Below are 230,686 nucleotides of genomic sequence, written 5' to 3' on the forward strand. Positions count from 1 at the left end.
GTGGGCAAGGTCAAAGCCGACCATGCAGCCGTGACGCTGTGCGAGACGCGTGATGGCGGCCAGGTCGAACGCCTGGCCCGTGCGGTACTGCACGCCCGGCAACATCACCAGCGCGATGCGCGAGCCATGTTCGGCCAGCACGCGCTCGATGGCTTCCATCGAAATGGTGCCGTTCGCCTCGTCGCCCGTCAGTTCGATCAGCGCGGTGGCAGGGTCGTAACCGTGGAAGCGCACCTGCGATTCCACCGCATAGCGATCGGTGGGGAACGAGCCGGCCTCGATCAGGATCGCGTGGCGTTCCGGCGTGGGGCGATAGAAGCTCACCATCATCAGGTGCAGGTTCACGCCCAGCGTGTTCATCGCCACCACTTCGGACGGCTGCGCGCCGACCACCGTGGCCAGATCGTCACGCACGAACTCGTGGTAATCCATCCACGGCAAGCGACCCTTGAAGTGGCCTTCCACCGCCAGGTTGCCCCAGTCGTCCAGCTCCGCGGCCAGGGCCTCACGCACCGCGCGGGGCTGCAGGCCCAGCGAGTTGCCGCAGAAATAATGGCTGTCGCGACCCTCGTGCGGCGGGATCAGGAATTCGTCGCGGAAGGCACGCAGCGGATCGGCGGCATCCTGGGCCTGCGCCCAGGCGAGGGTGGCTTGATACGGAGCGGACATCGGGAGTCTCTTGCGAAAGCGTCGTGCCGATGGTGGCACGACGCGGTTGGTACGGTTTACTTCAGGCGTGCGGCGATGGCGTCGCAACCCTTGTCGAACTCGGCGCGCCAGTTGGCGCCGGCCGCGCTTTGCGACGGGCGAACGCAACGCAGCTGGATGGCCTGGCCACCCTTGAACCAGTAGCGCTCGCTGTAGCTGTACTGCGCACCGTTTTCCTGCGCGGTATAGGTGAAGTTGTCAGCGGCGCCGCCGGTGGCTGCCTGGTAGCCGGTGAGGGTCTTGGCCTTGCTCATGGCGCTGGCGACGTACTGCTGGAACTCGCCTGCATTGCCCACCTGCTTCACCGTCACCGATACACGGGCGAGGTTGCCGTTGGGCGACGGGTCCGGCACCTGGAACACGCGCACCTCGGGGTCACCCTGGGTTTCCATGATGCCCATCCATTGGTCGGGCGTGCTGAAGTTGACGCTGCCGCCGGCCATGCTGACATCGGAGGCATGGGTGGCGCCGGCGAACACGAGGGCGCCGACGATAAGCGTGTTGCGGAAGAAGCTCATGCCTTTTCCTGTGAAAAAGAGTGTGGTTGGAATCGCTGCAGCGGCAACCCCAGCCATTCCAGGGCGGTGCCGTGGAAGAGCCGCGCGCGGGCCTCGTGGTCGAGTCCCAGTGACTCGATGCCGCTGCCCGGATGCTGTTCCCCCAGCGGGAAAGGATAATCGGTCCCCAGCATGACGCGCTCGATCCCGGTCACATCCAGGAGATAGCGCAGGGCTTCCGGGTCGTGCACGCAGGAGTCGAAATACAGGCGTTGCAGGTATTCGCGCGGGTTGCGGGGGTTGTCCGTGGCCACCAGGTCCGGTCGCATGCGGAAGCCATGCTCGATGCGGCCGATGGTCCAGGGGAAGCTGCCGCCGCCGTGGGCCAGCATGACGCGCAGCTTGGGCAGCCGCTCCAGCACGCCGCCGAACACCAGGCAGCAGGCCGCGCGCGACTGCTCGGCCGGCATGCCCACCAGCCAGGGCAGCCAGTACTTGGGCATGCTGGCCGCGCCCATCATGTCCCAGGGGTGCACCATCACCGCCGCACCCAGGTCCGCCGCCGCCTCGAAGAACGGGAACAGCTCCGGCGCGTCCAGGTTCCAGTCGTTGCAGTGCGAACCGACCTGCACGCCCTGCAGGCCCAGTTCGTCGATGCAGCGCTCCAGCTCGCGGATGGCCAGCTCCGGCGACTGCAGCGGCACCGTGCCGATGCCGGCGTAGTGGCGCGGGTAGTCGTTGCAGATGCGCGCCATCTCGTCGTTCAGGTGGCGATGCAGCTCCAGCGCCTGATAACCCGGCGCCCAATAGGAGAACAGCACCGGCACGGTGGACACCACCTGCACGCCCACGTCGAACCGGGCGTAATCGTCGATGCGCTGCTGCGGGTCGAACGCGGATTCCCACACTTCGCGGAAGAACTTGCCGTCCTTGTAGATGCGATGGCGCCCGTCGTTGTGGATCATCACGGGGAAGCGATCGTCACCGAACTTGGCTGCCAGGTTCGGCCAGTCACGGGGAAGGATGTGGGCGTGCGTATCGATTTTGAGCATGCACCCGAGTGTATGCCACGGCCGGGGTGCCGTCTCGGCGCGGTGCAGCGTAAAAAGGGCGGCATCGCCGGGACGCCGGCTCAGGGGTGGCGAGATCCTGTCAGCGCTGACATACCCGCCTGCTGCGTGGCTGGCGGGTGAACCGACCCCGGCAAAAAGATGCAAAGCGCAAGGATTTGCCGCCATCATGGCGGGCGCCATCGCGCTCGCTTGCCATGGGAGGCAGCATGAAGTTCCTGGTCATGATCTACAACGACGACGCCTTGCTCGAGGCCCTGCCGCAGGGCGAGTTCGATTCCATGATGCGCGGCTGTTTCGCCCATGCCGATGAACTGCGCGAGCAGGGCCACCTGCTCGATTCCGTACAGCTCGAATCGCCCGCCCAGATCAAGTCGCTGCGCATGCGCAACGACAAGATGAGCGTGATGGACGGTCCGTTCGCCGAGGCCAAGGAATACCTGGGCGGCTACAACATCATCGAAGCGGCGGACATGGACGAGGCCCTGCGCATCGCGTCGGAGTTCCCGTGGGCACGCACCGGTCGCATCGATGTGTGGCCGATGCGTGATATCGATGCCGTGAGGCGTGGCGTCGGGGGCTGAGCAGCCCCCGCTATCGACGGCAAAACCCTCATGGTAGGAGCGCACTTGTGCGCGACCGCAGAGCCATGTCGATACCGCTCCGTCAGGTGGTCGCGCACGAGTGCGCTCCTACAGGGAGCTGATCCGGCACTACACCGTCGCCGTCGACTTGCTGTGGCTGCGCCCGGTGATGTGGGCGAGGGTGTTCACGTTGTCGACCAGGCGATCGCTGATGCGCGTGAGCAGCTCGGCGGCCTGGCGGTCTTCGGCCATGTTGAGCAGCGCGGCAAAGGTGCGCTGCAGGCCGCGCAGGTCGGGCAGGCGATCGGGCGTGCGCTGGGTGCGCAGGGCGGTGGCGATGTCATGCAACGCAGTGGCTGCGTGATCGACGAAGGCGCACATTTCCGCCGTTTCCGGCAGGTTGTGGTGGTCGTCGATCAGGGCTTCCAGCGTCATGGCCGTGCGTGCCAGGCGATTCCCGTTGGCGAACAGCGCATTGGCCAGTTCCAGCAGCGGCGCGGGTGTGCCCGGTTCGGAGCGCATGCGGTCCAATGAGGCCTGCGCGTTGCTGCGCGCCGTGCGCGCTGCCGTGCGCGCCTCGCGGCGGCCATCGCGACGTTCCGGGCGGGCCAGTGCGTTGAGATAATCGGCGTAGGCATCGAGCATGTCCGACAACTCCGCACGGGCCCGGGCGCGCTCCCAGGTTGGCCACAGCACATAGGCGAGCAAGGCCATGCCGCTGCCGAGCGCGGTGTTGATCACGCGATCCATCACCGCATCGCTGGAGTTCACCCCTTCAAACGACAACAGGATGACCACGGTGCCGGTCAGCGCCGCGACCGCGACGCCGTAGTGCGCGGTGGCCAGGTAACGGAACGCCATGCACAGCACCGCCATCAGGGCCAGATGCGCCCACATGTCGTGCGGCGTGAAGTGCAGCAGTGCCGTGGTAAGCACCAGGCCGAGCACGGTGCCGACCACGCGCAGCAGGCCGAAGTTGAAGGTGGCGGCGAAGTCGGGACGCAACACGATGGCCGCCGTCATCGGCAGCCAGTAGCCGTGCGGCAAGCCGAGTTGGCGCGACACGAACAGCGTGGCCGACAGCGTGATGGCACTGCGCACGGCGTGGCGGAACGCCACCGAATGCGGCGTCAGGTTGGCGCGCAGGGTGGCGCGTGCCGAGCTGCTGCGCAGCGCGGCGGGCAGCGGTGTTTCGGCGGCGGCGGCGCGCAGTTCGCCCCGGCTGCCGGCCCAGTTGGCGTTGCGCACCACGGCGGCCAGCTGGCCGGACAAGGCGTGGATGTGGGTGGCCAGGCCATCGGCATTGCCGCCATCGCCGAGCAGGGCGTTCTCGCTGGCCTGCAAGGTCTGCAGGGCATGCTCGGCCTGTCGCGGCGACTCGGCCAGCTCCAGCGCGTCCGCCACGGCGGCAAGCACCCGTGCGGCATCACCGCGGAACATGGCGTGGATGGTGGGGTTGGCGCGCAGCTCGGCCATGGCGGTGAGCTCAAGGCGGATGCGTTCGGCCAGTTCCAGCAGCACGCCAAACGCTTCCATCGCACGGCCACGCGCGTGGTGGCGGCCGAGCAGCGTGTGCTGCAGCGTGGTCATCGCATCGGTCAGCGCGGGCACATCGGCATCGTCGTGTTCCTGCTGGCGCGCCAGCATGGCCAGGCCGCGATAGACGGCCGCCAGCGCGTGCCGCTCCGGCCGGTAACGTTGCAGCGGCCACGCGGCAACGGAGAACAGCGTGAGCAGCAGGCCACCCGCGAAGATCAGCGCCGATGCCCCCAGGGCTTCGCCAAAGCCTCGTGGTGTCGCAGCCGTCACCACCAGCAGGATCATGCTGGTCATGCCCACGCGGGTCATGTCGGGGCCGAACACCACCAGCAGCCCGCCGAAGAAGCCGAAGGCGGCCGTGGCGATCAGGATGGGAATGAGCTGGTCGCCCAGCAGGAAGCCGGTCAGCGAAGCCAGGCCCGCCGCCACCGAGGCCAGCAGCAGCCGCGCCATGCGCTGGCGGTAGGGGCCCGGCTGGTCCGAGAACATGGTGTCCAGCGCGCCCGCGCCTATGCCAAGGCCAATGCCCGGATGGCCGGCGAGTATGCCGATGGCCAGCGGCAGGATGACCGCGGCGGTGTTGCGCACGACCACGCGCACCGGCACGTCCGGCCGCTTGGTGGTGAGCAGGCTGTCGACGACCGTGGCGCGCAGCGAATAACCCGTCGAAGACATGACGCGGCGAAGCTCCTTGGCAATACCTGCATTCTGCCCCAGCGACCCTGAAGCAGGCGCGACGAATCAGGGTCAGCCGGCCGGTGTGACCATGGTTCCGCCACCGGCTCCCAGCTGTCGCGACAACGCGTACAGGATGCGCAGATCCTGGTCGTCCAGCGTGTCGCCGTCCATACCGCGGAAGTGATGGTGGAACGAATGCACCGTGGCCGTGCGGTTATCCAGTGGGTATCCGATCAGCCCCAACGCGGCCCACGGATCGAAACCCGCCGGCGGATCCACCAGTGGACCCTGCGGCCACAGGCCGAAACCCGCCTGCGCCAGCTGCGCCCACGGGAAGCGCGGACCCGGATCGTCCTTGCGGCCCGGCGCGAGATCCTCATGGCCGATGATCTGCGTGCGCGGAATGCGCAGGCGGTCGGTGAGGTCGGCGAGCAGGCGCAGCAGGCTGTCGATCTGTACCTGGGTGAAGGGCGAGTCGCCGTCGTTGTCCAGCTCGATGCCGATGGACGCGGAGTTCACGTCGGTGATGGTGCCCCAGTGCCCGGAACCCGCATGCCACGCGCGCTCGCTGTCGGCGACGAGCTGGTACAGGTGACCATCGTTGCCGATCAGATAGTGCGAGCTCACCGGGCCGCCGCTGTTGGCCGTGCGCAGTGTGTGCAGCGCCTGAGCGGCGGAATGTTCGTTGGTGAAGTGGATGACGATGAGCACCGGTCGGCGCGCATCGAAGTTGGGCGAGGGCACCCATTGGGCGATGGGGTTGCGCACCGGCGCGGGAGCACAGGCGGAAAGCACGGCCGCCAGGCACAGCGGCATCAGCAGCTGGCGGACGCGGCGTGATGGCGGGGCGGAGTGGCGCAACACGGCATTCCTTTCCTTGGCGGGACTCGGCGAACGTGCACCAGCTACCGGGTGGCGTCAAGCCAACAAAAAAAGCGCCGGGTTGCCCCGGCGCTTTCGCGTGGTTCATCAACGGCAGCGATCAGGCGCGGCCGGCGAACTCGCCCGTCAGCGTGTTCACCCACACCTTCTCTTCGTTGGTGATGTATTCGGGCACCTGGATTTCGATGCCGGTGTTGAGCTTGGCAGGCTTGGTGCGCTTGGTGGCGCTGGCACCCTTGAGTTCCGGCGCGGTGTCGACCACGGTCAGCGTCACGCTGGTCGGCACCTGCAGGCCCACCGGCGCGTCGTCGATCAGCTGCACGTAGTAGCCCTCGACGTCTTCGACGATGTAGCCCGAGTTGTCACCGACCAGTTCCGGCGACAGCAGGTACTGGGTGTAGTCCTCCTTGTCCATGAACACGAAGACTTCGCCGTCCATGTACGAGAAGTTGGCCTCGCGGCGGACCAGGTCCATTTCCTTGAGGTCGTCGTCGGCGCGCAGGCTCAGGTCAAACTTGCGGCCACCGGGGATGGAATACATGGTGAAGCGGAAGGTGACGTTGCCGCCACGCGCGGTCGGCGAGCTGCGCTCGATGTCGCGCACCTGGTAGACGGTGCCGTCGTGTTCGACCACGTTGCCTTTCTTGACGTCGGAAGCTTTCATAAGGGCCAGGAGTGAGTGAATAGATGTGAGTAGTGAGAGAGCGAGGCGTGGAGAGTGCATCTCTCACTCCTCACTTATCTTCCCTGTTTTCTGCTTACTTGGGCTGCAGGCGCACCGCGCCATCAAGGCGGATGGTTTCGCCGTTGATGTAGCGGTTGCCGAGGATGAAGCCCACCGTGGTGGCGTATTCGTCCGGCTTGCCCAGGCGCGACGGGAACGGGATGGAAGCGGACAGCGACTCCTGCACCTGCGGCGGCATGCCATCGACCATCGGGGTCCAGAAGATGCCCGGGGCGATGGTGACCACGCGGATGCCGAAGCGGGACAGTTCGCGTGCCATCGGCAGCGTCATGCCCACCACGCCACCCTTGGAGGCGGAGTAGGCGGCCTGGCCGATCTGGCCCTCGAAGGCGGCCACGGAGGCGGTGTTGATAATCACGCCGCGCTCGCCGTCTTCACCGGCTTCGTTGTTCTGCATCAGGGCGGCAGCGGCCTTGGCCACATTGAAGCTACCCACCAGGTTCACCATCACGGTGGTGGCGAAGGTGTTCAGCGGCATCGGGCCTTCCTTGCCGAGCATGCGGCCCGCGCCCAGGATGCCGGCGCAGTTCACCACCACGTTCAGGCCACCCATGGCCTGGCTGGCGGCGGCCACGTTGGCGGACACGCCTTCTTCGGAAGTCACGTCGGTACGGAAGAAGTGGCCATGCAGTGCCTTGGCGGCGTCCTGGCCCTTCTCTTCGTTCACGTCGAACAGGGACACCTTGCCGCCGTTGGCGACCAGGAACTGGGCCACCGCGTGGCCGAGACCGGAGGCGCCGCCGGTGATGATCGCCTTGACCTGATTGAGCTGCATGGGGTGTCCTCGGGAATGCCAAAGCGGCAATGGTAGCCGAGGAGGGGGCGGGGCCGCGCGGACCCGGCAGGGGAAGGGCCCGTCAGGCGTTGGCGCGCCGCAGAAAGGCTGCCCAGGCGGCCGTCTCACGCAGCTCCGCGAACGGCACCACCGGGTGCGGCGGGTTCTGGGTCGGCTGCAGCTCCAACTGCCACACGCCCACGTCCCACCACTGGCCGTGCTTGTAGCCCGCACTGCGCCACACGCCGGCCGGCGTGAAGCCCATCGTGTCGTGCATGGTCACGCTGCTCTGGCCGGGCAGGGTAATCACGCCCACGGCCTGGTTGATGCCCTGCAGGCGCATGGCGTCGAGCAGGGCACCGTACAGGCGGCGGGCGATACCGCGCCGGCGCGCATCGGCATGCACGTAGATCGAGGTCTCGGCGATCCAGTCGTACGCGGCACGTTCGCGGAAACGACTGGCGTAGGCATAGGCCAACACGCGCCCTTCTTCTTCCCAGATGATCCACGGATATTGGCGCAGGCGCGTGGTGATGCGCTCGCGCATGGTCTCGACGCCCGGCAGTTCGGTTTCGAACGTCTCCACGCCGTGCAGCACCGAAGGCGTGTAGATGTCGTGGACGGCGGCGGCGTCGTCGGCGCGGGCGATGCGGATCATGCGAGAGACTTCTCCATGCAGATGCTTTGCGGGTTGGCGCGATGTTCGCCGAAAGGCGCACATCGGCGATAGCCCGTGTGTTCGTAGAGTTCCAGCGCCTCGGTCTGTGCCGTGCCGGTTTCAAGGCGGACGAGTCTGCCACCGGTGCGGGCGATCTGCACTTCCAGCGCGTCAAGCAACTGCTTGCCAAGGCCCAGTCCGCGGCAGGCGGGCAGCACATACATGCGCTTCACTTCGACATAGTCGTCGTGCTGCACGACAGCCCCGCAGGCCACTGGCGTGCCGTCCACGCGTGCGGTCAGGAAGGTCACGTTGGCTTGCTTGAGTTCTTCGGCGGGCACCGGGCGGATATTGCCGGTGGGATACAGTTCGGAAAGATAGCCATCCAGCTCGCGGATCAGCGGTTGCACGTCGGGCGCGGCAGGGTCGTCGATCTCGAAGTGCAGCCTGGGTGCCGTCGGCATCACTCGTACTTCCAGTTGCGCCGCTTGCCTTGGGCGAGCCATTCCAGCGTGCTCGCGATGCGCCTCTGGCGGGTGGCGTCGGCTTTCGCCTCCGTAATCCAGCTCACGTATTCGCGCTGGGCCCCGGGTGTAAACGATTCATAGGTCTTGCGGGCGGCCGCGTGCTGCTCCATGGCCAGCAGGGTGGCGAGGTCCTCGGGCAGGATGGGCGCCGGCTTGGGCGCTGGCTTGGCAGCCGCGCGGGCCCGCCGGGTCCTTACCCCGGTTTCGTTGAGTGTCATGGCCTTGCGGATGAGCGCCGCCAGGGTTTCGCCGGGTGGAAGATCCTTCAGTGAGGTCAGCTTGCCGAACTGCCCCATGCCATCGTCCTGCTTGCCACCCACCAGATCCTTGTAGCGCCAGAAGCCGAAGGCGCAGTGCTGCTTGAATGCGGCCATCGAGCAGATCGGCGTGCCCTTGTAGTTGAAGAAGGGCATGCTCCATTTGATGTCCTCTTCCACCTCGGGACAGACCTCGTGCACCAGGTCCCGCAGGTGTTCCAGGATGGGCTGGGCAAAAGGCGGTGCATCGTTGATGTAGCTGCCAACGCGGTGGTCACGGGCCATGGCGGATTCCTTGAAATGCCGTTCTGTTCAACAGACGGGCGCCGTTTCCTTCGGCGCGCCGGGTGCTCATTGTGCTGGCGAGGACAAGCGACGGAGCGGCCGGCGATTGAGTCGCCCATGGGTCGGCCCGGTCAACGCCGGGAGTCGTGCTGTGCGGTCCGTCCGGACCATCCGCTTGCACGGCGCCAGACCCACACCCTACGAGCTTGCGGGGGATCATGCCAGCCTTCCACGAGCGGATCAGAGCATTCCTAAAGGGGGCGCGAATCTAGAGATCCCGGATGTAGAACTGGTCGCAGCCGAAGTGGCCGGTGCCGCCCAGCGGTCCGCAAAGCGTCTGGAAGCCGTGGCGCCGGTAGAGGGTCTGCGCCGCATCCATGCCGGTAAGCGTCTCCAGGTAGCAGCGACGGAAGCCGTGCAGGCGCGCCGCATCGAGGCAGCGCAGCATCATCGCGTTGCCCGCGCCGATGCCACGGGCTTCAGGCAGGAAGTACATCTTGCGCAGTTCGCAGACATCCACATCGCCACCTTCCAGTGGTGCGATGCCGCCGCCGCCGATCACCTTGCCCTCGCGCTCTACCACGAAGTAGGCGCTGCGTGGGCGCGCGTAAGCGTCGGACATGGTGTCCACTTCCGCGTCGTGGATGGCGAAACCCGGGCCATCGGCGCCGAACTCGGGCATCACTGCACGGATGATGCGGGCCATGGCGTCGTTGTCGCGGGCCTCGATGGGACGGATGAGGATATCGGTCATGGTGTAACGGCCGGGCTGCGGTAGACGGTGCCGTCCTTCATGACGAAGACGGGGTGCTGGAGATCATCGATATGCGTGCTGGGATCGCCGGTGAATGCGGCGAGGTCCGCGCGCAGGCCTGGCGCGATGCGCCCGAAGCTGTCGGATCTGCGCAGGATGCGGGCGGCCACGTTGGTGGCGGCATGCAAGGCCTGCGGCGGCGTCATGCCATCGCGCACCATGTTGGCCGGCTCACGCCAGTTGTCGCCGTGGGTGAACACGCCGACGTCGCTGCCGTTGCCGATGGTCACGCCGAGTTTCAGCGCCGTGCGGAACGCGCGCTCGGCTTCCTTCATGCGCGCGGTGGGTTCGCCCTGGCCGGGCACGTAGTGCTCGAAGTACTGCGCGGTCGCTTCCACGGCGGTCAGCGTGGGCTCGTAGGCGGTGCCGTGCTGCTTGAGCAGGCGGAAGGTGGCTTCGCTGGCGCCATAGCCATGCTCGATGCTGTCCACGCCCGCCTCCACCGCCAGTCGCACGCCTTCATCGCTGGAGGCATGCGCGGCCACCGGGCGACCGGAGAGATGCGCGGTATCCACGATGGCCTTCATCTCCGCCAGCGACAACGTGGGCTGCGTGCTGCCGTCGGCACCCACGCGATAGTCGGCATAGAGCTTGATCCAGTCGGCACCGTGGCCGGCCTGTTCGCGGGTGGCGCGGATGGCTTCGTCCACGCCGCTGACCTCCTGCGCACCGCCGGGCAGGTCGATGTCCGGGCGGAAGCCGCGCGGTCCGGGACCATAACTGGCAGTGGCCACGATGGCGCGCGTGGCGACGAACAGGCGCGGCCCCGGAATCATGCCTTCGTCGATGGCCCGCTTGACCGATACGTCCGCATAGCCGGCGCCTTCGGTGCCCAGATCGCGCAGCGTGGTGAAACCGGCAAGCAGGGTGGCCTTCGCATGCGCGGCCGCTTCCAGCGTGCGGTAGTCCTGCGGTTCCTTCAGTACCTGGTCGTTCCACAGCGTTTCGTTGTACGGATGCAGAAACACGTGCGAATGCAGGTCGACCAGGCCGGGCATCAACGTGGCGCCGGGCAGGGTGATGCGTGTGGCATCGGCCGGGGCCTTGACGCTGTCGGCGGGGCCCACGGCGGCAATGGCGCCGTCGTGCACCAGCACGGCCCAGCCCGGGTGCGCGGCATCGCCGTCGGCCGTCCATACGCGGTCAGGCACCAGCAGGACATCGCCCTTGGGCGGCACGGCCGTTGCCGCCGTTGCGCCGGTGACCATCAGCGCCATCCACAGGCCCAACCCGGCTTGCCGTTGTTTCCACCGCATCGCGTACTCCCCGTCGTCGATGCGTTCGATTGTAGGGCCAGCTCAGGGAGTGGGGCGACCCACGCTGGCGAGCTGCTGCGCACAGGCGCCGTCGGCCGTGGGTGACGGCGTGACGCAGCTGGCGAAATCCTCGGGCAGGCGCGTCAGCAGCAGCGTGTCGCCCTGGCGCATGGTGAACACGGTGATGGGCGGTTCGCAGTTCACCTTCCGCGTGCCACACGCGCCGGACAGCACGGTGTAGTGGCACTGGCCGCTCTGGCTGCGCAGGCAGCGGAACGTGGCCAGTTCGCCGGTGATCTGGATCTTGCTGTAGATCACATCGGTGCCGTTGACGAACTCATGCGTGACCACCGAACGGCTCGGCTCGCAGCCGGCCAGCGACAGCAACAGATAGAACAGAAGAATCAGCTTTTCCATGATGGCCTCTCGCGATTCTTTGCGGTGGGCGAGTTCGCTTACATATTGCGGAACAGCGCCATGAAGGGTTGGCTCACGACCAGGGTTTCGGGGCGCTGCTTCAGGCGCAGCGTGCCCTTGCCGGTATCGTCGCGGACCACGGAAGCGACCGCGCGCAGGTTGACGATGGTGGAACGGTGGATCTGTTTGAACACGGTGGGGTCGAGCATGGCGGCCAGCTCGCGGATGGGCTTGCGCAGCAGCGCTTCGCCCTCGGCCGTCATGGCCACGGTGTACTTGCTGTCGGCGCGGAAATAGGCCACGTCGTCGACCATGATCAGGCGCGTTTCGCGGCCGTTGCTGGCGGTGATCCAGGTCAGCGGTTCGGTCCGCGTGCCGGGGTGCAGCATCACCTCGCGCAGCAGTTGCGAGAGCGCGGCGGTGTCGCTGGTGCGCGGTGCCACGCGCGATTGCAGGCGCTGCATGGTGGCGGTGAGCCGGGCTTCGGTGATGGGCTTGAGCAGGTAATCCACCGCGCCGCGTTCGAATGCATCGATGGCGTACTGGTCGTAGGCCGTGGTGAACACTACCTGCGTGCCGGGGCTGGCTTCGGCGGCCGCGGCGGCCACTTCCAGCCCGCTCAGGCCAGGCATGCGGATATCGAGGAAGGCGATGTCCGGGCGCTGCTCACTGATGGCTTCCAGTGCGCTCGCGCCGTCGTCGCACTCGGCCACCACCTGCAGCTCCGGCCAGACGCGGGCGAGCAGGTCGAGCAGCGCCTTGCGCAGCAGGGCTTCGTCTTCGGCGAGAATGGCGGTGATCACGTGGCGTTGTCCGTAGCGTCAGTGCGCAGGGGCACGGTAATGGTGGCGGCGACGCCTTCGGGTGCGTTGCTCACCACGGCGAGCGATGCCGCGGATCCGTAGATCAGGCGCAGCCGTTCACGCACGTTCTTCAGGCCGATACCGGTACCGCCGCTGGCGTCGTTGAAACCCCGTCCGTCGTCGGCAACCGTGATCGCGATGGCGCCATCGTCCTGGCGGGCAAGAATCCACACCGTGCCGCCGCCGGGCTTGGGTTCCAGGCCGTGCTTGATCGCGTTTTCCACCAGGGTCTGCAGCATCATCGGCGGGATGGCGATGGCGCGCAGCGTGTCGGGCACGTCGATCTGCAAGGCCAGGCGCGGCCCCATGCGCAGGCGCATGATTTCCAGATAGGCACGCGTGCGTTCGAGTTCATCGCCCAGCGTGGAGAGCGCATCGTCGCGCTGCGGCAGGGAGTGGCGCAGATAGTGGATCAGGTGCCCCAGCATGTGGTCAGCCTGCTGCGGGTCGGTACGCGTCAGGTACTGCGCGCTGGCCAGCGTGTTGTAGAGAAAGTGCGGCTCCACCTGCGCATGCAGCAGGTTGAGACGGGCCACGGTGCGTTCCTTCTCGCTTTCCGTCTGCTGGGCGCGCATCTGTTCGTTGCGGCGCTTTTCCGCGACGCGGCGGGTGATGGCACGCGTGATCGCTTCGGCGTTCTCCAGGTTGGTGCCGTCGTCCACGCGGAACCAGTCGCTCCATGCACCCACCTCGGGTTCGCAGATCAGGGTGACGCTGCCGATGCCGTCACCGGGCGTTACCGTGGCAAAGATCTGGTTGCGCAGGTGACCGAACCAGCGGGCTGGGTCCATGCGCGCAAACGGGCCCTGTCCGTAGGGCTTGGGGCGCTGCACCTTGGCGCGGACCTGCAGGCTGTCACGCGCGCTTTCGATGTCTTCCGTGCGCGGCAGTTCGCGGATGGCGGCATCGAGCAGGTCGAAGGCTTCGCCCGCCTCGAACGGAATTTCAATCTGCCGGCGCTGGCGGTTGCCCATGGTGCTGTCGTCGAGATGACCGGCGATCAGGCGGACGCGGCGCAGGTGCGACACGGCACCGGTCACCACCAGCACCAGGGCGATGAAGATCAGCAGGACGAACATCGGTCCCGTGTCGTGACGGCGCAGCGGCGCCGAGTTGGCCAGCATCAGTGCCGTGAACAGCAGCACGAAGAACCAGAACACGACGAGGCGGAACACGAAGATGAAGCTCTTCATCACGGCAGCATCCCTGACTTGGATCGGATGCTGCGGAGAATAACCACCCCATCCGCCGGTGGCGCGCGCTTTTCGATGAAACCGCCTGCGGGGCGACGAAGTGACCCCGGGCGGGAATGAATCCGGGCGGGCAGGACACCCGCCGGTTCAGGCCGCCGTGCGTGCCCGCGTCACGCGGCTGGCGGTTTCCTTGTGGAGCTGGCCGGCCAGCCAGGCACCGGTGGCCACCAGGATGTCCAGGTCGATGCCGGTATCCATGCCCAGCCCGTGCAGCATGTACACCACGTCTTCGCTGGCCACGTTGCCGGTGGCGCCCTTGGCGTACGGGCAGCCGCCCGTGCCGGATACCGCGCTGTCCACCACGCGCACGCCTTCTTCCAGGCAGGCCAGGATATTGGCCAGCGCCTGCCCATAGGTATCGTGGAAATGCACCGCCAGCGCGTCCATGGGTACCTGCTGCGCCACGGCCTTCAGCATGGCGCGCGCCTTGGCCGGCGTGCCGACGCCGATGGTGTCGCCGAGCGAGACTTCGTAGCAGCCCACCTCGTGCAGCCGGCGGGCCACGCGCACCACATCGCTCACCGGCACCTCGCCCTGATAGGGGCAGCCCAGCACGGTGGAAACGTAGCCGCGCACTTTCACGCCATCGTGCTTTGCCCGTTGCATCACCGGCAGGAAGCGTTCGATCGACTCGTCGATCGAGGCATTGATGTTCTTGCGGTTGAATGCCTCGGATGCCGCGGTGAACACGGCGATCTCGCTGACGCCCACGGCGCGGGCGCGCTCATAACCCTGTTCGTTGGGCACCAGCACGGGGTAGCTCACACCGGGCACCTTGCGGATGCCCTGGAACACCTCGGCGGCATCGGCCAGCTGCGGCACCCACTTGGGGCTGACGAAGCTGGTCGCTTCGATGGTCTTCAGGCCGGTGCTGGAGAGGCGATCGATCAATGCGATCTTCACGTCGGCCGGCAGCAGGGTCTTTTCGTTCTGCAGGCCGTCGCGGGCGCCGACTTCAACGATGCGGACATGGTTTGTGCTCATGCCCGCGAGCATAGCGCGTTCCCGCCAACGGCGGCGGGAACGGCAGGTTTACGGCAGCAGCTCCGGATGCAACTGCTGGATGAAGGGATCGTAGAGCGCCTGCGCCTGCGCGGCGGTGAGGCCGGTGACGGCGCTGCCGTTGTCGTTGGCGCGCATGGTGAGCACGTGGCGATCCTTGAACAGTGCGATGACCTCGGCCGGTGCATCGTCCTCCTTGCTGCCCACATGGATGACGATGGGATCCTTGGTGGCCGAGGGCTCGGCCATGGACGCGTACTCGGGGCCGCCGATCGCGTTGGTGAGCGCCGGGTTGGCTTTGAAGCTGTCGATGGTGGCCACCAGCATCTGCACCGACGACTGGGTGATGGCGAGCTGGGTATCGGCCGTGCGGCGATAGAAATCTTTCATGACCGGCTGCTTGTCGATGTCCGGCGAGCGCGTATCGGTCAGCGAGATATCGACCTGTTTGCCGTCATCCTTGCCGTAGACGGCGTGGATGGTGTTGAACGTGCATTCCCACGTGCGGAACGGCAGGCCGTCGATGGTCGTCTTGGGCGGCATCGCCTTGATCAGTGGATTGCCTGCGCACTGGGCCGTGGATGCCGCCTCGTCGCGGGCGCGGGCGGCAGCATCGGCCTTCGCCTGTGCGGCGGTATCGGCGGCATCGGTATTTTCTGCCGACGGTGCAGGGGCGTTGTCCTCATGCTTGCCGCAGCCCGCAAGCAAGGCGGCGGCGAACAGTGCGGGAACAACAACGGCGGATGACAAACTGAGGGTCTTGCGCATGAAGTCTCCCTTCCCGAAGAAAAGGCCTCGTGCAGGGCGCGAGGCCTGGCGTCCTTACTGGACCACGCGTTCCACGCAATGGTTCTTCGCGCGGCCTGCATCGTCCATGTTGCTTGCCTCCGGGGCCAGCGACGCCACGCTCGTGGCGGGCATGCGGGCCGCAGGCACTTTGTAGACAGTAGCCAGTACCTTGGCCACAGCGTCTGCGCGACGCCGTGAAAGGTCAAGATGGTGCGCGAACGGGCTCTGGCTGCCGGTGTGCCCGTCGATATACACCCTGAGCTTCGGGTTGTCGTTCAGAAGCTTCGCCAATTCGACGAGCGTGGCGTTCGATCCGCGTTTGACGTCGGCCATGGCCGTATCGAAGGTGATGGCAGGCAAACGCAGCCATGTTCCCGCCCGGTGGCCGGGCAGGGGACATGGCTAAGTCGGGGAAAGTTGCAGCTCAGTCGGCGAAGCGCAGAAGCACCGTGTCAGCTTCCACGAAATCGCCCTGCGCCGCGTGGATGCTGGCGATGGTGCCGGCACGCGGCGCCTTCAGTGCCAACTCCATCTTCATCGCTTCCATCACCAGCAGTTCCTGGCCTTCCTCCACGGTGTCGCCGGCCTGCGCTTTCACCAGCACGATGCGGCCAGGCATGGGGGCCGCGATCTGGTTGCCGCCGGCGGTTTCCTTCGATTCCCACGCAAACGCAGCGGCGCGTTCGAACGCATGGCGGTTGCCGTGGGTGTCGTGCAGGGTGACGCGCGCGGCGTCGATGCGCACGGGCACGCGCATGGCTTCACCGTCGAAGCGGGCACTGAGTGCCTCGTCACCGAGGCGGGCACCGCTGACGTCGCACGCGTCGTCAGCGTGGTGAAGCCGGTAGTTGCCGTCATGGCCGTAGGCCTCGACTTCGTGGCGCTGGCCGTGCAGCGAGAGCGCCACGATGCGCTTGCCCGCATGGCCCACGCGCCATGCATCGGCGCGCGACCAGGGTGAATGCGGGTCGGCGGGGTTCGCGGTGACGTGGCTCTCGTCATGCAGCAGCGCTGCCACGGCGGCAGCAAACAGCACGCGCGGCTGCGGCGCAGCGTCACCCGCGAGAAACTGATCAAGGTGGCGATCGAGGTAGCCGGTATCGATGCGGCCTTCCACTACCACCGGGTGCCGTGAAAGGCGCTCGAGGAACGCAATGTTCGACTTCGGCCCGACGATTTCGCTGGCCATCAGTGCATCGCGCAGGCGTTGCAGGGCCTGCGGGCGATCCACGTCCCACACGATCAGCTTGGCGATCATCGGGTCGTAGAAGATGGTAACGGTATCGCCTTCGATCACGCCGCCGTCGAGGCGCACATGACGGGAAGGCACGGGCAGGCGCAGCGTCAGCAGCTTGCCCGAGCCGGGCAGGAAGTTCTGGTCGGGGTCTTCCGCATACAGGCGCACTTCGATGGCGTGGCCGTGCGCCTTGATCTGGTCCTGCGCCAGTGGCAGTGGCTGGCCGGCGGCCACGCGCAACTGCCACTCCACCAGGTCCAGGCCCAGCGTTTCCTCCGTCACCGGATGCTCCACCTGCAGGCGCGTGTTCATCTCCATGAAGAAGAACTCGCCATCCTGTCCGACGATGAATTCCACCGTGCCAGCACCAACGTAGTTCACTGCTTTCGCGGCGGCCACGGCGGCGGCGCCCATGGCGGCGCGGCGCGCGTCATCAAGGAAGGGCGAGGGTGTTTCCTCCAGCACCTTCTGGTAACGACGCTGCGCGGAGCACTCGCGTTCGTTGAGGTGGATGACGTTGCCCTGCGTGTCGCCGAACACCTGGAATTCGATATGGCGCGGATGGTCGACGTAGCGCTCGAGGATCACGCGCGTGTCGCCAAACGAACTGGCCGCTTCGCGCTGTGCCGAGGCCAGCGCCGCGGCGAATTCCGCTTCGCTGCGCACGATGCGCATGCCCTTGCCGCCGCCACCGGCCGCGGCCTTGATCATCAGCGGGAAACCGGTGCTGCGCGCCTGCTCGGCGAGCACGGCATCGGACTGGTCTTCGCCGTGGTAGCCGGGCACCAGCGGCACGCGGTGCTTTTCCATCAGCGCCTTGGCGGCGGCCTTGGAACCCATCGCGTCGATGCTTTCCGGACGCGGGCCGATGAAGGCGATGCCCGCCTCGGTGCAGGCGCGCGCAAACGCGGTGTTCTCGGAAAGGAAACCGTAGCCAGGATGGATGGCCTGCGCGCCGCTCTTGCGGGCGACCTCAAGAATGGTGTCGCCGCGCAGGTAGGATTCGGTGGGACGCGGGCCGCCGATGGGCCACGCCTCGTCCGCCAGGCGCACGTGCTGCGCGTTGGCGTCGGCTTCCGAATACACGGCAATGGTGTGGATGCCCAGGCGCCGGCAGGTACGAATGACGCGGCAGGCGATCTCGCCACGGTTGGCAATGAGTACGCGCTCGAACATGCGGCTTCCGGGGATGAGGCGAAGCAGGCAAAACTACCAGATTGGCGCGCCGCAGCCGATGCGCGGCGCAGCATTTTAGGGTGGAGTGCCGGGGACGATTGGTGCGGTTGTGACGGTTCCGGCGCATGAGAACAAAGGCGCTGGATGACCAGCCCTGCGGCTGTTGAAGGGCGTTTCCCGCTTTCGCGGGAATGACGGTGGGAGGGTCAGGAAAATCCCCGTCAGGCCCCCGTTTTGATCGTCATTCCTGCGAAAGCAGGAAACGCCCTTCAACAGCCGCAGGGCTGGTCATCCAGCGCCTTTCCACGCAACCGGTGCGCAGCACACGGGCGGGCGCTCACTCCTCGTCCCAGTACCCGACCTGCATATCCACGCGCGTCACCATCCGGAAACCTTGCGGCTTGCCGTCGGCGGTGGCGGGGTATTCGGCCATGATGCCGACCTTGCCCGTGTCCGGGTACTCGCAGATCTCCGGCGTTTCCTTGGTGCTTACCGCGAGGTAGCGCATGTCGGTGCTGCCGGTGTTGATGATCTGGTGGGCCTGCTCCGGGCCACCCGGCGGGCAGGCGATCACGTCGCCCGCGCGGATGGGGTAGCGCTGGTCCCCCATGCGCACTTCGCCATTGCCCTCGAGGATGAAGAACATCTCTTCGTTGATGCGATGGCAGTGCAGCGGGAAGGCGCGCTTGCCCGGCGGCACGACGGTGATGTTGTAGCCCAGTTTCCGGGCACCGATCTGCGCGGAGAAACGTCCCATGCGCGCTTCGAAACGCTCGGCCGTTTCGCCGGTGGGGCCCATGCCCGGTGGAAAGGACTGCAGCTCGACGTCGGCGATGTTGATGATGGGGCGGGTCATGCGAGTTGTGCTCCAGCTAAGGTCAGACCGGCGTGTGACAGACAGCCTCGATGTTGTGGCCGTCCGGGTCGAGCACGAAGGCGCCGTAGTAGTGCGGGTGATAGTGCGGGCGCAGCCCGGGTGCGCCATTGTCCTTGGCACCGGCTTCGAGCGCGGCGCGGTGGAAGGCCATCACCGCGCCGCGGTTTGGCGCGGCGAAGGCCACGTGCACGGCGCCTGTGGGGTGGGGTGCCTGTGATGACGTGCCGATCCAGAACGTCGGGCGACCCTTCATGCCAAAACCGGCGTGCGAACCGTCACCGGTCTGCTCCGCCGTCACTTCCATGACGAGCTCGCCACCCAGCGTCGCGAGCACCTTGCGATAGAACTCGCGGCTGCGTTCATAGCCGGAGACCTGCAATCCCACGTGATCGATCATGGCGTCCTGTCCTTGTGCAATGAAGTCGTGTGCGATGGAGTCACTCGTGTGCGTGCGCGTCAGCCGGTGGCGCACCATGCCGCGGCGCGCTTGGCGAGGAAGGCGCCCAGCCCTTCCTGGCCCTCGGCGGACACGCGCAGGCGTGCGATGAGTGCGGCGTTATCGCGATCCAGCGCGGCGGCGTTCGCTTCGTCGGCACCACCCATGCGCAGCGCAAGCTGCTTGGCTTCCGCCTGGGCCACCGGGCCGGCCTTGGCGAGCAGGGCAAGCGTGGCGTCGACGGTGTCGTCCAACTGATCGGCGGCAACGCACTGGTGCAGCAGGCCGATGTGCTGCGCGGTTGCGGCATCGAACAGTTCGCCGGTAAGGAACAGGCGACGCGCATGGCGCAGGCCGATGGCGTGGATCACGTAAGGGGAGATCACCGCCGGCACCAGGCCAAGTTTCACCTCGGTAAGGCCGAAGCGCGCGGTGTCCACGCCGATGGCGATGTCGCAGCACGCCACCAGCCCCACGCCGCCGCCATAAGCCGCGCCGTTCACGCGGGCAATAGTGGGTTTGGGCAGGTACTGCAGCGTGCGCATGAGGGTGGCCAGGCGCAGCGAGTCGTCGCGGTTGTCCGCTTCGCTGGCGCTCGCCATGCCACGCATCCAGTTCAGATCCGCACCTGCCGAGAAGCTGGCGCCTTCGCCGGTGAGCACCACGGCGCGCACGGCTGCATCTCGCCCCGCCTGCTCAAGCGCCGCGGTGAGCTCGGCGATCAGCCCGTCATCGAACGCGTTGTGCACCTGCGGCCGATTCAGCGTGATGCGGCGGACGCCGGCGTGGTCGGCGATCTGGATGCTGCTGGTCATGGAAAGCTCCTGCTGGGGAGCGACATCGTAAACCCAACCCTCCCCGCTGATGCCGGCCGGCGGGGAGGCGAGCGTCAATCCTTGGCGGGCAACACGAGGAATTCCGCCGCCTCCAGCGCCGAACCCTGCCAGTGGCCGGAGGCCACGTCGCGCCACCAGGGCTGCACGGATTCGAAGTGCGCCGGCTCGATGGCTTCACCCAGGCGCGGCATCACCAGGCCTTCAGGCACCTTGGCCAGCAGCACGTCAGCCGGTTCCGCCCAGGGATGCATGGCCAGGTTGAAGGTGCCCCAGTGCACCGGCAGGAAGCGCCCGCTGCCGAGCTGGCGCCACGCCGTGATGGCGTTGTCCGGGCCCAGGTGCACGCTGCCCCAGGACGGATGGAAAGCGCCTACCTCGATCATCACCAGGTCGAACGGACCCAGTCGCTGGCCGATCTCGGCGAAATGCGGCGACAGGCCGGTATCGCCGCTGAAGAACACCGCATGGCGTTCACCGCGCAGCACGAAGGACGACCACAGCGTGGCATTGCGGTCATGCAGGCTGCGCCCAGAGAAATGGTGCGAGGGCGCCGCAGTGAGGGTAAGCCCGCGCGGCAGCGTAAAGCTTTCCCACCAGTCCAGCTCGATGATGCGTTCGGCCGGCACGCCCCACGCTTCCAGATGCACGCCCACGCCCAGCGAGGTGACGAACGGCACCTGCAGCTTCGCCAGCTCGCGAATGCTGGGATAGTCCAGATGGTCGTAGTGATCGTGCGAGATCAGCACGGCATCCAGTGGCGGCAAGGATGCGATGTCCACCGGCACCGGCTGGAAGCGCTTGGGGCCCATGAACGAGAACGGCGAGGCGCGATCGCCCCACACCGGGTCGGTGAGCACGCGTACGCCATCGATTTCCAGCAGCACGGTGGAGTGACCCAGCCAGGTGGTGCGCAGGCCGGTTTCCACGGGGCGCGTCCACTGCGGGCGCGGATCGAACGACGGCAACGGCTTCGACGGCGTGCGGCCTTCGCCGCGGAAGATGAAATCGGTGAGCGAGGGCTTGTCGTCTGCGACCCGGGGTGTGCTGGACGGGTAGGTGTTGACGAAGCCTTCGCCGGCGTACTGCGAGGACGCTTGCATGCGTTCCAGGCGTAAACCGGTCGCATGTCGGGCAAACAAAGCCATGGGGACCTCGGCATGGGTGGGGGCGGGCATCGCCACGGGCGGCGGCCTGCCTGTCTGCTATCGGGGCTGGGGCGGCCACTTCCAAGGCGGCGACCATCGCGATTCAGGCTTCATGTTCTTGCGGGGTGGCCTGTCCGGGCGGCGGCAAGCGGTCGCGCTGCAGTTCGCGGGTGACTCAGGTACAATGCGAACCATTCTTATTTAAGCTGGTGACCAGTGCGCCTGTCCGATCTTCCGAAAGGGGCTACTGCTGTGGTGGACCGAGTGGACGATGCTCATGCTTCCGATGTGATCGCGCAGCGCCTGCGCGATCTCGGCTTCGTGGCGGGCGAGCCGGTTCGCGTGGTGGCCCAGGGCCCGATGGGGGCCGACCCCTTGCTCATCCAGATCGGCTCCACGCGTTTCGCCCTGCGTCGCAAGGAAGCCGAGCGCGTGCTGGTGCATGCGGAGAACCGTGCATGAGCGCCGGCACGCTGCGCATCGCCCTGGTCGGCAATCCCAACTGCGGCAAGACGGCCCTGTTCAACCAGCTCACCGGCGGTCGCCAGAAGGTGGCGAACTATGCCGGCGTGACGGTGGAGCGCAAGGAAGGGCGATTCACCGCACCCTCCGGCCGTGTGCTCCACGTGCTCGATCTGCCGGGCACCTACAGCTTTGACGCCACCAGCCCGGATGAGCAGATCACGCGCGACGTGCTGGAAGGCAACTACCCGGGCGAAGCCGTGCCAGACCTGGTGGTGTGCGTGGCCGATGCCACCAACCTGCGCCTGCATCTGCGCTTCGTGCTCGAAGTGAAGCGCCTGGGTCTGCCGGTGGTGCTGGCGCTGAACATGATGGACACCGCGCGTCGTCGCGGCATCCTTATCGACGTGGCTGAACTCTCGCGTCGCCTGGGCATTCCCGTGGTGGAAACCGTGGCGGTAAAGCGCGACGGCGTGAAGGCACTGGTCGCTCGCGTGGACGGTGAGATCCCACAAGCTGCGGCAGCACAGCCGGACGATGCCGCCAGCCGCGCTGACCTGCATGCCCAGGTGCGCGAACTGATGGCGGCCACCGTCACCATGCCGCGCGCCACCGCGAAGATCGATGACGCGCTGGATCGCTGGGCGCTGCACCCGGTGTTTGGCCTGGCCATTCTCACCGTGGTGATGTTCCTGGTGTTCCAGGCCGTGTACGCCGCCGGCAAGCCGATGTCCGACCTGATCGGCGACGGCTTCGGCTGGCTGGGCGAGCACGCCACCCGCTGGATGCCGGCGGGGCCGCTGCAGAGCCTGCTGGTGGACGGCGTCTTCGGCGGCCTGGGTACCGTGGTGGGCTTCCTGCCGGTGATCCTGGTGCTGTTCTTCTTCATCCTGGTGCTGGAGGAGTCGGGCTACCTGCCGCGCGCGGCGTTCCTGCTCGATCGCCTGATGGTGTCGGTGGGCCTGACCGGGCGTTCCTTCATCCCGCTGCTTTCCAGTTTTGCCTGTGCCATTCCCGGCATCATGGGCACGCGCAGCATCACCGATCCGCGCGACCGCCTGTCGACCATCCTGGTGGCGCCGTTGATGACGTGCTCGGCGCGCCTGCCCGTGTATGCGTTGCTGATCGGCGCCTTCATTCCCACCCGCCGCGTGCTCGGCATCTTCAACATGCAGGGGCTGGTGCTGTTCGCGCTGTATGCCATTGGCATTCTCGGCGCCATGCTGGTGGGCTGGGTGATGAAGAAGCTGCACCGCGACCGCAGCGAGCATGCCCTGCTGATGGAGCTGCCGTCCTACCGCCTGCCCAATGTGCGCGACGTGGCGATCGGCCTGTGGGAACGCGGCATGATCTTCCTCAAGCGCCTCACCGGCGTGATCCTGGGCCTGACCATCCTGATGTGGTTCCTGTCCACGTTCCCGTCGCCGCCGGCCGGCGCTACCGGTCCGGCCATCGACTACAGCTTTGCCGGTTACATCGGTCGCGGCCTGCAGGTGATCTTCGCGCCGCTGGGCTTCAACTGGCAGATGAGCGTGTCGCTGATCCCGGCGTTCGCCGCACGCGAAACGGCCGTGGCGGCGCTGGCCACGGTGTACGCCGTGGGTGGCGAAGGCGCGGACGGCGCGGGCCTGGCCCAGGCGCTGGCGGCCAACTTCTCGCTGGCCAGCGCGCTGTCCCTGATGGTGTGGTTTGCCTTTGCGCCGCAGTGCATGTCCACGCTGGCGGTGATCCGCCGCGAAACCAACTCGTGGCGCAACGTGGGCATCTCGTTCGGCTACATGTTCGCGGTGGCGTACGTCGCTTCGTTCCTCACCTACCAGATCGCGAGCTGGCTGACATGAGTACCGGGCTGCTGTTGCAGTACGTGATCGTCGGCGTGATCGTGCTGATCGGGGCGTGGATCACCCTGCGCAAGCTGGCACCCAAGCTCACCAGCCGCTGGCTGGCCACGCTGGCGCTGCGGCTGGATCGCCCGGGTCGCGCGTCATGGCAGCGCGCGCTGGCGCACCGCCTGCAGCCGAAGCAATCGGCCGGCAATTGCAGCGATGGCTGCGATACCTGCGGCTCCTGCGGACCCAAGCCGCCGGCAGCCGCGCGCGATGTCTATCCGCTGGAGTTCCGCCCGCGCGGCAAGTGACGCGCGGGTCCCAGCCTTCCGCTACTGCTGTTTCGGCGTTGGCTCGTCCATGGGCGGATTGACCCTGCGGATCGCCGGATCATCCGAGGCGACCGGCTTGAGGATGCCCACCGTCACCGTGCCTGACAGCAGGTACGAGGTGAACTTCGGGTCGTATGGATCCTTGCTCTCGCGCAGCTGCTGATAGGCGATGACGCCATCGGTCTGGTGCACGCCGGTGATCTCGCCGGCGGTAAACGCCTGCATGCCACCCGAGCCCACGTCATAGTTGGCAAACGACTCGTGGCTGTTGCGGCCCGAGGTGCCTCCCACCACCAGATGCGTCGCTGCCGAGCCCACGCGTGACCCCGTGGCCGACATCAGCGTCTCGCGCCAGCGCGCCTTGGCGCGGGGCAGGGCGACGGCGTCACCATAGGTGGGCAGCAGCTCACGCCAGATCGCATTGGCCTGCTCGAACTGCTCCGGTGTCAGGTGCGCGTAGAGCAGTTGCTTGGCGTACACGTATTGCGTTTCGCCGCGCTCGGCCGCCAGGGCAAACCATGCCATGGCCTGCGGCAGGTCGACCGGCGAGCCATGGCCGTTGAGGTAGAGCACACCCAGGTTGTATTCGGCCGGCTTGTACGCCCAGGAGGCCGCCACCTTGTACATGGCGATGGCGTGCTCGTAGTCGTGCCGCTGGCTGGCCAGCGCGCCGAGATAGAAGAAATACTCGCCCGGGCGGCCATCGTCCTCGGGCCGGTTGAACGGATCGGTGCGGCTGGTGGGAACATCAGGCGTGGCCTTGTAGGTCACCACTTTGGGCGACGGCGCCTGCGTGTCGATGGGGATGGTCGGCAGGGTGGCGTCCGTGGCACGAAGGGAAGGGCAGAGCAGCAGCCCGGCCAGAGCGACGACGAACAGCGAACCGGGCAACCGGCGATTTCGCACGTTCATGGCGACACCTCGCGTCTGATTACGGAAGGCAGCAGGATGAAGCTACTCCCACGGCAAGCGTCGGGCAATCGTTGCGTTGGCAGCGCGGGAACCTGCGCAAGACAGGCAGCAGCCGACTGCGCTGGCGTTGGCTGGCGGCCGTGGTTTGTCACCTTGGCATTGAAATGGTTTAGACGTCCATTTCACGTTGACAACATGCCGTTCAGGGGTGGCCGCTGTTATCGCCGTCCGTCGTGCTGGTCTGGTCTTTGGTGGCCGCGCCGTCCTTCGCATCGACCTTCAACAGCGATCCCACCGACACCTGTCCGGACACGGGCATGACCTTGGGATCGTACGGATTGTCGGTTGAACGCACCGCCTGATACGCCACCGATCCGTCGCCCTGATGCACGCCCGCGAGTTCGGCGGGGTTGGTGCTGACATGGCCGCCGCTGAAGACGGCGTAGTTGGGTGACGCCATGTGGTTTGGCGTGCCGTCCGCGCCACCGACCTCGACGTGTGCGGCCCCCGAGCCCACGCGCGAGCCCGTCGCGTTATTCCTGGCCTCGCGCCAGCGCGACTTGGCGCGGGGCATTGCGGCCTCGTCGCCGTAGGTGGGCAGCAGGTCGCGCCAGATCACGTTGGCCTGCTCGTATTGCTCCGGCGTGGCATGCGCATACACCAGCTGGCGGGCGCGCAGGTACTGCGGATCGTTGCGTTCCGCCGCCAGCGCCATCCAGGCGAGGGCGCGCGGCAGGTCCACCGGTGAGCCCTGACCGTTGAGATACATCACGCCCAGGTTGTACTCGGCCGGCTTGTACGCCCATGAGGCCGACACCTTGTACATGGCGATGGCATGTTCATAGTCGCCTTTCTTCACTGCCTGAACGCCCAGCGCGAAGTAGTACTCGCCGGGGCGGCCATCATCGGTCGGCGTGTTGAACGAGCGCGTGTTGTCTTCCTTGCCGTCGTCGGCAACGTGGGCGGTCGCCGCCACCGGCTGGTCGTCGGTGGGGATTTTCTTCAGCGTTGCGTCGTCGCCTGCAAAGGCGGCCGAAGACAAGGCCAGCGCGATGAGACATGACAGGGACAGGGCGGGGAGTTTCTGCACGGCCATGGCGATCCATCCTTGAGGGTGCGCGAGAAAGCTGCGCCAGCAACGTACTCGCCACCCGTCCTTCGCGCAAATGCCGGCCTGTCAGGGTTGCTGAAGCCCCTCGTAGCGGGCGAGCAGATGGCTGAATACCGGCCAGAACGGTTGCGGCAGATGGCCATCCAGACGATCGGCGAGTACATCCAGATGGGTATCCCAGCCTCCGCTGGTGCCGGCCACGTCCGCAGGCTTGAGCTTGCGGTGCGTCACCACCAGGCGCACTTGTGCGCCCACGGGCGCGAGCTCGAAGGTGACCTCCGAAGGGTCGTCCTGTTTGGCCCAGGTGATGGTGAGCAGGCGTGGCGGCTCGCACGCGAGCACGCGGTGGGTGGAGGTCACGCCGTCTTCGTAAGCCTTGAAGCGCTCCGGCGGGGGCACGGGCGTCTGCGACAGCTGGGCATGATGGAAGCGCAGCTGGAACTCGCTGCCCACGCGTTGTTCCATGCTGCCGCTGGCCAGCCATTGGCCGCGCTTGTCCGAATCGACGAGGTAGGACCACACGCGTTCCACCGGGCCCGGCAGCAGACGTTCGAAGCGGATGGTGTCCGGTGCCAGGACCTGTCGCGCGGACTGACTCTGCAGGTTGCGTCCGAGGTGTTCGAGGATGCCCGTCCAGCCCTCCCGTGTCGGCTCGGCCCATTCGGGCAGCACGTCTTCGTGCAGCAGGGTCAGGTCGCAGCCCGTGCCTGACGCCACGATGTCGATGCTGACGCGCGTCATGGCTTCGGAGTAACGGGGCACGCCGAAGGTGAAGACGAGGCGGTGCGGCCGGTCGATGGCCAGATACTCGCCGACATGGTCGACATCCTCGCCGTCGCGGCGGTCGGTGAAACAGAAATGGCCGCCCACGCGTGCATCCATGGCCACCTTCACCATTTCGCCGTTGGGCGCCGAGAACAGCCAGCGTCCGGCGGTGGCGGGGTCGAGCCACGCATCGAACACGCGTTCGGGCGCGGCGTCGAAGTGGCGGGTGATGCGCAGCGAGCGCAGGGTCGAGGTGGTCATCAGGGGTTCCCTCCGGCGGGTGATTCGCCCACGGCGGCGTCTTCGGCCTTGAGCAGGGCATCGAGAGCGTCGAGGCGGCGGTTCCAGAACTGTTCGTAGAAACGCAGCCATTCGTCGGCAGCGGCCAGTGGGCCGGGCTCCAACCGGCAGATGTGCGTGCGCCCCTGCACCACCCGGCGCACCAGGCCGGCCCGTTCCAGCACCTTCACGTGCTTGGAGGCCGCTGCCAGCGACATGTCGAACGGGGCGGCCAGCTCGCCGATGTTGCGGTCGCCCCCGGCCAGATGGCGCAGCATGGCGCGCCGGGTGGCGTCGGTCAGGGCCTGGAACACGATGTCGAGCGCTGGTGCAGAATGTTCAACCATAAGGTTGAATATCTCTCCGGCACGAAGGAAAGTCAACCAACGGGTTGAATATGACGTCAGGCTCTGCCGGTCGGGCTGGCGGCGGGCTTGGCGCCGGGGCGCCAGCGCAGGCTCTTGCGCTGCAGCCACAGATCCATGCCCCATGCGGCGAGCGCGACGAGCGCCATGCCGGGTGCCCAGTGCATAGATAGAAACAGGCCGATGTAGAACAGCGTGTCAGGGATGGTCGACCAGCGCGTCCTGGCTCCCGCGGGCGGCAATGGATTGCGGGCGCGGTAGCGGCCGTATGCGAGCGATGCCGTGGGCAGCAATGCCCCCACGCCAAGGCCATTGCTGCCGCTGGCGAACCACAGGAGCACGCCGGCGGCGCACATCGCCGGAACAAAGGCGATGCGCAGCAGCGGCCGGGCCTGTGGTGGTTCTTCCGGGCGGCGTTGCCATATCAAAAGCGCGACGAAGGTGATGTAGGCCGCCCAGGCCGCCGTGATCACGAGGGCACTGATCAGCAGGCTGGGTGACCCCGGTTCGCCGTAGGGCTCCTGGAGGAACACATACCAGAGGGCATCAAGCACGCCACCGAGCACCAACAGGCTGCCACACCGGATGACGCCAACCAGCACGCGAGGCCCCGCCACCACGTGGCGACTCGCCGTTGCGATGCAGAAGCGGGCCAGGGCGGGATCGATGGTGCGGGGCAACCGCGAGGGAACGCCTTCGGAAAGACGCCATAGGAACAGACCAAGCGCGGTGGGCAAGCCCGGCACCCAGGACGTCAGCAGGATCCACCACCAGTGAAACGGCCGTTGCACCCAGCGCAGGTAGCGACTGCTCTTCTTGGCCTCGCCGTATGGCTTTTTGGCGTCGCGTACGCGTAGCGCAAGCCGCGAGGCATTTTCCGGCAGCATCAGCCAGAGGACTTCCAGCTGGCTGGGCATGTCCTGCAGCGAAGCGCCACGGCCGTGGGCCAGTTCGTACAAGCGGAAATAGTCGAACAGCGAGGCTGCCGTGGCGGCCGGCATGGGCGGACGTTCGCGCACCACCAGTTCCAGCAGCTGGGGGGCCAGCTGTTGACGCCAGTCGCCATTCTGCAAGGCCGGTTGTGCGTGCAGTGCGGCGATGGCCGGCTCGGTTGCGTGGCTCCGCGCGCAGGCGCAGAACCAGCGATACACCGTCTCGGCATCCACGCGTGGGGATTGAGCATTCCACGCTTCGATGGCTGGCTCGAAACGTTGCTGCAGGGCGTGCCACTCGTGGAGGTTCGTGCGAAGTTGCTGCAGATGAAGTGGATCAACTCCCGCCAGGGCGTGATCCATGCCAAAGAACTGCAGCGTGTTGTCGAAACTCGCCGCCGTCATGGGCGGCTGGTCGCGGAACAGCCGGCGCAGTACGACGTGCCCGGCCTGCTGCTTCGCACGCAGCGACCAGAGCTCCGGTTGCTCCTGCAGCCAGCTCAAAAGGTCCAGTGGATGGCGGGTGGCTGCGGTCTGCAGAAATGCCGTGGCGAAACGTTCGGCATCGAATGGACTGGCGTGCGTAGCGGGCTGCGCCTCATCGAACTTCACGGCGCGCCATGACGCGGCAGGCGGCGGCGTGGTTGCCTCGTCGACCGGAGGAGACCCAGCCTCGACCGGCGGAGACGGCGTGTTGTCGACGGCAGGCGTGGCGACGTGGGCAGCTTGCCTGCACCATGCCTGCGCAGCCTCATACCTCGCGCGCAGTTCCTGAAAACCCGCCGGATCGACGTCAGGCCGGGTTTCCTTCAGGCGCTTCGCGTAGACCCGCTTTAGCTCCCTTTCATCGGCATCGTCGGGCAGGCCGAACCAGGCCAATGGCGTGGTCATGCGTGGGCATCCAGCGTATCGAGAGCCTGTCCCAGCTGCCGACGGTGTTCGCGTATGAGCTGCTCATCCTGCGTGTCCAGCACCGTGCGGAACTGCGCAATCCACTGCTGCAGCTGTGTGCGTGCGCCGATGTATTCCTCGTAGAGACGTTCGGCGCGTGCCAGCATCGCGATGTTCTCGTGCTTGTCGCGGGGATGGATCTTGATGCTTTCCAGCGCCTGCAGGCGAGACCGGATTTCCGCCGGACTAAGCAACCCCGGATTCTGTTCGAGTACCAGTTCGTGGCGCTCTTGCGTCGCAAGCAGGGTGGCTTCCACCTGTAGCACGCCGTTCACGTCATAGGTAAAGCGCAGGTTCACCGAATTCTGGGCGGCGGGGCGGTTCGGTGCCAGTGGAATATCCAGCTCGCCCAGCTTGATGTTGCGATCCGCCATGGGGTGCTCGCCCTGATACACCTCCAGCGTGAGCTTGACCTGATTGTCGCGGAAAGGCTGGAACGTCTCCTCGCGGCTGACGGGCACCGTGCTGTTGCGGTGGATGACGGGCGAGAAGAACCCTGTCTGCTCGCGGCCCTGCTCGTCGCGCCGCGAGACCTTGGTGCCCAGCGTATAAGGGCACACGTCGGTAAGGATGACTTCCTCGAGGCGCTCGTCGCGCGACTTCAGCCCGGCGGCGATGCACGCACCGAGCGCTATCGCCTGGTCCGGGTTGATGTGCCGCAGCGGCAGGCGGCCGAACATGCGCGACACCATGCGTGCCACCAGCGGCATGCGGCTGGCGCCGCCCACCAGCACGATCTCCTCAAGTTGGGCTGGCTGCAGGCGAGCGTCGCGCATGGCGCGTTCGAGCGGTGCGCGCATGCGTTGCACCAGCGGGTCGCTCAGCCGCGCAAAGCGTTCCTCATCGATCTGCCAGTTCACCGCGCGCTCACCGATGCGCCATTCGATGCCGGCGCTGCCTTGCGCGCCCAGTTCGCGCTTTGCCTGCTCCAGGCGGCGGCGCAGCTGGCCGCGTTCCTGCGGGGAAAGCGTGTCGGTTGCGAGTTTCTCGTCGCCGAGGAACGCGCTTTCCATGACGTCGAGGAAGTCCTCGCCGCCAAGGAAGTTGTCGCCCGCGCTGGCGTGCACTTCCACCACGCCGTCGAACATTTCCAGTACCGATACGTCGAAGGTGCCGCCACCCAGGTCGAACACCAGGAAACGCGCACCGTCCGGCTTTTCCTGCAGGCCATAGGCGAGGGCGGCCGCGGTGGGTTCGTTGATCAGGCGCTCGATACGCAGGCCGGCCAGTTCGCCAGCCGCCCGCGTGGCCTTGCGCTGGGCATCGGAAAAGTACGCGGGCACGCTGATCACCGCCTCGGTGACTTTTTCACCCGTGGCGGCTTCGGCGTCGGCCACGAGGGAACGCAGGATCAGCGCCGATAATTCCTCGGGGCGGAACACGTGCTTGCCCAGGCGTGTTTCGCGGGGCGTACCCATGAAGCGCTTGAAGGTGGCGATGCTGGCATCGGGGTGGCTGACCATGCGGTCGCGCGCGGCGCGGCCCACGATGATGTGTCCGTCCGCGTCCACGCTGACCACGGACGGCGTGAGCAGGTCGCCCAGCGCGTTGGGAAACAGCGTAGGCCCGTGTTCCCCGAAGGTACCGATCAGCGAATGCGTGGTACCCAGATCAATGCCAACGATCATCCCTGTTACATCCCCTGTAGACGTCGGGGCAGTGTAATGCGGAACAGGCGGTCGGCGGACGGAGCACGCGCGCCTGAGACCGGGGCTGGGTAGAATCCGCCGATTCCCCCCAGGAGTGCCCCATGCAGCATATTCCCCCGATGGATACCGCCGTGCCGGATGGTGATACCTCCGACATCACCGTGCCGCCCACCATGCACCACCCCAGCGGCCACGGCGTGCAGGACACGCTGGACATCGCCGGTCACGACGAAGTGGAGCACGACGAGGCGCTGCGCAATTCGCAGCTGCGCGTTCCGCGTTGACGAGCGGCCTGAGCCCTCGTTTACACCAGCAGCGTTTTCACGCCCTTGCCCCGCAGCGCCTCGACGTGTTCGGCCGGGGCGGCGGCATCGCTGATCACCAGATCGAGATCGCCGACCGGCGCAATCACCGAAAGGCTGCGCTGGCCGAATTTGCTGGCATCCAGCACGGCCACGGTCTGGCGTGAAACGCGGATCATCAGTGCATTGAGCGAAGCCTCCAGCGGGTCGGGCGTGGTCACGCCCACCTCCGGATCGAGGCCATCCACGCCCAGGAACAGGCGATCGGCCGAGAGCCGCGACAAGGCCTGTTCGGCGTCAGGGCCCGCCAGCGAATAGGACGTCTGGCGCAGCAGCCCGCCCAGCATCATCACGCGTACGGCCGGCAGGGCGGACAGCTCCATCGCGATGTTCAGCGCATTGGTGATCACCGTCAGCGAGGTCCATTTGCGCTGACGGATGCGCCGCGCGATTTCCGCCGTGGTGGAGCCGGAGTCGAGGATGATGGTTTCGCCGTCTTCGATCAGGGCTGCCGCGGCCTCGCCGATGCGCAGCTTCTGCGCGTGGTGGCGCGTTTCCTTGATGTTGAGCGGGGTGTCCAGCTGGGCCGCGGCGGGCAGGGCGCCGCCGTGCGAGCGGCTGATGGCGCCGGCGCCATCCAGGACTTCCAGGTCGGCGCGGATGGTCACGGCGGAAATGCCGAACAGCGCCACCAGCTCGTCCACCGTGACGCGGCCCTTCTGATGGACCAGCTCGACGATGCGGCGACGGCGTTCTTCCACCAGCAGTTTCGGCGGGGCGGGTGCGGCCTTGCGTCGAGTCGTCATGGATCCTGTCCTGATGTTGCGTGTTTCCGGTACTGGATGAAGCAGCCCGGCGTGCGCTTCTTGCTTGTCATCCCGGCGTAAGCTGGGATGCAGTGCCTTCCGTTCTTGCCGATTGCCGCGAGGGCCCCGTCGCTGGATCCCCGCTATCGCTGGGATGACGGCGAGGCAATGATCAGGCCACGGGCACGTTTTGAACAGACGCCCAAAGCGCAGGGCTTATCGGCCCTGCTTCGGCGCGTCGTGCCACTGCACCGGCAACGGGGCAGATCAATCCATCCCCAGCATGCGCGCCGCATTGTCGTGGTAGATCTTGCGCAGGATCTCCGGTGGCAGGCCCACCCCATAGATGGACCAGCGCCCCTGCGGCGGCACGGCGGCCGGGGCGTAGTCGAAGTACTCGTCTTCCGTTTCCAGGAAGCGGTAGTAGATCTCGTACAGCTCATCACCCAGTAGTTGCTGGGGCACGTCGTTGCCATAAGGCGGCGGCACGGCGTCGGTGCCGAACAGGATGCGATCCTGGTAACGCTCGAAGAAGCGCCGCGCCATGCGTGGCTGGCGGCCCAGCTCGCTGATGCGTGCGCTGATGTCCACGTGCACGTTGGCGTGGCGGTCCATGCATTCGGCGATGGTGGCCAGGTCTTCGGCCTGGTTGCCCACGTGCATCAGTACGAAGGTGGTCGCCGGGTGTCGTGCGATGACGCGGTTGCGTGCGGCCAGCAGATCCCGGTGGCTGGGATACTCCGGCCCGTAGAACGACCAGTCCGGATGCTTCGCCAGTTCTTCGTAGCGCTCGTTGGCGCTGTCGCCGGGCAGGAAGAACGCCTCCGGATCGGAGGTGTGGATGAACACCGGCATGTTCAGTGCTGCGCAGGTTTCCCACATCGGATCGAAGCGGGCGTCGTCCACGCCCACCAGTTCGCCCTGGTCGATGCCTTCGCGCAGGTACAGGCCCAGCGTCTTCAGCAGCTTCAGGCCGGCGGCGCCGATACGGTGCGCGTGCTCGATGGCTTCGGCCTGCAGGCGCGGGTAATCGGTTTCGGTGAACAGGGCGAACGAGGGTTCCGTCATGGTGCGGAACCGGCCGGGCGCCACCGCGTCGAAGCGCGCGATGGTTTCCTCCAGCCCCTTGCCGGTGCCGCCGGTCAGGTTGACCATGCTGCGGATGCCCTTGCGATCCATCAGTGCCACCAGCTCCGCAGGATCGGCGAAGTAGGTCATCGCTTCGCCCAGCGACACGCCGCTACGCGTTTCGCTCATCCAGCTCAGGTGCGTGTGCACGTCGATCACCGAGAACGCGGGTTTCTCCACCCGCGTCACCGGTACGTGCAGCATGCTGCGCGGCTTGAACTCGGCCAGGCGAAGGGCTTCGCTTTCCGGAGTGGCCACGGTCTGCAAGGGGTTCTTGCCGCTGCTGCCGCCACCGAGCATCGGCGGCGCGCAGCAACCGCAACCCGTGCGGGTGGCGGAGAGCAGGTGGCGACGATCCAGGTCGAATCGCCGCCGGGCGCGAAAGGGCGCGTCATGCATGGTGTGTGTCCCGATCAGCCCGGATAGCGCGCCATGATGTCGTGCACCTGGCGGGTGAGCGCCACCGCCTGGTCGAACGGACGCAGCCACATGTTGCGGCCGAACATCACGCCGCTCGCGCCGCTCTGCATGTAGAACTCCACCTTGCGCAGCACGGCGGCATCGTCATCGTTCTTCTCGCCGCCGGAGAACAGCACCATCGTGCGACCCGCCGAGCGCACCACGCGGGCGCAGCGCGCCGCGGCGTCTTCCTGCAGCTTGTCGTACGGGGCCGGCACGTTGGCGATGCTGTCATTGGGTTCGTGCAGCTTCACGATGTCCGCGCCCAGTTCCAGCGCCACGCGGGCGGCGTAATCCTGCGCGTACAAGGTGTTGGTGCCGCCCTTGGCATTGATCGCACTGCCGCGCGGATACGACCACACCACCAGCGGCATGCCGTAGCGCTCGCAATCCTGGCGCACCTTTTCGAACTGGCGGAATTCGTCGTGCTGGCGCGGCGAGCCGACGTACATGGTGTAGCCCACGGCTTCGGCGCCGAGGCGCACGGCGTCTTCCACCGAGGCGAACAGCGGCGAGGTCGCTTCCGCATCGCTGGGGATATTGGTCTTGCCGTTGAGCTTGAGGATCAGCGGCACGCGACCGGCGTACTCGCCCATGTACTTCTCGGCCAGGCCAATGCCCAACGCAATGGCGGAAAAGCCGCCGGCCTCCGCGAGCTCGAACTGATAGCCCGGATCGACAGCCGGCGGGTGAGGGAAAAAGTCCGTGGGGCCATGTTCCAGACCCTGATCCAGCGGCAGCACCAGCAGGCTGCCGTTGCGCGGGCCGCTGCCATACAGCAGGCGCCACAGGCGCGTGCGCTTGCCATGGGAGAGGGGGAGCGAAGCGAGTCGGCTGGATGTCATCGATGGCCCTTGCAACTTGTGTTTCATTTCGAATACCTTGGGATTGAGGTTTCGTGTTATTTCGTTTTACATCATATTTCATCAGATGACCATGCCTGTCAAACCCGCCATGACTTTTCCGACGCTGGAATCGCTGAAAGCCGCATCGCCCGCCGAACAGGCGCGACGCGGTTATGCCGACACCCTGCGCGAGATCCTTCAGCAACCCGATACGTGGCGTGACACTGCCTCGCGGCTGGTCGATGCCGGCGCGCGGGGCATGCTGGGCGAACTGCTCGCCACGCCACCGCAGAACATCGTGCTCACCGGTTCGGGCAGCTCGGTCTACGTGGGCGAATGCCTGGCGCCGGTGCTGCAGGCCGGTCTGGGCATTCCCGCGCAGGCCATCGCCGCCGGCACGCTGCTGACGCATCGGCGCGGCACGCTGCCCCATGGGCGGGGACTGCTCGTGTCCATTGCGCGTTCGGGCGACAGCCCGGAAAGCGCCAGCGTGGTGGATCAGGTGTTGGAGGCGGAGCCCGCGTACCGGCATCTGGTGGTGACCTGCAATGTGCAGGGACAGCTGGCCACGCGTTATCGCCACGAGCCGCGCGTGCACGTGCTGCAGCTTTCGCCGCGCACCAATGACCGCAGCCTGGTGATGACCAGCAGTTTCACCAACCTGGTACTGGGTGGCACCGGCCTGCTGCAGGCCCACGCGGGCAACACCGATGCGGGACTGGCGGACCTCGCCGCCAACATCGCCACGCATCTGTTCGAGCGCCATGGCGATGCACTGGCGCGCGAAGGTGCGGGCGACTTCGATGCCGCGCTCTATCTCGGCAGTGGCGCCGCCTTCGGTGCGGCGCGCGAAGCCGCGCTGAAGATGCTGGAAATGTCCGGCGGCGCCGTCAGTGCCATGTGCGAAACCTATCTGGGCCTGCGGCACGGGCCGATGTCCTGGCTGGATCGTCCGTGCCCGGTGGTGGCCTTCCTTTCCAGCGTGCCGGCCGTGCGCGCCTACGAGCTCGACCTGCTGCGCGAGATCGCGCGCAAGAAGCTCGGTGGCGTGCGCATCGTGGTGGGCGAGGCGATTCCTGCCGATGTGATCGGCCCTGGCGATGTGGCCGTCGAATTGCCCGGGTTCTCGCAGCTGGACGAAGCGCAGCAGGCCATGGTGCACGTGGTGGCGGGCCAGTTGCTCGCGCTGTTCCGTTGCCTGTCGCTGGGTCAGCAACCGGATGCACCGTCGCAGGGCGTGCTGACGCGCGTGGTCGAAGCGTTCGCCATCCACGGCGCGGAGAAGGGCGCGTGAAGCCGCTGCTGATGGCCGGCGAGATCAATGTCGACCTGGTCTTCACCGGGTGCGGACGCCTGCCTGAATTCGGTGGCGAAGTGCTGGCCTCGGGCTTCCGCCAGGGGCCGGGCAGCTCGTCGATGATCTGCGCCATGGGGCTTGCCCGGCTGGGCCACTCCGTGGCGTTCGCCGGCGTGACCGGTGCGGACGGCTGGGGCGATTACTGCATCGACGCCATGCGCGACGCAGGCATCGACGTATCCGCCGTGACGCGCGACGCCTCGCTGCAGACCGGTATCACGGTAGCGCTGTCGTCATCGCATGACCGCGCGCTGGTTACCTACATGGGTGCCATCGGTGCCTTGCGCGACGACATGATTGCCGATGCGCAGCTGGCTGCGTGTGGCCACCTGCACGTCTCCTCGTATTACCTGCAGGACGCGCTGCGTCCCGGGCTGCGCGCACTGTTCAAGCGAGCGCGGCGCGCGGGACTCACCGTGTCGCTCGATCCCGGGTTCGATCCACACCAGCGGTGGGGCAGGGAGCTGGTCCAATTGCTGCCGCTGGTCGACGTATTCCTGCCGAACGAACGCGAGGCCTGCGCCATCAGTGGAGAGGCTGATGCGCTCGCCTCGCTGCATGCGCTGCGCAATGGACACACGCTTACCGTGGTCAAGCTGGGCAGCGATGGCTGCATGGCCTTGCAACCGGATGGCAGGCCACTCAGTGCACCGGCGCATGCCGTCGATGTGCTGGACAGCACCGGTGCCGGTGACTCGTTCGACGCCGGTTTCCTGCATGCCTGGCGGCAGGGTCTTCCGTTGCGTGAATGCCTGCGTTGGGGCAGCGCCTGCGGCTCGCTGTCCACGCGCGGTATCGGAGGCACGGCCTGCCAAGGCAGCGAGGCTGACGTGCGCGTGTTGCTGGGGGCGGCAGCGTGATCACGGTCGGCGGCTTCAACACGGCCATCGACCGGTTGGTGACGCTGGACGTATTGCAGCCCGGCACCGTGCAGCGGGCAAGCGCCGTGCAGGGCTATCCCGGTGGCAAGGGCGTGCATGTGGCGCAGACGATTGCCGCACTGGGCGAGCCGGTGCAACTGGTAGGCCTGATCGATGCTGCGCATCGCAACTTCGTTACGCGCCGGATGAGCGAGCGCGGCGTGTTGTTCCACGGCGTGGAGATCAGCGATGACCTGCGCCAGTGCCTCGCATTGCGCGAGCGCGATGGCCGCATGACCGAGGTGCTCGATCCCGGCCCGCTGCTCACGACTGCTGCGCGTGAACAACTGCTGCGAACACTGGATCGCTGCCTCGACAACAGCGAGGTGCTGGTGCTCACCGGCAGCCTGCCGCGCGGTTTCGAAAGCGACACGTATGCACGCATCGTGTGGCAGGCGAATGGCAACGGCATGCCCTGTCTGGTGGATGCCAGCGGTGATGTACTGCGCCAGGCCGTCGATGCACAGCCCGGCGTGATCAAGCCCAACCGTGACGAAGCCTCCGATCTCGCCGGTCGTGCGGTGCGCACTTTGAGTGACGCGGCAGACGTGGCACGTGCGCTGTATGCGCGGGGCATCGCCCAGCCGGTGGTGACGCTCGGTGCGGAAGGCGCAGTGGCCTTTGATGGGCGCGTGGCATGGCATGCCTCGGTCGAACTGGCCCACAGCACCAATGCGGTGGGCTCCGGTGATTGTTTTCTGGCCGGGCTGGCGGTGGCGCGCAAGCGTGGCGAGCCGCTTGAGGTGGCATTGCGCCTGGGCGTGGCATGCGGTGTGGCCAATGCGATGGAAGAGGAAACCGGCTACGTGCGACGCACGTGCGTGGAGACGCTGCTCGAGCAGGTAACCGTGAGGTCGCTCGAGGGGTGACGCGCATGCGTGCAGGTGACGCATGACGGTTGGAAGGGTGTTTCAGGGCTCGTGCTGCGGGGAAGGCAGTGGCGGGTTCAGGTGAAAGAAGCAGACGACGAGGGTTCGAACGCGCGGAATGGGGCGCGGTTATCCACCTATGAACTGATCGGATTGGGGAGAGCGTGTTATGGGATCCAATGAAGCCCGCGTACTGCGGAAAACTGGCCTGGCTGCAGCGTTGGGAATGCTGTTGGTATCCATGGCCGCGCAAGGTCAGTCGACTACCGGCAACATCTACGGCCGCATCCCCGCGCAGGCGGGCGATACGGTGGTGCTCAACAATGGCGTCGGCCTGACGCGCAGCGTCAATATCGACAGCCAGGGCCGCTACAACGCGACACAGCTTCCGGTCGGCACGTATTCGGTCACCGTGATGCACGACGGCAAGGAAGTGCAGCGCCGTGACAACGTGCAGCTGAAAGTGGGCGCCGGCGTGGACGTTTCCTTTGGCGGCGAGGCGGCTGCGAGCGCAACGGCGAACGCCAAGCAGCTGGCAAGCGTCTCCGTGTCGGCCAATGCACTGCCTCCGATTGACGTGAGTACGGTGGATTCGCGCACCGTGGTGACGGCGGAACAGCTGGCCAAGCTGCCCCTGCCGCACACGGCCGAGGCGGCCGCCTTGCTGGCGCCCGGTACGGTCAACTCATCCATCGGCGCATCCGGTATCAATGGCTCGCCGCTGATCAGCTTCGGCGGATCGTCGGTGACCGAGAACGCGTATTACATCAACGGATTCAACACGACCGATCCGATGGGCTCCAACGGCGGCATCACGCTTCCCTACGGCTCGATCGATCAGGAAGAGGTTTACACCGGCGGCTACAGCGCCCAGTACGGCCGCAGTGATGGCGGCGTACTCAACATGGTCGGCAAGAGTGGTACCAACGACTGGCATTTCGGCGGGCAGTTTCTTTACGAGCCGTCGTCGCTGCGCGCGAGCCAGGACAACACCTATTACCAGAACGGCCTTCCGCCCACCCCGGTGGCCGGGCGCCTGTACAGCCCGAACAACCAGAACAACGCCTGGCATTCCACCTACGACATCTACCTGGGTGGTCCGCTGATCAAGGACCGTCTCTTCCTGTTCGCCTCCGCCGAGATGGAGCAGCAGCAAGGCAACGCGGTGGGCAATGTCACCGCGGGCACCAATACGCACTACACATACAAGACGCCCAAGTGGTACACCAAGGTCAACTGGAACATCACCGACAGCAACCTGCTCGAAGTGACCGGTGCGTCCGACGTCTACAAGACGTCGGGGACGATGTACAACTACGACTACAACGCCCTGCATGACACCAGCCTCAACGGCCAGGCCCAGTCCAACCAGACCGGCGGCACCATGTGGTCAGGCAAGTTCACCAGCTATCTCACCGACAGCCTCACTTTCACGGCGCTGTACGGCAAGATGACCACTTATCTCTACAACCAGGTGCCCGGCTACAACCCGGACCTGGCTTACATCTCGGGCGCCACCAACCAGAATCCCGACCTCAACGGCGGTGTGCCGAACATCGGCGAGCAGACGCTGCGGTACGCGCCCACGCCCAACGCCAACAACAAGACCACCAACCTGCGCCTCAGCCTGACCTATGTGCTGGGCAGCCACACGCTCACCGCGGGTATCGACAATCTGCGGGCCAGCGCGAACGGACACATCAACATCACGTCCGGTCCCGGCTACAACTGGATCTACGGTTACACGAGCCATCCCGACCAGCCGTTGAATGCCAGCCTGGGCGTCCCCGCGCTGAGCGGCTACGCGAATGGTGCTGGCGGCTACTACGTGCAGAAGTACATCAACGTGGACGGTGGAAACCTGACGTCGGTGCAGAACGCGCAGTTCATCGAAGACCTGTGGCAGGTCAACGACCGCTGGTTGCTGTCGCTGGGCCTGCGCAACGACGGCTTCACCAACAACAACAAGCTCGGCCAGGCCTATATGCGGCAGACCTCGCCGCAGTGGGCACCGCGCCTGGGCTTCAGCTGGGACGTCAACGGTGACGGCAGCTTCAAGGTGTTCGGCAATGCAGGCCGCTACAACCTCGGTTCGCCGCTGTCGCCGGGCGGTATCGCCAATGGTGTGCTGCGCACCCGCGAGTACTACACCTACAGCGGCATCGCACCCGATGGAACGCCCACCGGCCTGACCTATGTGGCGGGTCCCGTGGCCAGCAACAACTTCTATGGCCAGGTGTTCGATCCGCGCACGGTCACCGTGAAGAACATCAAGGCCATGAGCCAGGATGAATTCATGGCGGGCTTCGCCAAGACCGCCGGACCGAACTGGGTGTACGGCGGCAAGCTCACGCTGCGCATCTTGCGCAACCAGATCGACGACTACTGCGATACGGACACGGTGTTCGCCAAGGCGGCCGCGCAGGGTGTGGTGGGGGCCGACGCCACCAACAATGCCTCGTGTTACTACATCAATCCCGGCGTGGCCAACACCTTCTCGATCCGTGATTCCAGCGGCGTGTTCCACGACGTACGCATGACCAATGCCGAGATGCGTTTCCCGGCCATGATGCGCAAGTACTACGGGCTGGAGGGATATCTGGAGCATCCCTTCGACGGCACGTGGTACGGCAAGGTCAACTACACCTTCTCGCGCAGCTACGGCAACACCGAAGGCTGGGGCCAATCGAGCCAGGGCAGTGCGGGCGGCACGCAGAACACCCAGTGGGACTATCCGGAGCTGATGTACTACGGCGGCGGCCCGCAGGGCAACGACCATACGCATCAGATCAAGGCCTTTGGCTACTACCAGGTGACGCCCGAGTGGATGGTGTCCGCCAATCTGAGCCTGATGTCGGGCGGTCCGAAGTTCTGTTATGGCCTGTATGGCAGCGATCCGTTCAACACCAGCACCAACGATCCGGATGGTTACGGTTCCAGCTATCACTGGTGCAACGGTCAACCTTCGGCGCCGGGAGCGTCCGGTCGCCTCCCGTGGATCAAGCAGCTCGACCTTGGCGTGCACTACCGGCCTGAGTTTGCCCAGCATAAATTGGGCTTCAGCCTGGACGTGTTCAACGTGACCAACAGCCAGGTGCCGCTGGGTGTGAACAGCACGCTGTACACCGACACCACCGGCACCATGAACCCGGCGTATGGCACGCCGCTCACGTCGCAGCCGCCACGTTATGTGCGCCTGGGTGTCACCTACGACTACTGACCGCGGATATCCGCGCGTCGTGGTGTCGTGCAGGAAGGGGCGCCGTCCGGCTTCGGCCGGATGGCGGCCCGATGAGGCCTGCATGAGAGTGAAACAGATCCCATAAGGATCATGAGGGGTTGAACATGCGTTTGCGTACCGGACTTCTGCTGGGTCTTCTCCTGCCTGCGCTGAGCGCCCACGCCCAGGTGAAAGTGTGGGAGGGCAACCTGTCCATGCCCACGTCGGATGAGGGCGCGCCGGATGAAAATCCGCCCTTTGACATCTATGGGAAAGACAAAGAGCGGTTCAACTACCCGTACACCATGCGCAGGGTGGTTCGCGCGACCGAGAGCAAGCAGGACTACCGCGCGCTGTTTCTTGAGAACGAATACCTGAGGTGTTCGGTCCTGCCCGATCTTGGCGGTCGCATCTATACCTGCATCGACAAGATCAACGGCCAGCCGATGTTCTATGCCAATCCCACGATCAAGAAGGCCCTCATTGGCTATCGCGGTGTGTGGGCCACGTTCGGCGTGGAGTTCAACTTCCCGGTATCGCACAACTGGGTCACGCTTTCCCCGGTCGACTACTCGTATGGCAGCAAGCCCGATGGCAGTGCATCGATCGTCGTCGGTAACCGGGACCGGGTCTATGGCATGGAATGGCGCGTTGAGCTGGTGCTCCGCCCGGGCAGCACGGTGCTCGAGGAAAAAGTCACGCTTTCCAATCCCGACGATCTGAGGCACCGGTTCTATTGGTGGAACAACGCCGGCGTGCAGGTCTGGGACGATTCGAAGATTTACTATCCCACGCAATTCACGGCGAGCCATGGTTTCACCTACGTGGATACCTGGCCGGTGAACGGGAAAGGGCGTGATCTGAGCATCGTCGGCAATCATCTGGACGGCCCGGTGTCGCAGTTCTTCCACGAGAGCAGGGAGCCGTTCACGGGCATCTATCACCCTCACACGGATGCGGGCGTGGTGCATTACGCCGAGTTCGCCGACCTGCCGGCCAAGAAGGTTTTCAGCTTTGGTGCCGATGCCAAGGGGTTGGCGTGGCACAAGGCGCTGTCCGACAACGACAGCGGTTATATCGAGATGCAGAACGGGCTGTTCCGCAACCAGGAAACCTACGGCTTCCTTGAGCCCCAGCAGACCATTCGATTCAGTGAGTACTGGATGCCGGTGCGGCAGATCGGCGGAATCTCCCGTGCGAACCTGCATGGCGTAGTGTCCATGGCAAGAGTGGCCGGCAAGAACGGCAAGGACACCCTGGCAGTGGCGCTCAACGCCAATGCGAAGATGGCCGATGCGCGGATCATGGTGCGCAAGGGCGACGCTATCGTGTTCGACCAGACGGTGTCTCTGGATCCCGCGAAAACCTGGTCGCACGCGTTCGACATCCGGCCCGCCGATGCGCCGTATACCTTCACCCTGGAGAACAAGGATCATCAGGTTCTCTTGACGCAGACCGAAGGCAAGTACGACTGGACGCCCAAGGATCAGGTCCATGCCGGCGCACAGCCTGCCTATACCTCCCCCAAGGGAGCCTATCTTGAGCGGGGCCGGGACAAGGAACTCAATGGCAACCTGCTCGATGCGTGGGATATCTATACCGACGGGCTCGCCGCATCACCTGATAGCGCGGACCTTCTGAAGGCCAAGGGCCGGCTTGGCGTGAGCCTTTTTCGTTTCGAGGAAGCCTCTGGCCTGCTCAAGCAGGCGGAAGACCGGGATACGTCGGATGGTGAGACCCGCTATTACCGGGGGATCGCGGAAGCCGCACTGGGTCATCGAAACGTTGCGCGCGTCGAGTTCGAGGCCGCTTATCGTGACCCTTCCTACCGCACGTCCGGCGGCGTGGTGTTGGCCGAGCTGCTGGCGAGCGACCATGACGTGCTCGATGCGCAGAACGTGCTTGCCGGGATCTGCCCCGAACCGGTGGGCCCGTCCAGCGTGCAGCGTTGCCTGGAAGATCGCATCGCGCTCGAACGCAGCACCGGCCAGACCGATCATGCGCGGACGCTGGCGGAGGCATCGCTGGCGCAGTTTCCGACCAGTGCATTCCTGAAGAACGAGCTGTCGAAGCTCGGTTCCACCATGCCGGATCTCGAGACGCATCTGGCGGCGGATCCGAACCGGATTCTTCAACTGGTGATCCAGTACAACCAGCTGGGCCTCTACGCCGACTCGCTCACCCTGCTGACGCACACCTATCCGGATGTCCCCGCGCTTCACCGCGAGCCGGGCGAGTTGCCGGTGGGCAAGCACCCGATGCTTGCCTACTACCGGGGCTTTGTCCGCGAGCAGCTTGGACAGTCGGGCAGAAAGGATTGGCAGGACGCCTCGCGGATGTCGCTTGCCTATGTCTTTCCGAGCGAGCCGTCTGCCATGACGGTGCTGCGTGCGGCGATCGCCGCCAACCCGTCCGATGCCTCCGCACACTTCCTGCTGGGCACGTTGCTGTTCTCCACGGGCAGGGTGGATGAGGCGCTGGACGAATGGCGCCGCACGGCCAGCCTCCGGCCCGACACGCCAACGCTGGATGCCGACAGGGGCCGCGCACTGCTCGACATCAAGCACCAGCCGGCCGAGGCCGCCAAGGCGTTCGAGCACGGTTTCAAGGTGGATCCTGCAAACCCCGCGTTGTACGTGGGGATGAACAGGGCCATGCAGGCGCTTGGAAAATCCGACGCCGAACGAGTGGCCATGTTCGAACGCTTCCCCGCCCATGCGGACATGCCCGACGAAGTGGTGCGTGCGTACGTCAAGGTGCTTCGTGAAAGCGGGCAGGATGCAAAGGCCGACGATCTGCTGATGCAGCACTTTCTCCCCGCTGAAGAGGGTGCCGCCCCGCTGGCGCCAAGCTCTGGAAAGCACTGATAGCGCGTTGAATGTTTTCCTGGCGGATTGGCGCCATGACATGGGCTGTGTGCATGGAGTTGTGTGCAGCCCGTTTCATCCATGAGGATAGAGATGAAGCACCAAGAGACACTGAGCATCATGGCCGGCGTTCTGCTCGGCTTGACGGTTTGCGGCAGCTTGAATGCGGCCAACGGAGCCGCACCGACGTTGCGCTGGAACGCCGATCAACTGGGTAACCACCGCTACCTGGTGCAGGTGGCCAAGCCTGCGGACGCCGTGCATGTGGTCATTCCATGGCGCCGCCGCGATGCGCACCCGGAACAGGTCAACGTTATTGTCACCGGGCCCGATGGCCAGGCCGTTGCCAACGTGCGGCGCGGAACGATCGATCGCTCCAGCGGCGAGCTGGTGTTCCAGGCCAGCAAGGCGGGTACGTATGCGGTGTATTACCAGCCATACGTCAACGCCGGTCGGGCGAACTACCCCACTGTGACCTATGCGGAAGTGCGCGACACGGCCGACCCGGCCTGGGCGCAAAAGGTTGGTACGGACGCCGGTGCATGGCGACGCCTGCCCAGCGCGACGCTGCTGAACTACGAAGCGGTCGATGACTTCGATGCGTACACGGCGATGGAGCGCACGGCGACGCCCACGGAAATGCAGGCCTTGCTGAAGGCCCATGCCGGGCAGCGGTTGTGGATCTTCCCGGAGACCCGGGCCAATCCCATCCGCATGTTCGATGCATTACCCGAAAGCTGGGCGAAGCGTGGCCCGGGTGGCAGTCTGCGTGACAGTGCGCTGCCTGGTGAATACCTGAGTTTCCAGTTCGGCGCGTGGGCGCCTGTCGGCAACGTGGACAACCTGCAGGTGAGCTTCGGCGACCTGCGTGATGCCCAGGGAGACGTTCTCCCGGCCGGCGCCTTCACCTGTTTCAACCTGGGCGGCATCGACTATGCCGGCCAGCCCTTCACCACACGCGTCGACGTCGCTGCAGGCCGTGTGCAACCGCTGTGGATGGGGCTGGACGTGCCCGCCACGGCAAAGCCCGGGGTCTATCGGGGCGAGGTGACCGTGACTGCGGCAGGCGTGGCCGCGCAGCGCGTGCCAGTGGAAATCACCGTAGGCAACGGGAAGGCCGTTGCCCATGGTGATGATGACCCGTTCAAGCTCACGCGCCTTCGCTGGCTCAATTCCACCCTGGCGCAGGACGACGAACTGGTGAAGCCGTTTACCGCCATCACGGTACGGGGCGATACGCTGGGCATTCTCGGACGCGACATTGCGCTTGCGGCCAACGGCTTGCCGGAACAGATCAGCAGCCGCTTCGACGAGCGCATGACGAGCATCGCGGATCGCGCCACCACGATGCTGGCCGCGCCCATCGCGTTCACCGTGGAGGACGCCACCGGCACACACCCGTTGTCGTCTGCGGGACACCCCGCCGTGCAACAGGACGGGCCCGCCCGCGTGCACTGGCAGGTGGCTGGCAACGCCGGTCCTCTTCAGGCCGAAGTGAAGGCCAGCCTGGAAGCGGACGGCACGCTGACCTATGCCATCGCACTGACCGCCACGCAGGCCACGACCTTGAAGGATGTCCGCCTGACGATGCCGTTGGCCAACAAGGTGGCGCGCTACCAGCTGGGCCTGGGGCGGCAGGGCGATGCGGCGCCCGACGATTTCCAGTGGAAGTGGAACGTCGAGAACAACCAGGACGGCGCCTGGCTCGGCACGGTCAATGCCGGACTGGAATTCCACCTGCGCGACGAGCATTACCTGCGTCCGCTCAACACCAACTTCTACCATCAGCAACCGCTGCGCATGCCGGTATCGTGGGACAACCACGGACAGGGCGGCGTGCGGCTGCACCGCGAGGGCAACGATTACCGGGTCGAGGCCTATGGCGGCCCACGCCAGATGGCAGCAGGCGAGACGCTGCATTACGACGTGGTCCTGCGCGTGACGCCGTTCAAGACCATCGAGCCGGCGAAGCATTTTGCCAACCGCTACTTCCACGGGAACCAGGATGTGGATGCGGTCAAGGCCGATGGCGCCAGTGTGGTGAACATCCACCACGCCTCGGCGATCAATCCATGGATCAATTATCCGTTTCTGGAGGTTGATGCGATGCGCGCGTATGTCGATGCGGCCCACCAGCGCGGCATCAAGGTCAAGATCTACGACACCGTGCGCGAGCTCTCCGACCGTGCACCGGAACTACCCATGCTGGAAAGTCTCGGGCACGAAGTGATCAGCAGTGGCAAGGGTGGCGGCTTTTCGTGGTTGCAGGAACACATGAACGGTGACTACATCGCCGCCTGGCATGTGCCGCAGAATCGCGATGCGTCGGTGATCAATGCAGGGCAGAGCCGTTGGCACAACTACTACATCGAAGGGCTGGACTGGCTCGCCCGCAACGTGGGCATCGATGGCTTGTACCTCGACGACGTGGCCTATGACCGCACCACCATGAAGCGTGTGCGCAAGGTGCTGCAGGCCCGCCGCCCTGATCCGCTGATCGACCTGCATTCCGCCAACCAGTACAACGAACGTGATGGCCACAACAGCAGCACGCTCCTTTACATGGAATTGTTCCCCTACCTCGACCGGCTGTGGTTTGGCGAGTACTTCGATTATGAGAAGACTTCGCCGGCTTACTGGCTTACCGAGATGTCGGGTATTCCGTATGGCCTGATGGGCGAGATGCTGCAGAACGACGGCAACCCGTGGCGTGGCATGTTGTTCGGCATGACTCGCCGGTCGCGCGAGGGTGGGGCCAAGGACAGTGACCTGCACGCCCTGTGGAAGCTGTGGGACAGCTTCGGCATCGAGCAGTCCGACATGGTGGGCTGGTGGGTGCATGACACGCCGGTGAAGACGGGGCGCGACGATGTGCTGGTGACCAGTTATGTGCGCAAGGGTGACGCCACGCTGATTGCACTGGCATCGTGGGCACCGCAGGCCACCAAGGTGAAGCTGACCATCGACTGGACGGCGCTGGGCCTGAAGCCGGGCAAGGTGACGTTGGTGGCCCCGGCGCTGGAAGGTTTCCAGCCAGCGGCGGCGTTCAAGCCTGACGACGCGATTCCGGTGGAGCCGGGCAAGGGCTGGCTGATCATGGTGAAGTGACGTGGGGGGAGGGGCCTTCCAGAAGGGGCCCGTTGATCGACTCATTGCCAACGACCCAGCGCGGGCGACATCCGAGCGTTTGGGTCCTGGCACAACGCACAGGTAGGAACATGGCAGGGAATGAGATGGGCGGCATCCAGCGGCTTACCGGCAGGTCACACGTTTCAAGGGGACGCGCACTGTTGACGTGCCTGCTGCTGGCCGGCATGACGGGCACGGCGGCGGCAGCGGACGGAAAGGCGGCGGCCTTTTCACATCAGGGGGATGCTTACCAGTTTGGCAACGAGAGCATCGTTGCCCGCTGGAAGGTCGCCGATGGCAAGCTCGCCGAGATGGTGCTGGCCGATCAGCCCAACCATCAGGACCTGCCGGTGACCGTCCCGGTGGAACTGACCATGGCCGATGGCAGCAAGCTCGGCATGGCACAGCTGAAGATGATCTCGGCGCCGCGGGCCAGCAAGCTGAAGGCGAATGCCAGGGCATCGCGCCTCGCAGAGCGTTCGCCCGGCAAGACGGTCGAGGCGACCTTCGGTGACGCCGACGGTCGCTTCCGTATCGACTGGCAGTGGGTACAACGCGAGGGTTCCGATTATCTCCGCGCCGTGGTCACGATTACCGCCCTGAAACAGGATGAGAACATCAAGAAGGTCGCGTTGCTGCAGGCCCAGGCAGAAGACGCCGAGGTCGTCGGCGTGGTGCCGGGTTCGCCCATTGTGGCAGGCCACGACTATTTCGGTTTCGAGCATCCGCTGTCATCCAGCGAAGTGCACGGCAAGCAGGTGAAACTGTGGATCGAACGTGGCCTTCCCTTGCCTAAGGGACAGTCGATCACGTACTCCGCCGTGGTCGGCGTTACGCATGACAATCAGCTTCGCCGCGATTTCCTGACGTACGTCGAACGCGAGCGCGCGCATCCGTACCGCACCTTCCTGCATTACAACTCCTGGTACGACATCGGCTACTTCACGCCCTATACCGAGGCGCAGGCACTGGATCGCATCCGTGCCTTCGGCGAGGAGCTGAAGGTCAAGCGCGGCGTCACGCTCGACTCCTACCTGTTCGACGACGGCTGGGACGATCGCAGTGGCAGCTGGCACTTCAGCAAGGATTTCCCGCACGGCTTCGTGCCGCTGCGCGATGCCGCCGCGAAATACGGCGCCGCGCCCGGCATGTGGTTGTCGCCGTGGGGCGGTTACGGCAAGCCCAAGGAAGAGCGGGTAAAGAACGGGCAGGCCGCGGGGTACGAAATCATCGATGGCGGCCTGGCACTCTCGGGTCCGACGTACTACCAGCGCTTCCACGACGCCGTGATGGACCTGGTGAAGAACGACGGCATCAACCAGTTCAAGTTCGACGGCACCGGCAATGCCGACAAGGTGTTTCCGGGTAGTCGCTTCAGCAGCGACTTCGATGCGGCCATCCAGTTGATCGACGACCTGCGCGTGGCGAAGCCGGATCTCTACATCAACCTCACCACCGGCACCATGGCGTCGCCGTTCTGGTTGCGCTACGCCGATTCGATCTGGCGCGACGGCGAAGACGATGACCTGGCCGGCGTGGGTACCAAGCGCGAACGCTGGATCACCTATCGCGATCGCGAGACCTACCACAACATCGTGGAGAAAGGTCCGCTGTACCCGCTCAACTCGCTGATGCTCCACGGCATCATCTACGCGAAGGAAAACCGCAGGCTCAACACTGACCCGGGCCACGACTTCGCCAACGAAGTGCGATCGTATTTCGGCGCCGGCACGCAGCTGCAGGAGATGTACATCACCCCGGACCTGCTTTCGACGCAGGACTGGGATGTGCTGGCCGAGGCAGCACGCTGGTCGCGGACCAATGCAGCCGTGCTCAAGGACGTGCATTGGATGGGTGGTGATCCCGGGCGGCTCGACACCTATGGCTGGGCGGCGTGGACACCTGCGAAGTCCATCCTGACCGTGCGCAATCCGAGTGACAAGGCACAGCTGATGGTGATCGACCTTGGGCGCCAGCTGGAGCTTCCGCCGGGGGCAGCGCGTCGATTCACTGCGCGCAGTCCGTGGAAGGAGGACGCAGGCAAGCCGGCCATGTCGTTCGATGCAGATCAGCCAAACACGATCACGCTGGCACCGTTCCAGGTGCTGACGCTGGAGTTGACACCCGAAGCCGTTCGCTGAGGGTTCCCTGCGGCTGGCATCCCCCCCTCGCCAGCCTTTGGTCCCGTCGTATCGAGGGACCCGGCCTCGTCGAAAGACGAGGCCTTTCTTTTTGGTCGCTGCCGTTATGCGCCACGCCGCATCTCCCTCTCCCCTCCGGGGAGAGGGTTGGGGTGAGGGGCGGGTGCTCGCCTCACCGGTTCGTTCTTTAGCCGTTATCCCGACGAGGCGTTTTTCAACTGCCGAAGGGCTGGTCATCCAGTGCCTTTGCTCTCGGCCTTCGGTAGTCACGCAGGCGCCAGGTTGCCGCTTACGCAGCGGAGGCGTTTCGACCTCCTGCCGGAGGCCGAGTCACTTTTCTTTTGCTGGCCCAAAAGAAAAGTAACCCAAAGAAAATGGCCTTAAAGGCTGGCAGCATTACGGGGGAAAAAGCCCGGTGGGGCTGAGGAACGTTGTTGCGGGACAACCTCCGCCTCTACACAGCGGGTACCGCGTAGCGCTTCGCAACGCGCCGAAGCGCAGAGGACTTAACGCGGAGCGTCGTGCCGCTGCGCGGCACATCCTTCCTTGCCACTTGGTGGTTCACATTGAACATCACCTGTCGCTCGTCCTCTCTCCATTTGGAGAGGGCGGCGGGATCCAACCTCACGACAGAATAAGGTCCGTCACCCCGGCGTATGCCGGGGTCCAGTGGCGTCGTTGATCGGTCATCGCATTGGGAATTACCGCCAGGATGCCGCCTGCCGCGCGAAGCCAGTCTCGAATTATGCAGCGGCTGCCCACACCTCCCCGTTGCGGAAGGGGCTGATAACGCCCGCTATTGCAGCAGGTGGGATGCCGGTCGCGTTACATCCGGAACACGCCATACCGCTGCGGCTCAATCGGCGCATTGAGCGAAGCGGAAATCGCCAGGCCCAGCACGCGGCGCGTGTCGGCCGGGTCGATGATGCCGTCATCCCACAGGCGGGCGCTGGCGTAGTAGGGGTGGCCCTGGCGTTCGTACTGGTCGCGGATGGGGGCCTTGAAGGCTTCTTCGTCGTCGGCGCTCCACGCCTTGCCGCTGGCTTCGATGCCGTCGCGGCGCACGGTGGCGAGCACGGAGGCGGCCTGTTCACCGCCCATCACGCTGATGCGCGAGTTGGGCCACATCCACAGGAAGCGTGCGCCGTACGCACGGCCGCACATGGCGTAGTTGCCGGCGCCGAAGCTGCCGCCGATGACTACGGTGAACTTGGGTACATGCGAGCAGGCCACGGCGGTCACCATTTTGGCGCCGTCCTTGGCGATGCCGGCGTTCTCGTATTTCTTGCCGACCATGAAGCCGGTGATGTTCTGCAGGAACACCAGTGGCACGTTGCGCTGGTTGCACAGTTCAATGAAGTGCGCGCCCTTCAGTGCGGACTCGGAGAACAGTATGCCGTTGTTGGCGATGATGCCCACGGGATAGCCGTGGATGTGCGCGAAGCCGCACACCAGGGTCTTGCCGTAGCGAGCCTTGAATTCGTGGAATGCCGAGCCGTCGACGATGCGCGCGATCACTTCGCGGATATCGAACGGGCGGCGGCTGTCCTGCGGAATGATGCCGTACAGCTCCTCCGCCGCATACAGCGGCTCGGACGGGGCCTGCAGCGCCAGCGGCATGTCCTTCTTGCGGTTGAGGCTGGCGACGATGTCACGCGCGATGGAGAGCGCGTGGGCGTCGTTCTCGGCGTAGTGGTCCGCTACACCCGACACGGACGTATGGACATCCGCACCGCCCAGCGCTTCGGCGTCGACCACCTCGCCGGTGGCGGCCTTCACCAGCGGCGGGCCGCCCAGAAAGATGGTGCCCTGTTCACGCACGATGATGGTTTCGTCGCTCATGGCCGGCACGTAAGCGCCGCCGGCTGTGCACGAGCCCATCACCACGGCAATCTGCGGGATGCCCAGGCCGGACATGCGGGCCTGGTTGTAGAAGATCCGGCCGAAATGCTCCTTGTCGGGAAACACCTCGTCCTGCAGCGGCAGGAAGGCGCCGCCGGAGTCGACCAGGTAGATGCACGGCAGGCGGTTCTCCAGGGCGACTTCCTGCGCACGCAGGTGCTTCTTCACCGTCATCGGGAAGTACGTGCCGCCCTTGACCGTGGCGTCGTTGGCGACCACCACCACTTCAACACCGTTGACACGCCCGATGCCGGTGATGATGCCGGCCGCGGGGGCCGCATCCTCGTACATGCCGTGGGCGGCCAACGGTGAGAGCTCCAGGAACGGCGAGCCGGGGTCGAGCAGGGCGCGGATGCGTTCGCGCGGCAGCAGCTTGCCACGGGCGGTGTGCTTGTCGCGGGCCTTCTCGCCGCCACCCTCGGCGCTGCGCGCCAGTTCGCGATGCAGGTCGTCCACCAACCCCTTCAGCTGCGCGCTGCTGGCCTGGAAGTCCGGAGAGCGGGGATCGATCTGCGATGCGATGACACTCATGAGCTCAAGCTGCCGTTCGAGGGGAGCCCCGGATGATAGCGGCCCCTGCGTGGAGGCTAAATCGGCGTCGCAGCATGAAACCGGGCAAGGTATTGCCTGGGCGGGGAAAAGTCGGGTGTTCGTGGCTTTTCATGGGCGCAGGAGGCGAGCGGCCATGGTGTCCCCGCTTTTCGAGGGCACAAAAAAACCGGCCGCCAGAGGCGGCCGGTTTTTTGAAGTACACGAGTGTACTTAGTGACCAGCGGTCGAAGCGGCAGCCGGAGCAGCAGCGGTCGAAGCCGGGGTCGGCGCCGGCTGTTCGGCCGGGGCAGCAGCAGCAGCGGTCGAAGCTGCGGCCGGAGCCTGCTCTGCCGGAGCAGCAGCAGCCTTCTGAGCCTGGTCAGCAGCCTGCTGAGCCTGGTCAGCCGACTTCTGAGCGTCCTGCGCGGAATCCTGCGCGCCGTTGCTGCAAGCCGCCAGCAGCGCGACGAGCGCAGAGGCGAGAAGGGTACGCGTGAACTTCATGGTGAATCTCCTTTGCCGTGGAATGCCGTTTGGCGGGCGTATTAATAGCGCTTTCGCGGAAAATGCGCCACATCTTTGTGTGAAACGGCCAAATGGGGTTAACCCCCCTTTCATCGGCGACCTGTCAGAGGCCGCCGATCCAAGGGGTTCAGAGCAACTCTACAGCAACTGCCGTGGCTTCACCGCCGCCAATGCACAGCGACGCCACGCCGCGCTTGAGGCCGCGGGTCTTCAGCGCGTTGAGCAGCGTGACCACCACGCGGGCACCGCTGGCGCCGATCGGGTGGCCGAGGGCGCAGGCGCCGCCGTTGACGTTGATCTTGTCACGGGAAATGTCGAGCTCGCGCATAGCTGCCATGGCAACCACGGCAAACGCTTCGTTCACTTCGAACAGGTCCACGTCACCGACCTTCCAGCCGGCCTTTTCCAGCACCTTGTGCAGGGCGCCGACCGGCGCGGTGGTGAACCACTCCGGTTCCTGCGAATGGGTAGCGTGGGCAACGATGCGGGCGAGAGGCGTAAGCCCACGGGCCTTTGCGTCATCCGCCGACAGAAGAACCAACGCGGCGGCACCGTCGGAGATGCTGGAGGAACTGGCGGCGGTGATGGTGCCGTTCTCCTTGCGGAACGCCGGCTTGAGCGTCGGGATCTTGCTGACGTCGGAGCGACCCGGCTGCTCGTCGGTATCAACCTTCACATCGCCTTTGCGGCTGGATACGGTCACCGGAACAATCTCATCGGCAAAGGCGCCCGATGCCTGTGCTGCCTTGGCACGTTCCACGGACTGGGTGGAGAACGTGTCCTGCTCCTCGCGGGTGAAGTGGTACTTGTCGGCGCAGAGCTCGCCGAACACGCCCATGGCCTTGCCGTCGTACGGATTGGTCAGGCCGTCCCACGCCATATGGTCGACCAGGGTGCCGTCGCCATAGCGGATGCCCGTGCGGGCATTGACCATGTGCGGTGCGTTGGTCATCGATTCCATGCCGCCGGCAACCACCACGGTGGCCGAGCCGGCCTTGATCAGGTCATGGCCCAGCATGATGGCCTTCATGCCCGAGCCGCAGACCTTATTGATGGTGGTGCAGCCAGCGGCCACCGGCAGGCCGGCACCCAGCGAGGCCTGGCGCGCGGGGGCCTGGCCCAGGTTGGCTGGCAGCACGCAGCCCATGATCACTTCGCTGACATCGGCGGGAGCCAGGCCGGACTGCTCCAGCGCGGCACGGATGGCGGTGGCGCCCAGGGTAGGGGTGGGTACGCCGGTGAACTGGCCGAGGAAGGAGCCAATGGCGGTGCGCTTGGCACCGGCGATGACAACGCTGACGTCCGACATGGGGATCTCCGCAAGTACTTGATGGGGCGATGCCCCGGTTTAGTCCATCGATTATCGCAGCCCGCCTATAGGGGGGCAAACCGGCCGGTTTTACGGTCACCGTGGGATTCTGCCGCCATATAGTTGCGATTTCGTTGTGCAAATATGGTGTCCCGCGACCGGGGTTCCAGGGGAGCCGCGCCGCGGACGGGAGTGTTGGCGTCAATCAAGCTTCCAACGGGGCGGGGGCCTCTTATGAATACGGTGATGCATGGGTTGCGCTACCGCCGCGGGGCGGTGTTGGTGTGGCTGGCGCTCGGCCTCGGGGCGTGCGGTGGCGGCGGGGGTAATACGCGGCCCACGCAGCCGACCACTCCGCCCTCGACCCCACCCTCGACCCCGCCTTCGTCATCCACGGTGGCGCAGCCACCCATCGATGCGCAGCTGAGCCTTACCAACACCTATGCGGCGCACAACGCGGGCTATACCGGCGCAGGCGTCACCATCGGCGTCGTGGATACCGGGGTCATGTCCACCCACCCGGCACTGGCCGGGCGCGTGATCAAGGAACTGACCTATGTCGATCCGAGCACGAACAACCTGAAGGTGGATGACGCCAACGGCCACGGCACCTATGTGGCGGAAATCGCTGCGGGCAAGCCGTTCGGCCAGTTCGTCGGCGGCATTGCGCCGGGCGCGGACATCGTGTCGGCGCGCATCATCGACGACAACGCGCCTGACGATAACGGCAGCACGCCCTCTACTCCCGTGAGTTCTTCGGATGCCATTCCGCTGGGCCAGGTGAATGCGGACCTGATCGCCAATGGCGTGAAGGTGATGAACAACTCCTGGGGCGGCATCAGCTGGAGCGCTACCGACACCGCCACCACGCAGGGCTTCCACGACGCATACAACACCTTCATCAACAGCTGGGGTGGCCTGGTGGTGTTCGCTGCCGGCAACGACTCGCAGGCGAACCCGAGCACCATCGCCTCGCTGCCCAGCCTGGCGCCCGATCTCGAAAAGGGCTGGCTTACGGTCGTGGCGACCAACAGCAACAACCCGACGCAACTGGAAAGCTATTCGAACAAGTGCGGCGTCGCCATGAATTACTGCCTGGCCGCACCGGGCGATGTCATCGTGAGCGGCAAGAGCGACACCAGCACCAGCAACGAAACCTACTGGATCGTGGAGGGCACCTCGCTGTCGGCGCCCCAGGTCTCGGGTGCGGCGGCGCTGGTGTGGCAGGCCTACCCGTACTTCACCAACGACCTGGTGCGGCAGACGCTGCTCGGCACGGCCGATCCACTCGGCGGCTCGCAACCCAACGCCACCTTCGGCTACGGCGAACTCGACGTCGGCAAGGCAGTGAACGGGCCGGAGCAGTTCAACTGGGGCGATGTCACCGTGAGCTTCAGCGGCAGCTCCAGCTGGAACAACCCCATTTCCGGTGCAGGCGGCCTGATCAAGCAGGGTAGCGGTACGCTCACGCTCACGCAGCCGTCCAGCTATACCGGACTCACCCAGGTGCAGGGCGGCATGCTGGTGGCCGCGTCGCTGGCATCAAGCGTGAGCATCGGGGCGCAGGGCGTGCTTAGCGGAACGCCGTCGATCGGCGGCTCGGTGACCAACCAGGGTGTGCTGGCGGTGGCCGGTTCGGATGTGACGGTGGCTGGCAACTACGCGCAACAGGGCGCGGGCCGGCTCGCGGTGTCGCTGGGGTCGGCCATGCGCGTTACCGGTTCGGCGGCGCTGAGCGGTGGCGACCTGTACATCACCGGCATCAATCAGGGATATGTGGCCAATACCCATACGGACGTCCTTACCGCCAAGGGCGGCATCACCGGCACCTTCTCGGCACTCGATGTGGCCACCGGCGTGCTGCTTGCAGCCACCCTCAACTACAACCCCACCGATGCCTGGTTGAACGTAAGCCAGGTGCAGGCGACCGCGGTCACCGGCATGACCTACACGCCGGCATCGTTCGCCGCGGCACAGCGCGTCGACGGCGCGTTCGCCACCATCAATGGGCAGAGCAGTTCCGGCACCACCGTCACGGGCAGTCCGCTGCCGAGTTCCTTCATCAGCGGTGCGGCAAGCCTGCAGCAGACGGCCACCACCAGCGCGCTGCAGCAGTCGCTGAGTTCGTTGTCCGGCCAGCTGCATGCGGCCAGTGCCGCGATGACTTTCGATGCGATGGACGCCGGCACGCGCGCCCTGTCGCAACGCTTCGACCGGCTCGCCGACACCAGCGCCGTGGGTGGCTGGAATCAGAACCTCGGCAGCTACGGCAGCATGAGCCGCAGCGGCTACGACAACGTGGGTTATGACCTGAGCGGCTGGATGGTGGGCCAGGATCGCCGCCTTGGCAGCAATGGCGTGCTGGGCTTCGCTGTCAGCCAGAGCGAAGACCTGGGGCGTCTCGACGAGTTCGCCGACCAGGGGCGCAGCCGTGCCGTCGAAGGCATGCTCTACGGCGGCATCGTGCAGAACCAGTGGTACGCGATGGGGCGACTGGGCATGGGCTCCTTTCGAGAGGACATGCGCCGCCACGTTGAACTTGGCAGCGATGTGGAGAGTGTCGCCAGCGACGCCAACGGCACCTATGACGTTGCATACGGCGAAAGCGGCTATCGCATGCGGTGGGCCGGCGTGGACGTCACGCCGTACATGAACCTGCAGTACGCGAACATCCGCAGCGACGGCTTCAATGAACTGGGCGGCGACGGCTTCGGCCTGAAAGCCGGCTCGCAGGCCGTCGAACGCTGGCAGGCGGGCGCAGGCCTGCGTGCAGGACGTGACTGGACCTTCTCCGCCGGAAGCCGCCTGAGCGTGCAGGCGCACCTGCTGTGGCAGCGTGCCTTCAGCATGCGTGGTGACGTGCTGGACGCCAGCTTTGCCGTGCTCAATCAATGGGCGCCGGTAGGCGGCATCGGGCTGTCCCGTTACGGCGGCGATGCCGGCCTCAGCGTGGACTGGGCGTTCTCGCGGCGATCCAGCCTGTCGCTGGGCATGGACGAATACGTCGCCCAGCACGAGCACGGCAAGATGGACACGCTGGCCTACCGCCTCTCGTTCTGATCGGGTCGCCCCCGCCATCGGCGGCGGATCATGGGACGGGCTGCCGTCGGCGCGGGCTGTCCCGTCCGTGACGCCCGCAAGAAAATCCCTCCGCAAAGTTGTGCGAAGATGGCCGCAGGAAGTGCTGGCGGAGTCCAGTGAAGGACCGTCGCGCTAGGGATGCATGGGATGCCCGAAAGGGGCGCAGGGGGAACTATGGATAGTGGTCTGGGTGGAATGCGTTTCCACCGCATGTCTGTGCTTGTGTGGATGGCGCTGGGTGTCAGTGCCTGCGGCGGTGGCGGCAACGGGAACGTCAAACCCGCGCAGCCGTATAGCCCTCCAAGTCCGGGGTACACGCCGCCGAGTTCCGGCTACACGCCACCCACGTCGCCCGGGCAGGGTGGTGGTTCCACGCCACCGACCACCCCGCCCACCACGCCACCGACGACACCCCCTTCCAGCCAGCCGCCGATCGACGCGCAGCTGTCACTTACCAATGCCAAGGCGGCGCAGCAGGCCGGTTTCACCGGTGCGGGTGTCACCATTGGCGTGGTCGACAGCGGCATCATGCGCAATCATCCGGCGCTGGCCGGCAAGGTCACCCAAGAGCTGACCTACATCGACCCGGCCAGCAACAACCTTGCCGTCGACGATGTCATCGGGCACGGCACGTGGGTATCCGAAATCGCCGCTGGCAGTGCCTTCGGTCAGTTTGCCGGCGGTGTGGCTCCCGGCGCATCGCTGGTATCGGCGCGCATCCTTGCGGACAAGTCGGGCGACGACAACGGCACCACGCCGCCGTCCACGGTGGACGCTTCCGAGGCGCAGTTCTTCCAGGTCGTGAACAACGACCTGATCAATGCCGGCGCCAAGGTGATGAACAACTCCTGGGGCGGCATCACCTGGAGTGCGAGTGACACGGCGACCACCAAGGCCTTCCACGACGCCTACAGCACCTACATCAACAACTTCGGCGGACTGGTGGTGTTCGCGGCCGGCAACGACTCGCAGGCCAATCCCAGCACCACGGCTGCGCTGCCCAGCATGCCGGGTGCGCAGGATCTGGAAAAAGGCTGGCTGGCCGTGGTGGCGCTGGACAGCAACAACCCCAAGCAGCTGGCCAGTTACTCCAACCAGTGCGGCGTCGCCATGAACTACTGCCTGGCGGCACCGGGCGACGTGATCGTCAGCGGCAAGGACGATACGGCAACCAGCCAGACCTATTGGATCGTCAAGGGCACCTCGCTCGCTGCGCCTGAAGTTTCCGGTGCTGCTGCGCTGGTATGGCAGGCCTTTCCGTATTTCACCAACGACCAGGTACGCCAGACCCTGCTCGGCACGGCCGACGATCTGGGCGCACCAGGCGTGGACCCGGTATTTGGTTACGGTGCGCTGGATGTGGGCAACGCGGTAAAGGGGCCGGGCCGCTTCGACTGGGGCACCTTCAGCGTCACGCTCAACACCAATTCCACCTGGGGCAATGCCATCAGCGGCGCAGGTGGCCTCACCAAGGATGGCGTTGGCACGCTCACGCTCACGCAGGCGCCGAGCTACACCGGCGACACGACGATCGAGCACGGCACGCTGGTGGCGCCGTCCATCGCCGGGCCGCTGTACATCGACCATGTCGATGCCGTAATGACCGGTGCGCACAGCTTCGGCGCTGACGTGCAGAACCTGGGCACGCTGGTCGTCGCCGGCGGCGACGTGCATGTCAGCGGCAGCTACTACCAGGGCTTTACGGCCACTGATGGTCAGACCGGTCGGCTCGCCCTCGAGCTGGGCCGTTCGCTGAATGTCGACGGCAAGGCGGTGCTGGCCGGCGGCAATCTCTACGTCATCGGCGCCATGAACGGCTATGTCGTCAATGCGCACACCAACGTGCTCACCGCCAAGGGCGGCCTCACCGGCCAGTTCACCGGGCTGGACGTGGCCCAGGGCGTGCTGCTGTCGGCAACGCTCAACTACGACAGCACCAGCGCCTGGCTCAACGTGTCACAGGTGCAGGCCAGTGCCGTGAGCGGCATGGCGTACACCCCGGCATCGTTTGGCGCCGCGCAGCGCGTGGACAACGCGTTTGGCGTGATCAATTCGCAGGTCACGCAGACTGCCGGCTCGTCAGGCGCAAGCGGTAGCCCCGTAGGCACCGACTTCGTCACCGCCGCGGCCAACCTGCAGCAGACGCAGACCACGGTGGCCTTGCAGCATTCGCTGGAAAGTCTTTCCGGGCAGCTGCATGCGGCAAGTACGGCGATGACCTTTGAAGCCATCGACGCTGGCACGCGCGCCTTGTCCGATCACTTCGACGGGCTGGTCGACGCCCGCACCACCGGTGGCTGGGCGCAGACGCTGGGTTACCACGGCAGCATGAGCCGCAGCGGTTACGGCAACGTGGGTTATGACCTCAACGGCTGGATGGCCGGCCAGGATCGCAAGCTCGGCAGCAACGGCGTGGTGGGTTTTGCGGTGAGCCAGAGCCAGGGCCTTGGTCGTCTCGCCGAATACGCCGACCAGGGCACCAGCAACGCCGTCGAAGGCATGCTCTACGGCGGCGTGATGCAGGACGCCTGGTACTCCATGGGGCGGCTGGGTTACGGCACCTATCGGGAAAACATGCGTCGCCACCTCGAACTGGGCAGCGACGTGGCTGGCGTGGCCAGCGACACCAATGGTCGCTACGCCGTGGCCTACGGTGAAAGCGGCTATCGCGTCTCGCTGGGCAGCGTGCAGTTCACGCCCTACGCCAACCTGCAGTACGCACACATCCAGCGCGATGGCTTCAACGAACTGGGCGGTTACGGTTTCGGGCTGAAGGCTGGCTCGCAGAACGTCGAGCGTTGGCAGGCCGGTGTCGGCGTGCGCGCCGGGCATACCTGGTCGCTGTCCGGTGGCGGCAGTCTGGGCCTGCAGGGGCGCGTGCAATGGCAGCAGGCCTTCGCCACGCATGGCGATGTGTTCGATGCCAGCTTCACGGGTGTGGATCAGTGGGCACCCGTGGGCGGCGTGGGGTTGTCGCGTTACGAAGGGCAGGTGGGGTTGTCGCTGGACTGGACGATGTCGGTGCGGTCGAGTCTGCAGTTCGGGATGGATCAGTATGTGGGGCAGAACAGTCAGGGGTTGATGGGGATGGTCAACTATCGGCTGAATTTCTGAGTGTGGGCTCTCTCCCCCTATCCTTCGGGGAGAGGGTTGGAAGGGGGGGCTCGCCTCACTGCCTCATGCGAGCCGTCACTCCGGCGTAGGCCGTACAAGCGCGAAGCGTGCCACACGGGACTCGCTTCGCGCCGCAGAACGCCCGTGGGGCGGCCCCGAAGGGGCGAGCGCAGCGAGTCATCCAGAGCCTTGGTGGTCGGTTTTCGCCACACCGCTTCATTCTTTTGACCGTCATTCCTGCGGAGGCGGGAGGCGCTTTTCAATCGCCAGATGGCGGGTCATCCAGTGTCTTTGCTCTGGCCTTCGGTAGTCATGCAGGCGCCAGGTTGCCGCGTACGCCGCGGGGGCGTTTCGACCTCCTGCCGGAGGCCGAGTCACTTTTCTTTTGCTGGCCCAAAAGAAAAGTAACCCAAAGAAAATGGCCTTAAAGGCTGGCAGCATTCCGGTGGGATAAGCCCGAACGGCTGAGGAACGTTGTTGCGTGGCAACCTCCGCCTCTACACAGCGGGCACACCGAAGCGCTTCGCAACGCGCCGAAGCGCTGAGGACTTAACGCGGAGCGTCGTGCCGCTGCGCGGCACCTCCTTCCTTGCCACTCGGGTGTTCACGTTGAACATCACCTATCGCTCGTCCTCTCCCGTTCGGGAGAGGACTGGGGTGAGCACTGAGGCGAGAATGAAGCGGGCATCACACGGTGCGAAACACCCCCTGTAGGAGCGCACCTTGTGCGCGACCGCAGCGCCATGTCGATACCGCTCCGTCAGGTGGTCGCGCACAAGTGCGCTCCTACAGAAAAGCCCGTGCCGGATACGGCGTCACAGCGAGAGACTCCATGTGCAGCGCAGTGGCACGAGTCGCGAACAGGGTTCGCTCCCGCCGACAAGACCAGCCGCCACGCAATACGCCACCGCGCATAGCGGCGCGATGTGCAGCGAAGCTGCACGAGCATTCGGCTCTGGCTCCAGCTTTTGACCTACCCGCCCCCTTGAGCTGCGGTGAGGGGCGGACGAGAAGGCCCGCAGGGGGATCGGCAGGGATGCCGATCCCTTTTCGACAGGACAGGGAGGTCCTGTCGAAAAGCCCGGCCGACCCTCACGGACTGGCCGGCTTCACCGGCCAGCGCCGCGATGGGGGTGCCTTTTCTTTTGGTTACTTTTCTTTGGGCAAGCAAAGAAAAGTGACCCGGCCTCCGGCAGGAGGTCGGAAGCCCGCCGCAGGCGAGCCAGGTTGCGGTAACGCCAAGACGAAAACCGAGCGCAAAGTCGCTGGACCCCAGCTTGACCAGCCATTCGGCTGTTGAAAAGCGCCTCGCTGTGGTGACGGCGTTGATGAAATCGCGCGGCAAGGCTTGCCCATCATCACCGCAGCAGTGGCCATGCCCCAAATCTCTTCGCATAGAAACGAAAGAGAAAACCAGCGGCAAGCGCGCCACGAAGCCCCGGCATCCCCCATCACCGGAACATCGTCACCTCTCACGCCTTCCCGTGAAACAACTCCCGCCCGATCAACATGCGGCGAATCTCGTTCGTGCCTGCGCCAATCTCGTACAACTTCGCATCGCGCAGCAGGCGTCCCGCCGGGAATTCGTTGATGTAGCCATTGCCACCCAGGGTCTGGATGGCTTCCAGCGCCACCTTCACCGCGTTCTGCGACGCGTTGAGCAAACACGCAGCAGGGTCGATGCGGGATTTCACCTTGTTGTCGAACTGCTGGGCAACCATGTACGCGAAGCCACGTGAGCTCTGCAGGGCGGTGTACATGTCGGCGATCTTCGCCTGCATCACACCGAAGGTGCCGATGGGAGCGTTGAACTGCTTGCGTTCGCGCACGTAGGGCAGGGAGATATCCAGGGCAGCCTGCATCAGGCCGATGGGCCCGCCCGACAGCACCAGGCGTTCGGTGTCCAGGCCACTCATCAGTACGCGCACGCCTTCGTTCACTTCACCCACGATGTTTTCTTCGGGGATCTCGCAGTCCTCGAACACCAGTTCGCAGGTGTTGGAGCCACGCATGCCGAGCTTGTCGAGTTTCTGCGCGGTGCTGAAACCCTTCATGCCCTTTTCGATGATGAAGGCGGTCATGCAGCGACTGCCAGCGGGTCGCGGCGCGGTGCGCATGTAGACCAGCAGTACATCGGCATCGGGGCCGTTGGTAATCCACATCTTGGTGCCGTTGGCGACCCATACGTCGCCTTTCTTCTCCGCCTTGCAGCTCATCGAGCCGACCACGTCGGAGCCGGCGCCCGGTTCGCTCATCGCCAGCGCGCCGACGTATTCGCCCGTGCACAGCTTGGGAATGTACTTGCGGCGCTGTGCTTCGTTGCCGTTGTGGAAAATGTTCTGAACGCACAGGTTGGAGTGCGCGCCATAGGAAAGTCCGACCGAGCCGGAAGCGCGGGAGATTTCCTCCATCGCCACCATGTGGGCCAGGAAACCCATGCCGCTGCCGCCGTACTCTTCCGGAATGGTGATGCCGAGCAGGCCCATGTCGCCGAATTTGCGCCACAGGTCGGCGGGAAAAAGATTCTCGCGATCGATGTGGTCGGCGCGGGGAGCGATCTCCTTTTCGGAAAACGCGTGCACGCTTTCGCGCAGCAGATCGATCTCTTCACCCAACGGAAACGGACGCATACCTACCAACTCCGGAATTGCAGAAGGCCTTCATGGTACCGCGCCGTCCGTGACAAGCCGTTGCGCGACGCACAACCGTCAGCCTCGTTTCAGTCGCGGCGTGCCGCGCGGATCGCTGGTTTTCCAGCCCTCAGGCGGGTTCCAGCGCATTGGCCAGCTCGGCCAGCCGGTCGCGCTGAACCAGTACCTGCATCAATTGGCCCAGCACCAGGCGGGTCGTCTCGTCATCGGCGTGTGACGCCAAGGGTTCCAGCCATGTGGCGTCGTCCGTGGCGGTCTGCGCGGCGAGCCCATTTGCCAGCGCATCGCCCAACTGGGCCAGCGCATCGACGGCGGCCCTGCCGGCCCGGTCCACTGCCTTGCGGGCGACGGGCGACGCAATGACTTCCCGGTTCACGCCAAGCGCGGAAAGCTGGCCCAGCAGTGTGTGCGCGGCGGAAAGGAAACGCAGCAGTGTTTCCGTGCCGCGTCGATGCCGGCCGGGTTCACGCAGCATGTTGGCGAGCACGGCGCTCAGCGTGGCACTGGCGTTGTGCGCATCGCGGCGTGCGATGCGGTAATCGAGATCGTCACGACGGCCGGTGTCGTACTGCCGGATGATCTGCTGCAGGTAGCGCGCATCGCTGCGCGCCATGTCGGCCAGTACGTCGTTGAATCGCCGACCCTGCCAGTCGGGCAGCACGAAGCGCATCGCCAGCGCGGCGATGGCTGCGCCGATCAGCGTGTCGAGCATGCGTGGCCACATGACGTCGTAGCCGCTGCCCACCTGGTTGAAACACAGCACCACGAACAACGTGATCGCCGCGGTCGCGGTGGTGTAGCGGCGCAACCTCGCGTGAAAGAAGATCACGCCGGTAAGCACCATCAGTAACGCCTGCCATGGGCCGAACGGCACCAGCCGCAGCGTTGCCCAGCCAAGCACCAGGCCCACGATAGTGCCGGCCACGCGCTGCAGCAGTCGCACCCGCGTGGCGCCGTAACTGGGCTGACACACCAGAAGCGTGGTCAGGAGTACCCAATAGCCGTGCATAGGATGCACCGCATGCAGCACCGCATAACCGACCAGCAACGCCAGTGCCAGGCGCAGCGCGTGGCGAAAACGAAACGAGTGGGGCGTAAGCTGCAACCGGATGCGATCCCACGCTTCCCCCGGCGACTGTGGCCCCGGGTTCTGCAGCACACGCTCCTGCTGGTTGCCCGGAAGTTCGCCGGGCTTGTCTCTGGCCAGTTGTTGCTGGATGGCCACCACGTTCCGCACCAGTGCATCGAGCGCACGGAGCAGGTGTGCCGCGGGCGGGTGCGGCTGTTCGCGCAACGCAGTGAGCGAGCCCTGCAGGTCCTGTACCGTCGCCTCGCTCAGCGTGTTGGCAACGGGCGTGGTTTGAAGGCGCATGGCGCTGGCGCGCTGGCGACAGGTGCGCGCCTCCAGCCGCAGCAGATGCTCGCAGCGGAACAGCACGTCGCTGTGGAACAGCGCTTCGGCCAGTGCGTCATACGGATAATGGGCGGAGCTGATGCGTTCGTGGATGTCCTGCGCCAGGAAGTACATCTGCAGGCGCATGGCCGTTGCGCCCCGCGGACGGCGCGCACCGATGCGGTCCACCAGCACCAGACGGCTGTCGTTGAGGGCCTCCACGACACGCTCGTTCTGCATCGCCAGCGACCATTGCAGCGCTTCGCGATCGACGCCATGAACCGGGGTAAACAAGGCGGCCTTGCCTTCCAGATAGTCCGCCAGCGCGTCGAACAGGCGGGCAAGCGACAAGCGCAACGCCTGCTGCGGAGCCAGCACGCTCCACAACAAGGACAGCACGCCGTACCACCCGGCACCGGCGAGCAACAAGGCAGGCTGGTACCACCACGGCCCACCGGCGGCCTGGTCCGCGCCGATCATGGTGTAGACGGCAAGCAGCAAGGTTGCCCCGGCCACGGTGGCATAGCGTTCGCTGGCGGCGCCCAGCATCACCAGGGCAAAGGTCGACAGCGGGAGCCCGATGGCGAACAAGAGGGGATAGGGGAAAAGCCATTGCACCGCGAACGCGGAGACGGCGAAGCAGGCCAGCGTCAGCACCAGCGTGGTCAGGCGATTACGCCAGTGGTCTTCGGTTTCGGCCAGGGCGCAGGCGATCACGCCCAGCAGGATCGACACGACCGTATTGACACGACCGGTGCCGAAGCACCAGGCAACCGCGCCACCCAGCGCCAGGAGCACACGCAGGCATTCGGCGTAGCGGTCGGAGCCGCGGAGGCGACGCCAGCGCTGGAGGAGGGGGGCGAGCATGGGGGACAGGATACGATGCGGCAGGGGGATTGTTGGTGCTTTGGTTTGGGGTGTTTTGGGTGGCTGGGTTCACGCGGGGACGGTTGTGCTCGTCATTCCGGCGTAGGCCGGGGGCGCCGTTTGACTGCCGAAGGGTGGGTCATCCAGTGCCTTTGCACTCTGCCTTCGGTAGTCACGCAGGCGCCAGCTTGCCGCTTACGCAGCGGAGGCGTTTCGACCTCCTGCCGGAGGTCGAGTCACTTTTCTTTGCTGGCCCAAAGAAAAGTAACCCAAAGAAATGGCCTTAAAGGCTCGCAGCATGCCGTTAGGAAAAGCCCGAACGGCTGAGGATCGTTGTTGCTTGGCAACCTCCGCCTCTACACAGCGGGTACTGCAATGCGCTTCGCAACGCGCCGAAGCGGAGAGGACTTAACGCCGAGCGTCGTGCCGCAGGGCGGCACCTCCTTCCTTGCCACTTGGGTGTTCACGTTGAACATCACCTGTCGCTCGTCCTCTCCCGTTCGGGAGAGGACTGGGGTGAGCACGGAGGTGAGAAAGAAACGGGCATCACACGGTGCGAGAGACCCCCTGTAGGAGCGCACCTTGTGCGCGACCGCAGCGCCGTGTCGATACCGCTCCGTCAGGTGGTCGCGCACAAGGTGCGCTCCTACAGACAAGCTAAGCCGGCACTCAACAGGCCGTCGCCCCTGGACGCGATGTGCAGCGCAGCTGCACGAGCCTTCGGCTCCAGGCTCTTGACCTACCCGCCCCCTTGAGCGGCGGTGAGGGGCGGACGAGAAGGCCCGCAGGGGGATCGGCAAGGATGCCGATCCCTTTTCGACAGGACAGGGAGGTCCTGTCGAAAAGCCCGGCCGACCCTCACGGACCGGCCGGCCTTATCGGCCGGCGACGCGATGGGGGTGCCCTTCTCTTTGGTTACTTTCTCTTGGGCAAGCAAGAGAAAGTGACCCGGCCTCCGGCAGGAGGTCGGAAGCCCGCCGCAGGCGAGCCCGGTCGCCTTAGCGCGACAACCGAGGGCAAGAACCGAAGTCGCTGGCCCCACCTTGACCAGCCATATGGCTGTTGAAATGCGCCCCGCTGGAGCGATAGCCAAAAAAGGAAACGCCGATACAAGCACCAGCGCGTTTCCTCCTTTCGGCGCTGCCCCAACGTTCGCTGCTTCGCACAGCTACAGCCATCCAAGCACCCCCGGTACCTCGCAGGAGAGGCGAAGCCAGACGTGCCGCGTCGCATCCCCGCGCATGGAAACCACCAGGAACACCAAAAGAAAACGCCGGCCCATGGCCGGCGTTTTCATCAAACCAACTACCCCGAAACTTACTGACCGCGCATGCGACCAGCAAAGCGCGGGCCATGGTTGCCCATGGTCGGCAGCTTGATCTTGCCGATGGCGTCGATGCGCTCTTCGGCCAGGCGATCGGCGGCCTTGTAGGTCGGCACGCCCTGCGTCTTGGAGATTTCGAAGATGCGGCCCAGGTTGTAGTAGATCGTGCGCATCATGCGCATGGCGCGCTCGCGGTTGTAGCCGTCGATTTCCAGCGACACGTTCATCACGCCGCCGGCGTTCACGGCGTAGTCCGGGGCGTAGAGCACGCCACGGCGCTGCAGTTCGTCGCCGATGGCGTCGGTGGCCAGCTGGTTGTTGGCGGCGCCGCAGATGATCTTCGCCTTGATGCGGTCGATGGTCTGCTCGTTGAGCGTGCCACCCAGGGCGCACGGCGAGTACACGTCGGCGTCGACGTCGTAGATCTCGTCCAGGCCCACGGCTTCGCAGCCCAGTTCATCCACGCAACGCTGCACGGCATCCTTGTTGATGTCGGTGACGAACACCTTGGCGCCCTGCTCGCGCAGCAGCTTGATGAACTCGCTGCCCACGTGGCCGCAGCCCTGCACGGCGTAGCTGTACTTGCCCACGTCTTCGTTGCCGTGCTTGACCTGCAGCGCGGCCATCAGGCCCTGCAGGGTGCCGAACGCGGTGAACGGCGACGGGTCGCCGGAGCCGCCGTGCACCTGGTGCACGCCGGTCACGTATTCGGTTTCACGGAACACGTATTCCATGTCGTTGACGTCGATGCCGACGTCTTCGGCCGTGATGTAGCGGCCGTTGAGCGAGTTGACGAAGCGGCCGAAGGCGCGGAACAGCGCCTCGGACTTGTCCTTGCTCGGATCGCCGATGATGACGGCCTTGCCACCGCCCAGGTTCAGGCCGGCCACGGCGTTCTTGTAGGTCATGCCGCGGGACAGGCGCAGCACGTCGTTCACCGCGTCCTGCTCGCTCTTGTACGGCCACATGCGCAGACCGCCGAGCGAGGGGCCCAGCACCGTGTTGTGGATCGCGATGATGGCCTTCAGGCCAGCGTCCTGGTTGTGGCAGAAGACGACTTCTTCGTGACCCGTTTTGGCGATGGTTTCGAAAATCATTGGAACGGAGACTCCACGTTTGGCGGCGCTTGTGGGGAAGGCAGCCGCAGGAATGGAGGCGGGGGTCGATCCAGTGCGGCCCCGCCGGGGTACTAACTACAGCCTTAAAGTCAAAACCCCGACCAGAGGTCGGGGCGGTGAATTTAGTCCGATAGTCTAGTACGTCCCCGGGGCAACGGTTGCTGCGATGCCGCAAGTCGTTGGCGTACGGGGGATTTTGTAAACCGCCCCGTACGCCAGCCGGTCAGAAGGTCACCGTGGCCCGCAGCCAGTAATAGCGGCCCATCACGTCGTAAGTTGCCACGTCGGTGTTCGAGTTGGTCACGTTGTTCTGGTACAGCAGGGGCGGCTGCTTGTCGCTCAGGTTGTCGATGCCCAGATCCACCCGGGTGTGCCAGGGGGCGAAGTCGTAGCCGGCCTGGACGTTGTGGTAGGTGTACGCGCCCACCCGGCGCACCACGGCCGGGATGGACAGGTCCGCCGACAGCTGCTGCTGCTCATCGGCACTGCCCACCTGGGTGCGGCCGATGTACCGGATGCGCCAGCTCGCGCTCCACGGACCGTGCGTCCAGCCCAGCGTGGCCAGCCCGCGCCAGCGCGGGAAGTTGCCGTAGGCGTAGGTGTATTTGCCGGCATTGTGGATGGTGACGGCGGTGGGGTCGGACGGATCGGGGTTCACGTCGTAACGCGCCACGTAGGTGGTGTCCAGGCGCACGTTGAAGCGGCCGAAGCGCGTTTCGTCGAAACGATAGGCCACCGTGCTGTCCACACCCTTGGTGGAGAGTGCGCCCAGGTTCACCGTGGGCTCGGCCACGTAGTTGATGTTGCCGGTGTTGAAGCGGTGGATGAAGTTGCAGAACGGGCTGGACGCATTGGCGTAGCACTGGTTGAGCACCGTCTGCGCCGAGATGGTGGTAATGGTGTCGTTGAGGTTGATGCGCCACACGTCCGCGCTCAGCGACAGGCCCGGCAACCACTGCGGGTCGTACACCACGCCGTAGTCGAACGATTTGCCCTGTTCGGGCTTGAGCTGGTACCCGGCAGGCACGGCGCCGGACGCCTTGGCGGAGATCTGCGGATTGGCCTGCTGGTAGCTACCGTCCGTGGGCACGTTGGCACACGCCGCGCTATGGCCGCCCGTATAGAAGTTGCACGGGTCGTTGACCGTGGGAGCGTCGTTGGCAATGCCCGAATACAGCTCGTAGATATTCGGCGCGCGGAACACCTGCGAAACCGTGCCACGCAGCAGCAGGTCCTGCACGGGGCGCCATTCCAGCGCCACCTTGCTGCTGGTGTTACTGCCGGCAGTGCTGTAGTCGGAGTAGCGCGAGCCCAGCGTCACGTTGAGTGCCTGTGCGCCGGGCAGGTCGGCCAGCAGCGGCACCAGTGCCTCGGCGTAGGCTTCCTTGACGTTGAAACTGCCGGACAACACGGTGGTGCAGAACTCCACCACGCCGCACAGGCCGTTGGCATCGCCCACGGCCAGCGGATCCGCCCATGAAGACGTGCTCTCCTTGCGATAGGACAGGCCCGTAGCCAGGCTCACGTCGCCTGCGGGCAGGGTGAACAGGTTGCCGTTCGCGTTCGCCTCGAACTGCTTGACGATGTAATCGTTGGTAGCAGTGGGGTTCACCTGGATGTTGCGCAGTGCCGCGATGGTGGTGGGGTCGTTGACGTTGAAAATGTTGATCGGCGTGCAGTTGGCGACGGGGCTGCCGGGCGTGCCGCAGGTGACCTTGCCGGTCGAGGCGTCCAGGAACGATGGCCCCAGCCCCTGTTCGAGCTGGGCATAGTCCAGGAAGCCGTAGTTCACCGACTTCTGCCGCACCTTGCCGTAATTGACGTTGGCATCCCACTGCCACGAGCTGTCGCCGAAGTTTCCGCGCAGGCCCGGCGTGAACTGCATGTTGTAGGTCTTGTACACATAGCGGCGGTAGCCCAGCGTGGTAAAGCGCGTGTTGAAGTCGCCGTAGCTGTCGCCAGTGACGCGGTCGGTGCCGAAGTTCACGCCGAACGGGTTGTAGTAGCTCTGTGCGGACACGATGAAGTTGTCGCCGTTGGCGAACACCGGCACCGGCGCAATCTGCGAATCGGATTCCGTCTTGGTGTAGTAGAAGTTGGCGTAGCCCTGCACCGCATCGCTGAACTTGTACTTGCCCAGCAGGAAGAAGCTGTTGCGCTCCTGCGGCGTCTGCAGGATGTTGTCGCCCTGGTAGTTATAGGTGTCGGCGTTGCTGTAGCAGTGGTAGTCGTTGAGTGTGGTCGTACCGCTCACGCCCGGGTTCAGCGACACGCGCGAGCCGCAGCCGATCTGGCCGGCTACCGCATGCGGCAGCGTGATGGATCCCACCGGCGTGGCCGACGAACCGCTCACGATGACCTGTCCATTGCTCAGGTTCAGCGCATCGCGGGAGAACGCGCGGTCGCTGGCCGACACCGCATCCAGACTCTGGTGATCGATGCCAGCGACGATGCTGCCGCGCTCGCCGGTGTGGCCGGCGGTCAGCGAGAAATGACGGCGGAAGCCGTCGCTGTGGCTGCTTTCACCGAAGTCGCCGGAAAACTGCACGCCATCGAACTTGTCGCGCAGGATGAAATTCACCACGCCGCCGATGGCATCGGAACCGTAGATGGCCGACGCACCATTGCTGAGCACCTCCACGCGATCAATTATGTTCGCCGGAATGCTGTTGACGTCGTTGTAGGCCAGACGTATGCCGTTGACCAGGATGAGCGTGCGTTTGTCGCCCATGCCGCGCAGCGAGATGGTGGCGGCGCCGGTGCCGCCACCGTTGTTGGTGTTGGCGTTGGTCGCGTTGCCGGCGACGGAAGGCAACTCCTGCACCAGGTCGCCTAGCGTGGCCTTGCCGCTGGCGGCGATCTGCGAACGATCCACCGTCACCACGGGGTTGGCGGTTTCCACATCGATGCGGCGAATGCGTGAGCCGGTCACCGTGACACTGTCCAGCGTCTTGGCCTTGTCGGTGCTGGGTGGCGCATTGCTGGTAGAGGGTGCCGCATCCTGGGCCTGCGCAGCGGCGGGCATCAGCACGGCCATCAGGGCAATAGGCGCCATCAGGGCCAGGGCGAGCGGTTTAGGTCGGAAACAACGGGCGGCGGACGGCGGGTCGTACGTGGGATGCATGAGGTTCCTCGCGTGACGTGTCGGCTGGGGCGGAGTTCAGCGGCCATTTCTGCAGGCAGCACGAGGCCGTGTCGGGCCAGGCCCAACCGGATCGTCCTGCCGTTGTGGAGGCGCGGCGGCGCGCGAACGCCTGCTGCGTCCCTCGGTTGCCCGCCGTTGCGACGGCGGGCAGGGTGGTGCGATCAGCTGTTGCCGGTCGCGCCGGGTTCCGATTGCCAGTACACGGCGTAACGCTCGCCGTACACCTGGTTGAGCGGTGCAACGGCGAGCCTGCCGTCGCGCGTGTGAGCTTCGAAGCGCAGATCCTGCGCCGACAAGGTATTCATCCACGGCGCCTCGCCCGCGCGCCCGGCGGTGACGCGTGGCGCGGGCCAGGGCTTGGGTTCGGGCTTGGGCGCGGCGTCGTAGCCGCAGTACTGCATGTCGTGGGTCAGGCCCTTGTCACCCAGCCGGGCGGCCAGCACCAGTGGGCCGTACAGCGTGGCCTGCAGGTTGTCGTCGCCGGGCAGCGACTCGGTGGTGAGGCGCATGGGCAGGTCCATCTCGACGCGGTCGCCGTCATGCCATTCGCGCCTGAGCGTCAGGTAGCTGCCGGGCGAAGCGAACACATCCAGCGTCTGGCCATTCAGCCGCACGCGCGCGCCGCTGCCGATCCACGCGGGGACGCGAAGATTGAGCGCGAACGTGGCGGGCGAAGCCAGGCCAAGGCGCAGGCGGGTCACGGGCTCGCGCGGAAAAGCGGTTTCCTGGCGCAGGCGCAGCTTGCGTTCGGGCCAGTCCAGTTCGGACGGAATGAACAGGTTGACGTACAGGTCGTCGTCGTCGCGGAAGTAGATGCTGTCGTTGAAACGCGCGAATTCCTCCGCGCCCGAACCGGTACAGCACCAGAACGAATCGGTGGGCGAGTTGTAAAACTTCGCGGCGCCTGGCTGCAGCGGGTAGTAGTAAAGCTTCATGCCGTCGGCATCCTGCGTGCCGAGTCGCGCGTTGTAGAGCGTGCGTTCGTAGTAGTCGAATGCGCGCGGGTCACCGTTCCACGCGTAGACCTTGCGGGTCAGCTTCAGCAGGTTGTAGGCCACGCAGCATTCGGCGCTGTACAGGCCAAGCTGGCCCTTGAGATCGCCGGGCGGGGTGTTCCAGAACTCATCGTTGCTCGATCCGCCGGTGGCGTAAGTGCGGTTGTGCGTCACCGTTTCCCAGAAGAATTCCGCGATGCGCCGGTAGCGCGGTTCGCCGGTGAGTTCATAGCGGCGGGCCGCGCCGATCACCTTGGGCACCTGCGTGTTGCTGTGCAGGCCCTGCAGTTCGTCGCGATGCGCCGACAGCGGATCGAACAGCGACACCTGGTCAAAGCGGTGTGCCGCATCCAGGTAGCGGCCATTGCCGGTGATGGCGTAGAGCTCGTACAGCGCATCGTTCATGCCGCCGTACTCGGTCTTGAGGATGTGCGCCATCTCCACGTCGGAGAAACCGTTGAGCCAGCGCACCGACCAGTTGCCGATGCCTACGGCCACCTGCAAAGCCTGCGCATTGCCGGTGTGCTGATACATGTCGAGCATGCCGACCAGGATCTTGTGGATGGTGTAGAACGGCGCCCACACTTTCTGCCCGCTGCTCAACCGGTCGAAGAAACTCTCCGGGAAAGCGCTCAGATAGCCATTCGGACGTTGGCATGCCGCCAGTGCGGATACCAGCTGGTCGCCGCGCTGCTTCAGCTCCACATCGCCGGTGGTGGCGAAGGTGAGGGCAACGGCGGAGAGGTAGTGCCCGCCGGTGAAATGCCCGCGCAGTTCGCAATCGGGCTTTTCCCAGCCACCGAAAGGCTTGGCGGTGGATGCGATGCCGGCCTGTACGCGGAAGCTGTGCGCCAGTCGGTCCACCGGCAAGGTATGCAGGTAGCGCTGGTTGATGGCTGCCGCCCGCGAGAAATCGCTGTCGAGCAGGCGCACCTGGCCAAGGCCAAACGATTGCATGCGGCGAACGGACTGGTCCGGTACACCGGGGCCAGCGGCAGGCGTTGCTGACGTCGACGTATCGGCGACGTCCGGCGCAAGCGCCATGGCTTTGGGCAACACCGCAAGCGACGCCAGCGTCGTGGCTGCGCGCTTGAGAAAGCGCCTGCGGTGATCGACGCGTTCAGGCATGAGTCCTCCCCGACCAGTCTGAGCATCCATGGAACCGGCGATGCACGTGCGATGCGCATTTCCGATATGTATTTCATCGTGCCGTCACATCGACGGCACGTCTTGTGTCATTTGCGGATATCGGGTGCGGAATCCCGCATAATTTTCCGCCGCCATGCCAGCGTTCATGATGGCCGGCGTCACTCCCCGGCCATCACGCCGACAGGTCAGTGCGGTGCGTCCACGCGGACCAGCCATACATCGTGACGAGCCAGCGCGATGGTCTGCTGATCGGCCAGCGATACCGGCTTGCCGCTCCACAGGTCCTTGCCCTGCTGGGTGCCATGCAGTCCGAGCGCGGCCAGGTTCAGACGGAACGGATGCGTGCCCGCATGTCGCTCGCTGCCCACGTTGAAGACGGCAATGGCCATGCCGCCGTGTTGCAGCGGTCGTGTCCACACTTCCACTTCGCCCTCGGCGTAGGCGCGCGTGGCTTGCTTGCCCAGGGGATCCTGGTCGATGGCGATGACCTCGCGATTGCCAAGGATGCTCTTCACTTCCGGCGACATGTGCGCCAGATCGTTGCCGGCGAGCAACGGGGCCGCGAGCATGGCCCACCAGCTGAAATGCGCGCGGTTTTCCGCAGGGGTGAGCTTACCATTGCCGACTTCGAGCATATCGGGATCGTTCCAGTGGCCCGGTCCGGCGTAGCTGGCCAGGCCTGCCTGCTGTGACGCGATGGCGTAGATGCGATCCCACTCAGGCGTGATGTCGCCCGTGGTACGCCACAGGTTGCCGCCGACTTTCGCGCCGGGCGCCCATTCCCACACCGCGTCCCAGCCGTACTGGCACAGCGAATAGACGATGGGGCGTCCGGTTGCCGCCAACGCGTCGTGCATGCGTTCGTAGGCGCCGGTCATCAGGCGCATCTGTTGCGCCGGGTCGTGCGGCGCCTTGGCCTGCATCTGGTCCTCGATGAAGCTGCACAGGTCGTACTTGAGATAGTCCACGCCCCAGTCGGCGTAGCTGCGTGCATCCTGCGCCTCGTGTCCCAGCGAACCGGTGAAGCCGGCGCAGGTCTTGGGGCCCGGAGAGGTGTAGATGCCCAGCTTCAAGCCCTTGGAATGGACATAGTCCGCCAGCGCCTTCATGTCGGGAAAGCGTGCGTTGGGATGGATCACGCCCTTGGCGTCGCGTTCGCCCTGCCAGCCATCATCGATGTTGACGTAGACGTAGCCGGCGTCACGCATGCCGCTGCTGACCAGGGCATCGGCCGCCGCGCGCACGTCGGCGTCGGTGACTTTCTCGGCGAAGAAGTTCCAGCTGTTCCAGCCCATCGGCGGCGTTGCCGCCACGGTGTCGGCCAGCGCGCCGCTACCGACGGATGCTGCTGCCATGCCCAACGCGAACAGGATGCAACGGGACAATCGCATGGTTCACCTCGTCAACGGAAAAGTGGCGCGCAGGGCGCGATAGCCGGCGTCGTTATCCGGCGGTGCCAAGGGCCAGGCGGCTGTGGCGTCGGCCATAACTCATGTAGAGCACGCAGCCCAGCACCAGCCAGATGCCGAAACGCACATAGGTGATCCACGGCAGGCCCCAGATCAGCCAGCACGAGAAGCCCACGCCGATCAGCGGTACCAGCGGCACCAGTGGCGTGCGGAAGGGACGGTGCAGTTCCGGCTGGCGCCAGCGCAGCACGGCCACCGCCGAACAGATGATGATGAAGGCGCCTAGCACGCCGATATTCACCAGCTTGGCCAACTCATCCAGCGGGAACATGCCCGCCGCGACGGCCGTCACGCCACCGAGCAGGAACGTGGATCGATGCGGCGTGCGCCAGCGCGGGTGCACGGCGGCAAACCAGCCCGGCAGCAGGCCATCGCGGCCCAGGCTGAAGCCGATGCGTGCGCCGGCGAGCAGGTTGGCGAATATGACGCTGGTGATGCCGCATACCGAGGCCAGCGAGATCACGATCATGGCCCACGGCAGGCCGATGCGCAGGAACGCATTGGCGACAGGGGCGGCGTTGTCCAGCGTGGTGTACGGCACGATGCCGGTGAGCACCAGGCAGATGGCGATGTACAGGATCATCGCGATGCCCAGCGACAGCAGCACCGCACGCGGCAGGTCGCGCTGCGGGTTGCGCGATTCCTCGGCGGCGGTGGTGAGCATGTCGTAACCGAACACCGCGAAGAACACCACGGCGGCACCGGTCACCACGCCATGCATGCCGAACGGCATGAAGGGATGCCAGCGCTCCGGTTTCACATAGGCCGCGCCGGCAATGACGATCAGTGCCGCACCGGCGATCTTGATGCCGACGATCAGCGTGTTGAAACGCGCACCCCATTCCATGCGGATGGCGAGCAGGGCGGTAATCAATACCGAAATGGCCACCGCCGGAAGGTTCACCACGCAACCCGGTGCGCTACCCCACGCGCCGCGCGCCCACACCGGTAGCGGAATGCCGGCGGCATCCAGCAAGGCCTGCATATAGCCCGACCAGCCTACCGCGACTACGGCGGCGATCAGCGCATATTCCAGCAGCAGGTCCCAGCCGATGATCCAGCCGGCGAACTCGCCGAGCACGGCGTAACCGTAGGTGTAGGCGCTGCCGGTGACGGGAATCAGGCCGGCGAATTCCGCGTAGCACAGGGCCGCCGCCGCGCTCGCGATGCCCGCGATGATGAAGGACAGCAGCACGGCCGGCCCTGCCTGCGTGGCCGCCACCGTGCCGGTCAGCACGAAGATGCCCACGCCGATGATGCCGCCCAGGCCGATGGCCGTCAGTTGCCACAGCCCCAGCACGCGGCGCAGTCCGCTGCCGCCTCTGGCGGCGTCGCCCTGCAAGGTCTCCACCGGCTTTCGCCGCAGCATGTCGTTGATCAGGCTCATCGGTTCTCCCCCGGGAAAGCATGTTCTGGTTGTCAGGGCGCCGGGCAGGGCGAACCTGTGTGAGTCGGTACGTTTACTTCGTGGCGTAAGGTGACTTGCCGCCGTCAGCGATGAACTTGTCGACTTCTTGCTGCAGCACCGGCAGCGGCACCGAACCCAGCGACAGTACCGTGTCATGGAAGGCACGCAGGTCAAAGCGTTCGCCCAGTGCTTTCTCCGCTCTGGCACGCGCATCCACGATGGCCAGTTCGCCGAGGTAATACGACAACGCCTGCCCCGGCCAGGCGATGTAGCGATCCACCTCGGTTTCGATTTCGTGCTCGCTGAGCGCCGTGTTGTCGCGCATGAAGGCCTGCGCCTGTTCGCGCGTCCAGCCCTTGTGGTGCAGGCCGGTGTCCACCACCAGACGGGCGGCGCGCCACATCTGGTAACTCAGGTAACCGAAGCGATCGTACGGGGTGTCGTACATGTCCATCTCCACACCCAGTCGCTCGCAATAGAGCGCCCAGCCTTCGCCATAGGCAGAGATATAGGTGTAGCGACGGAAGTCCGGCAAGCCTTCGTGTTCGGCGGCCAGCGGCATCTGGAAGGCATGGCCCGGCGCGGATTCATGCAGGGTCAGCGCGGTGAGCGAATACAGCGGGCGCGACGGCAGGTCATAGGTGTTGACCAGGTAAACGCCCGGGCCGCCGCGGCCACCGGTGTAGAACGGCGCCAGGTCCGCCGGTACTGGCTCGATGGCGAAGCGTTGGCGCGGAAGTCTGCCGATGTAGTTGCCGACCTTGCCGTCCACGCGTTTGGCGATCCATGCAGCGTCCTTCAACAGCTCATCCGGGGTCTTGGGGTAGAACTTCGGGTCAGTGCGCAGGTAGTGCAGAAACTCGGGGAAGCTGCCCTTGAAGCCGCTGTCCTGGATGGTCTGGTCCATCTCCTTGCGGATGCGCGCCACTTCCTTCAGGCCCAGCTCGTGGATGGCGTCGGGCGTCATGTCCAGCGTGGTGAATTCGCGGATCTGTGACTGATAGAAGGCCTTGCCATCGGGCATGGCATCGGCGGCCAACGTGGTGCGCGCCTGCTTCATGTAGGTGTTGCGAATGAAATCCAGCAGGGTGGTATAGGCGGGGATCACCGACTGCGCGATGGCATCGCGTCCCTGCTGGCGCAACTGCGCCTGCACGTCAGCGGGAATGGTCGCGGGCATCTTGCGGAACGGGGTGTAGAACAGGTTGTCGTCGCCCTTGGCATTCACGACGTCGGCAATGGACAGGTCCCGACCGGTGAGGGTCACGCGAGGCACGCTGAAACCCCGCGCCAGACCGGCACGCATGTTCACGGTCTGTTCGTTGAAGTAGCGCGGAATGTCCTTGAGCTGGGCAATGTAGTGGCGGTAGTCATCAGCCGTGCGCAAGGTGCGGCGTGCGGTGAAACCCAGGTTGGTCCAGAACGCAGTGTCGCTGTTGAACGGCATTTCCCAGGTATGGAAGTGCTGGTCGGCCAGCAGGGTCTGGATCTGGTTGCGATACACGGCGTAGTTGGCCGGATCGTCGCCATGCAGGTCCTGCGGCGAGATGGCATCCAGCTGCTTGAGCACATCGGCCCAGTAGTGTTCGCGCATGGACTGGGTGGCGGCATCCACCTTGGGCAGGTGGTCGGCGAGCGAGGAAGCGTGGTTGTCCTCGTCATCCTCGCCCTTGAACTGCGCTTGTCGCCAGGCCCACTCCTTGGTGTAGATCGCGTGGAAGCGGGTGGTGGCATCGTCGGCCGCGTGAGATGGAAGAGCGGCGGCGAGGCTGAGCGTGCAGGCGAGGGCGAGGAGGAGTGGCTTCATGTCGCTGTCCTAGGAGTAACCCTTTGTAGGAGCGCACGTGTGCGCGACAAGCCAGCCTGGCGGTGACGCTGCCGGCTTGCGGTCGCGCCCCAGGGCGCTCCTACAGGGGAGGGGTGAAATCATGCGAAGGGTTGGTCGATGGCGAGCGACGGTGGGGTGAACCACGCGGCACCGTTTTCGGTGACGTAGAAGTGATCCTCCAGCCGCACGCCGAAGCGGTCGGGCACCACGATCATCGGCTCGTTGCTGGCACACATGCCCGGTTGCAGTGGCGTGCGGTCGCCGCGCACGAGGTAAGGCGCCTCGTGGATGCTCATGCCGCAACCATGCCCGGTGCGATGCGGAATGCCCGGCAACTGGTAGTCCGGCCCCAGTCCTGCCTTTTCCACCACGCGGCGCGCAGCAGCGTCCACGGTTTCACAGCTCACGCCGGGACGGATGGCCTCGAACGCGGCACGTTGCGCGGCCTGTTCCAGCTCCCAGATGCGCGCCTGTTCGGCGCTGGGGCGGCCGAATATGTAGGTGCGGGTGATATCGGAGTGATAGCCCTGCACGGTGCAGCCGGTATCGATCAGCACCAGTTCGTCGGGTTGCAGGTACTGCTCACCCGGCACGCCGTGCGGATAGGCGGTGGCCTGGCCGAACTGCACGATGCAGAAGGTCGAGCCGTTGTCCGCACCCATGGCGCGATGGGCCTCGTCGATGAAGCGGACGAGTTCGCCGCGACTGATGCCTTCGCGCATCAGTCCTGCAGCGAGACGGTGCACCTGCAGCGTCATCGCCGTGGCCTGCTTCATCAATGCCAGTTCCGCCGGCGACTTGCACATGCGGCAGCCGTCGACGATGGCACTGGCGTCGTCCAGCGACGTTCCGCCGAGCACGGCGCGCAGCCGCTCGGCCACCACGTACGGTGCGGCCGGATCGAGCGCGAGGCTGCCGGCACCGCGCTCGCGCAGCGCATCGGCCACGAGTTGCTGGGGATCTTCGTGCTCTTCCCACAGGCGCACGTCGGCGGGAATCAGCAGCACACGTTCCAGCGAGCCGGCTTCGAACGCAGGACAGATGATGATGGGCGCGCCACGCGCCGTCAGCAGCATGCCCACCAGCCGTTCGCTGGCGCCCCACGGCACGCCGGTGAAGTAGCGCAACGAGGTGCCGGCCGTGATCAGCAGTGCATCGGTGCCGTGCTCACGCAGCAGGGCGCGGGCATGGTCGAGCCGCTGCTGGTATTCGTCCGCGCCGATGGGCGCGGCGGTGTCGTGCCATGGCGCGAGCGATGCGCGCGCCTGTGCAGGGTCGAGTCCGCCGATCTGTGCTGCCATCAGGCCTCCTTCGGGCCGAGATCGTCCGTGCGCCACACGCCATCCACCAGGCGAGCCACGCCGCCGGGGTTGTTGTCGCGCAATTCCGCCGGAAGTTCATGCTCCGGCACGTTGTCGTAGCAATGCAGTGCGGTGAATCGCGTGATGGCGGCCGGCATGCCCACGGCGGTGAAGCCGGGGTGGCCGGTGCTGGGGTAAGGGCCGCCATGGTTCATGGCCGGGCTTACCGCCACGCCGGTGGGCATGCGGTTGCCGATCAGGCGGCCCACGCGCGGGCGCAATGCCTGCGCCACGGTGGTCCATGCCACATCGTCGGCACCGTCGTGCGCGCTGTAGAGCGTGCCGGTGAGGTTGCCCTCGAAAGCCCGCGCCACGTCGGCCATCTGGGACACGTCACGCACACGCACCAGCAGGCTCACGGGGCCGAAAGCCTCGGTCTGCAGGCGAGAGGGTTCGCGCAGGAACTGTTCGGCATCCACGCTGAGTAGTGTGGGTGCATAGCGGTAGCCAGGGTCGCCGGCCTTGCCACCGGCGAGCAACGCGGCACCCGCGTCGCGCAGCGTAGCCACGCCCTGTTGCAGGTGATCCAGCACGCCACGCGAGAACAATACGCCGGGTGCCGCCGCGGCGAAGTGCGCTGTGGCTTCGGCAACAAAGGCATCGCCGGCATCGCCGTGCGGCACGATCACCACGCCAGGGTTGGTGCAGAACTGGCCACTGCCCATGGTGCACGAGGCGAAGAATTCCTGCGCCAGCGCCGTGCCGCGTTCGGCGAGAGCGCCCGGCAACAGGAACACCGGATTCACGCTCGACAGTTCCACATAGGCCGGGATACCCGCGGCATCGGCGGCGGCCTTCAGTGCCAGGCCGCCGGCGCGGCTGCCGGTGAAACCGATGGCACCCAGTCGTGCGTCGCCGGCAAGCCGCGCACCGACGGTGTAGTCGAAGTGATAGAGCATCTGCACGGTGGCTGCCGGCAGCCCCGACTGCTTGAGCGCCGCAAAGGCCGATCGCGCCAACCTTTCGCTGGTGGCCGGATGCGACGGGTGCGCCTTGGCGATTACCGGATTGCGCGCCGCGATGGCAGAAGCGAAATCGCTGCCCGCGATGGCATTGAAGGCGAACGGGAAGTTGTTTGGCCCGAACACCAGCACCGGCTTGGACAGGGGCGCGCGGTGTGCGCGAATGCCGGCGGCGGTGTCGATCACCGGTTGGGTCCACGCATGGCTGCGCACGGCTTTTGCAGCCAGGCGCAACTGGTTGGTGGCGCGCGGCAGCTCCACGGCGGCGAGCCGTGGATGTTTCGGCAACGCAGTTTCCATATGCGCAAGTTCGACCAGCGCCTCCGCATCGGCTTCGATGGCGGCGGCGTAGGCTTCAAGGAAATCGGCGATGCGTTCCGCCGGCGTGGCGGCCAGTTCATCGGCCACCGCGACGGCGGCGCGCAGCGCCGCCTCCACGTCCGCTGCGCCGCAGAGCGGGTAAGCCGGCCCGATCGGTTCCCCGGTGGTGGGGTTCTCGGCGCGGAAGGCACCAATCAGTTCGAGGGGCAGGCGCCAGTCGCCGTCGACAAGCAGCGGTTGCGTATTCATGTCAGAGCACCGGTGCGTTGGCCATGGCGTGATCGATCACGCGCATCGCGGCATCGCGTTCGGCGCCGTGCATGACCAGTCGCGGCGCGCGAACGCGTTCGCTGCCAAGGCCGACCTTTTCCTGCACCAGCTTGATGAGCTGCACGAACTTGGGCACCGTATCCAGGCGCAGCAGCGGCAGGAACCAGGCATAGAGTTCGGCGGCTGCATCGGCGCCGCCATCACGCGCCAGTTCGAACAGCTTCACCGACTCCTTCGGGTAGGCATTCACCAGGCCGGCGATCCAGCCCTTGGCGCCCATGGCCACGCCTTCGACGATGGCGTCGTCCATGCCCACCAGCAATACCAGGCGATTGCCCAGCAGCGAACGCAGCGCGGCGAAGCGGCGCACGTCGCCGGAGGATTCCTTCACCGCCTGCACGTTGGGGAATTCGTTGGCCAGTTCGGCGATCTGTTCCGGCGAGAAGTCGGTCTTGTAGGCAATGGGATTGTTGTAGAGCATGCACGGCAGGTCGGTGGCCGCGATCACGGCACGCAGGTGCGCACCCATTTCACGCCAGTCGGTGGAGTACACGTACGGCGGCAGCACCATCAGGCCTGATGCGCCCAACGCCTTGGCTTCGCGTGCGAGGCGAACGGCCTCGTCGGTGGAGAGCGCGGCAATGCCCGGGATCACCGGTGCGCGACCGTCGAGGGCCTTGACCAGCGTGCGGATGATGGCCAGCTTTTCATCGAAGGTGAGCGTGGCCGCTTCGCCCAGCGAGCCGAGCGGGACAATGCCCTTGCAGCCGCTGTCGATCATCGTGCGCGCGTGCTTGGCGAGGAAGTCGTGATCGACCTGGCCATCGGCGGTGAACGGGGTGGTGATGGCGGGAATCACGCCGTGCCAGATGGATGCGTTGCTCATGGTCAGCTACCTCGGTATGCGTCGTCAGAAGGAAGGGTGGCAAGCCCGGCCAGCGTGGCCAGTCGGGCAGGAAAGAGGGGCGGGCGACCGCCACTGCGGGGAAAACGGCCCAGTTCGGCCAATGCGGTGCCGCAGATGCGGCCCTGGCAGGCGCCCATGCCGCAGCGCGTGGCGAGCTTGGCGGCACGTGCATCGGTAAAGCCGGCGAGCTCCCCCAAGCGGACGTCCTCGCAGCGGCACACCGTGGTGAGTACGTTGGCGAGTTGGTGCAGGCGCGGATCGAGCGCGAAGTGCTGCGCGAGCAAGGCACCGAAGCGCCGTTCGCTGTCGCGTTGCGGTCGCAGTGCGTTGGCGGCGGTGGTGTGGCCCGTAGCCATATGGCCCGCCATGGCGCCTTCGATGCGCGCCACCGCCAGTCCGCCGATGCCGCCGGCTTCACCGGCGGCGTAAACCTGCGCCACGCTGGTGCGCAGCAAGGCATCGACTTTCACGCATGCATGCGTGTGGCTGTCATCCAGCGCACAACCGAGCAACTGCGCCAGCTCGGTATTGGGCACCAGCCCATAGCCCACGGCGAGCAGGTCGCACTCCACGGACTCCATGCCATGCGGCGTGTCGATCTCCACGCCCTGCAACGAGACGTCGCCATGGGCCTTGCGCACGAACGAACCGAAGCGATACGGCACGCCGGCGAGTCGCAGGCGCAGGCCGGCTGCCTGCCAGGCGCGTGCGGGCCAGTGCCGGAGTTGTCGCGCAAAGGCCATCACCGAGGACGAGGGCGCTTGTTCGTGAATGCCCACGACGCGCGCGCCGTGCTTGCGCAGCGTATCGGCGGCTGCGAGCAGCAAGGGACCGCTGCCGCCGATGACCACACGCTTGCCCTTCACTGGCCAGCCTTGCTTGGTCAGCGCCTGCAGGCCACCGGCACCGGTGACGCCAGGCAGGGTCCAGCCGGGGAAGGGCAGCAACAGTTCGCGTGCGCCGGTGGCGAGCACCAGCGAGCCGTATGAAAGCAGGGCGGAGCCCGCGGGATGCTCCACGCGAAGCGCCGTTCCTTCAGTGGCGATCACGCTGTGACGCGCCAGCACGTCCACGCCCTGCAGGCCGTCGATAGCTTGCTGTGCAGCGCGCGGCGCGGGATGCTGCACATCGTGTCGCCACACCTGTCCGCCGGGGCGTGGCTGTGCGTCGAGCAGGCCCACGCGCGCACCGTGCGATGCGGCGGTCTGCGCAGCCGCAAGCCCTGCCGGGCCAGCGCCGATGACCAGAACGTCGTAATGCTCACGCATCGGTCATCACCTGCATGCCTTCGCTGACCGGTGTCATGCATGCACGCACATGGGCAACGCCATCCACCGTCACGCGGCACTCAAAGCACACACCCATGCCACACAGCGGCGCGCGCATGGTTTCACGCACGGAACGACGGAAGTGCAGGGTCTGGTGCGCCACTGCCGCGGCGACGCTCGCACCCGCGGGCACGTCTACCGGTTGACCATTCACGGTGAGTCGAATCCGCGCGCTCATGCGGCCATCCTCGAGGGCGAATACGGCGCCGGATCAATCGCCGGCTGACGTCCGTGAATCAGGTCGATCATCAGTTTTGCGCTGCCCAGTGCCGTGGTGACACCCAGGCCCTCGTGGCCCGCCGCCACCCACTGGTCGATGCCACCGGGTACGGCACCGAGGTAGGGCCGACCATCGGGCGTGGTGGGGCGAAAACCGGTCCAGATGCGCAGTGCCTGCAGTTCACGCAGTCGCGGCACGAAGCTGAAACTGCGCTCCAGCATGCGTTGCACCATCGCGGGCGACACGGTGGCATCGTTGGCGTGGAATTCGCGCGATGAGCCAATCAGGATCTGCCCCGTGGGCCGCGGTTGCACGTTGAACGCCACGCTGCTGTCCGCATCGCCATGGGCGCTGTCGGCATAACCCAGTTCCAGCAGCTGGTGGCGGATCAGATCCGGATAGCGGTCGGTGATGACCAGATGCCCCTTGCGTGCACGCATCGGCAGCATCGGCAGCAAGGCGGGCAGGGCACAGCCGGTGGCGACCAGTACGGGGCCCGAGAGTCGCGTGTCGTCATCCAGTCGCACGCCGCCGCGCTCAAGCGACTGCGCACGAAGGCCCGCGTAAAGTCGCGCACCGCGCGCCTGCGCACGTTGCATCAGGACGTTCGCCACGCGCGGCGGATACACCACGGCTTCGCGCGGCACCAGCATGCCGCCGGCCAGGCCCGCCACCAGGGCGGGCTCCTGTTCGTAGAGCGCCTGCGCATCGAGCGGGTGCGCTTCGATGCCGGCCGCCTTCAAGCGCGCGACACGTTCGCCAGCAGCGGCGAGTTCGCGGTCGTTGCGCGCCACCCACAGCGTGCCGCAGCGACTGAACTCGGCTTCCTTGAGATCGGAAAACGCCTCCCACTGGCCAAGCGAGTAGCGCGCCAGCGCAAGTTCGGCCGGATCGTCGTCCATCGCCACCAGATGTCCCATCGCCGCCGCCGTGGCACCGCCCCCGATGGGGCCCGGCTCCACGATGGCCACGCGCATGCCTTCGGCGCTGGCGGCATCGGCGCAACTGGCACCGATGATGCCGGCGCCGATGACGATCAGGTCGAAGGTGGTGGCGTTGCCGTTCATTCCGCGCCGCTACCCCACGTAAAGGCATCGGCTTCATCGAACATCAGCGTGCTGCGGGCCACCACGAAGGCGGTGCCGGTGATCTGCGGGCGCACGCCGCGCGTGCCGTGCGTGTAGCGGCCTTCGAATACGCTGCCCAGAATGCTTTCCTGCATCCACACCGCGCCCGGCGCCAGCGTGCCGTCGGCGGCGAGGCAGGCCAGCTTGGCGCTGGTGCCGGTTCCGCAGGGCGAGCGGTCATAGGCAAGACCGGGGCACAACACGAAGTTCCGGCCGTCCAGTCCGGCAACCGGCGACTTCGTGTTGACCTCGATGTGATCGATCTCGCCGCCTTGATCGCCGGTGATGCCGTTGGCCTCCAGCGCGTGGCGCACGGCTTCGGTGTAGGTGGTGAGCGCGCGCTGATGCTGGATCTCCACCGGCAGCGGCGTGTCATGCGTGATGAAGAACCAGTTGCCGCCCCAGGCAATGTCGCCGGTGACGGTGCCGTAACCGGGCACGTCCACGCTGACATTGGTGGCGTGGCGATAGCTTTCCACGTTGTCGATGGTGACGCGGCCATCCTCGTGCAATTCCGCACCCACCGTGCCTACCGGCGTGTCGATGCGGTGCTTGCCGGGGCCGATGCGTCCCATGTGCTGCAGCGTGCGCACCAGGCCGATGGTGCCGTGGCCGCACATGCCCAGATACGACACGTTGTTGAAGTAGATCACGCTGGCGCACGCGCCTTCTGTCTGCGGCGGAAGCAGCAGCGCACCCACCACCGTGCTTGATCCGCGCGGCTCGCAGGCAATGGCGCTGCGCCACTTGTCGAAGTCGCGACGGAAGCGCTCGCGCTGTTCCATCAACGAACCGTTGCCCAGGTCAGGGAAGCCGGCGATCACGACGCGAGTCGGTTCGCCACCGGTATGAGAGTCGATCACGTCTATGGTATGCATGGAGCTTATGCTCGCGCCGCTCCCCCAGGTGGGTCTAGAAAAGCTTGACCCCGGGCGATGCGGAATTCGGCACAATGGAAATTCACGTGATTGCCTTATGCTGCAGTCGCAGCAAGGCCCGGCGCGGGTTGGAGGGTTCCCATCGAGATGAAGATTTCCGCCGACGAACTGGAAGCGCTATTCGACGCCGTACCCGACGTCGTGTTCTTCGTGAAGGACGCGCAGGGTCGCTATACACACGCCAATCTCACGCTGGTGAGGCGGCTGGGTTTGAAGCACCGCAGCGATGTGATCGGTCGCGACGTTACCGAATTGTTCCCGAAGGCGCTGGCTGGTTCGTATGCCACGCAGGATCAGCGTGTACTCGACGGCGAAGTGATCGAAAACCAGCTCGAAGTACACATGTTCGCCAACCGCGTCACGGGCTGGTGCCTCACCTGCAAGCGGCCACTGCGGCAACGTGGCGACGTGCGCGGTATCGTCGGCATTTCACGCGATCTTGGCCGTCCAGACGGGCGGCATCCCACTTATGCACGCCTGCGTCGCGTGCTGGCCCATCTGCAGGAGCATTTCGCCGAAGGCGTGCGCGTGGCGCACCTGGCTGAACTCGCCGACCTTTCCGTGGCGCAATTGGAGCGTCATTTCCGCAAGGTGTTCCAGCTGACGCCGCAGCAGCTGCAGACCAAGCTGCGCATCGAAGAGGCCATGCGTCGGTTGCACGGTGGCGACAGCATCGCGTCGATTGGCCTGGCCTGCGGCTTTGCCGATCAGAGCGCGTTCGCCCGCCAGTTCAAGGCCACGGTAGGCATGACGCCGCGCGACTACCGCGCCGTGGTGGCCTCATCCGGCAACCACCGGGCGCCCGAACCCGAACTGGTGTCCTGACAAAAAAGCCCCGCATGCGCGGGGCTCTTCTGGGTGGTGCCAGGGGAGGGGATCAGCCCTGCACCCACACGCCGACGTTGAGATGCCAGCCGTCGTTGTGCTGCACGTAGTGCGGGTGCACGTAGTGGTAGCCCGGACGCTCGGCTTCCCAGTGGCCGTGCATGGCGATGTACTGGTGGCCGTTCCAGTGCCAGTAACCGCGAGCCCAAACGTAGCCCGGGCGATGCGGCGGCTCTTCTTCGACCAGCACGGTCGGCGGCGGCTGCGGAGCTACCACTTCCACATATTCACGCTGCACCACCGGCTGCTCGACCACGACGGGACGCGGATGGGGGTGGGGCGCGGGTTGCTCCACGACGCAGCCGCTGGCCAGCAGGGTCAGGGCGGTCAGTGCGACGAAACGAATCGACATAGATGGATGGCCTTTGTGAAGGTTGGGTGATTGCTGGAAGCGGACGATGCCGCGTAAGGCTGTGGGTCACCTTTCTTGCGAGCAGTCAGTTTTTTCTTTTATTGCAAGTATTTACGATGACTTTGTGGTCGGCCTTGGATGGCTTTCGTGGCTATGTGGCTGACGGGGCTCGACGAGATCCGGGGTGCCTCCGCGGTAGCCGCAAGGAGCTACGGCATCAGTGACCCCAGCTGTTGTCATGCCAGCGCCAGCCATCGCGGGCGTGCTCCCAGTGGCCGGGGCGATAGACGTAACCCGGCCGGACGCGCACCCAGGAACCGGTCACCCACAGATGCTGGCGACCATCCCAGCGCCAGTAGCCCGGCGACCAGACGTAACCGGCGCGCGGGGGCGGAACCTCTTCAACACGCGGCGGCGGGGGAGCGACACCCACGGCCACCGACACGGATACGCCGGCGGCGGCATCGGGGGCGTAGGTCATGGCGCCGGCGCTGGCGATACCCAGTGCGGCGAGCAAGGCCAGTCTGCGGGTCGTGCTGAGCATGATGTCGTCTCCTTTCATCGATCGGCCGCACCGTGCGGCTTCATGGCGGGGAACGCCGGATTTCCCTGACGTGTTGACGGTGGTTGCCTGGCTTGTTCAGGTTTGTGGAGGCTGACGACATTCAGCTGTTCAGTTTTCATCACGACAAAAGAACGAACGGTCGTGCTATTTTCGGGGCATGAACGCAATCCCCCACGGCAAGCGCGCGGCCACGCGCGAACTCATCCTGGAACACGCCTATGCATTGGCTCGCCGCGAGGGCCTGGAAGGGCTCTCCATCGGTTCGCTGGCGCAGGACGTGGGCATGTCCAAGAGCGGCGTGTTCGCCCATTTCGGTTCGCGCGAAGAGCTGCAGCTCGCTGTGCTGGAAGCGGGGCAGCTGCGTTTCCTGACCCAGGTGAAGTGGCCGGCGCTGAAATTGCCGCGCGGGTTACCGCGCGTGCGCGCCATCGTGGCGAACTGGGTGGAGTGGGGACGCGAGTACCAGAGCGGCTGCGTGTTGCTCACCGCCGCGAGCGAGTACGACGGCCGCGAAGGCCCGTTGCATGACCAGGTCACCCGGCAACAGGCTGGATGGCGACAGGAGATGTGTCGCGCCATCGAACACGCCGTGCAGAACGGAGAGCTGGGCACGGATACCGACCCCGCGCAGCTCGCCTTCGAGATCTACGCCCTCATGCTGGGCCTGCACCACGACGCGGCCCTGTTCGGTTTTGACGACGCACGCCAACACACGCTGGCCGCCTTCGAACGCCTGATCACCAGTTACAGCCCGCAGCCGGAGCGGAGGACTGCGCCATGACCCGCCAAGCCCGCCCTGCCGCCAAAACCCATCGCCGTGGTCCCGGTGTCATCACGCTCGGCGCGGTTCGCGCCGGTTTCGCCGTGGGCAGCCGCATCGCCCCCGCCCGTGCGGTGAAGCGCGCGGTGCGTATCTTCATCACGCCGTTCTCCAGCAGCCGCAAGCGTGCGCAGGCGGCGCGGCCCGATGCCGACATGCAACGCGGCGAGCTGACGGTCAACGGCCAGCGCATCGCCACCTATACCTGGGGTGATCCGACGAAGCAGCCTTACGTGTTGCTCGTGCACGGCTGGTCCAGCTTCGGCCTGCGCTACCAGCCCTGGGTACAGCCCTTGCGTGAGATGGGCTACGCGCTGGTGGCCTTCGACCAGCCAGGCCATGGCCTCAGCGGCGGGCAGCACTGCACGCTGCCGGACTTCATCGAGACCGTGCGCGACGTAGGCCGCCACTTCGGCGATGCCGAACTCACCATCGCCCATTCGCTGGGCGGCGCGGCCGCGGCGCTGGCGCAGGGCGAGGCGTGGCATTCGAAGAAGCTCATCCTTATTGCCCCCGCTGCCGATCCGGTGGCCGCCACGCAGCGCTTTACCCGTTTCGTGCGGCTGGGCGGGCACCTGACCGGCCGCATGCACGCCAGTCTGGAGGCCATGACCGGCATCAACATCCACGACCTGCAGGTGCATCGCCACCTGCCGGCGCTGGGCCAGCCGGCACTGATCGTCCATGACATGGACGACCACGACGTGCCCTGGGCCGAAGGTGAGCGCTACACGCGCCACTGGCATGGCGCGCGGCTTCACACCACTCAAGGGCTCGGGCACCACAAGGTGCTGGACGCCCCGGAGGTGATCGAGGTGTCGCTGGCCTTCCTGCGCGGCGAGGAGGTCGGCGAACGCGTCGTCTCGTCGCCCAATCTGCCGTTTGGGGACAGCTGAGCGACAGCAGGCGACCCATCGGGCCCCAAGTTCTGTAGGAGCGCACTTGTGCGCGACAGCCCGGCAAAGCGGCGCCTCGCGACTCTTCGCTCGCCCTCAGGGGGGGCGCAACAAATGGGCATGCCGGAAGCTCCCACCGGTGGGAGCGAACGCTGTGCGCGACAACCTGACGGAACGATGACGCCGTCATGCCGAGGTCGCGCCCAAGTGCGCTCCTACAGGCGTGCTCGTGCTCTGGCTGGCCAATACCCCGGCGCACGTTTCGGCAATAAAATCAGTCCGCCACCGCGCCGCAACATGTTCCAAACGTAACCATCCACTAAAATCCGGAGTCCGACGCACCGCAGTCCCCGGAGTCCCCATGAGTTCCCCCGCCCAGCACGTTTCCGCCAGCTCCGCCCAGGCGGAAACCCGCCCGTTGCGTTTCGTCACCGCCGCCAGCCTGTTCGATGGCCACGATGCCGCCATCAACATCATGCGTCGCATCATCCAGTCGCAGGGCGCGGAGGTGATCCACCTCGGGCACAACCGTTCGGTGGAGGACGTGGTGCGTGCCGCGCTGCAGGAAGACGCCGATGCCATCGCGCTGTCGTCCTACCAGGGCGGCCATGTCGAGTACTTCAAGTACATGGTCGACATGCTCAAGGAGCACAACGCCGCGCACATCCGCGTGTTCGGTGGTGGCGGCGGCACCATTACGCCGGAGGAAATCCGTGAGCTGCAGGCTTACGGCGTCGAGCGCATCTATCACCCCAATGACGGCATGAAGCTCGGCCTCACCGAGATGATCGAGGACGTGATGCTGCGCACGCGTACTGCCGCCGTGAAGCGCGCGAAGGAAGAGACGTCGTCCGCCATCACGCCGATGGTGGATATCGCCAACGAGATCGCCGTGGGCCACGTGCTCTCCGCCATTGAAGAAGGCGAACTGCCGGAAGCCGAGCTCGACCACCTGCGCAAGCAGTGGAAGATGGCCGGCAAGCAGACGCCGGTGTTGGGCGTCACCGGTACGGGCGGCGCGGGCAAGTCTTCGGTGGTGGATGAATTGCTGCTGCGCTTCCTGCATGCCTTCCCGGAGATGCGCATTGCCGTGCTCGCCGTTGACCCGACCCGTCGCCGCAGTGGCGGCGCGTTGCTGGGCGACCGCATTCGCATGAACTCCCTGCGCAGCCATCGCGTGTACATGCGCTCCATGGCCACACGTCGCCAGCACGCCGCCACCAGCGCGGTGCTGCGTGACTGCATCGATTTCCTCAAGGCGCAGCCGTACGACCTCGTCATCGTCGAAACCGCCGGCATCGGCCAGAGCGATTCGGAAATCGTCGACCTGGTGGATTTTCCCACCTACGTCATGACCAGCGACTACGGCGCGGCCAGCCAGCTCGAAAAGATCGACATGCTGGATTTCGCGGAACTGGTCGTGCTCAACAAGTTCGACAAGCGCGGCGCCGAAGATGCGCTGCGCGACGTGCGCAAGCAGTGGAAGCGCAACCGCACCGCCTTCACGCTCACCGACGAGCAGGTGCCGGTGTATCCCACCATCGCCAGCCAGTTCAACGATCCGGGCGTGACCTGGATGTTCACCAACCTGTGCCGCCTGCTGCGCGACAAGCTTGGCCTGCCGGCCGACAAGTGGTCGCCCAGCCTCGACACCACCCTGAAGGAGCCGCGCGCCACCGTGCTCATTCCGGGTGCACGCGTGCGCTACCTGGCGGAGATCGCCGAGCAGGGCCGTGGCATCAACAAGGAAATCGAGCGCGAAGCCGAATTCGCCAGCAAGGCGCAGCATTACTACGAGTCGCTGAAGGACCTTGGCGATACCCACCTGCCGCGCGAACTGGCCCGTTACGAGTCCGAAGCGCTGCATGAAGAAGGCGCCGACCGCACTTTGCTGACCCTGCGCCAGCGCTACAACGCAGCCATCAAGGAACTCAGCCACGAAGCGATCCACCTGCTGCATGACTGGCCCAAGCGCTACAAGTCGGTGACCGAGGAGGTCAACGAGTACAAGGTGCGCGACAAGGTGATCCGCGTGGACAACTACCGCGAATCGCTCAGCCATCAAAAGATTCCGAAGGTGGCGCCGCCCAAGACCAAGGACTGGGGCGACCTGCTGCGCTTCCTGCAGCGCGAGAACCTGCCCGGTCACTACCCGTATACCGGTGGCGTGTACCCGTACCGCCGCACCGGCGAGGATCCCACCCGCATGTTCGCGGGCGAGGGTACGCCCGAGCGCACCAATCGCCGCTTCCATTACCTGAGCCAGGGCGGGGCGGCCACGCGCCTGTCCACCGCATTCGACTCGGTGACGCTGTACGGCGAAGATCCGGCGCCGCGTCCGGACATCTACGGCAAGATCGGCAACTCCGGCGTGAACATTGCCACGCTGGACGACATGAAGAAGCTGTACTCCGGCTTCGATCTCAGTGCGCCGACCAGCTCTGTGTCGATGACCATCAACGGTCCCGCGCCGATCATCCTCGCGATGTTCATGAACACCGCGATCGACCAGAACATCGAGAAGCACCTGAAGGAAGATCCGGCACGCTGGGCCGCAGCAGAGAAGAAGCTCGCCGTGATGTTCCCGAACGGCCGTCCGCAGTATTCGGGCGATCTCCCCAAGGGCAACGAAGGCCTTGGCCTTGGCCTGCTCGGGGTTACCGGCGACCAGTTGGTGGATGCCGACACCTATGCGCGCATCAAGGAAGAAACCCTGCAGACCGTGCGCGGCACCGTGCAGGCGGACATCCTGAAGGAAGACCAGGCGCAGAACACCTGCATCTTCTCCACCGAGTTCGCGCTGCGCATGATGGGCGACATCCAGCAGTACTTCGTCGACCACAAGGTGCGCAACTTCTACTCGGTGTCCATCTCCGGCTATCACATCGCCGAGGCCGGCGCGAACCCGATCAGCCAGCTTGCCTTCACGCTCAGCAATGGCTTCACCATCGTCGAGTACTACCTCGCCCGAGGCATGAACATCGACGACTTCGCGCCGAACCTGTCGTTCTTCTTCTCCAACGGCATGGATCCGGAATACACCGTGATTGGCCGCGTGGCCCGCCGCATCTGGGCCCGCGCCATGCGCGAGCGCTACGGTGCCAGCGCCCGCAGCCAGATGATGAAGTACCACATCCAGACCTCGGGCCGTTCGCTGCACGCGCAGGAAATCCAGTTCAACGACATCCGCACCACGCTGCAGGCGCTGTACGCGCTGTTCGACAACTGCAACAGCCTGCACACCAACGCTTACGATGAAGCCATCACCACGCCGACCGAGGAAAGCGTGCGCCGCGCGGTGGCCATCCAGATGATCATCAACAAGGAGCTGGGCCTCAACTTCAACGAGAACCCCTGGCAGGGCAGCTACATCGTCGATGCGCTTACCGACATCGTCGAAGAGGCCGTGTACAAGGAGTTCGAGGCGATCAGCGAGCGCGGTGGCGTGCTCGGCGCAATGGACACCATGTACCAGCGCGGCAAGATCCAGGAAGAGTCGATGTACTACGAGCAGAAGAAGCACGACGGCAGCCTCCCGCTGATCGGCGTGAACACCTTCCTGCCCAAGGACCACGGCGGCGAGATAGCCACGGAGATCGAACTCATTCGTTCCACCGAAGGCGAGAAGGGCCAGCAGATCGAGAACGTGCTGGCCTTTGGCAAGGCCCGCAACGGCCTGGCGCCGGAAAGCCTGACGACCCTGCAGAACACCGCACGCGACCGCAGGAATGTGTTCGAGCAGCTGATGGAAGCCGTGAAGTACAACTCGCTGGGCCAGATCAGCCACGCCCTTTACGACGTGGGCGGCGAATATCGCCGCAACATGTAAGAAGGGCAGGACACGATGGCGGGTGATCTGTTTGGCTGGTCGGGTGACGAAGGGTTGGAGCCGGACTGCGAGTACTTCTTCGCGCTGAGGCCCGAGGGACAGCCTTTGCAGGAGATTGGCGAGAGGCGCGCAGATGCCGTTCACGCGGTGCAGTCCAGGCGCCCCTCGCCGGTTGCGGATCACCGGCTGCATCTCACGCTTTGCACGCCGAAATCATTGAAGCGACTGCGGGCACCCTTCGAGGAGTCGCTCAAGCGGGCGGGCGACGACGTGACCGCATCGGCGTTCGGTCTGCGCCTGCACGGGTATGAGAAGTTCACCGGAGGCTTCGACCAGTCCTGCCTGGTGCTGCGCAGCGATGCGGAAACCACCGAGCGTGTGCAGACCTTGAAGGATGCCATCGGCGAGGCACTGTTCCGGCACGGCTTCGGGTGGGACAAGGGCGCCTTGTCGCCGCATGTCACCCTGTACTACGCCAGTGACTTCGAGCCGCCGGCGAGTTCGGGCGAGCCGATTGACTGGCACGTGGATGAGTTCGTGCTGATCCGCAGCCATGTGGGGAAGAGTCGGCATGATGTGATTGGGCGGTGGTCGTTGCGCGCGGCGGCGTGAGGGGTGTCGTGTTTGGCGGCATGCCTCACTGCCTCCTACTTTAGCCGTCACCCCTGCGTGGGCAGGGGTCCAGTGACTTTGCTCTTCGCCTTCGGGCTCTAGCGGTTTCGCAATTTGGCCGCCTACGCGGCGGGCGTTCCGACCTCCTGCCGGAGGCCGGGTCACTTTCTCTTGCGTGCCCAAGAGAAAGTAACCAAAGAGAAAGGCACCCCATCGCGGCGCTGGCCGGTGAAGCCGGCCAGTCCGTGAGGGTCGGCCGGGCTTTTCGACAGGACATCCCTGTCCTGTCGAAAAGGGATCGGCCTCCTTGCCGATCCCCCTGCGGGCCTTCTCGTCCGCCCCTCACCGCCGCTCAAGGGGTCGGGAAGGTCAAAAGCAGACGGCTCGTGCAGCTGCGCTGCACATCGCGTCGCATGGTGCGACGGCGTATGGCGTACCGGTTTAGCTTGTCTGTCGGAGCGCACCCTGTGCGCGACCACCTGACGGAGCGGTATCGACAGAACGCTGCGGTCGCGCACAAGGTGCGCTCCTACAGGGGGTGTCTCGCACCGTGTGAAGTATGCGCGGTGGCCTATCGCGCGCCACCTTATCTTGCCGGTGGGAGCGAACCCTGTTCGCGACTCGTGCCACTGCACATGGAGTCTTTCGCTGTGACGCCGTATCCGGCACGGGCTTGTCTGTAGGAGCGCACCTTGTGCGCGACCACCTGACGGAGCGGAATCGACATGGCGCTGCGATCGCGCACAAGTGCGCTCCTACAGGGGGCTCTCGCGCTGATACCAGGCCCAGGCCGCTCTCCCCTCAGTGCTCACCCCAGTCCTCTCCCGGACGGGAGAGGACGGGCGACAGGTGATGTTTAACGTGAACACCCGAGTGGCAAGGAAGGAGGTGCCGCAAAGCGGCACGACGCCCCGCGTTAAGTCCTCTGCGCTTGGGCGCGTTGCGAAGCGCTTGGAAGTACCCGCTGTGTAGAGGCGGAGGTTGCCACGCAGCAACGTTCCTCAGCCGTTCGGGCTTATCCCATCGGCATGCTGCCAGCCTTTAAGGCCATTTCTTTGGGTTACTTTTCTTTGGGCCAGCAAAGAAAAGTGACTCGGCCTTCGGCAGAAGGTCGAAACGCCTCCGCGGCGTAAGCGGCCGTCTAGCGGTAGTGCGCGAGACCGAAGGCCGAGAGCAAATGCCGAGAGCAAGTGCCGAGAGCAAGTGCCGAGAGCAAGTGCCGAGAGCAAGTGCCGAGAGCAAGTGCCGAGAGCGACGGCACTGGATGACCCGCCCTTCGGCAGTTGAAAAGCGCCTCCAGCCTTCACTGGGATGACGGCTAAAGAATGAAACGGTAAAGCGAGCCCCCGACCTCTACCCCCTCTTCGGAGCTCACCCAAACCCTCTCCCCGTCGGGCCGAGGGAGAAAGGTGGATACACTCCCAACAGGCGAGCCAGTTCGCAATAACCAAGGCGCCCGGCCACGCCTGCCGCGTGCAGCCACACCACCCATGCTAGCCTCACCGCTTCATCCAGCGACCCGACACCATGCTCACCGTCCACCACCTCAACCACTCCCGCTCCCAGCGCGTGCTCTGGCTGCTGGAGGAGCTGGAAGTTCCGTACGAGATCCGCAAGTACCAGCGTGATCCGCGCACGTTGCTGGCGCCGCCGGCATTGCGGGAGATCCACCCGTTGGGCAAGTCGCCGGTGATCGAGGACGACGGTGTGGTGGTGGCGGAGTCGGGGGCCATCGTGGAGTACCTGGTGGATCACTACGACACCGGGCGCCTGGCGCCGCTGCCGGGCATGCCCGAGCGGTTGCGGTTCACCTATTGGCTGCATTACGCGGAAGGCTCGGCCATGCCGCCGTTGCTGCTGAAGTTGGTGGCATCGCGCATCGCCACGGCACCCATGCCGTTCTTCGCCAGGCCGATCGCGCGCAAGATCGCCAACACGCTGCAGTCGACCTTTGTCGATCCGCAATTGGCACTGCACATGGGCTATGTGGACAAGGAGCTTGCCGCCACGGGCTGGTTTGTCGGCAGCGAATTCAGTGCGGCCGATATCCAGATGAGTTTCCCGCTGGAAGCTGCCATGGCGCGCAGTGGCCTGGCCGGCAAGCTGCCGAACATCGCCGCGTTCGTGAAACGCATCCAGCAGCGGCCCGCCTACCAGCGTGCGCTGGAGCGCGGTGGCCCCTACGGTGCACTGGGCTGATCCAGCACCAGTCACGCATTCGCGCAAGACGCGAGACGGACGTCGGGGAAATCAGGAAGGTTTGCAACCGGTGCCGCAGGTACAAGGCTGCTGCCCGCACACCCGACCTGCGGCGACCCGGCTGCAAGCCTTCCTGATCTCCTGGATGGGTGCGTCATGCGGGGACATGACGCGACGCTGGAATGGCAGAGATATCGATCCGTCGGACGGCGATAAGTTCCTGTCAGCGGATACGTCGTTCGCCGCGCGAACGCGTAGGGGCGAACAGGCGTCGCTGGCTCAGGCACATCACCAGGTACAGCGACGAAAGCGCCAGGCCACGCCATATCGCAACGTCCCCGTCGGGGCGGAGCAACAGTTCGACCACCGATAGCGCGAACAGCAGCGTGGCGATGATGATGGCGGCGGATCGCCAGCCCATGCCGCGAGAACGATGCGTGATGGTCTTCATGTCGATATTGTCTGCGGGCGCATCGTAAAGAATCGATGCCGTTGCGCGGCGCGCCCCGTATAGATCACGTAAACAAGTCGCCGCTATGGAGTGACTGCTTGTAAGTGCCCGGAATCGACACGCCGTTTCAAGCGTCAATAGGCGCGCCTGCCAGGCAGTGTGGCCGTCCATCTGCCGATGCGACAGGCGGTGCCTTGTCAGGAAATATTTACGTTCGCGCAAGCCTGCCTTAAGCGCTTGCGGCTTTTTGTTGAACGCGGCGTGAAACGACAAGCTGGCGCAAGCAAGGGAAAGCCTGGTGCAGCTTTGGTGGAGTAACACAGGTGGCTGCATTCGCCCCTTGTTCCTGTCACTCCAGGGAGCCTCGTGAAGATCCCCATCCTGATGTACCACAACATTGCCGAGGTGCCCGAAGGCATCAACGTGTATCGCAGCCTGTATGTATCGCCGGCAAGCTTTGCACGACAGATGGCCTTGCTGCGCATGCTCGGATATCGCGGCATGTCCATGTCCGACGCCATGCCTTACCTGCGTGGCGAGAAGCAGGGGAAGGTCGCCGTGATCACGCTGGATGACGGCTACGTCGACAACCTCGAGTCGGCGATGGACGCCCTGCGACGCTACAGCTTCACCGCGACCTGCTATGCGGTGAGCGGCTACCTCGGGCAATACAACGCCTGGGATGATGCCAAGCTCGGCATCCGCAAGCCGCTGATGTCGGCGGGCGAGCTGCACGCCTGGCACGGTGGCGGCATGGAGGTGGGCGCGCATTCGCGCACGCACGTGCGCCTCAGCCAGTGCAATGACACGCAACTTCGCGACGAGATCCAGGGCTGCAAGTGGGAGCTGGAAGATCGCCTGGGCATCCGTATCACGCAGTTCTGTTATCCCTACGGCGATTACGACGAGCGTGCCGTGGATGCGGCGCGCGAAGCGGGCTACGCCGCAGCCACCACCACTGACCGTGGTCGTGCGCAGACAGGCCCGTCGATCGACCTGTGGCGCCTGCCGCGCATCCAGGTGGCGCGGCATCACCTGTTGCCGCAGCTCGCGGCCAAGGTGCTCACCGGCTACGAGGACAAGCGCGCATGAAGCTGCTCTTCGTTGGCACCAATCCCGAGAACACCGGCGCGGCCACCCATTTCGTGGCGCTCGCACGCGCCATGTCGCAGGCCGGGCATCAGGTCGAGAGCATCGTCTCGCAGAAGGGCCTGATCGGCGAAGGCATGACAGCTGCGCACGTGCCGATTTTTCCCGGCAAGTTCCGCAACGCCTTTGACCCGCGTGGCTATGCCGCAACGCTTGCCCGCATTGCGCATTTCGCGCCGGACTGGCTGATCGGCAACTTCGGCAAGGAATATTGGCCGCTGATCGCTTGTGGTCGCCTCACGGGAACGCGCGTGGCGCTGTTCCGGCATCGCAATCCGCGCATGAGCAAATTGTCCGAATACGGTGTGCCGCGCCTGGCGCAGCGGTTCATCGCCGTTTCGGATTTCGCACGCGATGCGTACCTCCGCTGGGGCGTGCCGCCGGAGCTCGTGCATATCTCCTACAACCCAGTGGATACGCAGGTGTTCCGGCCGGACATGACGTTGCGCGCGCAGGTGCGCCGAGAGTTCGGCATACCCGAGGACGCTATCGTCATGGGTTATGCGGGGCGCATGCATGGCGGCAAGGGTGTCGCGCAGTTGATGCAGGCGGCCAACGCCGCCATGGCCATCGAGCCACGCCTGCACGTGCTCTGGGTCGGCAACGGTCCTGAAGAACAGGTGGTGCATGCCATGGCGGAGCAGGGCGGGCACTTCAGGCGCCACCATTTCACCGGCTGGGTGAACGATACAGCCCGTTACTACGGTGCGTTCTCTTTCTTGGCGTTCCCGTCGGTGGAACTGGAGACCTTCGGGCGCGTGGCCATCGAGGCGCAGGCCTGCGGGGTGCCTGTGCTGGGCAGCTGCATTGGCGGCGTGCCTGAAACCATGGAAGATGGTGTCACCGGGCATCTGCTGGAGCCCGGCAATGTCGAGGAGTGGTGCAATGCCATCCTTGCCATGTCCGATCCCTCGGTATGCCGGCGCATGGGCGTGGCGGCGCGGGTGTTCGTGATGGAGCACTTCAGCAACGCGGCCGTGGCCCGTGATTTCGCGTGGCTGCTGCAGCATGGCGCGGAGCCCGCGCAACACCTCCATCACGCCATTCCCTGAGCGGCGCAAAAACTTTCACGCTATGTGCTTATGGCGAACCCTCATATCGAGGGTTTGTCGCCGTGGATACCTGTTATGACATATTCGCTACAATCGATCGGTAATCATGCCGCCGGTCGGATTGCGCAGGGGCGCCGCCGGCACATCTGACGATTCCAATAATCCTTGGTTGGGGAGAGAGACGTATGCGACGCAAGTTGGCCATAGCCATGGCCATGGCCATGGCGCTCTGTGGGATGAGTGCTCATGCCGACAGCGGAAGCTTCAATGACCTGTTCACCAACGGCCATGTCGATGGTGAGCTGCGCCTGTACGACTTCGACCGTCTTTACGACACCCCGGCCACGCCGGATGCGCGGGCGCTGTCGCTGGCGGCGCTGATCAACGGCCACACCGGCACGGTGCTGGGTGGTCTGAGTTTTGGCGGATCGTTTGCCACGGCCAACATGCTCGGCACCAAGCCAGACACCATCGCCAAGACCGATACCTCGCTGATGGGCCCCAACAGCTCGCTGGGTGCGTGGAGCCAGGCCTATGTGCAGTACCAGCGCGAGTGGGTGCTCTTCCGCGGCGGCTACCAGTACCTCAACACGCCATGGATGGGCGGCAACGATTCGCGTGTGATTCCTTCCTCGTACAACGCGGCGCTGCTCGACTTCACGCCGTTGAAGGACTGGAACATCTACGCCATCCGCACTTTCAGCTGGAAGAGCCGCACCTCGCTGGGCATGTACGACGACAACCTGTATTACCCGTCGACGTACCAGGGCGACTCCATGTACGGCAACAACGGTTCGTTGCCCAAGACCGCCCCTGAAGCCAATGGCACCTGGGCAGCCGGCACCACCTATGCCACCGGCGGATTGAAGGCCGAAGCGTGGTACTACAACTTCCTGCGCTTCGCGCGCATGGGTTACGTCAACGGCAGCTACCAGTTCACGACCGGCACGCCGTTCGACCCGTATGTGGCCGTGCAGTGGCTCAACGAAAACAGTGGCAGCGACAACATCCTGGCGGATACGCATACCAAGCTGGTAGGCGTGGCAGGGGATCACGTGAAGGCGGACGCCTGGGGTGCGCGTATCGGCACCAACATCTTCGACGGCAGCATCGACTTCGCCTACAACAAGCTCGAAGGCGAATCCGGTGCGGTGGGCAACGGCGCGTTGATTTCGCCGTACACCGTGAACTACGGCACCGACCCGCTGTTCACCACCTCGATGATCCGCGGCCTGGTGGAAGCGGGGCCGGGTCACGCGTGGAAGGCCCGCGCCCAGTACAACTTCTTCAACAAGAAGCTGCAGCTGGTGGCGGCTTACGCCAAGTACACCACGCTGGAGCGTGGCGACAGCCACAACGTGTACTTCGACATCATCTACAACATGGATAGCGTGCTTAAAGGATTGCAGTTGCGGGATCGCTGGGAACGTTCGGTGGGTGGCAGCGATAACCTCAATCCGGGGAATGAGCCGTTTACGTACAACCGGTTGATGATTTCGTACAAGTTCTGACGTTTTCCCGGGGACGGGGTGAGGGCAGGGCGCGTGGTTGCTGTTGTTGTTTTGCTCGTCCCCCCTGCGAAGGCAGGGGTCCAGTGACTTTGCTCTCGGCTTTTGGGGCTGCGCCTTCTGGGCTCGTCGTCCTGGCGCAGGTCGGGATCCAGAGCCTCTGTGTGTGGTCGTCGACTCATGCGTTCCGGCGATCTGGCTCGCCTGCCGCGGGCTTCCGACCTCCTGCCGGAGGCCGGGTCACTTTCTCTTGCTTGCCCAAGAGAAAGTAACCAAAGAGAAGGGCCCCCCGGATGACGCGCCCTTCGGACTTCGTCCTGCGGGTACGCGGGCGGGCTGCGGGGTTTTTCGACAGGACGTCCCTGTCCTGTCGAAAAACTGGCCGGCATCCGTGCCGGCCACCCTGCGGGCTTTCCTTCGCCCGCCCGCCGCCTCATACGGGGATGTAAGAGCGTGAGCAAAAGCCCAAGCAAAAGCCCCATCAAAAGCACGAGCAAAGGCACGAGCAAAGGCACGAGCAAAGGCACGAGCAAAGGCACGAGCAAAGGCACGAGCAAAGGCACGAGCAAAGGCACGAGCAAAGGCACGAGCAAAGGCACGAGCAAAGGCACGAGCAAAGGCCTTCGTTGCGGTCTTCACAAAGACACGACAAAAATCCGCTTGACTGTCAATTAACCAAGTGGTTAATTGATGGCATGGCCAACACCGACGACCCGCTGTCCATCACCTTTGCCGCGCTCGCCGATCCCACGCGACGCGCCATCCTGACCCGGTTGGCCAGGGGCGAGGCGACGGTGGGGGAGTTGGGCGAACCTTTCGACATGTCCGCGCCGGCCATCTCCAAGCACCTGCGGGTGCTGGAAAGCGCGGGGCTGATCGCCCGGGAAGTGGACGCACGGTGGCGCATCTGCCGCCTGCGTGCCGAGCCCATGCACGATGCGCACGATTGGCTTGAAGCGTATCGCCGCCATTGGGAAGGCAACCTGGATCGACTGGTCGAGTTTGTCGAACGAACCCATCGCGCCGATGAGGAAAAACGCGACGCCGGCGCACCACGCGCACCGAGGAAAAAGCCATGAACACCCAAGCTGCCACCTTCGAACTGGAAATGACCCGTTTCATCCGCGCGCCGCGCGAGAAAGTGTTTGAAGCCTTTACCGATGAGGCCGCCATGGCGGTATGGCATTGTCCGCGCGGCCTTTACGTGCAGGAAGTCAGCGCTGATGCGCGCGTGGGTGGCCGCTATCGCATTGCGCTGGCGGGCAAGGGCGGCCCGGCGCACGGCGTAAGCGGTACGTATCAGGCCATCGAACGGCCTTCGTTCCTGGCTTACACATGGAGTTGGGACACCACCGACGGCACGCCGCCGCGCACCACGCTCATCGAGGTCACCCTGACCGATAAGGATGGCGGCACCCAGCTGCACATGCGTCACACCGGGTTCCCCGATGCCGCCAAGCGCGACGATCACTATCAGGGCTGGACCTCCGTGTTCAATCATCTGGTGGATTACCTCGACCCCGATGGCACCGCCGCCAACATCGTGGTGGTGGGCAGCGAAATCAGCCCGTACGTACGCGCCGTGCGCATCGCGCTGGCGGAGAAGGGCGTGGCCTATACGCTCAACCCTGAGCGCCCGCATTCGCCCGAGGTGGATGCCGTGCATCCCTTCGGCCGCATTCCGGCGATGTACGACGGCCCGCTGGAGTTCTACGAGGCGCGCGCCATCCTGCGGTACATCGACGAAGCGTTTGATGGCCCTGCGTTGTTTCCTGTGGCCGGCGTGACCTCGCGTGCGCGTGCGGAGCAGTGGTACAGCGTGATGGACGACTACGGCTACGACGCCATCATCAAGCGCTGCGCACTGCCGTACCTGTTCCCCGCAACGGCGGACAAGCAACCGGATCGCACCATCATCGACAAGGCGTTGCCGGATATCGTGCGCGTGCTGGATACGCTGGAAGCCGCGTATGGCGGACGCGACTACCTGGTGGGCAACGCACCGTGCATGGCGGATTTCCTGACGGCGCCGCTGCTGTACACGCTGTCGAAATTGCCGGAAGGCCCCGCGATGTTGGCCAACTACCCCAACGTGCAGCACGCACAGGCGGTGATGCAGGCGCGGCCCAGCTTCATCGCGGCCGAGCCGGATCTCGCGGGCAAGGCCGAGGCATCCAACGTCACGCCGCTGCGCAAGGCTAGCGCGGCATAACCGGCAACGAAGCGGAGCAGCGCCCACCATGGCGTTGCTCCGCGTGATTCGATCCTCAGGTCGCTTCGCGACTCGGTCGCCGCACGACCACGATGCCCAGCCACAGCAGCCACACCGACTGCGCCGCGAACAGCATCTGCATGCCGTGCAGGTGCAGCGTGAGCAGGCCGGAGAACAATGCCACCAGCGTGCCAGCCCCAAGCACCACGCCGGCAATGCCCGCGGCACGGGCCAGGGGTTCCAGCGAGAGCAGATCCAGCGCCAACATCACGATGCCGATCGACGTTGCTGCCTCACCCGCCAGGATCAGTGTCTGGTTCAGCGTGGCCGCAAAGCGCACCAGCTGCTCCATGGTCACCAGGTGCATGGCGTCATCGTGCGGATACATGGCCGGTGCCGTCACCACGAAGCCATCCACCAGCGCCGCGCCGATCACGCCGATGGCGCCCAGCACTAGCATCAGCGCCGCTGCCCGGGGCAGGCCGCGCCGCAGGTCGCGAGCCTGCAGCCAGCTGAGCTGCGCATAGAGCAGCGCGCACTGCATCAGGATCAGCGCGCCATGCACCAGCCGGGAGTGCAGGGTCACGGCCACCAGCTGTTGCTGCAGCGCCTGCACATCGTGCGCCTGCGTGGTGGGATGGTGCGCCAGCACCAGCATGCCCAGCAGGGGCAGGCCGATCAGCAGCATGCCGGCGGGGCGAAGCCCCTGGATGCGGACAGCGTCATGAATGGCAGTCATGGAAGACTCGTATGATGGGTGTCGCAACACGGTACGCAGGGCCGTTTCCCGGTTGCCGGACAAAGCGGGCGGGTCTGTCCGGTTAGCCGGCCAGCGAACGCCGCACCGGGCATCAGCAAACACGCGACACGCCGGGAGGGGCGGGTGGATCAACGCATCGAGCGCAGCAAGTCGGCCTTGCGGATGGCGGTATTCCAGCTGCTGCAGCAACAGCCGTACGAGGCGATCACCGTCGACGACATCGCGCGTCGCGCCGGTGTGGCGCGCTCCACCTTCTACGTGCATTTCGAAGACAAGGAAGAACTGCTGCGCGCCAGCCTGGCCGCGCCTTTCGACCTGCTCTCGCAAGTGGTGGCCGATCCGGTGCCGCAAAAAGTCATCGTGGCGGCGCTGGCGCACATGCTGCACGTTCGTGAGGCCGGCGTGGCGATGCTTCAGGGTGGTGCGCGGCCGGTCATTGCACGTACCCTTGCCACGCATCTCGAAACCCGGCTTGGCGCGCGTGGCCTGCATCGCCCCGGCCGGCTGCTGCTGCCGTTTGCCATGTTCAGCCACATGTTGGCGGACGCCATCCTCGCCGGCATCAGCGAATGGCTGCAGGCGGAGCGGCCCATGTCGCCAGAGGAACTGGCGCGCGTGTTGGCGCGCCAGGCGACTGCGCTTATCGACGCATCGCGCGCGGGCTAAGAGTCGCTAACAATGCCTGGTAGCGTGACCGTGCTGCAGCATTTCAAGGCCCCTCAGCGTCATCCCCGCGAAAGCGGGGATCCAGTGTCTTTAATGCGCTGACAGAAACCCAAAGTCACTGGATCCCCGCTTTCGCGGGGATGACGCTGAGGCAGGACTGTTGCTTTGAGGTTTTGTTAGCCGCTCTAAGTCGGTTAGGCGGCCACTTCGCTCGCCGCCACTGCCAGCCCCGACACCACACCCAGCGACGGGTCGCCGTGCACCAGTGGAATCTCGGGGAAGCACGCCTGCACGCGCGCCTTCACCTGCGGCGAGCGGGACGTGCCGCCGGTCAGGAACAGGCTGGCGGGCAAGGTGGTCAGGTCGCCACGCACGGTGGTGAGCGTGCGTTCCAGCAGGCTGAGGAACGGCTCGAGGGCGGCATCCAGATCGTCGCGCGTGGCCTCCACGGCCAGGCCGGGCTCGATGAAATCCAGCGGGGCGCGGTGTTCCGTGGTGCCGCTCAGGGTGATCTTGGTCCGCTCGGCGGTCTGATTCAGGCGCGTGGTGGCGCCCAGTTCCTGCAGGGCGCGCAGTCGCGGGCCGTAGGGTGCTGCAACCAGGCGGTAATTCTGTTTGCGGAACTCGCGCTGCTTGGGCAGGTTGTACACGCTGGCCGCTTCCACGAACTGGTGCTGCGGCACGCGCACGATGTCCTTGCCCATCAGCGGCATGAAGCTGTGCAGGCTCACGCCCACGTCCAGGTCCGTACCGCCCTTGGGCAGGCCCCAGTTGCGCGCAATCAGCGGCATGGCGTGGCCGCCCAGCTCCGCGTGCGTCACGTCGGTGGTGCCGCCGCCGATATCCACGATCAGTGCGTGCTGACGCTCGGCCAGGCTCTTGTGGTAATGCATGGCCGCCGCGGCGGGCTCTTCCAGAAAGCTCACTTCATCAAAGCCAGCCACGGACGCCGCTTCGCGCAGAATCTCGATGGCCTGCTCCGAACCGGCCGCACCCATGGAGCTGCGGAACTCCACCGGCCGGCCGATCACCGCGCCACGCACCGGCTGGCCAAACTGGCGGCTGGCGGTAAGGCGGATGTGTTCAAGGATGTGCGTGGCGATATGCACGATCACCTTGCGCACCTGCGGATCCAGCCGGAAGCCGAACATCGACTTCGGCGATTCGATCAGGTTGCCGCCACCGCTTTCCAGATAACCCTCCACCGCTTCCTCGCCAAACAGCGCGTGCTGGAAACTGGTGACGGTGCTGGTGGCCGCGCGGGCGCGGTCCTCCAGCCACTGGCGACGCACCACGCGCAACGCATCGCGGCGCAGCTCTTCATCCGAACGGGAAATCTCCAGGCCCGCCGCAGCCTGTCGGCGCAGTTCAGCGCGGGCGGAACGGATATGCGTTTCCAGCTGCGCTTCCAGCTCCGGCGTCAGCTCGAACTCGTTCGGGTCGGGCACCAGCTCCGGGAAATACACCGCCGTGCGGAACTGCTCCGCTTCGCCGAAACGAACCAGGATGAGTTCACCATCGATGATGGCGGCCGCCGCCGAATAGCTGGTGCCGAAGTCGATGCCGATGTGCATAAAAGGGCCACGCGCGTATGGGCAATCAACCATTATCTCAGGTCTTGCCCCGGCTTGCCTGAAGAGGGATCCGGCGGCCTCTGGCCAGCCATTTTCCCCACAGAGCGACGGAATTTCACGTCAGGCAAGCCGGGCGCGTACGTAATCATCCATCGCGGCAAACACATTCTGACGGAGAAGCCGGACGCACCGCCAAGGGGTGCCCCGATTTCCGGCCGATGGGTGCACTTCTAGCCTGTATCCCACCATCGCGCCGCAGAAGCGCACGAGATCCGGTGCGCTACCGGGGCTGCGGCGTGATGGTGCCATCCCTGAGGCATTGCAGCACGCAAGAGCCCTGCAGGGTCGATCCGGAAAGGTTTGATGGTGCGTGAATCGACTGCGGCATCGCTGCGGTCAGTCGGCGCTGGTGACATAGGGATGATGGGCTGTGAAGGAATGGCGTCGATATCCGTTTCGGTGGCATGGCGCGTGCACCGCGCTGGTGCTGTGCCTGCAGCACACATCAGTCATGGCGCAGACCGTCGACACCGCGAATCAGGAGCTGTTGCGCCAGCAAGAGCGCGAACGCGCCCTGCGGGAACAGCAGGAAGCCACGCCGGACGTTCGTCTTCCCGCGCAGGCGCAGCCCGCCGTGGGCCGGATTCCCCGCGACGAGGCTCCCTGCTTTCCGATCAGCAGCATCCGCCTGGATGGAGAACTGGCCACGCAGTTCCAGTGGGCCTTGAAGGCCGTCAACGCAGTCGGTGACGTCGCTACCGGGCGCTGCCTCGGCACCGAGGGCATCAACGTGGTGATGAAGCGTGCCCAGAACGCCATGGTGGCGCGTGGTTACGTCACCACGCGCGTCCTGGCCAAGCCGCAAGACCTGCGTGCAGGCGTACTGACGTTGACGGTTGTTCCCGGTCGCATCCATGCCGTTCGTTTTGCGCCCGGTGTCGATGCCCGCGCCACCTCCTGGCGCGATGCGCTGCCGGCGCGTCCCGGCGACCTGCTCAACCTGCGCGACATCGAGCAGGCGCTGGAAAACTTCAAGCGCGTGCCCACCGTCGAGGCGGACATCAAGATCGCGCCCGCCGAAGGCGAAGGCACCCGGCCCGGTGACAGCGACCTGCTCATCGTGTGGAAGCAGTCGTCACCTGCGCGCATGGCCGTGACGCTCGATGACTCGGGCAGCAAGGCGACCGGCAAACTGCAGGGCGGCGTCACGCTGTCGCTGGACAACCTGTTGACCTGGAACGACCTGTTCTACGCCAACCTCGGGCACGACGTGTTCGACGGTGATCACAAGGGCACGCGCAGCTACACCCTGCATTACGACGTGCCTTACGGGTACTGGCAACTCGGTGGTACGGCCAGCGCCTACACCTATCACCAGACCGTCGCAGGCTACGCAGAGAACTACGTCTACAGCGGCACCAGCCACAACGCCGACCTGCGCCTGAGTCGCATGCTCTATCGCAACGCCACCATCAAGGCGGGCGCCTACGCGCGTGCCTGGGAGCGCGACTCCAACAACTTCATCGATGACACCGAAGTCGTGGTGCAGCGCCGTCGGCAGGGTGGCTGGGAAGCCGGTTTCACCTACAGGCAGTTCATCGGTGCGGCCGTTCTGGATGCCAACGCCGCCTATCGCCGTGGCACGGGCGCATTCAACGCGATGCCCGCGCCCGAAGAACAGTTCGGGGAGGGCACCTCGCGCACCAAGCTGGTCACGGCAGATGCGCAGCTCACCGTGCCGTTCCAGCTGGGTGACCAACGCCTTCGCTACATCGGTAGCTGGCGCGCCCAGTGGAACCAGACACCGCTGGTCCCCCAAGACCGTTTTGCCATCGGCGGTCGCTACACCGTTCGCGGTTTTGACGGCGAGCTGCAGCTCACCGGTGATCACGGCTGGCTGGTCCGAAACGACCTCGGCTGGACCGTCTTCCGTGGCCAGGAACTCTACCTGGGGCTGGACGTGGGCCACGTGGGCGGACCGCCCACGCAGTGGGAGCTGGGCCAGACCCTGGCGGGTGCAGTCATCGGCCTGCGCGGCGGTTGGCTGGGCCTGGCGTGGGACGTGTTTGCCGGCGCACCCATCAGCAAGCCGCATGGCTTCCAGACGGCCAACCCGGCCGCCGGTTTCAGCCTCAGCTGGTCGTACTGACGCACGTCAGTGCCGTGCACCTCTCCTCATATGGCTTGAACGACTTCACCAAGGAACCATCGGATGAACAAGCATCTCTATCGCCTGGTATGGAACCGCGCCCTCGGCCTGCTGCAGGTGGTGTCCGAGCTTGCGCGGCGATCAATGGGCGGAGCACCGACGCAAGAGGGAGCGTCAACGGCGACTGTGCGTCCGGTGAGTTTCGGCCTGTGGCTGGCCTTCGGCTGGATTGGGCTTGCGTCGTTCGCCAGCGCTCAGATTGCGACGGACAGGCAGGCACCGGGCAACCAGCGCCCCACGGTGACGGGCGCGCCGAACGCAGCGCCGCTGATCAATATCACCACGCCCAGCAAGGCGGGCGTTTCGGTGAACAAGTACAGCGCGTTCAACGTGGACGGCAACGGCGCCGTGCTCAACAATTCGCGCACGCCCACGCAGACGCAACTGGCCGGCACCGTCGCGGGCAATCCGTGGCTCGCCACCGGTACCGCCAAGGTCATCCTCAACGAGGTGACGGGCAGTAACCCGGCGACTTTGAATGGCTTCGTTGAAGTGGCGGGTGACCGTGCACAGGTGGTCATCGCCTCGCCGGCGGGCATCGCCTGCGATGGCTGCGGCTTCATCAATGCCAATCGCGTGACCTTGACCACCGGCACGCCGGTGTTGAATGGCGGCGCGTTGGAGGGCTATCGCGTGGCGCGCGGCGTCATCCAGGTGAATGGCAACGGCATGGATGCAAGCCGTGCCGATTACGCCGACCTGATCGCCCGCTCGATGCAGATCAACGCCAGCGTCTGGGCACCGCAACTGGCCGTCAGCACCGGCACCAACGAGGTCAGTGCGGACCACGCCACGGTCACCCCCATCGCCACGACAGGGTCGGCCGGTGACAAGCCGGCCTTTGCACTCGACGTCAGCGCACTGGGCGGCATGTACGCCAACAAGATCTTGCTGCTTGGCACCGAGCAGGGCCTGGGTGTGCGCAACGCCGGCACCATCGGCGCATCCGCGGGCGAGTTGCGCGTCACCGTGGATGGCCGTATCGAGAACACCGGCGCACTGCAATCGCAAACGGACACGCAGATCCATGCCAACGGAGGGCTGGCCAACAGCGGCACCCTCAGCGCCGCGCGTGAGCTTTCCATCACCACTGCGCAGGATGTCGACAACCGCGGCGGCGCGCTCAACGCCGCACGCGTGGCCGTCGATGCCGGCTCCTTGCGCAACGCGGGTGGCACCATCGCGCAAACCGGCCCGCAGGCGATGTCCCTGCAGGCGGGCGCGCTCTCCAATGCGGGTGGTCGTATCGGCGTTCCGGAAACCGATAGGGCTGCCGGCGGCGGCACACCGGATGTGCCGGGTGCCGGCGGTGCAACGAACACGGATCGCGGGCCTGCGACCACCGACGGCAACGACCCCGCGCAACAAACCCAACGGCCCAGCCTCCCATCGGTCGTCCCGCTCGCCGACGGCGTGCTGCACATCGCCGGCCTGCTCGACAACGACGGTGGACAGATCCGTGCCGCCTCCGGCTTCGACCTCACCACCGCCGCCGGCCTTGCCAATGACGGTGGCCAGCTCAGCCTTCACCAGCTCACCCTCAGCCAGGGCAACCTCAGCAACCGTGATGGCCAGCTGACCATCGATGGCGCGGCGAGCGTGCATGCCGATGCCATTGCCAACGATGGAGGCACGCTGACCTTCAACGGCCCGCTTACGCTGGACGCGCAATCGCTATCCAATCGCCAGGGCACGTTGAATCAGCTGGATACACAGAACACCGTGCTGACCGTGGCGGGCACGCTGGACAACACCGGCGGCCTGCTGGCCAGCAACGCGGCGCAGCTCAGCGTAACCAGCGGCACCCTGGTCAACGAAGGCGGCACCCTGCAGCACACGGGCACCCAAGGTTTCAGCCTGCGCGCCGGCCCATGGCTGGGAGCAGGCGGCACCGTCACCACGGCTGGCGCCGCGATTCTCGACGCCGGCCAGGTTGATCATCAGGGCGCCACGCTGACGGCAACGCAGATCACGTTGAATGCCAGTCAGTTCGACAACCGCGGCGGCCACGTCATCGCATTGGGCGATGACGCCAATGCCATCCACGTGTCTGGCACCCTGGACAATGGCGCCGGCGGCCCGTCAGGCGTAGGTGGCACGTTGCATAGCAATGGCGACTTCAACCTCAGCGCCCGCACGCTGGGCAACGCCAGCGGTCATATCGAGCATGCCGGCCTGGGTGGCCTGACCATCGACACCGATACGCTGGCCGGCGCCGGTGGTAGCATCGCCAGCAACGGCACGCTCCAGCTCACCGGGAACACCATCGACCTTGGCAGCGGCAAAACCTTCGCGCAGCAGGTTCGCATCAAGGCAGGTTCGTTCCTTCATGCTGGCGGCGAGCTGACCACACTTGGCAGCACGCCCCTGACGCTGGATGTGAGCGGGGCCCTCGACAATACGCGGGGCAGCATCGTCACCAACGGTGCCCTGTGGCTCCATGCAGGCGCACTCAGCAACATCGGCGGCACGCTGACGGCTGCGGGTGATGCGCCAACGGATATCGCCGTCACCGGCCGCTTCGACAACACGCTCGGCACCGTCGCTACCAAGGGCGCTGCCACGGTGCACGCCCATGATCTGATCAACCGCGGCGGCAGTGTCCGCGCGATCGGCTTGTCCCGCGAAGGGGCTGGCACTGCGTCGCAGCTGACCATCATCACCGATGGCCTGTTGGACAACAGCGCCGGCGGCACGCTTGCCAGCGATGGTGACCTTACCGTCAGCGCATCCACGCTCGATAACACCCGGGGCTCCATCCAGCATGTAGGCCAGGGCAAGGCCAGCATCGCCGCAACCACGCTCAACGGCACGGGTGGCACGCTGGCCAGCAACGGCGCGCTGACGCTGACGGGCGGCGCCATCAACCTGCGCGATGGCAAGACGACGGCACAGAACATCAGCGTCAATGCCCATGCGCTCACCACCGCCGGTGGCACCCTGTCCGCGCTCGGTGACTCGCCGCTGAGCTTCAACGTGCGTGGCGCGTTCGACAACACCGGCGGCAAGGTGGCCACCAATGGCGCGCTGAAGTTGCAGTCGCAGTCGCTGATCAATACCGACGGTAGCTTCACGGCGGCGGGCAACGGCGCCACCTGCGACCCGCGACTCACGGCATGGCTGCCGTGGCTGCTCGCATCCCCGTCCGAAGACGCCCGCGAGCGGCTAATTCACCGTAGCGGAGCAGGGTGGGCAGCGTCATTCGGGATTCCCCTTCGCGGCGTGTGGGGTTTATCCAGATTCCTGCGGGCGTGTTCTTGGTGGTGTTACGTGCAAACTAGAAATGTCGATGCACAGCGCGTGTGCATGGCTGCGATGCGCGGTGTTGGCTGACAGTGGATACCGTCCATTCCTGATCGCCTTGTTGCGAGCGCGCGGCTAGGTTGCGGGGCGCACGGTGAATTTCCTTCTTTTCGCAAACATGCCGACTATCCCGCTGGGCAAGTGGGTGGGGCCCCCGAAAGGGGGCTTTTTTATGTTGGACACCATTCTTGGCACCACGAAGGGGATAGTTCCGGTTCACTCACTTCTCGATGCTTTGAGCGCGGGTCGTGGCCCGGTGAATCGTCGCGCTCTTGCCTGGAGCATGGCCGTGAAGGCATCACGGCCCAGGCAGGTCACGTGGGGTGAGGCACCCCCGTCACGCCCGCGTAGCTTTCCGGGAGTATTTCTCACCCGAAGGCCGCCACCGCGTGTTTGCGCCCTTGGCGACCACCCGACGCAGATTCATCAGAGGAGGCGATGCCCATGTCTCGTTTCGACGATGTGCAGTTCGGCACGGCTTGGTGGAGCTGGGTGGTGGCTCTGGTGGTGATGGCCATTCCGTTGGCGCTGGTCGGCGTTGAGGCTATGGATGAGCCGTTGTACGTGGCCGGTTCGGCGCAGCCTCCGCTGGAGGTCAGCGGTATCGGTGGGCATGCCGTTTTGATGGACAGGCATGTCACGGCGTGTGAGGCCTTGCGGACGGCAGAGGCGAAAGGGCGCTGTTCGTTCCAGACGCTGGCGATGATGCGGCCGCGCTGACGCGCGTTGTGTGGTTCATTCGGCTCTGGTAGCCCGGATGAAGCGAAGCGGAATCCGGGGGCACGCGCTACGTGAGGTCATGCACATCCCGGATTGCGCTTCGCTTCATCCGGGCTACGTGGCTCGCTGCTCAGTCGCGGGCGAGCAGAAAGCGGCTGATGCGTCGGCGCAGTTCGCGGTCGTCGGTATCGCGGGCTTCATCGTCGGCTTCGATGGCGTACTGGCGGGCCAGTGTGGTGTCGCCCTGGTTCTTGTAACGCTGCGCCAGCGCAAAGCGCATGGATACGCGGTAGGGGCGCATGTCGTCGCCGGTGGCGCCTTCCAGTGCGTGCTGGTAGAGCGGGATGGCGGCGGCATCGTCGATGGTGAAATCCGCCAGGGTTTCCCACAGGAAGGGATGGTCGTAGCCATCGCGGCGCTGGGACTCGCAATAGTCCTTGAACGCGTCGTAGTTCACGCGGTAGGTGTCGGGTTGGTCTTCTTTGGCCAGCAGGTTCGCGTACTCCATGACGCGATCCCACACCTCGGGCTTGGGTTGCATGTGTGTCACTCCGGAACGGGGTCGATGGTGGCCAGGTTCACCCGGCCACCTCGATGGTGTGCGCTCAGCCGTGCGGCGGCATGGCGTTGGGGTCCATCCACATCACTTCCCAGATATGACCATCGGGATCTTCATAGCTGCGGCCGAACATGAAGCCGTAATCCTGCACGGGCGTGGGGTCCGCCTTGCCGCCGGCGTGGCTGGCTTTGTCCACCTGGCTGGACACATCGTCGCGGCTTTCCGCCGACAGGCACAGCAGCACCTGCGCATCCGCATGGGCATCGACAATGCGCTTGCTGGTGAACTGGCGCCATTTGTCGTGGGTGAGCAGCATGACGTAGATGGTGTCCGAGAGCACCATGCACGCGGCGGTGTCGTCGCTGAAGGCGGGGTTGTTCACCGCGCCTACGGCTTCGTAGAAGGCCCGGGACCGCTTGAGGTCGGTCACCGGCAGGTTAACGAAGATCATCTTGCTCATGAATGTTGACCTTGTGAGGGGATACCGCAGCGGGATTGTTGCGGCATGTTACTGACGAACGGGCATGGCGGAAATCGACAAGGGGTTCGGGGCGAGCTTTGGGGTAACGATTTGTTCCGTGTGGGGACCGAGGTGTGCGGCTCCCGGATTGCGCTGCGCTTCATCCGGGCTACGGGAGATGCGGAAATGCACGACGGGGTTCTTGGCCTTTGTAGCCCGGATGAAGCGAAGCGCAATCCGGGGCGGTGCATGGAAGGGCGAGGGACCTTGGCATAACGGTTTGTACTTCCTGGGGCTTGAGGCGAGACCAATCCCGGATTGTGCTGCGCTTCATCCGGGCTACGGGAGATGCGGAAATGCACGATGGGGTTCTTGGCCTTTGTAGCCCGGATGAAGCGAAGCGCAATCCGGGAGGGCCTTGCCTCGGTCCGCACGAAGAACAAGCCGTGACGTGAAGGCTCGTCTTGTTTCCATGCGCCATCCCGGATTGCGCTGCGCTTCATCCGGGCTACGGGGCACGGGGCACTGGGGGCGTTATCGCTCGGGCCAGTACCACGCGGGTTCATCCAGTGGCTTCAGGCCCACCACGCGCGTCTGGCTGACATCCTTCTCCAGGGCCAGGGTGTGGCAGGCGGGGTTTTCTTCGAGTGCGCTGATAAGGCGCGAGGCGTGCGACACCACCCATACCTGGCTGCGGGACGCTGCGCCGGCGATCAGCCGCGCAAGCGCGGGCAGCAGATCCGGGTGCAGGCTGGTCTCTGGTTCGTTCAACACCATCAGCGGAGGAGGGCGGGGCGTGTGCAGCGCGGCGATCCATAGCAGGTAGCGCAGCGTGCCATCGGATAACTCCGCTGTGGAGAGTGGACGCAGCAGGCCGTGCTGGGAAAACATGAGCGTAAAGCGACCGTCGCTGACGGCTATGTTGACCGTTGCGCCGGGAAACGCATCGTCCACGGCGGCATCCAGTGCGTGTGCATCGCCGATCTCGCGAATGGTTTGCCATGCGGCGGCCAGATCGGCGCCATCGTGGCCAAGCACCGCCGTTCGCGTGCCGAGTTGCGGTTGCCGCGCGGGTGCATCGCGGTCCGAACGGAAGTGATCGTAGAAGCGCCATGCGCGCATGGTTTCGCGCACGCGCATCACTTCGGGTGCGCGGCTGGGGTCGACCATCTGCGTGAACAGGCTTTCGAAGGCATGGAGGTGTTCGGATACGACGCACCACGTGCGTCCTTCCCGCAGGCGTGCCACCGGCCCACGTCGATCCACCAGCACGTTGGATGATCGCAGGAAGGGCCCGCTCCAGATCGCCTCGCGCTTGATCTCCGGATCAAGCGCGAACGCGGTGGGTGCGCCGGGTGGCGGCGGAAACCCCAGGTCGATGGCGTAGCCGAAATCATCGCCGGCAAACCCAAGCTTCAGGCCCACGGGCTCCTGCCGCACGGTGCCCTGAATCGGTACCTCGCCCTTGCGCATGCGATCCGTGATGCGCTCCGGGCCAGCCCAGAGCGTGGAAGCGAGCCCGCCCTCGCGCGCCAGTGCCGCGCCCACGCCACCATGGGCGGTTTCCGCCAGCAAACGCAACGCGCGATAGAGGTTCGACTTGCCGCTGCCGTTGGCGCCGGTGATCAGGTTCAGTGGCCCCAGCGGAACCACCAGGGAGCGCAACGAACGGTAGTTGGCGACTGCGAGGGTCTTCAGCATTCCATGCTCTCCGAGTCATCCGTCGATGGGCGAGTGGCGCTAGCCTAAGCGTGGCCCATCTCCTGGGCTGAGACCCGCGAGGCCACGTGTGGTCAAACAGTGGCTGGGTGGCACGTTCAGCGCACCGGGGCCGCTGATGAACGTGGAGCCACCGGATTGGCGTCCGACCCCAACTGCGTTTGGAGCGGTCAACAAAGCTACCCAGCACGCCGGGGCCATGCCTTCGCCCGTCATCCCCGCGAAGGCGGAGATCCCGTGCCTTGGCCTTCCATGAGCGCAAAGGCGCTGTATGGCCAGCCATTCGGCTGTTGAGCAGCGCCTCCCGCCTTCGCAGGAATGACGAACGTGAAGCAAACAAGGGTTCCGTGAGCTGCTCTTAAAGCGAGGCCGGATTCGCTATGCTAGCCCCACGGCGACGGGCACATGCCCGAGGCTGCTGGCCATGAGGCCGGCCCCTGTTTCCGCAGGCGGAACCGCCCCCTGTTTGTGGTGGAAGGCTGGGAGCTTAGTGAACCAAGTGAATTGCAGCACGAGTGACGTGCGTTGGGCGCACCATGGCTGAGCGCGGATCGGAATCCAGCCGGGCTGCCGTCGCCTTCGTCGCTTTGCTCACTCTGGTTACCTTTGCCGTGGTGTGTGCACCGCGCTTTCAGCATGCGGCTGTAACGGCTCCGCTCGCCGCCGCCACCGGGCCGGTGATGCCGCCCGTCGAGGTCTGGCTGAGCACGGAGGATCGCCGGCTGAAGCTGGACAGGCAGCCCGACCTGGCACTGAGCGTGCGCGGCGACGCCACGGCCGATGTGGTGATCGACCTCGACAAGAAATACCAGACCATGGACGGGTTCGGCGCCGCCATGACGGATTCGTCGGCCTGGCTGCTGCAGACCAAGATGAGCGACGGGCAGCGTGGCGCGCTGTTGCACGAGCTGTATGGCCCGCCGCCCAACCTCAACCTGACCATGATGCGCCTGACCATCGGCGCGTCTGATTTCTCGCGCTCGCTGTATACGCTGGACGATGTGCCGGTGGGCGAAACCGACCCCACGCTGGCCCACTTCAACGTCGCCCCCAACCTGCGCGAAGTGATACCGACAGTGCGCGAAGTGCTGTCCATCAACCCGGCCGTGCTGGTCATTGCGTCCTCGTGGAGCGCGCCGGCATGGATGAAGAGCGGCGAAAACCTGATCGGCGGGCAGTTGCTGGAGCAGTATGAGAGTGCCTTCGCCGACTATCTGGTCAAGTACGTGGATGCGTACCGCGGTTACGGCATTCCCATTTTCGCGCTGACGCTGCAGAACGAGCCCAGCTTCCTGCCAGTGACCTACCCGGGCATGCTGATGGATGCGGACCAGCGGGCGCGCATCGTTGCGCAGTACCTGGGCCCCAAGCTCGCGAACCGCAACCCGCGCACGCGCATCCTGGAGTGGGACCACAACTGGAACCACCCCGAGCAGCCGCTGGCCGTGCTGGGCGACCCGGCGGCGGCGCGTTACATCGATGGCGTGGCCTGGCATTGCTACGAAGGCAGCCCGTCGGCGCAGGGCAAGGTGCATCACGCGTATCCGAAGAAGGATGTCTACCTCACCGAGTGTTCCGGTGGTGACTGGGCATCCAGCGCCAATGGCGAGCTGATCTGGTTCTCGCGCAACCTGTTGGTGGCCGGCATCCGGCAATGGGCGCGTGGTGTGGTGTACTGGAATCTCGCGCTCGACGAGGAGCATGGGCCGCATTACGGTGGCTGCGCCGCGTGCAAGGGCGTGGTGCTCATTGATTCGAAGACGGGCGAGGTGAGCCGCAACGACGAGTACTACGCGCTGGCGCACTTCAGCACCTTCGTGCTGCCCGGCGCCATCCGCCTGGGCTCCACCGATACCGATGCGGACCAGGGCATCGCCAACGTGGCCTTCCAGAACGTATCCGATGGATCGATGGTGCTGGTGATGGTGAACAGCAACAAGCAGGAACGCCACGTGTCGGTGTCGGAAGGACAATCCCTGTTTGACTACACCATGCCGCCGCGCAGCGTGGCGACCTTTGTGTGGAACACCAACCCGGCCGGCGCGTGGATGAACCGTGCCATCCGGTGGCTGGGCAGGGGGCGGTAACAGCGCTGGGGCATGGCCGGATGGAACATGGGTGCTTCCATCAGGAAGGCGCGCGTACCCAGCCTGCCTGCGATTGCGCCACAGCCCTTTCACCCTTATCGACCGTCAAACCTGCCACGCCGGATGATCGTCAACGGCTCAGCGCCTTTCACGCCCCTGTATGCATCGAGCGCTTCTTCCGCAGCCCGCGACGTGGGTACCAGTGCGTCCAGCCTGCCGGACGCTTTGCAGAACGTCATGAACTGAACCGAGCAAGCCTCGCAGCCGCACTCGCCAGCGCAGCGGGCCGCGCAAGTTGGGGTGCAAACGCAGGGAACCGGGTCAGCTAGATCCACGTTGTATCCCGCCGTTTCGGGATAACGCCTGAGGCCCTCGGCTGTTGGTTCGGACATATGCGCTCCTTGGTTCAACCGTGCCATTTTGAGTGCCATGTGGCCATTTTAGGATCATGTCGGCCTTGGGTCGAAAACGGACCTTTAAATGCAGCACTGGCATCCCTAAAGTTCCGGCAAGATGCAACGGCACGCCAGCTTGATCGAGCATGGCCAGAGGAGGGATTCAAGTGACCAAGGCAGAAACGATCCGCGGCTCTTGCCGCTGCGGTGCCGTTCAATGGCACCTTAAACGAATGCCCGAGTCAGCCACCGTGTGCAATTGCACCGCATGTCACCGCTACGGTGCGTTGTGGGCGTATGACTTTGAAGGGGATGGTATTCAGGTCTTGGGTCCGACTCGAACCTACACGCAGGGCAGGTGGGTCGAGTTTCATTTTTGCTCCGTCTGCGGCTGCGTGGCTTACTGGCGAGGCTTGAAAGACAGCGAGAATGGGCGGCGCCCGATGGGGGTCAATCTGCGGATGGCAGATCTGGACAGCGTCGCGCAGATTCCCATCGTCCGTCACAACGGGCTCACCGCCACCGAAGATCTACCGCAGGACGGTCGTTGCGTCACCGACTATTGGTTCTGAGTCATCGCTGCTTTGATGAGTAACACCGGTTGGCGAGGGTGATTGGTAAGTGCCTGCGTCGGTTCGAAAGCGGATGGTTCAGCACATGTAGCCCGGATGGAGCCAACGGCGGAATCCGGGATCCACGGATACGGCAGATGGTGTGCTTGCCCGGCGGGGTGATCCCGGATTCTCGCTGCGCTTCATCCGGGCTACGGATGCACGCGTGGAGCCGAAAGTACTCGTAGCCCGGATGGAGCCAACGGCGGAATCCGGGATTCACGGATACGACAGATGGCGTGCTTGTCGGGCGGGGCGATCCCGGATTCTCGCTGCGCTTCATCCGGGCTACGGATGCGCGCCGAACTTCCCGGGTCGGTGTCGGGCTGGAGCGGAAGATTTTGCACGTGTAGCCCGGATGGAGCCAACGGCGGAATCCGGGATTCACGGATACGGCAGATGGCGTGCTTGTCGGTCGGGGCGATCCCGGATTCTCGCTGCGCTTCATCCGGGCTATGGATGCGCGCGTGGAGCCGAAAGCACTCGTAGCCCGGATGGAGCCAACGGCGGAATCCGGGATTCACGGATACGGCAGACAGCGTGCTTGTCGGGCGGGGCGATCTCGGATTCTCGCTGCGCTTCATCCGGGCTACGGATGCGCGTCGAACTTCCCGGGTCGGCTTCTGGCTGAAGCGGCCACTCGGAAGGGTTCCTGGGGAGGCAGGGCGCTCTCGGGACAACCGCATCGTGCGCAAACCCGGGTGAAATCAGTTGCCTTCGAAACTAGCGATTTGGGCAGGCATTTACCCGAATCACCCTCTGCAAGTCCGCTTCACTGTTCCTATACCCGACCAAGGCAACCTTTGAAGGGTTGCGTCTGCCGCCCGCCGCAACGTCAACGGTTGCACTTCCCATCCATCCAGATAGAAGGGCAGGACCATGAGCCAGAAGGCTGATTCGAGTACGGGCAGTGGGTACGTGACGGTGAGTGACGGAACTCAGATCTTTTACAAGGATTGGGGATCCGGTCAGCCGATCTTCTTCCATCACGGCTGGCCTTTGAGCGCCGACGACTGGGACGCTCAGATGATGTTCTTTTTGAAAGAAGGCTTCCGTGTCGTTGCCCATGACCGCCGCGGACACGGGCGTTCAACGCAGACGTCCAAAGGGCACGACATGGATACGTACGCGGACGACGCTTTCGCCGTGTCGGAGCATCTGGGTCTGACGGATGCGGTTCATATCGGGCATTCGACTGGTGGCGGTGAAGTGGCCCGCTACGTTGCTCGCCACCCGAAGGGTGTCAAGAAGGCCGTCCTCATCAGTGCCATCCCGCCGGTTTTCAGGAAGACCGAAAGGAACCCGGATGGTGTACCGCAAGATGTGGTGGACAGCATTCGCGACGGAACAGCAAAACACCGTGCCCAGTTCTACAAGGACATCACCATTCCGTTTTATGGTTACAACCGGCCGGGCGCACAAGTCGACGAAGGCGTACGCGAGAACTGGTGGCGCCAGGGCATGATGGGAAGTGCCATAGCGCACACCGAGTGCGTTCGCGTGCTATCGGAAACCGAGTTTTATGACGACCTGGCCGCCATCCAGATCCCTGTGCTTGTCATGCATGGCGAGGACGACCAGATCTGCCCGTTTCCGACGACCGGTGCCGTTTCGTGGAAGCTGCTCAAACACGGAAGGCTGAAGTCCTACCCGGGCCTGCCTCATGGCATGCCAACCACCCACGCTGACCAGATCAACGCGGACCTGTTGGCGTTCATCAGGGAAGCGTCATAGCCCGCATTTCCCCCGCGATGCCCGCGTTTGACCGTGGCAGGGAGATTTCGGTTTCCCTGCCACAGCGTTTCTGGGCTCCCGCAAGCGCGGAATCGGCGACATCCGGACCTGGCAGCCCCGCCGGCCGGGGGCGGCGAAAAACACCATATCCAGCCACGCGTCAGCTTCGGTGCGAACTCAAGTTTGTGGACCGGTGGCCGATTCGGTAGCTTTACGTTCCGCGCGATTCACTTGCCAAGGCGTTTGATGGAAACCCCCCGCCACACCCCATCCGCCTCATCCGGCCGGCGCCTCGCGGGCACGCAGGGCACGCAGCTGTTTTCCAGCGGCGAGCTGAGCCAATGGGCCGCGGAGGCCGGTGCTTCGTCCCACGGCCACGCCAGCGAGCGCGAGCCGGTGCTGCAGGGGATGAGTGCCGGGCTGGAAGGTCACCGCTTTTCGCTGCGTGCCGGTCGGCAGACCATTGGTCGTCGCGACGACAACGACATCGTGGTGAACGAGCCCAGCGTTTCCTCGGCGCATGCGTGGATCATCAACCAGCAGGGCCATTACGTGGTGATGAATACGCTGTCCACGAATGGCACGTTCGTCAACGACAAGCGTGTCCACGAGGCCAGCATCAAGCATGGCGACCGCCTCCGCTTCGGGCAGGTGGAGTTTGTGTTCCTGACCCGCGAACCCGGCGAACGCAAGCGCACCGGCCCCCTTTTGCTGGCGGGCCTGCTTGCACTGGCGGTGCTTGCGGCCGGGCTGTGGTGGTGGCTGTCCTGAACGCCGTGGGCAAGCCTGAGCTGCCGGCGCATATCGGTCGCTATCGCATCGACGGCATCCTGGGCGAGGGCGCGATGGCGGTGGTCTATGCCGGTTTCGATCCTGGCATCGACCGGCCGGTGGCGATCAAATGTCTCCATCGCGACGCCGCCGATACCGGCGCTGATCGGCGCCTGTTGCTGGAAGCGCGAGCGTCAGGGCAGCTGGTGCACCCGAATATCGTCACGATTTTCGACAGCGGGGAAACCGACGACGGGCGACCGTATATCGCCATGGAGCGTTTGCCGGGCGACACGCTGGCCAGCCTGGTGGCGCGCGAAGGCCTGCCGCCGCTGGCGATGGCGATTGAGCTGGTCTCGCAGATGGCTGCGGCGCTGGATCATGCGCACGGGCAGGGCATCATCCACCAGGATGTGAAGCCGGAAAACATCATGCTGGCCGACGGCTGGCATTACGCCAAGCTCAGCGACTTCGGCGTGGCCGAGCGGCGGGCGCGTCAGAAGCGTTTCGCCGGTAGCCAGCCGGTGGGTGGTACGCCCGCGTATATGGCCCCGGAACGCCTGCGCGGCGAGCCGGCGGATGAACGCAGCGATCTTTTTTCGCTGGGCGTGGTGCTGCACTGGCTGATCACCGGCAAGTTGCCCTGGCCGGACATGCCGGACGTGAAGCAGTTGATCGTCGAACGCCAGCGCCACCCGCGCCCCACGGTGACACCGCTCGATCCCGCGGCGCCCGCGCTGCTGACGGATGTGGTGAGCACGTTGCTGGCGCCGACGGTGGAGGCGCGTTACCAATCCGGTGCGGAGGTGATCAACGACCTGCGCCTGGCGCGCCGCGAATACGAGCGCACTCATGAAACCCCCATCGCCTCGCGCATCATTTCGCTGCGCCTGCGCTGGATCGGCGCGCTGGGCGCCATCCTTTGCCTGGTGCTGCTGCTGGGGCTGGCAGGCATCTACGCCAAACAGAACACTGCGGTGAACGGGCTTGCCACCGATTTCGGCAGTTCGCTGGGCCGCATCGTGGCCGGTGAGGCGGCGGAGAACCTGCTGCTGGGCGACGAGGCGGCCACACGCGCACTGGTGCAGGATGTGTCGCGCAACGAGCAGATTCATTACCTCGCCATCGCCAATCGCCAGGGCCAGGTGGTGGCCAGCACGCGGGCGTCGGAAAGGGGGCTGCCGCTGGCTGATGCCGGCGCGGCCCAGTCACTGGTTTCCTCGCCCGACATCAAGCGGTATGCCGGCCATCCCGTGGGGCTGGACGGCATGACGGTCTTCGACGTGCCCATCCGGTATCAGGACAAAAGTGTCGGCGAGCTGCGTCTTGGCGTGAGCAATGCACCGCTGGTCGCCGCGCAGCGCACCACGCTGGGCGTGATCATGGCCGTCTTGCTGGTGACGTTGCTGGCGCTGGTGAGCGCGGCGTACTGGTTGTTCCGCCAGCCGCTGGCCTTGATGGCCATGCTCAGTGACGCGCTCATGCACGTGGCTCGTGGGGAGTACCAGCACCGCATTCGACTTGCGCGCCGCGACGAACTCGGTCAGCTGTTCGCCTCGTTCAACCTGATGAGCAGTGCGCTGGAATCGCGCCACCCGGCGGATGCCACGCCAGCGCGTGGCCCATCGGCCCAGCCCGCCGGGCAACCCACCGTGGTGGTGTCGCCGCCGGAGAAATGAGCCGGCAGCGCAGGCGGGTGCGGCTCAAATCTGGTTGAGGCGGTGCTGCAGTTCCAGCGCGCGCGCGCGATAGATCACGGCGCGTTCGTAGCCGGGATCGACCGCCAGGATGCGATCCCACAGGGCAATGGCCTGATCCAGTTTCTGATCCCGGTAAAGCACCACGGCGCGCTCGTGGTATGAGGCCAGCAGAGGCGCGCGTACGGCAGGATCACCAGCCGGCTTTACATGAGGATCCAGCGTCAGTGCCTCATCCAGGCGCGCCATGGCCTGGTCTTTCTGTCCCTGCCGGAGCAGGGCCGTGCTCTCTGCCTGCAGTCGCTGGGCTTTTGCCGCAGGTGACTCGTTGGACGGGGTCGCGTTGGAGGTGCTGGCCGTCGTGGCCACGCTGGTCGAGGTTTCCTTTGCGCTGCTACGCGACGACGCACGCGCGCTGATCGACGGCAAGCGGATCGTCTCGCCGGCGCGAAGCGTGGAGGGATTGGTCGAGCCGTTATAGCGCGCGAGCACCAGGAACTGGCTGGAGTCGCCCAGGTCGCGAGCGGCCAGCGTGCTGTAACTGTCGCCCGCCTGCACGACGTAGGAGCGGGACGTGGCGCCCAGCGCCACCTTCGGGTCCACCGTGAGCTGGCGCAACAGGTTCTGCGCGGCGCGGTCGTTGGGGTATTTGGCCAGGTAGCGGCGCAGCTGTTGCTCGCCATCGGCATAGCGACCGGGCAGCAGATAGGTGTTGGTGATGGCGCTCAGGCTCAACGGCTCGCCGTTGTCCGGCACCGTGGAAGCCTGCGCACCGGTGGCTGCCGGTGTTCCGCTGAAGGCGCTGCCCACCTTGGATTTGAGGGCGCCCACCTGGCTGCAACCGGCCGCGCCGAGCATCACTGCGAAACATATAACCCGTGTTGCGCGTGCCGCGACGCGTGGGCTGGAACCAACCGCAAACATCAAACTCATGCCTCGTCCTGCAAGGTGGCCGGCGCCTTGCGTCGCCGTCCCGGAAACATCGCCTGCCACAGGGAGGGCCAGAACCCGCCTGTGCGTGGGCGCACAAAAATCAGCGACACATTGTCGCCCATGGGGCCGCCCCGTTCGACGGCCAGGTGAATGGCTTCGCTCAGTGCCTGTTGCTGATCGCGACGCTGCACGAAGCGCCCGAGTTCCTCGTCCTGCAGTTGCGTCCACGCGCCATCGCTGCACAACACGAATGCGTGGCCGCGACGCAGTTCGCCACTGCCATGTTCAACCACCGGCCCCTCGGGGCCGCCCAGTCCGCGCAGCAGGAATTGTTGATCGTCGTGCGTGGCAAGGTCCTGTTCGTTGATCTCGCCTCGCTGATACCTGAGTTGCGCCAGGCTGTGATCTTCGGTGCGGCCCAGCAACTGATGGCCATCAAACCGGTACAGGCGGCTATCCCCCACGTGGGCCCAGGCGATGCGTTGGTCCTTCACCAGCAGGGCCACCACGGTGGAGTGGGGCGAGCCGTTCGCCAGCTGCTGCTGGCGGAGGCGAAGCTCGGCATGCGCGGCCTGGCACACCGACTCCAGGAACAGCGAGGTGGGCTGGTCACGCCAGGTGCCCTGCGCCCACAGGCGCCGGGTCGAGTCGATCACGCCTTGCGAGGCAAGCTCGCCCGCGCCATCGCCGCCCATGCCATCGGCCAGTACCAGCAGATAGGTGTGTGTCAGCGGGTCATGCAGGCAGACAAGGTCGTCCTGCTGCGTGTCCCGGCCGCCACGTGCCCGGCCACCCGCGACGCCGGGAAGCGTCCGCTCATCGATCGCGTTATCCACTTCCCCCCCTTTGAGGCTGCCCCGGCATCATCCCCTTGATGGGCCGGGCATGGGTGCATGGCACCCCTCGACATGCAGAGCCTACATCGCCACGCAGGCGCCACAAGGGCATCCTGGCATGGGCAGGGCCGCTGCCCACGCTTTCGTGATGCGCCTCACCGAAAGGCAGGGGTGAGCGTTTGCGTTGGGCCGGACGCTGGCATCGGCCCGATCAACCGTGGGTGGAGCGGGGCGCGCCGGGCCAGTGCATGGCCCGGCGCGCCATCCATTACCAGCGCATGTTGAAGCCGACGCGCAGGCTGTACGACGAGCTGTCGCCGAAGTGCTGCACGCTGGTCTGTGCAAGCGCTTCGCCGAACAGGCGGTAGCGGCCGTCCTTCCATGCCAGCGAACCACCGATGCCCAGGCCGCCCCACAGTGGTGCGTTCTTGCTGTTCAGGGTCAGGCCTGACACGTCGGTCTTGGTGCCGTCCATGAAGTCGTAGTACAGGTTGGCGATGCCGTAGACGTGCGCGCGGTTCATGCCCGCGTCGCCGTGCCAGCTGCTTTCATGATCCACCGCCAGCCCGGCGCGGGCGGTCAGGCTGTCGCCGTCCTGGCGCGATACGGCGGCACCGTAGGCGTCGGTGAAGCCATCAAAGCGCACCGACGAATACGTCAGCTGGCCCTGCGGAATCAGCGACCACTCGTCGTTCAACGCGAACTTCTGGCCGGCTTCCGCGCTCAGGTCGACACCCGAGGCATGGTTGTTGTTCGCCACCTGGCGCGCCAGCGTGTAGGAGTCGATGTCGCTGCGGTAACGGTTCCACTGCGCCACGCCATCCACATAGAAGCCGCTGGCACCGTACCAGGTCAGCGTGGCGCCCACGCCGTAGCCGTCGGTCTTGATGCGACCTTCGCCGAAGCTGGATGCCACGTTGGACGTCGCCTGGCCGGACTGTGCCGTGAGGCCCGCCACCAGCACGCCGCTGCTGCCTTCATGCAGCATGCCGTCCACGCCTACCTGCACCTTCTGCGTGGTCACGCCGTAGCTGGTGCCCGTGGTGGAGGTTTCCGGCGAGAGATCCGCGTGATCGGTGTAAACGCGCACCCATGCGGCACCGCTGTGCGGATCGGCGGTCGAGGCACCGTTGAAATCCGGGTTGCCTTCGCGCTGCTGCAGCGTGCCGATCTGGTTCAGTCGCTGCAGCACGCCGGCATAGGCTTCGTAGAGCGGCACGGTCGGGGCATACAGCGGCGCGGGGTTGGTCGTTGCCGGCGGCGTCGTCACGGGCGGGGTGGTCGGATCCGTCGGCGTGGTCACCGGCGGCGTGGTGACGGGCGGCGTCGTCACCGGCGGGGTGGTGACAGGAGGCGTCGTGACAGGCGGGGTGGTCGTTGCGGTCGATTCGGAACGCAGATACCAGTTGCCATCAGTGGGCGTGCTCACGCCGCCCTGATAGAGGCGATACGCATACGCACCCGCCACCACGGCCTGCTGGCCCTGATACACGTAGTCGCCCAGCAGGCTGAAGCTGCCGTTGGACGCACCCTGCACGTTGATGATGCGGATGCCTTCGACGGTCGGTGCGCCCGCGCCGGCGATGTTGGTGACCTTGACGTTGGTGTTGCCCGAGGTATTGCCGGTTACCACCAGGCGATCCGTCGACGAGGTGTCCTCACCCAGCACCGCCTGGATGGCGAGCGTGCCGCCTTGGCCGATGTAGTTGCCAGCCACCGTCAGCGTACCGATGGAATTGCCCGGCGCCACCGTGCCCGCATTGGTCACGTTGCCGAAGATGGTGCCGGTGCCGCCCAGCGTGCCGGCCGCATTCACCTGCACTGCGCTGGTGATCGAACCGTTCACCGACAGCGTGCCCGCATTGATGGTGGTGCCGCCGGTGTAGGTCTGTGCGGTGTTGAACACGGTGTTGCCCGTGCCTGCCTGCACCACGCTGCCGTTGCCGGTGATGGCGTTGGTGAAGTCCACCATGTCCGAGCGGTCGAACACCAGCGTGCCGCTGTTGGCAATGCCACCCACCACGCTGCCGCTGGTGCCGCCATTGCCGAGCTGCAGCGTACCGCCGCTGATGGTGGTGCCGCCGGTGTAGGTGTTGTTGCCTGCCAAAACGGTGGTGCCGCTGCCAGCCTGCAGCAGCGAGCCGGTGCCGGAAATCACGCCTGCCAGCACGAAGGCGTCGGAGCGATTGGACACCAGCGCCGCGTTATCGGTGACGTCACCGACGATGCTGCCGTTGGTGCCGCCATTGCCGAGCTGCAGCGTGCCGGCGCTGATCGTGGTGCCACCGGTGTAGGTGTTGGCACCGGTCAGCACGGTGGTGCCCGTGCCGTTCTGAGCCAGCGAGCCCGTACCGGAAACGACGCCGCCGAAGGTCACCGCATCCGAGCGGTCGAAGACGAGCGCCGCGTTGTTCACCACGTTGCCGACGATGCTGCCGGTGGTGCCGCCGTTGCCCAGCTGCAGCGTGCCCGCGTTGATGGCCGTGCCACCGGTGTAGGTGTTCGTGCCCGAGAGCAGCAGCGTGCCTGCACCGCTCTTCACCAGGCCACCGTTGCCGCTCACCATGCCCGTCAGGTTGAGCGTCGTGGCGGTATCCGTCTGTAGCGTGCCGTTGCCGTTAAGGCTCACGCCGCGCGCCGAGGTGATGTTCGCCGTGGTGTTGAGCGTGCCACCGTTGAAGGTGATGCCGCCGGCCGCAGCGCCGAGATTCGCATCGCTGCCCACGCTCAGCGTACCGGCGTTGATGGTGGTGCCACCGGTATAGGTGTTGATGCCGGTCAGCGTGGTGGTTCCCGCGCCCGACTGACTTACCGAGCCGCTGCCGCTGATCACGTTGCCGAAGGTGTAGGCATCGCTGCGGTTGAAGGCCAGTGTGCCGTTGTTGGTGACGTCGGTGGCGATGCTGCCCGTGCTGCCGCCGTTGCCGATCTGCAGGGTGCCGGCGTTGATGGTGGTGCCGCCGGTGTAGGTGCTGTTGCCCGTCAGTGCGGTGATGCCGGTGCCGTTCTGCGACAGCGTGCCCGTGCCGGAGATAGCGCCGCCGTAGACGAGTGCATCCGAGCGATCGAACACAATCGCCGCGTTGTTCGTCACGTCGCCGACGATGCTGCCGCTGGTGCCGCCGTTGCCAACCTGCAGCGTGCCCGAATTGATGGTGGTGCCGCCCGTATAGGTGTTCGTGCCGGTCAGCACCGTGGTGCCCGTGCCGTTCTGCGCCAGGGAGCCAGTGCCGGAAACGACGCCGGCAAACGTGATGACGTCGGAGCGGTTGAACGCGAGGGCGGCGTTGTTGGTGACGTTGCCGACGATGCTACCGCTGGTGCCGCCGTTGCCGATCTGCAGCGCGCCAGCGTTGATCGTGGTGCCACCCGTGTAGGTGTTCGTACCGGTCAGCACCGTGGTGCCGCTGCCGTTCTGCGCCAGCGTGCCCGAGCCCGATACGACGTTGGCGAAGGTCACCACGTCGGAGCGGTTCAAAGCGAGCGTGCCGTTGTCAGTGACATTGCCGTCAATGCTGCCGGTGATGCCGCCGTTGCCGAGCTGCAAGGTGCCGGCGTTGATGGTGGTGCCACCCGTGTAGGTATTTGTGCCCGTCAGCACGGTGGTGCCGGTGCCGTTCTGCGCCAGCGAACCGGTGCCGGAAACAACGCCCGAGAAGGTTGCAGCGTCCGAACGATTGAACGCGAGTGCGCCGTTGTCCGTGACATCGCCGACGATGCTGCCACTGGTGCCGCCGTTGCCGATCTGGAGCGTACCTGCATCGATGCTGGTACCGCCGGTGTAGGTGTTGGTACCCGTCAGCACAGTGGTGCCGGTACCGCTCTGCGCGACAGAGCCCGAGCCCGAGATCGCACCGGCATACGTGAGCACGTTCGAGCGATTGAACACCAGCGCCCAGTTGTTCGTTACGTTGCCGACGATACTGCCGGTGGTGCCGCCGTTGCCGATCTGCAAGGTGCCGGTGTTGATCGTGGTGCCACCGGTGTAGGTGTCGTCCCCGCTCAGCACCAGCGTGCCGCCGCTGGTCTTCACCAGCCCGCCCGCGCCGCTGACCAAGCCGGTGAGTTCGAGAGTGGTGGTCGTATCGGTCTGCAGCGTGCCCGTGCCATTCAGGATCACGGTGCGCGCCGTCGTGATGTCGCCCGTGGTGTTGAGCGTGCCGCCATTGAAGGTGATGCTGCCCGCCGCATCGCCGAGGTTCAGATTGCTGCCCACGGCCAGCGTGCCTGCATCGATGACGGTGCCGCCGCTGTAGGTGTTCGTGCCGGTCAGCACGGTGGTGCCTGTGCCTACCTGCGTCACCGTACCGGTGCCATTGATGAGATTGACGAAGGTGAAGGAATCGCTGCGGTTGAATGCCAGGTTGGCGTTGTCGGTCACGGTGCCGATGAAGCTGCCCGTGGTGCCACCATTGCCGACCTGCAAGGTGCCCGCCTGGATGATCCACGGCGTGGTCGTAAGGCCGTCGTTGTACAGGCTCCAGGTGCTGGTGCCGGTCTTCTGGAACGTGTTGAAGTTCTGGTACTGGTTGAAAGAGCCGACGAGGCTAAGGTCGAACGCAGCGTCCGTGGTGCCGCCGAGGGTGAGCGTCTGGGTACCTGAGGTACCTGCGATGACATCGCCAACAATATTGGAACCGTACTGCAGTTCGAGGTTGAGTGTGCGGCTCGCAGCGGTGGTAATGGCCGCGGCGCCGCCCCCCTGGATCGTGCCGCTGTTAACGACGGTCGTCCCACCCGTATTGTTGAAGGTCAACGCCGCCGTTCCACTCTTGCCGGTAATCGTGCCGCTGTTGACGATGGTTACCGCTCCGCTCAACGAGGTAGATACGCCGCCATTGATGGTGCCGTAGTTGTTGAGCGTGCCGCCCGAACCGATGGTCATGCCTGTGCCGACCGCGCCAGTCTGCGATGCGCCACCGGAAATCGTGCCGTAGTTGGTGAACTTGCCACCCAGAAGTAGCGATACGCCCGCGCCGCCAGTCGTCGCGCCCGCACTGATGCCACCCGTAATGATGCCCGTCGCACCATTGACGAACGTTCCAGGTCCTTGCGCCACGCCAAGGCCGCCTGCGCCGGCTGCGCCACCACCATTGCCGCCGGTGATGGTGCCGTTGTTCACCACGCTTGCAGTGGCTGCAGTCACCTGCAGGCCATAACCGCCAGCAGAGGTAGCGCCGGCCACCGCGTTGCCGTTGCCGCCGTTCAACGAACCGACAATAGTCAGCGTGGCTCCCGTGCCGGGGAACACGACGCCGTTGCCCGTGCCCTGACCGTAGCCCGTCAGGGTGAAGCCCTGCGTGTCGAGCGTCACCGGCACGGTGGGCGAAGGCAGCGAGCCGGTCGTGGTCAGCGCAAAGCTGTTGTCCAGCTGGATGGTGGCGTTGGCATCGCTGGTGGCGTTGATCTGATTGAGCGCGGCAACCAGCGAGGCCTGGTCGGTCACGCTATAGACCAGCGCCTCGGCCCTGCCGGGTAGCGCGCAGGCCACCGCCAGCGCCAAGCTGCTCAGGGCGATCAGCTCGCTCTTCTTGATGCCGCGCGCGCTCCGTGCCGGGGTGCTCTGTGTGGGGTTCATCGTTGTTTTCTCGCAGGTGGGGTTCGCCGGCGGCCTGCGCGGCCAGCGGCGGAAGGGGATGCAGGTGCGCGCTGTCGCGCGCGTATCAGCGCGGCGCCAACACGGGGGAATGACCGGGTGGAGTCGACCGTGGCGTAGGGAGTCGCCATGGCGAGCAGAGGGGCGTCAACAGCAGATGCGCTGGCGATACGGACGATATGCCGGCGTTGCTACAAGGCGAACCAGGTGCAGGAAACGGGCATGGGGACATCCGCCATCGCGGCGTATGCAGGGCGTGACTAGCTGGTCGGTTTGGTCATCGCCATGTCCCCTGTGGTTGTGAAATGGCGGTCATCGCTGGCTCCCTGCTCGCCGACCGCGTAAGCCTTTTATGATTTCTTAACTCTAGACGGGCGGGCACAACGCTCACAAGCCGACCAACCGCCACTTGTCTCGATCCAAATGGACCTGCTAGTGATCCCAGATCCGTACACGAGCCTGTCGTCCGGCGTCGCGGATGAAATGCGTTGGCAAGGCATCTGCTTCGGGTTGAAGGCAGACGCCATGGATCATGGTTCTCCCTTGAACGCCGACGCGAGCGCGCTCCCGGTCGCCAATCGCTCCGAAAACTCCGCCTGTAGGAAGTCCACGAAGCGGCGCACCCGCGGTGGCTGAAAGGCGTTGGGGTGGTACATCGCGTGGATGGGGGAGGGCGCGGACCAGGCGGGTGCGTGGACAAGCTGCAGGCGCCCGGCGCTTACATCCGCAGTGACGGCCCAGAGTTGGCGATAGGCGAAGCCGCGTCCCAATACGGCCCAGGTGCGTATCACTTCGCTGTCGGTGCATTCGTGATAACGCCGGACGCGTACGACATCCTCGCCAAGTTGCCACTCGTTTCTGGGGCCGGCCTGCGTGGTCAACACCAGCGTGGGAAGTTCGGCGAGGTCGTCGGGTTGCGTCGGCATGCCGTGCGTCTCGATGCATGCGGGCGATGCGCACACCACGCGCCAGCTGTCGGCGAGATGCCGCGCGATGAGGTCGCTGTCCTGCAGCGGGCCCACGCGTATGGCAACGTCGACATCGTCCGGCACGAAGCGCGACAGCGAATCGGACAGCGTCAGCACCACGCGCACGTCGGGGTGCAGCTCCATGAAGCGGTTGAGGATATGAACCAGCAGGTTGCGCCCCAGATCCGACGGCGCGGATACGCGCAACGTTCCGCTGACGGCGTCGGTACCGCTGCGCACCGCGCGCTCGGCTTCCTTCATGGTGTCGATGGCCACCCGGCAGGAGGCGATGTAGATGCGCCCTTCATCGGTCAGGCGCAGTTGCCGCGTGGTGCGCTCGAACAGCCGCGCGCCCAGCAGGGTCTCCACGCGTTGCACGCAGGCGCTGGCCGCGGCGGGCGAGAGCCCGGCACGTCGTCCGGCCGACGACAGGCTGCCAAGGTCGGCGGCATCGACAAGAAGCTGCATGTCGCTGAAGCGGTTCATCAGGTCAGCTCCAGTGCGGCGGGTCTGGGCCGGATCATCTTCAAATGCCATTTGAAGGTCAATCAAATCGGTGGCCCATTATCAAAGCCAGGGCCCGGTGTGACGATGCAATCCCCTCCCCACCGAAGGTGTCGCCATGTCATTCATCAAACGGGCGTTCGTTGCCTGCCTTATCGCCGCCATGGCCGCGTCGCCGGTGCTGGCCGCGCAGGACGCCATGAAGCCGGGCGAGATGGCCGACCATGGCATGGTTCCCACTGCACTGGTCGGTGCGTGGACGCTGGTCCGTTGCGACAACGTCTATCCCGACGGCCATCGCGTGGAGCTCTACGGCCCCAACCCCACGGGCATGTGGCTGATCGACGCCCAGGGCGATTACATGATGCAGATCGTGCGCGCGAAGCGTCTGCCGTTTGCGGCCAACGACAAATCCAAAGGAACGCCCGAGGAATATCGCGCTGCCTCGATGGACAGCAATGCGCACTACGGACATGTGAGTGCCGATGACAAGGTGATGCACAGCGACATCGTGCATGCCTCCTTCCCCAACTGGGACGGCCGCAGCAGCCAGACCAGTTACACCCTGCAGGGCGACGAGCTGACCTATCGCGTGGCCAAGCCATCCAGCGGTGCGGCCGAGGGTGCCTATGGCGAAGTGGTATGGCGGCGCGTGCGCTCGTAACAGCGCCTGCCGACAAGGCGGACGCCATGCCGTGACGAAGCGCCGGTGAATAGGCGTTTCTGGAGCGTCATGGCGTCTTCCGGTCGTAGTAGGTTGAATCGCTCTCGATGCGATGCTTGCCGACCCGGTAGACCGACATGATGCGAACGCTGACGGCTTTGCCCGGCGCATCCTTCAGATGGCCCGTGAGGACGAACTGGACGTAAACGTTGCTGCCCGCGGTTTCGATACTCGAAATAGTGTCCCTGGCGTCGGGGATGGCGGCGAAAATCCAGCGATAGGTGTCGGCGATCTTCGCGTTTCCCTGCAGTTGTGGGTAGTCGGGGCTTTGCAGCGTGGCATCTTCCGCGTAGAGGCTCTGGATGGCGTCGGCATCATGCCGATTGAACGCATCGAATTTCTGCGCCACCGTCTGCTCCGGATCCATGGCCTTCAAGGATGCGCCCTCGGCTGTAGCTGGCGGCAATGCAGCCTCGGCAACCGTGCCAAGCGCACACGCAAGGCCAAGCAACGTGATCGTTTTCATGGGAAGCGCCGCCTGTTGAGTGTGGGAGTTAGGATGAGTGGCGCATTGCCTGATGCGGCATCACCGGATGCCACACGCAGGACACCGGGCATTCACACTTCGATTGGATAGCGAGACGTGTGCAGATGATTGGAAAAAGCCGACACCGGGCGGAAGCGGGTCACGATCAGCACAGTGCCTCGGAACGCGGCATGTTCGGGCAGGGCTGCGGCGTCCTGCATCATTCGCTGGAGCCCGATGCCTACCGTCACACGCGCTACGGTCCACCGGCGGAGCTGGCCCGGTGGGTCGAGCATTTCTGGCTGGAGCAATGGGATCTTGGTGGGCGCGCGCCGCAGGCGCGGGTGGTGCTGCCGCACCCGTGCGTGCATCTGGTGTTCGCGCCGGGTCGCTCGCGGTGTTACGGCGTGCAACTGAAGCGTTTCGCGCGGGAGCTGAAAGATCAGGGCCGCATCCTTGGCATCAAGTTTCGGCCTGGCGCCTTCTATCCCTTCTTTCATCAGCCGGTCAGCGCCATCGCCAACTCCGCCGTGCCGGCCGGGCAGGTGTTTCCCAACGCCGGGGAAGGCGAGCGCCGCGTACTGGCATGCAGCGACGATCTCGCCATGGTGGCTGCGGCGGCGGCCTTCCTGTCGGAACATCTGCCTGCCGATGACCCGAATGTAGGCACGGTCTGCGACATCGTCGAGGCCATCGCGGGTGACGCGAAAATTACCCGGGTCGAGCAGCTTGTCGCCCGCTTCGACCTGCAGGAACGGACACTCCAGCGGCTGTTCCAGCGCTATGTCGGCGCAAGCGCCCGCTGGGTGATCAAGCGTTATCGCATCTATGACGTGCTTGCCCGGCTCACCGCGGGCGAGCCCATCGACTGGGCGACGCTTGCACAGGACATGGGCTACTTCGACCAGTCGCACCTGTATAACGACTTCAGGAAGCTGGTGGGCTGTTCGCCGGGGCAGTATTTGCCGTCCGGTTCTTAGGCCGCGCTCTTTCCCTCAGGGTGCGAGAGCTGGCAGCGTGTTGTTCGTCACCATCAATGCCCGGCAACGCTGGATGATTCCGCCGGTGCCGGGGACTCCGCGGCGGCGCGCTTGGGCGTGTCCAGCGGGCACCAGCTCTTGAGGCGCTTGCCTGCGCGGTACAGGTCGATGCATTCGCGCATCTCGGCCTTGAAGGCAAGCTCGGGCGTGTTGATCGGGCAGCCGGAGACGAGTGGCTTGCCATCCCTGTAATCCTTGATGCAGCCCGACAGCGGCGGCGTCTTGCCCGTATCGATGCCGCTGACCAGCGGTGCCGGCGGCAGGTTGAGGCGTTCGTCGCGATTCATCGGCGAAGCGGGCGGCGGCGGTGCGGCGCACAGCGGGTTGAAGGCGGTGCTTTTCTTGGTTGGGTCGCACACGCTCTTGGCGATTTCCTTCAGCGCATCGCCGACATGACGACCGACCGCGCCGCCGGCCGTTTCGTTCGGCGGCGGGAAGTATTTTTCGAAGCGGGTGGCCTTGTACTGCATGCGGTTGCTGTCGTGCTGCATGATCTGGCGATCGTCAGTGGCCTTCGCTGCAGTGCTGGCGCTTGCCGGTGCGGGTGCGTTGTCCGCTGTCGATGGCAAGCGGATCGAACCGCCCTTCGAGAACAGGTTGATGGCAGACGGCGCCGAGGTCGCCGGCGCGGGGGCTGCGGCGTGATCCTGCACCACCATGGCGTCGTGGTGAGGCTTCTCCAGCGTCACCGGGGGCGTGCGTGCGGCTGCCACGGGGCGCGGCGGCTCCGCCGCGCGGGCAGGCGAGGGTGGCTGCGGAGGCTCGGGTACCTGCGCGGCGCGTGGCGCTTTGGGGCGCGAGATCAGGCGCACGATCAGCGCCTGGTCGGTATCGAGGGGGGTTACTACCGCCTTCTGCGCGCGGGGCTGCATCTCGTGCCACAGCGCCACCGCGAACAACACGTGCAGGATCAGGACAAAGGCCAGCACCAGCGTCAGCACTGGCTGTGTCAGCGGCGCCTGTCGCCAGCGCCTGCGACCCAGGGTTGCACGCGTTTCGGTATCGAGTAATGCCAGGCCACGCCCACCATCCCACTCCTTACGATGTTGGACCTGCCCAGAACGCTCCATCACACCCCTAACTCAAGCCATTGACCCCACCGAACACACGCATGTCGCCAGCGCACGTTGCGACCAGGCTAACTAGACAGGTTCTTTCAAGCGGGGTTCCCCGAATCTGGGGTAGGCCATAAAAGTAACCGCCGCGGCGACATGAGTTCAGTTAACGCGCATGGGCTTTGTACGTGGACAGCGGTGGCGTGCGGGTGGGGTGGTCCCTGGGCGGTCTGGGCCATCGGGTGCCGTAACGGGCTCCGGAGCGGTGGTGAGGGCCGAAACGGATGGACGCATTTACTTTCGGGCTAAAGGCAATGGGTAGAAACGATGGGCCATGTGGCATCGGGCGTCGGGCTCCCCGGATTCTCGCTGCGCTTCATCCGGGCTACGGCCGAGCGCCGCTACGGGCGGCTCCAGCCAAAGTCGGAATACGACACGCCTTCGTATGCGCAACGGATGCCCTGCGCCGTGTAAGGAATGACGTCTGGCGGTAGCCGGTTGACATCATGCCAGCCAAGCTCGTCATGCTTTCCTTTCTCTAGTAACGCCGGGGTGCCTTCCCAGCGTTCCGCGATGAAAAAGGCCCCCAGCCATTCGGCGGACGTGTCGCCGGACCGGCAGTGCATGAGGTGCGCGAAACGAAGCGCGTCGGGGCTGACAACAAGCCCCGTTTCTTCCCGGAGCTCCCGCGCACCCGCCACGGCCAATGTTTCTCCGCCATCATGCGATCCGGCGGGCAGGCTGAGGTAACCATCCATCCAGCCCGTGTTGCTGCGTCGTAGCAGCAGTACGTTGTCTTCCCGGCAAACGATGACGAACACGCTCGTCGTCAACTGAAACCGCTGCCTCAAGATGCTCTCCGGTACCGGTCGCTGAAAGAAAAAGGGAGCGGGGTGGTCCTAAGCCCAGCCCGCCATTCCCTCAACCGTTCGGATGCGCCAGCGCGTAGTCGATCGAAGCGCGGATGGCGGCCACCTGGGCGTCATTGCATTGCTGTGGAGTGGCGCGAGGGCTGTCGGGGTAGACCTCGGTGGTGGTGGTGTAGCGCGCGTTGGTGATGCCGGCGCACAGGTTCCACTGCTTCACCGGGAATTTGATCACGCCCGGCATGAGCAGCGGCGAGCCGATGATTTCACCGCGAGCATCGGCAGGGGCGATGTGGGTGACCTTGGCCACGGCCTCGATCACGGCCTGCTGGAAGTCGGGCTGGGGCTGGTCGGTATCGTCCACCAGATAGAAGCCGTCGGGCACTTCGCCGGGTTCGAAGCTCTTGCCGTCGCGTGCAGCAAGGGCGGGGCGGAATTCCGATTCGTCGGAATCGGTGGTTTCGTGCAGGTCGATATGCATCAGCGCGATATCGCGCAACGGTTCCAGCAGATCCACCAGGGCAGCGGATTCACCGGCCGGGCTGTGCTTGACGAAGTTGCGGTTGGGATCGAGCGCGTCGGGGTTCCAGCGATGGATGCGCTCGTAGGCCCACGGGCTGACACAGGGCACGACCAGCAGGTTGGCCCGGCCGGCGTAGTCGCGGCCGTGTTGCTGCAGGAACTGCAGCGCGCCATGCACGCCGCTGGTTTCATAGCCATGCACGCCGCCGGTGACCACCAGTACGGGCAATCCATCGCGCCAGTCGCGGCTGCGCACGGCCAGCAGCGGGTAGTGCTCGGTGCCGTAGCTCAGTTCGCCGTACTGCGCCACGTCGTAGGCGTCGCGCAGGCCATCGACCACGCGCAGGACGTCGTCGGCATAGCTGCGGTGCTTGACCTGTCGCGCCAGCCACTCGGCGCGTTCTGCCGCGCCCCAGGGCTGGCCGGGGGTGCCGATGGGATAGAAAGCCTGGTTGCTCATGCTGAAACCGTCCGGGTGGGGAGGGGCACTTTATCATTCGCCCCCGGCCTGAGCGGCATCGGGGTGACCGCCACGGCCTTGGCATGGCGTGCTGGCGAGTGCCGCGCAATCCGCCCCTTGGCACGGACATGAATGCACCGCCTCGCCCGACGGGCGCCAGCACGTGGAGTCGGCAAGCGCGCCCCATGGCCTGCAACCGTGAGGTGAAGAAGGCGGGCGTGCATGCATCCATGCGTGGGTGTTTCGATGAGGACGAAGCCTTCCGCGGGGTCGATGCGGGCATGGGTTGGCGTGAAGTTGTTCGCCTGCTTTTCGCCGGAAAACTTACGTGTCGCCAACAAAACATGTCGACGCGAATGATTGGCGAAAGAAAGCTTTTGCGTATTTTTCCAGCACGAAAAACCTTCGCATTTTCTTTCTCGGCGTATGCCTTCCAGACGTCTGCTTCGGTGCGGAACGCGAGCGTATAAGTTCGGCCAACAGGGTTTGTTGAGCCTGCGCAGGATGCGCTTGTTCGCCACGTTAGGGGGGCACCATGAGCGACAAGACCGTGCCGTTGATCGACATGGATTGGGATGCGTTTGATCCATGGCGTATCCAGCCGTTCAATCACCGGTTGACCGAGCATCCGTTGTTGCAGACGCAGGAGCTGGTGGAGCTTGGCAAGCGGTGCCGGGGCACCAAGCTCTGGTATGCCTTCAACAGCGATGTCACCGCCGGCACCGATTTCGACGATGCGTCCAATCTTTTTCCCACCTCGAAATCCGCGGTGGATTCCCTGCGTGACATTGGCAGCGCGAAGGCATGGGTGTTGTTGCGCCATATCCAGGCCGACCCGCGCTATCGCACATTGGTGGATGAGGTGATCAACCCCATGCAGCCGATGATCGAGCGCAAGGACCCTGGCCTGTATTACCGCGCCGGGTGGATCTTCTCTGCATCGCCCAATACGGCCACGCCGTTCCATATCGATCGCAGCCACGTGTTCCTGTTCCAGATACGCGGCACCAAGACGGTATACGTGTGGGATGCCAACGACCGGGTGGTGTGCAGCGATCGCGCGCGCGATTGCTTTCATCTTCGCCACGACCTGAGCCGCACGCTGTGGAAGGAAGAGTTTCGCCGTCGCGCGCATGTGTTCCGCCTGAGTCCGGGCACGGGCGTGTACATGCCGCTGACCAGCCCGCACATGGTGGAGACCAGCCAGGAGTCGTCGACCACCATCAGCTTCACATACAACACCGATGCCACGCGGCGAAACGGTCGGGTGCACGTGATGCGCGAGATGCTCGCCAAGCTGGGTATCTCACCGCCGGATGTGGGCGTGAACACGTTGTTCGACCGCGCCGCTTATGCCGCAGGGTCGGCCATCGTGGTGTGCCATGGGCCGGGTGGGCATCCGCCGGCGTGTCCGTCGTTGCTGCGCAAGAGTGACTATGCGGTGGCGGACTAGGTTTGATCCGCGCGCTTCGTCGCTCCACCAGAAGACATAGGCAGCCGCCGCAACGCCAGCCCTGACGGAGGATCCTGCGACGCGTTTCCTTGCTTTTCGCCCCAAGCTAAAGAGCCCGGCTTTCGCCGGGCTCACTATGCTTGCTGCGCGGAACTCGTAGGGCTCAGTCGCCGTCCTGGTCGCCGTAGTAGGCCGGCGCGGGTGAGCTGTAAACCACCGTGCCCTGCTGCACCACGGGTGCATCCTCGTAGACCACCGTGGTCGGCTGGCGATACACCACCGTCGGTTGCTGCGGGTAGTAATAGGTCGGCGGCGGCGGGGCGGAAACGGCCTGAGTGATGATGGCCGCGGCCGCGCCGGCCACGATGGCGCCGGCGATCCATTGGCCACCACTCCAGTGACCGCGCTCGCGGTGCCAGTCGCCACGATCGCCGTGCCAACCACCACGGTCACCGCGCCAGCCGCCTCGGTCGCCATGCCAGTCACTGTGACCCCAGCCACCGCGGCCGTGATCTCCGTCGTGTGCAGAGGCAGCCATCGGCGCGCCGACAGACGCGACGAGCGCCAGGCCGAGCAACATGCGTTTGCCGATCGCGAATTTGTTCATGAAGCACCTCCGTTGAGTTGATGCAGATGCTCGGGCCGGAAGGCTTAATGCCTACTGAAATTTTTTGCGATTTGTCTTGTGTCGACGGCGCCGTTGCCTGCCGTTTGGCTCAAGGCAAAGAATTCGTAAGCAGGCGCTTAGCGTTGGCTTAGCGGATGCTTCGGCAGCCTGCAGGCCGCACCAGCAAGCCGTTTGTGGTGGATGGTGAAAGTGGGCTCGGATTCGCCCTTGCAGCTTTTCCGCAGGGCGCACTTGCCTGCGACGGCAGCCCGCACGGCGCCGTCAATCCTTGCGATGGGGCGGCTTGAGAAGCGGCACGCGCACTACCACATAGCATTCAGTCAACGGGGAGGTTTCAGGGTTCGCGAAGCGCCGGTCGGCGGCACGCGGCTCCCCCATCCGCCACTTTCACTCACGGGAAGGATCAACACATGAGCACGAAAACCGAAACGGCCCTGCTTGCCGGCGGCTGCTTCTGGGGCATGCAGGATCTGCTGCGCCGCTACCCGGGCGTACTCTCCACCCGCGTGGGTTACTCGGGCGGCGACGTGCCCCATGCCACCTATCGCAACCATGGCACGCATGCCGAAGCGATCGAGATCGTGTTCGACCCGGCCGTGATCAGCTACCGCGATATCCTGGCCTTCTTCTTCCAGATCCACGACCCGAGCACGAAGAACCGCCAGGGCAACGACATCGGCATGAGCTATCGCTCGGCGATCTTCTACCTGAGCGACGAACAGAAGCAGGTGGCGGAAGACACCATCGCCGACGTGGATGCCTCCGGCCTGTGGCCGGGCAAGGTGGTCACCGAAGTGACGCCGGCCGGCCCGTTCTGGGAGGCGGAACCGGAGCATCAGGATTACCTGGAGCGTTACCCCAACGGCTACACCTGCCACTTTCCGCGGCCGGACTGGAAGCTGCCGCACCGGAGCAGCGACGCCGCCTGAGGCGTCAGACCAGCAACACCCATAGCCACCTTGTGGGAGCGCATCCTGTGCGCGACAGCCCGGCGGAGTGGTGAAACCGGTGCGCCGCTGTCGCGCACAGGGGGCGCTTCCACAGGGCGGTGCTGTGCGTCAGAGCGTGTCTTGCTCAGCGGGCCGGGCCGTGCACGGCGTGCCGCGAGGCCTGGTCGAGCTCCACGCCGATGGCGCGGGCATAGTCTTCCAGTACCTGGATGGTCGCCGGGTCCAGCTCGCGCGGCTGCGGATCCACCGCACACAGCGTGCCGAAGAAGCGGCCGTCGGCCAGGTAGATCGGCACGGAGATGTAACTCTCGAAGCCGTACAGCGCCGGTGTGGGATGGCAGGCGAACAGCGGGTGGGTGCTGGCGTGATTGAACACCACCGTCTGGCCGTGTTTGCGGATCTCGTTGCAGATGGTGGTTTCCAGCGCGAGATCCTGGCCGGCGCGCAGGCCGAAATCGATGGTGTCGTAGACGGCGCAGGCGGTCCAGCGGGTGTCGGAGACGCGCGCGACCGTGGCGAAGCGCATGCCAGTGGCACGCGATACCTCTTCCAGGATGATGGCGACGGCGGGCATGCGCGACACCAGGTCAATGTCGCGCCGCGCCGCTTCATGCTCGGCCGAACCGGGGCCGGTGGAAGTGCCGGGCGTCAGCCGTTCCAGCACGCGTCGCTGCAAGCTGATGCGCGACACGCGATGCACGAAATTGCGCAGATGGGCGGTGAGGCTGCGCAGCTGCCCAGAGGGCCCGGTAACCACCAGCCCGCGGGAATCCAGGCGCAAGTCGCTCAGGCGGTGCTCCGACTTGAACGCGTCCCGCTCGGCGGCAAAGGCCTCGATCCAGTAGCGGTCCGGGCGCGCGTTGAGAAAGGCCAGCATCACCGGTTCGCCGTCGCCGCCGCCCATGGGCGAGGGCATGTCGAATCCCGCGACAGAGGGCGGCCAGCTGTATCGGGTCGACGATTCGGGCGAGGGCATGGCGGCGTTTCCCGTGGCACTCTGTCTGCGGCCAAGTATGCGTCAACACCGCACGGTGCGGGGCTTTGGCCGTCTTGCAGGAAGCTGACGCCCGAGCCATGCCCGCCGGCCACGAAAGGCCGGCGGGACAACCGTCGCGTACTTACTTGCGCGGCGCGATGATTTCGCTCAGATAGTCCGGCGTGCCTTCCACGCGCACCAGATGCGGGTACTGCAGGCCATCGTGGTAATCCACCGCCACGGTGCGGACGCCGCCCTGGTACTTCATCAGCAACTGGATGGGTGCCTTGCCGGTCTTGGCGGCGGCAATGGCGTCCTTGAGCACGTCCTTGGAGTAGTCCTGGCCGTTGACCGCCACCAGGGTGGCACCGGTGGTGACGCCGGCCTTGAAGGCCGGGCCGCCCCAGCGCACGTCGTTGATCTCGCCCTTGTCGTTCATGGTCAGGCCGATGGACCAGGCGAAGTTGTACAGGTGGCGCGAGGGTTCCTGGCGACCGTTGTACTGCGCCTCGAAATCGCTTTCCTTGTCGGTGTAGACCAGCTTCCAGCCGGTGCCGGCCAGGCCGTCCTGCAGCGGCGGGTTCAGCTCGGCCACGTGTTCATGCAGGAACTTCGCCCAGTCGTACGGTGCCACGCCGTTGAGCGTGGCCACCACGTCGTCGAAGGTATAGGTCTTGGTGACGTAGCTGCCGTTGTCGACGCCGAAGAAAGCACGCGCGAAATCGTCCAGCGAGCGCTTGTCGTGGGTGAGCGAACGCAGCTTGGCATCCACTTCCAGCCACATCATCTGGCCGCCGCTGTAGTACTCCTCGCTCATCTGCCAGCTGCGATAAGGCAGGCTGGAACGACGCGCGGCGGTGGGATCGTTGGTGGTGTCTTCCAGCGTGCGCCACTGGAAGCCCACGCGGTTGCGCTCGTAGTTGGCTGCCGTCATGGCCAGTGCATCGCGGAACTGCTGCGCCGACCACAGGCCCGAACGCGCGGTGAGTACGTAGCCCCAGTACTGCGTCTGGCCTTCGTACACCCACAGCAGTGAGTCGCCCATGGGCACATTGAAGTTGGGCGTCCACAGGTCCGCGGGACGGCGGAACTTGCCATTCCACGAGTGCACGTACTCATGCGGCAGCAGGTCGCGGCCGGGGGCGGCGCCTGCCCAGTTGGTGAAGTAATCGGTCTCCAGCCCGTCTTCGCTGGACTGATGGTGCTCGGTGCCATTGCCGCCCATCACGTCGGACAGCGAGAACAGGAAGTCGTAGTGGTCGTAGTGGTGCGAGCCAAACAGCTTCACCGCCTGCGTGACCAGATTGCGGTGCACCTTCAGTTGTTCCGGCGACATCTCCAGGTACTTCGGCGCATCGGCAACCAGATCCATGTACACCGGCGCGTCGCCGCCCGGGTTGAGGTCCACGCGCTTGAAGTACTGGCCGGCGTATACCGGCGAATCGACCAGGTTGTTGAACGTCACCGGCTTGAACGTCACGGTGTCGCCCGACGTCGAGGCGGTTTCCAGCGCGGTGCCGAGCTGCCAGCCGTGCGGCAGCGTCATGCTGGGTGCGTAGGTGATGCCGCGCGTGAAATAGCCGGCGGGGTAGAGCGATACCTTGCTCCACTCCATGTCCATCATGCGGTCGGTGATGTCGAAGCCTTCGCTGTCGGTGCGGCCGGACAGGTACTGGAACTCGGCATCGATGGACGACACGCCCTCGGGCACATCTACATGGAAGGCGTACACGTTGTACTTGTCGCGCTTCCAGGCCAGCGGCTTGCCGTTGGCACTGAGCTTCAGTCCGGCCAGCATGCTGATGGGGCCGGTGGGCGAGTGGTCGCCGGGAATCCACTGCGGGTAGAGCAGGGTCAGCGCGCCGGCCTTGGCCGGAATGCTTTCGCGCACCCGGAAGATGCCTTGCACCGTGTCGCTGGCATCCACGTGCAGCGTCACCGTGCCGGGGTATTTCACGTCCTGCGGGGCCGGCACGTTGTCCACATAGGACTGCTGCGCCAGGGCGCTGCCCGCGGTGAGCGCAAGGGAAACGGCGAGGGCGAGGCGCGAGATCCTGCGACGGGCAGGCGTGGAAACAACGGCAGTGGCGCGAGACATGAGGGCTCCGGCAGGCGGCGGGACAATCCCGCTACTTAACACCACCCAAGCCCCGCAAGGCCATAGCGTGATGGCCATGCCGGTTGGCACTGGTGCGACGCATCGGGTGCTTGTCCCGGCCGCCCGGGGAGTCAGCCCATCAGGGGAATCGACAGCACGCCGTCGACCAGCGTGTGGGTCTGTCCGCTGATCCAGATGTCCTCGCCCTGTTGATCGACATGGATCCGGCCCGCGCGCCCGAGCATGCGTCCCTGGTTGACGATATAGCCGTCCGGGGCCTGCGGGTCGTGGCGGAGCCATTGCGCGATGCCGGCCATGAGGCTGCCCGTGACGGGGTCTTCGGGCACGGCGTCGCCGGCAATGAAGGCCCGGGCTTCAAACTCCGCGATCCCGCTTTCCGACGTGGCGGGCCACGCGGCAAAAATGCCTACCGGAACGTGGCCGAGCCGGCCGTAGTCGGGCGTGATCCGCAGCACCAGCTCCGGGCTGGAAAGCCGCAGGGCTACCCAGCCCGCACCGTTGTCCACCTGTTGCGCATCCATGACGTCCTGCGCATCGATGCCCAGCGCGGTGCAGATGGCGTCCACTTGTCCAGCCGGCAACGCACCGGAGGCGAGCAGCGGCGGCGCCGTGAACGCCAGGCGGTCGGCAAGCCGTCGGATACGCACCTTGCCGATCCCGCACTCCTGCAGGATCTCCTCGCCGCGTGGCACGCCGCCGGCTTCAAGCCATGCGTGACACGTTCCCAGCGTCGGGTGGCCGGCGAACGGCAACTCGCGCACCGTCGTGAAGATCCTCACCCGATAGTCCGCGGAGGGATCGGTGGGTTTGAGTACAAACGTGGTTTCGCTGAGGTTGGTCCAGCGCGCGATGGCCGCCATCTGGTCATCGGAAAGGCCGTCGGCGCCAAGAATGACCGCCACAGGATTTCCCTTGAATGCCTGTTCGGCGAAAACGTCCACTTGTTTGAAGGCGTAGCGAAGCACGGAGCACACCGGGAGGGCGGGGAATCGGCATTAATGCAGAATCCGCGTCGCCAGGCCAGCGCAAACCCGCGCCTTGGGTGCGGTAACGACCGCGGGGCGGCCAGAGGGGAGTGGGTGGCGGTGCGGCCGTTGTTCCCGGGAGCAAGCCACGGCGCTCCGGCACGCGTAGTTGCTTTGGTATAAGTTCAGGGCACCGGACGTCGATGCCGACGCTCGCCTCTGCCAATCCGGACCATCCGACCGACAGGCTCCGCAAGCCATGACGCGCACCGAAGCCGCAAACCTCGTGCTGGAATCCACGCTGACCTGCCCGCAGTGCGGTCACCAGAGCGTGGAGGTCATGCCGACGAACGCCTGCGTGTTCTTTCACGACTGTGCCGCTTGTGGCGCCTTGCTGAAGCCCCGGGCCGGCGACTGCTGCGTGTTCTGCTCTTACGGCTCGGTGCCGTGCCCGCCGATCCAGCAGCAGGGCTCGTCCTGCTGCGGACGCTGACCTCGCCAGGGCCCGCCACGCCTCGTTCTCCGGCGCTTCATGGCTCCGTTTGCCCGGCCTGCGCCGGTCCGGACATGACGGTCCACTTACGGAATCTGTGCTACCGTTTTTTCTGAACAACGGGGTCAAGCCCGTCGTCTTCATGGAGTAGTCGAGCCACGTCCACCGCCCAACAGCGGGCGGTATGTCCAGCCAGATTTTCCGGGAGCGCAAGCGATGGCACTCACGCGACGCGAGTTCATCAAGTTCACCGGCCTTGGGCTAGCTGCATCCAGCCTGGGCATGCTCGGCTTCGGGGCCTCGGGGGAGGCCCAGGCCGCCGCCGTACGGCCTTTCAAGCTCACCCACGCCACCGAAACGCGCAACACCTGCACGTATTGCTCGGTGGCCTGCGGCATCCTGATCTACAGCATGGGTGACCGTTCCAAGAACGCCCGTTCGAACATCATCCACATCGAAGGTGACCCGGATCATCCGGTGAACCGCGGCACGCTGTGCCCCAAGGGTTCGGCCCTGCTCGACATCGTGCATGCGCCCACCCGCCTCAAGGCGCCGCGCTATCGCAAGCCAGGCGGCACCGAGTTCGAAGAAGTGTCGTGGGATTTCGCGCTGGATCGCATCGCGCGCCTGATGAAGGACGACCGCGACAAGAACTTCATCGCGAAGAATGCCGCCGGCACCACCGTGAACCGCTGGACCAGCGTGGGCATGCTGGCGGCGTCGGCGTCGTCCAGTGAAACCTCCTACATCACGTGGAAGGTGGTGCGTTCCCTCGGCATGGTGGTGTTCGACAACCAGGCGCGCGTCTGACACGGACCGACGGTGGCCAGTCTGGCCCCATCATTCGGTCGCGGTGCGATGACCAACACCTGGCAGGACATCAAGAATGCCAATGTCGTCGTCGTCATGGGTGGCAATGCCGCCGAAGCGCATCCTTGCGGCTTCAAGTGGGTGATCGAGGCGAAGATCGAGAACGGCGCGAAGCTCGTTGTTGTCGATCCGCGCTTCACGCGCACGGCCTCGGTGGCCGATTACTACGCGCCGATCCGCCCGGGCACGGATATCGCGTTCCTCAACGGCGTGATCCGCTACCTGCTGGAGAAAGACCAGATCCAGCACGAATACGTGCGCTCGTACACCAATGCCGGCCTGATCGTGAAGGAGGGCTTCGGTTTCGAGGACGGCCTGTTCAGCGGCTACAACGAGGAAACGCACAGCTACGACAAATCGAGCTGGGATTACGAACTGGACGAGCAGGGCTTCGCCAAGTCCGACGACACCTGGCAGAACCCGCGTTGCGTGATGAGCCTGCTCAAGCAACACGTATCGCGCTACACGCCGGAGATGGTGTCGCGCATCTGCGGCACGCCACAGGACAAGTTCCTGCACGTGTGCGAACTGTTCGCCAGCACCGCCGCGCCGGACAAGGCCATGACCAGCCTGTTTGCGCTGGGCTGGACGCAGCACTCGGTGGGCTCGCAGAACATCCGCACCATGGCGATGGTGCAGCTGCTGCTGGGCAACATCGGTGTGGCCGGTGGCGGCATGAACGCGCTGCGCGGGCACTCCAACATCCAGGGACTCACTGACGTCGGCCTGCTGTCCAACCTGATGCCGGGCTATATGAACCTGCCCAACGACAGGGAAACCGGGCTGGACGTCTACATGAAGACCAAGCTGTTCAAGCCGCTGCGCCCGGGGCAGACCAGCTACTGGCAGAACTACCGCAAGTTCTTCGTGAGCTTCCAGAAGGCCATGTACGGCGATGCCGCCAAGGCGGAGAACGACTGGGCCTACGACTGGCTGCCCAAGCTGGACATCCCCCTGTACGACATCATCAAGGCCTTCGAGATGATGAACAACGGGCAGATGACCGGCTATATCTGCCAGGGCTTCAACCCGCTGCAGGCCTTCCCGGATCGCGGCAAGATCCGTCGCGGCCTGAGCAAGCTGAAGTTCCTGGTGACCATGGATCCGCTGGATACGGAAACCTCGCGTTTCTGGCAGGACTTTGGCCCGCAGAACCCGGCGAAATCCGCCGAGATCCAGACCGAGGTGTTCCAGCTTCCGACCACCTGTTTTGCCGAGGAAAACGGTTCGCTGGTCAATTCCGCGCGCTGGTTGCAGTGGCACTGGAAGGCGGCGGATGGCCCGGGCAAGGCGATGTCCGATATCTGGATCATGAGCGGCCTGTTCCATCGCCTGCGCGAGCTGTATCGCAAGGAGGGCGGCACGTTCCCCGATCCGCTGCTCAACGTCACCTGGAAGTACACCGACCCGGTGAACCCGGATCCGGAAGAACTGGCCAAGGAAATGAACGGTCGGGCGCTCACCGATCTCAACGATCCGGCCACCAACACGGTGGTGACCAAGGCGGACACCCTGCTGGACGGTTTTGCGCAGTTGCGCGATGACGGCAGCACGGCGTCCGGCTGCTGGATCTTCACCGGCTGCTTCACGGAAAAGGGCAACCAGATGGCCCGCCGCGATGCCACCGATCCGCGCGAGCAGGGCATTGCACCCAACTGGGCGTGGGCATGGCCGGCCAACCGGCGCATCCTCTACAACCGTGCCAGTGCCGATCCCGATGGCAAGCCGTGGAATCCGGCCAAGCCGGTCATTTCGTGGAACGGCACGCGCTGGGTGGGCGTGGACGTTCCCGATTACGGCCCTACGGTGAAACCGTCCGACGGCGTCGGTCCCTTCATCATGAATGCCGAAGGCATGGGGCGGCTGTTCGCACGCGACATGATGGGCGAAGGCCCGTTCCCGGAGCACTACGAGCCGCTGGAATCACCGGTGGAGAACGTGCTGCATCCCAAGGTGAAGTCCAACCCGATCGCCCGCGTTTTCGACGATGACCGCGCCAACTTCGGCACCGTGCAGAACTTCCCGTACGTGGCCACCACGTACCGCCTCACCGAGCACTTCCACTACTGGACCAAGCACGCACTGATCAACGCGATCCTGCAGCCGGAAGAGTTCGTCGAGATCGGCGAAGTGCTGGCCAAGGAGAAGGGCATCGAGCAGGGCGGCTGGGTGAAGGTGTCGTCCAAGCGCGGCGAAGTGATCTGCAAGGCGTATGTCACCAAGCGCATCAAGCCCATGATGGTCGATGGCAAACCCACCCACGTGATCGGTTGCCCCATCCACTGGGGTTTCACCGGGCAGGCGCGCAAGGGTTACGGCGCCAACACGCTGACGCCTTCCGTGGGTGATGCCAATACGCAGACGCCGGAGTTCAAGGCGTTCCTGGTCAACGTCGAAAAGACCAGCGCACCGGTCGCAGCCTGAGGACGCCGACATGTCAGACCTGCAATCGCAAGACTACATCCGGCGTTCCGCATCCACCATGACGCCGCCGCAGGCGCGCAACCACGAGGACGAGGTTGCCAAGCTGATCGACGTGAGCCGCTGCATCGGCTGCAAGGCCTGCCAGTCGGCCTGCATGGAGTGGAACAACCTGCGGCAGGATATCGGCCACTTCGAAGGCTCGTACCAGAACCCGAACGACCTCAGCCCCGACGTGTGGACGCTGATGAAGTTCGCCGAGTACGAGAACGAGCAGGGCAACCTGGAATGGCTGATCCGCAAGGACGGCTGCATGCACTGCGAGGATCCGGGCTGCCTGAAGGCGTGCCCTGCGCCGGGCGCCATCGTGCAGTACGCCAACGGCATCGTCGATTTCATCAGCGACAAGTGCATCGGCTGCGGCTACTGCGTGAAGGGCTGTCCGTTCGACATCCCGCGCATCAGCAAAACCGATCACAAGTCGTACAAGTGCACGCTGTGCTCCGACCGCGTGTCAGTCGGGCTGGAGCCGGCCTGCGTGAAAGCCTGCCCCACCGGCGCGATCATGTTCGGCTCCAAGACCGACATGAAGCACCAGGCGGCCGAACGCATCGTGGACCTGAAGGCGCGCGGTTTCGAACAGGCGGGTCTCTACGACCCGGCGGAAGTCGGCGGCACCCACGTGATGTATGTGCTGCACCATGCGGACAAGCCGTCCCTCTACTCGGGCCTGCCGGACAAGCCACACATCAGCGCGATGGTCTCGGCGTGGAAGGGCCTGGTCAAGCCATTGGCCTTGTTTGGCATCGCGGCTGCCGCATTGGCCGGATTCTTCCATGCCATCGTCGAAGGGCCGAACGAAGTGACCGACGAGGACGAGAAAGAAGGCGAGCGCGTTATCGAGGAATCGGAGAAGACGCCATGAGCCGGACCGTGATCACGCGGTACACCACGGTGAACCGCGTCAACCACTGGATCACCGCCATCTGCTTCGTGCTGCTGGTGCTCTCGGGGTTGGCGATGTTCCACCCGATGCTGTTCTGGTTGTCCGGGCTGTTTGGCGGCGGGCAGTGGATGCGCGCGGCGCATCCGTGGATCGGTTGCCTGCTGTTGCTCAGCTACCTCGGTCTGATCGTGCAGTTCTGGCGCGAGAACCTCGTGCACAAGGACGACGTCGAATGGATCAGGCAGATGCGCTTTGTCGTGGCCAATGATGAGGAACACATTCCGGCGGTGGGTCGCAACAATGCCGGCCAGAAGTTCGTGTTCTGGTCGATGACCCTGCTGGTGCCGGTGTTGTTCTTCAGCGGCCTGGTGATCTGGGAAGTCTATTTCGGTGAGTCGACCTCCATACCCGTCCAGCGCGCGGCGGTATTGATCCACAGCTTGGCGGCCATCGCGGCGATCCTGGTATGGGTAGTGCATGTCTACGCGGCCATCTGGGTGCGGCATTCGATACGCGCCATGACCCAGGGCTACGTGACGCCGGGTTGGGCCTGGCGCCATCATCGCGCCTGGTTGCGTGAAGTGGCTGCCGGCGAACACGGCAAAGACGTCATAAGGAAGCGCCCATGAAGATGGCCGGCAACCCACCGGAAGGAAAGTGGAGCGGACCGTCCCACGCGGGCGTCAAGGCGCCTAGTCCCATCGTGCTTGCCAACGCGGCACGGCGCTTTTCCGCCACCGCGCAGCGGCTGGAGCAGCTGGCCGCCGGGCATCCGCTGGAGCCCTGGCTGCGTTTCATGGCGGCCCTGGCCGATGCGCAGCACACCGTCGCCACCACCCTGGTGCCTGCCGTCTCGCTAAGTCCGGCGGTGGTGGTGCAGGCCGTCGAAGCACGCCTGCCGCCACTGGCGGCGGACGGCCATCGCCGCGACCCATCGTGGACTGACGGGCTGGCCCTGTTGCTGGAACTGGTCGACGGCAGCGCACTGCCCGTTGCCGCGCAGGACGCGATGGAACAGCTGCGCGGCAGCGATGCCGCCACGCTGGAGAAACTGGCCGACCAGTTCCTGCGCGGCGGACTGGCCGCGGCCGATGCGGCCGCTGCCGTCTATGTCGCCGCGGCGCTGCAGGTCTATTTCACCTGTTCGGCCGCGCAGCTGGAGGTGGATGACCTGCGCCTGCTGGAAGAGCGCGCGCTCTGCCCGTGCTGCGGATCGCCCTCGGTCGCCGGCATGATCACCGCCAGCGGCGTCACGCCGGGCACGCGCTACCTGTACTGCTCGCTGTGTTCCACTGCCTGGAATCACGTGCGCGCGGTGTGCATCACCTGCGGCGGCACGCGCCACCTGTCCCTGCAGGCCATTGAAGACGATGCGGGCGTGGTGAAGGCCGAGACCTGCGGCGATTGCCACACCTACACCAAGCTGCTCTACCAGCTGCAGGACATGCAGGTGGACCCGTATGCGGACGACCTGGCCTCGCTGGGCCTGGATCTGCTGATCGCCGAAGCGGGCTACGCACGACATGCGCCCAACCCGCTGTTGCTGATGGGCGACGACGAAGCCGTCGAAGGGTAGTGCGGGCGTTTCCACCGGTGTCGACGCATCGACACCGGTGTGTTCAATGCATCCCCAGCCACACGGCCAGCAGCCCACCCAACACGCCGAAGCCGGCCACCGACAGCGCCACGGTCACCAGCGTTCGCGCAGAGAACGAGCGCGACAGCATGACCAGCGACGGCAGGCTGACCGCCGGCAAGGTCAGCAGCAGCGCCGCAGCAGGCCCGCCACCCAGGCCCAGCGACAGCATCGCCTGCACAATCGGCACCTCGCCGGCCGTCGGGATCACGAACAGCATGCCGGCCAGCGACAGGGTGACGATCCACAGCAGGTGGTTGCCAATGGCCGGGCCGATCTCCGGGAACAGCCACGCGCGCGCTGCGCCGAGCAACAGCACGATCACGATGTACTCGGGAATCAGGCGTGCCGTCATGCGCGCGAAGATGCGCATCCAGCGCAGGCCGACGCCGGCGAAGGTGAGTGGCTCCGTGGCGGCCAGCGGCATCCGGTCGAGCTCACCCGGTTCCGGTCTGGCCATCCGGTTGGCCAGCCAGCCCAGGCCAAACACCATCGGCACGCCCAGCACCACGCGCAGCAGGCTCCAGTGCCAGCCGAGCACGAAGCCCATGAACACCAGGGTGGCCGGGTTGAGCAGGGTGTTACCCAGCCAGAACGCCATGGCGGCACCTGCCGAAGCATGTTGCTGGCGCAGGCCTGCCACCACGGGCGCGGCGCAGCACGTGCACATCATGCCGGGCACGGCCAGCAGGCCGCCGGTAAGCACCGCGCCGAAGCGGTGACCGCCCAGCAATCGCTGCACCGCGCTGGCCGGCAACAGGGCCTGGATGCCCGAACCCAGCAACAGGCCCAGCACCATCGCCTGCCAGATCGCCTTGCCATAGGCCAGCGCATAGTCCAGTGCGGCCTGCCAAGACGGTGCCGGTGCACTGGCGGCGTCGCCCATCAGGATCGAGTGACCGATGGCGTGGTGCTCGGCGGCCACGAAGGCGCGTCCGTAATACGGGTACCACTTCACGTAGAACAGGCCGGCAACGGCCAGCAGGAAAAACAGCAACAGCGGCCAGCGGGTGCTGGTGTGACGCGCGGTCTGCACGGCGGCGGGCATCGATCCCTCCTGCGAACGGGGCGGAGATCAAGGCCCTACAGGGCACGTGCTTGCCCGGTAGGCCGCAGGCGAGCTGCGCTGCGGAGGGCAAGGAACCACGGCCAGCGAGGCGGCCGTGAGGCGAGCATGCTACGGCGCGTGGCCCTTGTCACCCCGTGCCGCGAACCGCCCGGCACGCGGCTGGTATCGGCTCACCTTGACCCCGCGAGGCGCGCCCCGGCAGCATACGAGTCACCCCAAGCCTTCATTGCCGTACTTCCGGATCGACGTACCGGAGTCGGCGGTGCCAGTGGAAGAGCGTCATGGCCGAGCCCGAGGTCAATGTCCTGCGCCACCTGCCGGCGGTTGCCGCCGTGCTGGCGACCGCGGAAGCCGCGTTGCTGGTGGAGCGCCATGGGCGCGTGGCCGCCACCGAGGCCATTCGCAAGGTCATCGACGACGCGCGCGATGCCCTGCGGGAGACGCCTTCGGACGTACCGGGCGCCAGCGAACTGGCGCAGCAGGCGCTGGCGCGGCTGGATGCGCGCACACCGGGCCTGCGTCCCCTGTTCAACCTTACCGGCGTGGTCCTGCATACCAACCTGGGCCGCGCCGTGCTGGCCGAGGCGGCCATCGAGGCGGCGGTGGAGGCGATGCGCCACGCCGTGGCGCTGGAGTACGACCTGACCGGCGGCACGCGCGGCGAGCGTGACGATCACGTGCGCGACCTGCTGTGCGAACTGACCGGCGCGCAGGACGCCACCGTCGTCAACAACAATGCGGCCGCCGTGCTGCTCGGCCTCAACACGTTCGCATTGGGACGCGAGGCGGTGGTATCGCGCGGGGAGTTGATCGAGATCGGTGGCGCGTTCCGCATGCCCGACATCATGGCGCGCGCTGGCGCGCAGATGGTCGAAGTGGGCACCACCAACCGCACCCATGCGGCCGACTATCGCGATGCGTTCAACGAGCGTACCGGCCTGGTGCTCAAGGTGCATACCTCCAACTACCGCATCCAGGGTTTCACCGCGGAGGTCGGTGCGCGCGAACTGGCCGCCTTGGCCGACGCTGCAGGCGTGCCGCTGCTCAACGACCTGGGTTCGGGAAGCCTGGTCGACCTGTCGCGTTACGGGCTGGCGCGCGAACCCACCGTGCGCGAGGCGGTGGAAGAGGGCGCGCGGCTGGTCACCTTTTCGGGCGACAAGTTGCTGGGCGGTCCGCAGGCCGGATTCATCGTGGGCGATCGCGCCTTGATCGCGCAGATCAACCGCAACCCGCTGAAGCGCGCCTTGCGCGTGGACAAGCTGCGCCTCGCGGCTATCGAGGCCACGCTGAACCTGTATCGCGATCCTGACCGCCTGGCGCAGCGCCTGCCGACCTTGCGCTTCCTTGCGCGCGACAAGGTCGATATCGGCGCGCAGGCGCGCCGCCTGCAGCCGGTCGTGGCCGCGTCGCTGGGCGATGCCTTCGCGGTGGAGGTGGGTGAGTGCCTCAGCCAGGTCGGCTCCGGTGCCTTGCCGCTGGACACGTTGCACAGCGCGGCCTTGCTGATACGGCCGCGCGGCAGCCAGAGTGAACTGGAGCGCCTGAACACGGCACTGCGTGCGCTGTCGCGCCCGGTGGTCGGTCGCATTGCCGACGGCGCGTTGCGACTGGATCTGCGTTGCCTGGCCGAAACGGACGAAGCCTTGTTCGTCGCGACGCTGGCGCGACTGGACCTGCACGGCCCCGCTGCGCGCACGCCATGATCATCGGCACCGCGGGTCACATCGATCACGGCAAGACCTCGCTGGTCCAGGCCCTGACGGGCGTGGACACCGATCGCCTGAAGGAAGAGAAGGCGCGCGGCATCACCATTGATCTGGGCTTTGCCTATCTGCCGCTGGACGACGAGCTCATCCTCGGTTTCGTCGATGTACCCGGGCACGAGCGCTTCGTGCACACCATGGTGGCGGGCGCCAGTGGCATCGATCTCGCCCTGCTGGTGGTCGCCGCCGACGACGGCGTGATGCCGCAGACGCTGGAACACCTGGCGATTGTTGATCTGCTCGGTGTCCGCCGCGGCGTGATCGCACTGACCAAGGCCGATCTGGCAACGCCCGAACGCATCGATGCCGTACGTGCGCAGATCCGCGAGGCAATCCGGGGGACGGTGCTGGAAGGCGCGGACATCCTGCCGGTTTCCGCCGCTACCGGCCTGGGCGTCGATGCGCTGCGCGAACGACTCGCCACGGAAGCGCTGAAGCTGGGCGAACGTGCGGATGACGGTCGTTTCCGGCTGGCGGTGGATCGCGTGTTCACCTTGCCCGGCATTGGCGTGGTGGTCACGGGCACGGTGCTCAGCGGCGTGGTGCATGTGAAGGACCAGGTGATGCTGAGCCCCACCGGGCTTGCCGCGCGCGTGCGTTCCCTCCACGCGCAAAACCGTCCGGTGGAACGCGGGCGGGCGGGTGACCGTTGCGCGCTGAATCTGGCCGGCGAGGGCATCACCAAAGAGGCGATCCATCGCGGTGACATGGTGGTGGATCCCTTCCTGCATGGACCCACGGATCGTATCGACGCACGCGTGCACCTGTTGCCGGGCGAGTCGAAGCCGATGGGGCAGTGGTTTCCGGCGCGCCTGCATCACGGCTCGGTGGAGGTGGGCGCACGCATCGTTTTGCTGGAGGGCGAATCCGTGCAACCCGGGCACGCGGCGGACGTGCAGCTGGTGCTGAGCCGACCCATTGCCGCTGCCACGCTGGATCGCTTCGTGCTGCGCGATGTGTCCGCGCAGCGCACGATAGGTGGCGGCCATTTCCTCGATCTGCGCGCGCCGGCGCGACAGCGCCGCACCGAAGGGCGCCAGGCCGTGCGCGCCGCACTGGGCATGGTCGATGCGCAGACGGCGCTTGGCGCCTTGCTCGATGCGCCGCCGTTCGTATGGGACGTATTGAGTTTCGCAAGGGATCGCGCGCTGTCCGACGCGTCGCTGGCGCACATCGTTGCTTCGCTGTCGCCTGAGCTATTCGACCTTGGCACGCAACGCATCGCCATGAGCCGGCCGCGCTGGCAGGGCTTTGTCGCGGGCCTGCTCGACTATCTGCAGACCTTCCACACCGCCAACCCGGACTTGCAGGGGGTCAGCCGGGAAAAGCTGCGTCTGGCGACGCAGACTCGCCTGCCGGCGGCAGCGTTCACGAAGGCGCTGCAGCATGCGGACCTCGACGGCCCGGTAGTTCGCGACGGTGCATTCGTGCGTCTGGCCAGTCATTCGCTGCAGTGGATTCCCGAGCGCGAAGCGTTATGGCAGTCGGTGGCGCCCCTGCTGGGTGGCGAAGAGCGCTTTCGTCCGCCGCGCGTGCGCGACGTCGCCGACGCGCTGGCGCGCCCCGAGAAAGGCATCCGGCAGTTGATGGGCTTTGCAGCGCGGCTGGGCCTGGTCGATGAAGTGGCACACGATCACTTCTTCCTGCGCACCACCATGCACGAGATGGTGCTGATCGCGGCCGACATTGCGGCGCAGGCACCGGACGGCCGTTTCACTGCGGCGCAGTTCCGCGACCGCCTCGACAACGGTCGCAAGGTGGCCATCCAGATTCTGGAGTTTTTCGACCGTCAGGGTGTCACGCTCAACCGTGGTACCTTGCGCAGACTGCAGGCGGGTTACCTCGACTTGTTCGGTGCCTCGCCCTCGATCGTTCCGTCACATGGAAGAGAATCGTCTCCGGTGGGGCGTCCGGACTTCAAATCCGGGTGAGGCAGGCAAGACTGCCTCGGGTGGGTTCGACTCCCATTCTCTTCCGCCACTTTTCCGGTGGCTGGTTCAGAGCACTTCGATGCCGGGTGTGCCCGCGGCAACCTCGCCGATGATGCTGGCGCGCGGATACCCCGCAGCCTCGATCATGGCGCGGATATCTTCAGCGCGCTCCGGCCGGCACGACACCAGCAGGCCACCGGAGGTCTGCGGATCGGTGAGCAGGGCACGCCGCCACTCCGGCAGGTCCGCGGGCAGGGCGACACCCTCGCCGTAGCTGGTCCAGTTCCGTCGTGAGGCACCGGTGATGTAGCCGGCCTGGGCCAGTGTTTCCGCCTGGGTGAACCACGGAATGCGCGAGAGCTGGATGCGGATGCGCGCACCGCAGCCACGCGCCATTTCCATGCCGTGACCGAGCAGACCGAACCCGGTGACGTCGGTGATCGCGTGCACGTCCTTGTCCTTGGCCAGTTCGTGGCCGACGCGGTTGAGCAGCGTGGTCGAGGCCAGCATTTCCGCATAGGCGTCGGCCGGCAAGGCCTGCTTCTTGAAGGCCGCGGAGTAGATGCCCACGCCGATGCCCTTGGTCAGGATCACCGCATCGCCCACCTGCGCACCGCTGTTGCGGCGCACGTCCGCCGGTGCGCAGAGACCGATGGCGGCCAGGCCGTAAATGGGCTCGGCCGAATCGATGGAATGCCCCCCGGCCACGGGAATACCGGCCTCCGCGCAGATCGACTCGCCACCGGCGAGGATCGCGCGCACCGTCTCCACCTCCATCTTGTCGAGCGGCATGCCGAGGATGGCCAGCGCCATGATCGGCTTGCCACCCATCGCATACACGTCCGACAGCGCATTGGCGGCGGCGATGCGGCCGAAATCATGTGGATCGTCCACGATCGGCATGAAGAAGTCGGTGGTGGCGATGACACAGGTGCGGTCATCCACCTGCCACACCGCGGCGTCATCGCTCGATTCGGTGCCGACCAGCAGTTGGGCGAACGGTGCCGTCGCCGGTTTTCCGGCCAGCAATTGCTGGAGCACGGCAGGCGCAAGCTTGCAGCCACAACCGCCACCATGGGCGAGGTCGGTCAGTCGCACAGAGGACATGCAGGAGCCTCCGGAAGCTTCGATGGCGCAGCGGCCAGGGTCCCTGCAGCATAGCGAAATGCGTGGGAGGCTGAAGCGGTCTTGCCGCCCAGGTCCCGTGCATCGCGATGGCGCCTTGCCACCGCGATGGCGTTCACTTCGCCTCGACAGCGTCCGCCGTGCGTCGCCGCGGCATCGCCAGATACGCAATCAGCATGATGGCCAGTGCCGCTTCCAGCAGGATGAACGCGTTGATGCGATGGGAAATCGCATGCATGGGCGCGTAGCGGTAGTGGCCGAGCGAGAGCAGATTGGCCACGCCATAGCCAAGCAGGACCAGTGAGCCCGTGAGGGTTGCGCCGCGCCGGACTTGCCGGTAACCCAGCCACGCGAGCGGTGTCATCACGAACCAGAATGCATCGACGATGGAAGGATTGATCCACGTCGGTTCCGGGTACTCCCCGAAGAACAACACATTGTCCGTGTAATGCAGGATGCTGGCGGCCACATTGGCCAGCAGCAGCCACTTCAACCCGGTCAGCCAGCGCAATGGGCTCACGACGTGGAACCGGCGGGCGGAAGCGTGGCGAACCAGGACAGCGCATCGCGCCACAACGGTTCGGCGGCCGGGCGGAAGTAACCCATGTGGCCCACCTTGCCGCCGATACGTGTGGGGTCCAGGTCCTGGCGGGTCAACGGCGCGTTGCAGTAAGCCTGTACGAAGGCATCGCGCGACGTTGGCGAGGCCCATGCATCGTCCAGTGCGTTGACCGCCACGATGGGCGTCTGGACGGCTGCATAGCTGTGCTCGATGCCCTGCATTGCCGGGTCGTCGAAGAAGTAGTGGGGAAACCCGCACCAGTGGCGCCATTGCCGGAACACGTCCGTCGGCAGGTCTTCACCCAGCCCCAGCATCCGCCAAGGGCAATAGCCCTTCCACCAGGTCAGCAGCGGCAGCACGACGCGCCACATGGCAAGCACGCGCACGCGTTCGAAACGCGGCATCCAGCCATGCCAGCCGGCACCGGTGCCAAAGACGTAGAAGCCGGTGACCTTGCCGTGGTTGGGCGCAAGGCCAAAGCCGTGGCCGCCATAGGAGTGACCGACGACATACAGCGGGACATCGTCGCCGGCCATCGCATCGATGGCGGCGGCCAGATCCTGGCGTCCCCAGTCCAGCAGGTCCATGCGGAACCCGCGCAGCGACGGCGGGCTCGACTGGCCCACGCCGCGGTAGTCGAAGATCAGCGTGTCATAGCCCTGCGCGCTGGCGAACTGCGCAAAGCGTCGATAGAAACCCTGCGGTACGGCCGTGGCACCGGCCACCACCAGACGGCCGCGCAGAGCACCCACCGCCGGAAAGCGCGTGCCAGACAGCACGTAACCATCGCGAGCAGTCAGCGTGAAGGCTTCGCCAGGCGAGGGTGGTGCTTGATCTATAACAGTCGTCATATTCATGAGAAGCTATATCCAGACGACTGTCTTAGCAAGGTGCCGCCCATGAGTCCCCGCCAGTCCGATACCCGCGAACGCCTGGTGGGTGCGGCCGCCGACATGCTGGCCCGCCATGGCCTCAACGCCACCAGCATCCGTGAAATGGCGAAATGGGCGGCTACGCCGCTCGGTTCGACCTACCACCATTTTCCGGATGGCAAGCAACAGCTGGTCATCGAGGCCGTGACGCTGGCTGGCGCGCGTGCTGGCGCAGGACTTGATCGCCACCTGCAGAATGGCACGTCAGCCGGTCTGCGCGGTTTTCTCGCCATGTGGCGCGAGATCCTGATCCGCTCCGAATTCCACAACGGTTGTCCGGTGATGGCGGTGGCGGTGGAAGAGCCACTCGGTGAAGCCGATGACGACGTGCTTGCGGCGGCGGCAGCGGTGTTCCGTGACTGGGAAGGCAAATTGATACTCGCCTTGCGTGCCGATGGCATCACCCCGAAGCTGGCGCAGGAGTACGCCACGCTGATCGTGGCCAGTGTGGAAGGCGCCATCGTGCTTTGCCGCGCCCAGCGCGATATCGCACCGTTCGACCGGGTGTCGCGCCGGCTCGGGGCGATGGTGGCCAGCGCCATCGGCTGACCGTGCCGGCCTGCGGGTGGACGTGGCGAGGCAAAGAGGGCTAGATGTGGTTGCACCTCATGCCGTGCGCCTTTCCCGCAGGAGAACGCCATGCATCACTCGCGTCTGTGTGCCGTGCTTATCGATTGCAAGGTGGAGGATATCGATCAGGCCGCCCGCTTCTGGGCCGATGCCCTCGGCAGGCCGGTCGACAGCGAGCATCCGGGCACGCGTGGCCCGTACCGCATGCTGGAGACGCCGGAGGGCGAGCCCATCGTGCAGATCCAGCGCGTGGAACACGAAAGCCGTGTCCATCTGGATATCGAGACCGATGATATTCCCGCCGAAGTGGCGCGGCTGGAACAACTCGGCGCCCGCGTGGTGAATCGCCTCGAGCGGTGGGTGGTGATGCAGGCACCCAGCGGGCAGCGATTCTGCGTGGTGCGCATCCAGCGGCCGGACTATCCCCGGAACGCCAATCGCTGGGATTAGGCCGCGCGGCGGAAGGTGGCGGAACGATGCAGCGGGTGAACATCCGGTGGTCCGATGGCAATGTGTGATCGACTCGAGCAAAACCACCGGGAAGCTCGGTAAGCTACGCGGCCCCGTTTCCGTACACCTTCCGGTCTGAAGTACACGATGAATCTGCGTTCCGCCGCTGCACTGTTCCTCCTCGGCCTTGGCCTGTCAGTCACCGCGCAAGCCAACGGCGCGAAGCCCACGGTGCACGTGGGGTCCTATCGGGTCGAGCGCGACGTAACGCCCGGCCGCAACAAGGTGGTGGGCACACTGACCAATACCGGACGCGCGCCGGTGCATTCGGCGAAGGTGAGCTTCCGCCTCTACGACGCCAAAGGGCGCGTGGTAGGTCGGGCCAGCGACGAAGTGCATGACCTCCGACCGGGCCATACCTGGAAATTCCATGCGCACGCACGCGGCAACGTGAGCCGCGCGCGGCTTCTGCATGTCGAGGCGAAATAACCCTCCAGCGTCACGGGGTGGCTGGCGAGGCATTGGTCAGGTCAGGCTGCCCCGGCCGTAGATATAGAAATCGGCCAGTGAACCCGTGTCGTTGTCTCCGGCATAGGGATAACGATTGGGGATGTGTCGCAACAGCCGCCAGCCTGGCGCATGCGTGCGCACCCAGTGACTGAACTGGCGGTGGCGCACATGCGCGGATGGTGTGTGCGGTTCGTCCTTGTCGGACGAGTAGATCACCACGTAGTCGCGCGCTGCGCCGAACAAGGTGCGCATGTAGGTGGCGAACACCTCGTCCTCGGTCAGGTGATAGATCACGTCCAGCGACATGGCGAGCTGCGCCATCTGGCCGGCGTAGTCGTGCACGAGACTGAACGACTTGCTTGCATCGCCGTCGAAGCGGCTCTTGCATCCGGCGATGGCGTGGGGACTCACGTCCAGGCCGAGATAGGCGGGGTAGTTGGCCAGCGTGAGCTGGTTGCCGTCGCCGCAGCCGAACTCGATGACGTCCTGGATATGGTAGGTAGCGACGAAGTCGTTGAGCACCTCGGCCTTGAACTCGGCGAGGCGGTTGTACGAACCTGCGCCCGAATTGCCACCGTCGCGATATCGTTCGATCCAGTAGTCCTCCGAACCGTGAAAGGGCTTGGGCGGGCTGAGCCATCGCCGGTAGACGTTCTGGGCCGCGGGGCCGATGACGGGAATTCGCTTGATGAGGTTTTTCATGGCAGCGCTCTCGTAACGTGATGATCCGTTATGTCGCCTAGGTGGTTACCCCGTGCCCACGCTTCAGCACCGATGTTGATGGTTCCGCCGGCCCATGAACGCCTCAAGGGGCGCTTCCATGGTCAGTGCCAGCGACTCTGCCGTAACACGCACTGGCCGTGTGGGGTAACGTCACCCACGCCGTCATGTTGCGGCAGAGGAGCCTGAATGTTCAGGTTGTCGCCCATGATGAAAGGCGGGCGACCGACCTAGGCTAGTCGTTCTTTGCGCAAAAAGGTCGTGGTGAGACGGCTGCGCAGGGGCGGGAGTTCAGCATCGATACGGGTTGTTCATTCATCGCTTGTGGCGAGCGTTCGCACCAGGAAAAGTGAACAGCGCCGTTGGCAGTCGTATGATCATCGCGCCGCCGGTCGATACGACCCCATGCGCGGTCGTGGCAAACAGGGGAGGGATGGGGATGTTGCGTTCTTGCTGCATCGGCATGGGCCTGTTGTTCGCCACTCACGTCTGGGCCGGCGAATGCCATCTGGAAAGCTATGGCACCTTGCCCGTGGAAATGGTTGGCAACCAGGCGACCACCATGGTGAAGATCAACGGCCAGAGCACGCGCTTCATTCTCGATACCGGTGCGTTCTTCAACATCATGTCTGCTGCCAACGCCGCGGCGCTTGGCTTGCGACTGCAGCCGGCACCGTTTGGTTACCGCGTCAGTGGCATCGGTGGGTCGGCGAATATCCAGCAGGCGCACGTCAAGGAGTTCGGCATCCTCGATACCACGCTGAAGAACGTGGACTTCATTGTCGGGGGCAGCGATGCCGGCAATGGTCTGCTGGGTGCCAACCTGCTCGACATCGCGGATCTTGAGATCGACCTGGCGCACGGCAAGCTGACCCTGTTCAAGGCCGAGCACTGCGATAACACGTCGCTGGCGTACTGGGTGAAGGACGACAAGTACAACCTCGCGGATATCGAGCGCTCCCCGAATCGGTTCGACCGGCGCACCTTTGTCAACGTGACCATCAACGGCAGAAAAGTGCGTGCGCTGATCGACTCCGGGGCTGCCGCCACCGTGCTTTTTCGCGAAGCTGCCGAGCGTATCGGCATCGACGTCAGTGCCAGAGATGTGAAGTCGGGCTTTACCAGCTTTGGCGTGGGTGGCCGGCCCGTGCATTCGTGGACGGTGAATATCGATTCGTTCTCGGTGGGTTCGGAAACCATCCAGCACAGCCAGATGCAGGTGCTGGACGGCTCCACCAACGACGGCACGGACATGCTGCTTGGCGTCGATTTCCTGCTTGCGCACCACATGTTCATCGCCACCAGCAAGGGCAAGGTCTACTTCACCTATAACGGTGGTCGCGTATTCACTTATGCGCAGGCGCCGGGGGATGACGGCAAGGCGATGACGGACACCAATGCGGCGTCGCCAAAGTCGGCCGCAGACGCGGCCATGCTCGGGCAGGCGCACCTGTCACGTGGCGAGGCGCATGCCGCCGTTGCTGATCTGGATGAAGCCATCCGCATGGCGCCCGGGCAGGCCGACTATTACGTGATCCGCGCACGGGCATTCCAGGCCGACATGCAGCCGGAGGCTGCCGCCGCTGATCTGGACACGGCGTTGAGCCTGCAACCCAGGCAGGTCGATGCGTTGCTGATGCGCGCACGGCTTCGCCTGGCGCACAAGGATCGAGCCGGCGCCGCGTCCGACGCGGCCACGGCCAGTGCAGCGGTGACAGCGGGCTCCACGCAGGCGCGTGCCGTGGCGAGCCTCTACATCCAGCTGGATCAACCGGCCTCTGCGCTGCCTTTGCTCGACGACTGGATTCGCCTGCACGGTGACGACGCGATGCTCGGCGCCGCGCTCAACGAGCGCTGCTGGGCGCGCGCACTGAGCAACCAGATGCTCGACGATGCCTTGAAGGATTGTCGCAAGGCGATACGGCGTGATGGCCAGAACCCGGCGTATCTCGACAGTCTTGGCCTGGTGCAACTGCGGCTGGGGCAGTATCCCGATGCCATCAAGGCCTACAGGCAATCGCTGGCGGAAAAGCCGGATACAGCGTGGTCGCGATATGGGCTTGGCCTTGCCGAAATCCGTGCGGGGCAAGCGGATGCGGGCCAGGCCGATCTGGTCGCTGCGCGCGCCCTTGATCCACATATCGAGACGCAGGCCGCGGGCTTCGGGTTGACGGCATCCGGGCCGTAGTCGCGGCCTTCGTCAGTCCGGGCGATTCAACGACCAGGCGGATGGCGGCATTCAATCATCCGCGGTAATGCCGTGCTCGACGCTGGGCGGCTTGCCGATCTGGCTGGCAAGGCCAATGGCAATGGCGCTGTAGATGGTGACGCAGAGCAGGGAAAGGGCGATCAGCACCAGCGTCATCCGGGTGGGCTTCTTCAGCTTGAGCTTTTTCATGGGTGGGTCAGTTCGGTCACATGCCGAACGTTGACGTCGGCGGGAGAAGAAAGTCTGACAGGCGGGAGCGGTCGCCCTGCGCGGCAGGAAAGCGCATGCGACAAAGTGCGCGTGGATGCCGCGTGGATGGCGACGCGGTGTCTCAGGAAGTGCTGACACTCACTGATGAAGTGTCAACGTTGAACGCCATGTGCAGTTCGAGGTGCTGCGCAGTACTGCAGGCGTGATCAGGCAGCCGTTGAGCGGCGAGATGTTCGGCAGCCTGACCGGCGCCGTGCTTCTGCTGTTCGATGCGGCTATCGCATGGGCGATCGAACGGCCACCCGAAAGCCGTCCATCGTGCTGAGGCGGGGTGCCCGTTACGCTTCTTCCGGTGGTGGCTGCAGCGTCACCGCCAGCTCTTCCAGTGCGGTGATTTCATCGTTCAGTGCATCGTGCAGTTCGCCCTGGCGTGTCATCAGGGTTTCGATGGATGAGGTCTGCTTGAGCTTCTTCAGTTCGCCATCGAACAGCAGCCATTGCGCCGTGAGTGTTTCGACGTTGTTCTTCGCGTAGTGGCGCATTTCCTTGAGCTGCGCAAGGGTGTCGTTCACGTGTTCGAGCGGGGTCTTTGTATCGACGGACATGCTGGCATCTCCTGTCTCAACCGTTTTTCAGCATAGCCGCGTGAAGCTGGCTGGTATTGAAACGGGGGTGTCCTGTATTCGGACAGCCAAGATGCGTGGGTCGCGGTGTAGGTCGCCTGGGTCGCTCCAGCGAATCAAGGATGTGCCGTGCAGAAGTCGGCACCTCCCCACGGCGTGGCGTACATTTGTCAGCGACGCCTATTGCGTACGCAGCGCACCATCCCCGATGCCCAGGCACAAACGCCAACGTGAAATCACTTGTTTCACGTGGTTCGTCGGCGCTTCCCTCGTGTCTGACGGAGGACAAGGCGCCGCGGGCGGCAAGCCGGCAAGCCTGCGCAGTAGCGCGGTATCGGTGATGTGCCCATGCAGTTGCAGGAGATCAATCCATGGCGACGGCATAAGCGGCTCCCCTGGCGTTGTCCGACGGGGGCAACTGATCCACCGTGTCGCCATGGAACGTCGTGGCCCGCATCGCCTCGCGTGCGCAGAACCTGGCATGCCAGGCGGCAAGCCGGGGGCGTTCATGGCGGAAGTCGTGAACGTGGCGGAAGGCTATCCAGTCAAGCGCAGTGGCCAGCGCGATGCTGCCGATATCCACGTCGTCATCGCCCGGGACGTTCTTCTCCAGGTAATCGCATGAGGCGATGACCTTCTGCAGATGACCTTCGAGCAGCGGTGCCCAGCGCAGCGCTTCAGGACGTCGTTGGGCCTCCCATCGAACGGCGATGCCGGCATCGGCCAGCCCCGTGGCGATGGCCTGGTTGCGCAAGGCCCGAAAGCGCTGCGAAGGGTTCGCCGGAATCAGCGGATGGCCGCCGTGCAGGCCGTCCAGGTACTCGCAGATCACACCGGAGTCGAAAAGGGCGGTGCCATCCTCCGTGATGAGCACGGGTACCTTGCCGAGCGGGTTGAGTGCGAAAACCTGTTCGTTGCGCAGCGTGGGGCTGGTTTCGTGGTGGATCACTTCCAGCCGTTCCGCGAGCCCGGCTTCGTGCGCGAATACCAGCACCTTCCGTGCGTACGGCGAATGGGATTGGTAAAGAAGCTTCATCAGGCGCCCGCTCTTTGCGTGGTGGGGGGAGCGGGCTATGGTAGGTTTCGCCCACGCGGCCAGCCCGCGACAATGAGCGGCACGACGCGTCTTTTCCCCGCATGACCTGGGCCTAGTGCACCATGACCAGCGAACTGGACAAGCTTGACCGGCGCATTCTCGCCATCCTGCAGAAGGATGCCCGCCGGCCCGCCGAGCTGATCGGTGCGGACGTGGGGCTGTCCGCCTCTGCCGTGCAGCGGCGCATTGCCCGCATGAAGGAAGAGGGGGTCATCACGGCCGAGGTGGCGCTGGTGGATGCCAAGCGCGCTGGCCGGCCGCTGACCATGATCGTCGACGTGGAGGTGGAGCGCGAACGCCCCGAGCTGCTCGCCAGCCTCAAGCAGTGGATTGCCGCGGAACCCTGTATCCAGGAGGCGTGGTACGTCACCGGGGCAGGTGACTACGTGCTGATCGTTTCGGCCCGCGACGTCGACGACTTCGAGGCGCTGATGCAGCGGCTGGTGGCGGACAACGCCAATGTGCGCCGCTTCCAGACGCGGGTGGCCCTGAGCACGCTCAAGCGCGGCATGCTGGTGCCGATGGATACGGCACCCTGAGCCCTGCGCATCCAGGCGAAAACCCGCGCTAGACTGCTGTCCCATCGCGGCAGCCACCGCATACCACGACCACCGGGGCATCCTCTTGAGAATCGCCGCCGCTCTCGTATCCGTATTCATCCTGGTGCTTGGCCAGATCGTGATTGCCCACGGCCCGCCGTTCATTCCTCGCCCGTACTTTTTCCTGTTCCGCGATGCCGTGCTGCTGCTGATTCCCAACGCCATGATCTGGTTGTCGCGTCGATCCGACTGGTCCATGCAAACGCGCACCTCGCTGATGGTGTCCGGCTGGATATGGCTGGTCGTGCAGCTGGGCTGCGCGATCTACCTGGTGCACAGCGGGGTCTGACCCTGCCCCCCCTGCGCACCCGTGCCGAACCTCGGCCGTCCCCGATAGACTGGACTGAACCCGGGGAAGGGTACCCATGATCTCGAAGTGGGCAGCTTTGCTGTTCGTCGGCCTGCGCGCCGTAACGACGCAGGCCACCAGCCGCTTCGCATGGGTCCAGGCGCCTGATGCCGGGCAAGTGAACAGGCAAGTACTCTGAAACTCGATGGGGAGGCGTTGTGCTGGGAGTTCTTGACTCAGGACTGGGCGGCTTGACCGTGCTGCAGCGCATTCGTGAGAACGCGCCGGGAGAGGATCTGATCTATTTTGCCGATTAGGCAAATTCGCCGCTGGGAGTCCGCGGGGCAGTGGAGCTCTCCCGTTACTTTCAGGCTTATGTCACGCGACTGCAGGCATTGCAGGTCGATGGCATAGCCATGGGAAGCAATACGCTTTGCGCGGTAGCGAGGGACCACGGATGGCCCGCCAGTGCGGTGCCGATAATCGACATGATCGCCCCGACGGCCAGGGCGGTGGCGGCGACGGGCAAGACGAATATCGGTGTGCTGGCTACATCGGCCACCGTGCGGTCTGGCGTGTACGGCGCGGCGGTGCGAAGGGCTGTGCCGGGCGCCCGTGTTCACGAGGTTGCCGCGTCAGAGCTCGTGGATTATGTGGAAAAAGGGATAGTCGACGGCGTAGCAATCACCGAGACGCTGCGGAAGGCTCGCTCGGGTTTTCCTGCTCCCATTGACCTGCTGGTACTTGGTTGCACTCACTTTCCGTGGCTGCAGCGTGCCATTGAAGATCAATTCGGGCCCGGCGTTGAGCTGTTGGACCCTGCGCATGCCGTTGCCCATGAGGTCGCGCTGCGCCGCAAGGTGCCGCATCGGGATGAGGCGAACGAAGCCGGCGTGACGCGATTCCTGACCACAGGGGATGCCCGCGCGTTCGAGCAGAACCTCACCCTGCTCATGGGGCCGCTACGCGAGGGCGATGAAGTGGTTCAGGTGGCGCCGGTGAACCTTTGATCGCGCCTGGTGGTAGGGAGAACAGGCGAAGATTGGCCTGTTCACGACGGCCGCATGTCGATTCAAAGCGGACGGTTTCCCAGAATGACCCATGTCGATTCCGCGGGCACCCGTTCGTCGCATAGATGAAGGTGGTCACGCCGGCCACCCCTTTCGCCGAGGAGACACCCATGTCTTACATCGATGGTTTCGTGATCGCCGTACCCAACGCCAACCGCGAAAAGTTCATCGAGCACGCCCGTACCTTCGACGCCATTTTCGTGGAGTTCGGTGCCATCCGGGTGGTGGAGTGCTGGGGCGACGATGTGCCGGATGGCAAGGTCACAGATTTCCGCCGTGCCGTGCAGGCGACGCAGGACGAATCCGTGGTGTTCTCGTGGGTGGAATGGCCCGACAAGGCCACGCGCGATGCCGGCATGGCGAAATTCATGCAGGACCCGCGCATGGAGGCCGCTGCCGACTGTCCTTTCGATGGCAAGCGGATGATCTTTGGAGGCTTCCAGTCCGTGGTCAGCCTGCCCGGCTAGCGGTGCCTTGAGCCGCACACGCACAGACAACCCCACGCGGATCCGCGGCAGGCGTTCTTGATGACGCCGCCAGAGCGCGTGCCGGTGAGGGATCCAGCGGCGTCACGCGTGGACAGGGTCTTCTGGATCGCTGCGCCGGCGGTCAGTGCGTGTCGTTCGAGCTGCCGCTGCAGCTTGAATAACTGGTGTTCACCATGGACTGAACATAGGACCCAGGTACACCCACGGAGGGAACCGTGACGCAGTTGACGCGGCGTGTCTTGGCCGTATCCACTTTAGTCGTACTCGTCTTGGCGGGCGCGTCCGTTTGAAGTGGCTGCACCGCGCAAGCGACGATCAGGGGCAGGGACATGGCGAGTAATACAAACTTGCTCTGCGACATAGGATGCACCCCAAGGTCCGTTAGGGATTACATGACTTCGCTGTTCGGGCAACTTGCGCGGCGATGATAGGCCGACTGCGGGGCGTCTGCCAGACACATGGCATGCCATGTGGAAGCCTGCGCGAATGGCCCTTGGGTATCGCGCTTCGACCCCTGAATAAGCTGCCAGGACAGCCAAATGTGTTTCCGGTACTGGCGAGCATTGAACAGGGCCACCTTGAAGGTGGCTCTGTTCTGGAAGGGCATGTCTTCCTTGAAGCGACCGTAGCGCGTGCCCATGGCACGGTGCGGGCATGACAGCGGTCAGGTCCACACTGCCAGCCGCCCGTGAGCACGCTGCCGGCAGATTTACTTCTGCAGGATGATGATCAGGTCTTCCGATGAGGTGCGCCCGACGGCAAACGGCACCGCGGACACGATGCGCCACTTGCCAGCCACCAGGGTCTTCAGGTCGGTCTTGCCTGATTCGCAGTCGAGCAGGGTGGTGCTCTTGAGCTTGTAGATGTCTTCGGCGCCGGTGAGGCGCGCCGCATAACACACCTGCACGTTCGACTCGGCGTCGGCAGCAGTTGCTGCCAGCGGCGCGGCAACGATGACTGCAAGCATGGACATGAATACCAACTTCCGCATTGCTGGGTTCCTTTCTGGACGGGTTTTCCGGCAGCCCCGGGGAGGGGGCGCGACGAGGGGACTCCCTCATCCCGGAAGTTGTCGGCCCGAATCCACGGATCATTAGCTGGAGGTCGCAGTGACCTTTCACCCAGCACGGCGCATCGGTTCAGGAGAGCGTGGCGATATGCCTGCCCTCGCGTGTCGCTGCAGGTATATTGGTCGGGCCATGAAGAGCGCGGCGCGTTGTTTCCGTGTGTTCGCATGCGGATTCACGCATTGCCTTCAAGCCATGGCCGGCATCATCGGGATGGCGCGCGCACGGTGCTCGCCGGCCCTGGTGAATCACGGAAGACGGTTTGTCCCGCATAGGTGGCCCGGACCATGGCGCGAATCCTCCCGCTTCTGATCACGGCGACGCTGACGTGCTGCTGTGTTGGCGCCGTGTGTGCGCAGTCTTCATCCACGCCTCCGCCGACTCAGGTCACGGTGCCAACGCTTGCGCCGGTGGTGGTGACCGGCGTCCTGCCGGGCCCCGCGTTGTGGAAGGTGAGCAAGGGAAGCCACGTGATGTGGGTGCTTGGCCTTACCTCGCCGGTGCCGAAGGACATGCAGTGGAAGTCGGTGGATGTGGAGCGACGGATAGCGGCGTCACAGGCCTTGCTGAAATTGCCAAGCCTGGAGGTCGGTGTGCGTACGAGTTTCTATCGAAGCTCGATGATGCCGTCGGCCTGGGCGCTTGGCGCCAATCCCGGTGGGCAGTCGCTGCGGAACGTGCTGGCACCCGATGTCTACCAGCACTGGCTTCGACTGAAAGCCGTGTATCTGGGTGATCACCCTGGAGTGGAACGCAAGCGACCCATTCTGGCCGGGCGCGAACTCTACGAGGCCGCCCTGCGGCAGCACGGGCTGGTCGATGAAACGGGCCTGGAAGACGTGGTCTACAAGTCCGCGGCCCATGACGGCGTCGCGACCATCGATACCTCGTATCAACTACTGCTGAAAGACCCGGGCAACGCGCTGCACGCGTTGAGCGGCAAGTCGATGAACGATCAGCGTTGCCTGAGCCAGGTGCTGGATGCACTTGATGGCGGGCTGGCCCAGGCGACGTTGCGTGCGAATGCGTGGGCAACCGGAGATATCGACGCGCTGCGCGGCATCCTCTCGCAGGTGCAGGAGGATGCATGTCTCTCCACGCTGGACAACTCGCCGTTTGCCGAAGCACTCGGCATCAACGACATCGAAAACCGCGTCAGGAGCAGCTGGGTTGGCCATGCCGAACAGGCGCTGACCAGGAACCAGCAGACCTTTGCGGTGCTGCCAATGCATGAGCTGCTGGCGCAGGATGGCTATCTGAGCGCGCTGAAGGCCGATGGCTATGCCGTGCAGGCGCCGGACCTGTAACTCCCTGGCTGGGGGCGGGGCCGCGCCTGTGTGTCAGGCCATCACGTCAGCGAAGGAAATGCCGTGATGCGCAGTTTGGCCCCCGCATAAGGCACCAGCGTCATCGTCTGGGCGGCTTCGTCGGTGGCCGCCTCGGCATGGGCGGGCACGGGCTCGGCACTGCCTTCCGATGCTTTCCATGCGGGTACGTAACGGCCTTGCATGGCCAGCTTCACCGCCGCCGAGGTTCCCGCAAAGGGCCGCGCGCCGACGGGCTGCTCGCTCACCGAGACCGGCGTATCGTGCCGGAAGCCGATATTCCAGCGTGAACCCGGATACACCTGCCAGTCGTTGGTGGGACCACGCTTGCGCCAGACGACCCAGTTTTCCTCGATAGGCAACGCAAAGACCAACGCGCCGCGGGTAAAGCTGAGCGCACCGTTGTAGCCACGCTCGGTGGTCACCTCGGCATGGAAGCTCAGCTCGATCGTGTCGCCCGGCGCCCACAGGCGTTCTATCGTCGTGAAGCCGTCCGCAACATCCACGGGCTTGCCATTCACGGCTATGCGCGTGCCCTGCGACCACGCGGGAATGCGCAGGCGAATCGGGAATGCCACGGCCTGTTGCGGATGCACCGTGATGCTCACGGTTTGGCGGAACGGGTAGTCGCTGACCTGCTCGAGCCGCACCGGCACGTCGCGCACCACCGTGGTCACGGCACACGGTGCGTAGCTCATGGCCGCCAGGCCGTGGTCGGTCGTTGCCATCCACAGGCTATTGGCGAATTTGGGCCAGCCTTGATGGAAATTGGCGGTGCAGCAGCGGAAGTTGGGTTCGAGCCCGAACAGATTCGACTCTGGCCCGTCGGTGGTCCACGGTTCGCGGTGCAGGCTGCATTCCACCTGGTTGGCCTGCTGGTTGTACTGATGCGCCCACATGTCGTCGGTGAGCGCGGCGGGCAGCGCGTTGAACGCAATGCGCTCCAGCCGGTCGCCCAATGCCGGGGCGCCGGTGATGGCCAACGCCACTTGCAGCGAGAACATGGTCTCCACGACGGTGCACAATTCGGTGCCTTGCGACGGACTGCGCCCCGCGAGGTGTTCGTCGGCTGAGAACATGCCGTTGGGCAGGCCGTGATACGTATCCAGCATTTGCAGCTGATGATGCACGCTGTCGCGGTCGGCCACGTTGCCGGATGACACCGACCACACCGGCGACGCCTTCAGCGCCTGCGCGACATTCACGCCATGCACCTGCAGGCCGAGATCCTGCATGAACGCATCGGAGCCGCCGGCCTGCTTGCGCAGCGCGTCGGCATCGGTCTTCTGCGTGAACGGGAAATGCGCATACATGCTTTGCCAGTCATAGCCCTGCTGCTTGAGCAGTTGCGCAAGCTCGAGCAGGCGCGCATCACCGGTGCGCTGATACAGCCACAGCACGGAGAGCAGCTCGTCCTGCCAGCGCATGCGACCCCAGTCGCGTAGCGGCCGGGCAGGCAGCGCCTGCAGCTGATAGTGGAAGTAGCGCGTCATCAACGGGATGACGCGGGCATCACCGGTAAGCTCGTGATACTGCGTGAGTACCTTGAGCATGACCATGCGGGGCCACCAGTCATCATTGCTCCGGGGGCCGAACATGCCGTTCTCCCAGGGATGATCCAGCGTCCAGTCGATGAAACGCATCGCCTTCGCCTTCAGCTCTGGCGAATCGAGCTGCCATGCCAGTGGAACCAGGCCGTCGAGAAAATACGGGCCGTCTTCCCACGATTCGCCCTTGCCGCCCGACCACCCACTGTCCGGCCCTACGATGGGCCAGAACTCATCCAGATGCCCGCCCAGCCCGTCAGCCTGGATATGCAGTTGCCGCAGCAGCCAGCCACTGGCCTTGATGGAGCCGGTCGGGAGAAACGCGAACGGCTGCGGCATCAATGGCGCCTGCGGAAACAGCGGTGCCTGCTGCGCGCGGCCAGCGGTCGTATCGGTTGCCGATGCAGGCCTCGCGCGAAGCGGGCGGTACGTCATCGCACTCATCACCCCAGCCAACGCCAGACCCTTCAGGAAAGATCGGCGACTCAACGGAGACAGCTGCGGCATGCGGTGACTCTCGGCCAGTGGTGGTCCTGCGAGTGTCAGTCAATTGTCCAACAAATACAAACCGAGGCCTTCGCGCCACGTAGCCCGGATGAAGCGCAGCGAGAATCCGGGGCGGCCTTGCCACCACGCGACATCGGGCAGGACGTCGTTGCGCCAAAACAGTCAGGCAACAAAAAAGGCCCCATCTCTGGAGCCTCTCAAGTCCCTTGGAACAAGGGTTTATTCGGTGGTGGGCGATGCAAGGATCGAACTTGCTACACCTGCCGTGTGAAGGCAGTTTTTAACGTCCATAGCCGTTTGCTGTTGTCCATAACATGCTGAAAATACGACATATATTGTCCATTATTGTCCATGCAAATGTGATATAGTTTTTGAGCATGGTTTGAGCATGGAGGATTTATGGCCAGCAAGCGGTCAACAACGGATGCACCGGCAGGCAAACCAGATCTGGCGGATTACCGGCAGTGGATTCAATCAAAGACGGGGCGCGCCAAGCTCCCCCCGCGTAACAATCCCTATTGGGGGCCGCCCGTTGATCGCGGACTGTTCGTCGGCTATCGCAGCCTGACGCACGGCGGTAACTGGATTGCACGCTGGCGGAACGACCAGGGCGAGCAATGCTTCCACGCCCTGGGTCGCGTTGACGATGACGACAAGGACGCTTATGCGAACGCGCAGAAGGCTGCGCGCGAGTGGCTGAAGCGCATGCGCGCCGGCATCAAGTCGAGTGAGGTGGCCACGGTTGCCGATGCGTGCCGCGAATATGTCTCGCACATCCGCAAGGAAAAGGGCGACGCGACCGCGACTGATGCCGAGCAGCGATACAACCGCACTGTGTACGAGCACGAGATAGGCAAGGTTGCGCTCACCAAGCTGACCACCAAGCGCATCCAAGCATGGCGCGATGAGCTGGGCGAGCCGAACGAGCGGGGTAAGACGTTGGGCCGTGCCAGCATCAACCGCACGCTGACCGCGCTGAAAGCAGCATTGAACCTGGCCGTTCGCGACCGGCACGTAAGCACGGAGCACGAGATTGAATGGCGCAACGTAAAGCCGCTGGACAAGGCCGACAATCGGCGCGAGCTGTTTCTCGACCTTACCCAGCGCCGTGCTTTGCTGGCCTCGGCAGAGGGGCCGGTGCGTGCGCTCATGGAGACTGCCATGCTGACGGGCGCACGCCCTGGCGAAATCGCACGAGCCCGATGCAAGCAGTTTGATCCGCGCACCGGGACAATGGAATTTGACGGCAAGACCGGAAAGCGCAAAGTGTTCCTAACACCGGCGGCCGTTGCGCTGTTCAAGTCAGCGGCAAAGCACAAGCATCCTGAAGCCTGGCTATTCGACAACTATGGAACCGCGTGGAACAAGCACGTGTGGAACGAGCAGGTGCAGAAAGCCGCCGAGCGCGCCGCGTTGCCGCCCGGCGTGTGCATGTACGTGCTGCGCCACTCTTTCATCACTGAGGCCGTGATGGGAGGCCTGTCAACGAGCGAGGTTGCCAAGATGACCGGCACGTCGCTGGCGATGATTGACGCGCATTACGCGCACCTTGTCCAAGCCAGCGCCGAGCGCTTGGCTCGCATCGCGTTGATCTGAGCACTTGACGCCGGCGTAAGGCCGGCGCATCCTCCATTCGTCGCCGCAAAATCGGCGACCAGGTTTGGCGACCTGATTAGACCGAAGGCGCGTAGCGCCTAGATGGCGCTTTTTTGTTGCGCGCATTCCTACCAGTTCTATGGTGGGCGTGTCGGGCAGGCTTCGGCCTGGCCGGGTCTCCTTTGGTCCCCGGTTCGCCAACCCGACACGTCCGCCACCCTCCATCGTTTGGCGACGACAGGTGGCGGCTCTCAGACTTGAAGGAGCCAATATCATGACCGCATTCAACGAACACGACGTGACCCTGCACACCCCCACTCCGGCGGGCTTTGCCTTTATCCCGCGAGAGGGGAAGCATCTCTTTCGGATAGCCGATGACGTAAATCTGAGCGACCTCCACTCGCACCTGTCCTGCATGCTGCGCGGAATGCAGGAGATTGCCGAAGACGGCGTAGCCGATGGCATCAGTTCCGATGTGGCATGGCTGATGTCCGGGCTCCTGGAGCAAGCCAGAGCCATTGCTGAAGAGCTTGAGGTTCCGCTGCGGAGGGCCACGCCATGAGCCATACCGTCAACTGGGACACACGCGTGCGTGCGCTGATGGACCTCTCCCCCAACGACCTGTCCCGTGTCGACTTGGTCATTGATGGGCTGAAGAATGGCACGCTGGACGTGCTACAGCTAAAGAACGCGATGTCGATGGGACCTGGCGCGATACGCGAATTCATCGATCACATGTGATCGCCTAACGAAATCGATACCTAGGCCGCCTCCGGGCGGCCTTTTCGTTTCAACGGCAGCGGATGCGCGACGTAGGCGGATTGGCCGAATTGACGTGGGTTAGTCGCGTCAGGTACGAGTACTGAAAATCAAACTAGGGGGATCCGATGCTTTCGATCGCAGTTTGGCATATCGCGATGCTGGTGTTCTGCGCCATAGGTGCTATTGCATGGCGAGGGGGGGTGGGAAAAAAGCTTGGCATATTCCTAGCTCTTGCCGTGGCCACGATTGGATTCGCGTGGCTTCCCATAGAGAACTTCCCAACCTTTTGGTTTGCGTTTGCCATTCCCCTGCTCTTCGCACTACTGGCGGCATGGCGCTTATCTGGAATTCGGCGATGGGCACTTCTCATCCCATCCTTTGCGCTCCTTGCGATGTTGGCCGGAATTGGCGTCGCCATGTCGGTGAGCAATGCATCTAACCCAGTGGATGGCGTTGCCAATGTGCGGACATATAGCAAAGCTCAGGCAGCGGTGAAGGACCGCTTGAACGATCCTGACTCAGCAAAGTTCAGGGGCTTGAGGATCAACGACTACCACGGAAAGCGCTTTGTATGTGGCGAGGTGAATGCACGGAACCGAATGGGTGGACTAACTGGCTTTACGCGATTCTATCTTCCCATTGATGACATCATTCCTTTCCCTACATTCAATGAGGGCGGCGATAGTGCTTCATTCCTTGACCTCATGAGAACGTGCTACGGCGATGATTGGGACAAGCGTTAGCAGGTGGCTGCTGTTTGCAGGCATCCACTGAAACGCGTGAGTGCTTGACAACATCGCTCGACCTGCGATCATTCCTCACGATGGGATAACTAAACCCATCTAAAGACCGAAGCCCGCCCTGTGCGGGCTTTTTATTTGCCCGAGCCATGGACTTGTGCGCAGTAGTCCGCGAATGCTTTACAACGTCCGAAAACCGTACAAATAATGTTCTCGTTGGCGAAGTCATCCGCCATGCAAGACCGCCGATAACCGGTGTGAGGCGCAGGACACATACGAGCCGAAGGGCTGGCACGCAACACGGCATTTGAGCCAGGTGCAACACGCGCGATCACCGGTAGACCCAAGTAGTCATGGGCTGGTGCGGGCAACGCAAGGTTGCCCACTGCTGTTCGATCCTGAACCTAGCGAACCCGAACCCGACTTGAGCTCTTAACCGTCGCTCCGCGCATGCGCGCGGCCGTCCATCTGTTTTGAGGAAAACCCATGACTACCACCGCACGTCCCACTGGCGACGACGCCAACCTGCGCCCCTTGGCGCACCAAATCCCATCCGCCTGCGCGCGCCTGGGGATTTCCCGGTCTTCCTTGTACGAACTCATGGGCAGCGGAAAGCTGAAAAACTTCCACGTCGGCCGTCGCGTATTGATCGCGGAAAGCGAGCTGCAGCGCTTTGTCGATGAAGCGATGCAGGAGGCCGCATGAGTACCTGCACCGTCCTCGCGAAAGCGCACCCATTGAGTGGTGAGTGGCTCACCTCCGAGATGCCTTCCGGCCAGACGATTGCCCAGATGATGGGTGAACAGGCCAGCCCTAGCTGCAATGTGACCATCGGTGGCCACGCTGTGCCGCACGTCATGTGGAACAAAGTGCGGCCGCGCTCCGGACAAACGATCCACGTCCTAGGTGTGCCCCAGGGCGGCGGTGGCGGGAAGATCCTGCGCACGGTCGCTATGGTTGCGCTGGTCGCGTTGAGCAGCGGTGTAGCCGCCGGCACTATCGGTGCAAGCTTCTTCGGAAGCTACGCGGCTCTTGGCGGCGCAGCAATCATGATCGGCGGCTCTGTCGTTGGCGACCCGTTGATTGCCAGGGAGGGCCAGTCGTGAGCCTTCTCAACTGTTTCATTGCAGAAGACCGCGCGCTCGTGGCCGTCGACACCTGCATGGCGCCGATCGTATCTGGCAACGCCGCGGACCTCGCGCGTCGTGCTCATGGAAGCAAGATTCTCACGCTGCCCCACGCAAACGTGGTGTTGGCCGCACGCGGCGAGATGAATTTCTTCAACTGGCTGGCGAGCGACCTAAACCGGGCCATGCTCGATGGCTACGACGCGATGGCCGAGCGCATGCAGAGCCTTCTTGAGAAGAACCTCGAGGCCTTCATGGAGGTAGTCGCCATCCCCCACGGCGTCGCTTCCTTCCCCGGCGCAGAAATCCTCATGGTTGGCTGGTCGCGTGCGACGAATCGCATGCAGGCCGCCGTTTGGAAATGCGACCCCGGCGAGAAAGCCTTCCGCGTCGCTCGCGTGGTTCCGTGGATGGCTAGCCCGAACCCAGGTTACGCAGAATTGCCGTCACCGCCGAGCTCAGCCGAACGCATGACAGCTATCGCGCGCGATCAGGTTGATCTCTTGCGCTCATTACCCGTCGCCGTGGCCGTAGGTGGCCGTCTACTGCTCGCGGAACTGACGCGCGACTCGATCAGCATCCAAAGCATTGCCGACCTGGAGGTGCATCCATGACCCAAGCACTAGTTGAACTGACCCCGGATCACGAAGCCACCGCCTGGCGTCTGATGGATGCTGTCGACGCTGCGCAGGAAAGCGGCGACGTAGATGTCCTATTGTTGGCCATCGGCGCATTCTTCGACTGGCAAATCGAAGTCGGGTTGCTGACCGCCGACGACTTCCGTAAGTGGACGCTCCCGCATCTCCGCGACGTGATGCGTGTCATGGTCGAGCTGGACCACGAGCTGGCGGACTCGCAGGCGGAAATCGCCGTCGGCAAGATGGACGGACGTGACGGGATGGCCGATGCAGGTTGGGCTGCGCTTGTGCTCGACGCCTATACCAACGCCCGCCAAGACTTGGGTCTCGACACCCTCATGACACCCGAGCTTCGCGCTTCCTTTACCCGTCTCGCTCGCAACATCGAAACCCGCACCGACTTGGCTTGCCAACTATTGCATCGCCACGCGCATAAGCCGTTCAGCCCGGCCCAAGGTGACCATGCCGAAGCGTGGAGCACCTGCAAGGGAGCTCGGCGCGAAGCGCAGGACATTCTCGAACTGCTCGACGCGCCGATTGAAGAACGCGAGGGCTGGTATTTGCAACGTCATTTGCCGCAGGGAGGCAACGACGAATGATGGAACCGACAAAAAGCAAAGCCCCGGCGGGCACCGGGGCTGAGCAAGAAAACACGCGTGACGAGTCGCACGTCCACGCTACCGCTGGCGGCGATCGTTTGCAATGGCTTGCCGTGCCGGCGGAAAGGGGTGGCTATGACGGATGAGGTGATGCGATCCATCAACTTCACCCGCGCCGACCAGGTCGAGTTCAAACCCACTGACTGGCTCATTGATGGCTGGCTGGTGAAGGACACGTTGGCAGGCCTAGTTGCGCCATCAGGCGCGTGCAAGAGCTTCCTCGCCATCGACTGGGCGTGCCGCGTTGCCACCGGATCGCTCTGGTTTGGGCGCAACGTCAAGCAGGGGGCTGTGTTCTATTTGGCCGGCGAGGGCCGTACCGGCCTGCGCAAGCGAATCGCAGCGTGGGAGCGGCACAACGGCATCAGCATCGAGGGCGCTCCACTTTTCTTGGCCGACAGTCTGCCGATCCTCTGCGAAGACTATGCGCACGTCGGAATTATTAACTCCATTGAGGACATTGCCGAATCCATCTTTTTCGATTCTGGCTGCGATCCTGAGTTGATCGTGATCGACACAGTGGCGAGGGCCATGGGTGGTGCGAACGAAAACAGCAGCGAGGATATGGGGCGACTCATACGTGCATGTGATTCGTTGCGCACGCGCTGGGGTGCCACGGTGCTCACCGTGCACCACACCGGCCACGATCCCAACAACCAGGAGCGTGGGCGCGGCAGTAGCGCGTACAAGGCCGCGCTCGACTCAGAGATGGTGATCAAGCCAGGTGACCCGGATTTCACCCTCAAGGCCACCAAGGCGAAAGACTGGGCTGAGCCAACACCGCTGACATTGCGCCGCGTCCCGGTGGAGATCGAACTACCCCAACTGGATGGGAAGATCCTCCTGGAAACGAGCCTCGCCCTGCACGATGCGACGGGAGCAATGGTGGAGTCAAAACGACAGGCGGCAGTCATCGAGATGTTCCGCCAGGGAAAGTCACAGAGAGAGATCGCCGAGGAAACAGGAACACCTCGGACCACCGTGCAGCGATGGCTGAAGAAAGCAGCATGACGGCCCTGGCCCACTCAGGGTCTTATAGACCCCTGAGGTGGGCGGGCCATGGCCCACCGGGCCGGCCCGCATGTGGCCCGCACTGAAAAACGGGCCATGTCATGCCAGGAAGCCTGCTTTTTCGACCCTCGCGACCCCTAAAAAAGGGCTGAGAACCCGCATTCTTATGCGGTTCTCACGGATTGGTGCGACGGCGAGGGTGCCAGCACCAGTGAGAATTTTTAGAAAAACCAATCACTTACACGTGCTCGCCTAGCAGGCGTCCGGAGCACGACTGAAATCACTCTTTCTGCCTGCTCAAGGCAGTTCAAACAGCCGCAAACCTTTGTGGATGGCGGCTTCGCACGCGCACGTTAAAAACGGCGCTCAAAACACACCGTAAGGACACCCTGAAATGACCGACAACATCCGCCTGCACCTTCCCGCCGAACTGCTCGGCGCGTATGACCGCTCCACCTCGCGCATGACTCCCACGCTCATGAAGGTCCGCTTCGGCAACACGCCTGCCATCGCCAAGCGCACGTCTGAGGCCGCCGCCCTGGCGGACGCTGCCGACCAAGCGCGCCGCGCCTGGGAGTCCATCCATAGCCTGCACTGGTCGAGCGCCAGCGACACCACTGCGACCGAAGGCGCGCGCCTGGTGCGTAGTGCGAAGTTCGCCAAGCAACAGATGGAACAGATCAACACCGCCACCGATGCCGCCCTGACCGCCGCGGAGCGCCGCCTTGAGACGCTGAAGGCCAAAATGGACGCAGCCATTGCACCGCCTGCCTCTGCAGGCGTAGCCACGATGGATGCCGAGGCACGCGCCATGCTCCGCGCCACCACGGACCCGGCCGCCGCCCTGAAGCTGGCACGCGCGCATCCTCGCGCCGTGGCCACCGCGTCGCCGGAGCTGTGCGGCCTCGCGCCCGAGGTGCACGCCAACATCCGCACCGAACACCTGCGCACCACGCTGCCCGAGGAAACGGCGGACTACTCCGACCTGCTGGAGGCCGTCCAGGCCGCCGGTGCGGCACGCAAGGAGCTGGAGTCGAGCGCCAACGACATGATCGACTTCTCGACCGCCGGCCGCCTGGCTGGGGGTGCGGCATGAGGACCGCGGACGAGCAGCGCGCCTTGACCGATGCCATGCGTGCCGAGCTGGAGCCCATGACGCTGCGCGAGGCGCTGGCCTGGGGTAATGGCCACTTCGGAGCCCTGGATAACATGCTGGTCCGCCTCGCGCACAACGCGGACGGCACGCCCGCTGACACGTTCGCTGCAGCCGATGCATTGCGTGCATGGGCGGAGCGCATCCAGGCGTTCGCGGCCATCGTGCAGGCCAAGGCACCGCAGCCGCCGAAGCGTCGAGACTGACTCATGGGCCGGCGATGCCTTGTTTGAGATTGGTCCGAGCAACGGCATCGCCGGCCTCCTTTTATGCACACTTTCAAGGAATCATGATGGGACGACCTAAACGCGTCGCAGTAGACCGCAAGCCACCGCGCGGAGCAGAGCAGCGCATCCGCCTATGGTCGAGCGAGGGCGCCACGGTGAAGGGCATCGCCCGCTCACTCGGCGTGTCTCTGGAAACGCTCAACGAATGGATGGAGCGCCATCCCGAGCTTCGTGCGGCGATGGACGAAGGCCGCGAGGCTGAGCACAAGGTGCTCCACAACGCGCTCTACAAGCAGGCCGAGAAGGGCAACATCGTGGCCGGCATCTTTTTGCTAAAGACCCGGCACGGCTATCGCGAAGGCGATCAGACCGGCGTGGCCAACAAGGTGTCCGTCACGTTCAACGTACCCGGCGCCCTCACGCCGGAGCAGTTCCGCAAAGGACGAGTGATCGAGCATGAGCCAAGCACAGACGATTGATCTAAACGAGTTCCAGCAGGGCGCCATGGCGGTGCCCGAGGAATTCGACATATTCCTTGGCGGTGGCCGTGGTGGCGGCAAGAGCTACGCCCTGGCGTTGCTTTGCTTGCGCCACGCCGAGCAGTACGCCGAGCAGGCACGCATGCTGTACATCCGCCGAAGCTACAAAGGCCTGGCCGACTTCGAGCTGGTATGCCGCGACCTGTTCGGAAAGGTCTATGGCACAGCAGCGAAGTACAACGCCGCCGAGCATGTGTGGCGATTCCCGAATGGTGCGTATCTCGAACTAGGCCAGCTCGAGAGTCATGCCGACTACGCCAAGTATCAGGGCCGGTCCTTCACCACGTTGTTGGTCGACGAGGCTGGGCAGTTTCCCGATCCGTCACTGCTGGACATCCTGCGATCCAACATGCGCGGCCCGCGCGGCATGCCTATCCGCATGATCGTAGCGGCCAACCCTGGCGGCCCGGGTCACCACTGGCTCGCGAGTCGCTACGTGTTCCGCGCTGCGCCCTGGACGATGTTTGATGAGCCCAAGAGCAAGCGCCCGTGGGTGTATGCGCCATCGACGTTCGCCGACAACCGCTTCATCGATCGCGAGCAGTACGCCGACCAGTTGGAGAGTGCCTGCCCGGACGATCCCGAGTTGCTGCGCGCATGGGTCGATGGCGATTGGGCGGTGAACCGCGGCGCGTACTTTGCCAGCGTGCTGGACGAGACACGCAACGCCGTGGAGTCGTGGGACGAGATACACGAGGGCTGGGATACCTTCCTGGCGCACGACTTCGGCAGTTCGGCGCCGAGTGCCACCTATGTGTTCGCCCGGTCACCAGGTGCTACGGTCGGCGAGCGTTATTACCCGCGCAATAGCCTGGTTATCGTGGACGAGCTGGCGACGTGCAAGCGTGGCAACGTCAATGCCGGCCTGGGCTGGACGGTGCCGGTGCTGGCCGAGAACATCATCGACATGTGCAAGCGGTGGGGCATCCGTCCGCATGGCGTGGCCGACGATGCGTGCTTTGCCAAGACGGGCCACGGTGCCGGCTCCATTGCCGACGAGTTCCGCCACACCGGCGTCTATTTCGAGCCGGCGCGCAAGGCTGACCGCATCACGGGCTGGAACCGCATGCGCCGCTTGCTGGCTGATGCAGGCAGTGTCGACAAGCCAGGGCTCTACATCGCCCGTCGCTGCGAATACTTCTGGGCCACAGTGCCCATGCTGCCGCGCGATCAGAAGCGCATCGAGGACGTGGATAGCACCGGGCCCGATCACGGGGCCGACGCGGTGCGCTATGGCTGTCTGCAAACACCTCGCATCGCGCTGGTGCAGCCGCTGCGCATCTGATTTTTATTTTGAGCGTATTTTTGAGCACAACGAAAAAGGCCACCCTTGTGGGGTGGCCTAAGTCGTTGATTTGCGTGGTGGGCGATGCAAGGATCGAACTTGCGACACCTGCCGTGTGAAGGCAGTGCTCTACCGCTGAGCTAATCGCCCGCCGAGCGCGCAAATATACGGGGTGTGGGGTGGGTGGTCAAGCCTTCCGGTGTAAAAAAGTCCGTGAGACGGCAGTTGATTGAAAGGTGAGTGAGTACAATGCTCGGCTTTTCACCTATTCGGCGCACGTCCATGGACTTCCTGACCCACCAGCTCGACCACATTCTCGGGTCCCTGCACCGCTTCGAACTGACGCCCTGGAAAATGGTGGGTTTCCTGGGCTCGGTGATGTTCACCAGTCGCTGGTTCGTGCAGCTGTACTACACGCGCAAGCTCAAGCGTGTGGTGATGCCGCTGTCGTTCTGGTGGCTGTCGGTGATTGGCAGCGCGCTGCTGCTGTCCTACTTCATCTTTGGCAAGAACGACTCGGTGGGCATCCTGTCCAATTTCTTCCCGTCCTTTGTCTCCGTGTACAACCTGGTGGTGCACATGCGTGAGGTAAAGCGGCGCGGGCTGGTGGAAAGCGAGGTCTGAGGAAAGTCGTCGCGCCTCCTCACGTGGAGGCGCGGTCGCGAGGCGACCTGATTCACGGGTATTGACGGAGCGCTGCGGTCGCGCACAAGTGCGCTCCTACAAAGAAACGACCACCTTGCAGGAGCGCACTTGTGCGCGACCGGCCTTGCGGCGACCTCAGTCCGGGTCGTAATCCAGGTTCGGCGCCAGCCAGCGTTCGGCTTCCTCGCGCGTCCAGCCCTTGCGCTTGGCGTAGTCGTCGACCTGTTCGCGGGTCAGGCGGCCCACCACGAAGTACTGGCTGTCCGGGTGCGAGAAGTACCAGCCGGACACGGCCGCCGTGGGATACATGGCGAAGCTGTCGGTAAGTTCGATGCCGGCATGGTTCGTAGCATCCAGCAGCCGGAACAGCGTGCCCTTCTCGGTGTGGTCGGGGCAGGCGGGGTAGCCGGGGGCCGGGCGGATGCCGCGGTACTTCTCGTCAATGAGTGACTCGTTGTCCAGCGATTCGGCGGGCGCATAGCCCCAGAACTCGCGGCGCACGCGCTCGTGCAGGCGCTCGGCAAAGGCTTCGGCCAGGCGGTCGGCCAGGGCCTTGAGCAGGATGGCCGAGTAGTCGTCGTGCGACTGCTCGAAGCGGGCCACGTGTTCATCGATGCCGATGCCGGCAGTGACGGCGAAGCCGCCAATCCAGTCCTGCTTGCCGGCGGCCTTGGGCGCGACGAAGTCGGCGAGGCAGAAGTCCGGGCGTTCGACCGGCTTGTCGACCTGCTGGCGCAGGTGGTGCAGGGTGGTCTTCTTGCCGTCGTCAGTGTGCACGACCACGTCGTCGCCGGTGGATGCCGCCGGCCAGAAACCGATCACGGCGCGCGCGGTGAGCCACTTCTCGGCGATCAGCGTGTCCAGCATCGCCTGCGCGTCCTTGAACAGCTCGGTGGCCTGCGGGCCGACGATCTCGTCGGTGAGGATGGCGGGGTAACGGCCGGCCAGTTCCCACGCATTGAAGAACGGCGACCAGTCGATGTACCGGCGCAGTTCGGCCAGGTCGTAGTCGTTGAAGACGGTGATGCCGGGTTTCTTCGGCTGGGGCGGTTCGTAGGCCGCCCAGTCCGTGCTGTAGCGTTGCGCGCGGGCCTTGTCCAGCGGCACCAGCGGCTTGCCGCTGCCACGGTTGCGGTGGCGGTCGCGCACTTCGGCGTATTCGGCCTTCACCTTGGCGATGAAGTTGTCGACCAGCTCCTTGCTCACCAGCGACTGCGCCACGCCCACGGCGCGCGAGGCATCTTTCACCCACACGGTGGGCGACTTGTAGTGCGGCTCGATCTTCAGCGCGGTATGCGCGCGCGAGGTAGTGGCGCCGCCGATCATCAGCGGGATGGTGAAGTTCTGGCGCTGCATTTCGCGCGCCACCTGGCTCATTTCTTCCAGTGACGGCGTGATCAGGCCCGACAGGCCGATGATGTCCGCATTCTCGGCAATGGCGGTTTCCAGGATCTTCTGCGTGGGCACCATCACGCCCAGGTCGACCACGTCGAAGTTGTTGCAGCGGAGTACTACACCGACGATGTTCTTGCCGATGTCGTGCACGTCGCCCTTCACCGTGGCCATGACGATCTTGCCGTTGGATTTGCCGGCATCGCCCGTGCGCGCCTTTTCCTCTTCGATGAAGGGGATGAGGTGGGCCACGGCCTTCTTCATCACACGGGCGGATTTCACCACCTGCGGCAGGAACATCTTGCCGGCGCCGAACAGGTCGCCGACCACGTTCATGCCATCCATCAGCGGGCCTTCGATGACGTCGAGCGGGCGGGTGGATTCCAGGCGGGCCAACTCGGTGTCTTCCACCACGTACTGGTCGATGCCATGCACCAGCGCGTGGCTGAGGCGCGCGCGCACGGGCTTCTCGCGCCAGGCCAGGTTTTCGACGACGACTTCGCCCTTCTTTGCCTTGTAGTTGTCGGCAATCTCCAGCAGGCGCTCGGTAGCATCGCTGCGGCGATTGAGCACCACGTCTTCGACGCGCTCCCGCAGTTCCTCGGGAAGGTCGTCGTAGATCATCAGCGCGCCGGCGTTGACGATGCCCATGTCCATGCCCGCCTTGATGGCGTGGTAGAGGAACACGGAGTGGATGGCCTCGCGCACCACGTTGTTGCCGCGGAACGAGAACGACACGTTCGACACGCCGCCGGAGACATGCGTATCGGGGAAGCGGCGCTTGATTTCGCGGGTGGCTTCGATGAAGTCCACCGCGTAGTTGTTGTGTTCCTCGATGCCGGTGGCGATGGCAAAGATGTTCGGATCGAAAATGATGTCTTCGGGCGGAAAATCGAGTCGGGTGGTGAGCAGTTCGTAGGCGCGTGAACAGATCTCCACCTTGCGTTCGCAGGTGTCGGCCTGACCCTGTTCGTCGAACGCCATGACCACCACGGCGGCGCCGTACTGCTGCACCTTGCGCGCGTGCTCCAGGAACAGGTCCTCGCCTTCCTTCATGGAGATGGAGTTGACGATGCCCTTGCCTTGCAGGCAGCGCAGGCCCGCTTCGATCACGGTCCACTTGGACGAATCCACCATCACCGGCACACGGGCGATGTCCGGCTCGGCCGCGATCAGGTTGAGGAAGCGCGTCATGGCCGCTTCCGAATCGATCAGGCCTTCGTCCATGTTCACGTCGATGATCTGCGCGCCGCTGGCTACCTGCTGGCGCGCGACATCCACCGCTTCCTCGTAGCGATCTTCCTTGATGAGCTTGCGGAATTGCGCGGAGCCGGTGACGTTGGTGCGTTCGCCGACGTTGACGAAGAGCAGGTCGGGCGTGATGACCAGCGGTTCAAGGCCGGAGAGTCGGGTGTGGCGGGGCATCATGCGGTTTCCGCCTCTCCGTGTTGGGGAGAGGATTGGGTAAGGAAGATCTGGAGTGTCGGATGGCGATATTTGTCCTCACCGTCATTCCCGCGAAAGCGGGAATCCAGCGTCTTTCGCCTTTGCCAGCACACTGCGAAGAGCAAAGGCACGGGATTCCCGCCTCCGCGGGAATGACGGTGAGGAAGACCAGGCGCTGCGTTGTTGCTGGCTTGACTGGAAGCCACGTCGTACTGCATTACGCCGCAACCTGCGCTTCGCCCGGAAGCACGCGCGGCGTGACATCGCGCACCGCTTCCGCAATCGCCTTGATATGCGCCGGCGTGGTGCCGCAGCAGCCGCCCACCAGGTTGAGCAGGCCATCGCGGGCGAAGCCGCCGATCACGGCAGCCATCTGCTCCGGCGTTTCATCGTACTCACCGAAGGCGTTGGGCAGTCCGGCGTTGGGATGGGTGCTGACGAAGCAGGTGGCGGTGTTGGCGAGCACCTGCACGTGCGGGCGCAGGTCTGCCGCGCCCAGTGCGCAGTTGAGGCCTACGGAAATCGGGCGCGCGTGCTGCACGGAGTAGTAGAACGCTTCGGCCGTCTGGCCGGAAAGCGTGCGGCCGGAGCGGTCGGTGATGGTGCCGGAGATCATCACCGGCAGACGCGCGCCACGCTCGCGGAACAGTTCGCTGATGGCGAACAGCGCGGCCTTCGCGTTGAGCGTGTCGAAGATGGTTTCCACCATGATGATGTCAGCGCCACCATCCACCAGGCCGGCAGTGGCTTCGGTGTAGTTGGATACCAGTTCTTCGAAGGTGACGTTGCGAAAGCCGGGGTCGTTCACGTCCGGCGACAGCGAGGCGGTGCGGCTGGTGGGACCGAGCACGCCGATGACAAAGCGGGGCTTGTCGGGCGTTTTCGCTTCGAATGCGTCGCACGCGGCGCGAGCCAGGCGTGCGCCTTCCCGGTTCAGCTCGTACGCCAGGTGTTCCAGGTGATAGTCCGCCTGGCTGATGCGCGTGGAGTTGAAGGTGTTGGTTTCGACCAGATCCGCGCCGGCCTCCAGATAGGCCTCGTGCACGCCACGAATGATGTCTGGCGTGGTCAGCGTGAGCAGGTCGTTGTTGCCCTTGAGGTCGCAGCTGCCCGGGTGGTCGTGCGCGTGCGCGCTGTCGTGGCCGTCCACGAAGCGTTCGCCGCGGAACGCGGTTTCATCCAGCTGGTGGCCTTGCAGCATGGTGCCCATGCCGCCGTCGATGATCAGGATGCGTTCGCGCAGGCCCTTTTCGAGAAGGGCAACGCGGTCGGGGTGCAGCCAGGGGAGGGTGCTCATGGGGGATTCCTCTCGTTACGGCTTGCGCGCCAGCAGGCTGATCACTTCAAAGTGCGGTGCCTTGCGTTCGCGGCTCAGGCGCGTACAGCTCAACGCGTCCAGGCCGGCCTTCTGGGCATAGCCGGTCAACTCGTCGTGGGAGAAGCCGAGGTTGCGGTGATCGAACGGCTCCACCACGGCACGGTGGTTGTGTTTGCCCAGCGTCACGGCCAGCAGGCGACCGCCGCTACGCAGCACGCGCGCCGCTTCGGCGACGGCCTTTGCCGGGTGTTCGGCGTAGGTGAGGGCGTGCAGCATCAGCACAAGATCAAAACGACGTTCGCCCAGGTCGAGTGCATGCATGTCGCCCTGGCGTACTTCGACGTTGGTGAACGGCTTGAGGCGTTGCGAGGCGGCTTCCACCACGCGTTCGCTGCTGTCCACGCAGACAATGGAATGCGCGTGCGGCGCCAGCAGTTCGGCGGTGATGCCGTCGCCGGAGGCGATATCCAGCACGTCGCCGGTTTCCAGCAGCTGCAGCAGCGAGCGGGCCAGGGTTTCCCAGGTGCGGCCGGGCGAATAGTGGCGCTCCATGTCGCCGGCCACGGTGTCGGCCCAGCCTTCTTCGCTGGCGCGCTGGGCGAGCACGCCCGGCAGGCGCTCGGCGTCTTCGCGCAGCAGCGCGTCGTCGATGTTCTCGCGCAGGGACTTCAGCAGCACCTGCAGGTATTCGTCGGTTTCGCCATTGGCCCGGTAGTAGGCGGACACGCCGGCGCGGCGGTCGCGAACCAGTTCGGCTTCCTTGAGCTTGGCCAGGTGGGTGGACACGCGCGGCTGCGCCAGGTGGAGCACGGCGGCCAGCTCGGCCACGGTCAGTTCCTCGCGCTCGAGCAGGGCGAGCAGGCGCACACGGGTGGGGTCCGCCAGCAGGCGCAGCACGCTGGAGGCGGTAGCCAGGTCCATGGGTATCCTTATATCGCGATGCAGAGATACATAAGGCTAGGCCCGGGCGGGCAGGGCGTCAAGTCGAAGGTGTTCCGTCTATGTAGGAGCGCACCCTGTGCGCGACCGATACAGCGCGGGGACCCGGTCGCGCACAGGGTGCGCTCCTACAAGCGGCGGGCGGAAGCGGGCCTTGCTGCACCCGCACAGAGGTCTTGGCGCGGGCCGGGCTAAAATTGAGGGCTTCCCTGATCCCCCTTGGAGCCTTTCATGGATTTCCGCTTTACCGACGACCAGCTGTCCATCCAGGCCATTGCCCGCGACTTTGCGCAGAAGCGCATTGCGCCGGTGGCGGCTGAGCTGGACGAGAAGGGGGAATTCCCGCTCGACAACATCCGCGAGATGGGTCAGCTGGGCCTGATGGGCATCGAGGTGCCCACCGAGTACGGCGGCGCGGGCATGGATCCGATTGCCTACGTGCTGGCGATGATCGAGATCGCCTCGGCCGACGCCGCCACGGCGACCATCATGTCGGTCAACAACTCGCTGTTCTGCACCGGCATCCTCAAGCACGGCAATGAAGAGCAGAAGCAGAAGTACGTGCGAGCCATCGCGCAGGGCGAGGCCATTGGCGCGTACGCACTGACCGAGCCGCAGTCCGGTTCGGACGCCTCGGCCATGCATACCCGTGCGACGAAGAATGCCAACGGTGACTGGGTCATCAACGGCAAGAAGAGCTGGATCACCTCCGGCATGGTGGCGCGCTACATCATCCTGTTCGCCATCACCACGCCGGGCATCGGCGCCAAGGGCGTGTCGGCTTTCATCATTGACACGCAGCTGCCGGGTTTCCACGCCGGCAAGAGCGAGCCCAAGCTGGGCATCCGCGCTTCGGCCACCTGCGAAATCGAATTCAGCGATTACGTGTGCCCGAAGGAAAACCTGCTGGGCGAAGAGGGCAAGGGCTTTGCCATGGGCATGAGCCTGCTCGATGCGGGCCGCATCGGCATCGCTTCGCAGGCCGTGGGCATTGCGCGCGCGGCGTACGAGGCTTCGGTGCAGTGGTCGCGTGACCGCAAGGCATTCGGCCAGCCGATCGGCACGTTTCAGATGACGCAGGCCAAGATCGCCGACATGAAGTGCAAGCTCGACGCCGCCATGCTGCTCACGCTGCGTGCCGCGTGGACCAAGGGCGAGGTGGAGAAGCATGGCGGCCGCTTCGGCACCGAAGCGTCCATGGCCAAGTTGATGGCGTCCGAAGCGGCCATGTGGATTTCGCACCAGGCGGTGCAGATCCACGGTGGCATGGGCTACTCCAGGGAAATGCCGCTGGAACGCTACTTCCGCGATGCCAAGATCACCGAGATCTACGAGGGCACCAGCGAGATCCAGCGCATCGTGATTGCCCGCGCGGAAACGGGCCTGCGCTGAGCGTTGGTCGGAAAGCCCCCGGCTCGTGCCGGGGGCTTTTTTATGGATGCCGTGCCAACGGCACTGCCTTTTGTGGGAGCGCACCCTGTGCGTGACGGCTCTGTGCCCGGCCGTCGCGCACAGGGTGCGCTCCTGCAGGTGCGACAAAGCGTTGGTTGACGACCGTCAGGCAATCGCAAATACTTGCGATCAGCCACAGGACTGGCGCTCCCTCCAGCCACGGACGGCCCTCTTTTTCCTGCTGCCGGCGGCGTTTATCGTCGCCGGCGGCAGTTTTTTTGCCTGACGGCACCACGCGCCGAGGCGACCCACGCAGGCCCGCCAAGGCACGTCGGGAACTGACCGAACGCGGCCATATCGATGGCCCGATGGCGGTCTCACCAAGTCACGAGGAAGGGCGGGCCGCTGCCCGCACAGCGGTTTTCCGCGAGTCCGGCCGCCCCGACGGTGCGCGGCACGATGGTTGCTTCGTGACACGGATCCCAAGCCACGCGCCACGAGCCGCCCATGTCAGACGTCGTCGAGAAGCTGGAAGAAGAAAGCATGGTCTACAAGACCCTGCTGGAGTCCACCAAGGCCATTCCCTGGCGCATCCAGTGGGACAGCCTGTCGTTTTCCTATATTGGCCCGCAGATCGAGGAATTGCTGGGCTGGGCGCCGGACAGCTGGGTCAGCGTGCAGGACTGGGCCGAGCGCATCCACCCGGAAGACCGCGACTGGGCGGTGAACTTCTGCGTGGCCCAGTCCAAGGCCGGCGTCGACCACGAGGCCGACTATCGCGCGCTGTGCAAGGACGGCAGCTACGTGTGGATCCGCGACGTAGTGCATGTGGTGCGCAAGAACGACGGCAGCGTGGATGCACTGGTCGGTTTCATGTTCGACATCAGCGAGCGCAAGCGCACCGAGCAGCGCCTGATGGAACTGCAGCGGGAGCTGGAAACCCTGTCCTTCAAGGACGGCCTCACCGGCATCGCCAACCGTCGCCGTTTCGACACCGTGTTCCAGGAAGAGTGGGATGGTGCCCGGCGCAGCGGACGCCCTTTGTCCCTGCTCATGCTCGATATCGATTACTTCAAGCAATACAACGACCACTACGGCCACGTGCAGGGTGATTACTGCCTGAAGGTGGTGGCCAAGACGCTGGAGAAGGCCGTGCGCGGCCCGCGTGATTTCCTGGCTCGCTTCGGTGGCGAAGAGTTCGTGCTGGTGCTGCCGGACACGGATGCCGCCACCGCGGCACAGGTGGCGGAGCGTTGCCACGAATTCATTCGCGGCGAGTGGATTCCGCACGAGCGCTCGATGGCCGGCATGGCGTTGAGCATGAGCATTGGCGCGGGCACCGTGGTGCCGATGCAGAACGACGAGCGCCAGGCCTTCCTTGAACTGGTCGACCGCCGGCTGTACTCGGCCAAGGTGCGCGGCCGCAACACCACGGTCAGCGGCGAGCAGTGAGCCGGGCGCTCGCCGTTCCGGCGAGCCATCCGCACAAAGAAAAAGCCCCGGTCTCGCGACCGGGGCTTTTTGTTCAACGACCGGTGGACCCGGATTACGCGCCGCGGCGCGGATCCGAATCGAACGGCTGCATCGGGCCCTGCGTGGTGCCGCCACCGCCCTGCGGCGGGGTGCCGCCGTGGCTGTCTTCGGCAGCGCTGCCATGGGCCTGGCGGATGGTGTTCGATGCCTCATCCAGCTTGTCGCCGAGTAGGCGACGCACCGTCACGTAGAACACCGGGATCAGCAGCAGACCCAGGAACGTGGCGAAGAACATGCCGCCGATCACGCCCGTACCGATGGAGTGACGGGAGTTGGCGCCGGCGCCGGTCGAGATGGCCAGCGGGAACACGCCCAGGATGAACGCCATCGAGGTCATCAGGATCGGGCGCAGTCGCAGGCGGGATGCCGTGACCACCGACTGGAACAACGAGTGCCCAGCCTGCTGCTGCTCCACTGCGAACTCCACGATCAGAATCGCGTTCTTCGCTGCCAGACCGATCACCGTGATCAGGCCGATCTTGAAGTACATGTCGTTCGGCAGGCCGCGCAACATCGAGAACACGACCGTACCCAGCAGACCCAGCGGCACCACCAGCAGCACGGCGACCGGAATCGACCAGCTCTCGTACAGTGCGGCAAGGCAAAGGAACACGATCACGATCGACAGCACCATCAACAGCGTTGCCGAGTTGCCGGCCAGGATTTCCTGGTACGACTGACCCGTCCAGTCCGCGCCGTAGCCCTTGGGCAGGTCGTTGTCCACGATGCCCTGCAGGGCGCTCATGGCCTGACCGGTGGAGAAGCCCGGCGCTTCGTTACCGACGATTTCCACGGCGGCGTAGCCGTTGTAGCGGGTAAGGGCAGGGGAGCCCATATCCCAGTTGGTCTTCACCACGCTGGAAACCGGGATCATGTTGTACGGGTTGACCGTGGACGCATACGTCGACGTGGACGCACTACCCGAGGACAGGCTGCTGGGCGTGTAGATGTGCTGCAACGCATCCGGGCCCATGCGGTAGGCCTGGTCCGCCTGCAGGTACACGCGCTTCACGCGGCCGGCATAGACGAAGTCGTTGACATACACCGGCGCCAGCATCAGCTGGATGGCGGTGTACACATCGCTCACCGACATGCCCATGGCCTGAGCCTGCACGCGGTCCACCTTCAGGTCCCACTGCGGCGCATCGGGCAGCGAGTTCGGGCGCACGCCGAACAGTGCCTTGTTGCCGGCGGCCTTGCCCACCACGGTCGCCATGGCCTGCATCAGCTCGCCATGCGACTGGCCGGCGCGGGCCTGCAGGTACATGTCGATACCGCCGAACTGGCTGAGGCCACGGATGGTCGGCAGGTTCACCACGAAGATCTGCGCATCGCGGATGCCGTGGAACACGCCGTTGGCCTTCATGATCAGCTCGTCGGCGGTGATGTCGCGCTCCTTCCAGTCCTTCAACTTGATGAAGGCCATGCCGGTGCTTTCGCTCTGGCCGATGAAGCTGAAGCCGCTGATCTGGTACATGCCGACGACGTCGTCGTTGAGCGGACTCTTCTTGAGGCGCTCACGCATCTCGGCCATCACCTCCTGCGTGCGGTGCAGGGTGGCACCCGGCGGCAGGTTGACGATGGCGAGGGCAAAGCCCTGGTCTTCGTTGGGCACGAAGCTGGTCGGCAGGCGCGTGTACAACAGGCCGGCCAGGCCAGCAACCAGCACGAACACCAGCATCCAGCGGGGCGCATGGCGAGCTGCGCTGCCGATGTGACCGCTGTAGGTGTGCGTGACCTTGTCGAAGATGTTGTTGAAGCCGCGGTAGATGACGTTCTTTTTGTGCTCGTGCGTCGGCTTCAGGATGGTGGCGCACAGCGCCGGCGTGAACGACAGTGCAAGGAACGCCGAGAAGCCCATCGACACGGCAATGGTCAGCGCGAACTGCTTGTAGATCACGCCCGAGGCGCCCGGCTGCAAGGCCGAGGGCACGAACACCGCCGCGAGCACCACGGTAATGGCCACCACTGCACCGGTGATCTGGCCCATCGCCTTGCGCGTGGCTTCCTTCGGCGACAGACCTTCCTCGGTCATGATGCGCTCGACGTTCTCGATCACCACGATCGCGTCGTCCACCACGATACCGATGGCCAGCACCATGCCGAACAGGGTCAGCTGGTTGATGGTGAAGCCCAGGGCCACCAGGCCGATGAAGGTACCCAGCAGCGCCACCGGGATCACTAGGGTGGGGATCACCGTGGCACGGAAGTTCTGCAGGAAGATCAGCATCACCAGGAAGACCAGGATGATGGCCTCCACCAGCGTGTGCACCACTTCCTCGATGGAGATCTTCACGAACGGGGTGGTGTCGTACGGTGCGAACCAGGTGACGCCTTCGGGGAAGTCCCTCGAAAGCTCGGCCATCTTGGCCTTCACCGCATCGGCTACGTCGAGCGCGTTGGCGCCCGGCAGCAGCTGCACGCCCAGGCCGCCCACCTGCTGACCATTCCACGTGGCGGCCAGGCCGTAGCTCTGCGGACCGAAGTCGATGCGGGCCACGTCGCTCAGCTTGACCACGGTGCCGTCGTTGTTGGCGCGCAGGATGATGGCGCCGAACTCCTCAGGCGTGGAGAAACGACCCTCGGCGGACACCGTGGCGGTAAAGCCCTGGTCCTTCGGGGACGGGTCGGCGCCCAGCGAGCCGGCGGCGAACTGCACGTTCTGCGCCGCCACGGCGGCGACGACCTGGTTGGCGGCAAGGCCATAGCCCTGCATCTTGTCCGGGTTCAGCCAGATGCGCACGCCGTACTCGGCGCCGATCAGGCGGGTGGCGCCCACGCCGGGGATACGGCCAACCTGATCGGCGACCTGCGAGGCGATGATGTCGGCCAGGCGATTGCCATCGATGTCCGGGTTGCTGGACACCAGTGACACGAACATCAGGAAGTCAGGGTTGCTCTTGGCCACCACCACGCCCTGCTGGGTCACGGCGGTAGGCAGGCGCGGCTGGGCCAGCTGCACCTTGTTCTGCACCTGCACCTGGGCGATGTCCGGGTCGGTACCCGTTTCGAAGCTCAGTGTGATCGTGGTGGTGCCGTTGGAGTTCGACGACGAGCTGAAGTACAGCAGGTGGTCGATACCCGTCAGCTGCTGCTCGATCACCTGGGTGACGTTCTTCTCCATCGTGTCGGCGTTGGCGCCGGGATAGGTCGCCGACACCACCACCTGCGGAGGCGCGATGTTCGGGTACGACTCGATACCCATGTTCAACACGGAGATGGCGCCCACCAGAGTGATCAGGATGGCTACCACCCACGCGAAGATGGGGCGGTCAATAAAGAAACTCGGCATCTCAGTAGGCTCCCTTACTGCTTACCGGCCGGAGCCGGTTGCCCCTGCGCGCCGTTCTTCGGGCCCGGCTGCCACGGCGTGGCCTTGGCCGGCTTGCCGGGCTGCACCGTCTGCAGGCCGGACACGATCACCTGGTCGCCTGAGCTCAGGCCACTGGTGACGATCCAATTGCCGCCGCCCAGGTTCTCCGCGGCGACGTTCTTGCGTGCGACGTTGCCGTCGGCGCCGACCACCAGCGAATAGGCGCCTGTCACATCGCGCAGCACGCCTTCCTGCGGGATCAGGAACACGTTGTGCTGCTCGCCGAGGTTGGCCGTGAGGGTGACGTAGGTGCCCGGCAGCAGGCGGCGCTGCGGGTTGGCCAGCTGGGCGCGCAGGTTCACCGCACCGGTGGTGGGGTCCACCGTGGCGCCGGAGAAGTCCAGCACGCCGTTCTGGTCGTACTTGCTGCCATCGGGCAGGGTGACCTTGATCGAGGTCTTGCCCTGGTCCGACAGCGATACGTTGCCGGCGGACTGTGCGGCGCGCAGGCGATCCAGGTCGGCGGAGCTGACGGTGAAGTTCACGTACAGCGGATCGAGCTGGTCCACCGTGGTCAGCAGGGTCGAGCTGGAGCCGGTATCGGCGGCGCCGGCGCCGACGATGGCGCCTTCGGTGACCTGCTGCTGGCCGGCGCGGCCATCGATGGGCGAGGTCACGCGGGTGTAGCCGAGGTTGATCTTGGCGCTTTCCACCGCTGCCTGCAGCTGCTTCACGGATGCGGCGCTGCTGCGCTCGTTGGCCTCGGCAGCATCCAGGTCGGACTGCGAGATGTAGTTCTGCGGGCGCAGCTTGCGATAGCGGTCAGCCACGTTGTGGTAGTTCACATAGGTCGCCTGGCCGGCGGCCAGGTTGGCCTGGGCCGAGCTCAGCGCGGCCTGGTACACGGCCGGGTCGATCTCGAACAGGACCTGGCCCTGCTTCACGTCGGTGCCTTCCTGATAGACGCGCTTGAGCAGCACGCCCGCGACGCGCGCACGCACGTCGGCGCTGCGATAGGCGGACACGCGGCCCACCAGGTCCTTGGTCAGCGGCGTGCTCTGCGACTGGGCCTTCACCACACCAACTTCCGGCGGAGGCATCTGCGCGGGGCCTTGTTCCTTGCCTTTACCACAGGCGGCCAGGGAGAGCAGGCCAAGGCACAGCAGGGGTGTGCGCAATGACGTGGACTTCATGTGGGCTCCAATCTCTATTTTTAATGTGGTCGGGGGATGCAGCACGCCGACGCCTCTCCGGGCGGCGGCAAATGGGGCTTGCGACGAACACACAGCGGCCCCGCAAGTCCTGGGGCGCCGTGCAGGCAGACTCAGGATGGCGGGGCCCGGAAGCCGTGGCTCGTTCAGGCAATCGAGCTAAGACTATACCGTACAGTTTACAATTTGTAGAGCCACCCCCGGTGCGCCGTGGGGCCTTGCAAGGGCCGAGGGGACACGAGTCGCGGGCTTGGTGAGAACAGGTTCCTGTACCCCGTAGCGGGTCATAGGGCACTAATGTTGGCTGAATTCCGTGAAGGAAGGGTGTCGGCGTCCGGAAACGGCATGGGCCCCGCGCCCATGGTGCCAGCCGGTCGTGACCAAACGCCTGTGCCGATGGTCCGGTTGTATCCGGCGGCCAGCTGTTGGCAACGACAACAGGGGTACCCGGAAGGGGACGGGCAGGATTTCGCGGCCTCGGGAATCGATGTTGTCTGCACCGTTTTTCATCTGTTGCGATGCAACGTTTTGCGGACGGAACGCCCGCGACATACGCACGGGTACTGCATCGCCCGCTCCGCAGCGGGTGCGCCGCGCAATGTCGGCAACACACGAGCGCGACAAGTTTTTCAAACGGTGCGCGCGCATCCCGGTTGCCGCAGGTTGTCACGGCAGCATGGCGGAAACACCCCCGCTCATCTTTGCTGCACAGGCGTCATGGCCTGCCGCTAGCTGAAGTGCAGCGTTTGCAGAGGTGGATTAGGCATGACGCGAGGCGTATCCTTTTGAGGCTTTTTTAGCCTCATTCCGTCTCCCCAACACAGTAGATGCCATGAACGCGATTCGTGCGGCTAGCAACAGCTCTCTCCCCACAGCTGTTCTTGAAGAATTGAAGCAAAGCGGACTCACCCAGCGCCTTGATGAGGCGCAATTTTTTATCAGCGCTTTCTTCTCGCGCATCTCCGACGGCGATCTTGAACTGCACACCGCCCGCGAATGGGCCGTGCTGATCGCCGACCTCCTCCATTTCATGCAGCAGCGCCAGCCGGGCCGTGCCTCGGTGCGCGTGGTCAGCCCGGCCACGGGCCACGCTGGCCGCAGCTATATCGAAGTCGTCACCGACGACATGCCCTTCCTGGTCGACACCGTCACCATGGTGGCCGCCGAGCACCTGCAGATCCATGCGGTGATCCACCCGGTGGTGGAGGTTTCCCGTGATGCCTCCGGCAAGCTGCTGAAGATCGGCGCCGCCGACGGCCAGCCGGAATCGGTCATGCACTTCGAAGTCGATCGCGTGGCGAACGACGAAGAGGCTGCCAAGCTCGCCTCCCGCCTTGAAGGCGCGCTGGAAGACGTGCGCGTGGTCGTGGCCGACTGGCCGAAGATGCGCGACCAGGCGCTGGCCATCGCCGATGACCTGCCGTCGCGCCAGCTGCCGCTGGATGCCGCGTCGGTGAAGGAAGCCGCGGAATTCCTGCGCTGGCTGGCCGACGACAACTTCACCTTCCTCGGTTACCGCGAATACGAAGTGACCGAGTCCGATGGCGAGGAAGTGCTGCGTGCGAACGAAGGTTCGGGCGCGGGCATCCTGCACAAGAGCGAGCGCTCGCTGGCGCCGCGTTCGCTGCGCTCGCTGGTCGCCAGCGACCTGCCGCAGTCCGGCTCCACCGATGCCATCATCCTCACCAAGACCAATGCGCGCTCGCATGCGCACCGCCCGGGCTACATGGATTACGTGGGCGTGCTCAAGTTTGACGCCAAGGGCAAGCCGGTGGCCGAGCAGCGCTTCCTGGGCCTGTTCTCTTCCAATGCCTATATGGCCCGTCCGCAGGACGTGCCGCTGGTGCGCCAGAAGTTCGAGTACGCCATGGAGCGCTCGGGCCTGAAGCGCGATTCGCATTCGGGCAAGGCACTGCGCCACATCCTGGAAACCCTGCCGCGCGACGAGCTGTTCCAGAGCAGCGACGAAGAGCTGTTCAACACGGCGATGGGTACGCTGGAACTGCGTCAGCGCGCCCGCACGCGGATCTTCGTGCGTCGCGACCGCTATGGCCGTTTCGTCACCTGCATCGTCTACGTGCCGCGCGAACGCTTCAACACCACGGTGCGCGAGCGCATCGAATCCATGTTGAAGGACTCCATGCGCGGCGAGAGCCTGGATTCGTCCGTGCTGATGGGCGAAGCCGCGCTGGTGCGCCTGCATGTGGTGGTGCGCCCGAAGATCGGCGACCAGGTGCAGTACGACACGGCCGAGCTGGAGAAGGGCGTGGCCGCCATCGTGCGCAACTGGCACGACGACGTGCGCGACGAGCTGGTACGCAACCTGGGCGACCATGACGGCGTGGTGCTGGCCAACCGTTACGCCAAGGCCATGCCGGCCGGCTACATGGAAGACGTCACCCCGGCGGTGGCCGCGACAGACGTGCACCAGCTATCCCTGCTGAAGGGTGACGACGCGGTGCGCATGTCGTTCTATCACCCGGCCTCGCGTCCGGAAGAACTGCGCTTCAAGATTTACCGCAGCGGCGGCGACATTGCCCTGTCCGAAGTGCTGCCGCAGCTGGAGAATCTCGGCCTGCGCGTGCTCACCGAGCACCTGTACGACATCAATGTCGGCGGCACCCAGCTCTACATCCAGGAATTCGAAGTGCAGACCGCCGGCAGCCTCGCTTTCAGCGTGGAGCAGGTGGGCACGCTGTTCGAGGATGCCTTCGAGCAGATCTGGCGTGGCCACGCCGAAAACGACGGCTTCAACCGCCTCGTGCTCGGCGCCAAGCTCAACTGGCGCCAGATCGCCATGCTTCGCGGCTACTGCAAGTACCTGCTGCAGAGCGGCGTGGCCTTCTCGCAGGCCTACATGGAAGACGCCTTCAACCGCTACCCGGCCATCGCCGGCCTGCTGGTGGAGATGTTCCTGGCCAAGTTCGATCCGCGCCGCGAAACGCTGTCGGCCGACGAACTCAAGCGTGCCGGCGACCTGCTGCGCGACGAAATGCAGGTGCTGATCCCCGAGTCGCTGCGCCATGCGCATCCGGCCCTCATCGACGGCCTGGTCGGTGCGCTGTCCAAGCCGCGCGCCGAGCAGATCACGATCATCGAGGAGGCCATCGGCACGTTGCTGGAGACTGTCTCCAGCCTCGACGACGACCGCATCCTGCGCAGCTTCATCGCGCTGATCCGTGGCACGCTGCGTACCAGCTTCTTCCAGCAGTGGAACGACCAGTACCGCAGCTACATCAGCTTCAAGTTCGACTCGCACCAGGTGCCCGACCTGCCCAAGCCCGTGCCGTACCGCGAAATCTTCGTGTGTGCGCCGCGCGTGGAAGGCATCCACCTGCGCTTCGGCCCGGTGGCCCGTGGTGGCCTGCGCTGGTCTGATCGCCGCGAAGATTTCCGCACCGAAGTGCTGGGCCTGGTGAAGGCGCAGATGGTGAAGAACACCGTGATCGTGCCGGTGGGCTCGAAGGGCGGTTTCTACGTGAAGCGTCCGCCCATCAACGGCGACCGCGATGCGCAGCTGGCCGAGGGCATTGCCTGCTACCGCATGTTCATCAGCGGCCTGCTGGACATCACCGACAACCTGATCGAAGGCAAGGTGGTGCCGCCGCACGACGTCGTGCGCCATGACAACGACGACCCGTACCTGGTGGTTGCCGCCGACAAGGGCACCGCGACGTTCTCCGACATCGCCAACGCCATTTCGGTCGAGCACGGCTTCTGGCTGGGCGACGCGTTCGCGTCGGGCGGCTCGAACGGCTACGACCACAAGGGCATGGGCATCACCGCCAAGGGTGCGTGGGAATCGGTCAAGCGCCACTTCCGCGCGCTGGGTCGCGACAGCCAGTCGCAGGACTTCACCTGCGCGGGCATCGGCGACATGTCCGGCGACGTGTTCGGCAACGGCATGCTGTTGTCGCGTCACATCAAGCTGGTGGCCGCGTTCGACCATCGCCACATCTTCCTCGACCCGACGCCGGACGTGGAGCGTTCGTTCGTGGAACGTGAGCGCATGTTCAAGCTGCCGCGCTCGAGCTGGGACGACTACAACAAGTCGCTGATCTCCGCCGGTGGCGGCGTGTACCCGCGTACGCTGAAGTCGATCCCGGTGTCGCCGGAAGTGCGCGCGGTGCTCGGCCTGAAGCCGGAAATCACCCAGCTGCCGCCGAACGAGCTGCTCAGCGCCATCCTCAAGGCTCCGGTGGACCTGCTGTGGAACGGCGGCATCGGCACCTACGTGAAGTCCAGCGCCGAAACGCATGCCGACGTGGGCGACCGCGCCAACAACGGCCTGCGCGTCAATGGTGCGGAACTGCGCTGCAAGGTGATCGGCGAGGGCGGCAACCTGGGCTTTACCCAGAAGGGCCGCATCGAGGCTGCGCAGCACGGCGTGCTGCTCAACACCGACTTCATCGACAACTCCGCTGGCGTGGACACCTCCGACCACGAGGTGAACATCAAGATCCTGCTGGGTGATGCCGTGCAGCGCAACGAGCTCACGCTCGACCAGCGCAACACGCTGCTCGCCAGCATGACCGACGAAGTGGGCCAGCTGGTGCTGTGGGACAACTACCGCCAGAACCAGGCCATTACCTTGATGGAGCACCAGTCGGTGCACCGCATCGGCTCGATGGCGCACTTCATCCGGCAGCTGGAATCGGAAGGCCTGCTCGATCGCCAGGTGGAAAACCTGCCGAGCGAAGCGGAGCTGACCGAGCGCAAGACGCGTGGCATCGGCATGACGCGTCCGGAACTGTCGGTGTTGCTGTCGTACGACAAGATCAAGCTGTTCCAGCAGCTGCTCGACTCGGACGTGCCGGAAGATCCGTACCTCTCCAAGGAGCTGGTGCGCTACTTCCCGGAACCGCTGCATTCGAAGTATGCCGATCACATGCAGCGCCATCGCCTGAAGCGCGAAATCATCGCTACGGCCGTGACCAACTCCACCATCAACCGCATGGGCGCCACCTTCATGATGCGCATGCAGGAAGACACGGGGCAGGGGCCGGCGGCCATCGCCAAGGCCTATACCGCCGCGCGTGAAATCCTCGATGCGCGCGAGCTGTGGGCGCAGGTGGAAGCGCTGGACGGCAAGGTGGCGGAAGCCACCCAGATCGACGCCATCCTGCAGATCTGGTCGTTGCTGCGTCACACCACGCGCTGGTTGCTGAACCGCCCGGGCGGCACGCTGGAAATCGCCGCCAACGTGGAGCGTTACCAGGCCGGTGTCACCGAGCTGCGCGCGGGCCTGCCGACCGTGCTCACCGAGACGGGCAAGCAGGAGTTCGCCACCAGCCAGGAGAAGTGGGAAGGCCTCGGCATGCCGGGTGAACTCGCCCTGCGCCTGGCCCGCCTGCCGGAACTGCGCGCCATGCTCGACATTGTCGAAGTGGCACAGCAGAGCGGCCAGCCCATCGCCAAGGTGGCAAGCGTGTTCTACGAACTGGGTGAGTCGCTGGACCTGGAATGGCTGCGCAGCCAGATCGAGGCGCTGCCGGTGGAGGGTGCATGGCATGCGCAGGCACGCGGTTCGCTGCTGGACGAGCTGAACCACCAGCATCGTGCGCTGGCCCTGCAGGTGCTGTCGCTGACGGGTGCCTCGAAGGAGATCTCGCCGGTGCAGGCATGGCTGCAGCGTGACGACGCCACGCTGAAGTACACGCGCAACATGCTGGCGGAAATCCTCACGCAGAACGCGGACTACCCGATCGCTTCGGTCGCCGTCCGTCGCCTGGCCCAGCTGGCACAGGTGCCGGTGACCCAGTAAGCGCGGGGCGCAGGAAGTAAACGCAAGGGGCGGTGCCATGCACCGCCCCTTTTTCGTTTCAGATAATCGCTTCAGGAGCTGGCAACCTCGCGCCAGGGCGTGATGCCGATGTCCTGAAAGAACACGTCGTCACGGGTGGCGCGGCTCAGGAAACGCTCCAGCAGCAGGCCCTGTGCTTCGGCGCCGCCAGGCTGCCAGTTCCGCGCTGGCATGGCGAAGGGCGATAGGCACACTGGCATGGCGGCAGGGTGGGGCTGCTATGCTCAGGCGACCTTCCGGCCGGCCGATGACCACGACCCATGCGCTTCGCCTTCGTCGCCAGCGAAACCAACGTTGCCCAGCAGGCTCGTCGAAAGCTCGTCGATCGCTACGGCGATGAGGCACCCGAACAGGCCGACGTCATCGTGGCCCTGGGTGGCGACGGCTTCATGCTGCGCACCCTGCATGCCTACCGCGCCCTGCCGGCACCGGTTTACGGGATGAAGCTGGGCCGCGTCGGCTTCCTGATGAACAAGCATCGGCTGGACGAGCTGGAAGACCGCATTTCGCGCGCGCATGCCGCCGTGCTCTATCCGTTGGAAATGCGCACCGTCGACGCGCGCGGCGAGGTGCACGATGCGCTGGCCTTCAACGAGGTCTCGCTGCTGCGCCAGAGCAACCAGGCCGCGCACCTGGAAGTAAAGCTCAACGACACGGTGAAACTGCAAAACCTGGTGTGCGACGGCATCCTGGTGTCCACGCCGGCCGGCTCCACGGCGTACAACCTTTCCGCGCATGGTCCCATCCTGCCGCTGGACGCCAATGTGCTGGCGCTCACCCCGATCAGCCCGTTCCGCCCGCGTCGCTGGCGTGGCGCGATCCTGCCGCACCGCACGCTGGTGACCCTGCGCATCCTCGATCCGGGCAAGCGCCCGGTAAGCGCCACGGCGGATTATCACGAGGTGCGCGACATCCGCGAAGTGGAAATCCGCCAGTCGGGCGGTCAGGGTGTACGCCTGCTGTTCGATCCGGAACACAATCTGGAACAGCGCATTCTTGACGAGCAGTTCGCGCAGGACTGAAGGGCAGGAGTGAGGAAATGGGCAGGAGTGAGAAAAATAGACGTGAGAAGTGAGAGAAACGCCGGTGATCCGGAGCGTTTCTCTCACTGCTCACTCCACTTAACTCACTTCTAGCCGTTTGCGCTAAATTGCTCCCATGACCCGCGCCACGACCGACGCCCACGACCCCAACGCCGCCAGCGACAATCGCCTGGTCGTCGCCATTTCCTCGCGTGCCCTGTTTGACCTGGGGGACAGCCATGAGTTGTTCGAGCAGCAGGGGCTGGATGCCTATCGTTCGTTCCAGATCGACCACGAGAACGAGATACTCAAGCCCGGCGTGGCGTTTCCACTGGTGCAGAAGCTGCTGGATCTGAACAAGCTGGCCGGCGACGTGCCGCCGGTCGAGGTGATCCTGCTGTCGCGCAACTCGGGCGACACCGGCCTGCGCATCTTCAACGCGATCCAGCATTACGGGCTGGAGATCAGCCGCGCAGCCTTTACCAGTGGCGCGCCAACCTCCGACTACATCGCGCCATTCAAGGCCGACCTGTTCCTCTCCGCCAACGCCGAGGATGTAGGTCGCGCGCTCGCGGCAGGCGTGGCCGCTGCCACCATCCTGCCTTCCACCGCGCCGCCGCGCGCCACCGAGCAGCTGCGTATCGCGTTCGATGGCGATGCAGTGATCTTTGGTGACGAGGGCGAACGTGTATCGCGCGAAGAGGGGCTGGAAGCCTTCCATCGCAGCGAGCGTGAGTTGGTCAATGAACCGCTGTCCGTGGGCCCGTTCCGCGGCTTCCTCTCCGCCGTGCATCGCTTGCAGGCAGCGTTTCCGGCGGAAGACTCACCCATCCGTACCGCCTTGGTCACCGCGCGTTCGGCACCTGCGCACAAGCGCGTGATCCTGACGCTGCGGCGCTGGGGTGTGCGCATCGACGAAGCCCTGTTCCTGGGCGGCCGCGACAAGGGGCCGTTCCTCGATGCCTTCGGTGCCGACATCTTCTTCGACGACTCCCCGGCCAACGTGGAATCGGCGCGCAAGCATGTGGCGACCGGTCATGTGCCGCATGGCGTGAGCAACCGCTAAGGCGAGAACCCCTTGTAGGAGCGCACCCTGTGCGCGACCCACGCTTGTAGCTCCCCGCCAGGACCGAGTCGCGCACAGGGTGCGCTCCTACAGCGGGTATCGGTTCCGTCAGGGAACCGAATGGCCCTTGCCGGCGGTCCAGATCGCGTACCAGTCTTCCGCTTCGAGCTTCACGTCCAGGGCCGCGACCGCTTCGCGCAGGCCGTCGATGCGGCCCGTGCCGGTGATCACGTGGGGGCGCGAGGGATGGCGCAAGGCCCATGCGAACGCCAGCGTGGTCAGGCTGATGCCGTAGCTATGGGCGATGGCCGTCATGTCGGCACGCACGCGCAGCGACTGAGCGTCGTCACCGGTGAAAAGGCGCCCGCCACCCAGCGGTGACCAGATCATCGGGCGCAGGCCCAGCTGCTGTGCCTGATCCAGCGTGCCGTCGTCCAGCGCATCCATCTGCAGCGGCGACAGCTCTACCTGATTGGTGAGCAGGGGATGCTGCTGGTTGAGCAGCGCGAACTGGCTGGTGGTGTGGTTGGACACACCCCAATGCGCCACCTTGCCCTCACGCGTGAGCGTGGCGAAAGTGTCGGCCAGTGCGGCTGCATCCATCAGGTAATCAGGACGATGGATCAGCACCAGATCCAGCTGATCGGTATGCAGGTTGCGCAGCGACTGCTCGACCTGCGTGCGGACGTAGGTGGCCGAGGTGTCGTAGTAGTTGATGCGGTAGGGGCGCTGCGCGGAACGCAGGCGGATGCCGCACTTGGTGACCAGCTGCATCTGTCCGCGCAGCGATGGCGCCGCCTTCAGTGCTTCGCCGAACTGCGCTTCCGCCTGGTAATCGCCGTAGATGTCCGCGTGATCGAACGAGGTGATGCCCAACTCCAGCGCCTGCTCGATCCAGCGCACCCGCTCCTGCACGCTGAGCTGCCAGCTGACGATGCGCCAGAGGCCGGCGACGATGGGGGAGAGGGTGAGGGGAGAGGTTGTCATGGGGGGTATTGGCGTTGGCGGATGGGGAAGTTTGCCTTGGGTGTGGGGTGGGCGCCAGTTGTCTGGGGGGGGTGTTGGTAAGGGGTGGGTGCTAGCTCACGGTTACGTAAGAACCGTCATTCCTGCGGAGGCAGGAGGGGCTTTTTAACCGCCGTAGGGCGGGTCATCCAGTTTGGCCTCTGGTCTCGCGCGTGCCCGCGATCGGGCCGCTTACGCAGCGGAGGCGTTTCGACCTCCTGCCGGAGGCCGAGTCACTTTTCTTTGCTGGCCCAAAGAAAAGTAACCCAAAGAAATGGCCTTAAAGGCTGGCAGCATGCCGATGGGATAAGCCCGAGCGGCTGAGGAACGGTGTTGCTTGGCAACCTCCGCCTCTACACAGCGAGTACAACAAAGCGCTTCGCAACGCGCCCAAGCGCTGAGGGCTTAACGCGGAGCGTCGTGCCGCTTCGCGGCACCTCCTTCCTTGCCCCTAGGGTGTTCACGTTGAACATCCCCTGTCGCTCGTCCTCTCCCGTTCGGGAGAGGACTGGGGTGAGCACGGAGGCGAGAAAGAAACGGGCTTCACACGGTGCGAGAGACCTCTGTAGGAGCGCACCTTGTGCGCGACCGCAGCGCCATGTCGATACCGCTCCGTCAGGTTGTCGCGCACAGGGTGCGCTCCTACAGACAAGCTAGCCGGCACGCGATACGCCGCCGAGACACGACGCAATGTGCAGCGCAGCTGCACGAGCCGTCGGCTCTGTGTTTTTGACCTTCTGACCCCTTGAGCGGCGGTGAGGGGCGGACGACAGGCCCGCAGGGGGATCGGCAAGGATGCCGATCCCTTTTCGACAGGGCAGGACGCCCTGTCGAAAAGCCCGGCCGACCCTCACGGACTGGCCGGCTTTGCCGGCCAGCGCCGCGATGGGGTGCTCTTTCTTTTGGTTACTTTTGACGCGAAGCTAATCCCCGTGGGACTTTGAGCAAGCAAAGAAAAGTGACCCGGCCTCCGGCAGGAGGTCGGAACGCCCGCTGCGTAAGCGGCCAGGTCGCGGTATCACCGCAACCGAAGGCACAGAGCATAGGCGCTGGTTGACCAGCCTTGCAGCTGTTGAAACGCGCCTCCGGCTTCGCCGTGGATGACGACTCCGATGAACCGCGCGCCAGGAAAAAGCTACAGGCACAGCACAGGACTCCCAGTTAGAGCACACCAACCCTCAACACCCCTCAAACCAGATCACGGCGATCCCTTCCCCGGCCCCACCGCCACCGCCCCATGCCCCAACTCCTCCGCCGACCACCCACCCCCCAGATCTCCAATCAACGACACCGCATCCAGCAACCTCTGCTGCTGGACATTCAACGCATCCTGCTCGGTACTCAGCTGCGTCGTCTGCGCCACCGCCGCCGTCGTGTAATCCACCGTGCCTGCGTTGTATTCGTTAAAGGCGATCTCCGCGCCACGCGTGGCGTCTTTCACGGCGGCATCCAGCACCTGCGCCTGCTGCGCCAGTATCCGCACGCCTGACAGATCATCCTCCACGTTCTGGAAGGCGGTGAGTACGGTGCCGCGGTAGTTGGCGACGGCGGCTTCGTAGTTGGCGCGGGCGGCGGCGACCTGCCCATGGCGGGCACCGGCGTCGAAGATTGTCTCGCTGACATCGGCGCCGAGTGACCACACGTGATTGGCTACGTGCAGCAGGCCGGCCAGTGGCGACTGCGAAAAACCTTCGGCTCCCGATAGCGAGATGGATGGGTAGTAGGCGGCGATGGCAACACCGATGGCGGCATTGGCCGAGGCCATCTGGCGTTCTGCCACGGCGATGTCGGGGCGTCGCTGCAGGAGTGTGGAGGGCACGCCGGTGGGTACCTGTGGCAGTGTGGGCAACGTGGCGTTGTGGGGAATATCGAGTTCTTCGGGGTTCTTGCCGACCAGCACGGCGATGGCGTGCACGTACTGCTCGCGTGACACACCCAGCGCAATCAGCTTGGATTGAGCGCTTTCCAGCTGGGTGCGCGCGGTGATCACGTCGGAGGGCGCCACGGTGCCGGCCTTGCCCTGGTTGTCGACCACGCGCAGGTACTCCTTGTACGCGTCGACAGTCTTCTGCAGCAGGTCGATGTTGGCATCGGTGACGCGCAGATCGATCGCGGCGGTAGCCAGTGCGGTCTGTTCGGACAGCGTGGCGTTGGCCAGGGTGGCCTGGCTGGCCTGCGCGGTAGCCTTGTTCTCCTCCACGGTGCGGCGAACCTTGCCCCACAGGTCTGGCGCCCAGCTTACGTTGCCCTCCAGCGAACCAGATGTACTTACCGGGCTGAGGTGCTCCACTCCGCTGCCGGCATTGCCCGCGGCGGAGCGCTGCTTGCTGGCGCTGCCGCCGAGGCCGATGGTGGGGAACAGCGCGCTGCGCGCTACCTGCACGTCGGCCATGGCGGCCTGGTAGTTGGCGTAGCTCTTGGCCACGGTCTGGTTGGATACCGCGACCTGCGGTTCCAGTTCATCGATCAGCGGATCGTTGAACGCCTTCCACCAGTCGCCCTTGGGTGCGTCGTCTGAGGGCGTTGCCGCGGTCCAGCCGGGCAGTTCCTTGTACTGCGGCGGCGCGCTGACCTCGGGGCGATGGTAGTCCGGCCCCACCATGCAGCCGCCGAGCACCATCGTCATCGACACGGCCAGGACGTTTCGAAGGGATGTCTTGTTCATGCGCTTGCGTCCGATCGGTTCCACGGCAGACTTTCAGACCACCGCGCAAGCCGTGCGCGCAGGCGGTCGAGGTAGAGGTAGATCACCGGCGTGGTGTACAGGGTGAACACCTGACTGAGGATCAGGCCACCCATCACGGTGATGCCCAGCGGCTGGCGCAACGAAGCGCCCTGGCCAATGCCGATGGCCAGCGGCACGGCACCAAGCACGGCGGCGGCCGTGGTCATCATGATCGGGCGCAGTCGCACCACGGCTGCGTCATGGATGGCCTTGCGCGGTTCCATGCCCTCGTCGCGCTGCAGGTGGATGGCCACGTCGATCATCATGATGGCGTTCTTCTTCACGATGCCGATCAGCAGGATGATGCCGATCAGCGCGATCACCGAGAACGGCGTGCCGAAGATCAGCAAGGCCAGCGTGGCGCCGATACCTGCCGACGGCAGGGTGGAGAGGATGGTGATGGGGTGCACGGTGTTCTCATAAAGAATGCCCAGCACGATATAGACGGCCGCCAGTGCCGCGAGAATCAGCAAGGGCATGGTGCCCATCGACTGGGCATACACCTGCGCTGCACCCGCCGACGCACCGTGGATGGACGCCGGCATGCCCAGTTCCTGCCCGGCTTCGTTGATGGCGGCAAGGGCATTGCTCAGCGAGCCGCCGGGCGGCAGGTTGAACGAGATGGTGCCGGCCACCAGGCCGCCCTGGTGGTTCACCTGGGTAGCCGTGTGGTTGGTGATGTACGAGGCGAGCGCAGGGAACGGCACCATGGTCTCTTCCGCCGTGCTGTCCGCACTGCCGCTGGAGCTGCCGCCCTTGGCATTGGAGATGGCATTGGTCAGCTGGTTGGCCTCGGCATCGGCGTTGCGCGAGTTGGTGGTCGTGCTGGTGGCGCTGGTGGACGTGGTGCCGCTCACCAGCGATTTTGACATCTGCGTCTGCGCGGTGCCGGTGGGGTTGCCGGCCGCGGTGCTGAAGCGGATGCGCTCGATGGACTGCGGGTACTGCCAGTACTTCGGCGCCACTTCCATCACCACGAAGTACTGGTTGAGCTGGTTGTAGATGGTGGAGACCGTGCGCTGGCCGAAGGCGTCGTAGAGCACGCTGTCGACCTGGTTGGGTGCGAAGCCGTAGCGCGCCGCGGTGGAGCGATCCATGTTCACGTACATCTGCAGGCCGTTCTGCTGCAGGTCGGAATTCACGTCGGTGATGCGGTCGTGGTACTTGCCCAGTGCGGTGATCAGCTTCGGTACCCAGGTATAGAGCGCTTCGGGATCATCGCTGGTCAGCGTGTACTGGTATTCGGAAGCCGACTGCCGCCCGCCGATGTGCAGGTCCTGCGCGGCCTGCAGGAACAGCTTGGCGCCGGACACCGCATTGAGGTGGGGGCGCAGGCGGTCGACCACCTGCGCGGCGGAGAGCTTGCGCTCGGCCAGCGGCTTCAGTTCGATGAACACGTTGGCGCTGTTGAGTGCGCGACCGCCAGTGAAACCCGCCACCGAGGCGACGGCGGGGTCCTTCTGCACGATGTCCTGCAGCTGGGCGAGCTTCTTCTCCATCGCCTGGAACGAGATGCTCTGGTCCGCGATGATCTGGCCCATCAGGATGCCGTTGTCCTGTTCGGGAAAGAACGTGGAAGGCACCAGCCGGAACAGCAGGACGTTCAACACGATCAGGCCGGCCAGCGTCAGGATCATCGCGAAGGCATGGTCCAGCACCAGCGCGAGCGAACGCGAATAAGCCTGGCGGAATCGCTCGAACTGGCGCTCGTACCACACGGCCCAGCGGGCCTTTGAGTGCAGTGCCTTGCGGCTCAGCACGTAGGCCGCCATGGTGGGCGTGACGGTAAGCGAGATCACCAGCGACAGCAGGATGGCGATGGACAGCGTCATCGCGAACTCGTGGAAGAGCAGGCCCACGATGCCCGGCATCAGCAGGATGGGCAGGAACACGGCGATCAGCGACAGGCTCATCGAGATCACCGTGAAGCCAACCTCGGCGCTGCCGACCATGGCCGCTTCGTGCACCTCCATGCCCGCTTCCACGTGGCGCACGATGTTTTCCAGCACCACCACGGCATCGTCCACCACGAAGCCGGTTCCGATGGTCAAGGCCATCAACGACAGGTTGTCGATGCTGTAGCCCAGCAGGTACATCGGCCCGAAGGTGCCCACGATGGACAACGGCAGCGCCACCGCGGGCACCAGCACCGCGCGTGGCGACTGCAGGAACACGAAGACCACGCCGATCACCAGCAGCACCGCGATGAACAGCGTGCGCTCCGTGTCGCCCACCGCCGCGTTCACCGACTGCGAGCGATCCACCGCCACGCCGACATGGACGTTGTGGGGCAGGGTGGCCTCGATCGAAGGCAGCGATTTCCGGATCTGCGCCACCGTCTTGACGATGTTGCTGCCTGGCAGCGGATAGACGATGACCAGCACGGCATCGTGGCCGTTGTAGAGGCCGGCATTGCGGATGTTTTCGGCAGAGTCCAGCACCTGTGCCACGTCGCGCAGTTGTACGGGAGCGCCATTGCGATAGGCGACGACCAGGTCGCGATAGGGAGCGGCTTTGCTGATCTGATCGTTGGACTCCACTTCGTAGCGCACGCCGTTCTGGTCGATGTGGCCCTTGACGCTGTCTGCGTTGGCGGCGCTGATGGCCGCGCGCACGTCTTCCAGGCCGATGCCGTAGCTGTTGAGCTGGTCCGGCTCCAGTTCCACGCGCACCGAGGGCAGGGCACTGCCGCCCAGCGTGATCTGGCCCACGCCATCCACCTGCGACAGCTGTTGCTGGATCACCGAGTCCGCCGAGTCGTAAAGCTGCGCACGGGTGAGCGTCTTCGAGGTCAGCGCCAGCACCATGATGGGCGAGTCGGACGGGTTGTACTCGCGATAGGTCGGGTTGTTGCGCAGCGTGGTCGGCAGGTCGGCGCGCGCGGCCTGGATGGCGGCCTGCACGTCGCGCGCGGCGCCGTTGATGTCGCGATTGAGGCCGAACTGGATCACGATGCGCGCCGAGCCGACCGTGCTTTCCGATGTGAGCTCGGTCACGTCGGCAATCGTGCCCAGCCGTCGCTCCAGCGGCTCGGCCACCGTGGATGCCATGATGCTGGGGCTGGCGCCGGCCATGCTTGCCTGCACCACCACCACCGGGAAGGTGATGTTGGGGAGTGGCGCCACCGGCAGGTGGAAATAGGAGAGGGCACCCGACAGCAATATCGCCACGGCCAGCAGCGTGGTCGCCACGGGTCGCTTGATGAAGGCGCCCGGGATGTTCACGCCGTTTCCCCCGCGGCCACCTCAGGACGCTTGCGGCCAAAGCGTTGCGCGAGGCGATCGAAATACAGGTAGATCACCGGCGTGGTGAACAGCGTGAGCAATTGGCTCAGCAGCAGGCCGCCGATGATGGCCAGGCCCAGCGGGCGTCGCAGTTCCGAACCGGTGCCGGTGCCCAGCAGCATCGGCATGGCACCCAGCATGGCGGCCAGCGTGGTCATCAGGATCGGGCGGAAGCGCAGCAGCGATGCTTCGAAGATGGCCTCTTCAGCCGGCTTGCCTTCCACGCGCTCGGCTTCAAGCGCGAAGTCCACGATCATGATCGCGTTCTTCTTGACGATGCCGATGAGCAGCACGATGCCGATGATGCCGATCACGTCCAGGTCGCTGCCGGCGATCATCAGTGCCAGCAGGGCGCCGATGCCCGCGGAGGGCAGGGTGGAGAGAATCGTCACCGGGTGGATGAAGCTCTCGTAGAGCACGCCCAACACGATGTACACCGCCACCAGTGCTGCAATCAGCAGGTAGACCTCGCTGGACAGCGAATCCTGGAAGGCCTGTGCCGCACCCTGGAACGAGGAGGTGATCGAACTGGGCAAGTGCATGGCCTGCTCGGCATCGTTCACCTCCTGCACGGCCTTGCTCAGCGAGGCATCCTTGGCCAGGTTGAACGACACGGTGACGGACGGGAACTGCGCGAGGTGGCTGATCACCAGCGGTGACTTGGTGATCTGGATGTTGGCGATGCCCTTGAGCGGCACCTGGCCGCTGCTGGCGGTCTGGCTGGGCAGGTACAGGTCACCCAGCGATTCCACGGTGGGAAGGCTCTCCGGCTTGGCCACCAGGATCACGCGGTACTGGCTGGCCTGTTCGAAGATGGTGGATACGATGCGCTGGCCCAGCGTGTCGTAGAGCGCGTTGTCGATAGTGGCAGCGGTAATGCCGTAGCGCGCCGCAAGCTGGCGGTTCACGTCCACGTTGACTGCCATGCCGTCGTTGTTGAGGTCGCTGGTGACGTCGGTGATGGACTTGATGGTCTTCATCCGCGAGATCAGCTCGGGCACCACCTGCTGGAAGGCCTGCTGGTTCGGTCCGCGCAATACGAACTGGTACTGGTTCGGCGAGATGGTGGTGTCCAGCGTCAGGTCCTGCTCGGGCTGCATGTACAGCCGGATGCCCGCAATGGTCGCGGTTTCCTGCTGGATACGGCGGGCGATTTCCTCGGCGGTGGACGAGCGCTCGTCGCGCGGCTTCAGGTTGATCAGGAAGCGGCCGTTGTTGAGCGTGGTGTTGGTGCCGTCGATGCCCACGGAAGAAGTGAGGCTGGCGACGTCCTGGTCCTTGAGAATGGTATCGGCCAGCAGCTTCTGGCGATCGACCATGGCGCCGTACGACACGGAGTTGTCTGCGATGCTGATGCCCTGCAGCACGCCTACGTCCTGCACCGGGAACAGACCCTTGGGGATCACCATGTACAACACGATGGTGAGCGCGAGGGTGGCGAAGAACACCAGCAGGGTGGCGCCCTGATGTGCCATCACGACATGCAGCCCGCGCTTGTACGCCGCCAGCGTCTTGTCGAAAAGCGCCTCGCTGACGCGTTCGAAGCGGCTGGGGTGGCGATCCGCCTGCGCCTTGAGGATGCGCGCGCACAGCATCGGCACCAGGGTCAGCGAGACCACGGCGGACAGCACGATGGTCACGGCCAGCGTCACCGCGAACTCGCTGAACAGGCGGCCGATCACGCCACCCATGAACAGCAGCGGGATCAGCACTGCGATCAGTGACACGGTCAGCGACACGATGGTGAAACCGATCTGGCCCGCGCCTTCCAGCGCGGCTTCCAGCGGTGTGCGGCCTTCCTCCAGGTAACGCACGATGTTCTCGATCATCACGATCGAGTCGTCCACCACGAAGCCGGTGGCGATGATCAGCGCCATCAGCGACAGGTTGTCGATGGAGTAGTTGAGCTCGTACATCAATGCCAGCGTGCCGATAAGCGACACCGGCACGGAAATGCTGGGGATAAGCGTGGCGGGCACGTTGCGCAGGAACACGAAGATCACCAGCACCACCAGCACCACGGCCAGGATCAGCTCGAACGCCGCGTCGCTGACCGACGAGCGGATCACGCCGGTACTGTCGTTGACCACCTGCACCTTCATGCCGGCCGGTAGCGTGGACTCCAGCTGCGGCAGCTGCGCCATGATCTGGTTGACGGTGGCAATGACGTTGGCGCCCGGCTGGCGCTGCACGTTCAGCACGATGGCCTGGGTCTTGTTGAACCACGCTCCCTGTTCGGTGTTCTGCGCCGCCTGGGTAACGCGCGCCACGTCGCGCATGTAGACCGGTGCGCCGTTCTGGTAGGAGATGACGGTGTCCAGGTAATCCTGCGGATTGGTGATCTGGTCGTTCCCGTTGATGGTGTAGTCGAGGTCCGGTCCGTCGATGTTGCCCTTGGGCTGGCTCACGTTGACGTTGGCGATCAGCGAGCGGAGGTCGTCGATATTGAGCCCGTAGCCCGCCAGCTTCTTGGGGTCTGCCTCGATGCGGATGGCCGGCACATTGCCGCCCGCCGGTGTCACCAGGCCAACGCCGGGCACCTGCGAGATCTTCGCGCCCAGGCGGTTGTTCGCCACGTCCTGCAGCTGCGGCAGCGACATCGAGTTGGACGTGACTGCCAGTGTGAGGATGGGGCTGTCGGCCGGGTTCACCTTCGCATAGGTCGGCGGGGCAGGCAGGCCGGAGGGCAGCAGGCTGTTGGCGGCGTTGATGGCCTCCTGCACGTTCTGTTCGGCCACGTCCAGGTTCAGCGCCAGATTGAACTGCAACGTGATCACCGAGGCGCCGGCCGAGCTGTTCGACGTCATCTGCTGCAGGCCGGGAATCTGGCCGAGCTGCACTTCCAGCGGCGCGGTGACCGTGGTCGCCATCACCGAGGGACTCGCGCCCGGATAGAACGTCTGCACCTGGATCGTCGGGTAATCCACGTTGGGCAGCGACGACACCGGCAGGAAGCGCATCGCGACCAGGCCCACCATCACCAGCGCGATCATCAGCAGCGAGGTGGCCACCGGCCTGAGTACGAACAGGCGGGAAATATTCATTGGATCGCGCGCCTGCGACTCACGACGAAGTATTGGCGGCCGCGCCGTGCGCGCGCTTGCCACCATGCGCGGCGGGTGTGGCGCCCGTGCTGGCGGCGCCGGCCGGTTGCGCTTGTGCCACGCGGATCTTTGCGCCGTCGCTCAGGCGGTCCATGCCATCGGTAACCACCTGCTGGCCGGCATCAAGCCCGGCGAGAATGGCAGTGAACTGGCCATCGCTGGGGCCTGGCGTCACCTTGTGCACCGACACCGTCTGGTCCGCATTGACCAGATAAACGTAATCGCCCGGCGCACCGCTTTGCACCGCGGGCGTGGGCACCAGCACCGCCTGGTGCAGGGTATCGACCAGCATGCGCACGTTGACGAACTCGTTGGGGAACAACGCCTCGTCGTCATTGGCGAACGTGGCGCGGAGCGCGACCGTGCCGGTGCTGGTGGCCATCTGGTTGCTCAGCGCGTACAGCGTGCCGCTGGCGATCTGCCTGCTGTTGTCGCTGGCGTACGCAGCCACCGGCAGCTTCGCGCCGCCGTTCACCCGCTGCAGCACCTTGGCCAGCGAATTCTGCGGCACGGTGAACTGCACCGTGGTCGGCTTCATCTGCGTGATGGTGACGATGCCGGGCGAGGTCGACTGCGTGACGTAGTTGCCGGGATCAACCAGCCGCAGGCCCACCCGACCCGCGACCGGCGCGGTGATGTGGCAGTAGACGAGGTCGAGCTCGTCCTGCGCAACGGCGGCCTTGTCGGCCGCGACGGCGGCCTGCGCCTGTGCCACGGTGAATTTCTGGTCGGTGTAGGTCTGCTCGGCGATGGATTTCTGCTCGTGCAGCTGCGTGTAGCGGGCAAGGTCGGTACGTGCCTGATCAAGCGTGGCCTGGTCCTTCGCCAGCTGCGCCTGTGCCTGCTGCTTGTTGATCTCGTACTGGCGCGGGTCGATCTGCGCGAGGAACTGGCCCTTCTCGACGTCCTGGCCTTCTTGGTAACCCACCGCCGTCAGGTAGCCGCTCAACTGCGGCAGCACGTTGACGGTGGCGACCGGCGTGACCGTGCCCAGCGCGGTCAGCATCTCGGGCATGTCGCCGCGGGTGGCGACGGCGGCACTCACCACCTGTGGGGGCTGCCCTGTCTTCGCCTTCTGCCCGGTGAGGATGTGGACCACCATCAACACCACCAGAAGGACGACGATCACGATCGTGATCCATACACCGCGCTTCCTGCGTGGGTGCCCGGACGTTTGGACAGTGTCGGCACTCATGCACCATCTCCCAGCAACTCAAGTTCACAAGACATGCAGAGGTCACAGCAGCATGACGGTAACGTTCCACCGACCACGCACGGCACAGTGCGTCGTCGACTGGTCTCTAACGATCCGTTGTCCTTGAGGTTGACCCGTCGAAGGGGCACCCGGGTGCGGCTTCCCGGCCGGCCGGGAGGCAGGCATTCACGCTGAAACGTGATGACACAAGCGCTGTCACGGACGAGTGATGCCTCGCGGCATGGCGGGTCCCGTTCATTAAGAAATGTTCATCTGGAACCACGCCGGTGCCCGGCTGCGGCCTGGTTCATCTCGAACGGGGGCACTCGATGCCCCGGTATGCAGGCGAGCGAAGGTTTTGAGATTGCTCCAATAGTTCGAGCATCGACCGTCACAGAAGCTGTGCCCTTTCATTGCGGAAGGGATTCGAGGCCATGAAGACGGTCTGGTCAGTTTGGTTCGTGGGCCTGTTGGGGCTGGCGTGGTGTGCCGGTGTGCAGGCCCAGCGCGTCGTTGATGCGCGTCCGGATCAGTGCAGGGAACCAAGTCATGGATTTTTCTGTTCGGCCGCAAGTCCCGAAGATATCAACGACCTGAAGGATTACATCACGCACCGCTGGCGAAGGGTCAAGGCAACGATTGACGAGGACCGCCGGCGTATGAGGCTGTATCTCGACCCCAACGCGCGCACGGCGTATGACAACGAGTTCAATCCGTCCGTTTCGATTCCCCAATACAAGCAATGTGCCGATTGCGAGGAGTTTGATAACCGCATTACGGAGATCATCGATAACGGCTGCCACGCGTGGAAGGATGGCAGCATTCATTGCTACGTGGAAATACGCTCCGAGTCTGTCCCTGTTCGCCCGGCCAATGCGGCGAAGAAACAATTCGTGAGTCCTGTTTCGTATGAGGAGGTCATCGATCCGGCAGGCAAGCCGGCGATCGCCATCTTCAGTGACGGCACTCAGATACTGGATGACAACCAGCCAAGCATGGCCGATTGCCTGAGAGCCGCAGCGGATGGCGACGGTTGTTCTCGTTGATGAGGCATCCGTGCATGCGTGGAGCGTGCGTCCGCGGAGGGCGCGCGGAGTTTCACACCATGCGCGCGCGTTTCCACCAGCCGGTGACTTTCTCCTCGCGCACCAGCGTGAACAGGCCCGAGCCGAGGATGAGTGCGATGCCGATCAGCATGGGCCAGTCCAGCCGGTCGCCGAACAGCCAGTAGCCGAAGAAGATCGCCCACAGCATCTGGCTGTACTGGGCGGGGGCGACGCGGTTGGCCGGTGCATGGTGCGTGGCCAGCATCAGCAGCACGCCGGCCAGGCCTGCCAGCAGGCCGTAGCCGGCGAGCAACAGCCACTGGTGCAGGTCGGGCCAGATGAAGTGAGGCAGCATCAGCACGCCGCCGCTCACCAGCGGGCCGATGACGCCCGCGCCGTACAGACTTATGCGTTTCTCGTGCGGGCCGGCCATGCGCAGCGCCACCACCGACACGGCGCCCGAAAGGCCACAGGTCATGGCTGCGAGATGCCCCACGCCTAGCGCGCGAAAACCGGGGCGCAACACCACCAGCACGCCGAGGAAACCCACGATCACCGCCGACCAGCGTCGCCAGCCCACGTGTTCCTTCAGGAAAATCACCGACAGCAGGGTCACGAAGATCGGCAGCAGGAAGATCAGCGCGAACGCTTCGGCCATCGGCAGCGCGGTGAAAGCGATCACCGCCGAGATATTGCAGATGGCACCGGTGATGGCGCGTATCCACCACAGGTGCGGCTTCTTTGCCCGGAACACGTCGAGATAGCTGTCCCCCGGACTCCGGATGAAGGGCAGGGCGCTCAGCATCAGCACCGCACCGAAGAACACTGCTTCGTAGGCCGGCAAGGTGCCGTGCAGGGACTTCACGAATGCATCGCTGATCGCATAGGCGGCGTAGCAGGCGAAGCCGAGGAGAACACCTTTGAACATGGACGATCCGGCGGGGGCGACGTGCCCGACCGTCGTGCTGGCGCGTGCCGGGTCCGGCGGCCGCGGCCAGCCCGGGCGGGCGGCATGGCGGTCGGCCCGGACCGGGCAGCAGGGCGACGACGCTGCGGTCCCAGCGGGGCTGGGACGACGGGAAGCTGCATGGTCCCACAGCCCGTCCTGCCCGCCTAGTCCGGCCCTGTTGCACCCCGCCATGACCGCCCCGCCGGGGCCGGCTAGAATGCCGGATTGCCCCCAAAACCACGGAACTTCAAGCATGTCCGCTCGCCTGAACCCCCTCGATCTTTACGACGTACGCTCGATGCTGTCCGACGAAGAGCGCATGGTGCAGGACACCGTCGGCCGCTTTGTCGACGAGCGCGTGCTGCCGATCATCGGGGACTGCTTTGACCAGGGTCGTTTTCCCAAGGAACTGATTCCGGAAATCGCGAGCCTTGGCCTGCTGGGCGCCACCATTCCCGAGAAGTACGGTTGCGCCGGCATGAACGGCGTGAGCTACGGCCTGATCTGCCAGGAGCTGGAGCGCGGCGATTCGGGCCTGCGCAGCTTCGCCTCGGTGCAGAGCTCGCTGTGCATGTACCCCATCTACGCCTACGGCACGGAAGAGCAGAAGATGTACTACCTGCCGAAGATGGCGGCGGGCGAGATCATCGGCTGCTTCGGCCTCACCGAGCCGCACGGCGGCTCCGACCCGGCCAACATGAAGACGCATGCCAAGAAGGACGGCGGCGACTGGGTCATCAATGGCGCCAAGATGTGGATCACCAACGGCAACGTGGCGAACATCGCCATCGTGTGGGCGCAGACGGAAGACGGTATCCAGGGCTTCATCGTGCCGACCGACACGAAGGGGTTCACCGCGCAGGAAGTGCACAAGAAGATGAGCCTGCGCGCGTCGGTGACGTCCGCGCTGTTCTTCGACAACGTGCGCGTGCCGGAAGCCAACCGCCTGCCGAACGTGAAGGGCCTGAAGGGTCCGCTGGGCTGCCTCACGCAGGCCCGCTACGGCATTACGTGGGGCCCGATCGGTGCCGCGCAGGCCTGCCTGCAGGAAGTGCTGAACTACACGCAGGAGCGCATCCTGTTCGGTCGCCCGCTGGCGTCGAACCAGGCCGTGCAGATCAAGATGGCCGAAATGGCCCGCCGCATCACCATGGCGCAGCTGCTCTCGCTGCAGCTCGGTCGCCTGAAGGACGCCGGCAACATGCAGCCCACGCAGGTGTCGCTGGCCAAGTGGAACAACTGCCGCATGGCCATCGACATCGCGCGCGAGTGCCGCGACATCCTCGGCGGCGCGGGCATCACCACCGAACATGTGGCCATCCGCCACGCGCTGAACCTGGAATCGGTCATCACCTATGAAGGCACCGAAACGGTGCATCAGTTGGTGGTGGGGCGTGAGCTGACGGGTATCAACGCGTTCTGAGTTGCGAACTCGGCGGCAGCTTTATGTTCGTCATTCCGGCGAAAGCCGGAATCCAGTGACTTTCGCACGGCCCGAAGGCGCTGGATCCCTGCTTTCGCAGGGATGACGGTGAGGGCGATGGGCCATGAGGTGAAAACCTGCCAACCCATGAACTACCAAGACATCCACATCGAAACCGAACGCCTCATCCTGCGCCCGCCGCAGGCCGAGGACTTCGACGGCTGGGCAGCCAACATGGCCGACGCTGAGTCCGCGCGCTTCATCGGTGGCCAGCAGCCGCGCGCGGTGGCGTGGCGCGGCTTCCTCACCATGGTCGGCTCATGGGCTATCCAGGGCTTCGGCATGTTCTCGGTGATCGAGAAAAGCACGGGGCAGTGGATCGGGCGCATGGGCCCGTGGTTTCCGGAAGGCTGGTCGGGTCGTGAGATCGGCTGGGGCCTGGCGCGGCCGGCCTGGGGCAAGGGCTATGCGCTGGAAGGCGCAACCGCCTGCATGGATTTCGCCTTCGACCATCTCGGCTGGGATGACGTGATCCACAACATCGATCCGGCCAATGCGCCATCGCAGGCGCTGGCCATGAGGCTGGGGTCGCGGTTGCGTGGTCCCGGGCAACTGCCTCCGCCGTTCCAGGATGCGCCTGTGGACATCTGGGGGCAGACCCGCGACGAATGGAAGCGACGCGCATGAGCCATGTCACCCCCGCGCTGTACGCCACGCTGGCCGAGATCGTGCCCGAGCTTCACGTGCACTGCCTGGAACCCTGGTGCCTGATCGGCAGCGCGGCAGCCCTGCTTGCCGGGGCGGATGTCACCGTGGCCGATGTCGATGTGCTGACCTCGCACGACGATGCCGAACGCCTGATGACGGTGTGGAGCGAGCGCCGCGAACCGTTGCACGAACCGGCCGGCGCCGAGCGTTTCCGCTCGCATTTTGCCCGCTTCCGTTTTCCCGGCCTGCCTGTCGAGGTGATGGGTGGGCTGGAGCTCAACCAGGGTGACGGCTGGATGCCGGTGCGGGCAGGACGCCTGACGCTGGCAGGCCTGAACGGCCTGGCCGTGCCGATGCCTTCGGTTGATGACCAGATCCGCATTCTTGAAAGCTTCGGGCGCGAGAAGGATGTGCAGCGGGCGACACTGCTGCGCAGGCTCGCAGCTTCGCCGTTGCGGATCGTGGAGTGAGGCGACCTGGTCGCCCACCTGAATCGCCTCGCACGCTGTACTGGCGCGTGTGTCGCCCACGCTTCAATAATCCCCTGATTGCCGCGACGCGGCTGTTCGTTGACGAGACACCATGACCGCCATTCCGTATTCCCTCACGGGCCGCCACAAGGGTTTCAACCGCGCCGAGATCGTCGACCAGAACTTCACCGAGTTCGTCCAGCTCTGGCAGGGTGAGGTGCACGAGCCGCGCGACGATCATGCGCCGGTGTTGCCCGGCAGCGGGCTCGATGGGCGGGGTTTTCGCGAACTGCTCGAATCGCAGCTGATCAGCCGCCACCTGGACCTGATGGCGCGCGTGTTGCGCGTGCAGAACAAGGTGTTCTACACCATCGGTTCCAGCGGCCATGAAGGCAACGCCATGGTGGCGCGCCTGACGCGTCATACCGACCCGGCGTTCCTGCACTATCGCTCCGGCGGCTTCATGGCCGAGCGCTTCCGCAAGCTGCCGGGCATGGATCCGGTGATGGATTCCGCGCTGTCCTTCGCCGCCAGCATGGAAGACCCTGCCTCCGGCGGTCGCCACAAGGTGTGGGGCAGCAAGCCGCTCTGGGTATTGCCGCAGACCTCCACCATTGCCTCGCACCTGCCCAAGGCGCTGGGCACGGCCGTGGCCATCGAGCAGGCGCGTCGCATCGGCCACAAGCTGCCCATTCCCGATGACAGCATTGCCGTCTGCTCGTTCGGCGATGCCTCGTCCAACCATGCCAGCGCGCAGACGGCGTTCAATGCTGCCGCATGGACGGCCTACCAGAAGCTGCCCGCGCCCGTGCTCTACGTGTGCGAGGACAACGGCATCGGCATTTCGGTGAAGACACCGAACGGCTGGGTGGCGAACAACTTCCGCCATCGCGCCGACCTGGACTATTTCTACGCTGATGGCCTGGACCTCGCGAACGGTTATGCGCAGGTGCAGGAAGCGGTTGAGCATTGCCGCACCACGCGTCGCCCGACGTTCCTGCACCTGCGCACCACGCGCGTGATGGGGCACGCGGGTACCGATTTCGAAATCGAATGGCGCAGCGTGGAAGAGCTGTTCGCCGTCGAAGCCAGCGATCCGCTGCTGCGTTCGGCGGAGATTGCCCTGTCGTCGGGCCAGTACACCCGGGAGTCGCTGCTGGCGCTGTACGAAGCGACACGCAAGCGTTGCTTCGAAGCCGCGGAAGACGCCGACCGCCGCCCGCGCCTGAGTTCGCTGGAGCAGGTGATGAAGCCGCTGGCGCCGTATACGCCATCGGCAGTGAAGGCCGAGGCCGAACGCAGCGATTACCAGGAGCGTCGCCTTGCGGCGTTCGGCAGCGAAGAGAAATTACCGGAAAACCAGCCGCCGCGCCATCTGGCCATCCAGATCGGCCAGGCGCTGCACGACATCATGGCGAAGTACCCCGAATCGCTGCTGTTTGGCGAGGACGTGGCGCAGAAGGGCGGCGTGTATACCGTCACCAAGGGGCTGCAGAAGGCCTTCAAGGGCAGTCGCGTGTTCAACACGCTGCTCGATGAAACCATCATCCTTGGCCTGGCGCAGGGCTACGCCAACATGGGCATGCTGCCCCTGCCGGAGATCCAGTACCTGGCGTACTTCCACAACGCCTGCGACCAGATCCGTGGCGAAGCCGCTTCCTTGCAGTTCTTCTCCAACGACCAGTACCGCAACCCGATGGTGATGCGCGTGGCCAGCCTGGGCTACCAGAAGGGTTTCGGCGGCCATTTCCACAATGACAACTCCATCGCGGCACTGCGTGACATCCCGGGCCTGGTGGTGGGTTGCCCGAGCCGCGGCGATGATGCGGCGAACATGCTGCGCACGATGACGGCGCTGGCCAAGGTGGACGGTCGCGTGTGTGCGTACCTCGAGCCCATCGCGCTGTACATGACCAAGGACCTGTACGAACCGGGCGATGGCCAGTGGCAGTTCGCCTATCCGGCGACGGGGGAGGCCATGCCGCTGGGCGAAGGCCGCGTCTACAACGATGAGGCGAACGACCTGGTGGTGTTCACCTTCGGCAACGGCGTGCCGATGGCGCTGCGCGCGGCGCGCACCATCGAGGCCGAACTCGGCTGGAAGGTGCGCGTGGTGGATCTGCGCTGGCTGGCGCCCCTGAACGATAACTTCATCGCGGCGCAGGCAAAGTCCGCCAGGCGCATCATCGTGCTGGACGAAGGTCGTCGCAGCGCCGGCGTGGGCGAGGGCATCATCACCGCCATCGTGGAAGGCGGCAGTGGTGCCACGCCACTGGAGCGCGTGGTGGGTGCCGATACCTACACGCCGCTCGCCGGCGCGGCCTTGCTGGTGTTGCCGGGCGATGCCGATGTGGTCGCCGCGGCCCGCAAGCTGGCCTGAGCGACCACCGGACGGCGCCGCTGTGGCGGCGCCGTCTTGCCTCCCCGGCGATCCGGCTGATGCGCGGACTCACTGAGGAGATTTGCATGCGTCACCGTTTCATTGCCGCCCTGGGTATCGCCGCCGCCTGTGCTGCCTGTTCGCAGCAGCATGACGATCATGCGCCATCGGCGAGCGCGCCACCGGCCGCCGCATCGACCGGCCCGGTGCTGGCAACCACGCCCAGCAGTCCCAGCGGCCTCACGTATCTCTACGACCTGATGCAGCGTCCGGACTTCTCCACGGCGTTCGCGGCGCTGTCGGGTGCCGATCAGTTGCCTGCATGGGCGAAGCAGGGAGGCGTGGCGACGCCCGCGCAGCAGGTAACGGTGGACGGCCATACGCTGCTGCTGGCAACGGCGTGCAAGCCGCACGACTGTCCATCCGAACGCATCCTGATTCTTTATGACGAGAACACGCATGCCATGTCCGGCCTGTTCGCGCGACGCAAGCCCAATGCCGTTAACAACGCAGACAGCAACGATCCGGCCAATGACGACCTGAGCTGGCTGGGCGCACCGGATGAGGCGACGAAGCAACTGCTGCAGCACAAGCTGTATTCGCCAGACTGAGCCCCGGCCTGATTCCTGTAGGAGCGCACCCTGTGCGCGACTGGCCTCGCGGTAACGCTTCACCGAAGCCCATCGGTTGCCGATGTCGCGCACAGGGTGCGCTCCTACAGGAATCGATCACGGTCGCTGCAGACGCCACCACCCCGCCTCGACGAATCACGGCAACAGCCCGGATCGCGCCAGCGTTTTATTTGTAGGAGCGCACCCTGTGCGCGACTGGCCTCGCGGTAACGCTTCACCGACGCCGATCGGTTGCCGATGTCGCGCACAGGGTGCGCTCCCACAGGAATCGATCACGGTCGCTGCAGACGCCACCACCCCGCCTCGACGAATCACGGCAACAGCCCGGATCGCGCCAGCGTTTTATTTGTAGGAGCGCACCCTGTGCGCGACCGGCCTCGCGGTAACGCATCACCGGCGCCGATCGGTTGCTGATGTCGCGCACAGGGTGCGCTCCTACAAATGGGGCGGTTACTGCCGCCGCAGGCGCCACCATTCCGCGCCGGCAATGCACACCACCAGCCATGCCAGTCCGCTGACGTAACCGCCCACGACGTCGCTGAAGTAATGCACCTGCAGCACGATGCGACTGAGGCCGATCACGCCGATCATCATTACCGCAGCAGCGATCACCCAGCGGTGCCAGCGATGCGGCAGCAGTCGCAGCAGCACGTACGCCAGCATGCCGTAGAACACCATGGCGCCAAACGCGTGGCCACTGGGAAAACTCCAGCCGTGTTCCACCATGAAGCCGTGGTTGTGCAGCGGACGAGGGCGCTGGAAGACGGCCTTGAGGCCGCTGTTGATGGGCACGATGCCGGCCATGGCAACGGTCCAGCAGGTGGCCAGCCGCAGATGGCGGCGCAGCAGTAGCGCGGCAAGGATCACCACGGTGGCTGCGGCGACGGTTCCCAGGTCGCCCAGGTGCGACACCGCTGCGACCAGCCGCAATACGCCCGGCTGCATGCTGTCATGCAGGTCGGTGGCAAGCGTCTCGTCGAAGGCCGGCAGCCAGCGCGTGGCTTCTTCCTTCAGGGCGATGGCGATGGCGGCGAACAGCAGGCACATCGACACCAGCAACAGCAAGGCCGTGGGGCCGCGCAGCGTGGCCGGCCGGCCGCCAGCCGCCTGCGCCCTTTCGCCGTGGCGCCGGTTCCATTGCCAGGCCACGTCGCCCGTTAGCAGGGCAGCCACCAGCAGCAGCGCCCAGACGGACAGGGCGTGGGTGGCGATCCATTCGGCCAGGTCGTTCATGCGTACTCCTCGATACGACCTTGCATGATCCGGGCAGCGGCGCAGCGCGTCGAGAGGTCGGCAAGCGTGACTTTCAGTGCTGGATCAGGAAGGCCTTTGCCGCGATAGTGGGTTTCTTTACCGTGGTGGAGCCACTGCATGTTCCTGCGAACCCTTTCCCCGCGCGTGGCGGGTTGCTGCGCGCTGTTGTTTCTCACCGCGCCGGTGTGGGCACAGGCCGCGCCCGCGGCGGCTGCAACGCCGGTAGCCGTCGCCAGTCCGGCACAGCCGGCCTTGCCGGCCCAGTTGCAGGACTTCACCGCCTACGTGGACAGCGTGCGCAAGCAGTTCGATGTGCCGGGCATTGCCGTGGCCATCGTGAAGGACGGGCAGGTGGTGCTTGAGCAGGGTTACGGCCTGCGCGAACAGGGCAAGCCGGAACCGGTGGATGCACGCACGCGCTTCGCCATTGCCTCCAACACCAAGGCCTTTACCGCCGCGGCGCTGCAGATGCTGGCCGAGGAAGGCAAGCTCAACATGGACGATCGCGTGATCGATCGCCTGCCGTGGTTCCAGATGTCCGATCCGTACGTGACGCGCGAAATGCGCATCCGCGACCTGCTGGCGCATCGCAGCGGCCTGGGCCTGGGTGCCGGCGACCTGTTGTACTGGCCGCCCACCACCTACACCACCAAGGAAGTGGTGCAACGTCTGCGCGACGTGCCGCTCGCCACCAGCTTCCGCAGCGCCTATGCCTACGACAACATCCTGTTTGGCGTAGCCACGCTGGTGATCGAGCAGGTCTCGGGGCAGAGCTATGCCGACTTCATCAGCCAGCGCATCTTCAAGCCGGTGGGCATGGACGAGTCGCTGATCGACATGACCCAGCTCAAGCCCGGCATGGACGTGGCCACCGGCCACGCCAAGTTCAACTTCACCGAGCTCAAGCCGGTGCCGCCGATGGCCTGGTCGAACAACCCCGGCGCGGGCGGCATCTACGCCAGCGTGCACGACATGGCCAAATGGATGAACGTGCAGCTTGCCGGTGGCAAACTGCCGGATGGCAAGGCGCTGTTCTCCGCCGACAGCCAGAAGCAGATGTGGTCGATGCTGACGCCGATGAAGATCGGCGAGCCGCCAGTACCGGAATTGAAGGCGACGCGCCCGAATTTTGCCGGCTACGGAGAGGGCTGGTTCCTGTCCGACTACCAGGGCCAGCGGCTGGCGTGGCATACGGGCGGCTGGCCCGGCATGGTGTCGCGCGTGACCCTGGTGCCGGAGCTCAAGCTCGGCGTGGTGGTGCTGACCAACCAGGAATCCGGTGCCGCGTTCAACGCGGTGACCTATCGCGTGCTGGATGCCTACCTGGGCAAGGACAAGACCGACTGGGTGGCGGCCTATGCCGCGGCGGTGAAGAAGTCCGAAGGCAACGCCGACGACAGCTGGAAGAAGCACGAAGCGTCGCGCGACAAGAACGGCAAACCGTCGCTGCCGCTGTCCGGCTACGCCGGCACGTTCCGCGACAAGTGGTACGGCGACGTGGTGGTGAGCCAGCAGGGCGGCAAGCTGCGCATGAGCTTCTCGAAGACCGCGCAGCTGGCCGGCACCATGACGCCGTGGCAGCACGACACCTTCATCGTGCGCTGGGATGATCGCTCGCTCAATGCCGATGCCTTCGTCAGTTACTCGCTGGATGCCGACGGCAAGATCCGCGAGGTGCGCATGGAGCCGATCTCGCCCATGACGGATTTCAGTTTCGACTTCCAGGATCTTCGCCTGTCGCCGGTGGCGGCGACGAAGACCTCCGGCACGCCCTGACCAATAGCAGGGGCGTTGCGTGCGGGACACTGCCTATAGTGGCAGCGTCCCCACCACGGAGCGGTGCCCATGAAAAACCTTGTCGCGGGCCTGCTGTGCCTGTCGTTTGCCGGCGTGGGTTGCGCCGCGCCCGTGTCCTGCGCCTATGGCGTGTACGGCGAGGCTGGCAAGGCGCCGGTGGTGATTTCCAACCCCACCGCCAAGGGCGCGCAGGCACCGGAACGCTATACCTTCATCGATGGCCGGCGCGGCGACGTGAACGCTGTGGATGCGCCTGTGCGCTGCGCTCAAGGCGTGGTGAGCGTGCGCCAGGCGGATGGCCGTTTTCTCGCGCAGCCGAAGGTGGCTTTGCGTGAAACACCTACGCACTTCAAGAGCCACGGTACGGAACTGGCTGGCGTCTTGATCGAACCGGCGCAGCCCGGTGGCAGGTCGCCATTGGTGGTGTTCGTGCACGGTTCGGAAAAGACGCCAGGCATCGGTGGCTATTACCCGTACATGTTCGCCGCGCAGGGCCTGTCCGTGTTTGCCTATGACAAGCGCGGCACCGGTGCTTCGGATGGTGATTACACGCAGAACTTTGAACTGCTGGCGGACGACGCAGCCGCCGCGCTGGACGAGGCGCGCAAACTCGGGGCGGGACGTTACTCGCGCGCCGGTTTCTTCGGTGGCAGCCAGGGCGGCTGGGTAGCACCGCGCGCGGCAGCGCTGGCGCACGCCGATTTCGTCGCCGTGGGTTTTGGCCTGGTGATGACGCCGCTGGAAGAAGACCAGCAGCAGGCCGTGCTGGAAATGCAGGAGAAGGGCTATGACGCGGCCAGCATGGCCCGCGTCCGCGAGGTCACCGACGCCACGGGCGCGGTGATGGCTTCGCATTTCACCAGCGGCTTCGACCAGTTGGCGGCAGTCAAGCGCAAGTTCGCCAACGAGCCGTGGCTGCACACCATCGAAGGCGAATACACCGGCGAGATGCTGGCGGAGAACGAAGCCGACCTGCGCCGCACCGGCGCGCCACGTTACGACAACCTCAACATCCTCTGGAACTACGACGCCGTGGCGGCCATCCGCGCGCTGGACATTCCCCAGCTGTGGGTGATTGCAGGAGAGGACCGTGATGCCCCGGGTGCGGTCACGCGCGAACGCCTGACGGTCCTGAAGCGGGCCGGCAAGCCGATCGACCTCTACGTGTTCCCGCACACTGATCACGGCATGTACGAGTTCGTGCAGGACAAGGACGGCACCCGCCACGTCACGCGCATCACGGACGGTTACTTCCGCCTGCTGGCCGACTGGATCCGCCAGCAGGACAACCCGCCGTACGGCACGGGTGAACGCCTGCCGTGATGTCCTGCGCGGTCGCGCGGGGATGGACAACGGAACCCATTGGGCCGAATGTTCCGTCACTTGGGGAAAACCATCGGGGAGGGGGCATGTCGTCATACCGACTGAAGCTTGGTGTTGTGCTTTGCCTGGGACTGGTCGCGGGCGCGGCATGGGCGGAGGGCGCCAGCGCGCCGCAGCGTTTCCACTTGGATCTTGGCGTGGCCGGCACGGACGCGGCCTCCGGTCGCCTGCTGGTATTCGCCGAGCCCGCGGCGGCCGCCGAGGCGGAAGCCAAGGGCGGCAAGATCGCCGAGGTGGATCTCGACCAGCTCAGGCCTGACAAGGTGAGCGTGGCGGGGCGCGAGGTGGCGCGGCTGGCCGCAGGCAAGGGCGTGGACATCGACGCGGACGATCATGCGTTCCCGGTCGCGTTTACCCGGTTGCCGCCCGGCGATTACTACGTGCAGGCCGTGCTGGACACCAACCACAGCTACAACTACACCGGCCGCGACACCGGCGACCTGCTCAGCGACGTCATCAAGGTGCACCTGCCGGCGTCCAGCGTGCCCGTGCTGAAACTGACCGCGGCCGTGCCTGCGCACGATGCCTGGGTGCTGTCGCCATCGACTCCGAAGGCCACCCGCGATGCGGCGCCCGAGGCGCGCAAGCACGTGCATGACATCGACTTCGTCAGCCCCGCGCTGACGGCGTTCTGGGGCCGCCCGGTACATATGCGCGGCTTTGTGCTGCTGCCGCCGGGCTACGACGCCAAGGCGGCCGCAACGTATCCGGTGGTGTATTTCACGCATGGCTTCGGTGGTGGCCTCGACCATTTCGTCGGCGCCATGGCCAACAACTGGCTGGCCATGTCCAAGGGCGAGATGCCGCCGATGATCTGGGTGTTCCTGGACGAGTCCTCACCCACCGGCACGCACGAATTCGCCGACTCGGTGAACAACGGACCGTGGGGCAAGGCGCTCACCGAGGAGCTGATCCCGCAACTGGAATCCACCTACCGGATGGATGCCAAGGCCTCCGGCCGTTTCCTCAATGGCCATTCGTCCGGCGGCTGGGCCACGCTGTGGCTGCAGACGCGTTACCCGAAGGTGTTCGGCGGCACCTGGTCCACCTCGCCCGACCCCAGCGACTTCCACGACTTCACCGGCATCGACCTCTACGCGCCGCATGCCAACGTGTACCGCAAGGGCGACGGTTCGGCGTACCCGCTGATCCGCGACCAGGGCAAGGTCATCGCCACCTTCCAGCAGTTCGCGCAGATCGAGCGCGTGCTGGGCAGCTATGGCGGGCAGATCGCTTCGTTCGAGTGGGTGTTTTCCCCGCGCGGCAAGGACGGCCGCCCACTGCCCATGTTCGATCGCGATACCGGCGACGTGGATGGCGCCGTGGTTGCCTACTGGCGTGACCACTACGACATCGCCCACCGCCTGCAGGATCAATGGCCGGAACTGGCACCCGACCTGGACGGCAAGATCCACCTGATCGTGGGCACTGCCGATACCTTCTACCTCGACGGTTCCGCGCATCGGTTGAAGGCGGTGCTGGATGGCCTGCGCGCGCATTCGGACTTCCGCTTCCTGCCCGACAAGACGCACTTCGACCTGTACGCCGTCGGCAAGGATCGCACCGCGCTGCTCAAGCAGATCGCGTGGGAGATGTATGCGGTGGCGCGTCCGCAGTCGTCGCTGAAGCGCGCTGCGGCCCCCTAGCCTGACGGTCTATGTCATTCGTCATGACGGGGCCTGCGGGCCCCGTTTTTTGTGAAGTCGATCACACTGTCTCGATCCAGGTTGTCCAGCGAGGGGACGCCTGAATCGATCCAGCCGTGAATCTCACGAAACTCACGGAAAACAGCGGTTTTCAAGGCAAAAAGGCGCCTCAAGCCCCTTCATCGCGGGCCGATACCCCTCAACGCAGGGGGAGGCGAATCCAAGGGACCTGGCTGTGCCACGCGGAAACGCCAGGGCAGGCCGGAGCATGCCCGGGAATCGTTGGAACAAAACGAACGGGTCGGCACGCTCCGGGGGGAGCGACCGCCCGGAATCTCCTCTCCCGCACTGACGTAACGAGACAAAACTGTCTGCGTTTTCACCAATGATGGAGAGGGGTCATGGGAAAAGAGACACCGGATATCGTGCTTGAGCCGCATGAACTGCGTGCGGTCAACGAGGCGCTCAACCGCGTGCAGGCGGTGATCGAGTTCGACCTGAAAGGGAAGATCCTCACGGCCAACGGCAACTTCCTCCATGCGCTGGGCTACACGCTGGAAGAGATCCGCGGCCAGCATCACCGCATGTTCTGCGAGCCCAGCTACGCGGCCAGTGCCGAGTACAAGAAGTTCTGGGAAAACCTGGGCAAGGGCGTGCTCGATCGCGGCGAGTACAAGCGCATCGGCGGCGACGGTCGCGAGGTGTGGATCAATGCGTCCTACAACCCCGTGTTCGACGAGAACGGCAAGCCGTACAAAGTGGTGAAGTTCGCCACCGATGTCACCGCCAGCCGGCAGGAGCGCGCCGAGCACGAGGGCAAGATCCACGCCATCGACAAGGCGCAGGCCACCATCGAGTTCGACCTGGCCGGCCACGTGCTGACCGCCAACGACAATTTCCTCGGTGCCGTGGGTTACGCACTGGACGAGATCCAGGGCCACCACCACCGCATGTTCTGCGAGGAAGGCTACGCCGCCAGTCCGGCCTACGCCGAGTTCTGGGCCAAGCTCAACCGTGGCGAGTTCGATGCCGGCCGCTACAAGCGGTTTGGCAAGGGCGGACGCGTGATCTGGATCCAGGCAAGCTACAACCCGATCTACGACGGCAACGGTCGCCTGTGCAAGGTGGTGAAGTTCGCCACCGACGTCACCGCGCAGGTGGAGCTGGAAGAAAGCGTGAAGCGTCGCGCCGCCGACGACCAGCGCAAGGTCGAGGAACTGCTGAAGGTGGTGCGCCGTGCCGCCGAGGGCGACCTCACCGGCGAAGTGCGCGTGGAGGGCAGTGATCCCATCGACCAGCTCGCCGACGGCATCGGCCAGATGATGAGCGACCTGCGCAGCGTGATCGGCAAGGTGGTCGATTCCGCCGGCGGTTTCGCCGGCAGCTCGCAGGAGATCGCCGGCCGTTCCAGCAGCGTGGCCAGCGGCGCGCAGCTGCTGGGCGCCACGGTGGAGGAAATGAACGCGTCCATCGAAGAGCTCACCGCGTCGATCAACTCCATTGCCAACAACTCGCGCAGCGCCGACCAGCTCGCCAAGGACACGCATCAGGAAGCCGAACGCGGCGCCAAGGCCATCGCGCGCTCGATCGAGGCGATGGACCTGATCAACAAGTCGTCCGAAGACATCAGCGAGATCATCAAGGTGATCGGCGAGATCGCCAGCCAGACCAACCTGCTGGCCTTCAACGCGGCCATTGAAGCGGCCCGTGCCGGTGAACATGGCCTTAGCTTCTCGGTGGTCGCCGACGAGGTGCGCAAGCTGGCCGAGCGTTCCTCGCAGGCCACCAAGGAAATCTCCAAGCTCATCAATGAATCGGTGAAGCGCGTGACGCAGGGCAGCGAGATCTCGCGGCAGGCGGGTGAGGCGTTCGAGAAGATCGTCGGCGGCGTCAGCCGCACCACCCAGGCCATCTCCGAGATCTCCTGCGGTGCGGACGAGCAACTGGTGGCGGCGCGCGAAGTGAGCGCGGCGATCCAGCAGGTGGCCGAGGAGACGGAGAAGTCCGCCGCCGCTTGCGACACCATTGCCCGTTCCACCACCTCGCTCACGCAGGGTGCGGAAGAACTGAACCGGATCGTCCGTCGCTTCGTGGTCTGAAGGAACGAGCATGGAGATCGAGAACGATATCGACGTCGCCACCCAGCGTGCCTTGCTGGACAAGGTCCAGCGCCACACGGGCATCCACATGGCGGAGCGCAAGTGGACGTTGCTGCAGGGACGGCTCCGCCGTCGCCTGCAGGCGCTGGAACTCAGCCGATACCGCGATTACCTCGCGGTACTGGACGAGCGGCCGGACGAGGTGGGTGCCTTCATCAACCTGGTGACCACCAACGAGACTTCGTTCTTCCGCACGCCGCGCATCTGGGAACACTTCTGGCAGCAGTTGCTGCCGGAGTGGTACCGGCAGCATCCCGGCGCCACGCTGCAGTTGTGGTCGGCGGCAGCCTCCACCGGCGAGGAAGCCTATTCGATGGCCATGCTGTGCGAGGAATTCCGCGAGCGGCATCCGGCGTTCAAGTACCAGATCCTGGCCACCGACATCGCCAGCGACGTGCTGGCGGTGGGCAGGGCCGGGCATTACCAGGGCAAGAGCATCGAGGGGCTGCGGCGCAGCCGTCCCGATCTGCTGGCCAAGTACTTCCAGGCCTGTGGTGAGGGTTATCTGGTGGCGCCATCGCTGCGTGGTCACGTGCTGTTCCGCGGGCACCACCTGCACAAGCGCCTGGATGGTGCCGCGCGCTTTGACATCACGCTGTTGCGCAACGTGCTCATCTACTTCGACGAGCCCGGGCAGTGCAACGTACTGGAGAACGTGCGTCGTGCGATGGCACCGAACGGCATCCTGGTGATCGGTGAATCGGAATCGCTGACGCGGCTCAATGTCGGCTTCGATTTCGAGCAGCCCCTGATCTACCGTCGTAGCGAACATGCACACGCCTGACGGTCAGGACATCCAGGTGCGCATGTGCGAGGTGAAGGTCGGCAGCGGCAACGACGTGCTGCACGCCATCCTCGGCTCGTGCGTGGGCATCGGCCTGCTGTGGCGTCGCCGTGGCCTGTACGGCATGGCGCATTGCCTGCTGCCCGAGTCGCCGCATGCGACCACGGCCGAAGGCGCCAAGTACGTCACCGGCGCCATGCCGACGCTGTTGTCGATGATGGAACTGGCGCCGCGGCACCAGGAGGAAGTGGAGGCGGTGATCGCGGGTGGTGCCTGCATGGTGCAGCACGCCACGCCGCCGCGCCACGGATTGATCGGCGAGCAGAACGTGCGCATGGCGCAGCGGCTGCTGGCCGAAACCAGGATCAGGGTCGTGCATGTCGAAGTAGGTGGCGAAAGCGGTCGCCAGCTCGTGATCGACTGCGCGCAACACCAATTTGCGGTCCGCACGATTGGCCGCACGACGTGAACCGGAGCATTGCCATGGAATCCTCGAGCGCATTGACGGCCCGGCAGGACGCCACCGAAATGTTCGGCTCGTTCCACCTGGGAGACACCGAGCTGGTGCTGCCGGTGGCGACCGTGCAGGAGGTGGTGAACTACCCCTCCGTCGTCACGCAGGTGCCGCTGGCGCCGTCCTATCTGCTGGGCCTGTTCAATCTGCGCGGCCGGCTGATTCCCATCATCCATCTTGGCCAGTTGCTGCAGGTGGCCGATCGCGGTGCACGCGAAGGTTCGAAGATCGCCATTGTCGAGTTCCGCCAGGGGCGCATCGGGCTGCTGTTCGATGCCACCGGCGAGATCCTTCGCGTGTCGGGCGAGCAGAAGGTGATGTTCAGTGAAGCCGGTGCGACGTCGTCGATGATCGGCGGTGCGCTGAAGCTGGATGGCGGCAACCGCATCCTGCAGATCCTCAACGTGGATGCCTTGCACGCCCTGCACGACATGCCGATGCCCACGGGCGACGCACAGGCGCTTGAGCCCGCGCGGCAGCGCGCTGCGCAGGGGCAGCGCCGCCAGGGCGTGTCCTTCCGGGTGAACGACACGCGCCTTGCCCTGCCGATGGGGGCCATCCACGAGATCATCCGCGTGCCCGAGCTGCTCACCTCCGTGCTGGCCAGTGAACTGTGCCTTGGCATGCTCAACCTGCGTGGCAATACCGTGCCGGTGGTCGACTTCGCGCGTTTCCTGGGGTTGTCGCGCGAAGGTGCCGTCGCCGTGGCGCCGGGAGATTTCGAGGACCCGCGACGCATCGTGGTGCTGCGCCAGAAAGACAGGGATGTCGGCCTGCTGGTGGACGATGTCGAGAGCATCGTCGGCTATCGCGACGAGGAGCTGCTGGCCATTCCTTCGTTCTGCGCGGAACGGCCGCAGCTGTTCACCGGCTGCATCAGCCAGCAGGGTGGCCCCGACATCCTGCTGATCGACGAAACCGCCCTGTTGAGCGATGCCATCGTGGCCGACCTGACGAAGGGGCATCGCGAGCTGTATCAGCTGGAGTCGGCGGCCGAACGTGGGCAGGGCAGGCGCCGCAGCGGCGTGCGCGAAACCTATGTGACGTTCCGGCTCGACCAGCTGATGGGCATGCGCATCGACCAGCTGCGCGAAGTCATCGATTTCCCCGCTACCGTGATGCAGCCGCCGGGTGCGCCGGACTATGTACGTGGCGTGCTCAACCTGCGTCGCAAGCTGGTCACCATCATCGACATGCGCGTGCTCTACGGCATGAAGGGCTACGCCAACCTGCAGGCCGCCAAGGTGCTGGTGGTGGAAAACGACGAAGAAAAGTTCGGCCTCGTGGTGGATGCCATCGAAAATATCGTGACCATCGACGCGGCCGATAAGATCGGCGTGCCGGGCGTGCTGCGCAACCAGATCGACCGCTCGCTGCGCGATGACATGCGCGAGGTGGTGGAGCTGCCTGACCAGAGCACCTTGCTGTTGCTGGATGCCGCACCGTTGAAGCAGCGCCTGGGAGCCGCGCCGGTGCATTGAGCGAAAGCGTGTGGATGACCCTTGGTTTTTGCGCGAGCGGAGCGGGGGCTGGCCAGGGATGGCGCCATTGAACAGGACGACGGGGGTGATGGCCTGGCGTCCGCGAGACCAAACGCTGCTTCAACGCATGAACTTGCGTTGCGCGGCGTTTCGTTTTTGCGAGCCGATTCACTCATCGTGCATGGTTGCGAAACTCATTATGGCGCCGCCGTGGAAACGTGCGCCAGGGGGCGCGCCTGACTCCACGGCGTTCCCCGATGGAGAGTTCGCATGAAGAAGACCCTGTTCGCACTGATGATTGGCGCAGTGATGGTTTCCGGCACGGTTGCCGCCTCGCCGCAGCAGTACGACGACCACCATGATCAGCAGGACCACGATCGCTACGATCATGGGCACGACCGCGATCACGACCATGACCATGACCGTGGGCACGATCACGATCATGATCGCGACTACGACCGTGGTTACGACCACGACCATGATCGCCGCGACTACGTGATCGTGCACGATCGTGGCAACCATGAAGGCTGGTACCACCGTGGCGGCTACGTTCCGGCGGAGTACTACCGCGACCAGCGCTATTACGCCGACTACCGCGTGTACCACCTTGCGCCGCCGCCGCCGGAGCACGTGTGGGTGCGCAGCGATACCGGCGATTTCCTGCTGGTGGCCGTCGCCACCGGCATCATTGCCGACATGGTGATCAACCACTGATCCACCCGGACCGCGCCGGGCGCCCTGACGGCGCGGTTCGCGTCGCACGATTTTGCGAAATGGCATCACACCAGATGAACGTCGTTTGGGGCAGCGTGATGAAGCGTCACGCAGCGGGCGCATAGTGGTTCGCACAGGCGCCAGCGCGCCTGGTAAAGCGTCATGCGGCGATGGCGTTGGGGCCATGGCCGTGGATGCGGGAGGGAACGCAGGCCGCCATGTCGGATGCGTATCCCATGGCGGAAGGGCGACATCGCACGGGAGGGATCGCATATGAAGTCGTATGGTTTGATCGCAGTGTTGTTCGCAGGTCTTCTGGCCGGTCCGGCCATCCACGCACAGCAGTCCGCCGCACCGGCCGGCTCGACCGGGCAGTGCAAGGACGGCAGCTATACCAACCACGCTACCAAGAAGGGTGCGTGCTCGGGTCACCAGGGCGTCAAGGAGTGGTACACCGCCGCTGCGCCTGCCGCCGCTGCCCCCGCCGCGGCTCCCGCAGCAGCACCTGCGGCAGCCCCGGCCGCTGCGGCAGCACCCGCCAGCAAGAGCGCCAAATCCACAGGCACGCAACCGCCGGCCAACGCCGCGCCGGGTGGCGGCCCGGGCCTGGTCTGGGTGAACGACAGCAGCAAGGTCTATCACTGCCAGGGCGACAAGTGGTACGGCAAGACCAAGGCAGGCTCGTACATGAGCGAAGCCGATGCGAAGGCCAAGGGCTATCACGCGGATCACGGCAAGGCGTGTACGCAGTAACGTCTGTTGCTTGCGTCGCATGATGAAAAGGCCCGCGCAAGCGGGCCTTTTTGTTGGGTGCAGTGCGTGCCGCACCATCGATGAACCCTCGCGGCTTCCTAGTCCTCACCGTCATCCCCGCGAAAGCGGGGATCCAGTGCCTTGGAGGCGGTGAGGAAAACCGAAAGACGCTGGATCCCCGCTTTCGCGGGGATGACGGTGAGGGAGGTCGGGGCGCCGTGTTGAACTCGCGGCGTAAGCACGCCGAATCCGGGATAACGGCTGCACTAATGGCCCTTGTTCGCTATCCGGTTCCAGTGGCGATAGCCCGCTCAATCCAACCGCTTATGGAACAAGCGAATCGCCAGCGTCAGCATGATCGCGATGAAGGCCAGCAACGCCACGCCGTCGTGCCACAGGT

At 65.0% G+C, this 230,686-nt stretch carries 188 protein-coding genes and 2 tRNA genes (2 of these 190 only partly in view); 93 read left to right on the forward strand and 97 right to left on the reverse strand.

What is annotated here, in order from left to right:
• The 3 genes in view from kynU to H8F01_RS16085 are tightly spaced (at most 56 nt apart) and all read right to left on the reverse strand, a layout consistent with a single transcriptional unit that may run on beyond the window.
• Window positions 1-669, reverse strand: the 5' portion of a protein-coding gene (gene kynU / locus H8F01_RS16075; protein WP_187056073.1) for a kynureninase. The gene continues 612 nt to the left of window position 1, outside the view; the window shows 669 of its 1,281 coding nt (coding positions 1-669); the start codon lies at window positions 667-669; its stop codon lies beyond the left edge, outside the window.
• Between the two features lie 56 nt (window positions 670-725).
• Window positions 726-1,226 carry a hypothetical protein gene (locus H8F01_RS16080; RefSeq protein WP_187056074.1) on the reverse strand — a complete coding sequence of 167 codons (501 nt, stop codon included), beginning with the start codon at window positions 1,224-1,226 and terminating at the stop codon, window positions 726-728.
• On the reverse strand, window positions 1,223-2,257 hold the full coding sequence (locus H8F01_RS16085; RefSeq protein WP_187056075.1) for an amidohydrolase family protein: 1,035 nt from the start codon (window positions 2,255-2,257) through the stop codon (window positions 1,223-1,225). Before H8F01_RS16085 ends, H8F01_RS16080 begins: the two co-directional genes overlap by 4 nt.
• 227 nt (window positions 2,258-2,484) lie before the next feature.
• Here H8F01_RS16085 and H8F01_RS16090 point away from each other — a divergent pair, with 227 nt between their 5' ends.
• A complete protein-coding gene (locus H8F01_RS16090) occupies window positions 2,485-2,859 on the forward strand; it encodes a YciI family protein (protein WP_187056076.1) in 375 nt (124 codons plus the stop codon).
• A 129-nt stretch (window positions 2,860-2,988) separates the two neighbouring features.
• On the opposite strand, the gene H8F01_RS16095 is transcribed toward H8F01_RS16090, so the two are convergent.
• The 20 genes from H8F01_RS16095 to H8F01_RS16190 all read right to left on the reverse strand — a co-directional run bounded on the left by H8F01_RS16095 (window position 2,989) and on the right by H8F01_RS16190 (window position 21,261).
• The gene (locus tag H8F01_RS16095) at window positions 2,989-5,073 is read right to left on the reverse strand and encodes an FUSC family protein (protein WP_187056077.1); all 2,085 of its coding nucleotides are present in this window, start codon (window positions 5,071-5,073) and stop codon (window positions 2,989-2,991) included.
• A 72-nt stretch (window positions 5,074-5,145) separates the two neighbouring features.
• The gene (locus H8F01_RS16100) at window positions 5,146-5,892 is read right to left on the reverse strand and encodes an N-acetylmuramoyl-L-alanine amidase (protein WP_187059330.1); all 747 of its coding nucleotides are present in this window, start codon (window positions 5,890-5,892) and stop codon (window positions 5,146-5,148) included.
• A 166-nt stretch (window positions 5,893-6,058) separates the two neighbouring features.
• Complete coding sequence (gene efpL / locus H8F01_RS16105; protein ID WP_187056078.1) at window positions 6,059-6,622, reverse strand: elongation factor P-like protein EfpL; 564 nt, start codon at window positions 6,620-6,622, stop codon at window positions 6,059-6,061.
• A 94-nt stretch (window positions 6,623-6,716) separates the two neighbouring features.
• Window positions 6,717-7,478, reverse strand: coding sequence for an SDR family NAD(P)-dependent oxidoreductase (locus tag H8F01_RS16110; RefSeq protein ID WP_187056079.1), 762 nt, complete (start codon window positions 7,476-7,478; stop codon window positions 6,717-6,719).
• Window positions 7,479-7,560: 82 nt separating this feature from the next.
• Entirely contained in the window at window positions 7,561-8,136 is a 576-nt protein-coding gene (locus tag H8F01_RS16115; protein ID WP_187056080.1) for a GNAT family N-acetyltransferase, read from the reverse strand.
• A complete protein-coding gene (locus H8F01_RS16120) occupies window positions 8,133-8,600 on the reverse strand; it encodes a GNAT family N-acetyltransferase (protein ID WP_187056081.1) in 468 nt (155 codons plus the stop codon). Before H8F01_RS16120 ends, H8F01_RS16115 begins: the two co-directional genes overlap by 4 nt.
• Window positions 8,600-9,205, reverse strand: coding sequence for a YdeI/OmpD-associated family protein (locus H8F01_RS16125; protein WP_187056082.1), 606 nt, complete (start codon window positions 9,203-9,205; stop codon window positions 8,600-8,602). Before H8F01_RS16125 ends, H8F01_RS16120 begins: the two co-directional genes overlap by 1 nt.
• A gap of 268 nt (window positions 9,206-9,473) precedes the next feature.
• Window positions 9,474-9,959, reverse strand: a complete 486-nt coding sequence (locus tag H8F01_RS16130; protein WP_187056083.1) for a GNAT family N-acetyltransferase — start codon at window positions 9,957-9,959, stop codon at window positions 9,474-9,476.
• Window positions 9,956-11,236: a metal-dependent hydrolase family protein gene (locus tag H8F01_RS16135; protein WP_238481267.1), complete on the reverse strand. Its 1,281-nt coding sequence runs from the start codon at window positions 11,234-11,236 to the stop codon at window positions 9,956-9,958. Before H8F01_RS16135 ends, H8F01_RS16130 begins: the two co-directional genes overlap by 4 nt.
• A gap of 81 nt (window positions 11,237-11,317) precedes the next feature.
• Complete coding sequence (locus H8F01_RS16140) at window positions 11,318-11,692, reverse strand: hypothetical protein (RefSeq protein WP_187056085.1); 375 nt, start codon at window positions 11,690-11,692, stop codon at window positions 11,318-11,320.
• Between the two features lie 38 nt (window positions 11,693-11,730).
• On the reverse strand, window positions 11,731-12,495 hold the full coding sequence (locus H8F01_RS16145; RefSeq protein ID WP_187056086.1) for a LytR/AlgR family response regulator transcription factor: 765 nt from the start codon (window positions 12,493-12,495) through the stop codon (window positions 11,731-11,733).
• Window positions 12,492-13,748 carry a sensor histidine kinase gene (locus tag H8F01_RS16150; RefSeq protein WP_187056087.1) on the reverse strand — a complete coding sequence of 419 codons (1,257 nt, stop codon included), beginning with the start codon at window positions 13,746-13,748 and terminating at the stop codon, window positions 12,492-12,494. Before H8F01_RS16150 ends, H8F01_RS16145 begins: the two co-directional genes overlap by 4 nt.
• 147 nt (window positions 13,749-13,895) lie before the next feature.
• Window positions 13,896-14,792 (reverse strand): hydroxymethylglutaryl-CoA lyase, encoded by an 897-nt coding sequence (locus H8F01_RS16155; RefSeq protein WP_187056088.1) that lies wholly within the window; start codon window positions 14,790-14,792, stop codon window positions 13,896-13,898.
• 48 nt (window positions 14,793-14,840) lie between these two features.
• On the reverse strand, window positions 14,841-15,578 hold the full coding sequence (locus H8F01_RS16160) for a hypothetical protein (protein WP_187056089.1): 738 nt from the start codon (window positions 15,576-15,578) through the stop codon (window positions 14,841-14,843).
• Between the two features lie 54 nt (window positions 15,579-15,632).
• Window positions 15,633-15,932: an OmpA family protein gene (locus H8F01_RS16165; RefSeq protein ID WP_187056090.1), complete on the reverse strand. Its 300-nt coding sequence runs from the start codon at window positions 15,930-15,932 to the stop codon at window positions 15,633-15,635.
• Between the two features lie 91 nt (window positions 15,933-16,023).
• Window positions 16,024-18,012, reverse strand: a complete 1,989-nt coding sequence (locus tag H8F01_RS16170) for an ATP-binding protein (RefSeq protein WP_187056091.1) — start codon at window positions 18,010-18,012, stop codon at window positions 16,024-16,026.
• Between the two features lie 337 nt (window positions 18,013-18,349).
• Entirely contained in the window at window positions 18,350-18,868 is a 519-nt protein-coding gene (locus tag H8F01_RS16175; RefSeq protein WP_187056092.1) for a cupin domain-containing protein, read from the reverse strand.
• 22 nt (window positions 18,869-18,890) lie between these two features.
• Window positions 18,891-19,286, reverse strand: coding sequence for a VOC family protein (locus H8F01_RS16180; protein ID WP_187056093.1), 396 nt, complete (start codon window positions 19,284-19,286; stop codon window positions 18,891-18,893).
• A gap of 59 nt (window positions 19,287-19,345) precedes the next feature.
• Complete coding sequence (locus H8F01_RS16185; protein ID WP_187056094.1) at window positions 19,346-20,140, reverse strand: enoyl-CoA hydratase-related protein; 795 nt, start codon at window positions 20,138-20,140, stop codon at window positions 19,346-19,348.
• A 74-nt stretch (window positions 20,141-20,214) separates the two neighbouring features.
• Entirely contained in the window at window positions 20,215-21,261 is a 1,047-nt protein-coding gene (locus H8F01_RS16190) for an MBL fold metallo-hydrolase (protein ID WP_187056095.1), read from the reverse strand.
• Between the two features lie 261 nt (window positions 21,262-21,522).
• On the opposite strand from H8F01_RS16190, the gene H8F01_RS16195 reads away from it, so the two are divergent.
• From H8F01_RS16195 to H8F01_RS16205, 3 genes are read left to right on the forward strand one after another with little or no spacing between them, the layout of a single operon-like run.
• Window positions 21,523-21,768 carry a FeoA family protein gene (locus tag H8F01_RS16195; protein WP_187056096.1) on the forward strand — a complete coding sequence of 82 codons (246 nt, stop codon included), beginning with the start codon at window positions 21,523-21,525 and terminating at the stop codon, window positions 21,766-21,768.
• Complete coding sequence (feoB, locus tag H8F01_RS16200) at window positions 21,765-23,609, forward strand: ferrous iron transporter B (RefSeq protein WP_187056097.1); 1,845 nt, start codon at window positions 21,765-21,767, stop codon at window positions 23,607-23,609. The genes H8F01_RS16195 and feoB overlap by 4 nt, the downstream gene beginning before the upstream one ends.
• Window positions 23,606-23,905, forward strand: coding sequence for a DUF6587 family protein (locus H8F01_RS16205; protein WP_187056098.1), 300 nt, complete (start codon window positions 23,606-23,608; stop codon window positions 23,903-23,905). The genes feoB and H8F01_RS16205 overlap by 4 nt, the downstream gene beginning before the upstream one ends.
• A 21-nt stretch (window positions 23,906-23,926) precedes the next feature.
• Here H8F01_RS16205 and H8F01_RS16210 read toward each other — a convergent pair whose 3' ends face one another.
• The 6 genes from H8F01_RS16210 to H8F01_RS16240 form a co-directional block, all read right to left on the reverse strand.
• Window positions 23,927-24,838, reverse strand: coding sequence for a tetratricopeptide repeat protein (locus H8F01_RS16210; protein ID WP_187056099.1), 912 nt, complete (start codon window positions 24,836-24,838; stop codon window positions 23,927-23,929).
• A gap of 202 nt (window positions 24,839-25,040) precedes the next feature.
• The gene (locus H8F01_RS16215; protein WP_187056100.1) at window positions 25,041-25,934 is read right to left on the reverse strand and encodes a tetratricopeptide repeat protein; all 894 of its coding nucleotides are present in this window, start codon (window positions 25,932-25,934) and stop codon (window positions 25,041-25,043) included.
• An 81-nt stretch (window positions 25,935-26,015) separates the two neighbouring features.
• The gene (locus H8F01_RS21745; RefSeq protein WP_222615672.1) at window positions 26,016-26,975 is read right to left on the reverse strand and encodes an SRPBCC domain-containing protein; all 960 of its coding nucleotides are present in this window, start codon (window positions 26,973-26,975) and stop codon (window positions 26,016-26,018) included.
• On the reverse strand, window positions 26,975-27,340 hold the full coding sequence (locus tag H8F01_RS16230) for an ArsR/SmtB family transcription factor (protein ID WP_187056101.1): 366 nt from the start codon (window positions 27,338-27,340) through the stop codon (window positions 26,975-26,977). The genes H8F01_RS21745 and H8F01_RS16230 overlap by 1 nt, the downstream gene beginning before the upstream one ends.
• Before the next feature lie 56 nt (window positions 27,341-27,396).
• Window positions 27,397-29,181: a hypothetical protein gene (locus H8F01_RS16235; RefSeq protein ID WP_187056102.1), complete on the reverse strand. Its 1,785-nt coding sequence runs from the start codon at window positions 29,179-29,181 to the stop codon at window positions 27,397-27,399.
• Entirely contained in the window at window positions 29,178-30,869 is a 1,692-nt protein-coding gene (locus H8F01_RS16240; protein WP_187056103.1) for a molecular chaperone HscC, read from the reverse strand. Before H8F01_RS16240 ends, H8F01_RS16235 begins: the two co-directional genes overlap by 4 nt.
• A 122-nt stretch (window positions 30,870-30,991) precedes the next feature.
• On the opposite strand from H8F01_RS16240, the gene H8F01_RS16245 reads away from it, so the two are divergent.
• Entirely contained in the window at window positions 30,992-31,174 is a 183-nt protein-coding gene (locus H8F01_RS16245; RefSeq protein WP_187056104.1) for a hypothetical protein, read from the forward strand.
• 20 nt (window positions 31,175-31,194) lie between these two features.
• Here H8F01_RS16245 and agaR read toward each other — a convergent pair whose 3' ends face one another.
• From agaR to H8F01_RS16260, 3 genes are all read right to left on the reverse strand, one after another.
• Window positions 31,195-31,998 (reverse strand): transcriptional repressor AgaR, encoded by an 804-nt coding sequence (agaR, locus tag H8F01_RS16250; RefSeq protein WP_187056105.1) that lies wholly within the window; start codon window positions 31,996-31,998, stop codon window positions 31,195-31,197.
• Window positions 31,999-32,265: 267 nt separating this feature from the next.
• Window positions 32,266-33,525: an amidohydrolase family protein gene (locus tag H8F01_RS16255; protein ID WP_238481013.1), complete on the reverse strand. Its 1,260-nt coding sequence runs from the start codon at window positions 33,523-33,525 to the stop codon at window positions 32,266-32,268.
• A 14-nt stretch (window positions 33,526-33,539) separates the two neighbouring features.
• Window positions 33,540-34,457 (reverse strand): class I fructose-bisphosphate aldolase, encoded by a 918-nt coding sequence (locus H8F01_RS16260; protein WP_222615673.1) that lies wholly within the window; start codon window positions 34,455-34,457, stop codon window positions 33,540-33,542.
• 82 nt (window positions 34,458-34,539) lie between these two features.
• On the opposite strand from H8F01_RS16260, the gene H8F01_RS16265 reads away from it, so the two are divergent.
• The 7 genes from H8F01_RS16265 (at window position 34,540) to H8F01_RS16295 (ending at window position 48,933) form a co-directional block, all read left to right on the forward strand.
• Window positions 34,540-35,724, forward strand: a complete 1,185-nt coding sequence (locus tag H8F01_RS16265; RefSeq protein WP_238481014.1) for an SIS domain-containing protein — start codon at window positions 34,540-34,542, stop codon at window positions 35,722-35,724.
• The gene (locus H8F01_RS16270) at window positions 35,721-36,647 is read left to right on the forward strand and encodes a carbohydrate kinase family protein (protein WP_187056107.1); all 927 of its coding nucleotides are present in this window, start codon (window positions 35,721-35,723) and stop codon (window positions 36,645-36,647) included. The genes H8F01_RS16265 and H8F01_RS16270 overlap by 4 nt, the downstream gene beginning before the upstream one ends.
• Window positions 36,644-37,576 carry a 1-phosphofructokinase family hexose kinase gene (locus H8F01_RS16275; protein WP_187056108.1) on the forward strand — a complete coding sequence of 311 codons (933 nt, stop codon included), beginning with the start codon at window positions 36,644-36,646 and terminating at the stop codon, window positions 37,574-37,576. Before H8F01_RS16270 ends, H8F01_RS16275 begins: the two co-directional genes overlap by 4 nt.
• 226 nt (window positions 37,577-37,802) lie before the next feature.
• On the forward strand, window positions 37,803-40,796 hold the full coding sequence (locus H8F01_RS16280; protein ID WP_187056109.1) for a TonB-dependent receptor: 2,994 nt from the start codon (window positions 37,803-37,805) through the stop codon (window positions 40,794-40,796).
• 125 nt (window positions 40,797-40,921) lie between these two features.
• Window positions 40,922-43,663, forward strand: coding sequence for a DUF5107 domain-containing protein (locus H8F01_RS16285; protein ID WP_187056110.1), 2,742 nt, complete (start codon window positions 40,922-40,924; stop codon window positions 43,661-43,663).
• Window positions 43,664-43,756: 93 nt separating this feature from the next.
• Complete coding sequence (locus tag H8F01_RS16290; RefSeq protein ID WP_187056111.1) at window positions 43,757-46,771, forward strand: glycoside hydrolase domain-containing protein; 3,015 nt, start codon at window positions 43,757-43,759, stop codon at window positions 46,769-46,771.
• 110 nt (window positions 46,772-46,881) lie between these two features.
• A complete protein-coding gene (locus tag H8F01_RS16295) occupies window positions 46,882-48,933 on the forward strand; it encodes an enterotoxin (protein WP_187056112.1) in 2,052 nt (683 codons plus the stop codon).
• Window positions 48,934-49,758: 825 nt separating this feature from the next.
• On the opposite strand, the gene H8F01_RS16300 is transcribed toward H8F01_RS16295, so the two are convergent.
• The 3 genes from H8F01_RS16300 to H8F01_RS16310 all read right to left on the reverse strand — a co-directional run bounded on the left by H8F01_RS16300 (window position 49,759) and on the right by H8F01_RS16310 (window position 53,200).
• Window positions 49,759-51,366 carry a carboxyl transferase domain-containing protein gene (locus tag H8F01_RS16300; RefSeq protein ID WP_187056113.1) on the reverse strand — a complete coding sequence of 536 codons (1,608 nt, stop codon included), beginning with the start codon at window positions 51,364-51,366 and terminating at the stop codon, window positions 49,759-49,761.
• 231 nt (window positions 51,367-51,597) lie between these two features.
• Complete coding sequence (locus H8F01_RS16305; protein ID WP_238481015.1) at window positions 51,598-51,870, reverse strand: hypothetical protein; 273 nt, start codon at window positions 51,868-51,870, stop codon at window positions 51,598-51,600.
• A 148-nt stretch (window positions 51,871-52,018) separates the two neighbouring features.
• On the reverse strand, window positions 52,019-53,200 hold the full coding sequence (locus H8F01_RS16310) for an acetyl-CoA C-acyltransferase (protein ID WP_187056114.1): 1,182 nt from the start codon (window positions 53,198-53,200) through the stop codon (window positions 52,019-52,021).
• A 234-nt stretch (window positions 53,201-53,434) separates the two neighbouring features.
• Between H8F01_RS16310 and H8F01_RS16315 the strand changes: the two genes are divergently transcribed.
• A complete protein-coding gene (locus tag H8F01_RS16315; RefSeq protein WP_187056115.1) occupies window positions 53,435-56,260 on the forward strand; it encodes an autotransporter serine protease in 2,826 nt (941 codons plus the stop codon).
• A 231-nt stretch (window positions 56,261-56,491) separates the two neighbouring features.
• Window positions 56,492-59,395, forward strand: a complete 2,904-nt coding sequence (locus H8F01_RS16320) for an autotransporter serine protease (RefSeq protein ID WP_238481016.1) — start codon at window positions 56,492-56,494, stop codon at window positions 59,393-59,395.
• Window positions 59,396-60,867: 1,472 nt separating this feature from the next.
• Here the strand turns inward: H8F01_RS16320 and H8F01_RS16325 are convergent.
• The 15 genes from H8F01_RS16325 to H8F01_RS16395 all read right to left on the reverse strand — a co-directional run bounded on the left by H8F01_RS16325 (window position 60,868) and on the right by H8F01_RS16395 (window position 84,116).
• Entirely contained in the window at window positions 60,868-62,025 is a 1,158-nt protein-coding gene (locus H8F01_RS16325; protein ID WP_187056117.1) for an isovaleryl-CoA dehydrogenase, read from the reverse strand.
• A gap of 130 nt (window positions 62,026-62,155) precedes the next feature.
• On the reverse strand, window positions 62,156-64,306 hold the full coding sequence (gene yccS / locus H8F01_RS16330; RefSeq protein WP_187056118.1) for a YccS family putative transporter: 2,151 nt from the start codon (window positions 64,304-64,306) through the stop codon (window positions 62,156-62,158).
• Between the two features lie 1,317 nt (window positions 64,307-65,623).
• Window positions 65,624-66,727 (reverse strand): Glu/Leu/Phe/Val dehydrogenase dimerization domain-containing protein, encoded by a 1,104-nt coding sequence (locus H8F01_RS16335; protein WP_187056119.1) that lies wholly within the window; start codon window positions 66,725-66,727, stop codon window positions 65,624-65,626.
• Between the two features lie 244 nt (window positions 66,728-66,971).
• Entirely contained in the window at window positions 66,972-69,872 is a 2,901-nt protein-coding gene (locus H8F01_RS16340; RefSeq protein ID WP_238481017.1) for a TonB-dependent receptor, read from the reverse strand.
• 182 nt (window positions 69,873-70,054) lie between these two features.
• Window positions 70,055-72,016: a glycoside hydrolase family 127 protein gene (locus H8F01_RS16345; protein ID WP_187056120.1), complete on the reverse strand. Its 1,962-nt coding sequence runs from the start codon at window positions 72,014-72,016 to the stop codon at window positions 70,055-70,057.
• Window positions 72,017-72,222: 206 nt separating this feature from the next.
• Window positions 72,223-73,428, reverse strand: a complete 1,206-nt coding sequence (locus tag H8F01_RS16350; RefSeq protein ID WP_238481018.1) for a glycoside hydrolase family 27 protein — start codon at window positions 73,426-73,428, stop codon at window positions 72,223-72,225.
• Between the two features lie 52 nt (window positions 73,429-73,480).
• Window positions 73,481-74,893 (reverse strand): amino acid permease, encoded by a 1,413-nt coding sequence (locus H8F01_RS16355; RefSeq protein ID WP_187056121.1) that lies wholly within the window; start codon window positions 74,891-74,893, stop codon window positions 73,481-73,483.
• Window positions 74,894-74,966: 73 nt separating this feature from the next.
• Complete coding sequence (locus H8F01_RS16360) at window positions 74,967-76,721, reverse strand: DUF885 domain-containing protein (RefSeq protein ID WP_187056122.1); 1,755 nt, start codon at window positions 76,719-76,721, stop codon at window positions 74,967-74,969.
• Between the two features lie 119 nt (window positions 76,722-76,840).
• A complete protein-coding gene (locus tag H8F01_RS16365; RefSeq protein WP_187056123.1) occupies window positions 76,841-78,043 on the reverse strand; it encodes a M24 family metallopeptidase in 1,203 nt (400 codons plus the stop codon).
• A complete protein-coding gene (locus H8F01_RS16370) occupies window positions 78,043-79,635 on the reverse strand; it encodes an aldehyde dehydrogenase family protein (RefSeq protein ID WP_187056124.1) in 1,593 nt (530 codons plus the stop codon). The genes H8F01_RS16365 and H8F01_RS16370 overlap by 1 nt, the downstream gene beginning before the upstream one ends.
• Window position 79,636: 1 nt before the next feature.
• Window positions 79,637-80,542 carry a dihydrodipicolinate synthase family protein gene (locus tag H8F01_RS16375; RefSeq protein ID WP_187056125.1) on the reverse strand — a complete coding sequence of 302 codons (906 nt, stop codon included), beginning with the start codon at window positions 80,540-80,542 and terminating at the stop codon, window positions 79,637-79,639.
• Between the two features lie 2 nt (window positions 80,543-80,544).
• Window positions 80,545-81,831, reverse strand: a complete 1,287-nt coding sequence (locus H8F01_RS16380) for an NAD(P)/FAD-dependent oxidoreductase (RefSeq protein WP_187056126.1) — start codon at window positions 81,829-81,831, stop codon at window positions 80,545-80,547.
• Entirely contained in the window at window positions 81,824-82,069 is a 246-nt protein-coding gene (locus tag H8F01_RS16385) for a 2Fe-2S iron-sulfur cluster-binding protein (RefSeq protein ID WP_187056127.1), read from the reverse strand. Before H8F01_RS16385 ends, H8F01_RS16380 begins: the two co-directional genes overlap by 8 nt.
• Window positions 82,066-83,178, reverse strand: coding sequence for an NAD(P)/FAD-dependent oxidoreductase (locus H8F01_RS16390; protein ID WP_187056128.1), 1,113 nt, complete (start codon window positions 83,176-83,178; stop codon window positions 82,066-82,068). Before H8F01_RS16390 ends, H8F01_RS16385 begins: the two co-directional genes overlap by 4 nt.
• The gene (locus tag H8F01_RS16395; RefSeq protein ID WP_187056129.1) at window positions 83,175-84,116 is read right to left on the reverse strand and encodes a proline racemase family protein; all 942 of its coding nucleotides are present in this window, start codon (window positions 84,114-84,116) and stop codon (window positions 83,175-83,177) included. Before H8F01_RS16395 ends, H8F01_RS16390 begins: the two co-directional genes overlap by 4 nt.
• 147 nt (window positions 84,117-84,263) lie before the next feature.
• Between H8F01_RS16395 and H8F01_RS16400 the strand changes: the two genes are divergently transcribed.
• The gene (locus tag H8F01_RS16400; protein WP_187056130.1) at window positions 84,264-85,001 is read left to right on the forward strand and encodes an AraC family transcriptional regulator; all 738 of its coding nucleotides are present in this window, start codon (window positions 84,264-84,266) and stop codon (window positions 84,999-85,001) included.
• A 52-nt stretch (window positions 85,002-85,053) separates the two neighbouring features.
• Here the strand turns inward: H8F01_RS16400 and H8F01_RS16405 are convergent, their stop codons facing one another.
• Together H8F01_RS16405 and H8F01_RS16410 are read right to left on the reverse strand one after the other, a co-directional pair.
• The gene (locus tag H8F01_RS16405; protein ID WP_187056131.1) at window positions 85,054-85,413 is read right to left on the reverse strand and encodes a YXWGXW repeat-containing protein; all 360 of its coding nucleotides are present in this window, start codon (window positions 85,411-85,413) and stop codon (window positions 85,054-85,056) included.
• Window positions 85,414-85,630: 217 nt separating this feature from the next.
• The gene (locus H8F01_RS16410; protein ID WP_187056132.1) at window positions 85,631-85,957 is read right to left on the reverse strand and encodes a YXWGXW repeat-containing protein; all 327 of its coding nucleotides are present in this window, start codon (window positions 85,955-85,957) and stop codon (window positions 85,631-85,633) included.
• A 178-nt stretch (window positions 85,958-86,135) separates the two neighbouring features.
• Here H8F01_RS16410 and H8F01_RS16415 point away from each other — a divergent pair, with 178 nt between their 5' ends.
• The 5 genes from H8F01_RS16415 to H8F01_RS16435 all read left to right on the forward strand — a co-directional run bounded on the left by H8F01_RS16415 (window position 86,136) and on the right by H8F01_RS16435 (window position 94,334).
• Entirely contained in the window at window positions 86,136-86,759 is a 624-nt protein-coding gene (locus H8F01_RS16415; RefSeq protein ID WP_187056133.1) for a TetR/AcrR family transcriptional regulator, read from the forward strand.
• Window positions 86,756-87,694 carry an alpha/beta fold hydrolase gene (locus H8F01_RS16420; protein WP_187056134.1) on the forward strand — a complete coding sequence of 313 codons (939 nt, stop codon included), beginning with the start codon at window positions 86,756-86,758 and terminating at the stop codon, window positions 87,692-87,694. The genes H8F01_RS16415 and H8F01_RS16420 overlap by 4 nt, the downstream gene beginning before the upstream one ends.
• Before the next feature lie 361 nt (window positions 87,695-88,055).
• The gene (locus tag H8F01_RS16425; protein WP_187056135.1) at window positions 88,056-91,523 is read left to right on the forward strand and encodes a methylmalonyl-CoA mutase family protein; all 3,468 of its coding nucleotides are present in this window, start codon (window positions 88,056-88,058) and stop codon (window positions 91,521-91,523) included.
• A 15-nt stretch (window positions 91,524-91,538) separates the two neighbouring features.
• Complete coding sequence (locus tag H8F01_RS16430) at window positions 91,539-92,135, forward strand: 2'-5' RNA ligase family protein (protein WP_187056136.1); 597 nt, start codon at window positions 91,539-91,541, stop codon at window positions 92,133-92,135.
• A gap of 1,527 nt (window positions 92,136-93,662) precedes the next feature.
• Complete coding sequence (locus H8F01_RS16435) at window positions 93,663-94,334, forward strand: glutathione S-transferase (RefSeq protein ID WP_187056137.1); 672 nt, start codon at window positions 93,663-93,665, stop codon at window positions 94,332-94,334.
• A 223-nt stretch (window positions 94,335-94,557) separates the two neighbouring features.
• Here H8F01_RS16435 and H8F01_RS16440 read toward each other — a convergent pair whose 3' ends face one another.
• On the reverse strand, window positions 94,558-94,785 hold the full coding sequence (locus tag H8F01_RS16440; RefSeq protein ID WP_187056138.1) for a hypothetical protein: 228 nt from the start codon (window positions 94,783-94,785) through the stop codon (window positions 94,558-94,560).
• A gap of 384 nt (window positions 94,786-95,169) precedes the next feature.
• On the opposite strand from H8F01_RS16440, the gene H8F01_RS16445 reads away from it, so the two are divergent.
• From H8F01_RS16445 to H8F01_RS16465, 5 genes are all read left to right on the forward strand, one after another.
• Entirely contained in the window at window positions 95,170-95,877 is a 708-nt protein-coding gene (locus H8F01_RS16445; RefSeq protein ID WP_187059336.1) for a polysaccharide deacetylase family protein, read from the forward strand.
• The gene (locus H8F01_RS16450; protein ID WP_187056139.1) at window positions 95,874-96,986 is read left to right on the forward strand and encodes a glycosyltransferase family 4 protein; all 1,113 of its coding nucleotides are present in this window, start codon (window positions 95,874-95,876) and stop codon (window positions 96,984-96,986) included. The genes H8F01_RS16445 and H8F01_RS16450 overlap by 4 nt, the downstream gene beginning before the upstream one ends.
• A 185-nt stretch (window positions 96,987-97,171) precedes the next feature.
• The gene (locus H8F01_RS16455; protein WP_187056140.1) at window positions 97,172-98,497 is read left to right on the forward strand and encodes a hypothetical protein; all 1,326 of its coding nucleotides are present in this window, start codon (window positions 97,172-97,174) and stop codon (window positions 98,495-98,497) included.
• Between the two features lie 623 nt (window positions 98,498-99,120).
• Window positions 99,121-99,573 carry an ArsR/SmtB family transcription factor gene (locus H8F01_RS16460; RefSeq protein ID WP_238481019.1) on the forward strand — a complete coding sequence of 151 codons (453 nt, stop codon included), beginning with the start codon at window positions 99,121-99,123 and terminating at the stop codon, window positions 99,571-99,573.
• A complete protein-coding gene (locus tag H8F01_RS16465) occupies window positions 99,570-100,706 on the forward strand; it encodes an SRPBCC domain-containing protein (RefSeq protein ID WP_187056141.1) in 1,137 nt (378 codons plus the stop codon). The genes H8F01_RS16460 and H8F01_RS16465 overlap by 4 nt, the downstream gene beginning before the upstream one ends.
• Before the next feature lie 55 nt (window positions 100,707-100,761).
• Here the strand turns inward: H8F01_RS16465 and H8F01_RS16470 are convergent, their stop codons facing one another.
• Window positions 100,762-101,445, reverse strand: a complete 684-nt coding sequence (locus H8F01_RS16470; protein ID WP_187056142.1) for a hypothetical protein — start codon at window positions 101,443-101,445, stop codon at window positions 100,762-100,764.
• Window positions 101,446-101,589: 144 nt separating this feature from the next.
• Here H8F01_RS16470 and H8F01_RS16475 point away from each other — a divergent pair, with 144 nt between their 5' ends.
• Window positions 101,590-102,132: a TetR/AcrR family transcriptional regulator gene (locus H8F01_RS16475; protein ID WP_187056143.1), complete on the forward strand. Its 543-nt coding sequence runs from the start codon at window positions 101,590-101,592 to the stop codon at window positions 102,130-102,132.
• Between the two features lie 194 nt (window positions 102,133-102,326).
• On the opposite strand, the gene H8F01_RS16480 is transcribed toward H8F01_RS16475, so the two are convergent.
• Complete coding sequence (locus H8F01_RS16480) at window positions 102,327-103,706, reverse strand: Hsp70 family protein (RefSeq protein WP_187056144.1); 1,380 nt, start codon at window positions 103,704-103,706, stop codon at window positions 102,327-102,329.
• A gap of 511 nt (window positions 103,707-104,217) precedes the next feature.
• On the opposite strand from H8F01_RS16480, the gene H8F01_RS16485 reads away from it, so the two are divergent.
• The 3 genes from H8F01_RS16485 (at window position 104,218) to H8F01_RS16495 (ending at window position 109,938) form a co-directional block, all read left to right on the forward strand.
• Entirely contained in the window at window positions 104,218-105,855 is a 1,638-nt protein-coding gene (locus tag H8F01_RS16485) for a ShlB/FhaC/HecB family hemolysin secretion/activation protein (RefSeq protein ID WP_187056145.1), read from the forward strand.
• A gap of 63 nt (window positions 105,856-105,918) precedes the next feature.
• A complete protein-coding gene (locus tag H8F01_RS16490) occupies window positions 105,919-109,248 on the forward strand; it encodes a two-partner secretion domain-containing protein (RefSeq protein WP_187056146.1) in 3,330 nt (1,109 codons plus the stop codon).
• 414 nt (window positions 109,249-109,662) lie between these two features.
• Entirely contained in the window at window positions 109,663-109,938 is a 276-nt protein-coding gene (locus H8F01_RS16495; RefSeq protein WP_187056147.1) for a hypothetical protein, read from the forward strand.
• A 130-nt stretch (window positions 109,939-110,068) separates the two neighbouring features.
• Here H8F01_RS16495 and H8F01_RS16500 read toward each other — a convergent pair whose 3' ends face one another.
• The 3 genes from H8F01_RS16500 to H8F01_RS16510 all read right to left on the reverse strand — a co-directional run bounded on the left by H8F01_RS16500 (window position 110,069) and on the right by H8F01_RS16510 (window position 112,658).
• Window positions 110,069-110,479 (reverse strand): hypothetical protein, encoded by a 411-nt coding sequence (locus H8F01_RS16500; protein WP_187056148.1) that lies wholly within the window; start codon window positions 110,477-110,479, stop codon window positions 110,069-110,071.
• Window positions 110,480-110,543: 64 nt separating this feature from the next.
• The gene (locus H8F01_RS16505) at window positions 110,544-110,957 is read right to left on the reverse strand and encodes a VOC family protein (protein ID WP_187056149.1); all 414 of its coding nucleotides are present in this window, start codon (window positions 110,955-110,957) and stop codon (window positions 110,544-110,546) included.
• Between the two features lie 534 nt (window positions 110,958-111,491).
• On the reverse strand, window positions 111,492-112,658 hold the full coding sequence (locus H8F01_RS16510) for an AAA family ATPase (RefSeq protein ID WP_187056150.1): 1,167 nt from the start codon (window positions 112,656-112,658) through the stop codon (window positions 111,492-111,494).
• 554 nt (window positions 112,659-113,212) lie between these two features.
• On the opposite strand from H8F01_RS16510, the gene H8F01_RS16515 reads away from it, so the two are divergent.
• The 5 genes from H8F01_RS16515 (at window position 113,213) to H8F01_RS16535 (ending at window position 119,953) form a co-directional block, all read left to right on the forward strand.
• Window positions 113,213-114,763 carry a glycoside hydrolase family 30 protein gene (locus H8F01_RS16515; protein ID WP_187056151.1) on the forward strand — a complete coding sequence of 517 codons (1,551 nt, stop codon included), beginning with the start codon at window positions 113,213-113,215 and terminating at the stop codon, window positions 114,761-114,763.
• Between the two features lie 562 nt (window positions 114,764-115,325).
• Window positions 115,326-115,730, forward strand: coding sequence for a GFA family protein (locus tag H8F01_RS16520; RefSeq protein ID WP_238481020.1), 405 nt, complete (start codon window positions 115,326-115,328; stop codon window positions 115,728-115,730).
• A 918-nt stretch (window positions 115,731-116,648) separates the two neighbouring features.
• Complete coding sequence (locus H8F01_RS16525; RefSeq protein ID WP_187056153.1) at window positions 116,649-117,503, forward strand: alpha/beta fold hydrolase; 855 nt, start codon at window positions 116,649-116,651, stop codon at window positions 117,501-117,503.
• A 246-nt stretch (window positions 117,504-117,749) separates the two neighbouring features.
• Window positions 117,750-118,274, forward strand: a complete 525-nt coding sequence (locus H8F01_RS16530) for an FHA domain-containing protein (protein ID WP_187056154.1) — start codon at window positions 117,750-117,752, stop codon at window positions 118,272-118,274.
• Complete coding sequence (locus H8F01_RS16535) at window positions 118,262-119,953, forward strand: protein kinase domain-containing protein (RefSeq protein WP_238481021.1); 1,692 nt, start codon at window positions 118,262-118,264, stop codon at window positions 119,951-119,953. Before H8F01_RS16530 ends, H8F01_RS16535 begins: the two co-directional genes overlap by 13 nt.
• 24 nt (window positions 119,954-119,977) lie before the next feature.
• Here H8F01_RS16535 and H8F01_RS16540 read toward each other — a convergent pair whose 3' ends face one another.
• From H8F01_RS16540 to H8F01_RS16555, 4 genes are all read right to left on the reverse strand, one after another.
• Window positions 119,978-120,802, reverse strand: coding sequence for a LysM peptidoglycan-binding domain-containing protein (locus tag H8F01_RS16540; protein ID WP_238481022.1), 825 nt, complete (start codon window positions 120,800-120,802; stop codon window positions 119,978-119,980).
• A gap of 98 nt (window positions 120,803-120,900) precedes the next feature.
• Window positions 120,901-121,740: a PP2C family protein-serine/threonine phosphatase gene (locus H8F01_RS16545; protein WP_187056155.1), complete on the reverse strand. Its 840-nt coding sequence runs from the start codon at window positions 121,738-121,740 to the stop codon at window positions 120,901-120,903.
• Window positions 121,741-122,008: 268 nt separating this feature from the next.
• Window positions 122,009-127,318 (reverse strand): autotransporter outer membrane beta-barrel domain-containing protein, encoded by a 5,310-nt coding sequence (locus H8F01_RS16550; RefSeq protein WP_187056156.1) that lies wholly within the window; start codon window positions 127,316-127,318, stop codon window positions 122,009-122,011.
• Between the two features lie 548 nt (window positions 127,319-127,866).
• Entirely contained in the window at window positions 127,867-128,790 is a 924-nt protein-coding gene (locus H8F01_RS16555; protein ID WP_187056157.1) for a LysR family transcriptional regulator, read from the reverse strand.
• Between the two features lie 136 nt (window positions 128,791-128,926).
• On the opposite strand from H8F01_RS16555, the gene H8F01_RS16560 reads away from it, so the two are divergent.
• Window positions 128,927-129,472 (forward strand): lipocalin-like domain-containing protein, encoded by a 546-nt coding sequence (locus tag H8F01_RS16560; RefSeq protein ID WP_187056158.1) that lies wholly within the window; start codon window positions 128,927-128,929, stop codon window positions 129,470-129,472.
• Window positions 129,473-129,539: 67 nt separating this feature from the next.
• Here H8F01_RS16560 and H8F01_RS16565 read toward each other — a convergent pair whose 3' ends face one another.
• Complete coding sequence (locus H8F01_RS16565) at window positions 129,540-129,998, reverse strand: nuclear transport factor 2 family protein (protein WP_187056159.1); 459 nt, start codon at window positions 129,996-129,998, stop codon at window positions 129,540-129,542.
• 191 nt (window positions 129,999-130,189) lie between these two features.
• Between H8F01_RS16565 and H8F01_RS16570 the strand changes: the two genes are divergently transcribed.
• Complete coding sequence (locus H8F01_RS16570; protein WP_187056160.1) at window positions 130,190-130,978, forward strand: AraC family transcriptional regulator; 789 nt, start codon at window positions 130,190-130,192, stop codon at window positions 130,976-130,978.
• Between the two features lie 53 nt (window positions 130,979-131,031).
• Here H8F01_RS16570 and H8F01_RS16575 read toward each other — a convergent pair whose 3' ends face one another.
• The 3 genes from H8F01_RS16575 to H8F01_RS16585 all read right to left on the reverse strand — a co-directional run bounded on the left by H8F01_RS16575 (window position 131,032) and on the right by H8F01_RS16585 (window position 133,941).
• Window positions 131,032-132,108, reverse strand: coding sequence for a hypothetical protein (locus H8F01_RS16575; RefSeq protein ID WP_238481268.1), 1,077 nt, complete (start codon window positions 132,106-132,108; stop codon window positions 131,032-131,034).
• Between the two features lie 386 nt (window positions 132,109-132,494).
• A complete protein-coding gene (locus H8F01_RS16580) occupies window positions 132,495-132,944 on the reverse strand; it encodes an NUDIX hydrolase (RefSeq protein ID WP_187056161.1) in 450 nt (149 codons plus the stop codon).
• Between the two features lie 70 nt (window positions 132,945-133,014).
• On the reverse strand, window positions 133,015-133,941 hold the full coding sequence (locus H8F01_RS16585; protein ID WP_187056162.1) for a M14 family metallopeptidase: 927 nt from the start codon (window positions 133,939-133,941) through the stop codon (window positions 133,015-133,017).
• Window positions 133,942-134,126: 185 nt separating this feature from the next.
• On the opposite strand from H8F01_RS16585, the gene H8F01_RS16590 reads away from it, so the two are divergent.
• Window positions 134,127-134,411, forward strand: a complete 285-nt coding sequence (locus tag H8F01_RS16590) for a hypothetical protein (protein ID WP_187056163.1) — start codon at window positions 134,127-134,129, stop codon at window positions 134,409-134,411.
• A gap of 65 nt (window positions 134,412-134,476) precedes the next feature.
• Window positions 134,477-135,394: a JmjC domain-containing protein gene (locus tag H8F01_RS16595; RefSeq protein ID WP_187056164.1), complete on the forward strand. Its 918-nt coding sequence runs from the start codon at window positions 134,477-134,479 to the stop codon at window positions 135,392-135,394.
• Window positions 135,395-135,557: 163 nt separating this feature from the next.
• On the opposite strand, the gene H8F01_RS16600 is transcribed toward H8F01_RS16595, so the two are convergent.
• Window positions 135,558-136,001 carry a hypothetical protein gene (locus H8F01_RS16600; protein WP_187056165.1) on the reverse strand — a complete coding sequence of 148 codons (444 nt, stop codon included), beginning with the start codon at window positions 135,999-136,001 and terminating at the stop codon, window positions 135,558-135,560.
• Between the two features lie 431 nt (window positions 136,002-136,432).
• Between H8F01_RS16600 and msrA the strand changes: the two genes are divergently transcribed.
• Window positions 136,433-136,951, forward strand: coding sequence for a peptide-methionine (S)-S-oxide reductase MsrA (gene msrA / locus H8F01_RS16605; RefSeq protein WP_187056166.1), 519 nt, complete (start codon window positions 136,433-136,435; stop codon window positions 136,949-136,951).
• 145 nt (window positions 136,952-137,096) lie between these two features.
• On the opposite strand, the gene H8F01_RS21750 is transcribed toward msrA, so the two are convergent.
• From H8F01_RS21750 to H8F01_RS16620, 3 genes are all read right to left on the reverse strand, one after another.
• Complete coding sequence (locus H8F01_RS21750) at window positions 137,097-137,888, reverse strand: GAF domain-containing protein (protein ID WP_222615674.1); 792 nt, start codon at window positions 137,886-137,888, stop codon at window positions 137,097-137,099.
• A 202-nt stretch (window positions 137,889-138,090) separates the two neighbouring features.
• Window positions 138,091-140,046 carry a M61 family metallopeptidase gene (locus H8F01_RS16615; RefSeq protein WP_187056167.1) on the reverse strand — a complete coding sequence of 652 codons (1,956 nt, stop codon included), beginning with the start codon at window positions 140,044-140,046 and terminating at the stop codon, window positions 138,091-138,093.
• A gap of 131 nt (window positions 140,047-140,177) precedes the next feature.
• Complete coding sequence (locus H8F01_RS16620; RefSeq protein ID WP_187056168.1) at window positions 140,178-141,032, reverse strand: PhzF family phenazine biosynthesis protein; 855 nt, start codon at window positions 141,030-141,032, stop codon at window positions 140,178-140,180.
• A 259-nt stretch (window positions 141,033-141,291) separates the two neighbouring features.
• On the opposite strand from H8F01_RS16620, the gene H8F01_RS16625 reads away from it, so the two are divergent.
• From H8F01_RS16625 to fdhE, 6 genes are all read left to right on the forward strand, one after another.
• Entirely contained in the window at window positions 141,292-141,525 is a 234-nt protein-coding gene (locus tag H8F01_RS16625) for a GDCCVxC domain-containing (seleno)protein (protein WP_187056169.1), read from the forward strand.
• 216 nt (window positions 141,526-141,741) lie between these two features.
• The gene (locus H8F01_RS22045; protein WP_238481023.1) at window positions 141,742-142,335 is read left to right on the forward strand and encodes a molybdopterin-binding domain-containing protein; all 594 of its coding nucleotides are present in this window, start codon (window positions 141,742-141,744) and stop codon (window positions 142,333-142,335) included.
• A 12-nt stretch (window positions 142,336-142,347) separates the two neighbouring features.
• A complete protein-coding gene (gene fdnG, locus H8F01_RS16630; protein WP_238481024.1) occupies window positions 142,348-144,819 on the forward strand; it encodes a formate dehydrogenase-N subunit alpha in 2,472 nt (823 codons plus the stop codon).
• 10 nt (window positions 144,820-144,829) lie between these two features.
• The gene (fdxH, locus tag H8F01_RS16635; protein WP_187056171.1) at window positions 144,830-145,741 is read left to right on the forward strand and encodes a formate dehydrogenase subunit beta; all 912 of its coding nucleotides are present in this window, start codon (window positions 144,830-144,832) and stop codon (window positions 145,739-145,741) included.
• The gene (locus tag H8F01_RS16640; RefSeq protein WP_187056172.1) at window positions 145,738-146,391 is read left to right on the forward strand and encodes a formate dehydrogenase subunit gamma; all 654 of its coding nucleotides are present in this window, start codon (window positions 145,738-145,740) and stop codon (window positions 146,389-146,391) included. The genes fdxH and H8F01_RS16640 overlap by 4 nt, the downstream gene beginning before the upstream one ends.
• Window positions 146,388-147,338 carry a formate dehydrogenase accessory protein FdhE gene (fdhE, locus tag H8F01_RS16645; RefSeq protein ID WP_187056173.1) on the forward strand — a complete coding sequence of 317 codons (951 nt, stop codon included), beginning with the start codon at window positions 146,388-146,390 and terminating at the stop codon, window positions 147,336-147,338. Before H8F01_RS16640 ends, fdhE begins: the two co-directional genes overlap by 4 nt.
• A gap of 43 nt (window positions 147,339-147,381) precedes the next feature.
• On the opposite strand, the gene H8F01_RS16650 is transcribed toward fdhE, so the two are convergent.
• Window positions 147,382-148,446 (reverse strand): permease, encoded by a 1,065-nt coding sequence (locus tag H8F01_RS16650; RefSeq protein WP_187056174.1) that lies wholly within the window; start codon window positions 148,444-148,446, stop codon window positions 147,382-147,384.
• Between the two features lie 302 nt (window positions 148,447-148,748).
• Here H8F01_RS16650 and selA point away from each other — a divergent pair, with 302 nt between their 5' ends.
• From selA to H8F01_RS16665, 3 genes are all read left to right on the forward strand, one after another.
• On the forward strand, window positions 148,749-150,173 hold the full coding sequence (gene selA / locus H8F01_RS16655) for an L-seryl-tRNA(Sec) selenium transferase (RefSeq protein ID WP_187056175.1): 1,425 nt from the start codon (window positions 148,749-148,751) through the stop codon (window positions 150,171-150,173).
• Window positions 150,170-152,164: a selenocysteine-specific translation elongation factor gene (gene selB / locus H8F01_RS16660; protein ID WP_187056176.1), complete on the forward strand. Its 1,995-nt coding sequence runs from the start codon at window positions 150,170-150,172 to the stop codon at window positions 152,162-152,164. The genes selA and selB overlap by 4 nt, the downstream gene beginning before the upstream one ends.
• Window positions 152,117-152,213: transfer RNA gene (locus H8F01_RS16665), tRNA-Sec, on the forward strand. The genes selB and H8F01_RS16665 overlap by 48 nt, the downstream gene beginning before the upstream one ends.
• A gap of 17 nt (window positions 152,214-152,230) precedes the next feature.
• Here H8F01_RS16665 and selD read toward each other — a convergent pair.
• The 3 genes from selD to H8F01_RS16680 form a co-directional block, all read right to left on the reverse strand.
• Window positions 152,231-153,271 (reverse strand): selenide, water dikinase SelD, encoded by a 1,041-nt coding sequence (gene selD, locus H8F01_RS16670; RefSeq protein ID WP_187056177.1) that lies wholly within the window; start codon window positions 153,269-153,271, stop codon window positions 152,231-152,233.
• A gap of 133 nt (window positions 153,272-153,404) precedes the next feature.
• Entirely contained in the window at window positions 153,405-153,809 is a 405-nt protein-coding gene (locus H8F01_RS16675; protein ID WP_187056178.1) for a hypothetical protein, read from the reverse strand.
• Complete coding sequence (locus tag H8F01_RS16680) at window positions 153,806-154,708, reverse strand: alpha/beta hydrolase family protein (protein WP_238481025.1); 903 nt, start codon at window positions 154,706-154,708, stop codon at window positions 153,806-153,808. Before H8F01_RS16680 ends, H8F01_RS16675 begins: the two co-directional genes overlap by 4 nt.
• A 42-nt stretch (window positions 154,709-154,750) precedes the next feature.
• Here H8F01_RS16680 and H8F01_RS16685 point away from each other — a divergent pair, with 42 nt between their 5' ends.
• The 3 genes from H8F01_RS16685 (at window position 154,751) to H8F01_RS16695 (ending at window position 156,292) form a co-directional block, all read left to right on the forward strand.
• Window positions 154,751-155,332, forward strand: coding sequence for a TetR/AcrR family transcriptional regulator (locus H8F01_RS16685; protein ID WP_187056179.1), 582 nt, complete (start codon window positions 154,751-154,753; stop codon window positions 155,330-155,332).
• A 90-nt stretch (window positions 155,333-155,422) separates the two neighbouring features.
• Window positions 155,423-155,803, forward strand: coding sequence for a VOC family protein (locus H8F01_RS16690; protein WP_187056180.1), 381 nt, complete (start codon window positions 155,423-155,425; stop codon window positions 155,801-155,803).
• A 147-nt stretch (window positions 155,804-155,950) separates the two neighbouring features.
• The gene (locus H8F01_RS16695) at window positions 155,951-156,292 is read left to right on the forward strand and encodes an FxLYD domain-containing protein (RefSeq protein WP_187056181.1); all 342 of its coding nucleotides are present in this window, start codon (window positions 155,951-155,953) and stop codon (window positions 156,290-156,292) included.
• A gap of 36 nt (window positions 156,293-156,328) precedes the next feature.
• Here H8F01_RS16695 and H8F01_RS16700 read toward each other — a convergent pair whose 3' ends face one another.
• Complete coding sequence (locus tag H8F01_RS16700; RefSeq protein ID WP_187056182.1) at window positions 156,329-157,015, reverse strand: class I SAM-dependent methyltransferase; 687 nt, start codon at window positions 157,013-157,015, stop codon at window positions 156,329-156,331.
• Between the two features lie 457 nt (window positions 157,016-157,472).
• Here H8F01_RS16700 and H8F01_RS16705 point away from each other — a divergent pair, with 457 nt between their 5' ends.
• Window positions 157,473-159,221, forward strand: coding sequence for an aspartyl protease family protein (locus H8F01_RS16705; protein ID WP_238481026.1), 1,749 nt, complete (start codon window positions 157,473-157,475; stop codon window positions 159,219-159,221).
• A 51-nt stretch (window positions 159,222-159,272) separates the two neighbouring features.
• Here H8F01_RS16705 and H8F01_RS16710 read toward each other — a convergent pair whose 3' ends face one another.
• A complete protein-coding gene (locus H8F01_RS16710; RefSeq protein ID WP_187056183.1) occupies window positions 159,273-159,431 on the reverse strand; it encodes a hypothetical protein in 159 nt (52 codons plus the stop codon).
• 190 nt (window positions 159,432-159,621) lie between these two features.
• On the opposite strand from H8F01_RS16710, the gene H8F01_RS16715 reads away from it, so the two are divergent.
• Window positions 159,622-159,777 (forward strand): hypothetical protein, encoded by a 156-nt coding sequence (locus H8F01_RS16715; protein WP_187056184.1) that lies wholly within the window; start codon window positions 159,622-159,624, stop codon window positions 159,775-159,777.
• A 13-nt stretch (window positions 159,778-159,790) separates the two neighbouring features.
• Here the strand turns inward: H8F01_RS16715 and H8F01_RS16720 are convergent, their stop codons facing one another.
• Window positions 159,791-160,057: a hypothetical protein gene (locus H8F01_RS16720; protein WP_187056185.1), complete on the reverse strand. Its 267-nt coding sequence runs from the start codon at window positions 160,055-160,057 to the stop codon at window positions 159,791-159,793.
• Window positions 160,058-160,439: 382 nt separating this feature from the next.
• Window positions 160,440-161,111, reverse strand: a complete 672-nt coding sequence (locus tag H8F01_RS16725; protein ID WP_187056186.1) for a glutathione S-transferase family protein — start codon at window positions 161,109-161,111, stop codon at window positions 160,440-160,442.
• Window positions 161,112-161,233: 122 nt separating this feature from the next.
• On the opposite strand from H8F01_RS16725, the gene H8F01_RS16730 reads away from it, so the two are divergent.
• The 5 genes from H8F01_RS16730 to H8F01_RS16745 all read left to right on the forward strand — a co-directional run bounded on the left by H8F01_RS16730 (window position 161,234) and on the right by H8F01_RS16745 (window position 163,596).
• Window positions 161,234-161,710, forward strand: a complete 477-nt coding sequence (locus tag H8F01_RS16730; protein WP_187056187.1) for an Lrp/AsnC family transcriptional regulator — start codon at window positions 161,234-161,236, stop codon at window positions 161,708-161,710.
• Window positions 161,711-161,795: 85 nt separating this feature from the next.
• Window positions 161,796-162,059 (forward strand): hypothetical protein, encoded by a 264-nt coding sequence (locus H8F01_RS16735; RefSeq protein WP_187056188.1) that lies wholly within the window; start codon window positions 161,796-161,798, stop codon window positions 162,057-162,059.
• 76 nt (window positions 162,060-162,135) lie between these two features.
• Window positions 162,136-162,258, forward strand: a complete 123-nt coding sequence (locus H8F01_RS21975) for a hypothetical protein (protein WP_274380556.1) — start codon at window positions 162,136-162,138, stop codon at window positions 162,256-162,258.
• 148 nt (window positions 162,259-162,406) lie between these two features.
• Window positions 162,407-163,069 carry a glutamate racemase gene (locus H8F01_RS16740; RefSeq protein WP_187056189.1) on the forward strand — a complete coding sequence of 221 codons (663 nt, stop codon included), beginning with the start codon at window positions 162,407-162,409 and terminating at the stop codon, window positions 163,067-163,069.
• A gap of 170 nt (window positions 163,070-163,239) precedes the next feature.
• Complete coding sequence (locus tag H8F01_RS16745) at window positions 163,240-163,596, forward strand: DUF1428 domain-containing protein (protein WP_187056190.1); 357 nt, start codon at window positions 163,240-163,242, stop codon at window positions 163,594-163,596.
• Between the two features lie 409 nt (window positions 163,597-164,005).
• On the opposite strand, the gene H8F01_RS16750 is transcribed toward H8F01_RS16745, so the two are convergent.
• Together H8F01_RS16750 and H8F01_RS16755 are read right to left on the reverse strand one after the other, a co-directional pair.
• On the reverse strand, window positions 164,006-164,257 hold the full coding sequence (locus H8F01_RS16750; protein ID WP_187056191.1) for a hypothetical protein: 252 nt from the start codon (window positions 164,255-164,257) through the stop codon (window positions 164,006-164,008).
• A gap of 69 nt (window positions 164,258-164,326) precedes the next feature.
• On the reverse strand, window positions 164,327-164,590 hold the full coding sequence (locus H8F01_RS16755) for a hypothetical protein (protein ID WP_187056192.1): 264 nt from the start codon (window positions 164,588-164,590) through the stop codon (window positions 164,327-164,329).
• A gap of 486 nt (window positions 164,591-165,076) precedes the next feature.
• On the opposite strand from H8F01_RS16755, the gene H8F01_RS16760 reads away from it, so the two are divergent.
• On the forward strand, window positions 165,077-165,991 hold the full coding sequence (locus H8F01_RS16760; RefSeq protein ID WP_187056193.1) for a TraB/GumN family protein: 915 nt from the start codon (window positions 165,077-165,079) through the stop codon (window positions 165,989-165,991).
• A gap of 41 nt (window positions 165,992-166,032) precedes the next feature.
• Here the strand turns inward: H8F01_RS16760 and H8F01_RS16765 are convergent, their stop codons facing one another.
• Window positions 166,033-168,063: a beta-L-arabinofuranosidase domain-containing protein gene (locus tag H8F01_RS16765; protein WP_187056194.1), complete on the reverse strand. Its 2,031-nt coding sequence runs from the start codon at window positions 168,061-168,063 to the stop codon at window positions 166,033-166,035.
• Window positions 168,064-168,462: 399 nt separating this feature from the next.
• Here H8F01_RS16765 and H8F01_RS16770 point away from each other — a divergent pair, with 399 nt between their 5' ends.
• The 13 genes from H8F01_RS16770 to H8F01_RS16830 all read left to right on the forward strand — a co-directional run bounded on the left by H8F01_RS16770 (window position 168,463) and on the right by H8F01_RS16830 (window position 177,800).
• On the forward strand, window positions 168,463-169,659 hold the full coding sequence (locus tag H8F01_RS16770; protein ID WP_187056195.1) for a tyrosine-type recombinase/integrase: 1,197 nt from the start codon (window positions 168,463-168,465) through the stop codon (window positions 169,657-169,659).
• Window positions 169,660-169,933: 274 nt separating this feature from the next.
• Window positions 169,934-170,221, forward strand: a complete 288-nt coding sequence (locus H8F01_RS16775; RefSeq protein ID WP_187056196.1) for a hypothetical protein — start codon at window positions 169,934-169,936, stop codon at window positions 170,219-170,221.
• Complete coding sequence (locus tag H8F01_RS16780) at window positions 170,218-170,400, forward strand: hypothetical protein (protein WP_187056197.1); 183 nt, start codon at window positions 170,218-170,220, stop codon at window positions 170,398-170,400. The genes H8F01_RS16775 and H8F01_RS16780 overlap by 4 nt, the downstream gene beginning before the upstream one ends.
• Window positions 170,401-170,546: 146 nt before the next feature.
• On the forward strand, window positions 170,547-171,164 hold the full coding sequence (locus tag H8F01_RS16785) for a hypothetical protein (RefSeq protein WP_187056198.1): 618 nt from the start codon (window positions 170,547-170,549) through the stop codon (window positions 171,162-171,164).
• A gap of 483 nt (window positions 171,165-171,647) precedes the next feature.
• Window positions 171,648-171,866: a helix-turn-helix domain-containing protein gene (locus H8F01_RS16790; RefSeq protein ID WP_187056199.1), complete on the forward strand. Its 219-nt coding sequence runs from the start codon at window positions 171,648-171,650 to the stop codon at window positions 171,864-171,866.
• Window positions 171,863-172,267 carry a hypothetical protein gene (locus H8F01_RS16795; protein WP_187056200.1) on the forward strand — a complete coding sequence of 135 codons (405 nt, stop codon included), beginning with the start codon at window positions 171,863-171,865 and terminating at the stop codon, window positions 172,265-172,267. Before H8F01_RS16790 ends, H8F01_RS16795 begins: the two co-directional genes overlap by 4 nt.
• Entirely contained in the window at window positions 172,264-172,902 is a 639-nt protein-coding gene (locus tag H8F01_RS16800; RefSeq protein ID WP_187056201.1) for a hypothetical protein, read from the forward strand. Before H8F01_RS16795 ends, H8F01_RS16800 begins: the two co-directional genes overlap by 4 nt.
• Window positions 172,899-173,525, forward strand: coding sequence for a hypothetical protein (locus tag H8F01_RS16805; RefSeq protein WP_187056202.1), 627 nt, complete (start codon window positions 172,899-172,901; stop codon window positions 173,523-173,525). The genes H8F01_RS16800 and H8F01_RS16805 overlap by 4 nt, the downstream gene beginning before the upstream one ends.
• A gap of 150 nt (window positions 173,526-173,675) precedes the next feature.
• Window positions 173,676-174,596, forward strand: a complete 921-nt coding sequence (locus H8F01_RS16810; RefSeq protein WP_187056203.1) for an AAA family ATPase — start codon at window positions 173,676-173,678, stop codon at window positions 174,594-174,596.
• A gap of 394 nt (window positions 174,597-174,990) precedes the next feature.
• Entirely contained in the window at window positions 174,991-175,692 is a 702-nt protein-coding gene (locus tag H8F01_RS16815; protein WP_187056204.1) for a hypothetical protein, read from the forward strand.
• Window positions 175,689-175,955 (forward strand): hypothetical protein, encoded by a 267-nt coding sequence (locus H8F01_RS16820; protein WP_187056205.1) that lies wholly within the window; start codon window positions 175,689-175,691, stop codon window positions 175,953-175,955. Before H8F01_RS16815 ends, H8F01_RS16820 begins: the two co-directional genes overlap by 4 nt.
• 176 nt (window positions 175,956-176,131) lie before the next feature.
• Entirely contained in the window at window positions 176,132-176,455 is a 324-nt protein-coding gene (locus tag H8F01_RS16825; RefSeq protein WP_187056206.1) for a hypothetical protein, read from the forward strand.
• Complete coding sequence (locus H8F01_RS16830) at window positions 176,433-177,800, forward strand: phage terminase large subunit (RefSeq protein ID WP_187056207.1); 1,368 nt, start codon at window positions 176,433-176,435, stop codon at window positions 177,798-177,800. The genes H8F01_RS16825 and H8F01_RS16830 overlap by 23 nt, the downstream gene beginning before the upstream one ends.
• A 75-nt stretch (window positions 177,801-177,875) precedes the next feature.
• On the opposite strand, the gene H8F01_RS16835 is transcribed toward H8F01_RS16830, so the two are convergent.
• A tRNA-Val gene (locus tag H8F01_RS16835) sits at window positions 177,876-177,950 on the reverse strand.
• A gap of 132 nt (window positions 177,951-178,082) precedes the next feature.
• Between H8F01_RS16835 and H8F01_RS16840 the strand changes: the two genes are divergently transcribed.
• The gene (locus H8F01_RS16840; protein ID WP_187056208.1) at window positions 178,083-178,424 is read left to right on the forward strand and encodes a lipid-A-disaccharide synthase N-terminal domain-containing protein; all 342 of its coding nucleotides are present in this window, start codon (window positions 178,083-178,085) and stop codon (window positions 178,422-178,424) included.
• A 156-nt stretch (window positions 178,425-178,580) separates the two neighbouring features.
• Here H8F01_RS16840 and metH read toward each other — a convergent pair whose 3' ends face one another.
• From metH to H8F01_RS16855, 3 genes are all read right to left on the reverse strand, one after another.
• Window positions 178,581-181,265 carry a methionine synthase gene (gene metH / locus H8F01_RS16845; RefSeq protein ID WP_187056209.1) on the reverse strand — a complete coding sequence of 895 codons (2,685 nt, stop codon included), beginning with the start codon at window positions 181,263-181,265 and terminating at the stop codon, window positions 178,581-178,583.
• A gap of 235 nt (window positions 181,266-181,500) precedes the next feature.
• Entirely contained in the window at window positions 181,501-182,580 is a 1,080-nt protein-coding gene (locus H8F01_RS16850; protein ID WP_187056210.1) for a homocysteine S-methyltransferase family protein, read from the reverse strand.
• A gap of 15 nt (window positions 182,581-182,595) precedes the next feature.
• A complete protein-coding gene (locus H8F01_RS16855) occupies window positions 182,596-183,522 on the reverse strand; it encodes an ArsR/SmtB family transcription factor (RefSeq protein WP_187056211.1) in 927 nt (308 codons plus the stop codon).
• Between the two features lie 249 nt (window positions 183,523-183,771).
• Here H8F01_RS16855 and H8F01_RS16860 point away from each other — a divergent pair, with 249 nt between their 5' ends.
• Both H8F01_RS16860 and H8F01_RS16865 read left to right on the forward strand, forming a co-directional pair.
• Entirely contained in the window at window positions 183,772-184,932 is a 1,161-nt protein-coding gene (locus tag H8F01_RS16860) for an acyl-CoA dehydrogenase family protein (protein WP_187056212.1), read from the forward strand.
• 507 nt (window positions 184,933-185,439) lie between these two features.
• On the forward strand, window positions 185,440-186,384 hold the full coding sequence (locus H8F01_RS16865) for a GGDEF domain-containing protein (protein WP_187056213.1): 945 nt from the start codon (window positions 185,440-185,442) through the stop codon (window positions 186,382-186,384).
• Window positions 186,385-186,478: 94 nt separating this feature from the next.
• Here H8F01_RS16865 and H8F01_RS16870 read toward each other — a convergent pair whose 3' ends face one another.
• Together H8F01_RS16870 and H8F01_RS16875 are read right to left on the reverse strand one after the other, a co-directional pair.
• The gene (locus H8F01_RS16870; RefSeq protein WP_187056214.1) at window positions 186,479-189,757 is read right to left on the reverse strand and encodes a multidrug efflux RND transporter permease subunit; all 3,279 of its coding nucleotides are present in this window, start codon (window positions 189,755-189,757) and stop codon (window positions 186,479-186,481) included.
• A 14-nt stretch (window positions 189,758-189,771) separates the two neighbouring features.
• Window positions 189,772-190,971, reverse strand: coding sequence for an efflux RND transporter periplasmic adaptor subunit (locus H8F01_RS16875; RefSeq protein ID WP_187056215.1), 1,200 nt, complete (start codon window positions 190,969-190,971; stop codon window positions 189,772-189,774).
• An 850-nt stretch (window positions 190,972-191,821) separates the two neighbouring features.
• Between H8F01_RS16875 and H8F01_RS16880 the strand changes: the two genes are divergently transcribed.
• Window positions 191,822-196,753 (forward strand): NAD-glutamate dehydrogenase, encoded by a 4,932-nt coding sequence (locus H8F01_RS16880; RefSeq protein ID WP_187056216.1) that lies wholly within the window; start codon window positions 191,822-191,824, stop codon window positions 196,751-196,753.
• Window positions 196,754-196,824: 71 nt separating this feature from the next.
• Here the strand turns inward: H8F01_RS16880 and H8F01_RS16885 are convergent, their stop codons facing one another.
• On the reverse strand, window positions 196,825-196,965 hold the full coding sequence (locus H8F01_RS16885; RefSeq protein WP_187056217.1) for a hypothetical protein: 141 nt from the start codon (window positions 196,963-196,965) through the stop codon (window positions 196,825-196,827).
• Window positions 196,966-197,052: 87 nt separating this feature from the next.
• Here H8F01_RS16885 and H8F01_RS16890 point away from each other — a divergent pair, with 87 nt between their 5' ends.
• Both H8F01_RS16890 and H8F01_RS16895 read left to right on the forward strand, forming a co-directional pair.
• Window positions 197,053-197,814: an NAD kinase gene (locus H8F01_RS16890; protein ID WP_187056218.1), complete on the forward strand. Its 762-nt coding sequence runs from the start codon at window positions 197,053-197,055 to the stop codon at window positions 197,812-197,814.
• A gap of 136 nt (window positions 197,815-197,950) precedes the next feature.
• Window positions 197,951-198,880 carry a 5'-nucleotidase gene (locus H8F01_RS16895; protein WP_187056219.1) on the forward strand — a complete coding sequence of 310 codons (930 nt, stop codon included), beginning with the start codon at window positions 197,951-197,953 and terminating at the stop codon, window positions 198,878-198,880.
• A 108-nt stretch (window positions 198,881-198,988) separates the two neighbouring features.
• On the opposite strand, the gene H8F01_RS16900 is transcribed toward H8F01_RS16895, so the two are convergent.
• The 5 genes from H8F01_RS16900 to H8F01_RS16920 form a co-directional block, all read right to left on the reverse strand.
• A complete protein-coding gene (locus H8F01_RS16900) occupies window positions 198,989-199,867 on the reverse strand; it encodes an aldo/keto reductase (RefSeq protein ID WP_187056220.1) in 879 nt (292 codons plus the stop codon).
• 1,216 nt (window positions 199,868-201,083) lie between these two features.
• The gene (locus H8F01_RS16905) at window positions 201,084-202,550 is read right to left on the reverse strand and encodes an efflux transporter outer membrane subunit (protein WP_187056221.1); all 1,467 of its coding nucleotides are present in this window, start codon (window positions 202,548-202,550) and stop codon (window positions 201,084-201,086) included.
• Window positions 202,547-205,834 carry an efflux RND transporter permease subunit gene (locus H8F01_RS16910; RefSeq protein WP_187056222.1) on the reverse strand — a complete coding sequence of 1,096 codons (3,288 nt, stop codon included), beginning with the start codon at window positions 205,832-205,834 and terminating at the stop codon, window positions 202,547-202,549. Before H8F01_RS16910 ends, H8F01_RS16905 begins: the two co-directional genes overlap by 4 nt.
• Window positions 205,831-208,938, reverse strand: coding sequence for an efflux RND transporter permease subunit (locus H8F01_RS16915; RefSeq protein WP_187056223.1), 3,108 nt, complete (start codon window positions 208,936-208,938; stop codon window positions 205,831-205,833). Before H8F01_RS16915 ends, H8F01_RS16910 begins: the two co-directional genes overlap by 4 nt.
• A 19-nt stretch (window positions 208,939-208,957) precedes the next feature.
• Complete coding sequence (locus H8F01_RS16920; RefSeq protein ID WP_238481028.1) at window positions 208,958-210,127, reverse strand: efflux RND transporter periplasmic adaptor subunit; 1,170 nt, start codon at window positions 210,125-210,127, stop codon at window positions 208,958-208,960.
• Between the two features lie 500 nt (window positions 210,128-210,627).
• On the opposite strand from H8F01_RS16920, the gene H8F01_RS16925 reads away from it, so the two are divergent.
• Window positions 210,628-211,239 carry a hypothetical protein gene (locus tag H8F01_RS16925; RefSeq protein WP_187056225.1) on the forward strand — a complete coding sequence of 204 codons (612 nt, stop codon included), beginning with the start codon at window positions 210,628-210,630 and terminating at the stop codon, window positions 211,237-211,239.
• Between the two features lie 52 nt (window positions 211,240-211,291).
• Here the strand turns inward: H8F01_RS16925 and H8F01_RS16930 are convergent, their stop codons facing one another.
• Window positions 211,292-212,167, reverse strand: coding sequence for a DMT family transporter (locus tag H8F01_RS16930; RefSeq protein WP_187056226.1), 876 nt, complete (start codon window positions 212,165-212,167; stop codon window positions 211,292-211,294).
• A 274-nt stretch (window positions 212,168-212,441) separates the two neighbouring features.
• On the opposite strand from H8F01_RS16930, the gene H8F01_RS16935 reads away from it, so the two are divergent.
• From H8F01_RS16935 to H8F01_RS16955, 5 genes are all read left to right on the forward strand, one after another.
• Window positions 212,442-213,611 carry an acyl-CoA dehydrogenase family protein gene (locus H8F01_RS16935; RefSeq protein ID WP_187056227.1) on the forward strand — a complete coding sequence of 390 codons (1,170 nt, stop codon included), beginning with the start codon at window positions 212,442-212,444 and terminating at the stop codon, window positions 213,609-213,611.
• A 147-nt stretch (window positions 213,612-213,758) separates the two neighbouring features.
• On the forward strand, window positions 213,759-214,298 hold the full coding sequence (locus H8F01_RS16940; protein WP_187056228.1) for a GNAT family N-acetyltransferase: 540 nt from the start codon (window positions 213,759-213,761) through the stop codon (window positions 214,296-214,298).
• Window positions 214,295-214,789, forward strand: coding sequence for a nucleotidyltransferase family protein (locus H8F01_RS16945; RefSeq protein WP_187056229.1), 495 nt, complete (start codon window positions 214,295-214,297; stop codon window positions 214,787-214,789). Before H8F01_RS16940 ends, H8F01_RS16945 begins: the two co-directional genes overlap by 4 nt.
• 112 nt (window positions 214,790-214,901) lie before the next feature.
• A complete protein-coding gene (locus tag H8F01_RS16950; protein ID WP_187056230.1) occupies window positions 214,902-217,169 on the forward strand; it encodes a thiamine pyrophosphate-dependent enzyme in 2,268 nt (755 codons plus the stop codon).
• Between the two features lie 86 nt (window positions 217,170-217,255).
• On the forward strand, window positions 217,256-217,780 hold the full coding sequence (locus H8F01_RS16955) for an Ivy family c-type lysozyme inhibitor (protein WP_187056231.1): 525 nt from the start codon (window positions 217,256-217,258) through the stop codon (window positions 217,778-217,780).
• 471 nt (window positions 217,781-218,251) lie between these two features.
• On the opposite strand, the gene H8F01_RS16960 is transcribed toward H8F01_RS16955, so the two are convergent.
• Both H8F01_RS16960 and H8F01_RS16965 read right to left on the reverse strand, forming a co-directional pair.
• Entirely contained in the window at window positions 218,252-219,034 is a 783-nt protein-coding gene (locus H8F01_RS16960; protein ID WP_187056232.1) for a phosphatase PAP2 family protein, read from the reverse strand.
• Complete coding sequence (locus tag H8F01_RS16965; protein WP_187056233.1) at window positions 219,031-219,174, reverse strand: hypothetical protein; 144 nt, start codon at window positions 219,172-219,174, stop codon at window positions 219,031-219,033. Before H8F01_RS16965 ends, H8F01_RS16960 begins: the two co-directional genes overlap by 4 nt.
• Between H8F01_RS16965 and H8F01_RS16970 the strand changes: the two genes are divergently transcribed.
• The 9 genes from H8F01_RS16970 (at window position 219,173) to H8F01_RS17010 (ending at window position 230,286) form a co-directional block, all read left to right on the forward strand.
• Complete coding sequence (locus H8F01_RS16970) at window positions 219,173-220,831, forward strand: serine hydrolase (protein ID WP_187056234.1); 1,659 nt, start codon at window positions 219,173-219,175, stop codon at window positions 220,829-220,831. The genes H8F01_RS16965 and H8F01_RS16970 overlap by 2 nt on opposite strands.
• A 69-nt stretch (window positions 220,832-220,900) precedes the next feature.
• A complete protein-coding gene (locus tag H8F01_RS16975; protein ID WP_187056235.1) occupies window positions 220,901-222,175 on the forward strand; it encodes an alpha/beta fold hydrolase in 1,275 nt (424 codons plus the stop codon).
• Between the two features lie 86 nt (window positions 222,176-222,261).
• Window positions 222,262-223,881: an alpha/beta hydrolase gene (locus tag H8F01_RS16980; protein ID WP_187056236.1), complete on the forward strand. Its 1,620-nt coding sequence runs from the start codon at window positions 222,262-222,264 to the stop codon at window positions 223,879-223,881.
• Window positions 223,882-224,282: 401 nt separating this feature from the next.
• A complete protein-coding gene (locus H8F01_RS16985) occupies window positions 224,283-225,980 on the forward strand; it encodes a methyl-accepting chemotaxis protein (protein WP_187056237.1) in 1,698 nt (565 codons plus the stop codon).
• A 10-nt stretch (window positions 225,981-225,990) separates the two neighbouring features.
• Window positions 225,991-226,824 carry a CheR family methyltransferase gene (locus H8F01_RS16990; protein WP_187056238.1) on the forward strand — a complete coding sequence of 278 codons (834 nt, stop codon included), beginning with the start codon at window positions 225,991-225,993 and terminating at the stop codon, window positions 226,822-226,824.
• Window positions 226,811-227,293 carry a chemotaxis protein CheD gene (locus H8F01_RS16995; protein ID WP_187056239.1) on the forward strand — a complete coding sequence of 161 codons (483 nt, stop codon included), beginning with the start codon at window positions 226,811-226,813 and terminating at the stop codon, window positions 227,291-227,293. The genes H8F01_RS16990 and H8F01_RS16995 overlap by 14 nt, the downstream gene beginning before the upstream one ends.
• Before the next feature lie 14 nt (window positions 227,294-227,307).
• Window positions 227,308-228,819 carry a chemotaxis protein CheW gene (locus H8F01_RS17000; protein WP_187056240.1) on the forward strand — a complete coding sequence of 504 codons (1,512 nt, stop codon included), beginning with the start codon at window positions 227,308-227,310 and terminating at the stop codon, window positions 228,817-228,819.
• Window positions 228,820-229,089: 270 nt separating this feature from the next.
• A complete protein-coding gene (locus H8F01_RS17005) occupies window positions 229,090-229,533 on the forward strand; it encodes an RcnB family protein (RefSeq protein ID WP_238481029.1) in 444 nt (147 codons plus the stop codon).
• A 273-nt stretch (window positions 229,534-229,806) separates the two neighbouring features.
• Window positions 229,807-230,286 (forward strand): DUF3761 domain-containing protein, encoded by a 480-nt coding sequence (locus H8F01_RS17010; RefSeq protein WP_187056241.1) that lies wholly within the window; start codon window positions 229,807-229,809, stop codon window positions 230,284-230,286.
• 311 nt (window positions 230,287-230,597) lie between these two features.
• Here H8F01_RS17010 and H8F01_RS17015 read toward each other — a convergent pair whose 3' ends face one another.
• On the reverse strand, window positions 230,598-230,686 hold the 3' end of the coding sequence (locus H8F01_RS17015; RefSeq protein WP_187056242.1) for an ABC transporter permease. 1,003 nt of this gene lie beyond the right edge of the window; the window shows 89 of its 1,092 coding nt (coding positions 1,004-1,092); its start codon lies beyond the right edge, outside the window; its stop codon occupies window positions 230,598-230,600.

The organism is Dyella telluris (assembly GCF_014297575.1).
In the GTDB taxonomy this organism is placed as follows: domain Bacteria; phylum Pseudomonadota; class Gammaproteobacteria; order Xanthomonadales; family Rhodanobacteraceae; genus Dyella; species Dyella telluris.

Coding starts and splice junctions, on each gene's coding strand:
- H8F01_RS16865 (WP_187056213.1), top strand. CDS start 185,440: ATGTCAGACGTCGTCGAGAAGCTGGAAGAAGAAAGCATGGTCTACAAG.
- H8F01_RS16700 (WP_187056182.1), bottom strand. CDS start 157,015: ATGAAAAACCTCATCAAGCGAATTCCCGTCATCGGCCCCGCGGCCCAG.
- H8F01_RS22045 (WP_238481023.1), top strand. CDS start 141,742: ATGGCACTCACGCGACGCGAGTTCATCAAGTTCACCGGCCTTGGGCTA.
- H8F01_RS16815 (WP_187056204.1), top strand. CDS start 174,991: ATGACCGACAACATCCGCCTGCACCTTCCCGCCGAACTGCTCGGCGCG.
- H8F01_RS16380 (WP_187056126.1), bottom strand. CDS start 81,831: ATGCGTGAGCATTACGACGTTCTGGTCATCGGCGCTGGCCCGGCAGGG.
- fdxH (WP_187056171.1), top strand. CDS start 144,830: ATGTCAGACCTGCAATCGCAAGACTACATCCGGCGTTCCGCATCCACC.
- H8F01_RS16505 (WP_187056149.1), bottom strand. CDS start 110,957: ATGAGCAAGATGATCTTCGTTAACCTGCCGGTGACCGACCTCAAGCGG.
- H8F01_RS21750 (WP_222615674.1), bottom strand. CDS start 137,888: ATGCCCTCGCCCATGGGCGGCGGCGACGGCGAACCGGTGATGCTGGCC.
- H8F01_RS16325 (WP_187056117.1), bottom strand. CDS start 62,025: ATGCGTCCGTTTCCGTTGGGTGAAGAGATCGATCTGCTGCGCGAAAGC.
- H8F01_RS16265 (WP_238481014.1), top strand. CDS start 34,540: ATGACTTTTCCGACGCTGGAATCGCTGAAAGCCGCATCGCCCGCCGAA.
- H8F01_RS16770 (WP_187056195.1), top strand. CDS start 168,463: ATGGCCAGCAAGCGGTCAACAACGGATGCACCGGCAGGCAAACCAGAT.
- H8F01_RS16500 (WP_187056148.1), bottom strand. CDS start 110,479: ATGCAACCCAAGCCCGAGGTGTGGGATCGCGTCATGGAGTACGCGAAC.
- H8F01_RS16370 (WP_187056124.1), bottom strand. CDS start 79,635: ATGAATACGCAACCGCTGCTTGTCGACGGCGACTGGCGCCTGCCCCTC.
- H8F01_RS16080 (WP_187056074.1), bottom strand. CDS start 1,226: ATGAGCTTCTTCCGCAACACGCTTATCGTCGGCGCCCTCGTGTTCGCC.
- H8F01_RS16495 (WP_187056147.1), top strand. CDS start 109,663: ATGTCTCGTTTCGACGATGTGCAGTTCGGCACGGCTTGGTGGAGCTGG.
- H8F01_RS16125 (WP_187056082.1), bottom strand. CDS start 9,205: ATGGCCCGTGACCACCGCGTTGGCAGCTACATCAACGATGCACCGCCT.
- H8F01_RS16305 (WP_238481015.1), bottom strand. CDS start 51,870: ATGAAGTTCACGCGTACCCTTCTCGCCTCTGCGCTCGTCGCGCTGCTG.
- H8F01_RS16525 (WP_187056153.1), top strand. CDS start 116,649: ATGAGCCAGAAGGCTGATTCGAGTACGGGCAGTGGGTACGTGACGGTG.
- agaR (WP_187056105.1), bottom strand. CDS start 31,998: ATGACGACTCGACGCAAGGCCGCACCCGCCCCGCCGAAACTGCTGGTG.
- H8F01_RS16755 (WP_187056192.1), bottom strand. CDS start 164,590: ATGTCCATGCTTGCAGTCATCGTTGCCGCGCCGCTGGCAGCAACTGCT.
- H8F01_RS16795 (WP_187056200.1), top strand. CDS start 171,863: ATGAGTACCTGCACCGTCCTCGCGAAAGCGCACCCATTGAGTGGTGAG.
- H8F01_RS16960 (WP_187056232.1), bottom strand. CDS start 219,034: ATGAACGACCTGGCCGAATGGATCGCCACCCACGCCCTGTCCGTCTGG.
- H8F01_RS21745 (WP_222615672.1), bottom strand. CDS start 26,975: ATGACCACCTCGACCCTGCGCTCGCTGCGCATCACCCGCCACTTCGAC.
- H8F01_RS16690 (WP_187056180.1), top strand. CDS start 155,423: ATGCATCACTCGCGTCTGTGTGCCGTGCTTATCGATTGCAAGGTGGAG.
- H8F01_RS16395 (WP_187056129.1), bottom strand. CDS start 84,116: ATGCATACCATAGACGTGATCGACTCTCATACCGGTGGCGAACCGACT.
- H8F01_RS16930 (WP_187056226.1), bottom strand. CDS start 212,167: ATGTTCAAAGGTGTTCTCCTCGGCTTCGCCTGCTACGCCGCCTATGCG.
- H8F01_RS16205 (WP_187056098.1), top strand. CDS start 23,606: ATGAGTACCGGGCTGCTGTTGCAGTACGTGATCGTCGGCGTGATCGTG.
- H8F01_RS16565 (WP_187056159.1), bottom strand. CDS start 129,998: ATGAAAACGATCACGTTGCTTGGCCTTGCGTGTGCGCTTGGCACGGTT.
- H8F01_RS16830 (WP_187056207.1), top strand. CDS start 176,433: ATGAGCCAAGCACAGACGATTGATCTAAACGAGTTCCAGCAGGGCGCC.
- efpL (WP_187056078.1), bottom strand. CDS start 6,622: ATGAAAGCTTCCGACGTCAAGAAAGGCAACGTGGTCGAACACGACGGC.
- H8F01_RS16135 (WP_238481267.1), bottom strand. CDS start 11,236: ATGGCGCTGATGGTCACCGGCGCAACGGCGGCAACGGCCGTGCCGCCC.
- H8F01_RS16765 (WP_187056194.1), bottom strand. CDS start 168,063: ATGCCGCAGCTGTCTCCGTTGAGTCGCCGATCTTTCCTGAAGGGTCTG.
- H8F01_RS16680 (WP_238481025.1), bottom strand. CDS start 154,708: ATGAATATGACGACTGTTATAGATCAAGCACCACCCTCGCCTGGCGAA.
- H8F01_RS16435 (WP_187056137.1), top strand. CDS start 93,663: ATGCTCACCGTCCACCACCTCAACCACTCCCGCTCCCAGCGCGTGCTC.
- selA (WP_187056175.1), top strand. CDS start 148,749: ATGGCCGAGCCCGAGGTCAATGTCCTGCGCCACCTGCCGGCGGTTGCC.
- H8F01_RS16210 (WP_187056099.1), bottom strand. CDS start 24,838: ATGAACGTGCGAAATCGCCGGTTGCCCGGTTCGCTGTTCGTCGTCGCT.
- H8F01_RS16130 (WP_187056083.1), bottom strand. CDS start 9,959: ATGACCGATATCCTCATCCGTCCCATCGAGGCCCGCGACAACGACGCC.
- H8F01_RS16190 (WP_187056095.1), bottom strand. CDS start 21,261: ATGCAAGCGTCCTCGCAGTACGCCGGCGAAGGCTTCGTCAACACCTAC.
- H8F01_RS16430 (WP_187056136.1), top strand. CDS start 91,539: ATGGCGGGTGATCTGTTTGGCTGGTCGGGTGACGAAGGGTTGGAGCCG.
- H8F01_RS16925 (WP_187056225.1), top strand. CDS start 210,628: ATGAAGACGGTCTGGTCAGTTTGGTTCGTGGGCCTGTTGGGGCTGGCG.
- H8F01_RS16880 (WP_187056216.1), top strand. CDS start 191,822: ATGAACGCGATTCGTGCGGCTAGCAACAGCTCTCTCCCCACAGCTGTT.
- H8F01_RS16935 (WP_187056227.1), top strand. CDS start 212,442: ATGTCCGCTCGCCTGAACCCCCTCGATCTTTACGACGTACGCTCGATG.
- H8F01_RS16530 (WP_187056154.1), top strand. CDS start 117,750: ATGGAAACCCCCCGCCACACCCCATCCGCCTCATCCGGCCGGCGCCTC.
- H8F01_RS16945 (WP_187056229.1), top strand. CDS start 214,295: ATGAGCCATGTCACCCCCGCGCTGTACGCCACGCTGGCCGAGATCGTG.
- H8F01_RS16970 (WP_187056234.1), top strand. CDS start 219,173: ATGTTCCTGCGAACCCTTTCCCCGCGCGTGGCGGGTTGCTGCGCGCTG.
- H8F01_RS16965 (WP_187056233.1), bottom strand. CDS start 219,174: ATGCAGTGGCTCCACCACGGTAAAGAAACCCACTATCGCGGCAAAGGC.
- H8F01_RS16185 (WP_187056094.1), bottom strand. CDS start 20,140: ATGACCAGCAGCATCCAGATCGCCGACCACGCCGGCGTCCGCCGCATC.
- H8F01_RS16955 (WP_187056231.1), top strand. CDS start 217,256: ATGCGTCACCGTTTCATTGCCGCCCTGGGTATCGCCGCCGCCTGTGCT.
- H8F01_RS16445 (WP_187059336.1), top strand. CDS start 95,170: ATGTACCACAACATTGCCGAGGTGCCCGAAGGCATCAACGTGTATCGC.
- H8F01_RS16820 (WP_187056205.1), top strand. CDS start 175,689: ATGAGGACCGCGGACGAGCAGCGCGCCTTGACCGATGCCATGCGTGCC.
- H8F01_RS16400 (WP_187056130.1), top strand. CDS start 84,264: ATGAAGATTTCCGCCGACGAACTGGAAGCGCTATTCGACGCCGTACCC.
- H8F01_RS16750 (WP_187056191.1), bottom strand. CDS start 164,257: ATGGGCACGCGCTACGGTCGCTTCAAGGAAGACATGCCCTTCCAGAAC.
- H8F01_RS16785 (WP_187056198.1), top strand. CDS start 170,547: ATGCTTTCGATCGCAGTTTGGCATATCGCGATGCTGGTGTTCTGCGCC.
- H8F01_RS16975 (WP_187056235.1), top strand. CDS start 220,901: ATGAAAAACCTTGTCGCGGGCCTGCTGTGCCTGTCGTTTGCCGGCGTG.
- H8F01_RS16310 (WP_187056114.1), bottom strand. CDS start 53,200: ATGTCGGACGTCAGCGTTGTCATCGCCGGTGCCAAGCGCACCGCCATT.
- H8F01_RS16375 (WP_187056125.1), bottom strand. CDS start 80,542: ATGAGCAACGCATCCATCTGGCACGGCGTGATTCCCGCCATCACCACC.
- H8F01_RS16625 (WP_187056169.1), top strand. CDS start 141,292: ATGACGCGCACCGAAGCCGCAAACCTCGTGCTGGAATCCACGCTGACC.
- H8F01_RS16110 (WP_187056079.1), bottom strand. CDS start 7,478: ATGCAGCTCAATCAGGTCAAGGCGATCATCACCGGCGGCGCCTCCGGT.
- H8F01_RS16570 (WP_187056160.1), top strand. CDS start 130,190: ATGTTCGGGCAGGGCTGCGGCGTCCTGCATCATTCGCTGGAGCCCGAT.
- H8F01_RS16725 (WP_187056186.1), bottom strand. CDS start 161,111: ATGAAGCTTCTTTACCAATCCCATTCGCCGTACGCACGGAAGGTGCTG.
- H8F01_RS16465 (WP_187056141.1), top strand. CDS start 99,570: ATGAACACCCAAGCTGCCACCTTCGAACTGGAAATGACCCGTTTCATC.
- H8F01_RS16365 (WP_187056123.1), bottom strand. CDS start 78,043: ATGGCAGCACAGATCGGCGGACTCGACCCTGCACAGGCGCGCGCATCG.
- H8F01_RS16345 (WP_187056120.1), bottom strand. CDS start 72,016: ATGCCTGAACGCGTCGATCACCGCAGGCGCTTTCTCAAGCGCGCAGCC.
- H8F01_RS16215 (WP_187056100.1), bottom strand. CDS start 25,934: ATGGCCGTGCAGAAACTCCCCGCCCTGTCCCTGTCATGTCTCATCGCG.
- H8F01_RS16485 (WP_187056145.1), top strand. CDS start 104,218: ATGGCGCAGACCGTCGACACCGCGAATCAGGAGCTGTTGCGCCAGCAA.
- H8F01_RS16235 (WP_187056102.1), bottom strand. CDS start 29,181: ATGACCACGCCATTGGCCTGGTTCGGCCTGCCCGACGATGCCGATGAA.
- H8F01_RS16390 (WP_187056128.1), bottom strand. CDS start 83,178: ATGAACGGCAACGCCACCACCTTCGACCTGATCGTCATCGGCGCCGGC.
- H8F01_RS16480 (WP_187056144.1), bottom strand. CDS start 103,706: ATGCACATCGGCATCGACTTCGGCACCAGCTATTCGGCGGCGGCCGCC.
- H8F01_RS16855 (WP_187056211.1), bottom strand. CDS start 183,522: ATGGACCTGGCTACCGCCTCCAGCGTGCTGCGCCTGCTGGCGGACCCC.
- H8F01_RS16315 (WP_187056115.1), top strand. CDS start 53,435: ATGAATACGGTGATGCATGGGTTGCGCTACCGCCGCGGGGCGGTGTTG.
- H8F01_RS16170 (WP_187056091.1), bottom strand. CDS start 18,012: ATGTTCGAGCGCGTACTCATTGCCAACCGTGGCGAGATCGCCTGCCGC.
- selB (WP_187056176.1), top strand. CDS start 150,170: ATGATCATCGGCACCGCGGGTCACATCGATCACGGCAAGACCTCGCTG.
- H8F01_RS16640 (WP_187056172.1), top strand. CDS start 145,738: ATGAGCCGGACCGTGATCACGCGGTACACCACGGTGAACCGCGTCAAC.
- H8F01_RS16890 (WP_187056218.1), top strand. CDS start 197,053: ATGCGCTTCGCCTTCGTCGCCAGCGAAACCAACGTTGCCCAGCAGGCT.
- H8F01_RS16230 (WP_187056101.1), bottom strand. CDS start 27,340: ATGGTTGAACATTCTGCACCAGCGCTCGACATCGTGTTCCAGGCCCTG.
- H8F01_RS16140 (WP_187056085.1), bottom strand. CDS start 11,692: ATGGAAAAGCTGATTCTTCTGTTCTATCTGTTGCTGTCGCTGGCCGGC.
- H8F01_RS16950 (WP_187056230.1), top strand. CDS start 214,902: ATGACCGCCATTCCGTATTCCCTCACGGGCCGCCACAAGGGTTTCAAC.
- H8F01_RS16095 (WP_187056077.1), bottom strand. CDS start 5,073: ATGTCTTCGACGGGTTATTCGCTGCGCGCCACGGTCGTCGACAGCCTG.
- H8F01_RS16595 (WP_187056164.1), top strand. CDS start 134,477: ATGAGCGACAAGACCGTGCCGTTGATCGACATGGATTGGGATGCGTTT.
- selD (WP_187056177.1), bottom strand. CDS start 153,271: ATGTCCTCTGTGCGACTGACCGACCTCGCCCATGGTGGCGGTTGTGGC.
- H8F01_RS16870 (WP_187056214.1), bottom strand. CDS start 189,757: ATGCCGAGTTTCTTTATTGACCGCCCCATCTTCGCGTGGGTGGTAGCC.
- H8F01_RS21975 (WP_274380556.1), top strand. CDS start 162,136: ATGATCTCGAAGTGGGCAGCTTTGCTGTTCGTCGGCCTGCGCGCCGTA.
- H8F01_RS16805 (WP_187056202.1), top strand. CDS start 172,899: ATGACCCAAGCACTAGTTGAACTGACCCCGGATCACGAAGCCACCGCC.
- H8F01_RS16180 (WP_187056093.1), bottom strand. CDS start 19,286: ATGATCGATCACGTGGGATTGCAGGTCTCCGGCTATGAACGCAGCCGC.
- H8F01_RS16745 (WP_187056190.1), top strand. CDS start 163,240: ATGTCTTACATCGATGGTTTCGTGATCGCCGTACCCAACGCCAACCGC.
- H8F01_RS16470 (WP_187056142.1), bottom strand. CDS start 101,445: ATGACTGCCATTCATGACGCTGTCCGCATCCAGGGGCTTCGCCCCGCC.
- H8F01_RS16175 (WP_187056092.1), bottom strand. CDS start 18,868: ATGACCCGCCCCATCATCAACATCGCCGACGTCGAGCTGCAGTCCTTT.
- H8F01_RS17010 (WP_187056241.1), top strand. CDS start 229,807: ATGAAGTCGTATGGTTTGATCGCAGTGTTGTTCGCAGGTCTTCTGGCC.
- H8F01_RS16450 (WP_187056139.1), top strand. CDS start 95,874: ATGAAGCTGCTCTTCGTTGGCACCAATCCCGAGAACACCGGCGCGGCC.
- H8F01_RS16090 (WP_187056076.1), top strand. CDS start 2,485: ATGAAGTTCCTGGTCATGATCTACAACGACGACGCCTTGCTCGAGGCC.
- H8F01_RS16810 (WP_187056203.1), top strand. CDS start 173,676: ATGCGATCCATCAACTTCACCCGCGCCGACCAGGTCGAGTTCAAACCC.
- H8F01_RS16295 (WP_187056112.1), top strand. CDS start 46,882: ATGGCAGGGAATGAGATGGGCGGCATCCAGCGGCTTACCGGCAGGTCA.
- H8F01_RS16410 (WP_187056132.1), bottom strand. CDS start 85,957: ATGCTCAGCACGACCCGCAGACTGGCCTTGCTCGCCGCACTGGGTATC.
- H8F01_RS16685 (WP_187056179.1), top strand. CDS start 154,751: ATGAGTCCCCGCCAGTCCGATACCCGCGAACGCCTGGTGGGTGCGGCC.
- H8F01_RS16245 (WP_187056104.1), top strand. CDS start 30,992: ATGCAGCATATTCCCCCGATGGATACCGCCGTGCCGGATGGTGATACC.
- H8F01_RS16590 (WP_187056163.1), top strand. CDS start 134,127: ATGGCCTGCAACCGTGAGGTGAAGAAGGCGGGCGTGCATGCATCCATG.
- H8F01_RS16600 (WP_187056165.1), bottom strand. CDS start 136,001: ATGAACAAATTCGCGATCGGCAAACGCATGTTGCTCGGCCTGGCGCTC.
- H8F01_RS16915 (WP_187056223.1), bottom strand. CDS start 208,938: ATGAATATTTCCCGCCTGTTCGTACTCAGGCCGGTGGCCACCTCGCTG.
- H8F01_RS16980 (WP_187056236.1), top strand. CDS start 222,262: ATGTCGTCATACCGACTGAAGCTTGGTGTTGTGCTTTGCCTGGGACTG.
- H8F01_RS16885 (WP_187056217.1), bottom strand. CDS start 196,965: ATGCCAGCGCGGAACTGGCAGCCTGGCGGCGCCGAAGCACAGGGCCTG.
- H8F01_RS16790 (WP_187056199.1), top strand. CDS start 171,648: ATGACTACCACCGCACGTCCCACTGGCGACGACGCCAACCTGCGCCCC.
- H8F01_RS16280 (WP_187056109.1), top strand. CDS start 37,803: ATGCTGTTGGTATCCATGGCCGCGCAAGGTCAGTCGACTACCGGCAAC.
- H8F01_RS16840 (WP_187056208.1), top strand. CDS start 178,083: ATGGACTTCCTGACCCACCAGCTCGACCACATTCTCGGGTCCCTGCAC.
- H8F01_RS16650 (WP_187056174.1), bottom strand. CDS start 148,446: ATGCCCGCCGCCGTGCAGACCGCGCGTCACACCAGCACCCGCTGGCCG.
- H8F01_RS16160 (WP_187056089.1), bottom strand. CDS start 15,578: ATGCGCAAGACCCTCAGTTTGTCATCCGCCGTTGTTGTTCCCGCACTG.
- H8F01_RS16290 (WP_187056111.1), top strand. CDS start 43,757: ATGAAGCACCAAGAGACACTGAGCATCATGGCCGGCGTTCTGCTCGGC.
- H8F01_RS16775 (WP_187056196.1), top strand. CDS start 169,934: ATGACCGCATTCAACGAACACGACGTGACCCTGCACACCCCCACTCCG.
- H8F01_RS16300 (WP_187056113.1), bottom strand. CDS start 51,366: ATGAGTGTCATCGCATCGCAGATCGATCCCCGCTCTCCGGACTTCCAG.
- H8F01_RS16730 (WP_187056187.1), top strand. CDS start 161,234: ATGACCAGCGAACTGGACAAGCTTGACCGGCGCATTCTCGCCATCCTG.
- H8F01_RS16320 (WP_238481016.1), top strand. CDS start 56,492: ATGTCTGTGCTTGTGTGGATGGCGCTGGGTGTCAGTGCCTGCGGCGGT.
- H8F01_RS16240 (WP_187056103.1), bottom strand. CDS start 30,869: ATGATCGTTGGCATTGATCTGGGTACCACGCATTCGCTGATCGGTACC.
- fdhE (WP_187056173.1), top strand. CDS start 146,388: ATGAAGATGGCCGGCAACCCACCGGAAGGAAAGTGGAGCGGACCGTCC.
- H8F01_RS16710 (WP_187056183.1), bottom strand. CDS start 159,431: ATGAAAAAGCTCAAGCTGAAGAAGCCCACCCGGATGACGCTGGTGCTG.
- H8F01_RS16420 (WP_187056134.1), top strand. CDS start 86,756: ATGACCCGCCAAGCCCGCCCTGCCGCCAAAACCCATCGCCGTGGTCCC.
- H8F01_RS16360 (WP_187056122.1), bottom strand. CDS start 76,721: ATGAAGCCACTCCTCCTCGCCCTCGCCTGCACGCTCAGCCTCGCCGCC.
- H8F01_RS16490 (WP_187056146.1), top strand. CDS start 105,919: ATGAACAAGCATCTCTATCGCCTGGTATGGAACCGCGCCCTCGGCCTG.
- H8F01_RS16550 (WP_187056156.1), bottom strand. CDS start 127,318: ATGAACCCCACACAGAGCACCCCGGCACGGAGCGCGCGCGGCATCAAG.
- H8F01_RS16850 (WP_187056210.1), bottom strand. CDS start 182,580: ATGAGCACCCTCCCCTGGCTGCACCCCGACCGCGTTGCCCTTCTCGAA.
- H8F01_RS16440 (WP_187056138.1), bottom strand. CDS start 94,785: ATGAAGACCATCACGCATCGTTCTCGCGGCATGGGCTGGCGATCCGCC.
- H8F01_RS16705 (WP_238481026.1), top strand. CDS start 157,473: ATGTTGCGTTCTTGCTGCATCGGCATGGGCCTGTTGTTCGCCACTCAC.
- H8F01_RS16720 (WP_187056185.1), bottom strand. CDS start 160,057: ATGTCCGTCGATACAAAGACCCCGCTCGAACACGTGAACGACACCCTT.
- H8F01_RS16350 (WP_238481018.1), bottom strand. CDS start 73,428: ATGCGATTGTCCCGTTGCATCCTGTTCGCGTTGGGCATGGCAGCAGCA.
- msrA (WP_187056166.1), top strand. CDS start 136,433: ATGAGCACGAAAACCGAAACGGCCCTGCTTGCCGGCGGCTGCTTCTGG.
- H8F01_RS16695 (WP_187056181.1), top strand. CDS start 155,951: ATGAATCTGCGTTCCGCCGCTGCACTGTTCCTCCTCGGCCTTGGCCTG.
- H8F01_RS16285 (WP_187056110.1), top strand. CDS start 40,922: ATGCGTTTGCGTACCGGACTTCTGCTGGGTCTTCTCCTGCCTGCGCTG.
- H8F01_RS16455 (WP_187056140.1), top strand. CDS start 97,172: ATGCGACGCAAGTTGGCCATAGCCATGGCCATGGCCATGGCGCTCTGT.
- H8F01_RS16415 (WP_187056133.1), top strand. CDS start 86,136: ATGAACGCAATCCCCCACGGCAAGCGCGCGGCCACGCGCGAACTCATC.
- feoB (WP_187056097.1), top strand. CDS start 21,765: ATGAGCGCCGGCACGCTGCGCATCGCCCTGGTCGGCAATCCCAACTGC.
- H8F01_RS16115 (WP_187056080.1), bottom strand. CDS start 8,136: ATGATCCGCATCGCCCGCGCCGACGACGCCGCCGCCGTCCACGACATC.
- H8F01_RS16905 (WP_187056221.1), bottom strand. CDS start 202,550: ATGAACAAGACATCCCTTCGAAACGTCCTGGCCGTGTCGATGACGATG.
- H8F01_RS16875 (WP_187056215.1), bottom strand. CDS start 190,971: ATGAAGTCCACGTCATTGCGCACACCCCTGCTGTGCCTTGGCCTGCTC.
- H8F01_RS16560 (WP_187056158.1), top strand. CDS start 128,927: ATGTCATTCATCAAACGGGCGTTCGTTGCCTGCCTTATCGCCGCCATG.
- H8F01_RS17005 (WP_238481029.1), top strand. CDS start 229,090: ATGAAGAAGACCCTGTTCGCACTGATGATTGGCGCAGTGATGGTTTCC.
- H8F01_RS16085 (WP_187056075.1), bottom strand. CDS start 2,257: ATGCTCAAAATCGATACGCACGCCCACATCCTTCCCCGTGACTGGCCG.
- H8F01_RS16575 (WP_238481268.1), bottom strand. CDS start 132,108: ATGGAGCGTTCTGGGCAGGTCCAACATCGTAAGGAGTGGGATGGTGGG.
- H8F01_RS16860 (WP_187056212.1), top strand. CDS start 183,772: ATGGATTTCCGCTTTACCGACGACCAGCTGTCCATCCAGGCCATTGCC.
- H8F01_RS16260 (WP_222615673.1), bottom strand. CDS start 34,457: ATGAAACACAAGTTGCAAGGGCCATCGATGACATCCAGCCGACTCGCT.
- H8F01_RS16255 (WP_238481013.1), bottom strand. CDS start 33,525: ATGCATGACGCGCCCTTTCGCGCCCGGCGGCGATTCGACCTGGATCGT.
- yccS (WP_187056118.1), bottom strand. CDS start 64,306: ATGCTCGCCCCCCTCCTCCAGCGCTGGCGTCGCCTCCGCGGCTCCGAC.
- H8F01_RS16895 (WP_187056219.1), top strand. CDS start 197,951: ATGACCCGCGCCACGACCGACGCCCACGACCCCAACGCCGCCAGCGAC.
- H8F01_RS16585 (WP_187056162.1), bottom strand. CDS start 133,941: ATGAGCAACCAGGCTTTCTATCCCATCGGCACCCCCGGCCAGCCCTGG.
- H8F01_RS16120 (WP_187056081.1), bottom strand. CDS start 8,600: ATGCCGACGGCACCCAGGCTGCACTTCGAGATCGACGACCCTGCCGCG.
- H8F01_RS16340 (WP_238481017.1), bottom strand. CDS start 69,872: ATGCATCCCACGTACGACCCGCCGTCCGCCGCCCGTTGTTTCCGACCT.
- H8F01_RS16335 (WP_187056119.1), bottom strand. CDS start 66,727: ATGATTTTCGAAACCATCGCCAAAACGGGTCACGAAGAAGTCGTCTTC.
- H8F01_RS16780 (WP_187056197.1), top strand. CDS start 170,218: ATGAGCCATACCGTCAACTGGGACACACGCGTGCGTGCGCTGATGGAC.
- H8F01_RS16940 (WP_187056228.1), top strand. CDS start 213,759: ATGAACTACCAAGACATCCACATCGAAACCGAACGCCTCATCCTGCGC.
- H8F01_RS16425 (WP_187056135.1), top strand. CDS start 88,056: ATGAGTTCCCCCGCCCAGCACGTTTCCGCCAGCTCCGCCCAGGCGGAA.
- H8F01_RS16555 (WP_187056157.1), bottom strand. CDS start 128,790: ATGAACCGCTTCAGCGACATGCAGCTTCTTGTCGATGCCGCCGACCTT.
- H8F01_RS16615 (WP_187056167.1), bottom strand. CDS start 140,046: ATGTCTCGCGCCACTGCCGTTGTTTCCACGCCTGCCCGTCGCAGGATC.
- H8F01_RS16355 (WP_187056121.1), bottom strand. CDS start 74,893: ATGAGCCTGATCAACGACATGCTGCGGCGAAAGCCGGTGGAGACCTTG.
- H8F01_RS16385 (WP_187056127.1), bottom strand. CDS start 82,069: ATGAGCGCGCGGATTCGACTCACCGTGAATGGTCAACCGGTAGACGTG.
- H8F01_RS16150 (WP_187056087.1), bottom strand. CDS start 13,748: ATGAAGAGCTTCATCTTCGTGTTCCGCCTCGTCGTGTTCTGGTTCTTC.
- H8F01_RS17000 (WP_187056240.1), top strand. CDS start 227,308: ATGGAATCCTCGAGCGCATTGACGGCCCGGCAGGACGCCACCGAAATG.
- H8F01_RS16995 (WP_187056239.1), top strand. CDS start 226,811: ATGCACACGCCTGACGGTCAGGACATCCAGGTGCGCATGTGCGAGGTG.
- metH (WP_187056209.1), bottom strand. CDS start 181,265: ATGATGCCCCGCCACACCCGACTCTCCGGCCTTGAACCGCTGGTCATC.
- H8F01_RS16155 (WP_187056088.1), bottom strand. CDS start 14,792: ATGAGCACAAACCATGTCCGCATCGTTGAAGTCGGCGCCCGCGACGGC.
- H8F01_RS16165 (WP_187056090.1), bottom strand. CDS start 15,932: ATGGCCGACGTCAAACGCGGATCGAACGCCACGCTCGTCGAATTGGCG.
- H8F01_RS16985 (WP_187056237.1), top strand. CDS start 224,283: ATGGGAAAAGAGACACCGGATATCGTGCTTGAGCCGCATGAACTGCGT.
- H8F01_RS16515 (WP_187056151.1), top strand. CDS start 113,213: ATGGCTGAGCGCGGATCGGAATCCAGCCGGGCTGCCGTCGCCTTCGTC.
- H8F01_RS16900 (WP_187056220.1), bottom strand. CDS start 199,867: ATGACAACCTCTCCCCTCACCCTCTCCCCCATCGTCGCCGGCCTCTGG.
- H8F01_RS16510 (WP_187056150.1), bottom strand. CDS start 112,658: ATGCTGAAGACCCTCGCAGTCGCCAACTACCGTTCGTTGCGCTCCCTG.
- H8F01_RS16990 (WP_187056238.1), top strand. CDS start 225,991: ATGGAGATCGAGAACGATATCGACGTCGCCACCCAGCGTGCCTTGCTG.
- H8F01_RS16100 (WP_187059330.1), bottom strand. CDS start 5,892: ATGCCGCTGTGCCTGGCGGCCGTGCTTTCCGCCTGTGCTCCCGCGCCG.
- H8F01_RS16405 (WP_187056131.1), bottom strand. CDS start 85,413: ATGTCGATTCGTTTCGTCGCACTGACCGCCCTGACCCTGCTGGCCAGC.